212 protein-coding genes, 2 tRNA genes, 1 other RNA gene and 4 pseudogenes (2 of these 219 only partly in view) are annotated in these 226,489 nt (G+C 60.8%); 118 read left to right on the forward strand and 101 right to left on the reverse strand.

Annotated features, from left to right (window positions below; all coding sequences use genetic code 11):
• The 15 genes from NBG89_RS12775 to NBG89_RS12845 all read left to right on the forward strand — a co-directional run.
• Window positions 1–486, forward strand: partial view of a pseudouridine synthase gene (locus tag NBG89_RS12775; protein ID WP_431320269.1) — the 3' portion only. The gene continues 321 nt to the left of window position 1, outside the view; 486 of the gene's 807 nt are visible here — the last part of the coding sequence; its start codon lies off the left edge, out of view; it ends in the stop codon at window positions 484–486.
• 4 nt (window positions 487–490) lie between these two features.
• The gene (locus NBG89_RS12780) at window positions 491–1,186 is read left to right on the forward strand and encodes a phosphoribosyltransferase (RefSeq protein ID WP_431320270.1); all 696 of its coding nucleotides are present in this window, start codon (window positions 491–493) and stop codon (window positions 1,184–1,186) included.
• Window positions 1,187–1,285: 99 nt separating this feature from the next.
• Window positions 1,286–3,037 (forward strand): SLC13 family permease, encoded by a 1,752-nt coding sequence (locus tag NBG89_RS12785; RefSeq protein ID WP_431320271.1) that lies wholly within the window; start codon window positions 1,286–1,288, stop codon window positions 3,035–3,037.
• An 81-nt stretch (window positions 3,038–3,118) separates the two neighbouring features.
• Window positions 3,119–4,063 (forward strand): phosphoribosylaminoimidazolesuccinocarboxamide synthase, encoded by a 945-nt coding sequence (locus NBG89_RS12790; protein ID WP_431320272.1) that lies wholly within the window; start codon window positions 3,119–3,121, stop codon window positions 4,061–4,063.
• Between the two features lie 102 nt (window positions 4,064–4,165).
• A complete protein-coding gene (locus tag NBG89_RS12795) occupies window positions 4,166–4,768 on the forward strand; it encodes a TetR family transcriptional regulator (RefSeq protein ID WP_431320273.1) in 603 nt (200 codons plus the stop codon).
• 137 nt (window positions 4,769–4,905) lie between these two features.
• On the forward strand, window positions 4,906–6,123 hold the full coding sequence (locus NBG89_RS12800) for an efflux RND transporter periplasmic adaptor subunit (RefSeq protein WP_431320274.1): 1,218 nt from the start codon (window positions 4,906–4,908) through the stop codon (window positions 6,121–6,123).
• 44 nt (window positions 6,124–6,167) lie between these two features.
• Window positions 6,168–9,263: an efflux RND transporter permease subunit gene (locus NBG89_RS12805; RefSeq protein ID WP_431320275.1), complete on the forward strand. Its 3,096-nt coding sequence runs from the start codon at window positions 6,168–6,170 to the stop codon at window positions 9,261–9,263.
• A 165-nt stretch (window positions 9,264–9,428) separates the two neighbouring features.
• Entirely contained in the window at window positions 9,429–10,853 is a 1,425-nt protein-coding gene (locus tag NBG89_RS12810; RefSeq protein WP_431320276.1) for an efflux transporter outer membrane subunit, read from the forward strand.
• A gap of 156 nt (window positions 10,854–11,009) precedes the next feature.
• Window positions 11,010–12,035 carry a LacI family DNA-binding transcriptional regulator gene (locus tag NBG89_RS12815; RefSeq protein WP_431320277.1) on the forward strand — a complete coding sequence of 342 codons (1,026 nt, stop codon included), beginning with the start codon at window positions 11,010–11,012 and terminating at the stop codon, window positions 12,033–12,035.
• A gap of 19 nt (window positions 12,036–12,054) precedes the next feature.
• Window positions 12,055–13,077, forward strand: a complete 1,023-nt coding sequence (locus NBG89_RS12820; protein WP_431320278.1) for an ABC transporter substrate-binding protein — start codon at window positions 12,055–12,057, stop codon at window positions 13,075–13,077.
• Between the two features lie 60 nt (window positions 13,078–13,137).
• Window positions 13,138–13,965 carry an ABC transporter permease gene (locus tag NBG89_RS12825; RefSeq protein WP_431320279.1) on the forward strand — a complete coding sequence of 276 codons (828 nt, stop codon included), beginning with the start codon at window positions 13,138–13,140 and terminating at the stop codon, window positions 13,963–13,965.
• Window positions 13,962–14,741, forward strand: a complete 780-nt coding sequence (locus NBG89_RS12830; protein WP_431320280.1) for an ABC transporter permease — start codon at window positions 13,962–13,964, stop codon at window positions 14,739–14,741. The genes NBG89_RS12825 and NBG89_RS12830 overlap by 4 nt, the downstream gene beginning before the upstream one ends.
• On the forward strand, window positions 14,734–15,759 hold the full coding sequence (locus NBG89_RS12835; RefSeq protein WP_431320281.1) for an ABC transporter ATP-binding protein: 1,026 nt from the start codon (window positions 14,734–14,736) through the stop codon (window positions 15,757–15,759). The genes NBG89_RS12830 and NBG89_RS12835 overlap by 8 nt, the downstream gene beginning before the upstream one ends.
• A 4-nt stretch (window positions 15,760–15,763) precedes the next feature.
• The gene (locus NBG89_RS12840; protein ID WP_431320282.1) at window positions 15,764–16,684 is read left to right on the forward strand and encodes a nucleoside hydrolase; all 921 of its coding nucleotides are present in this window, start codon (window positions 15,764–15,766) and stop codon (window positions 16,682–16,684) included.
• Complete coding sequence (locus tag NBG89_RS12845) at window positions 16,681–18,471, forward strand: adenine deaminase (protein WP_431320283.1); 1,791 nt, start codon at window positions 16,681–16,683, stop codon at window positions 18,469–18,471. Before NBG89_RS12840 ends, NBG89_RS12845 begins: the two co-directional genes overlap by 4 nt.
• Before the next feature lie 75 nt (window positions 18,472–18,546).
• On the opposite strand, the gene NBG89_RS12850 is transcribed toward NBG89_RS12845, so the two are convergent.
• From NBG89_RS12850 to NBG89_RS12875, 6 genes are all read right to left on the reverse strand, one after another.
• Complete coding sequence (locus tag NBG89_RS12850; RefSeq protein ID WP_431320284.1) at window positions 18,547–19,722, reverse strand: M20 aminoacylase family protein; 1,176 nt, start codon at window positions 19,720–19,722, stop codon at window positions 18,547–18,549.
• A gap of 103 nt (window positions 19,723–19,825) precedes the next feature.
• Entirely contained in the window at window positions 19,826–20,587 is a 762-nt protein-coding gene (locus NBG89_RS12855; protein ID WP_431320285.1) for an SDR family NAD(P)-dependent oxidoreductase, read from the reverse strand.
• 12 nt (window positions 20,588–20,599) lie between these two features.
• Window positions 20,600–21,409, reverse strand: coding sequence for an ABC transporter permease (locus tag NBG89_RS12860; protein WP_431320286.1), 810 nt, complete (start codon window positions 21,407–21,409; stop codon window positions 20,600–20,602).
• Window positions 21,409–22,275, reverse strand: coding sequence for an ABC transporter permease (locus tag NBG89_RS12865; protein ID WP_431320287.1), 867 nt, complete (start codon window positions 22,273–22,275; stop codon window positions 21,409–21,411). Before NBG89_RS12865 ends, NBG89_RS12860 begins: the two co-directional genes overlap by 1 nt.
• Before the next feature lie 83 nt (window positions 22,276–22,358).
• Entirely contained in the window at window positions 22,359–23,522 is a 1,164-nt protein-coding gene (locus tag NBG89_RS12870; RefSeq protein ID WP_431320288.1) for a polyamine ABC transporter substrate-binding protein, read from the reverse strand.
• A 23-nt stretch (window positions 23,523–23,545) separates the two neighbouring features.
• The gene (locus NBG89_RS12875) at window positions 23,546–24,646 is read right to left on the reverse strand and encodes an ABC transporter ATP-binding protein (protein ID WP_431320289.1); all 1,101 of its coding nucleotides are present in this window, start codon (window positions 24,644–24,646) and stop codon (window positions 23,546–23,548) included.
• A 193-nt stretch (window positions 24,647–24,839) separates the two neighbouring features.
• On the opposite strand from NBG89_RS12875, the gene NBG89_RS12880 reads away from it, so the two are divergent.
• Window positions 24,840–25,655, forward strand: coding sequence for a helix-turn-helix domain-containing protein (locus NBG89_RS12880; RefSeq protein ID WP_431320290.1), 816 nt, complete (start codon window positions 24,840–24,842; stop codon window positions 25,653–25,655).
• A gap of 60 nt (window positions 25,656–25,715) precedes the next feature.
• Here the strand turns inward: NBG89_RS12880 and NBG89_RS12885 are convergent, their stop codons facing one another.
• Window positions 25,716–26,687: a DMT family transporter gene (locus tag NBG89_RS12885; protein WP_431320291.1), complete on the reverse strand. Its 972-nt coding sequence runs from the start codon at window positions 26,685–26,687 to the stop codon at window positions 25,716–25,718.
• 175 nt (window positions 26,688–26,862) lie between these two features.
• Here NBG89_RS12885 and NBG89_RS12890 point away from each other — a divergent pair, with 175 nt between their 5' ends.
• From NBG89_RS12890 to NBG89_RS12900, 3 genes are all read left to right on the forward strand, one after another.
• The gene (locus NBG89_RS12890; protein WP_431320292.1) at window positions 26,863–27,513 is read left to right on the forward strand and encodes a glutathione S-transferase family protein; all 651 of its coding nucleotides are present in this window, start codon (window positions 26,863–26,865) and stop codon (window positions 27,511–27,513) included.
• A 111-nt stretch (window positions 27,514–27,624) separates the two neighbouring features.
• A complete protein-coding gene (locus NBG89_RS12895; protein ID WP_431320293.1) occupies window positions 27,625–28,287 on the forward strand; it encodes a sulfite oxidase-like oxidoreductase in 663 nt (220 codons plus the stop codon).
• Between the two features lie 281 nt (window positions 28,288–28,568).
• Window positions 28,569–29,258: a response regulator transcription factor gene (locus tag NBG89_RS12900; protein ID WP_431320294.1), complete on the forward strand. Its 690-nt coding sequence runs from the start codon at window positions 28,569–28,571 to the stop codon at window positions 29,256–29,258.
• On the opposite strand, the gene NBG89_RS12905 is transcribed toward NBG89_RS12900, so the two are convergent.
• The 3 genes from NBG89_RS12905 to NBG89_RS12915 are packed head-to-tail and all read right to left on the reverse strand — an operon-like array spanning window position 29,255 to window position 30,874.
• Entirely contained in the window at window positions 29,255–29,866 is a 612-nt protein-coding gene (locus tag NBG89_RS12905; RefSeq protein ID WP_431320295.1) for a hypothetical protein, read from the reverse strand. The genes NBG89_RS12900 and NBG89_RS12905 overlap by 4 nt on opposite strands.
• Before the next feature lie 40 nt (window positions 29,867–29,906).
• Window positions 29,907–30,650 (reverse strand): CbtA family protein, encoded by a 744-nt coding sequence (locus NBG89_RS12910; RefSeq protein WP_431320296.1) that lies wholly within the window; start codon window positions 30,648–30,650, stop codon window positions 29,907–29,909.
• Between the two features lie 14 nt (window positions 30,651–30,664).
• Window positions 30,665–30,874, reverse strand: coding sequence for a CbtB domain-containing protein (locus tag NBG89_RS12915; protein WP_431320297.1), 210 nt, complete (start codon window positions 30,872–30,874; stop codon window positions 30,665–30,667).
• A gap of 223 nt (window positions 30,875–31,097) precedes the next feature.
• Here NBG89_RS12915 and NBG89_RS12920 point away from each other — a divergent pair, with 223 nt between their 5' ends.
• The 3 genes from NBG89_RS12920 (at window position 31,098) to NBG89_RS12930 (ending at window position 34,420) form a co-directional block, all read left to right on the forward strand.
• Window positions 31,098–31,661, forward strand: coding sequence for a histidine phosphatase family protein (locus NBG89_RS12920; RefSeq protein WP_431322684.1), 564 nt, complete (start codon window positions 31,098–31,100; stop codon window positions 31,659–31,661).
• A 366-nt stretch (window positions 31,662–32,027) separates the two neighbouring features.
• The gene (locus NBG89_RS12925) at window positions 32,028–33,593 is read left to right on the forward strand and encodes a putative bifunctional diguanylate cyclase/phosphodiesterase (protein WP_431320298.1); all 1,566 of its coding nucleotides are present in this window, start codon (window positions 32,028–32,030) and stop codon (window positions 33,591–33,593) included.
• A gap of 203 nt (window positions 33,594–33,796) precedes the next feature.
• Window positions 33,797–34,420 (forward strand): outer membrane protein, encoded by a 624-nt coding sequence (locus NBG89_RS12930; protein WP_431320299.1) that lies wholly within the window; start codon window positions 33,797–33,799, stop codon window positions 34,418–34,420.
• 98 nt (window positions 34,421–34,518) lie between these two features.
• Here NBG89_RS12930 and NBG89_RS12935 read toward each other — a convergent pair whose 3' ends face one another.
• Window positions 34,519–35,316, reverse strand: coding sequence for a hypothetical protein (locus NBG89_RS12935; RefSeq protein WP_431320300.1), 798 nt, complete (start codon window positions 35,314–35,316; stop codon window positions 34,519–34,521).
• Window positions 35,317–35,516: 200 nt separating this feature from the next.
• On the opposite strand from NBG89_RS12935, the gene NBG89_RS12940 reads away from it, so the two are divergent.
• Entirely contained in the window at window positions 35,517–36,107 is a 591-nt protein-coding gene (locus NBG89_RS12940; protein WP_431320301.1) for a transglutaminase-like cysteine peptidase, read from the forward strand.
• 64 nt (window positions 36,108–36,171) lie between these two features.
• On the opposite strand, the gene NBG89_RS12945 is transcribed toward NBG89_RS12940, so the two are convergent.
• Window positions 36,172–36,432, reverse strand: coding sequence for a hypothetical protein (locus NBG89_RS12945; protein ID WP_007802691.1), 261 nt, complete (start codon window positions 36,430–36,432; stop codon window positions 36,172–36,174).
• A 691-nt stretch (window positions 36,433–37,123) separates the two neighbouring features.
• Between NBG89_RS12945 and NBG89_RS12950 the strand changes: the two genes are divergently transcribed.
• Complete coding sequence (locus NBG89_RS12950) at window positions 37,124–37,555, forward strand: acyltransferase (RefSeq protein ID WP_431320302.1); 432 nt, start codon at window positions 37,124–37,126, stop codon at window positions 37,553–37,555.
• A gap of 5 nt (window positions 37,556–37,560) precedes the next feature.
• Here the strand turns inward: NBG89_RS12950 and NBG89_RS12955 are convergent, their stop codons facing one another.
• The 3 genes from NBG89_RS12955 to NBG89_RS12965 form a co-directional block, all read right to left on the reverse strand.
• The gene (locus NBG89_RS12955) at window positions 37,561–38,355 is read right to left on the reverse strand and encodes a membrane-anchored protein (protein ID WP_431320303.1); all 795 of its coding nucleotides are present in this window, start codon (window positions 38,353–38,355) and stop codon (window positions 37,561–37,563) included.
• A 1,062-nt stretch (window positions 38,356–39,417) separates the two neighbouring features.
• Entirely contained in the window at window positions 39,418–39,612 is a 195-nt protein-coding gene (locus NBG89_RS12960) for a hypothetical protein (protein ID WP_431320304.1), read from the reverse strand.
• Window positions 39,613–39,716: 104 nt separating this feature from the next.
• Window positions 39,717–40,205, reverse strand: coding sequence for a hypothetical protein (locus NBG89_RS12965; RefSeq protein ID WP_431320305.1), 489 nt, complete (start codon window positions 40,203–40,205; stop codon window positions 39,717–39,719).
• Window positions 40,206–41,277: 1,072 nt separating this feature from the next.
• Here NBG89_RS12965 and NBG89_RS12970 point away from each other — a divergent pair.
• Entirely contained in the window at window positions 41,278–41,520 is a 243-nt protein-coding gene (locus NBG89_RS12970) for a DUF982 domain-containing protein (protein WP_431320306.1), read from the forward strand.
• A gap of 356 nt (window positions 41,521–41,876) precedes the next feature.
• Window positions 41,877–42,323 (forward strand): annotated as a pseudogene (locus NBG89_RS12975) (IS481 family transposase); the annotation flags it as partial.
• Between the two features lie 357 nt (window positions 42,324–42,680).
• On the opposite strand, the gene NBG89_RS12980 reads toward NBG89_RS12975, so the two are convergent.
• From NBG89_RS12980 to NBG89_RS12995, 4 genes are all read right to left on the reverse strand, one after another.
• Window positions 42,681–42,757 (reverse strand) — tRNA-Met (locus NBG89_RS12980).
• 109 nt (window positions 42,758–42,866) lie between these two features.
• A complete protein-coding gene (gene mnmA, locus NBG89_RS12985; RefSeq protein WP_431320307.1) occupies window positions 42,867–44,066 on the reverse strand; it encodes a tRNA 2-thiouridine(34) synthase MnmA in 1,200 nt (399 codons plus the stop codon).
• Between the two features lie 178 nt (window positions 44,067–44,244).
• Complete coding sequence (chrA, locus tag NBG89_RS12990) at window positions 44,245–45,654, reverse strand: chromate efflux transporter (protein ID WP_431320308.1); 1,410 nt, start codon at window positions 45,652–45,654, stop codon at window positions 44,245–44,247.
• 1 nt (window position 45,655) lies between these two features.
• On the reverse strand, window positions 45,656–46,471 hold the full coding sequence (locus tag NBG89_RS12995; protein ID WP_431320309.1) for a chromate resistance protein ChrB domain-containing protein: 816 nt from the start codon (window positions 46,469–46,471) through the stop codon (window positions 45,656–45,658).
• Between the two features lie 321 nt (window positions 46,472–46,792).
• On the opposite strand from NBG89_RS12995, the gene NBG89_RS13000 reads away from it, so the two are divergent.
• Entirely contained in the window at window positions 46,793–48,001 is a 1,209-nt protein-coding gene (locus NBG89_RS13000) for an MFS transporter (RefSeq protein ID WP_431320310.1), read from the forward strand.
• Between the two features lie 203 nt (window positions 48,002–48,204).
• On the opposite strand, the pseudogene NBG89_RS13005 reads toward NBG89_RS13000, so the two are convergent.
• Together NBG89_RS13005 and NBG89_RS13010 are read right to left on the reverse strand one after the other, a co-directional pair.
• Window positions 48,205–49,790: pseudogene (locus NBG89_RS13005) on the reverse strand (EAL domain-containing protein).
• 202 nt (window positions 49,791–49,992) lie between these two features.
• Entirely contained in the window at window positions 49,993–50,415 is a 423-nt protein-coding gene (locus tag NBG89_RS13010; RefSeq protein WP_431320311.1) for a MerR family transcriptional regulator, read from the reverse strand.
• 71 nt (window positions 50,416–50,486) lie between these two features.
• Between NBG89_RS13010 and NBG89_RS13015 the strand changes: the two genes are divergently transcribed.
• Window positions 50,487–52,748 (forward strand): heavy metal translocating P-type ATPase, encoded by a 2,262-nt coding sequence (locus NBG89_RS13015; protein WP_431320312.1) that lies wholly within the window; start codon window positions 50,487–50,489, stop codon window positions 52,746–52,748.
• A 34-nt stretch (window positions 52,749–52,782) separates the two neighbouring features.
• Here the strand turns inward: NBG89_RS13015 and NBG89_RS13020 are convergent, their stop codons facing one another.
• Entirely contained in the window at window positions 52,783–53,958 is a 1,176-nt protein-coding gene (locus NBG89_RS13020; RefSeq protein ID WP_431322685.1) for a transporter substrate-binding domain-containing protein, read from the reverse strand.
• A gap of 281 nt (window positions 53,959–54,239) precedes the next feature.
• Here NBG89_RS13020 and NBG89_RS13025 point away from each other — a divergent pair, with 281 nt between their 5' ends.
• Window positions 54,240–54,551 carry a hypothetical protein gene (locus tag NBG89_RS13025; protein ID WP_431320313.1) on the forward strand — a complete coding sequence of 104 codons (312 nt, stop codon included), beginning with the start codon at window positions 54,240–54,242 and terminating at the stop codon, window positions 54,549–54,551.
• A gap of 61 nt (window positions 54,552–54,612) precedes the next feature.
• Here the strand turns inward: NBG89_RS13025 and NBG89_RS13030 are convergent, their stop codons facing one another.
• The 15 genes from NBG89_RS13030 to ybgC form a co-directional block, all read right to left on the reverse strand.
• Window positions 54,613–54,771 (reverse strand): entericidin, encoded by a 159-nt coding sequence (locus NBG89_RS13030; protein ID WP_431320314.1) that lies wholly within the window; start codon window positions 54,769–54,771, stop codon window positions 54,613–54,615.
• A 95-nt stretch (window positions 54,772–54,866) separates the two neighbouring features.
• The gene (gene serA, locus NBG89_RS13035; RefSeq protein ID WP_431320315.1) at window positions 54,867–56,462 is read right to left on the reverse strand and encodes a phosphoglycerate dehydrogenase; all 1,596 of its coding nucleotides are present in this window, start codon (window positions 56,460–56,462) and stop codon (window positions 54,867–54,869) included.
• An 83-nt stretch (window positions 56,463–56,545) separates the two neighbouring features.
• Window positions 56,546–57,724, reverse strand: coding sequence for a phosphoserine transaminase (locus tag NBG89_RS13040; protein ID WP_431320316.1), 1,179 nt, complete (start codon window positions 57,722–57,724; stop codon window positions 56,546–56,548).
• A 140-nt stretch (window positions 57,725–57,864) separates the two neighbouring features.
• Complete coding sequence (locus NBG89_RS13045) at window positions 57,865–58,665, reverse strand: outer membrane protein (RefSeq protein ID WP_431320317.1); 801 nt, start codon at window positions 58,663–58,665, stop codon at window positions 57,865–57,867.
• Window positions 58,666–58,845: 180 nt separating this feature from the next.
• Entirely contained in the window at window positions 58,846–59,613 is a 768-nt protein-coding gene (locus NBG89_RS13050; protein WP_088692877.1) for an outer membrane protein, read from the reverse strand.
• A gap of 178 nt (window positions 59,614–59,791) precedes the next feature.
• Window positions 59,792–61,144 (reverse strand): phosphoglucosamine mutase, encoded by a 1,353-nt coding sequence (gene glmM, locus NBG89_RS13055; protein ID WP_431320318.1) that lies wholly within the window; start codon window positions 61,142–61,144, stop codon window positions 59,792–59,794.
• A gap of 236 nt (window positions 61,145–61,380) precedes the next feature.
• A complete protein-coding gene (ftsH, locus tag NBG89_RS13060; RefSeq protein WP_088692879.1) occupies window positions 61,381–63,312 on the reverse strand; it encodes an ATP-dependent zinc metalloprotease FtsH in 1,932 nt (643 codons plus the stop codon).
• Between the two features lie 98 nt (window positions 63,313–63,410).
• Entirely contained in the window at window positions 63,411–64,736 is a 1,326-nt protein-coding gene (gene tilS, locus NBG89_RS13065; protein WP_431320319.1) for a tRNA lysidine(34) synthetase TilS, read from the reverse strand.
• Window positions 64,737–64,747: 11 nt separating this feature from the next.
• The gene (gene ybgF, locus NBG89_RS13070; RefSeq protein ID WP_431320320.1) at window positions 64,748–65,752 is read right to left on the reverse strand and encodes a tol-pal system protein YbgF; all 1,005 of its coding nucleotides are present in this window, start codon (window positions 65,750–65,752) and stop codon (window positions 64,748–64,750) included.
• Window positions 65,753–65,912: 160 nt separating this feature from the next.
• A complete protein-coding gene (pal, locus tag NBG89_RS13075; RefSeq protein ID WP_007802639.1) occupies window positions 65,913–66,443 on the reverse strand; it encodes a peptidoglycan-associated lipoprotein Pal in 531 nt (176 codons plus the stop codon).
• Window positions 66,444–66,599: 156 nt separating this feature from the next.
• Window positions 66,600–67,910, reverse strand: coding sequence for a Tol-Pal system beta propeller repeat protein TolB (gene tolB, locus NBG89_RS13080; RefSeq protein ID WP_088692881.1), 1,311 nt, complete (start codon window positions 67,908–67,910; stop codon window positions 66,600–66,602).
• A 22-nt stretch (window positions 67,911–67,932) separates the two neighbouring features.
• Complete coding sequence (locus tag NBG89_RS13085; protein WP_431320321.1) at window positions 67,933–69,069, reverse strand: hypothetical protein; 1,137 nt, start codon at window positions 69,067–69,069, stop codon at window positions 67,933–67,935.
• 8 nt (window positions 69,070–69,077) lie between these two features.
• Entirely contained in the window at window positions 69,078–69,533 is a 456-nt protein-coding gene (tolR, locus tag NBG89_RS13090; protein ID WP_028749423.1) for a protein TolR, read from the reverse strand.
• Window positions 69,534–69,562: 29 nt separating this feature from the next.
• On the reverse strand, window positions 69,563–70,282 hold the full coding sequence (tolQ, locus tag NBG89_RS13095; RefSeq protein ID WP_431320322.1) for a protein TolQ: 720 nt from the start codon (window positions 70,280–70,282) through the stop codon (window positions 69,563–69,565).
• Window positions 70,283–70,708: 426 nt separating this feature from the next.
• On the reverse strand, window positions 70,709–71,173 hold the full coding sequence (ybgC, locus tag NBG89_RS13100) for a tol-pal system-associated acyl-CoA thioesterase (protein ID WP_431320323.1): 465 nt from the start codon (window positions 71,171–71,173) through the stop codon (window positions 70,709–70,711).
• A 119-nt stretch (window positions 71,174–71,292) separates the two neighbouring features.
• Here ybgC and NBG89_RS13105 point away from each other — a divergent pair, with 119 nt between their 5' ends.
• The 7 genes from NBG89_RS13105 (at window position 71,293) to NBG89_RS13135 (ending at window position 77,523) form a co-directional block, all read left to right on the forward strand.
• Window positions 71,293–72,513, forward strand: coding sequence for an NAD-dependent epimerase/dehydratase family protein (locus NBG89_RS13105; RefSeq protein WP_431320324.1), 1,221 nt, complete (start codon window positions 71,293–71,295; stop codon window positions 72,511–72,513).
• A complete protein-coding gene (locus tag NBG89_RS13110; protein WP_431320325.1) occupies window positions 72,510–73,331 on the forward strand; it encodes a glycosyltransferase in 822 nt (273 codons plus the stop codon). The genes NBG89_RS13105 and NBG89_RS13110 overlap by 4 nt, the downstream gene beginning before the upstream one ends.
• The gene (locus tag NBG89_RS13115; RefSeq protein WP_431320326.1) at window positions 73,328–74,212 is read left to right on the forward strand and encodes an NAD-dependent epimerase/dehydratase family protein; all 885 of its coding nucleotides are present in this window, start codon (window positions 73,328–73,330) and stop codon (window positions 74,210–74,212) included. Before NBG89_RS13110 ends, NBG89_RS13115 begins: the two co-directional genes overlap by 4 nt.
• Window positions 74,213–74,288: 76 nt before the next feature.
• Window positions 74,289–75,020: a hypothetical protein gene (locus NBG89_RS13120; RefSeq protein ID WP_431320327.1), complete on the forward strand. Its 732-nt coding sequence runs from the start codon at window positions 74,289–74,291 to the stop codon at window positions 75,018–75,020.
• Between the two features lie 96 nt (window positions 75,021–75,116).
• Window positions 75,117–75,704: a 5-formyltetrahydrofolate cyclo-ligase gene (locus tag NBG89_RS13125; protein ID WP_431320328.1), complete on the forward strand. Its 588-nt coding sequence runs from the start codon at window positions 75,117–75,119 to the stop codon at window positions 75,702–75,704.
• A gap of 2 nt (window positions 75,705–75,706) precedes the next feature.
• Window positions 75,707–76,531 carry a TIGR00282 family metallophosphoesterase gene (locus NBG89_RS13130; protein ID WP_016557201.1) on the forward strand — a complete coding sequence of 275 codons (825 nt, stop codon included), beginning with the start codon at window positions 75,707–75,709 and terminating at the stop codon, window positions 76,529–76,531.
• A 155-nt stretch (window positions 76,532–76,686) separates the two neighbouring features.
• The gene (locus NBG89_RS13135; RefSeq protein ID WP_431320329.1) at window positions 76,687–77,523 is read left to right on the forward strand and encodes an MBL fold metallo-hydrolase; all 837 of its coding nucleotides are present in this window, start codon (window positions 76,687–76,689) and stop codon (window positions 77,521–77,523) included.
• A 29-nt stretch (window positions 77,524–77,552) separates the two neighbouring features.
• Here NBG89_RS13135 and NBG89_RS13140 read toward each other — a convergent pair whose 3' ends face one another.
• Complete coding sequence (locus tag NBG89_RS13140) at window positions 77,553–78,056, reverse strand: pyridoxamine 5'-phosphate oxidase family protein (RefSeq protein WP_431320330.1); 504 nt, start codon at window positions 78,054–78,056, stop codon at window positions 77,553–77,555.
• A gap of 173 nt (window positions 78,057–78,229) precedes the next feature.
• On the opposite strand from NBG89_RS13140, the gene NBG89_RS13145 reads away from it, so the two are divergent.
• Complete coding sequence (locus NBG89_RS13145; protein ID WP_431320331.1) at window positions 78,230–78,976, forward strand: YebC/PmpR family DNA-binding transcriptional regulator; 747 nt, start codon at window positions 78,230–78,232, stop codon at window positions 78,974–78,976.
• A gap of 61 nt (window positions 78,977–79,037) precedes the next feature.
• Here NBG89_RS13145 and NBG89_RS13150 read toward each other — a convergent pair whose 3' ends face one another.
• Window positions 79,038–79,853 (reverse strand): anti-sigma factor family protein, encoded by an 816-nt coding sequence (locus NBG89_RS13150; protein WP_431320332.1) that lies wholly within the window; start codon window positions 79,851–79,853, stop codon window positions 79,038–79,040.
• Window positions 79,850–80,590, reverse strand: a complete 741-nt coding sequence (locus NBG89_RS13155) for a sigma-70 family RNA polymerase sigma factor (protein WP_431320333.1) — start codon at window positions 80,588–80,590, stop codon at window positions 79,850–79,852. The genes NBG89_RS13150 and NBG89_RS13155 overlap by 4 nt, the downstream gene beginning before the upstream one ends.
• Before the next feature lie 277 nt (window positions 80,591–80,867).
• On the opposite strand from NBG89_RS13155, the gene NBG89_RS13160 reads away from it, so the two are divergent.
• Both NBG89_RS13160 and NBG89_RS13165 read left to right on the forward strand, forming a co-directional pair.
• Window positions 80,868–81,842 (forward strand): MBL fold metallo-hydrolase, encoded by a 975-nt coding sequence (locus NBG89_RS13160; protein ID WP_431320334.1) that lies wholly within the window; start codon window positions 80,868–80,870, stop codon window positions 81,840–81,842.
• A gap of 21 nt (window positions 81,843–81,863) precedes the next feature.
• Entirely contained in the window at window positions 81,864–82,361 is a 498-nt protein-coding gene (locus NBG89_RS13165) for a tetratricopeptide repeat protein (protein ID WP_431320335.1), read from the forward strand.
• 58 nt (window positions 82,362–82,419) lie between these two features.
• Here the strand turns inward: NBG89_RS13165 and NBG89_RS13170 are convergent, their stop codons facing one another.
• From NBG89_RS13170 to NBG89_RS13205, 8 genes are all read right to left on the reverse strand, one after another.
• Window positions 82,420–82,755, reverse strand: coding sequence for a cytochrome C oxidase subunit IV family protein (locus NBG89_RS13170; protein WP_431320336.1), 336 nt, complete (start codon window positions 82,753–82,755; stop codon window positions 82,420–82,422).
• Window positions 82,756–82,764: 9 nt separating this feature from the next.
• Complete coding sequence (locus tag NBG89_RS13175) at window positions 82,765–83,490, reverse strand: heme-copper oxidase subunit III family protein (protein ID WP_431320337.1); 726 nt, start codon at window positions 83,488–83,490, stop codon at window positions 82,765–82,767.
• A gap of 10 nt (window positions 83,491–83,500) precedes the next feature.
• Window positions 83,501–84,211, reverse strand: coding sequence for a cytochrome c oxidase subunit 3 (locus NBG89_RS13180; protein ID WP_431320338.1), 711 nt, complete (start codon window positions 84,209–84,211; stop codon window positions 83,501–83,503).
• Window positions 84,208–85,983: a cytochrome c oxidase subunit I gene (gene ctaD, locus NBG89_RS13185; RefSeq protein WP_431320339.1), complete on the reverse strand. Its 1,776-nt coding sequence runs from the start codon at window positions 85,981–85,983 to the stop codon at window positions 84,208–84,210. The genes NBG89_RS13180 and ctaD overlap by 4 nt, the downstream gene beginning before the upstream one ends.
• A 55-nt stretch (window positions 85,984–86,038) precedes the next feature.
• Window positions 86,039–86,848: a cytochrome c oxidase subunit II gene (locus NBG89_RS13190; RefSeq protein WP_431320340.1), complete on the reverse strand. Its 810-nt coding sequence runs from the start codon at window positions 86,846–86,848 to the stop codon at window positions 86,039–86,041.
• A 145-nt stretch (window positions 86,849–86,993) separates the two neighbouring features.
• Window positions 86,994–87,380 (reverse strand): c-type cytochrome, encoded by a 387-nt coding sequence (locus NBG89_RS13195; RefSeq protein WP_431320341.1) that lies wholly within the window; start codon window positions 87,378–87,380, stop codon window positions 86,994–86,996.
• Between the two features lie 187 nt (window positions 87,381–87,567).
• Entirely contained in the window at window positions 87,568–88,569 is a 1,002-nt protein-coding gene (locus NBG89_RS13200) for an LLM class flavin-dependent oxidoreductase (protein ID WP_431322686.1), read from the reverse strand.
• A gap of 123 nt (window positions 88,570–88,692) precedes the next feature.
• Entirely contained in the window at window positions 88,693–91,002 is a 2,310-nt protein-coding gene (locus NBG89_RS13205) for a methyl-accepting chemotaxis protein (RefSeq protein WP_431320342.1), read from the reverse strand.
• Between the two features lie 239 nt (window positions 91,003–91,241).
• Between NBG89_RS13205 and ruvC the strand changes: the two genes are divergently transcribed.
• The 4 genes from ruvC to NBG89_RS13225 all read left to right on the forward strand — a co-directional run bounded on the left by ruvC (window position 91,242) and on the right by NBG89_RS13225 (window position 94,130).
• Window positions 91,242–91,754, forward strand: a complete 513-nt coding sequence (ruvC, locus tag NBG89_RS13210; protein WP_088693257.1) for a crossover junction endodeoxyribonuclease RuvC — start codon at window positions 91,242–91,244, stop codon at window positions 91,752–91,754.
• A gap of 33 nt (window positions 91,755–91,787) precedes the next feature.
• Window positions 91,788–92,405, forward strand: a complete 618-nt coding sequence (gene ruvA, locus NBG89_RS13215) for a Holliday junction branch migration protein RuvA (RefSeq protein ID WP_062371768.1) — start codon at window positions 91,788–91,790, stop codon at window positions 92,403–92,405.
• Between the two features lie 79 nt (window positions 92,406–92,484).
• A complete protein-coding gene (ruvB, locus tag NBG89_RS13220; RefSeq protein ID WP_431320343.1) occupies window positions 92,485–93,528 on the forward strand; it encodes a Holliday junction branch migration DNA helicase RuvB in 1,044 nt (347 codons plus the stop codon).
• Window positions 93,529–93,566: 38 nt separating this feature from the next.
• Complete coding sequence (locus tag NBG89_RS13225) at window positions 93,567–94,130, forward strand: DinB family protein (RefSeq protein WP_431320344.1); 564 nt, start codon at window positions 93,567–93,569, stop codon at window positions 94,128–94,130.
• Between the two features lie 22 nt (window positions 94,131–94,152).
• Here the strand turns inward: NBG89_RS13225 and NBG89_RS13230 are convergent, their stop codons facing one another.
• From NBG89_RS13230 to NBG89_RS13260, 7 genes are all read right to left on the reverse strand, one after another.
• On the reverse strand, window positions 94,153–95,535 hold the full coding sequence (locus NBG89_RS13230) for a virulence factor family protein (protein ID WP_431320345.1): 1,383 nt from the start codon (window positions 95,533–95,535) through the stop codon (window positions 94,153–94,155).
• The gene (gene mprF / locus NBG89_RS13235) at window positions 95,532–98,135 is read right to left on the reverse strand and encodes a bifunctional lysylphosphatidylglycerol flippase/synthetase MprF (RefSeq protein ID WP_431320346.1); all 2,604 of its coding nucleotides are present in this window, start codon (window positions 98,133–98,135) and stop codon (window positions 95,532–95,534) included. Before mprF ends, NBG89_RS13230 begins: the two co-directional genes overlap by 4 nt.
• 242 nt (window positions 98,136–98,377) lie before the next feature.
• Window positions 98,378–100,507: a mechanosensitive ion channel family protein gene (locus NBG89_RS13240; protein WP_431322687.1), complete on the reverse strand. Its 2,130-nt coding sequence runs from the start codon at window positions 100,505–100,507 to the stop codon at window positions 98,378–98,380.
• A 109-nt stretch (window positions 100,508–100,616) separates the two neighbouring features.
• Complete coding sequence (gene gnd, locus NBG89_RS13245; protein ID WP_431320347.1) at window positions 100,617–101,636, reverse strand: phosphogluconate dehydrogenase (NAD(+)-dependent, decarboxylating); 1,020 nt, start codon at window positions 101,634–101,636, stop codon at window positions 100,617–100,619.
• A gap of 128 nt (window positions 101,637–101,764) precedes the next feature.
• Window positions 101,765–101,923, reverse strand: a non-coding RNA gene (ssrS, locus tag NBG89_RS13250) — 6S RNA.
• Between the two features lie 59 nt (window positions 101,924–101,982).
• A complete protein-coding gene (locus tag NBG89_RS13255) occupies window positions 101,983–102,360 on the reverse strand; it encodes a cell division protein ZapA (RefSeq protein ID WP_431320348.1) in 378 nt (125 codons plus the stop codon).
• A gap of 13 nt (window positions 102,361–102,373) precedes the next feature.
• Window positions 102,374–102,649: a DUF4164 domain-containing protein gene (locus NBG89_RS13260; RefSeq protein WP_024315384.1), complete on the reverse strand. Its 276-nt coding sequence runs from the start codon at window positions 102,647–102,649 to the stop codon at window positions 102,374–102,376.
• A gap of 336 nt (window positions 102,650–102,985) precedes the next feature.
• Between NBG89_RS13260 and tkt the strand changes: the two genes are divergently transcribed.
• The 8 genes from tkt to NBG89_RS13300 all read left to right on the forward strand — a co-directional run bounded on the left by tkt (window position 102,986) and on the right by NBG89_RS13300 (window position 112,559).
• Window positions 102,986–104,965: a transketolase gene (tkt, locus tag NBG89_RS13265; RefSeq protein WP_431320349.1), complete on the forward strand. Its 1,980-nt coding sequence runs from the start codon at window positions 102,986–102,988 to the stop codon at window positions 104,963–104,965.
• A 155-nt stretch (window positions 104,966–105,120) separates the two neighbouring features.
• A complete protein-coding gene (gene gap, locus NBG89_RS13270) occupies window positions 105,121–106,131 on the forward strand; it encodes a type I glyceraldehyde-3-phosphate dehydrogenase (RefSeq protein WP_007527381.1) in 1,011 nt (336 codons plus the stop codon).
• Between the two features lie 122 nt (window positions 106,132–106,253).
• The gene (locus tag NBG89_RS13275) at window positions 106,254–106,394 is read left to right on the forward strand and encodes a hypothetical protein (protein ID WP_431320350.1); all 141 of its coding nucleotides are present in this window, start codon (window positions 106,254–106,256) and stop codon (window positions 106,392–106,394) included.
• Between the two features lie 95 nt (window positions 106,395–106,489).
• Entirely contained in the window at window positions 106,490–106,810 is a 321-nt protein-coding gene (locus NBG89_RS13280) for a hypothetical protein (RefSeq protein WP_431320351.1), read from the forward strand.
• A gap of 333 nt (window positions 106,811–107,143) precedes the next feature.
• Window positions 107,144–108,982 (forward strand): potassium/proton antiporter, encoded by a 1,839-nt coding sequence (locus tag NBG89_RS13285; protein WP_431320352.1) that lies wholly within the window; start codon window positions 107,144–107,146, stop codon window positions 108,980–108,982.
• Between the two features lie 70 nt (window positions 108,983–109,052).
• Window positions 109,053–110,255, forward strand: coding sequence for a phosphoglycerate kinase (locus tag NBG89_RS13290; RefSeq protein ID WP_431320353.1), 1,203 nt, complete (start codon window positions 109,053–109,055; stop codon window positions 110,253–110,255).
• A gap of 221 nt (window positions 110,256–110,476) precedes the next feature.
• A complete protein-coding gene (locus NBG89_RS13295) occupies window positions 110,477–111,502 on the forward strand; it encodes a class I fructose-bisphosphate aldolase (RefSeq protein ID WP_431320354.1) in 1,026 nt (341 codons plus the stop codon).
• A 139-nt stretch (window positions 111,503–111,641) separates the two neighbouring features.
• Entirely contained in the window at window positions 111,642–112,559 is a 918-nt protein-coding gene (locus NBG89_RS13300; RefSeq protein ID WP_431320355.1) for a PhzF family phenazine biosynthesis protein, read from the forward strand.
• On the opposite strand, the gene NBG89_RS13305 is transcribed toward NBG89_RS13300, so the two are convergent.
• A complete protein-coding gene (locus tag NBG89_RS13305) occupies window positions 112,556–112,720 on the reverse strand; it encodes a hypothetical protein (RefSeq protein ID WP_007802544.1) in 165 nt (54 codons plus the stop codon). The two genes, NBG89_RS13300 and NBG89_RS13305, sit on opposite strands and share 4 nt — an antisense overlap.
• Window positions 112,721–112,892: 172 nt before the next feature.
• Between NBG89_RS13305 and NBG89_RS13310 the strand changes: the two genes are divergently transcribed.
• The 3 genes from NBG89_RS13310 to NBG89_RS13320 all read left to right on the forward strand — a co-directional run bounded on the left by NBG89_RS13310 (window position 112,893) and on the right by NBG89_RS13320 (window position 115,278).
• Complete coding sequence (locus NBG89_RS13310; RefSeq protein WP_431320356.1) at window positions 112,893–114,173, forward strand: MFS transporter; 1,281 nt, start codon at window positions 112,893–112,895, stop codon at window positions 114,171–114,173.
• Between the two features lie 21 nt (window positions 114,174–114,194).
• Window positions 114,195–114,386: a DUF1192 domain-containing protein gene (locus NBG89_RS13315; protein WP_088693271.1), complete on the forward strand. Its 192-nt coding sequence runs from the start codon at window positions 114,195–114,197 to the stop codon at window positions 114,384–114,386.
• A 376-nt stretch (window positions 114,387–114,762) separates the two neighbouring features.
• Window positions 114,763–115,278 (forward strand): DUF1465 family protein, encoded by a 516-nt coding sequence (locus tag NBG89_RS13320; protein WP_018858873.1) that lies wholly within the window; start codon window positions 114,763–114,765, stop codon window positions 115,276–115,278.
• Window positions 115,279–115,402: 124 nt separating this feature from the next.
• Here NBG89_RS13320 and rpmE read toward each other — a convergent pair whose 3' ends face one another.
• Window positions 115,403–115,624 (reverse strand): 50S ribosomal protein L31, encoded by a 222-nt coding sequence (gene rpmE, locus NBG89_RS13325; RefSeq protein WP_007527409.1) that lies wholly within the window; start codon window positions 115,622–115,624, stop codon window positions 115,403–115,405.
• A gap of 192 nt (window positions 115,625–115,816) precedes the next feature.
• On the opposite strand from rpmE, the gene NBG89_RS13330 reads away from it, so the two are divergent.
• The 3 genes from NBG89_RS13330 to NBG89_RS13340 all read left to right on the forward strand — a co-directional run bounded on the left by NBG89_RS13330 (window position 115,817) and on the right by NBG89_RS13340 (window position 118,547).
• Window positions 115,817–117,619, forward strand: a complete 1,803-nt coding sequence (locus NBG89_RS13330) for an ABC transporter transmembrane domain-containing protein (RefSeq protein ID WP_431322688.1) — start codon at window positions 115,817–115,819, stop codon at window positions 117,617–117,619.
• Window positions 117,620–117,767: 148 nt separating this feature from the next.
• A complete protein-coding gene (locus tag NBG89_RS13335) occupies window positions 117,768–118,115 on the forward strand; it encodes a hypothetical protein (protein WP_431320357.1) in 348 nt (115 codons plus the stop codon).
• Window positions 118,116–118,358: 243 nt separating this feature from the next.
• Window positions 118,359–118,547, forward strand: coding sequence for a YegP family protein (locus NBG89_RS13340; protein ID WP_007527415.1), 189 nt, complete (start codon window positions 118,359–118,361; stop codon window positions 118,545–118,547).
• Window positions 118,548–118,577: 30 nt separating this feature from the next.
• Here NBG89_RS13340 and NBG89_RS13345 read toward each other — a convergent pair whose 3' ends face one another.
• Entirely contained in the window at window positions 118,578–120,218 is a 1,641-nt protein-coding gene (locus NBG89_RS13345; RefSeq protein WP_431320358.1) for an FAD-binding dehydrogenase, read from the reverse strand.
• 221 nt (window positions 120,219–120,439) lie between these two features.
• Here NBG89_RS13345 and NBG89_RS13350 point away from each other — a divergent pair, with 221 nt between their 5' ends.
• Window positions 120,440–120,778 carry a YciI family protein gene (locus NBG89_RS13350; protein WP_088693274.1) on the forward strand — a complete coding sequence of 113 codons (339 nt, stop codon included), beginning with the start codon at window positions 120,440–120,442 and terminating at the stop codon, window positions 120,776–120,778.
• A gap of 7 nt (window positions 120,779–120,785) precedes the next feature.
• Complete coding sequence (locus tag NBG89_RS13355; protein ID WP_431320359.1) at window positions 120,786–122,036, forward strand: RNA polymerase sigma factor; 1,251 nt, start codon at window positions 120,786–120,788, stop codon at window positions 122,034–122,036.
• A 2-nt stretch (window positions 122,037–122,038) separates the two neighbouring features.
• On the opposite strand, the gene NBG89_RS13360 is transcribed toward NBG89_RS13355, so the two are convergent.
• The 5 genes from NBG89_RS13360 to NBG89_RS13380 form a co-directional block, all read right to left on the reverse strand.
• Window positions 122,039–123,070, reverse strand: a complete 1,032-nt coding sequence (locus NBG89_RS13360) for a peptidoglycan -binding protein (RefSeq protein WP_088693275.1) — start codon at window positions 123,068–123,070, stop codon at window positions 122,039–122,041.
• Window positions 123,071–123,073: 3 nt separating this feature from the next.
• Window positions 123,074–124,171 (reverse strand): flagellar motor protein MotA, encoded by a 1,098-nt coding sequence (locus NBG89_RS13365; protein ID WP_088693276.1) that lies wholly within the window; start codon window positions 124,169–124,171, stop codon window positions 123,074–123,076.
• A 100-nt stretch (window positions 124,172–124,271) separates the two neighbouring features.
• A complete protein-coding gene (locus NBG89_RS13370; protein ID WP_431320360.1) occupies window positions 124,272–125,072 on the reverse strand; it encodes an inositol monophosphatase family protein in 801 nt (266 codons plus the stop codon).
• Between the two features lie 344 nt (window positions 125,073–125,416).
• On the reverse strand, window positions 125,417–126,499 hold the full coding sequence (locus NBG89_RS13375; protein WP_431320361.1) for a tetratricopeptide repeat protein: 1,083 nt from the start codon (window positions 126,497–126,499) through the stop codon (window positions 125,417–125,419).
• Between the two features lie 10 nt (window positions 126,500–126,509).
• Window positions 126,510–127,163 (reverse strand): thiamine phosphate synthase, encoded by a 654-nt coding sequence (locus NBG89_RS13380; protein WP_431320362.1) that lies wholly within the window; start codon window positions 127,161–127,163, stop codon window positions 126,510–126,512.
• A gap of 108 nt (window positions 127,164–127,271) precedes the next feature.
• On the opposite strand from NBG89_RS13380, the gene NBG89_RS13385 reads away from it, so the two are divergent.
• Window positions 127,272–128,036, forward strand: coding sequence for a sulfite exporter TauE/SafE family protein (locus NBG89_RS13385; protein WP_431320363.1), 765 nt, complete (start codon window positions 127,272–127,274; stop codon window positions 128,034–128,036).
• 68 nt (window positions 128,037–128,104) lie between these two features.
• The gene (locus NBG89_RS13390) at window positions 128,105–128,365 is read left to right on the forward strand and encodes an ArsR/SmtB family transcription factor (RefSeq protein ID WP_088693281.1); all 261 of its coding nucleotides are present in this window, start codon (window positions 128,105–128,107) and stop codon (window positions 128,363–128,365) included.
• Window positions 128,366–128,519: 154 nt separating this feature from the next.
• Here NBG89_RS13390 and NBG89_RS13395 read toward each other — a convergent pair whose 3' ends face one another.
• On the reverse strand, window positions 128,520–128,693 hold the full coding sequence (locus tag NBG89_RS13395; protein WP_088693282.1) for a YdcH family protein: 174 nt from the start codon (window positions 128,691–128,693) through the stop codon (window positions 128,520–128,522).
• A gap of 229 nt (window positions 128,694–128,922) precedes the next feature.
• Between NBG89_RS13395 and NBG89_RS13400 the strand changes: the two genes are divergently transcribed.
• From NBG89_RS13400 to ggt, 7 genes are all read left to right on the forward strand, one after another.
• The gene (locus NBG89_RS13400; protein WP_007527435.1) at window positions 128,923–129,126 is read left to right on the forward strand and encodes a YdcH family protein; all 204 of its coding nucleotides are present in this window, start codon (window positions 128,923–128,925) and stop codon (window positions 129,124–129,126) included.
• Window positions 129,127–129,142: 16 nt separating this feature from the next.
• Window positions 129,143–129,637 (forward strand): 5-(carboxyamino)imidazole ribonucleotide mutase, encoded by a 495-nt coding sequence (gene purE / locus NBG89_RS13405; protein ID WP_007802503.1) that lies wholly within the window; start codon window positions 129,143–129,145, stop codon window positions 129,635–129,637.
• A complete protein-coding gene (locus tag NBG89_RS13410) occupies window positions 129,634–130,710 on the forward strand; it encodes a 5-(carboxyamino)imidazole ribonucleotide synthase (RefSeq protein WP_431320364.1) in 1,077 nt (358 codons plus the stop codon). The genes purE and NBG89_RS13410 overlap by 4 nt, the downstream gene beginning before the upstream one ends.
• 163 nt (window positions 130,711–130,873) lie before the next feature.
• Window positions 130,874–130,999, forward strand: coding sequence for a type B 50S ribosomal protein L36 (ykgO, locus tag NBG89_RS13415; protein WP_003566454.1), 126 nt, complete (start codon window positions 130,874–130,876; stop codon window positions 130,997–130,999).
• Between the two features lie 106 nt (window positions 131,000–131,105).
• Window positions 131,106–131,720 carry a hypothetical protein gene (locus tag NBG89_RS13420; protein ID WP_431320365.1) on the forward strand — a complete coding sequence of 205 codons (615 nt, stop codon included), beginning with the start codon at window positions 131,106–131,108 and terminating at the stop codon, window positions 131,718–131,720.
• A gap of 63 nt (window positions 131,721–131,783) precedes the next feature.
• A complete protein-coding gene (locus NBG89_RS13425) occupies window positions 131,784–132,848 on the forward strand; it encodes an alpha/beta fold hydrolase (RefSeq protein WP_431320366.1) in 1,065 nt (354 codons plus the stop codon).
• Between the two features lie 97 nt (window positions 132,849–132,945).
• Window positions 132,946–134,688: a gamma-glutamyltransferase gene (gene ggt / locus NBG89_RS13430; protein ID WP_431320367.1), complete on the forward strand. Its 1,743-nt coding sequence runs from the start codon at window positions 132,946–132,948 to the stop codon at window positions 134,686–134,688.
• Here the strand turns inward: ggt and NBG89_RS13435 are convergent, their stop codons facing one another.
• Window positions 134,689–135,396, reverse strand: coding sequence for a hypothetical protein (locus NBG89_RS13435; RefSeq protein ID WP_431320368.1), 708 nt, complete (start codon window positions 135,394–135,396; stop codon window positions 134,689–134,691). It abuts the gene before it with no gap.
• 160 nt (window positions 135,397–135,556) lie between these two features.
• Here NBG89_RS13435 and NBG89_RS13440 point away from each other — a divergent pair, with 160 nt between their 5' ends.
• Together NBG89_RS13440 and NBG89_RS13445 are read left to right on the forward strand one after the other, a co-directional pair.
• Complete coding sequence (locus NBG89_RS13440) at window positions 135,557–136,618, forward strand: helix-turn-helix domain-containing protein (protein ID WP_431320369.1); 1,062 nt, start codon at window positions 135,557–135,559, stop codon at window positions 136,616–136,618.
• 69 nt (window positions 136,619–136,687) lie between these two features.
• The gene (locus NBG89_RS13445) at window positions 136,688–137,662 is read left to right on the forward strand and encodes a threonine ammonia-lyase (protein ID WP_431320370.1); all 975 of its coding nucleotides are present in this window, start codon (window positions 136,688–136,690) and stop codon (window positions 137,660–137,662) included.
• A 30-nt stretch (window positions 137,663–137,692) separates the two neighbouring features.
• Here the strand turns inward: NBG89_RS13445 and NBG89_RS13450 are convergent, their stop codons facing one another.
• The gene (locus NBG89_RS13450) at window positions 137,693–138,490 is read right to left on the reverse strand and encodes an SDR family NAD(P)-dependent oxidoreductase (protein WP_431320371.1); all 798 of its coding nucleotides are present in this window, start codon (window positions 138,488–138,490) and stop codon (window positions 137,693–137,695) included.
• A gap of 119 nt (window positions 138,491–138,609) precedes the next feature.
• On the opposite strand from NBG89_RS13450, the gene NBG89_RS13455 reads away from it, so the two are divergent.
• Window positions 138,610–139,554: a GlxA family transcriptional regulator gene (locus NBG89_RS13455; protein WP_431320372.1), complete on the forward strand. Its 945-nt coding sequence runs from the start codon at window positions 138,610–138,612 to the stop codon at window positions 139,552–139,554.
• Here the strand turns inward: NBG89_RS13455 and NBG89_RS13460 are convergent.
• Window positions 139,545–140,474 (reverse strand): LysR substrate-binding domain-containing protein, encoded by a 930-nt coding sequence (locus tag NBG89_RS13460; protein WP_431320373.1) that lies wholly within the window; start codon window positions 140,472–140,474, stop codon window positions 139,545–139,547. The genes NBG89_RS13455 and NBG89_RS13460 overlap by 10 nt on opposite strands.
• A gap of 108 nt (window positions 140,475–140,582) precedes the next feature.
• Between NBG89_RS13460 and NBG89_RS13465 the strand changes: the two genes are divergently transcribed.
• From NBG89_RS13465 to NBG89_RS13475, 3 genes are read left to right on the forward strand one after another with little or no spacing between them, the layout of a single operon-like run.
• Entirely contained in the window at window positions 140,583–141,002 is a 420-nt protein-coding gene (locus NBG89_RS13465) for a tautomerase family protein (RefSeq protein ID WP_431320374.1), read from the forward strand.
• A complete protein-coding gene (locus NBG89_RS13470; protein WP_431320375.1) occupies window positions 140,999–141,400 on the forward strand; it encodes a cupin domain-containing protein in 402 nt (133 codons plus the stop codon). Before NBG89_RS13465 ends, NBG89_RS13470 begins: the two co-directional genes overlap by 4 nt.
• Window positions 141,397–141,948, forward strand: coding sequence for a DUF4865 family protein (locus tag NBG89_RS13475; RefSeq protein ID WP_431320376.1), 552 nt, complete (start codon window positions 141,397–141,399; stop codon window positions 141,946–141,948). The genes NBG89_RS13470 and NBG89_RS13475 overlap by 4 nt, the downstream gene beginning before the upstream one ends.
• A gap of 5 nt (window positions 141,949–141,953) precedes the next feature.
• Here NBG89_RS13475 and NBG89_RS13480 read toward each other — a convergent pair whose 3' ends face one another.
• From NBG89_RS13480 to NBG89_RS13495, 4 genes are all read right to left on the reverse strand, one after another.
• A complete protein-coding gene (locus NBG89_RS13480; protein ID WP_431320377.1) occupies window positions 141,954–142,589 on the reverse strand; it encodes a LysE family translocator in 636 nt (211 codons plus the stop codon).
• 142 nt (window positions 142,590–142,731) lie between these two features.
• Window positions 142,732–143,451, reverse strand: a complete 720-nt coding sequence (locus tag NBG89_RS13485) for a group II intron maturase-specific domain-containing protein (protein WP_431320378.1) — start codon at window positions 143,449–143,451, stop codon at window positions 142,732–142,734.
• Between the two features lie 70 nt (window positions 143,452–143,521).
• Complete coding sequence (gene pyk / locus NBG89_RS13490; protein ID WP_431320379.1) at window positions 143,522–144,961, reverse strand: pyruvate kinase; 1,440 nt, start codon at window positions 144,959–144,961, stop codon at window positions 143,522–143,524.
• The gene (locus NBG89_RS13495) at window positions 144,961–145,446 is read right to left on the reverse strand and encodes a DUF1036 domain-containing protein (RefSeq protein ID WP_431320380.1); all 486 of its coding nucleotides are present in this window, start codon (window positions 145,444–145,446) and stop codon (window positions 144,961–144,963) included. The genes pyk and NBG89_RS13495 overlap by 1 nt, the downstream gene beginning before the upstream one ends.
• A 198-nt stretch (window positions 145,447–145,644) precedes the next feature.
• Here NBG89_RS13495 and NBG89_RS13500 point away from each other — a divergent pair, with 198 nt between their 5' ends.
• From NBG89_RS13500 to NBG89_RS13510, 3 genes are all read left to right on the forward strand, one after another.
• The gene (locus NBG89_RS13500; protein ID WP_431320381.1) at window positions 145,645–146,436 is read left to right on the forward strand and encodes an N-formylglutamate amidohydrolase; all 792 of its coding nucleotides are present in this window, start codon (window positions 145,645–145,647) and stop codon (window positions 146,434–146,436) included.
• 11 nt (window positions 146,437–146,447) lie between these two features.
• Window positions 146,448–146,753, forward strand: a complete 306-nt coding sequence (locus tag NBG89_RS13505; protein WP_431320382.1) for a DUF1244 domain-containing protein — start codon at window positions 146,448–146,450, stop codon at window positions 146,751–146,753.
• A gap of 91 nt (window positions 146,754–146,844) precedes the next feature.
• Window positions 146,845–147,108 carry a DUF2312 domain-containing protein gene (locus NBG89_RS13510; RefSeq protein WP_007527482.1) on the forward strand — a complete coding sequence of 88 codons (264 nt, stop codon included), beginning with the start codon at window positions 146,845–146,847 and terminating at the stop codon, window positions 147,106–147,108.
• Window positions 147,109–147,185: 77 nt separating this feature from the next.
• On the opposite strand, the gene NBG89_RS13515 is transcribed toward NBG89_RS13510, so the two are convergent.
• Entirely contained in the window at window positions 147,186–147,944 is a 759-nt protein-coding gene (locus NBG89_RS13515) for an alpha/beta hydrolase (RefSeq protein ID WP_431320383.1), read from the reverse strand.
• A 396-nt stretch (window positions 147,945–148,340) separates the two neighbouring features.
• On the opposite strand from NBG89_RS13515, the gene NBG89_RS13520 reads away from it, so the two are divergent.
• From NBG89_RS13520 to NBG89_RS13555, 8 genes are all read left to right on the forward strand, one after another.
• Window positions 148,341–148,958, forward strand: a complete 618-nt coding sequence (locus NBG89_RS13520) for an ANTAR domain-containing response regulator (protein ID WP_088693299.1) — start codon at window positions 148,341–148,343, stop codon at window positions 148,956–148,958.
• Window positions 148,955–150,169 (forward strand): ABC transporter substrate-binding protein, encoded by a 1,215-nt coding sequence (locus NBG89_RS13525; protein WP_431320384.1) that lies wholly within the window; start codon window positions 148,955–148,957, stop codon window positions 150,167–150,169. The genes NBG89_RS13520 and NBG89_RS13525 overlap by 4 nt, the downstream gene beginning before the upstream one ends.
• 319 nt (window positions 150,170–150,488) lie before the next feature.
• Complete coding sequence (locus tag NBG89_RS13530; protein WP_431320385.1) at window positions 150,489–151,751, forward strand: MFS transporter; 1,263 nt, start codon at window positions 150,489–150,491, stop codon at window positions 151,749–151,751.
• Window positions 151,752–151,769: 18 nt separating this feature from the next.
• Window positions 151,770–154,220 carry a nitrite reductase large subunit NirB gene (gene nirB / locus NBG89_RS13535; RefSeq protein ID WP_431320386.1) on the forward strand — a complete coding sequence of 817 codons (2,451 nt, stop codon included), beginning with the start codon at window positions 151,770–151,772 and terminating at the stop codon, window positions 154,218–154,220.
• Between the two features lie 4 nt (window positions 154,221–154,224).
• Window positions 154,225–154,560: a nitrite reductase small subunit NirD gene (gene nirD, locus NBG89_RS13540; RefSeq protein WP_431320387.1), complete on the forward strand. Its 336-nt coding sequence runs from the start codon at window positions 154,225–154,227 to the stop codon at window positions 154,558–154,560.
• Window positions 154,560–157,217 (forward strand): molybdopterin-dependent oxidoreductase, encoded by a 2,658-nt coding sequence (locus NBG89_RS13545; protein ID WP_431322689.1) that lies wholly within the window; start codon window positions 154,560–154,562, stop codon window positions 157,215–157,217. Before nirD ends, NBG89_RS13545 begins: the two co-directional genes overlap by 1 nt.
• On the forward strand, window positions 157,189–158,685 hold the full coding sequence (gene cysG, locus NBG89_RS13550) for a siroheme synthase CysG (RefSeq protein WP_431320388.1): 1,497 nt from the start codon (window positions 157,189–157,191) through the stop codon (window positions 158,683–158,685). Before NBG89_RS13545 ends, cysG begins: the two co-directional genes overlap by 29 nt.
• Entirely contained in the window at window positions 158,685–159,002 is a 318-nt protein-coding gene (locus tag NBG89_RS13555; RefSeq protein ID WP_431320389.1) for a hypothetical protein, read from the forward strand. The genes cysG and NBG89_RS13555 overlap by 1 nt, the downstream gene beginning before the upstream one ends.
• Window positions 159,003–159,010: 8 nt before the next feature.
• On the opposite strand, the gene NBG89_RS13560 is transcribed toward NBG89_RS13555, so the two are convergent.
• The 5 genes and pseudogenes from NBG89_RS13560 to NBG89_RS13580 all read right to left on the reverse strand — a co-directional run.
• Window positions 159,011–160,126: an HPP family protein gene (locus tag NBG89_RS13560; protein WP_431320390.1), complete on the reverse strand. Its 1,116-nt coding sequence runs from the start codon at window positions 160,124–160,126 to the stop codon at window positions 159,011–159,013.
• Between the two features lie 57 nt (window positions 160,127–160,183).
• Window positions 160,184–161,092 (reverse strand): LysR family transcriptional regulator, encoded by a 909-nt coding sequence (locus NBG89_RS13565; RefSeq protein WP_431320391.1) that lies wholly within the window; start codon window positions 161,090–161,092, stop codon window positions 160,184–160,186.
• Window positions 161,093–161,264: 172 nt separating this feature from the next.
• A complete protein-coding gene (locus NBG89_RS13570) occupies window positions 161,265–163,157 on the reverse strand; it encodes a DUF882 domain-containing protein (protein WP_431320392.1) in 1,893 nt (630 codons plus the stop codon).
• A gap of 180 nt (window positions 163,158–163,337) precedes the next feature.
• Window positions 163,338–163,562: pseudogene (locus NBG89_RS13575) on the reverse strand (helix-turn-helix domain-containing protein); the annotation flags it as partial.
• 65 nt (window positions 163,563–163,627) lie between these two features.
• Window positions 163,628–164,891, reverse strand: a pseudogene (locus tag NBG89_RS13580) (sigma-54-dependent transcriptional regulator); the annotation flags it as partial.
• A 208-nt stretch (window positions 164,892–165,099) separates the two neighbouring features.
• Here NBG89_RS13580 and NBG89_RS13585 point away from each other — a divergent pair.
• Genes NBG89_RS13585 through NBG89_RS13595 form a run of 3 tightly spaced genes read left to right on the forward strand, consistent with a single transcriptional unit; the run spans window position 165,100 to window position 168,761 of the window.
• Window positions 165,100–166,956 (forward strand): M3 family oligoendopeptidase, encoded by a 1,857-nt coding sequence (locus NBG89_RS13585; RefSeq protein WP_431322690.1) that lies wholly within the window; start codon window positions 165,100–165,102, stop codon window positions 166,954–166,956.
• Window positions 166,957–166,977: 21 nt separating this feature from the next.
• On the forward strand, window positions 166,978–168,138 hold the full coding sequence (locus tag NBG89_RS13590; RefSeq protein WP_431320393.1) for an aminodeoxychorismate synthase component I: 1,161 nt from the start codon (window positions 166,978–166,980) through the stop codon (window positions 168,136–168,138).
• Entirely contained in the window at window positions 168,135–168,761 is a 627-nt protein-coding gene (locus tag NBG89_RS13595) for an aminotransferase class IV family protein (protein WP_431320394.1), read from the forward strand. Before NBG89_RS13590 ends, NBG89_RS13595 begins: the two co-directional genes overlap by 4 nt.
• Here the strand turns inward: NBG89_RS13595 and NBG89_RS13600 are convergent.
• The gene (locus NBG89_RS13600) at window positions 168,758–169,663 is read right to left on the reverse strand and encodes a diguanylate cyclase domain-containing protein (RefSeq protein ID WP_431320395.1); all 906 of its coding nucleotides are present in this window, start codon (window positions 169,661–169,663) and stop codon (window positions 168,758–168,760) included. The genes NBG89_RS13595 and NBG89_RS13600 overlap by 4 nt on opposite strands.
• Before the next feature lie 132 nt (window positions 169,664–169,795).
• Here NBG89_RS13600 and NBG89_RS13605 point away from each other — a divergent pair, with 132 nt between their 5' ends.
• From NBG89_RS13605 to hemH, 6 genes are all read left to right on the forward strand, one after another.
• Window positions 169,796–170,080, forward strand: a complete 285-nt coding sequence (locus tag NBG89_RS13605) for a YciI family protein (protein ID WP_431320396.1) — start codon at window positions 169,796–169,798, stop codon at window positions 170,078–170,080.
• A 109-nt stretch (window positions 170,081–170,189) separates the two neighbouring features.
• Complete coding sequence (locus NBG89_RS13610) at window positions 170,190–171,065, forward strand: heme-dependent oxidative N-demethylase family protein (protein ID WP_431320397.1); 876 nt, start codon at window positions 170,190–170,192, stop codon at window positions 171,063–171,065.
• 127 nt (window positions 171,066–171,192) lie between these two features.
• Window positions 171,193–172,644, forward strand: a complete 1,452-nt coding sequence (locus NBG89_RS13615; protein WP_088693316.1) for a homospermidine synthase — start codon at window positions 171,193–171,195, stop codon at window positions 172,642–172,644.
• A 170-nt stretch (window positions 172,645–172,814) separates the two neighbouring features.
• Window positions 172,815–173,180: an outer membrane lipoprotein Omp10 gene (omp10, locus tag NBG89_RS13620; RefSeq protein WP_088693317.1), complete on the forward strand. Its 366-nt coding sequence runs from the start codon at window positions 172,815–172,817 to the stop codon at window positions 173,178–173,180.
• A gap of 182 nt (window positions 173,181–173,362) precedes the next feature.
• A complete protein-coding gene (locus NBG89_RS13625) occupies window positions 173,363–175,237 on the forward strand; it encodes a 5'-nucleotidase C-terminal domain-containing protein (protein WP_431320398.1) in 1,875 nt (624 codons plus the stop codon).
• A gap of 121 nt (window positions 175,238–175,358) precedes the next feature.
• Window positions 175,359–176,396 (forward strand): ferrochelatase, encoded by a 1,038-nt coding sequence (gene hemH, locus NBG89_RS13630; RefSeq protein ID WP_431320399.1) that lies wholly within the window; start codon window positions 175,359–175,361, stop codon window positions 176,394–176,396.
• On the opposite strand, the gene queE is transcribed toward hemH, so the two are convergent.
• Genes queE through queC form a run of 3 tightly spaced genes read right to left on the reverse strand, consistent with a single transcriptional unit; the run spans window position 176,397 to window position 178,197 of the window.
• Window positions 176,397–177,134: a 7-carboxy-7-deazaguanine synthase QueE gene (gene queE / locus NBG89_RS13635; RefSeq protein ID WP_431320400.1), complete on the reverse strand. Its 738-nt coding sequence runs from the start codon at window positions 177,132–177,134 to the stop codon at window positions 176,397–176,399.
• Window positions 177,131–177,487, reverse strand: a complete 357-nt coding sequence (gene queD, locus NBG89_RS13640) for a 6-carboxytetrahydropterin synthase QueD (RefSeq protein WP_088693321.1) — start codon at window positions 177,485–177,487, stop codon at window positions 177,131–177,133. The genes queE and queD overlap by 4 nt, the downstream gene beginning before the upstream one ends.
• A complete protein-coding gene (gene queC, locus NBG89_RS13645) occupies window positions 177,487–178,197 on the reverse strand; it encodes a 7-cyano-7-deazaguanine synthase QueC (protein ID WP_088693322.1) in 711 nt (236 codons plus the stop codon). The genes queD and queC overlap by 1 nt, the downstream gene beginning before the upstream one ends.
• A 202-nt stretch (window positions 178,198–178,399) precedes the next feature.
• Here queC and NBG89_RS13650 point away from each other — a divergent pair, with 202 nt between their 5' ends.
• Both NBG89_RS13650 and NBG89_RS13655 read left to right on the forward strand, forming a co-directional pair.
• Complete coding sequence (locus NBG89_RS13650) at window positions 178,400–179,404, forward strand: SPFH domain-containing protein (protein WP_431320401.1); 1,005 nt, start codon at window positions 178,400–178,402, stop codon at window positions 179,402–179,404.
• A 3-nt stretch (window positions 179,405–179,407) separates the two neighbouring features.
• Window positions 179,408–179,863, forward strand: a complete 456-nt coding sequence (locus tag NBG89_RS13655) for an NfeD family protein (RefSeq protein ID WP_088693324.1) — start codon at window positions 179,408–179,410, stop codon at window positions 179,861–179,863.
• On the opposite strand, the gene NBG89_RS13660 is transcribed toward NBG89_RS13655, so the two are convergent.
• Entirely contained in the window at window positions 179,864–180,859 is a 996-nt protein-coding gene (locus NBG89_RS13660; protein WP_431320402.1) for a KpsF/GutQ family sugar-phosphate isomerase, read from the reverse strand.
• Between the two features lie 125 nt (window positions 180,860–180,984).
• Between NBG89_RS13660 and NBG89_RS13665 the strand changes: the two genes are divergently transcribed.
• A complete protein-coding gene (locus NBG89_RS13665) occupies window positions 180,985–182,508 on the forward strand; it encodes an outer membrane beta-barrel protein (RefSeq protein ID WP_431320403.1) in 1,524 nt (507 codons plus the stop codon).
• 65 nt (window positions 182,509–182,573) lie between these two features.
• Here NBG89_RS13665 and galU read toward each other — a convergent pair whose 3' ends face one another.
• On the reverse strand, window positions 182,574–183,461 hold the full coding sequence (galU, locus tag NBG89_RS13670; RefSeq protein WP_431320404.1) for a UTP--glucose-1-phosphate uridylyltransferase GalU: 888 nt from the start codon (window positions 183,459–183,461) through the stop codon (window positions 182,574–182,576).
• Window positions 183,462–183,661: 200 nt separating this feature from the next.
• Here galU and NBG89_RS13675 point away from each other — a divergent pair, with 200 nt between their 5' ends.
• The 3 genes from NBG89_RS13675 to NBG89_RS13685 all read left to right on the forward strand — a co-directional run bounded on the left by NBG89_RS13675 (window position 183,662) and on the right by NBG89_RS13685 (window position 186,797).
• Window positions 183,662–184,885, forward strand: a complete 1,224-nt coding sequence (locus tag NBG89_RS13675; RefSeq protein WP_431320405.1) for a lytic murein transglycosylase — start codon at window positions 183,662–183,664, stop codon at window positions 184,883–184,885.
• Between the two features lie 62 nt (window positions 184,886–184,947).
• Window positions 184,948–186,177, forward strand: coding sequence for an SGNH/GDSL hydrolase family protein (locus NBG89_RS13680; RefSeq protein ID WP_431320406.1), 1,230 nt, complete (start codon window positions 184,948–184,950; stop codon window positions 186,175–186,177).
• A 5-nt stretch (window positions 186,178–186,182) separates the two neighbouring features.
• Window positions 186,183–186,797, forward strand: coding sequence for a nucleotidyltransferase domain-containing protein (locus NBG89_RS13685; protein WP_431322691.1), 615 nt, complete (start codon window positions 186,183–186,185; stop codon window positions 186,795–186,797).
• Window positions 186,798–186,886: 89 nt separating this feature from the next.
• Here NBG89_RS13685 and NBG89_RS13690 read toward each other — a convergent pair whose 3' ends face one another.
• Complete coding sequence (locus tag NBG89_RS13690; protein ID WP_431320407.1) at window positions 186,887–188,341, reverse strand: glutamate synthase subunit beta; 1,455 nt, start codon at window positions 188,339–188,341, stop codon at window positions 186,887–186,889.
• A 222-nt stretch (window positions 188,342–188,563) separates the two neighbouring features.
• On the reverse strand, window positions 188,564–193,285 hold the full coding sequence (gltB, locus tag NBG89_RS13695) for a glutamate synthase large subunit (protein WP_431320408.1): 4,722 nt from the start codon (window positions 193,283–193,285) through the stop codon (window positions 188,564–188,566).
• 540 nt (window positions 193,286–193,825) lie between these two features.
• Here gltB and NBG89_RS13700 point away from each other — a divergent pair.
• Window positions 193,826–194,875 (forward strand): threonine aldolase family protein, encoded by a 1,050-nt coding sequence (locus NBG89_RS13700; RefSeq protein ID WP_431320409.1) that lies wholly within the window; start codon window positions 193,826–193,828, stop codon window positions 194,873–194,875.
• A gap of 10 nt (window positions 194,876–194,885) precedes the next feature.
• Here NBG89_RS13700 and NBG89_RS13705 read toward each other — a convergent pair whose 3' ends face one another.
• Window positions 194,886–195,014, reverse strand: a complete 129-nt coding sequence (locus NBG89_RS13705) for a hypothetical protein (protein WP_259128832.1) — start codon at window positions 195,012–195,014, stop codon at window positions 194,886–194,888.
• A 271-nt stretch (window positions 195,015–195,285) separates the two neighbouring features.
• Here NBG89_RS13705 and NBG89_RS13710 point away from each other — a divergent pair, with 271 nt between their 5' ends.
• Window positions 195,286–195,789, forward strand: coding sequence for a GNAT family N-acetyltransferase (locus NBG89_RS13710; protein ID WP_431320410.1), 504 nt, complete (start codon window positions 195,286–195,288; stop codon window positions 195,787–195,789).
• Window positions 195,790–195,849: 60 nt separating this feature from the next.
• On the opposite strand, the gene NBG89_RS13715 is transcribed toward NBG89_RS13710, so the two are convergent.
• Window positions 195,850–196,707 carry a LysR substrate-binding domain-containing protein gene (locus tag NBG89_RS13715; protein ID WP_431320411.1) on the reverse strand — a complete coding sequence of 286 codons (858 nt, stop codon included), beginning with the start codon at window positions 196,705–196,707 and terminating at the stop codon, window positions 195,850–195,852.
• Between the two features lie 92 nt (window positions 196,708–196,799).
• Here NBG89_RS13715 and NBG89_RS13720 point away from each other — a divergent pair, with 92 nt between their 5' ends.
• Window positions 196,800–197,804 (forward strand): bile acid:sodium symporter family protein, encoded by a 1,005-nt coding sequence (locus NBG89_RS13720; protein ID WP_431320412.1) that lies wholly within the window; start codon window positions 196,800–196,802, stop codon window positions 197,802–197,804.
• A 66-nt stretch (window positions 197,805–197,870) separates the two neighbouring features.
• Here NBG89_RS13720 and NBG89_RS13725 read toward each other — a convergent pair whose 3' ends face one another.
• Window positions 197,871–198,338, reverse strand: coding sequence for an Hsp20 family protein (locus tag NBG89_RS13725; protein ID WP_431320413.1), 468 nt, complete (start codon window positions 198,336–198,338; stop codon window positions 197,871–197,873).
• Between the two features lie 364 nt (window positions 198,339–198,702).
• The gene (locus NBG89_RS13730; protein ID WP_431320414.1) at window positions 198,703–199,578 is read right to left on the reverse strand and encodes a Hint domain-containing protein; all 876 of its coding nucleotides are present in this window, start codon (window positions 199,576–199,578) and stop codon (window positions 198,703–198,705) included.
• Between the two features lie 263 nt (window positions 199,579–199,841).
• Between NBG89_RS13730 and NBG89_RS13735 the strand changes: the two genes are divergently transcribed.
• Window positions 199,842–200,816: an alpha/beta fold hydrolase gene (locus tag NBG89_RS13735; protein WP_431320415.1), complete on the forward strand. Its 975-nt coding sequence runs from the start codon at window positions 199,842–199,844 to the stop codon at window positions 200,814–200,816.
• A 39-nt stretch (window positions 200,817–200,855) separates the two neighbouring features.
• Here the strand turns inward: NBG89_RS13735 and hisN are convergent, their stop codons facing one another.
• Together hisN and NBG89_RS13745 are read right to left on the reverse strand one after the other, a co-directional pair.
• Window positions 200,856–201,629, reverse strand: a complete 774-nt coding sequence (hisN, locus tag NBG89_RS13740) for a histidinol-phosphatase (RefSeq protein ID WP_431320416.1) — start codon at window positions 201,627–201,629, stop codon at window positions 200,856–200,858.
• 246 nt (window positions 201,630–201,875) lie between these two features.
• Window positions 201,876–202,757: an N-formylglutamate amidohydrolase gene (locus NBG89_RS13745; RefSeq protein WP_088692219.1), complete on the reverse strand. Its 882-nt coding sequence runs from the start codon at window positions 202,755–202,757 to the stop codon at window positions 201,876–201,878.
• 187 nt (window positions 202,758–202,944) lie between these two features.
• Here NBG89_RS13745 and cpdR1 point away from each other — a divergent pair, with 187 nt between their 5' ends.
• Both cpdR1 and NBG89_RS13755 read left to right on the forward strand, forming a co-directional pair.
• A complete protein-coding gene (gene cpdR1 / locus NBG89_RS13750; RefSeq protein ID WP_007527565.1) occupies window positions 202,945–203,307 on the forward strand; it encodes a response regulator CpdR1 in 363 nt (120 codons plus the stop codon).
• Between the two features lie 83 nt (window positions 203,308–203,390).
• A tRNA-Val gene (locus tag NBG89_RS13755) sits at window positions 203,391–203,465 on the forward strand.
• Between the two features lie 117 nt (window positions 203,466–203,582).
• On the opposite strand, the gene NBG89_RS13760 is transcribed toward NBG89_RS13755, so the two are convergent.
• Window positions 203,583–203,903 carry a hypothetical protein gene (locus NBG89_RS13760; RefSeq protein WP_431320417.1) on the reverse strand — a complete coding sequence of 107 codons (321 nt, stop codon included), beginning with the start codon at window positions 203,901–203,903 and terminating at the stop codon, window positions 203,583–203,585.
• A gap of 204 nt (window positions 203,904–204,107) precedes the next feature.
• The gene (locus NBG89_RS13765) at window positions 204,108–204,329 is read right to left on the reverse strand and encodes a hypothetical protein (protein WP_088692076.1); all 222 of its coding nucleotides are present in this window, start codon (window positions 204,327–204,329) and stop codon (window positions 204,108–204,110) included.
• A gap of 274 nt (window positions 204,330–204,603) precedes the next feature.
• On the opposite strand from NBG89_RS13765, the gene NBG89_RS13770 reads away from it, so the two are divergent.
• A complete protein-coding gene (locus tag NBG89_RS13770) occupies window positions 204,604–205,083 on the forward strand; it encodes a hypothetical protein (protein WP_431320418.1) in 480 nt (159 codons plus the stop codon).
• Window positions 205,084–205,110: 27 nt separating this feature from the next.
• Here NBG89_RS13770 and NBG89_RS13775 read toward each other — a convergent pair whose 3' ends face one another.
• From NBG89_RS13775 to NBG89_RS13785, 3 genes are all read right to left on the reverse strand, one after another.
• Complete coding sequence (locus tag NBG89_RS13775) at window positions 205,111–205,806, reverse strand: hypothetical protein (protein WP_431320419.1); 696 nt, start codon at window positions 205,804–205,806, stop codon at window positions 205,111–205,113.
• Between the two features lie 207 nt (window positions 205,807–206,013).
• The gene (locus tag NBG89_RS13780; protein ID WP_431320420.1) at window positions 206,014–206,196 is read right to left on the reverse strand and encodes a hypothetical protein; all 183 of its coding nucleotides are present in this window, start codon (window positions 206,194–206,196) and stop codon (window positions 206,014–206,016) included.
• A gap of 50 nt (window positions 206,197–206,246) precedes the next feature.
• Window positions 206,247–206,489, reverse strand: a complete 243-nt coding sequence (locus NBG89_RS13785; protein WP_431320421.1) for a hypothetical protein — start codon at window positions 206,487–206,489, stop codon at window positions 206,247–206,249.
• A 358-nt stretch (window positions 206,490–206,847) separates the two neighbouring features.
• Here NBG89_RS13785 and NBG89_RS13790 point away from each other — a divergent pair, with 358 nt between their 5' ends.
• Window positions 206,848–207,939, forward strand: coding sequence for a DUF475 domain-containing protein (locus tag NBG89_RS13790; protein ID WP_431320422.1), 1,092 nt, complete (start codon window positions 206,848–206,850; stop codon window positions 207,937–207,939).
• A gap of 106 nt (window positions 207,940–208,045) precedes the next feature.
• Window positions 208,046–209,394, forward strand: a protein-coding gene (locus NBG89_RS13795) for an IS3 family transposase (RefSeq protein WP_431320423.1) whose coding sequence is annotated in 2 segments (ribosomal slippage) — window positions 208,046–208,514 and window positions 208,514–209,394 — 1,350 coding nt in all. Because the reading frame shifts where the segments join, the coding sequence is not laid out codon by codon here.
• 97 nt (window positions 209,395–209,491) lie between these two features.
• Here the strand turns inward: NBG89_RS13795 and NBG89_RS13800 are convergent.
• Window positions 209,492–209,659 (reverse strand): hypothetical protein, encoded by a 168-nt coding sequence (locus tag NBG89_RS13800; RefSeq protein ID WP_431320424.1) that lies wholly within the window; start codon window positions 209,657–209,659, stop codon window positions 209,492–209,494.
• 296 nt (window positions 209,660–209,955) lie between these two features.
• Here NBG89_RS13800 and NBG89_RS13805 point away from each other — a divergent pair, with 296 nt between their 5' ends.
• Entirely contained in the window at window positions 209,956–210,486 is a 531-nt protein-coding gene (locus tag NBG89_RS13805; protein WP_431322692.1) for an N-acetyltransferase family protein, read from the forward strand.
• A gap of 137 nt (window positions 210,487–210,623) precedes the next feature.
• On the opposite strand, the gene NBG89_RS13810 is transcribed toward NBG89_RS13805, so the two are convergent.
• The 3 genes from NBG89_RS13810 to NBG89_RS13820 are packed head-to-tail and all read right to left on the reverse strand — an operon-like array spanning window position 210,624 to window position 213,586.
• Window positions 210,624–212,141: a tripartite tricarboxylate transporter permease gene (locus tag NBG89_RS13810; protein WP_088692082.1), complete on the reverse strand. Its 1,518-nt coding sequence runs from the start codon at window positions 212,139–212,141 to the stop codon at window positions 210,624–210,626.
• A gap of 12 nt (window positions 212,142–212,153) precedes the next feature.
• Window positions 212,154–212,645 carry a tripartite tricarboxylate transporter TctB family protein gene (locus NBG89_RS13815; RefSeq protein WP_431320425.1) on the reverse strand — a complete coding sequence of 164 codons (492 nt, stop codon included), beginning with the start codon at window positions 212,643–212,645 and terminating at the stop codon, window positions 212,154–212,156.
• Window positions 212,642–213,586, reverse strand: coding sequence for a Bug family tripartite tricarboxylate transporter substrate binding protein (locus NBG89_RS13820; protein WP_431320426.1), 945 nt, complete (start codon window positions 213,584–213,586; stop codon window positions 212,642–212,644). Before NBG89_RS13820 ends, NBG89_RS13815 begins: the two co-directional genes overlap by 4 nt.
• A gap of 307 nt (window positions 213,587–213,893) precedes the next feature.
• Between NBG89_RS13820 and NBG89_RS13825 the strand changes: the two genes are divergently transcribed.
• Window positions 213,894–214,082, forward strand: coding sequence for a hypothetical protein (locus NBG89_RS13825; RefSeq protein WP_431320427.1), 189 nt, complete (start codon window positions 213,894–213,896; stop codon window positions 214,080–214,082).
• Window positions 214,083–214,094: 12 nt separating this feature from the next.
• On the opposite strand, the gene NBG89_RS13830 is transcribed toward NBG89_RS13825, so the two are convergent.
• Window positions 214,095–215,159 (reverse strand): ABC transporter substrate-binding protein, encoded by a 1,065-nt coding sequence (locus tag NBG89_RS13830; protein ID WP_431320428.1) that lies wholly within the window; start codon window positions 215,157–215,159, stop codon window positions 214,095–214,097.
• A gap of 151 nt (window positions 215,160–215,310) precedes the next feature.
• Here NBG89_RS13830 and NBG89_RS13835 point away from each other — a divergent pair, with 151 nt between their 5' ends.
• The 7 genes from NBG89_RS13835 to NBG89_RS13865 form a co-directional block, all read left to right on the forward strand.
• Window positions 215,311–215,988 carry a response regulator gene (locus NBG89_RS13835; protein WP_431320429.1) on the forward strand — a complete coding sequence of 226 codons (678 nt, stop codon included), beginning with the start codon at window positions 215,311–215,313 and terminating at the stop codon, window positions 215,986–215,988.
• Window positions 215,985–217,367, forward strand: coding sequence for a sensor histidine kinase (locus NBG89_RS13840; protein ID WP_431320430.1), 1,383 nt, complete (start codon window positions 215,985–215,987; stop codon window positions 217,365–217,367). Before NBG89_RS13835 ends, NBG89_RS13840 begins: the two co-directional genes overlap by 4 nt.
• A gap of 110 nt (window positions 217,368–217,477) precedes the next feature.
• Window positions 217,478–220,798 carry a DUF2126 domain-containing protein gene (locus NBG89_RS13845; protein WP_431320431.1) on the forward strand — a complete coding sequence of 1,107 codons (3,321 nt, stop codon included), beginning with the start codon at window positions 217,478–217,480 and terminating at the stop codon, window positions 220,796–220,798.
• 13 nt (window positions 220,799–220,811) lie between these two features.
• On the forward strand, window positions 220,812–223,229 hold the full coding sequence (locus NBG89_RS13850; protein WP_431320432.1) for a circularly permuted type 2 ATP-grasp protein: 2,418 nt from the start codon (window positions 220,812–220,814) through the stop codon (window positions 223,227–223,229).
• Window positions 223,226–224,113 (forward strand): transglutaminase family protein, encoded by an 888-nt coding sequence (locus NBG89_RS13855; protein ID WP_431320433.1) that lies wholly within the window; start codon window positions 223,226–223,228, stop codon window positions 224,111–224,113. The genes NBG89_RS13850 and NBG89_RS13855 overlap by 4 nt, the downstream gene beginning before the upstream one ends.
• A gap of 172 nt (window positions 224,114–224,285) precedes the next feature.
• Window positions 224,286–225,464, forward strand: a complete 1,179-nt coding sequence (locus NBG89_RS13860; protein WP_431322693.1) for a VWA domain-containing protein — start codon at window positions 224,286–224,288, stop codon at window positions 225,462–225,464.
• A 269-nt stretch (window positions 225,465–225,733) separates the two neighbouring features.
• A protein-coding gene (locus tag NBG89_RS13865) for a glycogen/starch/alpha-glucan phosphorylase (RefSeq protein WP_431320434.1) crosses the window boundary here: on the forward strand, window positions 225,734–226,489 show its beginning. Its footprint extends 1,707 nt past the window's final position; only the first 756 of its 2,463 coding nucleotides appear in the window; it begins with the start codon at window positions 225,734–225,736; its stop codon lies beyond the right edge, outside the window.

Consider the following 226,489-nt stretch of genomic DNA (forward strand, 5'->3'; position numbering starts at 1 on the left):
GTCTACGACTGTCTCAACGACTTTCAAGCGCCACATCTCTCGCCGGTCGGGCGATTGGACAAGGCGAGCGAGGGCTTGCTGCTCTTTACCAACGATACCGTCTTCGCCCAAGCACTGCTTGATCCCCTCACCCATGTCACCAAGACCTACCATGTCCAGGTCAACCGGATCATGGACAGCGAGATGCTGGCTGCGATGACCTATGGCGTCCGCCATGATGGCGAAGTCCTGAAGGCAACATCCGCAACGCTATTGAGGAGCGGCGACAAGAACGCCTGGATCGAGGTCGAACTCGATGAAGGCCGCAATCGCCAGATCCGCCGCATGCTGGAAGCGCTTGATGTCGAATGCCTTCGCCTCGTGCGGGTTGCGATCGGTGGCCTGGCGCTCGGTGAGCTGCCGAAGGGCGCAGTGCGTGCGTTGACGGATGCGGAATTGAAGGAACTGCGCCGGAGTGCAGGTATGGAAACGGCAAGACGGAATTGAGTGCATGACGGAACTGGCTGCGCACGAGTTTTGGCAGGAGATCCACACCGCGGGCACCTTTGAGAGCGATGGCGATTTCTCGACATCCTATGTCGCCGAGCTGGACGACGGGCGGCAGCTTCGCCTGCCCGTACGCATACTGGCAGACGGACAACAAGCACTGGCCTCTCTGATCATCAATCAGGCAAGCTTCGAGGTTCTCGATGTACTGGCTCGATCTCTGGCCGAGAGGCTCAAGCTTTTCCAGGTTGAGGTTGTCGCCGGTCTGCCGACACTTGGGCTGACGCTTGCCGCTGCGGTAGCGCAGAAACTGGGGCACACACGATATGTGCCGCTCGGGACGTCCCGAAAATTCTGGTACCGCGACGACCTGTCCGTGGCGCTCTCGTCGATTACCACCCCCACCCAGCAGAAGCGTCTCTATATAGATCCCCGCATGCTGCCGCTCCTGGAGGGGCGACGCGTGGCCCTGATTGACGATGTCATTTCCAGCGGTACCTCGATCGTTTCCGGGTTGCGGCTTCTTGCCGGCTGCGGCATCGAGCCTGTTGCGATCGGTGCCGCGATGCTGCAGTCACGCCGCTGGTGCAAGACCCTGGATGCTGCCGGATTGCAATGGCGGGAAAGAACAGTGGGCGTGTTTTCCACCCCAATGCTGGAGATGACCGAGACCGGCACCTGGCGCCGGTCTGCGGTCTGAGCGCAAGGTCGGCATGGGGCGCGGATTGCGACATTTCGCTCTATACAGCGCGAGCCGAACCGCTACAGTCTCGCGATGGACTGAGGTCTGGGGCAAGCCATGACGTTCGAGCAAGCATCCTTGCTGATCCTCCTGCTCGCGATGCTGATCCTGTTTTCATTGGAGCGCTTCCGTATCGAGGTGGTTGCAATCGCTGGACTGCTCGCCGGTTATGCCCTCCATCTTTATTCCGCCGAACAGGTCTTCTCCGGCTTTGCCAGTCCTGTCGTTGTCACCGTCGTCGAGATTCTGCTCATCGTGCAAGTCCTTGCACGGGCGCAACTTTTCGATCAGCTCGCAGACTTTTTTGTACGGGCCAGGTTTTCCGATATCGCGGTCATCGCCACATTGTCGGGCGCGACCGGCTTTATCTCAATATTCATGAACGACATCGGCGCGTTTTCAATCGCCTTGCCGGCAACGCTGCGCGTGAGTGACGCGCTCGCGATCCCCAAACGACAGTTGATTATGCCAATCTCCTTTGCTGCGCTCTTGGGCGGGATCGTATCGCTGATCGGCACGCCAGCGAACATGCTCGTCAGCAACGCCTGGGCAGAGGCAAACGGCACTGGCTTTCGACTTTTCGACTTTGCCTATGTCGGTCTGCCGGTCGCCATCATCGGCATCGTCATGACCGCATGGCTCGCGCCGCGGCTATTTCCGAAGACAGACGGAGAGGCGCTTTCCGCCGCGCCCGTCTCCCCACCGAGACGACGGATCACGGAACGACATATCCCTGCGGGCTCCGTGCTGATCGGTGCGCGGCTCTCAGACTTGCCGGGCCGATTCTCGCTGCAGCCGCACACGCTCGTTCGCGATGACAAATTTGTCTTTGGCACGCTCGACAAACTGGTTGTCGAGGCGGGTGACCTGCTGTTGGCCGAGGCGGACGAGACCGTATTTGACGGGCTTCAAGCATCCGGAACTTTGCTTCCGCAGCGAGATCCGAGCGCAGCCACTGCCGGCCCGGATTATGTCGAGGCCGTCGTCATGCCGGAAAGCACGTTGGTCGGCTCGCGACTGCGTTCGCTTGAGGTGTTCAGCAGCCGTGATGTCACGATTTCAGCCCTCTCGATGCGCTCACCGCGGATAGAAGGGCGCTTTGGCGATTTGCAGTTGTCGATTGGTGACATTCTGGTGTTGGAAGGCGAGCAACGGGCGATCGCTGAAGCGCTTGAGGAGTGCGAGTGTCTGCCGCTGGCGTCGCAGCCGCCATCCCGAATGTCGGCATCATCTTGGCAGCCCTTTGCCATTTTCGCGGCAGGCGTCGCCACGACGGCCTTCGAACTCGTCACGCCTGACATTGCGTTTGCGGGCGTCGTGCTTGTCCTGGCACTCCTTGGTTACCTGAACATCCGCCAGGCAATGGCCGACCTCAACTGGCCAATCATTATCATGCTTGGCGCGATGATCCCGATCGGTTCCGCCGTCGCGACAACAGGCACCGCCCAGGTCATCGCGGCAGCGCTCGGTTCCATGGTGTCGCTGACCGAACCGGCCGTGGGGGTCGCGCTCGTCCTGTTTCTGTCGATGCTCCTGACGCCCTTTGTCAACAATGCGACAGTCGCGATCGTGATGAGCCCCATCGCCGTCGCCTTCGCAGCAACCGGGCATCACTCTCCATCTACCTATCTGATCGCCGTCGCAGCAGGCGCCTCGCTGGATTTTCTGACACCCTTCGGCCACCACAACAATACTTTGGCCATGGGGATCGGAAACTACCGCTTCAGTGACTTTCTGAAGGCCGGCGCACCGCTGACAGTGTTGAGCTATGGCCTTACCCTGATTCTTGTCTATCTCTTCTGGCTTTAGGAGCGGGTTTGCTTGACATCCCCGATGATGGAACTAGAGCAGGGGAAACTTCACGATCAATGCAGAAGGATGGTCGAGCCCGTGCGAATCCTCTCCGAAGCCCACTTCCCAGAGCTCCCAAATTATTACCGTGGCAAGGTTCGCGAGAACTATGACCTGCCGGACGGCCGCCGCATCATCATCAGCACAGACAGACTGAGCGCCTTCGACCGGATCCTCACCTGCATTCCCTACAAGGGCCAGGTCCTCACGCAGACGGCACGCTATTGGTTCGAGGCGACCAGGGACATCTGCCCCAATCACGTTCTCGACTATCCCGATCCGAACGTTGTCATCGGCAAGCGTCTCGATATCCTGCCCGTCGAGATCGTCGTTCGCGGTTACCTCGCCGGCACGACGGGAACCTCAATCCTCACTCTTTATAAGAAGGGTGAGCGCGAGATGTACGGCATGCAACTGCCGGACGGGATGCGCGACAACCAGAAACTTCCAACGGCGGTCATTACGCCCACCAGCAAGGAATTCGACGGCGGCCACGATGAGCCGCTGACGCCTGCCGAAATCGTCGAACGCGGACTCTTGACCAAGGCGCAATGGGATACGCTTTCGCGTTACGCGCTGGCACTTTTCGCACGCGGCCAGGAACTCGCGGCCCAGCGGGGGCTCATCCTCGTGGACACCAAATACGAGTTTGGTACGGACGAGAATGGCAACATCATTCTCGCGGACGAAATTCACACACCTGACAGCAGCCGCTACTGGCTCGCCGACAGCTACCAGTCAAGTTTCGAGGCAGGAACGCGCCCGACAAGCTTCGATAAGGACTTTGTTCGCGCTTGGGTCGCGGAGCGCTGCGATCCTTATAAGGACGAAATCCCAGAAATTCCCGTCGAGTTGATCCAGCAGACCTCTGAGGTCTACATCAAGGCCTACGAGAGCATCACGGCGCAAAAGTTCGTTCCGGATGACAGCGGAGCAACGCCGGTCGAGCGCATCCGCAAAAATCTCTCCGCCTACTTCACTTAGGGTCGCCGGACAGGAAGCCTGCAACATTGGCTTGCAGGCTTTCAGTCGTTGGCGCTAGCATTCGCAAAACTAGGTGCCGGCCTCGGGCCGGCGGGGGAATGGATGGCACGTAGGCCAAGACGCAAGGCCGAAGAGACTCGCGAAGACATTCTGTCCATGGCAGAATTGTTGTTCCGCCAACGCGGTTTCGTCGCCGTTTCGATTGCCGACATTGCCGCCTCGCTCGGCATGTCGCCTGCCAACGTCTTCAAACATTTCCGTTCGAAAACCGCTCTCGTCGATGCGATCGCGGAACGCCATCTGGGTGACGTAGCAGATCGCTTCGCCGCCTTTGACGATGAGTTGCCGCCAAACGAGCAGCTGCTGCGCTTCGTGTTGCGCCTGCTCGATAGCCACCTGCAGGACATCCAGCAGAACCCCTACATCTTTGAAATGGTCCTGATGACGGTGCAGGCCAAGTTTGAGGCCGGCAATCGATACAGGGAGCGCATCATTCGGAAGCTGGACGAGATCATACGGGTGGGCATTGCCGAGGGGCGCTACCACTGCAGCAGCCCGGAAGATGCCGCCGGTACCGTTGCCGATGTCCTGGCGAGCGTCCTACATCCGGTTCTAATCGCCCGTGATGACAAGGACACACTTGTCCACCGCGCAAAGCAGATCGTCATTTTCGTCGATGCCGCACTGCAAAATAGCGCTTGCTAAGTGACGATTCATAACTTACGTCACTTCGTAAAGTCTTTCTTAAATTCGGACCAGTGGCATTTGATGCTGGATCGATGAACGGCCTCGTTGTTGATGAAGGTCATCGGTTCGGACGCCACCGCACAAGGAATTCCATAATGATACGGCGCATCTTCCTCGTTTCTACCGCTCTTGCCATCGGCGGCGTGCTTGCCGCGTGCAGCGACAGCGGTAACAAGCAGGGCGCGGCCGGTGCAACAGGTGCAGCCGCTCAGCAGGCCGCCCCGGTTGGCGTCATATCGCTGGCAAAGGCGAGCTTCCCCGTCACCACGATCCTGCCGGGCCGCGCCGAAGCTTCGCAGATTGCCGACATTCGCCCGCAGGTTAGCGGCATCATCGAGGAGATCCCCTTCAAGGAAGGTGGCGAAGTCAAGAAGGGTGACGTCCTTTATCAGATCGAAGATGCCCCCTATCTGGCAACCGCTGCGCAGGCGCGCGCCGCCATCGCCAAGGCAGAAGCCAGCGTTCCGAGCGCGCAGAGCAATTTCGATCGCTATCAGCGCCTTGTCGGTTCAGGCGCGACGCAGATCGAGCTTGAGACGGCGCGCACCAACCTTCTGCAAGCGCAGGCCGAGGTCGAATCCGCAAAGGCAGCCCTGACCGCCGCCGAAATCGATGTCGACCACACGAAGATCATTGCACCATTCGATGGCGTAATCGACCAGACGGCATATAACGTTGGCAACGTCGTCGCGGCCAACCAGACGACGGCGCTCACGACCGTACGTCAGCTAGATCCCGTCTATATCCTGCTGACGGAGTCGAGCACCAACCTGCTGCGGCTTCGCGACGCGATCAGAAGCGGAGAAGTCAAGGGCAATGCCGGCAACGCCGCCTTCCGTCTGATCCTGGAGAACGGCAAGGAATATGACCAGAAGGGCACGCTCGACATGTCGAAGTCCGTGGTCAGCGAGACGACCGGCACCTTTATTATCCGCGTGCGTTTCCCAAATCCCGACCATATTATCCTGCCCGGCATGTACGTGCGCGCGACGCTCGAGCTCGGCGCAGAGGTCGGCTACGCGCTGCCGCAGCTTGCCACCAGCCGAAATGCGAATGGTGAGCTGACCGCGCAGTTCGTCTCTGCCGACGGCAAGGCCGAAACCCGCATTTTCGAAAACGCATCGCCTTCGAACAACGCCTGGCTCGTGACCGAGGGCATTAAGGACGGCGACCAGCTGATCGTCAGCGGCCTGCAGTCGATTACGGCAGGCATGCCCGTCAAGCCAATGCCGATGAAAATCAATGACGAGGGCATCGTCGTGCCCGCTGATCAGGCCGCATCCGGTGAAGCGCAGAAGCCCGCCGCGAAGTAATTCGCGACGAACCGTGATCAGAGCCGCACAGGAATAGTAAGCCAATGGCCAAGTTTTTCATCCGACGCCCGATCTTTGCTTGGGTCATCGCGATCACGATCATGCTCGCCGGTCTGCTCGCAATCTTTACGCTTTCGATTTCGCAGTATCCTGATATCGCGCCGACGACGGTGCGCATCAACGCGACCTATCGCGGAGCGAGTGCCGAAACCGTCGAGAAATCGGTGACGACAATCATCGAAGACGGCATGACCGGCCTTGACGACCTGACTTACATGACCTCGACCTCGTCGACCGGCTCTGCCAGCATCTCGCTGACGTTCGGCACCAGCGCCGACCCCGACATCGCGCAGGTACAGGTCCAGAACAAGCTCCAGCTAGTCCAGTCCCAGCTGCCGAGCGACGTCATTGACGCCGGTATCAGCGTCACCCGCTCGACCTCGAGCATCCTGCTCGTCGGCTCACTCGTTTCGACAGACGGCAAGCGCAATTCCGTGGACCTCGGCAACATAATGTCGACGTCCATCGAAGATCAGATCCAGCGGCTGGAAGGCGTTGGCAGCATCAACATCTTCGGCTCCGGTTACGCCATGCGCGTCTGGCTCGATCCGTACAAGCTGCTCAAATACCAGCTTACAACCGGCGACGTTACCTCCGCAATCGAAGCGCAGAACACCCAGGTTTCAGTCGGATCGCTCGGCGCGCAGCCGTCAGTCGACGGTCAGCAGCTCAACGTGACCATCACCGCACAGAGCCAGCTCACCACCGTTTCCGACTTCGAGCACATCATTCTAAAGGTTGAAAAGGACGGTTCCACCGTCCGCCTCAGCGACGTAGCGCGCATCGAGATTGGCCAGGAAAGTTACGGCGGCTCCTCCCGCTACAACGGCCAGCCGTCGAGCGGCTTTGCCGTCAACCTCGCCATCGGCGCCAACGCCATCGATACGGCTGCCCGTGTGCGTTCAGCCCTCGACACGATCGGTCGCGGCCTGCCGGAAGGCGTGGAAATCACCTATCCGTACGACACGACACCGTTCGTCGAACTGTCGATCGAGAAGGTCGTTCACACGCTGATCGAAGCCATCGTTCTCGTCTTCATCGTATTGCTGGTCTTTCTGCAGAACCTTCGGGCGACGCTTATTCCAACAATCGCCGTGCCGGTGGTACTGCTGGGGACGTTCGGCATTCTCGCCATGGCAGGTTATTCGATCAATACATTGACGATGTTTGCCATGGTGCTAGCGATCGGCCTTCTCGTCGATGACGCGATCGTCGTCGTCGAAAATGTCGAGCGCATCATGACGGAAGAGAAGCTGTCACCGCTCGAAGCAACAGAGAAGTCGATGGGCGAAATCACCGGCGCTATCGTTGGTATCGCGCTCGTCCTTACCGCCGTGTTCATCCCGATGGCGTTCTTTGGCGGTTCGACCGGCATTATCTATCGCCAGTTCTCCGTAACGATCGTCTCCGCGATGCTGCTTTCGGCCTTGGTCGCGATCGTCCTGACGCCGGCACTTTGCGCGACCATGCTGAAGCCGGTGACCGAACACAAGAAGCACCGGATCGGTGACTGGTTCAACCGTAACTTCACGCGTTCTACCAACGGCTATGTCCGGAGCATCGGCTATCTGCTGAAGCGGCCGATCCGTGTCATGCTGGTCTTCCTCCTGATCGGCGTCGGCTGCGCCTACTCGTTCAATCGTTTGCCAAGCTCCTTCCTTCCGCAGGAAGACCAGGGTGTGTTGCTGACGATCGTCACAACGCCTCCCGGCTCGACGACGCAGCAGACCCAGGCCGTCGTCGAAAAGGTCGAGAAATACTACCGTGAGAACGAGAAAGATGCCGTGCAGTCCGTCTTTGGCGCCCTTGGCTTTGGCTTCAACGGTTCTGGCCAGAACAGCGCCATCGTTTTCACGAAGCTCAAGGACTTCTCTGAGCGTACGGATCCGAACCTGCATGCGCAGGCCGTCGTGACGCGGGCGCTGAAGACCTTCTTCACCTTCCGTGAAGCTCAGGTCTTCGCGCTGCTGCCGCCCGCGATCCAGGGTCTCGGCGTCTCGAGCGGCTTCTCCATGTATCTCGTCGACACCGGCGGTCATGGCACCGACGCTCTGGACGCTGCTTCGAAGCGCTTGATCCAGGCCGCAAACTCCAGCGGCAAGGTCGTTGCACTGCGCAGCAACAACAAGGAAGTCGAGCCGCAGATGAAGATCGTCATCGACCAGGAGAAGATCGGCGCGATGGGCGTCGATATCTCCGCGGTCAACTCGATGCTTTCGGTCATCTTTACCGGCCGCGACGTCAATGACTTCACGCTGAACGGCGAGATCAAACCGGTCTACGTACAAGGTGACGCGCCGTTCCGCATGCAGCCGGACGATCTCGATCACTGGTATGCCCGCAACTCGAGCGGCGAAATGGTGCCCTTCTCTGCTTTCACCCGCACCGAATGGGTCAAGGGGGCCCCGACGCTCGCCCGCTTCAACGCAGTGAGCGCCATCCCGCTCGACGGCGCATCGGCGCCGGGCGTGAGCTCGGGTGACGCTATGAACGAAATGGAAGCTTTGACGGAACAGCTGGGCGGCGGCTATACCGTCGCCTGGCAGGGTATCTCCTACCAGGAGCGCCTGTCGGGTTCGCAGGCACCGATGCTTTATGCGATCTCCGTCCTCGTCGTCTTCCTTTGCCTTGCGGCGCTTTACGAGAGCTGGTCGATCCCGTTCTCGGTCATCATGGCCGTGCCGGTCGGTGTTCTCGGCGCCCTTGCCGCTGCAACGCTCTTCGGCCAGGCGAATGACGTCTACTTCAAGGTCGGCCTGCTCACAACCATAGGTCTCGCGGCGAAAAACGCGATCCTGATCGTGGAATTTGCGAAGGACCGAATGGAAACAGGCATGGGATTGTTCGAGGCGACTCTTGAGGCGGCGCGCCTGCGTCTGCGCCCGATTATCATGACATCGCTTGCCTTCATTCTGGGTGTCGTGCCGCTGGCAATCGCAACCGGAGCTGGTTCTGCGGCGCAGAACGCAATCGGTATTGGTGTGCTCGGCGGTATGCTTGCAGCGACCGCTCTCGGCATTTTCTTCGTGCCCTCGTTCTTCGTTGTGATCCGCCGCGTCTTCTCGCGGGCCCAAAAATGAAGCGTGAGTGTTGTATAAATGCACTGTGAGAAAATGAGACTCGTTGTTACATTGCCGCCAACTGCTTCGGGATGGTGTTTCTCGTACGAGCGAAGCGCGGCCGATAGCGAAGCCATGAAGGCTTCTGACAAGAATAGATTTTGGTCGAGTTACAGGAAGATTTTAATGGCATCTTTTCGCTTTGCCTCTCCGGCGCTTCTGCTTTTGCTCGCTGGCTGTGTCAGCGGCCCGGATCATGTACCTCCGGAGATGCCGCTTCCGGCGAAGTTCAGCGAGGGCGGCGCCAAGGACATTGGCGACGTGTCGACGGCGGCCTGGTGGACGGCTTATCGTGATACAAAACTGAACGGTCTGGTGGGCCAGGGGCTGAACGAGAACCTCTCGGTGCTGCAAGCGCTGGAACGCATCAATGCGGCCGCTGGCGACGTCACCGTGGCCGGCGCCGGTTCGCTGCCGAGCCTGCTGGTCGGTGCCAGCCACACCACGAGCGGCCAGATGGGCGAGCTAAGCGCCTCTGGCGGCGCCACCAACGTCAGTGCCGGCGAAGCCAACGTCTCCTGGCTGCTCGATCTGTTCGGCCAGTACCGCCGCGCCAAGGAAAGCGCCCAGGCAAGCCTCGATGCCGCCTATTCCAGCGCCGACGTCGCCAAGCTCACCTATCTGCAGGATCTGGTGAACTCCTACATCGACCTGCGCTTCTACCAGGAGCGTCTGGCACTGTCGCGCGCCAACCTGAAGTCGCGTCAGGAAACCTACGAGCTGACCAAGTTCCAGCTCGAGGCCGGCGCTGCCTCACGCCTCGACGTCGTCCAGGCCGAAGGTCTGGTACAGTCGACGCAGGCTGAAATCCCCGGTCTGGAAACCAATATCCGCGTTGCCGCGCACCACATCGCCACGCTGCTTGGCCAGCCAGCCGGATCGCTGCTCGGCGAACTCTTGAAGGGTGCGCCGCAGCCGATCTTCCGCGGTGGCATTGCCTCGGGCGTCCCGGCTGACCTGATCCGCAACCGGCCCGACATTCGCGTCGCCGAGCGCAATCTCGCCGCCGCCACCGCCAACATCGGCGTTGCGATTTCGCAGCTTTACCCGACGATCACCCTGTCGGGTTCGATCTCGCCGACCTACACCAAGGTGGCCGGCGTCTCCGGCGGCAGCCTGACCAGTTGGTCCTTCGGCCCGACGCTGACGCTGCCGATCTTCGATGGCGGCCGCCTGCGCGCCAATGTCGATATCGCCAAGTCGGATGCCAAGACGCAGTATCTCGCCTGGAAGTCAACGGTGCTGGACGCCGTCGAAGAGGTCGAGAACGCGCTCACTGCGGTGCGCCGCGATGCCCAGACTGTGGAAGCGCTACGCGCCCAGGTGAAGACGACGCAGGAAACCCTGGAGCTGTCGACCGCCAGCTACAAGGACGGCGCCTCTTCGCTCCTCGACGTGCTTGACGCGCAGCGCCAGGTGTCGCTCGCTCAGGCAAGTCTCGCCGCCTCCATCCAGCAGATGGCCAAGGACTACGTCTCGCTCAACGTCGCCATCGGCGGCGGCTACAATCCGGGCGCTCCCAAGACCACCGCGCCCCCCAAGGCAAGCTGAGCAACATGAGACAAGAAGCCCCGCATTTGCGGGGCTTTTTTATTACTGTCACCGCTTCAATGCGGATAAGTGAGCATGGTGGCAACTTTGGATTCGACAAGGTCAATGGCCTGATATACGCATGATTAAACGATTAATCTACGCACGTCGGAAACCATGCCTTCAGCACGACCTGGACCGAATCTGAGCAGGATTGCAACGTCGCTTGGCGTCTCCGTCGCGACGGTGTCCAATGCGCTGTCAGGTAAGGGCCGTGTTTCCGAGCAGCTGGCGGAGAGGATCAAGGAACATGCGGCCGAACTCGGCTATGTTCCAAGCCAAGCCGGTCGCGCGCTGCGGACTGGTCACAGCGGCGTCCTTGGGCTTGTACTGCCAGATATCGCCAACCCGCTCTTCCCCAAGCTCGCGCAGGCCATCGAATTCGCCGCAAGCGCTGCCGGCTATGGCGTCCTGATCGCCGACTCCCGAGGCGACGTTACCACCCAGACCGAAGCGATCAACCGGCTGATTGAGCGCGGCGTCGAAGGCATGGTGATCGTACCGCGCCGCGCGACTCGAATTTCCGCCGCCGCCTGTCCAGTTGCTGTCATCGATACGGCCTCCACACCAGGCAACACGGTTGCTGCCGATCACATGCAAGGCGGCTGGGTGATCGCCAAACATTTGGCCGAGCTTGGACACCGACGTATCCTCATCATCGGCAATAATCCCGGTTCGAACGTGCAGAATGACCGAGCAAGCGGAATCCGTTCGGGTCTCCGTGCCGGGATGAGTTCGGCAACCCTCTGGATCGAGACGTTAGAGCGACAAAACGGCAGCGGATGCAGCCTCGGCCTCGCTGAGAAGGTGCGTGAGGGCTTTACGGCGTTCGCCGCGCTCTCCGACCTGCAAGCGCTGCGAGCCCTCACCGAATTGCAGCGAGACGGCATCGACGTGCCCAACATGGCAAGCGTTACCGGCTTCGATGACCTCATCTGGTCACCGGTCATCACCCCGCCACTGACCACGGTGGCGATGGACATGCACACGATCGCGGAAATTGCCATCTCGTCATTGCTGCGGACCATACAGACGCGCGGTAGCCGCGAGGGCGTGCTTGTTACATCCGAGACCGACCGCGTTCCGATGCAATTGATCGTTCGCCAGTCCTCCGGACCGGCGGACCCGACAAGAATATCCTGACAGACGGAGAACAGCTGAGATGAAGAATGCCCTTATCGCTTCGGCCGCGCTATTGGTGCTGTCGCCCCTCGCCGCAAAGGCAGAGGAGAAGACGCTGACGATTTCCGTCTATGCCTTCGCTCAGGATGACTTCAAGACCATCGTCTACGCCCCCTTCGAGGCGAAGTGCGGCTGCAAGCTGGTCGTCGAGACCGGCAACAGCGTCGAGCGTCTTGCCAAGATGGAGTCCAACAAGGCGAACCCCGTCATCGACATGGCAGTTGTCTCCATGGCCGATGCCCTGGCGGCCACCCGCAAGGATCTGATCGATAAGGTCGACACCTCGAAGCTCTCCAACTTCGGCAAGCTTTACGACCTCGCCAAGGACCCGAACGGCGACGGCATGAGCGTCGGCTACACCTTCTACGCCACCTCGATCGCCTATCGCTCCGACAAGATGAAGATCGAGTCCTGGGCCGACCTGTTGAAGCCGGAATATGTCGGCCACGTCGCCTTCCCGAACGTCACCACCAACCAGGGTCCGCCGGCGCTCTACATGCTCGGCCAGGCACTCGGCAACGACAGCCCTGATCTGAAGGCGCCGATCGAGGCGCTGGGCGAGAAGAAGGACGAGGTTGTCACCTTCTACGAGAAGTCCTCGCAGCTCGTGCAGCTGATGCAGCAGGAGGAAATCTGGGCAGCACCGATCGGCCGCTTCTCCTGGGCAGGCTTCACCAAGCTCGACGTTCCCGTCGCATGGGCAACACCCAAGGAAGGCCAGACCGGCGGCATGAACGTCATGGTCGTCACCAAGGGCTCCAAGAATCGCGACCTGGCCCTACAGTTCATGGACTTCTGGCTCTCCACCGAGATCCAGACAAAGCTTGCCGAAAAGCTGGTCGACAGCCCGGCGAACAAGGAGGTCAAGCTGTCCGAGGAGGCCGCCAACAACCTGACCTATGGCGAAGAAACCGCCAAGAGCCTGAAGCTTATCCCCTCCGCAGCCGCGCTCGACAACCGCGCAGCCTGGCTGAAGGAATGGAACGAGAAGGTCGGCCAGTAGTCTCCAGGCCGGCTCGGCAGTTTGCCGGAGCCGGCCCTTCCATCCGTCGAAAGTCCTTTCATGTTTCAGAACCGCGCAGAAGCCTTGGCGCTTGCCCTGCCCGCAGCAGTTTTTGCCGCGCTGGTCTTCCTGCTGCCCGTCGTCGTCCTCCTCTCCGAAGGCTTCCGCATCGACGGCAACTGGACGCTTGGCGCCTACACCAGCTTCTTTTCCGAGTCGCTGAGCCGCACCGTCTTTTTGCGGACCTTTCGCCTGGGGCTTGAGGTAACGGCAGTCTCCGCCATCATCGGCTATGCCGCGGCCTTCGCGATCGTCAACCTGCCGCCCAAGGGCAAGGGCCGGATGATCGGCCTCGTAACCCTGCCGCTGATGATCTCACCGGTCGCCCGCACCTATGCCTGGATCGTTATTCTTGGCCGCACCGGGATCGTCAACCAAGCCATCCAGGGCCTCGGCCTTATCGACGGCCCGCTGCGCCTGCTCTTCACCGAGACTGCCGTCTTCATCGGCCTGCTGCAGCTTTTCCTGCCGCTGATGATCCTGTCGCTCATCAGCGCTCTCGAAAATATGCCGAAGGACGCCATTCCCGCCGCCCGCGTGCTTGGCGCCAACTGGTTCCAGGTTTTCTGGAAGGTAATTCTGCCACTCACCCGTGAGGGCCTCGTCGTCGGCGGCACGCTCGTCTTCACCGGATCACTGACTGCCTACATCACGCCCGCGGTGCTTGGCGGGTCGAAGGTGCTGATGCTGGAAACGCTGCTCTATCAGCAGGTATCGGTCGCCAACAACTTCGTCTCAGCAAGCGTCATCGCCTTCATGCTGATCGTCATGAGCTTTGCCGCCAACATTCTGCTCAAGCGCGTTGCCACGGCGAGGAACAGACGATGACCGCGCGTATTCTTTCTCCGCTGGTTCTCGGCCTGTTACTGATCTTCCTGATCGGCCCGTTCCTGATTATCATCGCCGCATCGCTCTCCGCCGGCGACACGCTCGCGTTTCCGCCGCAGGGGCTTTCCCTGAGGTGGGTCGCCAAGGTCTTCACCATCGACAGCTTCCGCGAGAGCTTCGCCATGTCGATGTTCCTGGCCGTCTTCGGCACGCTGACAGCGCTCGTGCTCGGCATTCCCGCCGCCTATGCGCTGTCGCGCTACAAGCTGCCCTTTGGCGAAACCGTCCGCACGATCGTATCGCTGCCGATCATCGTGCCCGGCATCATCGTTGGTCTGGCGCTGCTGCGCTATCTCGTCGTGCCATTCGGCTTTAACATCACGCTGGCTCTCTTCACGGCGCACACGGCGCTTGTGCTGCCCTACGCCGTGCGCGTCGTTTCAGCCAGCCTCAATAACCTGCGCTCGGATATGGAGGAAGCAGCCGTCCTGCTCGGTTCCTCACGAACAGGCGCCTTCTTCCGCGTCGTCATGCCGAATATCCGTGGCGGCATCCTGGCTGCCTTCATCCTCGGCTTCGTGACGAGCTTCAATCAGGTGCCGGTCTCGCTCTTCCTCTCCGGTCCCGGCGTGCGCACGCTGCCGATCGACATGCTGGGCTACATGGAGACCACCTACGATCCGTCGATCGCGGCACTCTCCTCGCTGCTCGCCTTTCTTTCCATCGGCATCGTCTTCCTTGCCGAACGCTTCCTGGGATTCTCTCGTTATGTCTGACGCCTATCTCAAACTCGACAAGCTGACGCTTGCCTACGGCGATACGGTCGCGGTGAAGGATCTTGACCTGTCGATCGCCAAGGGCGAGCTCGTCGCTTTGCTCGGCCCCTCCGGATGCGGCAAGACGACGACGATGCGCTCTATCGCCGGCCTGCTTGCCCCCGCATCCGGCCGCATCACGCTCGACGGAGACGAGATCAGCCGCGTTTCTCCCAACAAGCGCAATGTCGGCCTCGTCTTCCAGTCCTACGCCCTCTTCCCGCATCTGACGGTCTATGAAAACGTCGCCTTCGGCCTGCGCCTGAAGGGTATCGGCGGCAAGGATCTCGATGCAAAGGTCAGCGCCGGCATCAAATCCGTCGGCCTTGCCAAGTTTACTGATCGTAAGCCAGCCGAACTCTCTGGCGGCCAGCAGCAGCGTGTGGCCCTTGCCCGCTCCATGGTCATGGAGCCGAAGGTTCTCCTGCTCGACGAACCGCTTTCCAACCTCGACGCCCGCCTGCGCCTCGAAATGCGGGCAGAGCTGCAGCGCGTCCAGAAGGAAACGGGCGTCACCATGATCTTCGTCACGCACGACCAGATCGAGGCGCTCGCTCTCGCCGACCGGATCGTAGTGATGCTGAACGGCGGCATCGAGCAGATCGGCACGCCGGAGGAGATCTACAACAAGCCCGTCTCGGCCTTCGTCGCCGATTTCGTCGGCTTTGAAAACGTCTTTGCGCTGGAGAACGGCAAGCTCGCGACATCCAACACATCAGTCGAGCTTGCCGGTCCAGCGCCGCAGGCCGCAAACGGCCTGGCCTGGCGTCCGCGCATGGTGAACCTCGGTTCAGGCCCTTACCAAGGCACCGTGCGCGGCACCTCGTTTGCCGGAAACACTCGCGAATATCTGCTCGACACACCACTTGGGCCTATCAAGGCCGAGGTCGATGCCGGGTTGCCGACGCACACGATCGGCTCCACGCTTCCCTTTGACCTGCCGCTTGCCGCGGCAGCGCCCCTCTCACGCTATAGGTAAATCCATGGGCGTCTGGATCGACACCGACATGGGCTTTGACGATATCGCCGCGATCCTCGTGGTGACCCACGCAAAGCTCGACATATCGGGCATCTCGCTCGTCTTCGGCAACACACCGCTGTCGCAGGTGCGCGTCAACGCCGCTGGCGCCGCCAAGGCCTTCGGCTGGACCTTCCCGATCCACAGCGGCCGCGCCTTGCCCGTGCTCGGCTCGCTCGAGACTGCGCGGGCGATCCTCGGTGAAACCGGCATTCCGACATCAGGCCAGGGCCTGCCGGTCGCCCAAGCCTTGCCGGAAAGCGACGCGTTCACCGCGCTCTGTCGCTGGCTGGAGACCGATGGCCCGCGCCGGATCCTGGCGCTCGGTCCGTTGACCAATCTCGCGGCCCTCACGCTGGCCCGCCCGGACCTCGCCGCCCGCATTACAGAACTGACCTGGATGGGTGGCGCCGTCACTGCAGGCAATCACACGGCATCCGCCGAGTTCAACGCGCTGGCCGACCCGGAAGCGCTCGCCATCGTTCTCGCCCATAATCTGCCGCTGCGCATGGTCGACCTCGATCTCTGCCGCAAGGTCATCACAACGCCTGACGACGTTGGCCCGGTGCGAAACGCCGGTGGTGCCAATGCGACGCTGCTCGCCGATGTGCTCGACGGCTACATCGGCATCGGCACGAGCCGCGGCAGGCCCGGAATGGCGATCTACGACCCTTCCGCCGCCGTCGCCTTCGTCGCGCCCGAGATCGTTACCTTCCGTCCTGCGCGGATCGACGCCGAACTGCAGGGCCAGCATACGCGTGGCCGCACGGTGGTCGAGACCCGAGCGACGCATGCAACCTTCAACGCTGAATACGCCGTCGACATCGACGCTGAAAAGGCCTGTGGCCTGATCCTCGGCGCACTGATCGATGAGGCCAGCCGATGAGCGTCGCAGAACCGAGAGATCTCGACGATCCGGCGCTTCGCGCCCGTGCCGTCGCCGCCGCGCGCGGTGATGCACCCTTCGATATCCTGATCTCGGGCGGACGCCTGCTCGATGTCGTCACCGGGCTGATCCGCGAGGCCGACATCGGTATCGTCGGGCCGCTGATTGCAAGCGTCCACTCGCCGGGTAGCCGCACCGACGCGGAAAAAACCGTCGATGCAGCAGGCAGCATCATTTCACCCGGCCTCATCGATACGCACATGCACATCGAAAGCTCGATGGTGACGCCCGCCGCCTATGCGGCAGCCGTCGTTCCCCGCGGCGTCACGACCGTTGTCTGGGATCCGCACGAGTTCGGCAACGTGCATGGTCTCGACGGCGTGCGCTGGGCGATCGAAGCGTCTCGCTGCCTGCCGCTCCGCACGATCGTGCTTGCGCCTTCCTGCGTTCCTTCCGCTCCGGGGCTTGAAGTCGCCGGCGCCGATTTCGACGCATCGGTCATCGCCGAAATGCTGCTGTGGCCGGGCATTGGGGGCGTTGCGGAAGTGATGAACATGCGCGGCGTCATCGACGGCGATCCACGCATGACCGACATTGTGAATGCCGGCCTCGCTTCGGGAAAGCTGGTCTGCGGCCACGCGCGCGGACTCGAAGGCGCGGACCTGAACGCCTTCATGACCGCCGGTGTCAGCTCCGATCACGAATTGACCTCCAGCGCGGACCTGCTGCAAAAGCTCGCCGCCGGGCTGACCATCGAACTGCGCGGCTCGCATGACCATCTGCTGCAGGAGTTCGTAACGGCGCTCAGCGGCATCGGCCATCTGCCATCGACGGTCACGCTGTGCACCGACGACGTCTTCCCGGACGAACTGAAGGACGGCGGCGGCCTAGACGATGTCATCCGCCGGCTCGTCCGCTATGGAATGAAGCCGGAATGGGCGTTGAGAGCCGCCACCTTCAATGCAGCACAGCGATTGAAGCGCTCGGATCTTGGCTTGATTGCCGCCGGCCGACGCGCCGATGTCGTGCTTTTCGAAGATCTCGTTGGCTTCGCCACGAAGGCCGTCATCGCCAACGGCGTGATCGTCTCGACATCAGGCGAAATGAACGCCCAGTTGCGCTCGTTCGAGACTGTGGCGCTGCAGAATTCGGTCAAGCTGACGGCCCTGACGGAAGATGACTTCAGGGTTCCCACCACCGGCAGGCGCGTTCGCGTCGCCACGATTGACCGTCCCCGTTTCACGCAATGGGGCGAGGCGGAGACCGTCGTCAAAGACGGTTTCGTCGTACCTCCGGCCGAAAGCACCATGATCGCGGTCGCTCATCGGCACGGAAAGGCCGACAGCCGGCCGAGTGTCGGCTTCCTCACAGGTTGGGGAACATGGCGGGGAGCCTTCTGTACGACAGTATCCCACGACAGCCACAACCTCACCGTTTTCGGCGGCAACGCGGGCGACATGGCAGTCGCTGCCAATGCGGTGATCGCCGCGGGCGGCGGCATGGCCGTGGTGAGAAGCGGCCAGGTTGAAGCGCATCTGTCGCTGCCGGTATCCGGCCTCATCACCGAGGCGTCCTTGGAAGAAACAGCCGCCTCCTTCAAGGCGATCCGAAAGGCAATGGAGATGATCGTCGATTGGAAGCCGCCCTACCTCGTTTTCAAGGCCTGCTTTGGCGCAACGCTTGCCTGCAATGTCGGCCCGCATCAGACGGATCGCGGCATTGCGGATGTGACGACCGGAAAGGTGCTGGAGAACCCGGTGATCGAGATTCTCGAGCGCGAATGGTAACCGCCGCATCCGGGCGCCCTTCCCGCGGCTACGCTCGACAACGCCGATAGATTATCAGGCCAGCAAGCCAGTGATTTACTGCGCAGCCTTCAGCTCGCGCTCGACAAGCGCTGTCCAAAAGGCCGCGCCGTAGCCAATCGCATTGTCGTTGAAGTCATACGCGGTGTTGTGGTGTAGGGCGCCATCGACAGCTGGCCCGTTCCCGAGCCAGACATAACAGCCAGGCGCATTTTGGCCGAAGAAGGCGAAATCATCGCCTGCCGTCGAGGGCGGGAAACTCGTGCGCACCTTCTTCCCGAAGACAGCACTCGCCGCCCCGAGCGCACGCGCGGTCGCGTCGCTACTGTTGACGACGGGCGGGATGCGCCGTTCGAACTGGTAGTCGACCGCAATGCCGAACATCGCCGCTGTGCCCTTCGCAAGCCGGCCGATCTCTTCCTCTAGTTGGTCGCGGACTTCGGGCGAATAGGCCCGGGCAGTCCCCCCGATCTCGACGATATCGGGTATGACGTTCAGCGCCTTGGGGTCACCGGCGTGCAGCGAACAGGCGCTGACGACCGCCGGCTGCAGAGGATCGACGACACGCCCGACGATCGTCTGCAACGACGCCAGGAACGTGCCGGCAGCCGTAATCGGATCCTTGCCGAGATGCGGCTTGGCACCATGCGTTCCGACGCCGCGGAAGGTGATACGCCAACTGTCCGACGATGCCAATTGGGGACCTTCGACCACGGCGATCTCATCGACGGCTAGGCCCGGCATGTTGTGAAGGCCGTAGACGGCATCGCACGGGAACAACTCGAACAGTCCCGCCTCGACCATCTTGCGCGCGCCGCCCCTACCCTCCTCGGCCGGCTGGAAGATGAAATGCACGGTTCCGGAGAAGTCGCGTGTTGCCGCGAGATGCCGTGCTGCGCCAAGCAGCATTGTGGTATGCCCGTCATGCCCGCAGGCGTGCATCTTGCCGGCAAATTTGGATTTATACGGACGATCCGCCATCTCCGGCATCGCAAGCGCATCCATATCCGCCCGCAATCCGATCGTCCGTGTCCCGTTGCCGACCTGCAGCGTACCGACAACGCCGGTGCCACCGAGGCCGCGATGCACCTTGATACCTGCCTCTTCCAATAGCTGCGCGACGATGCCACTCGTGCGCTCCTCCTCAAAGCCAAGCTCGGGATGGGCGTGCAGATCGCGACGCAGCTCGGTCAGGAAGCGTAGATCGTGCTCGATCCGGGCGGGAATGGGCATGAGCCTCGATGTCCTGTAAATGCAAGCGGGCGCCAGAACGGCGCCCGTCATAGTCCATCTGTTATTTAACAGTTGGCCTAAGAATTCAACCTGCTCAACCGGGTTAGACCACAGTCTCGCCGCCGTCGACGACCAGGATCTGACCCGTCATATAAGAGGAGCGGTCCGACACGAGGAAGAGGATCGGCTCGGCGATTTCCGACACATCTGCCCAGCGCCCGAGTGGAACCTTCTCGGCAATATAGGCCTCGATCGCGTCACGCCCGCCCATCTGGGCAATAAAGGGTTCGTTGAAAGGCGTGTCCACCCAGCCGGGGCAAAGCGCATTCACACGGATGCCGAATTTGGCGTAATCGCCGGCTATCTGCCGTGTCATGGCGATAACGGCATGCTTTGTTGTCGTATAGGCGATCATCTCGCGATCGTAGAGAACGCCTGACGAGGATGAGGTGTTGAGAATGACGCCTTTGCCTACCTTCCTCATGACAGGCATGACGAAGCGCGCCGCCATGAAGTGTGCACGGACATTCAGGCTCCAGGACTTGTCGAAACCGTCGATCGCCACTTGCTCCAGATCGCCGGCGACCTGCGCACCGGCATGGTTGTGCAGGATGTCGATGCGACCGTGACGCTCGACCACCCCGGCAATACCTGCCTCGAGTGCATTATCGTCGGTCACATCAAGCACAATGCCCTCAGCGCTGCCGCCAAGCCCACGGATGCGGCTGACGGTCTCCTCGGCATTCATGAAGTCGATGTCAGCGACGATGACATGGGCGCCCTCTTTCGCCATCACGAGCGCGCCGGCCTGACCGATGCCGGACCCTGCCCCGGTGACGATTGCAACACGGTTCTTGAGGATCATGGTATTTCCCACTTATGCTGTTGTCCTTTCGCGCATCAGGAAACGCGCGATGAGAATGAGGGCAAGCGATGCGATGAGCACCATGGTGGCAATCGCGTTGATCTCTGGCGTCACGCCGCGACGGATCGAGGCAAAGACGTAGATGGGCAGCGTCGTGTTCGACCCCGCGACAAAGAACGCGATGATGAAGTCATCGAAGGAGAAGGTGAAAGCGAGCAGGAAACCCGCCAGGATCGACGGCAGGATCTGCGGCAGCACGATCTGGCGGAAGGTCGTCAGCGGCGTCGCGTAAAGATCGCTCGACGCTTCAACGATATCGCGCCCAAGGCTGGCGATGCGGGCTTTCACGATCATTGTCACCAGCGCCATGGTGAAAAGCCCGTGTGCGGCGATGATCGAACCGTAGCCAAGCGTCAGCTTCGGCGGTTGGTCGCCGGGCCAGATCGCCGCCAGGGCCGGGTTGATGAAACCGAAGACTTCAACGAGGGCGACCAGCGTCGCGATGCCTATCACGACGCCCGGAACGACGATTGCAGCGGCAAACAGGCCATCGAACACCGCTCGCGTCCGGGCGCCAAGTCGCTCCATGCCAAGCGCAGCCATCGTGCCGAAGATAGCCGCGAGTGCCGCGCTGGTGAGCGCGATGACGAGGCTGTTTTGAAGAGCTTCCATGAGAAAGGTGTTGGAGAGCGCCTTACCGTACCATTGCGTGGAAAAGCCCGTGAAGTCCGAGGCATTGCGCCCCGCATTGAACGAGAACAAGACCACCAGCGCGATCGGCGCATAGAGAAACAGATAGACTGCCGTAACAAGCCCACGCATCAGACAAGATCCACCTGGCGGGTGCCCGCGACGCGCCAGGCAATGCGCATGGCGACGAGAAGCACGATGACGACGACGACAACGAGGGTGACGGCGATTGCGGAGCCGAATGGCCAGTTGCGCGATTGCAGGAAGAGGTCGACCAGGGCGTTACCGATGAAGAACACCTTGCCGCCGCCCAGCAACTGCGGGATCAGGTACTCACCGAGCAACAGGATCGTGACCAGCGCCACGCCGGTCATCACGCCCGGCAGCGACAGCGGCAGCGTTATACCGAAGAAAGTTGATAGCGGTCTTGCTCCGAGGTCCGCGGAAGCTTCCAGCAACCGCCGGTCCAGCTTCTCCAGGCTGACATAAATCGGCATGATCATCAGCGGCAGGTAGCCGTAGACGATACCGAGGAGGACCGCGCCCGGCGTGTTCAGAAGGCGCACGTTCTCGATACCGACGAACTCCAGCAGATGCGGGATGCCGCGTGCACCGAGTATGTACATCCACGCATAGGTGCGAACGAGGAGACTGGTCCAGAACGGCACCACGACAAGTGACACCAGCAACAGTCGATGCTGCGGACTTGCCTTCACCGCCAGGTAGTAGGCGACCGGATAGGCCACCAACAGGCAAACGAAGGCCCCGATCGGCGCAAGCACCAGCGTATTCTTGAAGGCCACCGCACGGGATGCGAGATTGGCGAACTGGGCAAAAGTAAATGCCATCTGGTAGCCACCCTCCGGCGCCCGCTCGCCGAAGGAAAAGACTACGATTGCAATGAACGGCAAGACCAGGAACACGAACAGCCATGCGCTTGCCGGCGCAACGAGCGCAGCGGTGATCAGGCGTTTTCTGGTGTCCGGTGACAGAGCCATTCTGGAGGTTCGCTGGTTGGTGGCCACGAGGAGGCTTGCCTCCTCCCGAAACCGAGAAGAGGCGTTGCATGACGGCAAGCCGGTCACGCCGACTTGAACCGCGCCATCAACTCGGCGCGACCCGGATCCGTCAGGGTTACAGCAGCGCCGAATTCCAGAGGCGTCAGCGATGCCTCATCCGGATAGACGATCTTGTTCGAGGTGATCTCCTTCGGCAGCAACGAAATGACGCGGCTGTCGGTGGTCGGCGCGCCGTTGGCGATATGCTCCTTCACCGCGTTCGCGGGATCCATCAGGTAGTTGAGAAGAGCATAGCCCGCCGCCTTGTTGGGAGCGTCTTTAGGGATGGCATAGTAGTCGGTCCAGATTTCGCCGCCGTCCGTTCCTAGGATGTAGGCAAGCTCGGGCATATCGCGGTTGAGCTGCGCACCGTCGTTCGTCCAGCACATCGTCATCCAGGCATCCGTGGCACGCATGGCCGGCTGATAGTCGGAATTGATGGCGAAGAGATGCGGCTTCACCTTGATCAGCAGCTCCTCGGCCTTCGCCAGTTCCTCCGCCTTGATCGAGTTGAAGCCATAGCCCAGCGACACCAGCGCGCTGCCGATCGTCGTCAGCTGGTAGTCGTGCACCATCGCCCGACCATCGGCCTCCGTCTGAGCGATCTCGAAGAAATCCTTCCAGGTCGTAGGCTTCGACTTGATCTTGGAGGTGTTGACCGAGAATCCGGTCGTGCCCCAGTTCTTCGGCAAGGCGTAGGTCTTGCCGTCGATCTGGCCTTCCTTAGTGAAACGCGGGCTCTCCGTCGACTGACTGAAATTGGCAATCTTCGAAAGGTCGAGTTCGTCAATCAGACCGAGCTTGTGGTAGGTCGAGATCGTGTAGTTGGTCGGTACGAAAAGCGACCAGCCGGAAGCGCCGGCCTGCAGCTTCGCCAGCATCTCCTCGTTCGAGCCAAACACGTTGACTTCGACGGCGACGCCGGTTGCCGTCTTGAAGTTCTCGAAGGTCGCCGGATCGTGGTAGTTCGGCCAGGTCGCGATGGACATCTGCGTGCCGAGGTCTTCGCCGGCATAGGCGGGTGTCGACAAGGCGCCCGGGAAGCGTGACATCACGGCGGTCGCAAGACCGAGGCCGGTGACGCCGAGGAAATGGCGACGGCTGACGGAGCCACGCTTCAGGCGCATGAACTCGTCCATGAAGCCTTCGGCGGAAATGGGAAGGTTATCCTTATAGTCTTTGCTCATGATGCTGTTCCCTTGTTTTGATTTTAGGCTGCACTTGATGCTGAGAAGACATGGGCCGCGCCGGGATCAAAGCCGAGGTAGACGGCCTCGCCGGGCTCGACCAGATCGCTTTCGTTCATGCTGCGGCGGTCGGCGGTCACCAGAAAGTCACCGAGCCCAGGTACCGTGACGGCATATTCCGCCGACGAGCCTAGGAAGATACGGTGGGTTACCGTGCCCTTGAAGTTCGCCACATCAGGCGCCTGGGTGCGTGTCAGGCGGATCGATTCCGGGCGGATCGCCACGATTGCCTCACCCGTCGAGACACGCGCCCGGCCCCCCGCGGCGATTGCGGAACCGTCCGCAAGGCGCAGCGTCGCGCCGTCCGCTTCCATTGTCGCCTTCACCCGGTTGGTCTTGCCGACGAAATCAGCAACGAACAGATCGGCGGGGCGGTCATAGACCTCCTGCGGCGAGCCCAGCTGCCGAATCCGCCCTGCGCTCATCACGCAGACGATATCCGCCATCGAGAGCGCCTCTTCCTGATCATGGGTGACCAGAACAAAGGTGATGCCGAGTTCACGTTGTATTGTCTGCAATTCGATCTGCATGGCCGAGCGCAGCTTCTTGTCGAGGGCAGCCAGCGGCTCATCCAGGAGCAGTACCGACGGACGGTTGACGATTGCGCGCGCCAACGCCACTCGCTGCTGTTGCCCACCGGACATTTCATGGACGCGGCGCTTGGCGAAGCCGCCGAGTCGCACCATTTCGAGCGCCTCTGCTACCCGCCGATCGATTTCGGCTGCCGCAAGCTTGGGTCGCATTTGCTTCAGACCATAGGCAACGTTCTGCCGGACATCGAAATGCGGAAACAAAGCATAATGCTGGAAGACCATGTTCACCGGACGCCGATAGGCCGGTACGCCGTTCATCTCGCGCCCGTTGATCAGCACCGTGCCTTCGCTTGGCTGCTCGAAGCCGCCGATCATGCGCAGGCAAGTGGTCTTGCCGCAGCCGGAGGGGCCAAGCAATGCGAGGAATGCGCCCTTCGGCACATTGAGGTTGATGTCCGTTACGGCGATCACCGGACCATAATTCTTGGTGACCGAACGGAATTCGATATCGTTCGTCGAAGCGGATGCCACGTCTGTTCCCTGCGGTTGGTTTGGATTGGGCAGTCTAGCGCTGCCTTTCGCCACCGTCGTTACGGAAAGACTAAGCGCGCCCTTCCCTCGCGGTATATACCCCGAGAGAGGTATTTTAGCCATGAAGCCTTCGTGGAAGGTATATACACGCAGAACGCAGATTTTCGCGCGAGGCGATCAGGAGGTTCCGGCAATGAGCACCGATTTGGAGGCGCTGCTTCAAGCCTTCAACGCCACCGTTGGCCGGCAGGCAATGGGCGACGCGGAATTCGGCGAGACCTTTCGGCAGATGATGGCGGCGCTTGTGCGCTTCGACTACGTCGTCGTCTTCGCCTATCGTGGCAAGGAACGGCCGATCGACCTCTACAGCACCTTCGACCCGAAGGAACACATCATTTTCGTAACGCTCTACCAAGCCGGCCCATACCTGCTCGATCCCTTCTACCACACCGCTAACGAGCGGCGCGCCGGCGTGTTTCGCATGCGTGAGCTGGCGCCTGACCGGTTCTTCTCCAGCGAGTACTACCGGACCTATTATGTCCAGACAGGCCTTGCCGAGGAAATCGGCTTCTTCGTCACGGCCGATGACGATATCACCATCGTTCTTTCGCTCATGCGCAAGGAAAAGACCGGCCCCTTCCCGCCTGCGGAATTTGCCTTGCTGAAGAAAGCCGAGCCTTTGATCGCCAACATGGTCCGCCACTACTGGGCTGGGCTAGGAGCCCGTTTTGACGCACAACTGCATTCTCGAAATCGCGGCAGTCGCAGACGCGATGCTGGTGAAAGCTCCCTGCAGCCTGCCGAAGCGGTGTGGCGCGATCTCAATCTCACCAGCCGCGAGACCGCGATTGTCGATCTCGTCCTCCAAGGCCACTCCTCCGAGTCGATCGGCCTGAAGCTCAGTATCTCAACGGGAACCGTCAAGGTTCATCGGCGCAATGTCTATCGCAAGTTAGGCATCTCCTCGCAGACGCAACTGCTGTCCCTCTATCTCAAGAATCTTTCATGAAAGGCATTCGGAAATTGTGGGCCGCTACCACCTGCGTTGTGCCGCCTGCCGCTGACGACCTCAGGCCTTGACGGGTTCGGCCCCCGCCTTCGGCTTCAACAGGATTATCAGCAGCAAGCCGGCGACGATGAGTGCCGCACCCTCGAGGTGGTATCGCTGCAATTGCTCGCCGAGGATGAAGTAGGCGAGCACCGCGATGAAGATTGTCTGGACGTAGAGGAGGACGCCTGCCCGGGCCGCGCCCAAAGCCTCGATACTGCGATTGAAGAGGTAATACATGATCGCCCCGCCGGGGATGGCGACATAGGCAAGTGCGATGAGCCCACTGCTGTTGAGCGTCGACCGTTCGTCGGAAACAAGCTCGAAGAGATAGAATGGCAGCGCCGTCAGCACCGCCGCACCGAGAAGCAGGACCAAAAGCGCAAGCCGGTTCCCATCAAATTTCGCCCGACGAAGCAGCACGGTATAGAGGCTAAAGCAAAACGCACCGGCGACGATCCATAGTTCGCCGGGATTGAGATCGAGACGCATCAGTGCGGCCGGGCTGCCCTTTATGATGATGACGACGATCCCGAGAAAGGCCAGGATCGATCCGATCACCTGCCAGCTTCCCATCGGCTCGGCCAGGAACAACCGGGCAAGGATCATGGTGATGATCGGGATCAGAGCAATGATGATGCCGGCAGTGGTGGCGTCGGCATGTTCGAGACCGACGAAAATCAGGCCCTGGCAGATCGCAAGCCCCATGCCGCCAATCACAAGCAGTTCAAGGGCGCGCGCCCGCACAAGCGCGACCATATCGCCAAAGTGCTTGTGCACGATCGGCATAAGGATCGCCCAGGCGATCAGCACGCGCCAAAAGCAGAGCGCCCAGGGCGGCATTTCCGAAGAAACCCATTTCGCGGCGATATAGACGCCGGCAGATAACAGCCAACATAGAATGCCCACGGAATAGGCGCTTGCAAGCGAACCGCCCGCCGCCTGTTCCGTCCCGACCGTCTCGCGATGGACTGCCAAGACATGTATCGCCATGGGCTAGTTATGCCACAGTTCCCAAGCGCTGCACAGATGAGCCCGCTGCGGTGAGAACGAGGGAACGCATCCTTTCAGCGGTGGTTAAACTGACGACGAGGATTATCTCAAGCTGAAGTGTCGGAATCCCGTTTAGCCAGTCGTCTTCAAGGCAGACAAGCTAAGGAGAGCAGCGATGACGATTACCATTACCGCCTTTGAACGCTCGCCCGATCGCGGCAGAGGCCTGGCGCGCGACATGCGCGTTCGCTGGGCGCTCGAGGAAGTGGGCCAGCCTTACGACGTTCGGCTTCTTTCGTTCAAAGCGATGAAGGAACCCGCCCACCTCGCGCTTCAGCCTTTCGGGCAGATTCCGACCTACGAAGAAGGCGATCTCGCCATATTCGAATCGGGGGCAATCGTCCTCCATATCGCGCAGCACCATGCCGGCTTGCTGCCGGAGAACCCGAATGCCCGGGCACGCGCGATCACCTGGGTATTCGCCGCGCTCACCACGATGGAGCAGCCGATGATCGATCGCGAAATCGCCAAATTCATGGAAGGAGACCAGCCTTGGTACGAGCAGCGCCGGTCGATGATCGAGGAACGCATCCGTCAGCGGCTAAAGGAACTCGCCGTCCGGCTTGGCGATGCCGACTGGCTCGACGGTGAATTCAGCGTTGGTGACCTCGAGATGGTGTCGGTGCTGCTGAGGGTGAAAGGATCGGGCATGCTCGACGACTATCCGAATCTCTCCGCCTATGTCGCGCGTGGGGAAGCGCGGCCGGCGTACAAGCGTGCATTTGCCGCTCAGTTGGCGGTCTTCACTGCGGCATCATCCGGCTGAGAACAGGCGCGCTCAGGGCGATCCTGCGCTCGAGGCATCTGCCACCAGCGTCACGCTTGACAGTGCTCAAAGGCGAATGCCCTAATCGCCGCGACCGCGAAAGGGCCATCGATGAGCGACGATCAAACCCCGACAGACAGCAAGCTTACCACGTCGAAGCGCAGATGGGCCTCCGAAGGAAAATTCCTGACTGGCCGTATCAGTCGCCCGGAAACCGAGCGCCTGCCGCCTGGCCAACACCTCGTCAAGAATTGGCCGGTCCTCGATCTCGGCCAGCAGCCCACCATTTCCACCGACACCTGGCGCCTGGAAGTTCGTGGGCTTGTCGAAACCCCGCTTGATCTTACCTGGACGGCCTTCCTGGCCCTCGAGCAGAGCACCAAGATCACCGATATTCATTGCGTGACGACGTGGTCGCGCTACGACAACAAATGGAAAGGTGTTTCGACCCGCGACTTGCTCGATCAGGCCATGCCGAAACCGGGAACCCACTACGTCATGCTGACAAGCTATGATGGCTACACGACCAACCTGCCGCTCTCCGATTTCGCCGCCGAGGATGCGATCCTCGCAACTTCCTGGGAAGGCTTGCCGCTGACGCGCGATCACGGCGGTCCCATGCGGCTCGTCGTCCCGCATCTCTATTTCTGGAAAAGCGCGAAATGGTTGCGGCGCATTGAGCTTCTGGCGGCCGATGCAGGGGGCTTCTGGGAAAAGAACGGTTATCACATGTACGGCGACCCCTGGCGCGAGCAGCGATACTCCGAGGAGTGATACCAGTCGCGACTACTTCGGCGGCTGATGGCGGAGTCGCGACGGCAACCTGCCCGCTATAGTTTCACCAGATAGGATAGCTTGCCGTCATCATCCACGGCCGACTAAAAGCCCGCTTAACGTGCAAATTTCACTACGGCGGATTCACTTCAAAATAGATACAAAAAGCGATATATTTTTTAAATTAATATCTTACGCCGATTTTAGCACGATCGCCTATTGAACCGACGCCCATTTTGGGTTGTTGTGACCCAACGATTCCAGATATCGCCTATGGGTTGATGAACAAGGACACCTCATTTCATACTGTCACGCAGAAGCTGCTGGACGCATGGTTGCATACCACATCGCAGACGCCCGCCGCACCGGAAGACATTTATCGTGACGTCATCGACCTTCTGACGATCAGGATGAGGATGACACTTGTCGTTCTGGACGGTGAGGATCCACTGCAATGGCAACTGAAAGTCGTGCGCCCATCCGGCTTCAGTTCACGCCTTCTGAACATCAATAAGCTCTTCGCCGATCAGCGCATCGGCGAATTCAAGGATCGCGCCTACATGGAAACAGCCGTCATCCCGCGTTATCGCGAGGTGATCGCCACACAGAAACCATCGATGGAACTGGTCAAGACGAGGGTGCTTGGCGTCAACCTCGGATACGAGCGACTGATCCTCCCGCAAAAGACAACAGCCCGGCGGCCATCCTGGCTCCTGACAATTTCGAACGGCCGCTTCATGTTCAACCCGCCGCAGCAGCAGGCCCGCATGGATGCGACTGACGAAGCGGTGATCCAGCTCTTGACCGAAGGCGCGACGGCCAAGGAGATCGCTGCCGATCTTGGCATTTCGCACCGAACGGTCGAACACCGCCTGGAGCGCATGAAGGAGCGCTACGGTGCGAAGAACACCGTCCACCTTGCAGCCATGCTGGTTGCAACGCACTTCGACCGCGATGTCGAGAAAAGCTAGGGCGTGATCCGCCGAACCAGGCACCGTCCGCAATAGACGAGCGCCAGAATTGCCGCCGCGAGCGCCGTCAACGTCGCCATGCTGGCAGGATGCAGCGGAACCTCCCGCCAAGCCGGGTGAACGATGTCCGCAGTATCGAACGCCTCACCACTGAATTGGCAGGTGATCAGCGCCAAGCCGCGTAGAACCATGCCGGCATCGATCGCCGAGACGATCGCCTCGGCTTCGGCAGCCTCGCCGCCCATGCCCCGCATCGATAGCAGCACGGCCTTTGTTGCCGCGAGATCGGCATGCGAGCACTGGTTGAACGGGCTCCCCTCATCCGTCACGCTGCCAGGCATTTTGCCCCAGAAGCAGTAGGCGTGCTGGATCTGTGCATAGTTCAGCACGCGTCGGAACGGCTCGTTCGTATCCGTGGCGCGTGCCGCGAGATCGATGATCCGATCGCGATACTCGCCGATCATGATCATTTCGCCGTGTGAGATTTCGGCCATCGCAATGCCGGTATGGGGACCGCTACCACTTCGCTGGTGTGCGTCGGCTGCCAGTTGCCAAAGCGGCAGCAACGCGATCATGGCGACAAGGAAAATGGAACGCCGGCTGGACATTGCGGGGGACAGGCTGATTGCGCCGGAGCCTTCTCTCCAATCAATGAAAAGCCGGCGCGCGAGCACGTGGCTTTGGAGCGGCACCGAGCTTGCGCTCTGCGAGAATACCGAAGGCCAGGCCAAGAACGCCCCAGAGGATCACGTGCATACCGATCGAAGTCGTGCGGAAACGCCAGAGAACGACAGCGGAATAGTTCTCCGGCACCTCGTTGATCGGCGGTAGCAGATACTGAACGAGGCCGATGAAGACGACGTAGGCAAGACCCGCTGCGATTGCTGCATTCCACACGCCGAACCGCGGGGTCAGGCGGCGGGCAAGCGCAATTGCCGCAATAAGCGCGGCGATCGATACAACGATCATCAGGAAGAACAGCTCGGTCCTGACGCCGATCGTGTCGGGATTGCCGACTGCCGGCGGATTGGCCGGATATTTGATGTTGGGCACGACAACCACGGCGACAAAGGCCGCAATGGCGATGACGGCAGAGGTCCCGCGGACGCCAAGATTGCTGAAGCGTCCCTGGACAAAAGCGAAGACGAGGGCGAACAAGCCGCCGACGGCAACGCTGTAGGCGATCACACCAGTCAGGAGGCCAAGGCCCGCTTGCGTGGCACGGCTGACGATTTCAGGCTCGCTGGTTTCACCCGCCGCTTGGGCGGCTGCTTCCTCAAACGCGATCGCTCGGTCGACGAGCGGCTCGCCGAAGGTATGGGCAAACGCGAAAACGAGGACGCCAGCAATCAGCCCCGCGAGCATTCCGCGAAGCAAAAGACTTCCAACCATGTCCGGAACTCCCCTTAGTGGCAGGGAAAGCCGAGGAGGTGCCGGCCGTCATGCACGAACTCGTGCACATACATACCGTTGAAAAGCGCCATCGCGCCCTCTTCGGTGCCGACGAAATAGATGGCGATGAGCATCAGCAGACCGCCAAAGATCGCCCAGGGCCAAAGCTCGCCAACCGGAATGGGAGCAGGTGCGGCGACGGGCGCGAAAGTGGTGTCAGACATGAATTCCTCCTGGAATGACGCGTTCAGTCGAGAATTATTGCGTGGCAGGGTCTGACTTCCAGTCCGAGGTATCCTCATCCTGATCACAGTGGCGCGACCGCACCGGAATTTCACCGGTTTCCAAACCCACAACATAACCGTTATATCTGCGGCTTCGAACCTGTCAACGAGACTTCATGCAGTGACAGGCCACCTTCCCCGTTATCCGGAGACGACCAACGTGATGACGCGCCTCACTTGGATCTGCCATGGTTCGACTGCCGCCAACCGCGAAGCGCGGTTCCCGCAAGACGAGCCGCTGAACGAGAAGGCAATCCTTGCCACTCAGGCAATGACCCCCCGCCTTCGGCACGCCGATAGCGTCTTCGCCAGCCCGACATTGCGCGCGCGGCAAACGGCCGATGCACTTGGCCTGCAACCGGAATTCTCCGAGGCGCTCGCCGATTGCGATTTTGGCCGCTGGTCGGGACGCTCGATTGCCGAGATCCAGCAAGCCGAACCGGAAAATCTTGCCGCCTGGATGGCGCGGCCGGAGGAAGCACCGCACGGTGGCGAGGCAATCGCCGCCGTTTGCATGCGTGTAAACGCCTGGATGCACGAGCGCCTGCAGGCCGGTGGCCATATCGTCGCCATCACTCATGCCGCGGTCATCAGGGCAGCAATCATCAACACTCTGCAGGCGCCGGTATCTTCCTTCTGGATCGCCGATATCGAACCGCTGGCCATCGTTCACATGACCAGCAATGGCAGCCGATGGTCGCTGCGCGTCGAAGGCGCGGCTGCCTAATTTTCCGGGCGTTAATTTAGGCCAGCCTTACGCAAGCGAACCATGCCATAGGTTTCCGGCCCAACACGTTCGGGCCGTGTTCCTTGCCCCAAGGAGGACCAAGCATGCCCTATGATTGGAGCGGCGCGCAGATGCGGCGCACGCGCCTGCTACGTATGACCGCCGCCGTTACACTGCTTCTGCTCGTCATCGGCGCATCCCTTATGATCCGGCTTTGAGAACGACAGGCGGGCGGCCGCACCGCTCGCCTGTCGAACCGCCTCTCCGCTCTCGGCAGCCGCAGATACCAAGAATTCGCCCTTTGGTTTCAACAAACGCTTCAGACTTCAATGATACACCGGCGCTCGGGTGGAGATGGAGTGAAGCATGCCGGTATTCTTCCAGAGCAGAGCCGGAAGGCAATGCCTTTTGGTCATGGCGTTGGGAGTAACGCTGTGGCTCTTCGGCGCGATCCTGGAATTGGATAACTGGCTTGTCGCTTTCGTCGGCGCTTACGAGAACTATGGCGCGGACAAGCTAGTCCTCGCGCTCGGCATCGGTGGCGCGATGAGCTTCGTATATTCGATCCTGCGCATTGTCGACCTGCGTAAGGAGATGGAACTGCGGGCCAGTGCCCAGGCCAAGGCCGACTGGACGGCAACCCACGACCACCTCACCAAACTTCCGAACCGCTATGCTTTCGAACGGAAAGTCCTTCCCCGGAGGACGAAGACCGACGTCGAAGGCGACGAGTGGGAGCAGAACGTTACAATCTTCTCGATAGATCTCGATGGCTTCAAGAAGGTCAACGACCTTGTCGGCCACAATGGCGGTGACGCCCTTCTGGTCGAAGTGGCAAAGCGGATCTGCGCGATCGGAAACGCGGACTGCGTCTATCGTTTCGGCGGCGACGAATTCGTCGTCGTTGCCCTTGGCCTCTCCTCCAAGCACGAGGAACGCTTTGCGCGTTTGCTCATTCAGGCCGTAACACGGCCCATCCATATCAACGGGTTCGCCGTCGAAGTCGGTGCAAGCGTCGGTTACGATCGCTGGGAGCAGGGTCGAGAGGCGCTTGAGGACGCGGCTCACCGAGCCGACCTCGCCATGTACGAGGCCAAATCACGCGGCCCCAACTACCACATGGTGTTCGAAGCCTCGATGCAGGACAAAGTCGCAAAGCGCGCAACATTGGAGTCCAAACTGCGCGTCGCAATTCAGCAGAAGGCCATCCGCCCCTTCTATCAACCGTTGATCGATCTCAAGAGCGGTACGGTCTGCGGCTTCGAGGCGCTCGCCCGCTGGACAGACGAAGAAGGCATCGCCATTCCACCGCCGGTATTCATCGGGATTGCCGAAGAGACCGGACTGATCACCGAACTTTTTGAGGATCTTCTGGCGCAGGCCTGCAGGGACGCCTTGGCCTGGGACGACCACGTTACTCTCTCCTTCAACGTCTCTCCAGTGCAGATGGAGGACAAGCTGTTGGCCTCGCGCATCTTCAAGGTGCTCTCGGCGAACGGCCTTCCGCCGCACCGCCTGGAGATCGAGATCACCGAAAACGCGCTGATCCAGGATCCGGCAATTGCCGCGATCATTCTGGATGAACTCCACGAGGCCGGCGTCCAGATCGCTCTTGACGATTTCGGCACGGGCTATTCCAGTCTCGCCCAGCTCGCTCGCTATCGTTTTGACAAGATCAAGATCGACAAGAGCTTCATCGCGACTTGCCGCGATGATGAGCGCCAGGAAAAAATCATCCGCGCCATGCTTGGTCTTGGCCGCAGCCTCAACATACAGACCACAGCCGAAGGTATCGAAGAGCACCGCCAACTCGGCCACCTGCTTCGGCTCGGCTGCGATGTCGGACAGGGCTACCTGTTCGGCAAGGCGATGCCTGCCGAAGAGACGCGCTCCTTTATCCTCGATCGCGACGAAGTGTTGGCCAGCGCATAAACGCCGCGAAAACGCAACTCTGCCAGCACCTCCACGCGTCAGAAATTCGTGATGGAACCCTTTCTGACGAGGCAACGTTAGCTCATTGGTCCCGTGGGCGGACACTTACACTGAAAGTCTATCTGCCCCCGCATGGGCCGCGATCGTCGATCGGGCCTAGCCCGATCGACGGGCGAACCCTTATCATAGGAGAGGGATTTATCATGTATTTTCATATCGTTGCTGCCTCGGCGGCCTTTATTGGTCTTGCAGGGGCGGCGTCGGCCGCTGATCTTGTGAGCGAGCCGCCGGCAGCCCCGGTTGCACAAGCGGCACCGGTTTTCACTTGGAACGGCTTTTATATCGGCCTGCAAGGCGGCGGCGGCTGGGGAAATGGTGACTTCTCCGGCATCGGCGACGCAAACCTCAATGGCGGCCTCGTCAGCGGCTTCACCGGATACAACTGGCAGCTCGATAACAATATCGTGCTCGGCGTCGAAGGCGACGTTTCCTACAATTGGAACGAGGAAACCGTCAGTAGCAATGAATACAAGTTCGACACGACAGGCTCGGTCCGCGCCCGCGTCGGTTACGCCCTCGATCACGCGCTGTTCTATGGAGCGGCCGGCTGGACCGGCGCGAGGGGCCATGTGAACACCCCTATCGGCGACGACAACGCCACGTTCTCGGGCTGGACCGTTGGAGCCGGCCTGGACTATGCCTTCACCGACAACATTTTCGGGCGGGTCGAATATCGCTACAACGACTACGGCAGCAAGGACCTGCTCGGCGTGGATACCGACTTCAATCAGAACGTCGTCACCGTTGGCGTTGGTTTCAAATTCTGAGACTGCTCGACCGAGTGGCCTGCATGAAATGACCAAGCCCGGACAGACGCCCGGGCTTTGCTTCTCTGACCTGATGCGGGTCGCCGTGTGAGATAGCCTTAGTGGTTTCCGCCGTGGCCGCCGCCCTGGTTGCCGCCACCCTGGCTGCCGCCGCCTTCGTTACCGCCACCCTGGTTGCCGCCACCCTGGCTGCCGCCGCCTTCGTTACCGCCACCCTGGCTGCCGCCGCCCTGGCTGCCCCCGCCTTCGTTACCGCCACCCTGGCTGCCGCCGCCCTGGCTGCCCCCGCCTTCGTTACCGCCACCCTGGTTGCCGCCGCCCTGGCTGCCCCCGCCTTCGTTACCGCCACCCTGGTTGCCGCCACCCTGGCTGCCCCCGCCTTCGTTACCGCCACCCTGGCTGCCGCCGCCCTGGCTGCCCCCGCCTTCGTTACCGCCACCCTGGTTGCCGCCACCCTGGCTGCCGCCGCCTTCGTTACCGCCACCCTGGTTGCCGCCACCCTGATTACCGCCGCCTTCGTTACCGCCGCCCTGGTTGCCGCCACCCTGGCTGCCACCACCGTGGTTGCCACCGCCCTGGTTGCCGCCGTCTCCGTTGCTGCTGCTATTGCCTGTACTGCTGGTCGTGCCGTTGTTGCTGCCACTGCCAGAACCGCTTCCCCCTCCGCCTGAGGAGTTGCGAGTTGCGCGCGTGCCGCTCGCGAATTGGTCGCTGTGGTGATCCGGATCGGCAAACTTATTGACTTTGATGGACGCAACCGGGCCGCATAATCTTGCTTCGATTGTGCCTGGCTTTACCGTCCGACAGTTGAGCCGTTGGCTCTGTGCGCTGGCAAGGCTGGTTCCGGCAAGAAGAAACACCATGCCGGCAGAAATCGTCAGTAATTCTTTACGCATAGTTACTCACTCCCACAGTTAACAGAGTGTTAACGTGGAGATTCATACAGTGCCAACAAAGTAAATAGAAGAATAACTTTCGCAAGCTGAGCATAGAACGTTAGTATATTGTTAACCTTTAAAATATAAAATTCTAATTAAGTGCAGCAGCTTAAAAGTGTATAATTGGCCGTCCAGCACTCAGCCGAAAGGATGTTTCGATGCGGGCCCTGGCAGCTTTCGCAGCGTTCACACTTGTTTTCACAGCGTTTGCTGGTGAGAGCTATGCAGGGTCCACCCTTCGCGCATCACGCTCGATCGGAGCGCCGATTGGCTTTCCCTCGGCGTGCGCGCGCTATGCCTGGCTTTGCCATGGCGGCGGCGGCGGTCACGAGATGACTGACAAAGAGGCTATGCCTTTGCTCCAAAAGGTGAATCGGCAGGTCAACGCCGGCGTCGCACCAGCGACGGACGCACAGACATCAGGAAAATCCGAGTACTGGTCACTACCCGTTAACAACAAAGGCGACTGCGAAGACTATGCTTTGCTGAAACTGAAAACGCTGCTCGGCGCCGGCTTTGCGTCGAACAAATTGGCGCTTTCCGTCGTCATCGACCGCGGCGGCAACAACCATGTCGTCCTGCTGGCGCGGCTGAGGTCCGGCGACTACGTCCTTGACAATCTGTCAGAAAAAGTAAAACCTTGGGAAAGTACAGGATATACTTTCTTGGCGAGCCAGAACTTTAAAAATAGGAGTGCCTGGCAAGTAACGCTGGCCGGTCCGAGGGCGGGCCAATTTTCCGGAACGTGAGAGCACCGGACGCAACTCCTCATTTGTCCTGTCGGACGCGCGCCTTCACGCGACGAAGCACGGCCTAATGGACCGACGGGTCCTCTTCTTCCAGAAATGTTCTGATCCCTTCGCGAGCGACCGTTGCCAGAAACTCGTCAAACGCCTCGCGATCGGTAGCAAAAGGCTCCTCCCATTCGATGAGGTCCTCGTGCTGAGTCACTACTTCCATTTTCCAGTCACCATTCGTGCCGGCCGGGCGGAAGATATCGACGAGTACCGTCACGCCATCATCGGTAAATTCACCAGCGAGGTCGGAATGCTCCAGCTTTGGCTTCTTCGCCATTCTCAAATCCGATCCGTGATTTCGACGAGCAGTGTACGCGGCAACGATGACGCGCTTGCAGGCAACCATCGTGCATAGCGTAAGCAACAGAGAAAGCCCCAAAGCCGAAGTTTACGAGAAGTTCCACAGAAGAAAATGCGTCGTTTGACTGGTAGAGAAGCCCGTTCAACGCATCTCCGGGATCACACTGCGCCGTATCGCTCTACATAGGGCCATGCGCAACCGCATCCTCTTCCCAAAGGATGCGAGTAGCCTGGAGGTCGTGGTACGACTCCGCGATATCATATCCAGGCAACCCGTCGACCGCTTGTGAATCGCGGTTTTAACTTCCCTTGATACAGGCGCCATCGATTCCGGCTTGGCTCGATCTTGACTTTGCAAACGCTCGTCGTCCACCTTCAGCAGCGGCTAATTCAAGGGAGAGGGTTGGTGGTGGAACTTTCGGTCTGTATCGGGTGGGAGTCCCGCGAAGATATCGCCTACGCAGTGAAGGGCGTCACATCAACGACGCCCCTTGGCTCAAGAACTGGCCGGATGTCGAGTACGCCCCAGGGTGGCTCGACAAGCCGCTCGCGATCAATCCTCAGTTCGTGACGGTAGGTATAAGCAGTGAACCTTGGCAAACTCGTCAAATTCTACGCGATTTTCTCCGGTGGGCGCCTCACGATCGGAGCGAACCCAAAATGCTTTATTGGCCGCGCTTCAGGTGGCGGAGAGGAACGATAGCGATTGGCGACCGGTGCGCTACGGCGTCGTGATTGATGCCCAGAGCGGACGCGTCGAGATCGGCAACAATGTTTCGCTCAACGAGTTTACGGTCCTGCTCGGCCACGGGGGCATCCGCATTGGAAACGGCGTACGGATCGCAGCTCAGTGCGCTATTGTTTCTTTCGAGCACGGCTTCGATGATCCGATGACCACCATAAAGGATCAGCGGCTACGGAAAGCACCGGTCGTGATCGAGGATGACGTCTGGATCGGCGCCGGTGCAAAGATATTGGCCGGCGCCCATATTGGTCGCGGTTGTGTGATCGGAGCCAATAGCGTCGTCAAGGGAACCACGGTTCCAGGCGGCATCTATGTCGGCGCGCCGGCTCGGCTGATCAGACTTCGCGGACGTTGAAGTCGCTAGGTCCCCCGAGGAGGCCAAAGTGCCAGCTTAGTCGAATGAGCGACATGCGGGTCGGCCGTGAAGACCGGGAACCTTCGCTCACTGAATATCTGAAGCGCTTGCAGATCGGTTTCCTGATGCATGCGAGAAAGGTCGAGCGAATTGTATTGGTGCCCCTTCGAGAGCGGATCGATGCCGGTGAGGATCACATTCGCCGCGCCGCTGGCGAGTGCCAGGGCCGCGCCAACGACGCCATTGGACCATTTCGCCTCGCCCTCCAATTCCAGGTTCAGTCTTCCTGTGATCTTATGCATCAGGGCGATGCGCTCATGGCGGCTGATCAGCCTCAATTCGTCATAGCGATAGTCGAAGGCATGAAGTCCTCTTACCAGCCGTTCGAGTTCGTGCCGCCAATTGAGAACGCAAAGCAGTCCTGTTTTCTTATGCTCGAGCACTTTACGAACTTCGACCGCGGCCGGATTGAGCCCTTCAATCTGATTGAACTGCATCAATGTCACGTCGGGCGCTTGGGGCAACCAACCCTGGGCCGCCACCTGGGAGGCGTTTATCGTCAATACGCGAAACGAATCGTTCCAGCCTTGTGGCTTCGTGGAAAAGGGCGCAGAGCCGGCAACAACGACGGTTTTTCCGAGAAAGAGGCCCTCCAACTTCGGAATGTGCGGAGCAGCCAACCGATATCTTAACCAGCGATTCCAATAACGCTTAGCGCGTATCAGCTCTTCGAAGTACGACATGCCCTGCTGTCCCCTCCCTGGCGCTTTTCCCGATCTGCAAGACTCGACGATGATCACGATCGCGAAATACAATGCCGTCGCAAGAAAGCACTGGGCCCAGCCTGAGCGTGCAGCCTCCGTCTTGCACTCGTTGTGCGAGTGTAATGGCGGGTTGGCTATTGCGCAAGGAGCGTCTCACAAACGTAGCCACAGCGTTTCCATAGACGCCGCTGGCGAATATCGCCATTTCACCACGTGCTCGGGTCGGAGCGGGCATTTTCAATGACCGTCTTGGAAATCAGGCGTACAATGTGCTGTTGGATCCGATGCACGGCACGGTCCGACCAAGAGCGTCCGCGCACTCTTGCCGTTATGGGGGAACGCCACCATGCAATTCCCTACATTCACATTAGAGAATGGAGAAGTTGAAGTCCTCACGTCCGTTATCCAGGCCTGGTGCCAAGCAAACCAAATAGACCCGGAAAGCGAGTGCGCTCGGGCGGTAATCGTCACGGCACTTGACCTGATCGAAGCCGGTTTCCGGACGCGTGAGAGCCTATCAATCGCGCTCGCCAATGCCTTAGCACCTGATGCCTTTCACATCAGTGGCGAGTAACGGAGTGAGCGTATCTCCCTAGGGCTGCGCCTCGAAGGTAAAGCGTACACCTTCTTCGAGCAACTTGGCGTGGGTCTCGGCCCCAGCTTACGGGACCGGCCAAAGTCCATGTCAAAATTCCGAAAATTTGCGTCCGGTTACACTAACGATCGGCGGCTGCAAAGCACTACATCGATTTGGAGCAGAGGACCTGCAAACCATCGACAACCCGTACAACACGAGCTTGTCACCATGTCTTAGAGACAAACTGTTACTTATGTCTTCGGTAAGGACAAAGAGACGAGTGGTAGCGGAGGTCCGTTGTGGTCACGACAGCCGACAGCAAGAACGGATCGAGATCAGCTTAGGAACATGACAGATTAGGCTGAAACGAGCCATCGCTAAATATCTGAAATCCAAGGCCCCAGCGGCAGCCAACGATCCAGATGGAGGATTGACGAAGGACGGCGAGGCGCTAGGTTAGCCTCGTAACTCCAATTCCCTTGCGCCCCGCAAAAACTGCGGGGCGTTTTTTCTTGAGACCGTTACGCGGCCTTCACTGCAGGTTGGCGCCGCTTCTTGCACTTCTTGTACCAAACGATTGCGAGCGCGCGCCAGTACGGGATTTTTCGGGCCGACGCCAATATCTTTGCTTCCTCTTCAGCCGTGTACAGCAATTCAACGATTGCGTTAGTCAGGTCATCGGGAAGGAAGGTCTCAGCATAGTCGACGTCGGTCATTAAATACTCGATCGCCCTGATTTGAGGCGCAACGATAGGGCCTCGTTCGGCATTGGCAACAATCTCCAACATCTCGCGCGCTCGAATTGTCCCGTGCCGCGATATTAGTCCCTGTAGCGACTTGACGGCTGCCGTCTGGCGTGAGCCGTCGCCGGTGTATGAACTAGCTGTCCTGAGGCGGCCTGGTGGAGCTGCAGGTGTGTTACGCCTAAGCGCTCAGTATTTTGACCGATGAATGCCTTTGCTTGCGCTATGGTGTCCTCAGCTTCGACGATCATTACCGGGATGACAGTGATGTATGGATGTGACGCAGCCGCAATCGCCGTGTGTTGCCCGTCCAGAACCTTTAGCACAATGCGATCCTCACTTACGGAGTATGCGCAGATCGGCGGCATGAATTTTGCCCAGTCGAAATTTTGGATGATCCGCCGAATTTGAGAGAGGCCGCGGTCACCAACGTTCCTCTGATAAGAGGGGTCGACATAAAGAGCCGCCGGATCAACCATCTCGCAGATCGGCATCCCCATAGCTGGCGGCTCAGGTGCCAGGCCGGAGAGCCCGACCGGCACAATTGATCTAATATTGTCTTGCATGGCACTCCCTCGGTTGTTCGAAGGGAGACTGAAATGCTGGTGTGGAAGATGACAACCGAGTCTGCGGATAGCCCTTCGGCCGTCTTAAACTCCATAGCCATGCGATCTGTATTGGGGCATCCTGTGGAAAACCTGGGCGGCCTTGACGCCGCTGACCACTGACGCCATCTGTCATTCAGCTCGGGCGGGAGCGACAACACCAATCCTCGACATCATGCGGCTGTCGGCAACCTCTTCAAGGAGAGGCGCTATGCGCATGGCTTTCGGGCAGACTGCTGTCGTCCTCGGAGCCGCCAACAAAAAAGGCCGGGGCGAAATCGCACCGACCTTCCTCACATCGCTACTCATACCAGTGCCAGTACATCCGTGGTCAAAAGCAGAAAGCGATTGCGGCAATTGCGAGCGACAGATACTTTCCAGCGCTCATCAGCAATGCCGATAGCAGCCATATAGGCATTCCCTGCGCGAAACACAACCTCAATTTTTGGTTTTGTTATCGAAATCTTATAAAAACAAAAATTGTGCGATTCACGTTGCATCCGTCACCGCACTCGGGCATGGTCCGTCCGTCGGCAGCCAATGTCACGGGCGCTGCTGCGTGAGGGCCCACCGGCCCTTGCCCCAAATAGAAGGAGGACCGAAGTGTCTTCCGAACCTAGCTTTGTCTTAAACTCCAAAGACCTCACGATGCTGCAAGGCGTCCTGGATGCGGCCGGATACTGTTCAGCCAGTAGTGTTGCCCATCCTGAGCAATACAATGTCGCGGCGAAACTGCTTATCGAACGTTTCCAGCACGGGATGACCTCCGCCGACGACCTATCCAGGGAACTGGAAAGGCATTTTGGCAAGGTGATTTCGGCAATATCTCCACCAAGCTTCGAGCGGAGGCGCGCCGCTATTCAAGGGCGCCCTCTCCGGTAGAACTGCTGCTCCTTTTTGCCTTCCCGACAGCAGGATAATAGCTTGGAACAACATGTCGCGGCCGGGGTTTACAGAATGGATCGCATGTTGAGCGATGGCCAACTGCGCGATCCACCATTAGCCCATCCCTCCTATGGGAAGTGGAGAGCCTGTGTCGGTATCTGGGTGGATCGCCGTAATCGTCGAGCGCAACCGAACGTTCCACACGATTACATCGGCAGCTGAAGCCCTTGATATGCTTTTCACGAATTGGCCGGTCGTCAGCGGCACTGCCTTCGTCTTGGCACTGGAAGCCTGTGCAGGCACGATCAGCGGCGCGGTGACACAGGAAGACGCCCAGTCAGCATTCCTTGCAGCGGCCCTTGATGCAAAGGTGGCATTTACGATCACCTAGCACCGACGTCTGGTCATTGACTTGGTCATTGACCGAAAACACCCAAAGCCCCACATGCCTGACGGCGCATCCCTCAGAGCGCCAGTGCTATGACGGCACGGCGGATCGCTTTTCTTCCCAGGTAGGAGAGTCGCTTCCGGATCGCGGAGCTCGATGAACCGGACGCCTACGACTACGGTGCGGATGATTGAAACCGCCTCGGCTGGGGCAGCGACTCGCTCGCCCGCAGGAGCCGCTCCGCTGAATGCCTCAGGCAAGGTTCTGTTCGTAGCATCGCTGTGCGAACGATCATGATCTAGCTGTTTGATCCCGGCATTTGATGGTGCAATTTTCTCACATGATTGGCGGGAAGCACTATGGGCCAAGTTCTACATGGGAGCGCCACGACGACAGAGGCAGTCCGTCGAGCAATACAAAATAGTGAAGAGAGCCTGAGAGCGCTTTCGAAGCGGTATGGAATCAAGCAGAAGACGGTCGCCAAATGGAAGAAACGCACCTCATTAGCGGACCTTCCGACAGGTCCGAAGGACCCGCACTCGACGCTCCTTTCCCTCGAAGAAGAGGCTGTCATCGTTGCCTTCCGCCGGCATACCCTGCTGCCGCTCGATGATTGCCTCTACAGCTTGCAGGCGACGATCCCGCACCTGACGAGATCGTCCTTGCATCGTTGCCTGCAGCGCCACGGCATTTCGCGGCTGCCGGAGGTGGAAGGCGACAAGGGGACGAAGAAGAAGTTCAAGAGCTATCCGATCGGCTATTTCCACATCGATATTGCCGAGGTGCAGACTGCCGAGGGCAAGCTCTAATTGCGCGCGTCCTCGAACAGGTGGCGAAAGGAACGATCGATGAAGACGACGTTCTGGCCATTCTGCCTAGGCTCAAATCTGAGCGCAGCCGATTAAAGGCTGACCTCGATGCTGAAGAGCCAACGACGAACATCATCGAGATCAAGCCGAAGGCAGTGACGAAATTCAGGGAGAACATCGAAAGCCCGGCTGAAATCCTCAAGAACAGAGGAGCGGAACCATCGATAGAGATGGCAAAGGCTTTCAGAGAAGTGGTCTCTGCCGTGGCGGTCTACCCGCGTAAAGCAGGCGAGCAATATCAGTACGAAATCAAGGGATGGCTGTCAGGAATTGCCGGACCGGACAGTCTGCGAATGGTAGCGGAGGAGGGATTTGAACCCCCGACACAAGGATTATGATTCCTCTGCTCTGACCTACTGAGCTACTCCGCCACTGGTCAACGGTGCCGTTCGCGATGCGGAGGCCCGTGGGATGAGCGGCTTATAAGGTGCGCCTCGGCTTTATGTCAAGCGCATGATCGAGAAAATACCACGGGCTTTTTCAGGCTGCGGCTGGGCTGGCCAGCAGCGCCTTTAGCGAGGCTTCCGCCGCCGGTTCGCGCTCGGAGCGTTCGACGAAACCACCACCATAAACCCGCGCGTCGTCGCCGGGCGCCGAATAGAGTGCACAGGCCTGGCCCGGCGCAACGCCGGCTTCCCCGATTGCGAGGTCGACATAGATACCCGTCGCATCGGCCTGCAGCACAGCGGGTGTCGGTGCACGCGTCGAGCGGACCTTGGCAAAGCAAGCGAAGCCCTCGCCAGAGGCCGCCTCGGCAAGCGGCTCGTCGCCCAGCCAGTTGACATCGCGCAGATAGACACGGTGCGTTTCCAGCGCTTCTTTCGGCCCGACGATAACCCGACGGGAACGGGCATCGAGATAGACGACGTAGAGCGGCTCGCCGGTGGCAATCCCGATGCCGCGGCGCTGGCCGATGGTGTAATGTAGGATGCCTTCATGCTGGCCCAGCACACGGCCGTCAAGGTGGACGATCTCGCCGGCGAGTGCCGCATTCGGCTTCAGCTTGTTAATGATGTCGGAGTATTTGCCCTGCGGCACGAAACAGATGTCCTGGCTGTCAGCCTTCTTAGCGACCACCAGACCCATTTCTTCGGCAAGCTTGCGGGTTTCGGCCTTGGGCAGACCGCCAAGCGGGAAGCGCAGATAATCGATCTGCTCCTGTGTCGTCGCGAACAGGAAGTAGCTTTGGTCACGATCGGCATCGGCCGGGCGATAAAGCGCGCGGCGACCGGGATTGCCGGGAGCCGGATTGGGCCGCGAGCGAATGTAGTGACCGGTCGCCAGTGCATCAGCGCCGAGCTCCTTGGCGGTTGCCAGGAGATCCGCGAACTTGACGGTCTGATTGCACGAGACGCAGGGGATTGGCGTCTCTCCGGCCACATAGCTTTCCATGAAGGGGTTGATCACCGTGTCGCGGAACCGCTTCTCGTAGTCCAAGACATAGTGCGGGATGCCGAGCGTCTCGCAAACGCGACGGGCATCGTCAATATCCTGGCCGGCGCAGCAGGAACCGGCCCGGTGAACGGCCGCACCGTGGTCGTAAAGCTGCAGCGTGATGCCGATCACGTCATAGCCCTGACGTTTGAGAATGCCTGCCACCACGGAGCTGTCAACGCCGCCGGACATGGCGACGACAACGCGGGTATCTTCCGGCTTCTTGTCAAAATCCAGTGTGTTCACGGGTGGCTGCCAATTCTAAGCTTGTTGCAATCCGCCCATCAGAGCCGGCGGATTTCAGGTGTCCGCGCGGGATCGGCCGCCGGACTTTCGTTGGCGAGGATATAGAAAGGATTGGGTTCCGGCGCAAGAGGCGGACAATTTGCGGGCATCTCCGATACGGATTCCCGCCGCGATCGCTTCAGAGTGTCCCGAACAGCCTCCAGGCCATTCCGGCCACTGCACATGCAAGCAGCGTCGGAATAATCGACATTCTGAACCGGAAGATTGCAATGGCGGCGGCGACGCTAAGAACGAGCGACGGCAGGGCCAGCGACGACCAGACGGGCAGCTCGATCCAAATAGGACCAAACCGGTGGATGCTGGCCTCCGTGAACAGGAAATGCAACCCGAACCAGATGGCGAGATTCAGGATGACGCCCACCACGGCAGCGGTGATAGCCGACATCGCGCTCGCAAGCGTCGCATTGCCCCGGAGTTTTTCAATGAAAGGCGCACCGAGGAAAATCCAGAGGAAGCATGGCACGAACGTCACCCAGGTCGTAAGCATCGCTGCCAGCGTGGCTGATGTGATCGGATCGAGGTTACCGGGATCGCGATAGGCGCCCATGAACCCTACGAATTGTAGAACCATGATCAGTGGCCCCGGCGTGGTCTCGGCCATGCCGAGACCGTCGAGCATCTCCGTTGGGCGCAGCCAGCCATAGTGCTGCACCGCCTCCTGCGCGACATAGGCAAGCACGGCATATGCGCCGCCAAAGGTTACGACGGCCATCTTGCTGAAGAAGACACCAATCTGCGTGAACACATCATCGCCGCCGCGAAAAACATAGAGCAGCAGAAGCGGCCCGAGCCAGAGCGCCAGCAGCACAGCCGAAATCTTAAGCGACCACACCAGGTTCGGCTGCGCATGGATCGGCGTTTCCTCGCCAAGTGCGGAATCCGCATCTGCAAGGGCGTGACCGACAGCGGCTTTGTGGCCGTTGCCGGCCTGGAAAAGTCGCGAGCCGGACTTCGAACCCACGAAACCTGTGATCGCCGCGATCAGAATGATCAGCGGGAACGGCACGTGAAGAACAAAGATGCCCACGAAGGCCGCGGCCGCGATGGCGACCATCGCGGGATTCTTGAGCGCCCTGCCCCCGATCCGAATGACGGCTTGCACAACGACCGCAAGCACGGCGGCCTTAAGGCCGAAGAACATCCCCCCGACGGCGTCGAGGTTTCCAAACACCACGTAGACGTAGCTGAGAGCAAGGATGGACAGGAAGCCGGGCAGGACGAAAAGGATACCAGCCACAAGCCCTCCCGCCGTCCTATGCATGAGCCAACCGATGTAGATGGCGAGTTGCTGCGCCTCGGGCCCGGGCAACAGCATGCAGTAGTTGAGGGCATGCAGAAACCGATGTTCGCCGATCCACTTCTTTTCGTCGACGACAATCCTGTGCATGACGGCGATCTGCCCGGCTGGGCCACCGAAGCTCAACGCCGCCACGCGCAGCCAGACACGAAACGCCTCGCCAAAGGAGATGCCGTGGCTCGCCCGACCCGCCGTCTTGTCGGCGGGCGTATCCGTCACAAGGTTGGCCATCTCAGTTTCCTTTTTTCGCAGAGGGCCAATTGTGCGTCTCGTCGGTCGCATCGCGGCACCATCGATAGAAGGCATCGTACAAGGTCATACCCGCCTGCAATTGCTCGAGGTCGTCGGCAAACATCCGCGAAAGTCCGAGTGAGGCCGCCAGCAATCCCGCCGCTTCGGGCGCGAGATCGAGCCTCGCAGTGTCGGCGGCCCTGACGATCGTCGCCAGCCTGAGGAGCGGCTGGGATTGAAGAGCGAACTCCTCGACCATGACGTCAAAGGAGCATCGATCGCCGCGGTGGCTCCAGAAGACGTCCTCGATATCGAAAGCTGTTGCCCCGAAACGGTCGGCGACCATCAGCACCTCAGGGGTAGGAACGAACAGGAAAACGGCCGCCGGATCCACGAAACGGCGGATCAACCAGGGGCACGCGATGCGATCGATCTTCGGGCGGGCACGAGTGACCCAAACAGTCCTCCCCTTTGCGTCGCGAGGCGGCAGCTTATCCTCGGGCACTGCGAGACCGTCTGCCTTGATCCATGCCTCGAACCCGCCTTCGAGTGTTTCGGCCTGGACACCCATGACCCGAAGATGTGCGGCAACGCCGTGGCTGAGCTTGGCTCCATGGTGGCAGACGATGACGGCCGGGCTTCGGATTTCAGCGCCCCACAATTCCACATCCTTGAATGGCCTGCGCACCGATCCGGGAATGAGACGGGGATCGGCGGAAAAGTCCTCGTCATTGCGCACATCGATCAAGGCAGGCGCACCTGGCGTCCCGATGAGGCGGTTCAGTTTATCGGTTGAGATTTCGGCAAATGACGGCATCGCGCGTCCTCCGTTCTAGCGGCTTTGTTGGACGCGACTCTTCGGCTGGCGCCTCGTGGGGTGATCGCGACCCCATGACCCATATGATCCACGGTGGATGAGCTATGTCAACACTTTCCGCCAGCTTGCTATGCCGGCAAGCAATTGAGATGTAAGGATTGATGCCGCAGCGGCCAGGCGGAAGCAACGCTGCTTCGAAGACTGCGCGAGGAAAACCGCGAAACGTGTCAGCGCGCTCCGGACCGGTAACGGCTCTTCAGGTCGCCGTCAGATTTTGAAAGCAGAAGACCCGTCGCGGGCAGTTGTGAAAGGTAGTTCGATATGGTCGACGTTGCCGGCTCAAGACCTGCTGCCCTACGGGCAATCCCGAAAGGCGTCTGGGCTCTCGGCTTCGTCTCGCTATTCATGGACATCTCCTCGGAGATGATCCACGCTCTCCTACCGGTCTACATGGTTGCCGTCCTCGGCACCTCGGCGTTTGCGGTCGGCCTGATCGAAGGCATTGCCGAAGCGACCGCCGCCATCACCAAGGTATTTTCCGGGGCATTGAGCGATTGGCTTGGCAAGCGAAAGCTGCTTGTAGCCCTGGGCTACGGCATGGCTGCGTTGACAAAGCCTATCTTCCCATTGGCACCTTCGCTGGGCTGGCTGGTGGCCGCGCGTTTCGTGGACCGCGTCGGAAAGGGTATCAGAGGTGCACCACGCGACGCCCTGATCGCCGACATCAGCCCAAAGGAAATCCGTGGCGCCAGCTTCGGGCTGCGTCAGTCGCTTGACACGGTTGGCGCGTTCCTCGGGCCGGCGCTGGCTTTGGGTTTGATGTGGTGGACCGCCAACCACTATTCGACAGTGTTCTGGATCGCTGTCATCCCGGCGTTCTGCTCCGTCGCAATTATCCTCTTTGTCGTCAAGGAACCGCCGCACGCAGACCAACGGCGCGCCCGGATACCGCTCCGAACCTCGGAGCTCGTTCGGTTGCCTGCGATCTACTGGCTGGTCGTCGCCGTCTCTGCGGTCTTCACGCTTGCACGGTTCAGCGAGGCTTTCGTGATCCTCGACGCCCAGCGAATGGGACTTCCTGTCATGTTCGTTCCGATCGTCCTGATCGTCATGAACATTGCCTATGGGTTCTCGGCCTATCCGGTGGGCGTCATGGCGGATCGTCTCGACCGGATAACCCTGTTGATTGTCGGGCTCGGGCTTCTCGTTCTCGCCGACCTCAGCCTTGCGTTTCTTCCCGGGCTGGCGGGCCTCGGGATCGGAGTATTGCTGTGGGGTCTTCACATGGGATTTACTCAAGGGCTGCTGGCGACCCTCGTTGCGGATGCCGCACCCGCCGAGCTGCGCGGAACCGCCTTCGGCATCTTCAACCTCGTTGCGGGCATCGCCCTTCTCGCCGCAAGCGTGCTTGCCGGTGCGCTTTGGGATTGGGGCGGGCACCAGATGACATTCCTCGCTAGTGCGGTTTTCGCGTTGCTCGCCGGCCTCTCGCTGCTGCCGCTGAAGAAGCGACTAAGAAGTGCTTCGTAAGGCCAGAAGTGGCCATCCGGCCGTTCGCCAAGCACCGCATGCCAACCACCACAAGCCGTGGACCAGAACGGAATTGCGCCGGCTACGATGCCCAGACCGTTGGCGACCAGCAGGCAAACGTCAGGCCCTGCCGGCACTTCATCCCGCTGAGGCAACAGGAACATCGTCGCAACAAGGCTGCCAGCACTTACGACGCAATGATTTCAACGGCCGGCCGCACGGAACAAGGGTGATGCGCCGCCTTCGATCAAGGCCTCCGCTTCCGCCTGCAGCATCGGCCTGCCGAGCAGGAAACCTTGCACCTCGCCAAAGCCTTCGGCACGCAACTTCTGCAGTTGTTCCTCAGTCTCGATCCCTTCTGCAAGCCTCGTTGCATTGAAGCCTGAGCCGATGCCGACGACCGCGGCACAATGGCCAGATTGCCGGGATCCGTTTCGATACCGCAGACGAAGCTGCGGTCGAGCTTGATCCTGTCGAAGGCGAATGCCCGCAAATAGCTGAAGGACGAATAGCCTGTGCCAAAATCGTCAATGGCGATGCGGATGCCGAGTTCCTTCAATGCCCGCAGGAGTGGCAGGCTTTGCTCGACGTCGGCGAGGAAGACGGATTCGGTGATCTCGATTTCCAGGCGCGCCGGACGCAGGCCAGTCTCATCCAGTGCGGCGACAACAGTCGCAAGCAGGCTGGTATGCCGGAACTGGCACACGGAGAGATTGACCGCGATCTTTAAATGATTGAGCCAGCCCGCCGCCACGCGGCAGGCTTCGCGTAACACCCACTCGCCAATATGAACGATGAGGCCGGTTTCTTCTGCGATGGGTATGAATTCCATCGGTGGGAGCAGACCTCGGACGGGATGGCGCCAGCGGATCAACGCTTCGAAACCCGCAAGGCCGTCGTCATCAAGTTGCACGATCGGCTGGTAGTGGTCGGGAGCAAGTGCGATGCCGATACTACAGGTCACGTGCTCGTTGACACCGTCGAGATCGAAAGGTGCCGACAGCGACTTGAGCAGACGTTCGGCAAAGCGCTCAATATTCTCGCGCCGCTCCAGACGCAGAAGCAGGGCAAACTCATCGCCGCCGAGGCGTGCGACGAGGTCTCCGTCGGCCACCAGTTGCATCAAACGGGCGGCCACCTGACAGAGCAGCGCGTCGCCCGCGGCATGCCCTTTGCTGTCATTGATGTGCTTGAAGTGGTCGACGTCGAGGTAAAGCAGTGCCAACGGCTTTTCCGCCGTGGCGATCGCTGCCTCCCGCTGGATATGATCGGCGAAAGACGCGCGGTTCGGAAGGCCGGTCAGCGCATCGTGCATTGCTGGCCGATAATGTCTTCAGGGTCGTGCCCGGCAATTGAACCGCAAGACGCCGACGGGCAGGTTATCGACAATGCTGTCGAGCATCGAGCGCGTATCGGTGACCTGACGCTGGGCGGCATTGACCTCGGTCCGGTCCTGCACGATTGCGAGGATCGCATCCCGGCCGTCGAAGCGAACGGCCCGTCCATAGGTCAGCACCTCCAGCGTTTCACCATTGGCCTTCAAATGCGTCCAACGCTCGGCACGCTCCATGTCCGTGCGGGCCTGCACGGCCTCGAGCATTCGCTTACGCTCACGCTCGCGCCTGATATCGAGGACCGTCATGCGCGCATAATCATGACGCGAATAGCCATAGAGATCGATTGCGGCGTTGTTGACGATCAGAAAGCGAAGGCTGCCGGGATCGTAGACCCACATCGGTGACGGATGAGTGGCGAACAGCGACTGAAAATCGTCGTTCGGCGCATCGATCGGAACAAATGCTCTCTGGAGACCGGCCGTAAGGAAGTCACAATGAAATAATGGCCACGGGCGGACAGGTTATAGACAGAAAAGCTAAATAAAATCATAATCATAGCCCGCCAAAACTTTGGGCGGAACGCCTTAGTATTGTGCAACGCAGCATATCTTGCGGCTCTATTTTGGTTCTTTGGACCCCGGCTGCTATCGACCGTCAATGATGGGCGTGACTGCACTGGCCGTGATCCGCCAATACCTCGATGACACGGCACTGGTCGACGCGACCATGACCGCAGCCTTCCACCATCAGCTCCAACTCTGCCTTCAGCGCCATCAGGCTTCGTATCCTCTGCTCGACTTCGATCAGGCGGGCCTTGGCGATTGCGTCGGCAGAAGCACACGACTGATGTGGATCGTCCTGCAGCGTCAGCAGGGTGCGGATGGCCTCCACCTCGAAGCCAAGCTCGCGAGCATGACGGATGAAGGCGAGCCTGCGCAGATCCGCCGGCTCGTAAGCGCGTTGATTGCCCTCGCTGCGGTTCGGTTCCGGGAGGAGGCCGATACTCTCGTAATAGCGGATCGTTGGTACCTTGACGCCGCTTGTCCGCGAGGCTTCGCCGATCGTGATCTTTTTCATGATTTTCCTCTTGCACCTCTAGTCGCTAGAGGATGTAGGAAAGATGCTTCTGTCTGACAAGGAAGCGGATCATGGGTGAAACGGTCGAGAAACGGTATAGGGTTGGCGGCATGGATTGCGCCGGCTGCGCAGCCAAGATTGACACTGCTGTCCGACGCATCCCGGGTGTCGAAGACGTTTCTGTCTCGGTGACCGCTGGAACGATGACTGTGCGTCACGACGGCAGCAGTGATCTGGCCGCCATCGAGAAGAAAGTGACGAGCCTCGGCTATTCCGTTTCGCAGGTCGCTGGAAGGTTGCCGGTGGAAACACCACCGGCAGATCATTCACACCACGACCACCGTGACCATGATCACGCCGGCCACGATCACCAAGGGCACGCTCACGAGGGGCACAATCACGAGGGTCATAAACACTCTGGGGAAAAGGCTACGGACTCACTGGGGCTCCACGGTCACGACGCCCCGATGGCCGGACCTTGGTGGCAAACCAAGAAGGGTCGCCTGACAATCCTCTCCGGCGCAGCCCTCGTTGTTGCCTATATCATCGGCCACTTCGTGCCGGCGATTGCGTCCTATGCATTCATTGTGGCAGTGCTCGTCGGGCTTGTTCCAATCGCTCGACGCGCCGTCGCCGCCGCCTTTGCAGGCACACCCTTTTCGATCGAGATGCTGATGACGATTGCGGCGCTTGGCGCGGTGATCATCCATGCCGGCGAGGAAGCCGCGACCGTGGTCTTCCTGTTCCTGGTTGGCGAACTGTTGGAAGGCGTCGCCGCCGGCAAGGCGCGCGCAAGCATCCAATCTCTGACGACCCTGGTCCCGAAACGGGCTTTCCTCGAAGAAAATGGTACGACCCGGGAAGTGCCGGCCGAGAGCCTCGCCGTCGGTTCGACAATTCTGGTTCGTCCGGGCGACCGCATCGCGGCGGACGGCGCCATCCTGTCGGGCGAGAGCGCAATCGACGAAGCCCCGGTCACCGGCGAAAGCACGCCGGTGCGCAAAGGTGAAGGCGACACGATTTTTGCGGGCACCGTCAACGGTGACGCCGCCCTTCGCGTCAAAGTGACGGCAGCCGCCGCCGACAACACGATTGCGCGCGTCGTCCGGCTGGTGGAGGAGGCGCAGGAATCCAAGGCACCGACGGAGCGCTTCATCGATCGCTTCTCTCGATACTATACGCCTGGCGTGGTCGCCGTTGCCGCCCTCGTCGCAATCCTGCCACCACTTCTTGCAGGCGGCGCCTGGGACGAATGGATCTACAAGGGCCTCGCCATATTGCTGATCGGTTGCCCCTGTGCCCTGGTGATTTCGACGCCTGCCGCGATCGCCGCCTCGCTTTCTTCGGGAGCGCGCCGTGGCCTGCTGCTGAAAGGCGGCGCGGTCCTTGAGAACCTCGGCAAAGTCACCGCTGTTGCCCTCGACAAGACAGGCACTCTGACGGAAGGCAAACCGCAGGTGACCGACGTAATCGCTTTCGGAAAGAACGAAGCCGAAGTCCTGAAGTATGCTGCTGCGCTTGAGACAGGGTCGAGCCATCCGCTGGCGCTCGCGATCCTGGCACGGGCTGCAGCCGCGCAGATCCCTCTCCCCGCGGCGACCGATGCCAAGGCTCTGGGAGGAAAAGGCATGACCGGGATGGTCGCGGGGCAGCCGGTCTTCTTCGGATCTCCCAAGGCCGCCGGCGAACAAGTTCCTCTGTCATCCGATCAGACCGCGCGCATCACTGTACTCAACGACGACGGAAAAACAGTCTCCGTGCTGATCGTCGGCGACACGCTGGCAGGTGCCATCGCCATGCGCGACGAACCCCGCGACGACGCCAAGTCCGGCCTTGAGGCATTGACCGAGGCTGGTATCAAGACCGTGATGCTCACGGGTGACAACCACCGCACCGCGGAGGCCATCGGCAGGCAGCTCGGCATTGAAGTACGCGCCGAGTTGATGCCTGAGGACAAGCAGCGCATCGTGAACGAGTTGAAGCGTGGCGGCTTGATTGTTGCCAAGGTTGGCGACGGCATCAACGACGCCCCTGCCCTTGCGACTGCAGATGTCGGTATCGCTATGGGCGGCGGCACCGATGTGGCGCTCGAAACCGCTGACGCCGCGATCCTGCATGGCCGAGTCACCGATGTTGCGGCAATGATCGCGCTCTCGAAGCGCACGATGCGCAACATTATCGAAAATATCACCATCGCACTCGGCCTAAAGGCCGTGTTCCTGGTGACAACCATCGCCGGCATCACCGGCCTCTGGCCCGCTATCCTGGCCGACACCGGCGCCACCGTATTGGTTACGATCAATGCGCTGAGACTGCTGAAGCCGGCCAAGTAACAGGTCGGCGAAATCCGATCACGCGGCACCGCTCTTACCGTTTCTCCCCGAGGTACTGAAAGAGCATTGCCTTCCATCGCTGATCGTGAGTTGCCTGAAGAACCGCAACGTCGATTGCCTTGCGATAGGGCCGACCGAGCGGCATGGCGAGTCCGTAGCTTTGCGGCTCGAAGTCGACATCCAAGACCTGCACGGTGCTCGAAAAATGCTGTTCCACGGTCCAGGCGAGAAGGGGTTTGTCATAAACGAAGGCATCGATTGATCCGGCTTCGAGTGCCCTGAGCCCGTCGGCAACCTGGACAAACGTGCGATGCTTGATGCGCTCGCCATCCAGGAAGCCAATCGTCGCCGAATTGGCAAGTGTCCCAACGCGCACGCTGGGCAAGTCCTCGACGCCATTGACCAGCCCGCGCATCTGCCTGGTCGTCAAGGCGGAGGTGACGCTGGCGGTAAACACGGCAATCGTAATGATCGACACAACCATCCAGATGATCGCGAGCGCCCTGCCCGCGATCGTGATTGGCCCGCGGTGACCCGTACTTGCCTGCGTCATGGCCTCAGCCGACCACCAGATGCTCGCCCCTAGTCCGCGTCCCAGTGGTCCTCCGAAGTCGTCGTTGTGACGCCGCTCGAACAACCATACCAACGCACCGACAAGCAGCGAGATACCGATCAAAGCACCTGCCGCCTGCAGGAAGCCGGCGGAAATCATCGTCCGGACAATCTCGCGCCACACCGACACGCTGTTGACCGAGACCGCAATCCCGAGCCCGGTATCATAGAAGGGCTGGCTGAAATCCACGCTGCGTTCGCGATCAGCCGTGATTGTGATCGCCGCGACCGAAACATCGTAATCGCCCCGCGACGTGGCTTCGATGAGTTTCTGGACATTGGGCTCTTCGGCGAGTCGAAACTTCAGCCCGAGCCTCTGCGCAACCTCGCGCCAGAGGTCGATGGAGATGCCGCTCCAGTTGCCGTCGGCATCCTTCATCGCAAAGGGCGGCGCCTCCTTGGTGCCGATCACGAGTTCACGCTGGGGAAAGTCTTCCCCGTCCGCCTGCTGCTGCGATATCTGGGCGTAGGTGTTTTCGCCGCGGATGGCGGTAAGGAGCGCAAAGACGACGAATGCGTAACGCCCTTTGCGAAATACGGCATGCAGCCACGCCGGTCCACGGCTCGCCAGGAGAGCCACAAAGGGGACTGCCATCATGCTCGTTCGCACTTGGCCCTCCAACATAGAAAAGATTCTCCGCAACAAGGCTATCGAAAGGTTCAGGCACACCCGAAGAGGTGGGTACGAAGCGAGACACGAGCTGGCGTAGATTGGAAGTACGTTACAGTAAAATTGCGTGGAACGGCACATGGAAGGCCCTCGCGAGCTTCCCTCGCCAAGGGCACATCGTACCGGCAGCCTCACAGAGCGTTCACGGAGATTTGCGCGTATTGGAACATTTTACGCGCCAAGGAGTTAACGTTTAGAGGAGGAGTAACATGACAAATGACTTCAACAAACCAAACCCGATGAATACATCGGCGTCCAAGAGTAAAACCATCTGGATTGTTCTGGCAGCGATCGTCGTCATCGTGGCCCTGGCAGCCACCTACTGGCCGAGATCACAGAGTCCGTCGACGGCGACGGCACCCGCCGCGCCGGCTCCGACGGCTTCCGAACCGGCTTCGCCACCGCCTGCATCGACCGCGCCGGCAGCGCCAGCAGCGAACGCACCCGCTGAAGCTCCGGCAACCCCTGCGGCTCCTGCCGCTCCAGCCCCGGCTGCTCCGGCTCCGGCGACGCCGCAGTGATCGCGAGCCCGCTTGGTCTGGCGGGCTATGCTACGTGGACGCAAAAGGCCGGCGGCGCGACTTAGTTCGCGCCGGCCTTGAGGATACGATGCGTGCTGGCATCCAGCGCATTGCTCGCCTCCCTACCGTCCTTGGCAAGGCCGTTCGCCGTGTTTGCGCATGACGAGAGGCTGATAAGCGATGCGAGCGCAATGGCGATAGCGACGGCTGACTTTGTCATGGAAGCTCCTGAATTGATAATCGATTGAGAAGCAAAACGAGAAAACCCGGCGCAGGTTCCCACGCCGGGTCTTCTCATTGCCTTGGGAGCAAAACTCAATCGACCGCGAAAACCAGCGGCTTCGCCTGGCGGATCGCCGGGTTCGCCGTCAGCTTAGCGAGAACCTCGTCGCCAATCGGACCGTCGACATAAAGCAGCGCGATCGCATCGCCGCCCTGCTTGTCACGGCCAAGCTGGAAGTTCGCGATGTTGACGCCGGCGGTACCAAGCGTCGTGCCGATGAAGCCGATCATGCCGGGCACGTCTGTGTTGGTGATGTAGACCATGTGCGAACCGACATCGGCATCGAGGTTGATGCCCTTGATCTGGATGAAGCGCGGCTTGCCATCCGAAAACACCGTGCCGGCGACCGAGCGCGTCATCGTGTCGGTCTTGACGGTGAGCTTGATGTAGCCGTCGAAAACGCCGGTCTTGTCGCGCTTGACCTCGGAAAGGACGATGCCCTTTTCCTTGATCATAACAGGCGCCGAGACCATGTTCACGTCGGCGACCTGCGGGCGGATCAGGCCGGCAAGCAGCGCGCTCGTCAGCGCTCGCGTGTTCATCGTGGCGGTTGCGCCATCGAAGAGAATCTCGATTTCCTTGATCGGCTCTTCCGTAACCTGGCCGACGAAGGCGCCAAGCACGTCGGCGAGCCGGATGAATGGCTTCAGGATCGGTGCTTCCTCGGCAGTGATCGAGGGCATGTTGATGGCGTTGGAAACGGCACCCTTGACGAGGTAATCCGACATCTGCTCGGCGACCTGGAGAGCAACGTTTTCCTGCGCTTCCGTGGTCGACGCACCGAGATGCGGCGTGCAGACAACATTCGGCAGGCCGAACAGAGGGCTTTCCTTGGCGGGTTCGACCTCGAATACGTCGAAACCGGCACCGGCAACATGGCCGGACTTGATGGCTTCGGCAAGAGCTGCCTCATCGACCAAGCCGCCGCGGGCGCAGTTGATGATGCGAACGCCGGGCTTGGTCTTGGCGAGGTTCTCCTTGCCGAGAATGCCGCGGGTCTTGTCGGTCATCGGCACGTGCAGGGTAATGAAGTCGGCCTTGGCCAGAAGCTCGTCGAGCTCGACCTTGGTCACGCCCATTTCCTGGGCGCGCTCGGCCGACAGGAAGGGATCGTAGGCCAGAACATGCATGCCGAGGCCGATCGCCTTCTTGCAGACGATGCCGCCGATATTACCGGCACCGATGACACCGAGCGTCTTGCCGGTGATTTCGACACCCATGAACTTCGACTTTTCCCACTTGCCGGCCTGCGTCGATGCATCGGCCTGCGGCAGCTGGCGAGCAACGGCAAACATCAGCGCGATGGCGTGTTCGGCTGTTGTGATCGAGTTGCCGAACGGCGTGTTCATGACGATGATACCGCGGCGCGACGCGGCCGGGATATCGACGTTGTCGACGCCGATGCCGGCGCGACCGATAACCTTCAGATTGGTCGCCGAGGCGATCAGCTTCTCGGTTGCCTTGGTGGCGGAGCGGATGGCGAGACCATCGTAGTTGCCGATAATTTCGGCTAGCTTGTCCTTGTCCTTGCCGAGCTGCGGCTGGAAATCGACTTCGACGCCGCGATCACGGAAGATCTGGACAGCGGTTTCCGACAGTTCGTCGGATACGAGAACGCGAGGTGCCATTGGGGCTTCCTTCAAAAAGTTCAGCGATGGATGAAATCAGGGATGCGAGGCTCCGCTCGGCGAGCGGAGCCGGATGCGATCACTCAGGCAGCAGCCTGCGAAAGCGTCGCCTTCTGCGTTTCGAAGGCCCAAGACAGCCATGGCATCAGCTTCTGCATGTCAGCCGTTTCGATCGTGGCGCCGGCCCAGATGCGAAGACCTGATGGAGCATCGCGATAATGACCGATGTCGTAGGCGACACCTTCCTTGTCGAGCAGGCTGACGATGCCCTTGGCGAAATTCGCCTGGCCGTCGCCGTCGAGTGCCAGAACGTCCTTGTCGACGATTTTCAGGCAGACGGAGGTATTGGAGGCCGTTTCCGGCTTGACCGCCAGATTAGCGATCCAGTCGTTGGCAGCCACGAAGTCCGCTATGACCTTGGCGTTCGCATCAGCGCGCGCCATCAGGCCCTTGAGGCCGCCGACCTCTTTCGACCACAGCAGCGCATCGATGTAGTCCTCGACGCAGAGCATCGACGGAGTATTGATGGTTTCGCCGCTGAAGATGCCTTCGATCAGCTTGCCGCCCGAGGTCAGGCGGAAGATTTTAGGCAGCGGCCATGCCGGAGCGTAGCTAAGCAGACGCTCGACAGCACGCGGCGAGAGAATGATGACGCCATGTGCGCCCTCGCCGCCGAGAACTTTCTGCCAGGAGAAGGTGACGACATCGAGCTTGGCGAAATCGAGGTTCTGCGCGAAGGCAGCAGACGTCGCGTCGCAGATCGTCAAACCTTTGCGATCGGCAGGGATGAAATCGGCGTTCGGAACGCGGACGCCAGAGGTCGTGCCATTCCAGGTGAAGACCACGTCGCGGTCAAAATCGATCGTGGAGAGATCGGGCAGCTCGCCGTATCCGGCTTCGATCTTACGGACGTCCTTGAGCTTCAGCTGCTTGACGACGTCGGTGACCCAACCTGCGCCGAAGCTTTCCCAGGCGACCATGTCGACGCCACGCTCACCGAGCAGCGACCAGAGTGCCATTTCAACAGCGCCGGTATCCGACGCCGGAACGATGCCGATGCGGTAATCCGCCGGCACTTCCAGAATGTCTCGGGTAAGATCGATAGCCTGCTTCAGCTTTGTCTTTCCGATCTTCGCGCGGTGCGAACGGCCAAGAGCCGCGTCGGAAAGGGCTTCGAGCGACCAACCGGGGCGCTTCGAGCAAGGGCCAGAAGAAAAATGAGTATTTTGCGGACGTGCGTCCGGCTTTGCGGTCTTCGCCATGTGCTATCCTTCCAGATAGATAGCTCCTCGTTGGGGAGGAGTGTCCCGCCGCCGTGGTTATAGAGCAGTGAGATCGAAGTCAAGCAGCCGGAGTCGCTGTGAGAGAACTTTTTGGCTTATGCGCGTCATTGCGACGCGGACTACCAACCGGCGATGCGCAAGCCGATACGGATTTCATGCCGCGTCAATCCGTCGTCGCGGCCGCTTATCCCGGAGGAACCTGCGAACATGCTGCCCCCGGCAACATCGGAAAAGCGATAACCGAAATCGATCTTGATGTGATCGTTGATTTCATAGCTGAGGCCAGCCATCAACGCATAGGTGAACCGCCAACTGTTCTCGCCATTGAAATCTTGCCGGGAGAACGTCGCCCCCGAACAGGTCGAACCACCATCCACGCACTCGGGTTGCGAATGCACGTTCCCCCATCTGACGTTGGTTATCCCGATACCCGCGCCAACATAGGGGGTGAAGCCGGCAATCGTCGCGAGGTCGGCATAGCCGTTTGTCATAACGCCATAGGCGCGAAGATCGGCCTGCACACCCGAGGCACAACCGGTCCCGGTGGGAGCGGATGCCGCACAAGGCAAATCAGTACGGGCGGTGCCGGTAAAGTCGCTCTTGAAGAAATCCCCTGTGAGGTCGGCACGCCAAATGTCGGTGAATTGATAGCCGATCCCGGCGCTGCCGGAGATCGGTCTGGAGAAGCGTGCCGAATCGAATTCACCGCCGACGGTGTCATCGAAGCGGTAGGCCGGGGCCTCGTCACCCGTCCACGGCGTATAGCCAAGATCACCACGAAGATACCAGCCCATCGCCGATGTATCGCCGGCAATGCTGACTTCGGGTACCTCTGTAATCGGAAGATCCTCCGCCATTGCCGGACCGCCGAACAGAGCGAGGCTTGCCGCGGTGACGAGGATTATGGCGGACAATTTCATTGCAATTCCCGATCGGGCAATGCAGTGCCCGCATGACTGACCAGTACGGGCATTATTTCAGCGAGATGCTAACGTGCAGTTAACTATGTTTGTTAACTTCGAGCGAGTTCGAGGCATACGAAAAAGGCCGCCATGACGGCGGCCTTGAGGCGAGGCTCTCACAGTAAGGAACGAAACCGGTTATTGCAGCGAGTAACGCAGGCCGAGTTTGAAATCGTGCGAGGTAATGTTGTTGAAGTGCATCGGGCCGGTATCTACGGTGTTGTCATAAGAGTGGATCCGGCCGGTCTGTGCATCGCCTAGGTTGAGGTAGGTATAACCGAAGTCGACCGTGAGACGGTCTGTCACCTGATAACCGAGACCAGCATGCAGCGCCCAGGCAAAGTTCCAGGTGGAATCGCTGTCAGCATAAGCAACACCTTGAGTCGGGACATTGACGTCTCTGAAACTAGAGATGGTGTTGCGTGAGGTGCCGATACCGGCCCCGACATAAGGCGTGATGCCATACCAAGTGCCGATATCGACGTAGGCGTTGGCCATCACCAGCCATTCTGACTTGGCGCCGTCATAGTCATTCGTGGCATCCCAGACAGCCGCCCCCGTTGCGTCGGTGTGACCATAACGATCGAGCGCGGAAAAATCGGTCTTACCGCGATACTGGACAATCGCATCAGCACGCAGCCACTGATTGAATTGATAGCCGATGCCCAAATCGCCAAGTGGCCCACTGTCAAAGCCGCCGTCGTCGAGAAATTCGTGGAGCTCAACGTCGTCAAACAATTCGTGCTGCAACCCGCCAAGACGCTGGTTGGTCATACCTATATCGCCGCGCAGATACCATCCGCCGAAGGTCGGGACGGGTGCCGGTGGGTCAACATAGAGATCAGCGGCGAGAACGGGGCCGCCGCCCACCAGCGCCGCAGCCACGGCAATCAAAAATCTCTTCATAGTATTCTCCAAGAAAAAACCAACACCCGGCGCGCATAGATCGACCACACCCGGCTTTATTCATTCTGGAGTCTTACAAACTAGGGTTAATGTCAGATTAAATTTACAGGATCTTTATCATGATTTCGCCTGCATGACCGGACGCCTAACAACGCCCGGCAGGCAATGCATACGGACGTCACGCGGCGTCGCGCACACCACCAATTATGCCTACCAGGTCATTGACGATGCGTTCGATCTGGCTGCGGTCATCGCCTTCAGCCATGACCCGGATCAGCGGCTCAGTGCCGGAAGGACGGATGACAAGGCGGCCGCTATGGCCAAGCTCCGCTTCGGCATCGGCGATTGCTTTCAGCACACGGCCATCTTCAAGCGGCTTGCCGCCAGAAATGCGGACGTTGCGGAGCAACTGCGGCACCGGATCGAAACGACGGCAAACTTCGCTCACCGTCTTGCCGGTCCGCTTGACCGCAGCAAGGATCTGCAGTGCCGCCACCAGACCGTCGCCCGTCGTGCCGTAGTCGGACAATACGATGTGTCCAGACTGCTCGCCGCCGACATTGTAGTTTTGCTGGCGCATGTGCTCGACCACGTAGCGGTCGCCGACCATCGTGCGCACGAGGCCTAGCCCCTTGTCTTCCAGGAAGCGTTCCAGTCCGAGATTCGACATCACGGTCGCAACGATACCGCCACCGCGAAGCTGCTGGCTTTCGGCAAAGCTTTCAGCGATGACAGCCATCAGCTGATCGCCATCGACCACCGCGCCATTCTCATCGATGATGATCACCCGGTCGGCGTCGCCGTCGAGCGCAATGCCGATATCAGCCCGCACTTCATCGACCTTCTTCTGCAGAGCGACCGGGCTCGTGGAGCCGCAATTGAGATTGATGTTCGTGCCGTTCGGCTCATTGCCAATGGTGACGACGTCAGCGCCGAGCTCCCAGAGAACGGCGGGGGCCACTTTGTAGGCCGCCCCGTTTGCGCAGTCGATCGCGATCCTCAAGCCCTGCAGCGTGACGTCGCGCGGTAGTGTGCGCTTGGCATGCTCGATATAGCGGTCATGGACGCCGTCAACGCGCTTGGCGCGGCCGATGTCGTCGGCCTTGGCAAGCTGCGTCGAGAGATCCTTTTCGAGCAGATCCTCGATCTGCATTTCCAGATCATCCGACAGTTTGTAGCCATCTGGCCCAAAGAGCTTGATACCGTTGTCCTGATAGGGATTGTGGGAGGCAGAGATCATCACGCCGATGTCGGCGCGCAAAGACCGCGTCAGCATGGCTACGGCTGGCGTCGGGATAGGACCGAGAACGAACGCGTCGACGCCAGCGGCAGTAAAGCCTGCGACCATCGCATTCTCGAGCATGTAGCCAGAAAGGCGCGTATCCTTGCCAATAACAACTCGGTGACGGTGGTTACCACGGCGAAAAATAGTTCCGACTGCAATCCCGACCCGCATTGCAAGGTCTGGCGTCATCGGGAACACGTTGGATTGACCGCGAATGCCGTCCGTACCGAAATAGCGTCTTTTCATATGCACCCCTGTGCCTTGGCGCGCCTACAGGCTGCGCAGTATTACTTGCAAAAATCACACCGCCACGGGCGGAATGTCGCTACAAGAGCCTCGAATGAGGCCTCCCTATGTCACCGGCATGACATAAATTGCCGTCACCATCACGTAAATTAGCAAGAAAACCCATTACATCGCGTTACCGACACAAAAGGCCGGAGTCCACAGGACCCCGGCCTTTCGTGCATTTTCAAGAGAAATCAATGCGGCTGCGGTTCCAAGCCGGCTTCCGGCTCGTCACCCTTGGTCGCCGGGCGCGTACCGGTCTTCGGCACGGCCGAACCGCGGCTGGGAGGCGCATCGTCGCCAAGATCGCGCGAGGGCTTCTCGCCACGAATCAACGCCTTGATTTCCTCGCCCGTCAGGGTCTCGTATTCGAGAAGCCCTTCCGCAAGCGCAACGAACTCGTCGTGCTTGTCCGTCAGGATGTCACGAGCCTGGGTATAGGCTTCATCGATCAGGCGGCGCACTTCGTTGTCAATCTTCTGGGCCGTCGCCTCGGAGACATTCTTCGACTGTGAAACAGAGTGGCCGAGGAAGACCTCCTGCTGGTTCTCACCGTAGGCGACCTGACCGAGCTCGTCGGAGAAGCCCCACTGCGTGACCATCGCGCGGGCAAGCTTGGTCGCCTGCTCAATGTCAGAGGACGCACCGGAAGTGATATTCTCCTTGCCGAACGTCAGTTCCTCGGCAACGCGGCCGCCCATCATGATGCAGAGGCGCGAAACCATCCACTTGTAGCTCATCGAGTAGCGGTCGCCCTCGGGGAGCTGCATGACCATTCCAAGCGCGCGGCCGCGCGGGATGATCGTTGCCTTGTGCAACGGATCGGCGACAGCGACGTTGAGTGCCGTGATCGCGTGGCCGGCTTCGTGATAGGCGGTGAGCTTCTTTTCCGCTTCGGTCATCGCCGAAGAACGGCGCTCGGCGCCCATCATGATCTTGTCCTTGGCGTCTTCGAATTCCTGCATGGTGACGACGCGCTTGTTGCGGCGTGCGGCCATCAGGGCAGCTTCGTTGACGAGGTTCATCAGATCAGCACCGGAGAAGCCGGGCGTACCGCGAGCCAGAACCTTGAGATCGACATTCGGTGCCAGCGGCACGTTGCGGGCGTGCACCTTCAGGATGCGCTCGCGGCCAACGATATCAGGATTCGGAACGACGACCTGACGGTCGAAGCGGCCCGGACGCAAAAGCGCCGGATCGAGAACGTCGGGACGGTTGGTCGCTGCGATCAGGATGATGCCCTCGTTTGCTTCGAAGCCATCCATCTCGACCAGCAGCTGGTTCAGCGTCTGCTCACGTTCATCGTTACCGCCGCCGAGGCCGGCGCCGCGATGACGACCGACAGCATCGATTTCGTCGATGAAGATGATGCAGGGCGCATTCTTCTTGGCCTGCTCGAACATGTCGCGGACACGGCTTGCACCGACGCCGACGAACATTTCAACGAAGTCGGAACCCGAGATCGTGAAGAACGGAACGTTAGCTTCGCCTGCAACAGAGCGGGCAAGCAGCGTCTTACCGGTACCGGGAGGGCCAACCAATAGAACGCCGCGCGGTATCTTGCCGCCGAGACGCTGGAACTTCTGTGGATCGCGCAGGAATTCAACAATTTCCTCAAGATCTTGCTTGGCTTCGTCAACACCCGCGACGTCATCGAAGGTCACGCGGCCATGCGCTTCTGTCAGAAGCTTGGCCTTGGACTTGCCAAAGCCCATTGCGCCGCGCGAGCCGCCCTGCATCTGCCGCATGAAGAACAACCAGACGCCAAGGATCAGCAGCATCGGCAGCAACGTACCGATGTAGCTCAGGAAGCCCGACGAACCATCGGTTTCCGGGCGCGCCGAAACGAGGACGTTCTTCTGCTGCAGACGGTCGAGTAGGCTGCCGTCGACGACAGGCGTATAGGTCTGGAAGGTAGTGCCGTTTTCAACATAGCTGCCGGTGACACGGTTACCGGTGACGACGACTTCCTTGACGCGGCCCGCATCCACTTCACGCAGGAACTGCGAGTAAGGGATTTCGCGGGAGCTGGTCTGCGCCGGCGACGTCTGGAACATGCTGAACAGGGCAATCAGCAGGAGTGCTATGATTGCCCACAAGGCGAAATTACGTAAGTTAGGGTTCATCGAACTCCCCAGCACTGGAACAGCGGCCTCATGGCAACCGTCTTATTTGGTCTCTAACATAGGATTGCCTTGGGTGAATGCCAAGGAAAACTGGACTGTTAGATAGATTTTCCGTCAATAAGACCTAAAGGCGGTTTTGGATAGGGGCGTGTTCCAAAGGCAGCCGCAAGGCTCTCCGCAAAGATGAAATCAAATCGTGTCAAAAAACGGTCGAAGGGCGAAAAATAGGGTGTGATGCCGACTTTCTGGGCAGCACTGCCGGGAGCATCGTTTCCTGCCACATCAACGATACGCGGCGCCGCCGCCAAGGCTCGCCTGACAACGCCTCTAGGTAGTTGAGCGCGTTGCGTCTCGGATCGGCCAGCAGCAATGCCGATTTCCAACGAGGTTCCGTTTTCAACCAGGTACCGGCCGTCCCAAACACCATGCTCGCCGGGTGCTAGCGTCAACGGCAAGATGCCGCGGTTTTCGCGAACGAGAAAGAGCCCGTCGCGCCTGAGGTCGAACACCACCCGGCTCGCGGTCATCCGCCCCAGATCACCCTTTTCGATCAGAGCCAGCACGTCGTCCATCTGCTTGCGCCCGAGCGTGAACGCTTGACCGCCGAACACTGCCGCAAGACGTGCGACGGCATAACTAAGGATCTCGCGATCGACGGTCAGCCCGGCCGGCATCACCTGGCCGATGCACGGAGGGTGCAGAACGAAATACTGATCCAACCATAGCGCAGCTGCAGCGGCGGCGCCCGCGCGCAAATCACCCACCGCATCCGCAGCCGGAATGGCGTCTGCCTTGTCGGCGAAGCCCGACCGTACGCGCACACGTTCGTATTTCGGATCATCATTGCTTGGATCGTCGATCCAGCCGACCCGTCGTGCACGAAGGTAATCGCGGATCACTTCTCGTCGGCAACCGAGCAACGGGCGAGCAATCCACAAGCGGCGATCAAAAAGGACGAGATCGGCAATGCCAGTGCTTGGCTGCTCGGAACGTTCCCGTCGCATGGCAAGCGTCTCACGCTGATCATCAGCCGTGTGCGCGGTCACAACAATGTCCGCATTCATGTTTTCGGCAGCATCGGAAAGCAGCGCATAGCGAGCGTCACGTGCTGCCGCCATGATGCCGGCTTTTGGCTTCTCGCCCTTCCAAACCTTGATCAAGTGGGGAATTTCAAGCGACCTGCAGAAGGCTGCAACCTCGTGAGCTTCAACGGCGGATTCTATCCGCAACGCATGGTCGACGGTTACGGCACAAAGCGAGATTCCAGAATTGGGAGTGGCCTTGAGAGCTTCGACGAGCGCCAGAAGCAGGCCAGTTGAATCACTACCACCCGAAATCGCAACAAGGATGCGCGAGGGCTTGATCAGCGAGTCAAGGAAACGGCGTAGTGCCGTCTCGGGTAGAAGGGGGCCGCCCGGACGCAAAGCCGGAAGACCTAGCAGGCGAGACGCTTTTGCTCGCTGGCAACCTTGGTTATGACAGCACGTGAAGCCTTGGGGTAACGCTTCGAGACTTCACGCAGCGTCGCGCATGCGGTTTCGGTATTGTCGAGCGCCGCAAGCGACATGCCGAGCTTGAGAAGCATTTCCGGCGCCTTTTCAGAGCTGCCGTACTTCTTGTGCGCGTCGAGGAACGTCTTGGCGGCCTCGTTGTACTTGCCCTGCGAGTAGAGCGCTTCGCCAAGCCAGAAATTGGCATCGGCTGCGCGAGCGCTGCTCGGATACTGAGCGATATACTGGGTGAATTCCTGTTCGGCCGTCGAGTAGTCGCCGGAGAGCACGTGGCCGTAGGCGGCCTTGTACTGGTCGGCTTCGCTGCCGAGCGAGGCGGTCTGCGACGAACGGCCGGAATCGACGCCCGGAAGCGGGCCGGATCCAACTGAGGCGCCCTCGTTGACCGAGCCACCGATCGGGTTGCCGTTCTGGTCGAACTGCATCGAACCGAGCTGCTTCGGCGGCTGGCCGAGGCCATCGTTCGCCGGGACATCGGTCGAGGGAGCCGTTTCGGCTCCCTGCGGTGCTTGGATAACACGAGCGACATCATCGCCGCCGCCCTGACCCTGAACCGGAGGTGGCGCGTCGGCCTCGCTCTTCTTCATCGTCTTGGAGCCGCCACCGGCACTGCCGCCGCCGCCGCCCTTCTCCAGCTGCTGGAAGCGGAATTCGTTGTCTTCCTGTGCCTTGCGGATCGTCTCCTGCATCTGCAGGAGCTGGAAGCTCATCTCCTCAATGCGACCATTCAGCTGACGCAGCTGCTCTTCGAGCTGCTGGATGCGAACTTCGGCGCCGCCGGCCTGCACGTTTACAACCGGTGCCTGCGGCTGCCGATCCGCGGCCTTGCCGCCAATCTGCCAGCCAAAAAGCGACGTCGCATTCGCCGATTGGCCCGCCCCGGCCACGGCCGCGAGGCACAGCATGCCCGCAACGACAAGTTTTTTCATATGGTTCGTCCTGTCCCAGTGATTCTTCGCGCCCTTTGGCACGAACAGGAGATTTTTCCAATTACTTTCAAAAAGCAACGGAAACTGGCCAAAGTGTGTTCAAAAAGAAAAGGCGGCCCGCGATGGAGCCGCCTTTCGAAATTGTAATATTTCCCGGCAATTACATACCGGCGCCACCGAGAACGGTAACGGCGCGGCGGTTCTGCGACCAGCAGGAAATATCGTCGCAGACGGCAACCGGGCGTTCCTTGCCATAGGAGATCGTCTTCATGCGCTGCGCCGGAACGCCACGCGAAGCAAGGTAATCCTTGGTGGCGGCGGCACGGCGAGCACCGAGAGCGAGGTTGTATTCGCGCGTGCCGCGTTCGTCGGCGTGGCCTTCGATGGTGATCGCGTACTTCGGATAGCGCGCGAGCCACTGAGCCTGACGATCGAGCGTCTGGGAAGCGTCCGCGCGGATCGAAGTGGAGTCGGTGTCGAAGAAGATGCGGTCGCCGACGTTGACGGTAAAGTCCTGGGCGGAGCCAGGCGTTGCGGCGCCGGCACCAAGGCCGAGATCGCCGGCGCTGTTGGCCATGTTCTTCTTGTTGGCGCAACCGGCCAGAGCGAGACCGGCGACAAGCGCGATCATGACGGGGTTGCGGGCAAAATTCTGCATGCGGCTCATTGCCGGGGTGTGAATTCGGCTCATGGCCGGTCTCCTTGCGACTTGATTAAGGTTGCCGGACTGTAACCTCGTTGGGTTAATCGGCATTCAAGAATTATGGTTAACAGATGGTTGATTTGGCCCTCAGTCGCCCCAATCAGGGATTTTTGCGGCGACAAAAAGGCACATCCACAGGCTTTGCTACTCGAGAAGTGGAGACCAGGCCGGGTCCGAAGCGAAGGTCGGAGTCTTGATGAGCTGCTCGTTGTAGCCCGTCAGATCGATCGAATACAGTTGCGGACCACCGGCACCTGCCGCCTGGCGGAAGAACATGATGACGCGGCCATTCGGTGCCCAGGTCGGGCCCTCATTGTGGAAGCCCGTCGTCAGGATACGCTCGCCCGAACCGTCCGGCTTCATCACGCCGATCGAGAACTTGCCACCAGACTGCTTGGTGAAGGCGATCAGATCGCCGCGGGGAGACCAGACCGGCGTGGAGTAGTTGCCGTCACCGAAGGAGATGCGCGTCTGGCCGGAGCCGTCAGCATTCATGACATAGATCTGCTGGTGACCACCGCGGTCGCTTTCGAAGACGATCCGGTTGCCATCAGGCGAATAGGACGGCGAAGTATCGATCGCAGCAGTGGACGTCAGGCGCGTCGTGGTGCGCGAACGCAGGTCCATCGTGTAGATGTTCGCGTTGCCTTCCTGTTGAAGGCTCATGACGACCTTCTGACCGTCGGGCGAAAAGCGTGGCGAGAAGGTCATGCCGGGGAAGTTGCCGACCACCTCGCGCTGTCCCGTCTCAAGCTGCAGCAGGTAAACCCGCGGCTGCTGGTTGGCGAAGGACATATAGGTGACTTCCTGACGGTTCGGCGAAAAGCGCGGTGTCAGAACGAGGTCGCTGCCGTTCGTCAACATGCGGACGTTGTAACCGTCCTGATCCATGATGGCGAGCTGGCGCTTGCGCTCCTGCTTGGTGCCGGACTCCGAGACGAACACGACACGGGTATCGAAGTAGCCTTCCTCGCCGGTGATCTGCTTGTAGATCGCGTCGGCGATGATGTGGGCCACACGGCGCCAGTTCTCAGGCTGGGTGTAGAACTGCTGGCCCGTCATCTGCGTGCCAGCAAACGTGTCCCACAGGCGGAACTCGGCGCGAAGGCGCCCGTCGCTTTCCTGCGTCACGCGACCGGTGACGAGTGCCTGCGCATTGATGACCTTCCAGTCCTCGAAGCGCGGAGCGGCATCCGGGTTCGAGATCTTCTCGATGAAGGCGTTCTTGTCGATCGGCTTGAAAAGACCGGAGCGCTGAAGGTCGGCGGCGACCACCTGTGACACCTGCGCGCCCATGTCGCCCTGCAGGAAGTCGGTGATCGCGATCGGCAGTGGCTCGACATTGCCCTTGTTGATGTTGATTTCGACAAGCGCGTTGGCCGGCGTGGCGACAACCGCAGTGGTTATCATGCCAACGGCGACCATCAAGGCGCGAATGAGGGAACACTTGGTCATGAGGGGCAAGCCTTTCAGCATTTTAAAGGGCTAGATCGCTAGGATCGAAGTTGACGACGACCTCGTTCCAGGCGTCGTATTTATCTTTCGGCAGGTTCGAGAATGGGGCCGACTTCATGATGGCGCGATAGGCCCCGCCTTTGAGAGCCTGGCGAGTCGAATCGTTGGTGCCGCCGGTGGCTTCGACCTCCGGCTCGCCGATGATGTTGCCATCCCGGTCCAGTTTCATGCTGACCTTGATGCGCACGTCAGCGGCGCCTTCCATCCCAGGAATGACAGACCAATTGCCGGCAATGGCGCTCTTAAGCGCATCCATCTCGCTCATCGAGAGCTTGGAGCCGTTGGACGCCTTTTTCGATCCGAGCGAGGCAACTTCCGTCGAGCGCTTGGCGCCACCGGACGACGGATCCTGCTTGTTCAACAAAGCCGCAATATCGTCGGCGTTGAAGTCGCTCTGTTTCGAAGAGGCGGACTTCGCCTTCTCCTGCTTCTTGTCAGCCTTCTTCTTGTCCGTCGGCTTTTCGTCTGCGTTCGCCTGATCCTCGGTCTTTTTTTCCGGGGGCTTCTCGGCCGGCTTCTGTTCCGGCGGCTTCGGCTGCGGCTTCACGACAGGAGTCGGGACCTTGTCCGGCAGCGCTTCGGCGTCCGGCTTCGGTGGCTCGGGCTGTTCCTGGGGTGTTTCCTCGGGCTTTGGCGGAGTTGGTGTCGGCGGCGTGATCTCGGGCTTTGGCGGCGTGATGGAAGCGACCTGCTTCGGCTCGACATCCGTCTCCTCCTTCACGATCTCCTTCACCTCGTTCGGCACGGGATCATTCTGCGGAAGAGGCTTTTCGGCAGCCTTCGGGGCTGCAGCGCTCTCATTGTTGCTGGGTTTGGCGTTCGGAACCGGCGGCGTCTTGAGGTCGACCTTGTTATCGCCCATGTTCTCGGCGTTCGCGACTTCGGTCGGCCTTGTTGTCGGCTTTGGAGCAGGCTTTTCGCTCGGCTTGGCCGTCTTGTCGCCCTGCTGCATCTGCGTCATTTCTTCGACAGGCACGAGGTCGACGGGCATCGCCTCGAAATCCTCGACCTTGAACTGCTCCGGGGAGCCGATAGAAATCAGCGCCCAGGCAAGCAGTGCACAATGCAGAGCCGCAGATGTGACGATACTGGCCTTCATAGCGTTCGCTATTGGTCCTTCTTCTGCTGCGTCACGAGACCGATGTTCTTGTAACCGGCACCCTGGATGCGGGCCATGACGTCGGCGATCACGCCGTAAGGCGCGGTCGCGTCGCCGCGAACGAAGATGCGTTCATTGTAGCCAGTCGTTGCAATCGCCTCGAGCTTCGCGGCAATCTCGTCGACCGGGATCGGTGTTTCCTGCAGGAACACCTGGCCGTCGTTCTTGACCGAGATCGTGATCGGCTGCGTTTCGGAATTCAGCGCCTTGGCTTGTGTTTCCGGCAGGTCGACCGGCACGCCGACCGTCATCATCGGTGCTGCGACCATGAAGATGATCAAAAGCACCAGCATGACGTCGACGAGCGGCGTCACATTGATTTCGGAGATCGCGCCACCTCTGTGGCCACCACGACGACGGCCACCGCGGCCACCGCCACTACCGCCACCGCTTGGAGCACCCATACCCATATCGTTGACTCCGTTCCCGTCGATTACTGCGCGGCCTGGCGCGGCTGCAGTTTCTCGTCGATCTGGCGCGAAAGGATGGCGGAGAATTCATCCGCAAAGCCTTCCATGCGAGCAGAAAGCTTGCCGGCATCGGCAGTGAACTTGTTGTAGGCGATAACGGCCGGGATAGCGGCAACAAGACCGATTGCGGTGGCAAGCAGCGCTTCCGCGATACCGGGGGCAACGACCGCGAGGTTCGTCGACTTCGAGCCGGCGATCGCCTGGAAGGAGGTCATGATACCGACGACCGTACCGAAGAGGCCGATGAACGGACCGGCGGAACCGATCGTTGCCAGCGAGCCGAGGCGGGCGGAGAGGAATTCGGATTCACGCGCCAGCGTGACATCCATGGCGCGGTCGATACGCATCTGCAGACCGATCGGGGAGCGCGCACCGCGCTCGAACGACTTCTTCCATTCGCGCATCGCCGCAACGAAGATCGCGGCAAGGCCGGTATTGTTGCGCTCCGACAGCGTGCGATAAAGCTCTTCCAGCGACTGGCCCGACCAGAATACCTGCTCGAATTTCTCGAACTGGCGCCGTGCGCGACCATACGCCAGATACTTGTCGATGACGATCGCCCAGGTCCAGACCGAGGCTGCGATGAGCCCGAGCATAACCAGCTTGACGACGAGACCTGCCTGCATAAACAGCGACCAGAGGCTGACGTCGGCCGTTGCTGCTGCCAATCCTACTTGTTCCATTGATCCAAAATCCCCGAATCCAAACGCCCGGCACTTGACCGGGCGGCACAAAGTGATCTCGCAAGAAGTGTCTGGCGGCCGCCGCCCAAAGCCCTGGTCAAGCTTCCAAGCTCTTATCCGCCTTCCTTGCCGTCAAATTTGGTCAAAGGAAGGCGTGCACCGCACAAACTCTGACAATCCGAGTAAGACACTATTATGGTTAACAGTTCGTTAGCGCCGGATCATGACAGCGAAACTATCGGCGAAAGATTTATCCCTTGGATTACTTGGTCAGATCTAGGTCGATGACCACAATAGCGCTTATCTTCCAGCGCGCAAATTCCTTCACACAAAACTCATGTTTATGCAAGGCCAGAATCCCGCGTCTTTTCAGCGTTCGCGATCAACCTAGGCGAATCGCCGCACACAAAGGGTAGCGGCAAGGGCTCAGGGCCCGCGGAGCGGCTTGCTGCCTTCGAGAAATTTCTCGGCAAGTGTTTCCGGAAGGCGTCGCGGCCTGGCATTGGCATTGATGACGGCGATGATCACCTTGGCGGCGATCAGCAGCGTTTCGCCGCGCCGGATCTCCTGATTGAGGACCATCTTGGCGCCGCCTGCTTTTTCGGTGTGCGTCAGCACGGTCAGGATGTCATCCATCCGCGCAGGCTGCCTGAAGTCGATCTCCATGCGGTGGACGACGAAGACAAGCCCCTCCTCGTCCGCATTGATAAGCTCTCGCTGCTCGACGCCGAGGCACCGCAGATAGTCGGTGCGACCGCGCTCGAGGAAGTGCAGATAGCGGGCGTGGTAGACGAGGCCCGAGAAATCGGTGTCCTCGTAATAGACCCGCTGCAGGAGCCGGTGACCAGTTTCCGTGAGTTCACCCGAAATCGAAAAACCGTTGTCCGCCATAATTTTCTCCAAAGTCACGCGCCCTCTTTGGCGGAAGACTTTCCACCTTGCAAGCATTGAACAATTGTCACGCTTCCTAAGTAATTTTTGACAGAGACATTCAAGCAGGAGACGACGCGATGAAGATTGCAGTGATGGGCGGAGACGGATTCATCGGTTGGCCGACATCATTGCACCTCTCCGACGCGGGACACGAGATTCATATCCTCGACAACCTCTCGCGGCGGTGGATCGACACCGAACTCGGGGTCCAGTCGCTGACGCCGATGGACTCGATCCAGGAGCGCACGCGCATCTGGCACGCGGAAACTGGCCGACGCATCCATTTCAACCTGATCGACCTTGCCAAGGATTACGAGCTCCTCAAGAAGTGGCTCGCCGAGAACCGTCCGGACGCCGTCATTCATTTCGCCGAGCAGCGTGCCGCCCCCTACTCGATGAAGAGCGACCGCCACAAGAACTACACCGTCAACAACAACGTCAATGCCACCCATAACCTCCTGAATGCGCTCGTTGAACTCCAGCTCGACGCGCATCTGATCCACCTCGGGACAATGGGCGTCTACGGCTATTCGACGGTCGGAGCGGCGATCCCCGAGGGATATCTGCCGGTTGGCATCGAGACGGCGGACGGCGAGACCGTCAGCCAGGAAATCCTCTACCCTTCCAATCCCGGCTCGATCTATCACATGACCAAATGCCTGGATCAGTTGCTCTTCCATTTCTACGCCAAGAACGACCGCCTTCGCATAACCGACCTACACCAGGGGATCGTTTGGGGGACGCATACCGAGCAGACCCGCCGGCACCCGCAACTCGTCAATCGTTTCGATTACGACGGCGATTACGGCACCGTGCTGAACCGCTTCCTCATCCAGGCGGCGATCGGCTATCCTCTGACAGTTCATGGCACCGGCGGCCAGACACGCGCCTTCATCCACATCCAGGACTCCGTGCGCTGCATCGAGCTGGCTCTGAACAACCCGCCTGCCCGCGGCGCCCGTGTCGAAATCTTCAACCAGATGACGGAAACGCATCGGGTGCGTGATCTGGCGGAAATGATCGCCAAGCTGAGCGGCGCCGAGATCGCCTGGCTGCCGAACCCGCGCAAGGAAGCGCCGGAGAACGAGCTGATCGTCAAAAACGAGAAATTCCGCAATCTCGGCCTCGATCCGATCACCCTGCAGACGGGGCTTCTCAGTGAAATCGTCGACGTCGCCAAGAAATTTGCCTATCGCGTCGATCGGTCGCGCGTGCCCGCCGTGTCCGCCTGGACGAAAGACATTGCCGCCACGATCAACCATGATCCGGAAGGCAAGAGGCTGAAGTCCGTTTCATGAGTGAGCCTCGACAAGCCTACGTCACTCTCGTCACCAACGACGATTACGCCATGGGCGCCAAGGCGCTCACAGCATCGTTGTGCCGAACCAGCACTTCCGCTGATATCGTCGTCCTCCACACGGAGGGTGTTGACGACGCCAGCCTTGCCACGCTCCTGCAATACGGTTGTCGCCTGGTGCCGGTCGAGCATCTGCCGCTGTCAGCCGAGTTCAATGAACGTCATGCTCGATCCAGTCTGCACGCCGCCGCCCCCTTCACGAAGGGACGCAAGCCGGCATTTCACTCGCCGCTCGACAATTTCTGCAAGCTGCGCCTCTGGCAGCTGACCGAATACGCCAACTGCGTCTTCATTGATGCCGACGCGCTCGTGCTGCGAAACATCGACAAGCTCTTCCGCTATCCCGAGTTTTCCGCCGCCCCGAACGTCTATCAGTCCCTTGCGGATTTTCACCGGCTGAACTCCGGCGTCTTCGTCGCGCAGCCGTCCGAAAAGACATTCCAACGCATGCTGGAGCGACTGGATCGGCCGGGGGTGTTCTGGAAGCGGACGGACCAGACCTTCTTGCAGGAATTTTTCCCGGATTGGCACGGCCTGCCGGTCTATTTCAATATGCTCCAGTATGTATGGTTCACCATGCCCCGGCTTTGGGACTGGCAGAGCATTTCCGTCCTGCACTACCAGTACGAGAAGCCATGGGAGACGAATCATCCGAAGGCCGATAAACTGCGACCGCTGATCGAATTGTGGCATGCATTCTATGCCGGCGCTGCCTTGCCGGATCTATCGACCATGGCGAACCCTGAAGAGACGGCATGAAGGTACTGGTATCAGGCGGAACAGGTCTCGTCGGGCGCTATATCGTCGAAGAACTGCTCGCCGCCGGTTATACCGTGATCATCGGCGGCCGCCACGCGCCATCGCCGCGATTCTTTTCACGTCCGGTGGAATTCGCCGCGCTCTCGCTCGATCCGGCACACGATCATCGCGAGGCCTTCGACGATGCCTATTTCTTCGTGCACGCCGCCTTCCACCACCTGCCCGGTAAATACCGCGGCGGCGAGGGCGACGACCCGGAGACGTTCACGCGCTTCAATCTCGACGGCAGCGTCCGGCTTTTCGAAGCAGCGAAGCGCGCCGGCACGCGCCGCTGCGTCTTCATTTCCAGCCGCGCCGCCTACGGCGAGCACGCACCGGGAACCACGCTGAAAGAAGGTATGCAAGACAAGCCCGAGACCCTTTACGGCCAGGTCAAGCTTGATGCCGAGCGCAGTCTCGCACACCTTGCGGCGCCCGGCTTCGCAACGGCCAGCCTCCGATTGACCGGCGTCTATGGCGACCTTCGGCCGAACAAATGGGATAAGTTGATAGAGGATTACCTCGCCGGCCGTCCCTTGCCTTCGCGTGCCGGAACCGAGGTCCACGGAAGAGACGTCGGCAAAGCCGTGCGGCTGATGCTTGAGGCAGACGCTGCACGCATCTCCGGCGAGACCTTCAACGTCTCCGATGTCACGCTGGATACCTGGGACATTCTCGAACACATTCGCTGGGAGCGCGATTGCCTTAACAGGCTTCCGCTTCCTGCTGACAAATCACAGCTGACGCCGATGGACACGGCGAAAATCCGCGCTCTCGGCTGGTCGCCGGGCAGCATGCCGTTGTTCAATGAAACTATCCATACGCTTGCTACGGGCACATAGGTGGAGCGGTTAACACACAGGCCCACGCAAGCCTGAAGTTGCAGACTACCGCGGATATTGCAATCCGGAGGATAGTATGCAGGTCGGTTCCGCATCAGCGCTCAACATCCTGCGCAACAGCTACTCGACCGACAACCTCAATACCTCGGCCGACGGCACCAACGCGCGACTGAAGATATTGCAGAATGCAGCAAAGGCGCAGAAAAGCTTGCGGGAGAGCATGGCGACCTCTGCCGAAGCCACCAAGGCCCGCGCGGCACGAAAGCTTGAGGAAGCCAAGCAGCAACTCGAAATGCTGAAGAGCGGCGGCTACCCGCCCGAGGTCGTCGCCCGACTGGCGGCCGAACTTGCCCACAAGATGAGCGCCGCTGCAGCGGAATTTGCTTCGGCTGTCGCTGCCAGCGCGACCAGCACGGTATCCACCGCCAATGCAGCCGTCACGGCCGCCGATACCGGAGCGGCGACGGCAGACGCCACAACCGACGCATCAGCCACAAACGCAACGACGTCTTCGGGTAGCTCTGACGCGAGCGCGGCCCAAGCCGACGAGCCGGACGGTACAACTGCGGCACGCAATGCCTACCAGAGCATCGTCGAAGACGGAAAGCAGGCATCAGCAGGTATCTCCACCGAAGATCGCAAGACGATGGAAGAGTTCAAGGCCATGCTGCGGGCGGTCCGGCAGCTCATGGACAAGGCCATGCGCGACCTGCGCGAAAGAACCGGTCAACAGACCTCCGGCGTGAACGCCTATTCGTTTGAGGCACAGTCCAACGCCTTTGCCAGACCAACCAGCATCACGATTTGACCTGATCGGCTCAGGCAGGCGGTCAAAGGTCGCATTGTCCCGTTGAAATGATCGGCCAGACCATTATCGTCTGCTGAAAACAACGTGATGGACCGCATGACCCCGAAAGAACTGAAAGCCGAAATGCGTACCGGCCGGCTCGCACTGCGCGACGCGATCCCGGAAGACACTCGCATCGAGATGAGCCTGGCCATGGCCGAGCATGCCGGCGAGGCGGTCGCATTCGAACCTGGTACAATCGTGTCCGGGTTCCTGCCGATCCGCTCCGAGGCCGACATCCGGCCGCTGATGGCGCGGTTCCAGGCGCGTGGAGCGCGGCTTTGCGTGCCCGCCGTCCTCGACAAGCAGACGATCGCCTTTCGCGAGCTCGTGCGCGGCGTGCCGTTGGTCAGCACAGGCTTCGGCACGTCTGGTCCGCCGGCGGACGCCGCCGTACTCGATCCCGAAATCATGCTGGTGCCCCTCTCCGCTTTTGACAATCGCGGCCACCGCATCGGTTATGGCGCCGGCCATTATGACCGCGCCATCGAGCGTTTGCGGCAAAAAGGCCTGCATCCCAAGCTGATCGGCATTGCATTCGACTGCCAGGAAGTGGCACATGTGCCCGACGAGCCGCACGATGTCAGCCTGGACGCCCTTCTGACGGAAAGCGGGCTGCGCTTTTTTGCCTCTTGGATTGGATAGCAATGCGACTGCTTTTTCTGGGTGACATGGTGGGTAAGACCGGACGCACTGCCGTCTGGAACCGCCTCCCCGGCCTTATTTCTGACCTGAAGCTCGATTTCGTCGTGGTCAACGGCGAGAACGCCGCCGGCGGCTTCGGCATCACCGAGGATATCTTCCTCGAAACGATCAACGCCGGTGCCGATGTCGTCACGACGGGCAATCACGTCTGGGATCAGAAGGAAGCGGTCGCGTTCGCCGGACGTCACGACCAGTTCCTGCGACCCGCCAACTACCCGCAGGGCACACCGGGCCGCGGCTCGGGTCTTTTCTATGCCCGTAACGGTGCGCGCGTGCTGGTCGCAAATGTCATGGGCCGCGTCTTCATGCATCCCGAACTCGACGACCCCTTCAAATCCGCCGAAGCGATCCTGGATGCCTGCCCGCTCAAGGAGCAGGCGGATGCGATCATCTTCGACTTCCATGCCGAAGCGACCAGCGAGAAACAGTGCTTCGGCCATTTCGTCGACGGCCGCGCCAGCTTCGTCGTCGGCACACATACCCATGTCCCGACGGCCGATCATCAGATCCTGAACGGCGGCACGGCATACATGTCGGACGCCGGCATGTGCGGCGACTACGACTCCTCGCTCGGCATGGACAAGGAAGAGCCGCTGAACCGCTTCATCTCCAAGATGCCGAAAGGTCGTATGGAGGCGGCGACTGGTCCCGCCACAATCTGTGGCGTAGGCGTCGAGATATCCGATGCGACCGGGCTCGCTGAAAAGATCGCTCCGCTGCGCCTTGGTCCCCGGCTTGCCGAAACCATCCCGGAGTTCTGGCGCTAGTTCTGGCGCTAGTTCTGGCGCTAGTTCTGGCGCTAGTTCAGGCACTTCCCCGGCATGACGCAAAAGTGAGCAGCGGCTCCGGATTTCAACTGGACCGCTGTGGCGCCTTGCCGCATCCTCCCGAGCTTACCCGTGAGAGCGCTGGAGGAAGTGGCATGAAGCCGCGTTTTCTTGTCTTCGCAATCGCCTGCCTGATAGTCTTGGTCGCCGCGGAGGCGGCTGTCGCCCAGGAGGAGCGAAAAAACGTCAGCCAGTGCCAGGCCATCGCCCAATCGATCCCGCAAGCAACCTTTGCCAGTTTCACAGGTCCAGCGCCGATCATTGGCGCCGGCGTCACCGACCAGTCGGTCACGCTGACCTACATCGAACACTCCACCTTCCTCATTGAGACGCGGGGCGGCGTAACGATCGCAACCGACTACAGCGGCTGGTACTCGCCGCCACAGGTGCCGATGGTCGTCACCATGAACCGCGCTCACTCATCGCACTATAGTTTGGTGACCGACCCGGCCATCAAATATGTGCTGCATGGATGGAGCGACGTACCGGGCGAGAAGGCCAAGATCGATCTCGTCGTTGGCGATACCTACATCCGCAATGTCACCACGGATATCAGGGGCGGCTTCGGCGCGCCGCAGCGGGATGGGAACTCGATCTTCATTTTCGAGGTGGCCGGTCTCTGCATCGGTCACCTCGGCCATCTGCATTACGAATTGACGGACGCCCACTACACCGAGATCGGCAGGCTGGATGTCGTGATGGTTCCGGTGGATGGTGGCCTGACGATGGGCTCCGACAGCATGAGCCGCGTCATCAAGCGGCTGCGTGCCTCGCTGATCCTCCCGATGCATCAGCCGCGGCCGCTGCAAAGCTTCCTGTCGATGTTCGGACCTGATTTCGATATCAGCTACGCGCCGACGAACACGATTTCGGTATCACTGCGCACCTTGCCGAAAAAGCCGTTGATCTATGTCGCGAAGGCAATGCAGTAAAAGACCCGGAGCGTGCCGGTCAGCTATTCTCAAGCGAACTGCAGGTGCTGCCTGATGCCGACATCGGGCATCTTGTCATCGTCGAGATTGGCTTTGGCAATCTCCCAGCCGAACTTGAGCTTGTTGCTCGTCGAAACCCAGATCTCGGCGTCGTCGACATGCATTGCAAGCATCGTCAGCTTCGGGTCCTTTTTGCCATCTTCGTACCAGGCGGCGACAATGGAGTTCCAATACTCATCGATCTTGGATGAGTCGGGACGCACTTCGATCTTACCGGCAAGGCAGGCGTGATAGTCGTGCTCCTTGCCAACGACGCAGAAATGCGCCCGCGTGCCCGGCTTGATCGCACGCACAATCCCTGCATCGGACTTCGTGTAGAACCAGATCGTGTTGGTCTTCGGGTCGGCATGCGGGGCCATCGGCTGCATATGCATATCCACGCCGTCTATCCCCAACATACCGGCATGAATGTCGTTCACCTGATCCCAGAGTTGGCGTGCCGGATGTTCCCGCGCCTCGTTGAAACTAGCCATGGCACTTCCTTCCGTTTCGAGGGTCCGTACTTTGAAACGTCAACTTTCAAGCTTTGTTCCGCACTTCCGGATACATGAGCAAGAGGCGGAACGAAGCCGTTTTCCCTTGAATGCGGCCGATTTCACTCTTATAAGGCGGCCCATTCCGACAATAGGACGTGAACAGGGGTGCCATGGCTGGCCATTCACAGTTTAAAAACATCATGCATCGCAAGGGCCGTCAGGATGCCGTGCGGTCGAAAATGTTCTCCAAACTCGCGCGCGAAATCACCGTTGCCGCCAAGGCGGGTCTGCCCGATCCTTCGATGAACGCCCGCCTGCGCCTGGCGATCCAGAACGCCAAGGCACAGTCCATGCCGAAGGACAACATCGACCGCGCCATCAAGAAGGCAGCCGGTGCCGACAGCGAGAATTACGATGAGGTCCGCTACGAAGGTTACGGCCCGGGCGGCACGGCGATCATCGTCGAAGCCCTGACCGACAACCGCAACCGTACCGCGTCGAACGTCCGTTCGATCTTTACGAAGGCAGGCGGCGCACTCGGCGAAACCGGCTCGGTTTCCTTCTCCTTCGATCACGTCGGCGAAATCATCTACAAGCTTGCCGCCGGCGATGCAGACAAGGTGATGGAAGCTGCGATCGAGGCCGGTGCCGACGACGTCGAAACCGATGAAGAAGGCCACTACATCACGACCGCCTTCGAATCTCTCGGTGAAGTCGCCAAGGCCCTCGAAGGCTCGCTTGGCGAAGCCGAGACCGTCAAGGCCGTCTGGCGTGCACAGAACAACGTGCCGGTCGACGAGGAGAAGGCGCTGTCGCTGATGAAGCTCATCGACAGCCTGGAAGACGATGACGACGTCCAGAACGTCTACTCCAATTTCGAAGTGGACGAAGAGGTTCTGGCCAAGCTTTCGGCCTGATGCCTGCAAAGGAAGTATCGTGTTAGGCGTCGGCCGGATCGCTCCTGCCGGCGTTTTCGTTTCAGGGACGCTCCTTTTCGGGCGCCAAGCCGGCTTGCGCGGTGAAATTCTTGCGGAATACGGCAAGATCTTCGGCACTGGCATCGGATATCGCCCAGAAAACCAGTCCGCCATTCGACCATTCGCTGATATTGTATCCCTCGCGTTCCGCGCTGCCCTGTGTCGTCAGCGCACCCGGCCATATGAACAGATTGATCACGTGGCCGCGGAGCCGGTAGATAAGCGCCGCGACGACCCTTCCGCCGATGTAATCGACCCTGCCCCCGATCAGGGGGAACCCCTGCACCGCCAGATCGACGACCGGCGGCGAGAAGTCGACCTTGCCGTTGAACCAGGGCTTGACTGTGTGCCGATCCGAGGTCTGCACATCAGCCAGATGATCGGCAAGCAATGAGTGGACATGGCTGGCAACGATCTGATCTTCGATATCTACCCCACGCGGCAGATTGACGAAAAGGAAGACGCTCGCTGCCAGCGCCGCAAGCGACGGCACAAGACTCCATTGTCGGATGAATGGGAAAATCTGCGCCCAGATGCCGTCTTCAGCCGCAACCAACTTCTCCGAGTTCGCGGCATTCTCCAGCGACAGGCTGCCAAGAACTCGCGAACGCACCTCTTCCGGCATCCGCCATTTGACCCCGCCTTCGCCGATGACCTCCCGCATCGCGGTCACCCTTTCCAGCGCGGCGCTGCATGAGGCGCAGCCGGCAAGATGCGCCTCGAATTGCGCCGAATGGATCGAATCGAGCTCGCCATCGACGAAACCATGCAGCATGTCGCTCCACTCGGGGCAGCCTTTTTGGCTTTCATCGCTCATGGCGCGCCACCCCCGCCCTTCTCCATGGTCATCCAGGCCTTGCCGAACTCCTCCCGCGCCCGTGCAAGCCTGGACATGACGGTGCCGATCGGTGCGTCGATGACTTCGGCGATCTGCCGGTAGGAAAGGCCTTCGAGCTCCCGCAGCACCAACACCTCCCGCATCGGATCGGAAAGATCGCTGATGACCTGCCGGACGCGTTCCGACTCGCTCTTACGGATGACGGACGTTTCCGGCGTGTCATCGTCGGATGCAATCTGGTAAGTCGCGGAATCCGCTTCGCCGGCCCAGGCGTCCTCGGCCATCGGCACCTCGAAACGGGCCTTCTGGCGGTCGTCGAGCAGCCAGGCGCGGTAGCAGTTCCTGACGATCGAAAATATCCAGGCGCGCGGATCACCACCACGATAGCTCTTGAAGTTCCGATAGGCGCGCAGGAAAGCTTCCTGGACGATATCGCCCGCGGCATCGGCATCGCGGCTGAGGAAACGAGCAAAATTATAGGCGTCGTCAAGCTGCGGGAGGATGGTTTTCTGAAAGCGTTGCATTGTATCGGCAGGCGTGCGCGCCACCGCCGCATCCAGCAGCTGCCGCGTCATCTCCAACGACATACCAATCATGGCGGACAGGGCTTTCAGAAAAGGTAACGTTCGCGCGGCACGGGCGATCACCCAACCACCGCCCCATGCTGGGCGCCGGCTCTCGAATGAACGGAAATCCGCGATCTCAGCCTCTGTCATCGTCTTCCTCGGGGTTCGGCCGACCGCATCGGATCGCTCGCATGCCTCAAGATAGATCGCTCCGGTCGTCATTTTATTCCGTCGCGCCGCCGTTTTTTTGCAGGCAACGTCCACGGAAAGCGTGTATCCAAAAAATCTCCCATCCGTTTCAGCGACTTATGGCGATCTCTCCGTATACCGGGAATAACCGGGGGAGGCCTCCGATCTTGTCTGATAGCGGCCGCACCCATTGCCCTGCCGCCGCCAGCGCACACAACGCGACAAGAGGAGACTTGCGATGTTTACCATGACACGCCGTACCGTTCTTGGCACCGCCACCGCGGGCGCGGCTTTCGGCCTTGCTTCGAAACTGGAATTCGTTTGGCAGGCCTTTGCCGAAACGGCCGACGAGCCGACCGTCGGTTTTTACAGATATAGGGTCGGATCGGTCGAGGTCACCGCCATCTATGACGGCATCTGGCGAAAACCGCACGACCCGGCCTTCATCAAGAATGCCTCCATCGAAGACACCAAGGAGGCTCTCGCCAAGGCCGGCCTGCCGACCGGGTTCATGCCGATCCCGCTCACCGTTGTCGTCCTCAGAATGGGCGACCGGCTGATCATGATGGATGCCGGATCGGGTGTCGGCCAGTGGCAGGCGAATGCCACGCACCTACCCGCCAACATGGCGGCGGCAGGCATCGACTACAGGAAGATCAACACGATCATGATCTCGCACTTCCATCCCGACCACGTCTGGGGCCTGATGGAGAAAGGCACCAATGCGGCCGTCTTTACCGATGCCGAACTGATCGTCAACGCAACGGAGTATAACTGGTGGACGGAACCAGGCCGCGTCGAAAAGCTTGCCGAAAGCAGGAAGGCCGCCGGCCAGCGCATCGCAAACGTGTTCCCGAAATGGCAGAACTGGAAACTCGTCGAGGACGGCGCCGAGGTAGCGCCCGGCATCCGCATCTTGTCGGCGCCGGGACATACGCCCGGTCACTCCGCCTATCTGGTGGACGGCGGAAACGAACAGCTGATGGTGTCCGCCGACATCATGTATGTGCCCGCCCTGCTCGCCCCGCACCCGGAATGGCAGGGGGCCTACGACCAGGACGGGCCGATGGCGATCGACACACGCCGCAAGCTCATCGACCGTGTCATTACAGACAGGATCGCGATCTGCGGCTCGCATTTTCCATTTCCGGGCTCCGGCACCTTCGTCAAGGACGGTAACGCTTACGGCTTCACGCCCACTATCCAGGCCTGAGAGGCTGAGGAGGCTATCGCCATGAAAAGACATATCGCCAACTTCGCCGTTCTCGGCGTCATGGGCTTGTACGCACTCTCCGCCGCTGGTTCCGCGATCTCTGCACTGACCGCCGCTCCGGCCTTCGCCATCGACAATATCGAATCCACCAATGCGCCAGATTTGACGCAGGCGCGCGCCAAGATCGCTGCGGGGGACTATCAGGGGGCGCGAGACGAGCTTCGCGGCCTTGCGGAGAATACGCAGCAGGCAGACGTCTATAATCTGCTTGGCTTCACTCTGCGCAAGACCGGCGACTACAGGACCTCGCTGACCTATTACACCAAGGCGCTGGAGCTCGAGCCCGATCACAAGGCGGCCCGGGAATATCTGGGCGAGCTTTACGTCGAGACCGGCGATATGGCCAAGGCAAACGAGCAGCTCGCACGGCTGACGACGCTTTGCCCGAACGGCTGCGAGGAGCGCGACGATCTCGCCAAGGCGATCGCTGTAAAGACGGCGCGGAAGGCAGGTAACTGATGATCAAAGGGAGCAGGCAGAATACCTCCTGCTCCCCTAGACAAAGCAGGAGGCCATGTCAGGAACCGGCCCCACCGAGGAAGGCAAGTCGGGTGAAGATCGTGTAGTGCGACTCGGATGCCATCATCGCCACGAAAATGACAACGAGCAGCGGCGGGAGCAATATCGCGTAGACGAGCGCCAGCCGCTCCCACGCCATATGCATGAAGATCGCAACGATCAGCCCGGCTTTCAGCATCATGAAGACAATGATGAGCGTCCAGCGCAGGTAGCCCTGAATGCCGAGATAATCGACGAGATAGGAGAAGGTGCTGAGGACGAACAGTAATCCCCAAACTACGAGATAGAGCCGGATCGGATGCTGTTGGCCGGAATGCGCTTGTGCCTGTGCCATATTGCGACCTCACCACAGATAGAAGAAGGCGAAGATGAAAACCCAGACGAGGTCGACGAAGTGCCAATAGAGGCCCATGATCTCGACGATCTCATAGTTGCCCTTGCGGCTCGTGAAGAAGCCGCGCCGACCGGTATCGAAGTCCCCGCGCCATACCTTGCGCGCCGTAATCAAAAGGAAGATCACGCCAAAGGTTACGTGCGTCCCGTGAAAACCGGTGATCATGAAGAAGGATGATCCGAACTGCGCCGCACCCCACGGATTTTCCCAGGGACGCACGCCTTCGGTGATGAGCTTCGTCCACTCGAACGCCTGCATCCCGACGAAGGTGGCACCGAGCGCGGCGGTGAGAAGCATCAAGGCAGCCGTCTTACCGCGCTCGCGGCGATAACCAAAGTTAACGGCCATGGCCATCGTGCCGCTGCTGCTGATCAGAATGAAGGTCATGATCGCGATCAGGATCAGTGGGATCTCCTGTCCGCCGATATTGAGCGCAAAGACCTCGCTCGGATTGGGCCATGGAACCGGCGTCGACATACGGGCTGTCATGTAGGCCAGCAGGAAGCAGCCGAAGATGAAGGTGTCGCTGAGGAGGAAGATCCACATCATGGCCTTGCCCCAGGAGACATTCTTGAACGCCCGCTGGTCCGAGGCAAAGTCGGCCGCCACTCCACGCAGACCGGCGGGCGGCCCCATGGTTACGTCGTCAGTTTCCATTCGGGTCAATTCAGCCATCGTCCACCCCTTAAGAAACGAGTTGACGGCAGAGGTCGACGAAGTCGTTTGCCCAGCCGGCGAAGAGCGCGAAGAGAAGCAGCCAGACGACGAGCATGAAGTGCCAGTAGGTGGCGCAGAGTTCGATGCCGAGGCGCAGCCTGGCGGACGGAACAGGGCCGCCCGCGAGCAATCTCACCCGGGTTCGCGTCAGCACCACCAGCCCGCCGAGAATGTGGAGGCCATGCAGCCCGGTCAGCATGTAAAAGAAGCTGTTTGCCGGGTTATCGGCGAGCACATACCCGGCTGCAACGAGCTGCAGCCAGGCGACGATCTGCCCCGAAAGAAACAGCACCGCGGTCGCTAGTGCCGCGTCGAGCCCCTGTCGCACACCATCATCCGCACCGCGCCGCGCTTGAACCACAGACCACTGAAGCGCCGCACAGCTGGCAATCAGGACCGCCGTGTTCGCCCAAAGAAGGCGGGGAATGGGAATCGCCCACCAATCGGCGCCTCCCATCCGCGACAGATACGCGCTGGCCAACAGCGAAAAGAGCGCGCCAACCACGGCGAGGAAAATGCCGAGGCCGATCTTGGCAGCGGGGATCGGCGGTTTCGCCTGCCCCTCGATGTCATCAAGGGTGCCGACCTCCATCCACGGCTTCGACATCAGCCTTTGCCCGGACATCCACCAGATGACGATCGCAGCTATTCCCGCGAGAAAGACGAGAACCACACTCATCCCGGCGCCCTCGACAATCCGGCCATTGACGGTTGGTTCTGGGGTATGAAGTCTTCGGGAGCGCCAGGTACGCTGTAGTCATAGGCCCAGCGATAGACGACGGGGAGGTCCTTGCCCCAATTGCCATGGGTAGGCGGCGTCTGAGGCGTCTGCCATTCGAGGGTCGTCGCCCGCCACGGATTGCCGCCGGCCAGGCGACCATGGAACAGGCTCCAGACGACATTGAACAGGAACACCAGTTGCGCCGCGCCGACGACAAGCGCTGCCACCGAAATGAACATGTTCAGAGTATGCACCGACGGCGGAATGAAAACCGTGTCGCCAAGCTCGAAGTAGCGGCGCGGCACGCCAACCAGTCCCACGTAGTGCATGGGGAAGAAGATCGCGTAGGCGCCGACAAACGTAATCCAGAAATGGATCCGTCCGAGAACTTCGTCGAGCATGCGCCCGGTAACCTTCGGGTACCAGTGATAAATTGCGCCGAAGACCACCATAATGGGCGCCACACCCATGACCATGTGGAAGTGCGCAACCACGAACATCGTATCGGACAGCGGCACATCCACCACGACATTGCCGAGGAAGAGCCCGGTCAGCCCACCATTGACGAAGGTCACGATGAAACCGATGGCAAACAACATCGGCAAGGTCAGGTGGATATCACCCCGCCACAGCGTCAATACCCAATTATAGACCTTGATCGCCGTCGGCACGGCGATGATCAATGTTGTCGTGGCGAAGAAGAACCCGAAGTTCGGGTTCATGCCGCTGACATACATGTGGTGTGCCCAAACGACGAAGCTCAGCGCCCCGATGATCACGATCGCCCAGACCATCATGCGGTAGCCGAAGATATTCTTGCGTGCATGGGTGCTGATGAGATCGGAGACGATGCCGAATGCCGGAAGCGCGACGATGTAGACTTCCGGATGGCCGAAGAACCAGAAGAGATGCTGAAACAGGATCGGGCTACCGCCATCGGATTTCAGCTGTTCCCCCATTTCGACAATCGCAGGCATGAAGAAGCTCGTGCCGAGCAGCCTGTCGAACAACAGCATGACGGCTGCGACGAAAAGTGCCGGGAAAGCAAGCAATGCCATGACGGTCGCGGTGAAAATGCCCCAGACGGTCAACGGCATCCGCATCAGCGTCATGCCCCGTGCCCGTCCCTGCAAGACGGTGACGACATAGTTCAATCCACCCATCGTGAAGCCGATGATGAAGATGATCAGCGAAGACAGCATCAGGATGATGCCCCAGTCGCGCCCGCCCGGCGTGCCTGATGTCAATGCCTGCGGCGGGTAGAGCGTCCAGCCGGCACCCGTCGGTCCGCCTGGTGCGAAAAAGCCCGAGACAAGCACGATGACGGCGAGCAAATAGAGCCAGTAGCTCAGCATGTTCGCGTAGGGGAACACCATGTCGCGCGCGCCGACCATCAGCGGAATGAGGTAATTGCCGAAGCCGCCGAGGAAGAGCGCGGTCAGCAGATAGATCACCATGATCATCCCGTGCATGGTGATGAACTGATAGTAGTGATCGGCGTCGATAAAGGAAAAATAGCCGGGGAAGCCAAGCTGCAGGCGTATCAGCCACGACAGGACCAGTGCCACGAAGCCGATCGCGAACGCCGTCATGGAATATTGGATGGCAATGACCTTGGCATCCTGGCTGAAGACGTATTTTGTCCACCAGCTCTTGGGATGATAGAGTTCGACATCCGCCACTTCGGCAGGCGGGATAACGTCGCCGGCACTGGTTGGAATATCAACCATCGCATGCCTTCCTTCCTCCTCCCATCACGGCCGCTCCCCCGGCCGTAACGCCGGCCTACTTGGCCGGTTCAACTGCTGCCATCAGCTGCGAGAACGTCTGTTGCTGTGAAAGCCACGCCTGATAGGCGTCTGCCTCATCGACCACGACTGTTCCTCGCATCTGTGGATGTCCAACACCGCAGAGCTCAGCGCACAGCACTTCGAACGTGCCCGTGCGTGTCGGCGTGAACCAGAAATAGGTGACCGAACCGGGGATCATGTCCATCTTCGCCCGGAACTCCGGAACGTAGAAATCATGCAGCACATCGACCGAGCGCAGGTGAACACGGACCGGCTTGCCGACCGGCAAATGCAGTTCACCGCCTGAAATGATGATATCGTCGAGTCCTGCCGGATCGTTCCTGATCACGCCGAGCGGATTGTCGGCTGTCACCGCGCGATTGTCCGCCCTGCCGAGCTTGCCATCGGCGCCCGGCAACCGGAAATTCCACAACCACTGCTGCCCGACGACCTCGATTTCGCCGGCATCTGAGGGAACCGTCACGAACTGGTGCCACACAACGAGACCAGGCGCGAGCATCGCACCCACACCGAGGGCGGTGCTGCCCGCAAGCCACCATTCGAGGCGCTTGTTCTCCGGCTCATAAGCCGCCCTGCTGCCGGGACGATGACGGAAGCGATAAATGCAATAGGCCAGGAACGAAATCACCGCGACGAAGACAGTGCCGGTGATCCAAAACGTGATGATGATGGTGTGGTCGATATAGGTCCAGTTCGAAGCGATCGGCGTCCACCACCACGGACTGAACAGGTGGAATGCCACCGAGCCGACAACGACCAAAACGAGAACCAGCACGACAACCATGCGTTCCTCCCAAGCGCTCTACGGCTGCAGAAATTACCCGCAATCCGTTGGCACTTACGTTAGGACTATCTCACAAACAAAGCGTCACGGCAATGGCACGAACTCGATCTCACCGGACGGTCAGCGAGGCTTTAATAAACTGATTTCATTTCGAGAATTGCTTGAGATAAGCGATCAAATTGGTGATATCGCCGTCGTCCTTCAGCCCGACGAACACCATCTTCGTACCCTTAACCTTCAACTTTGGGTCGTGAAGATAATCGCGCAAAGTCGCTTCGTCCCAGACCAATCCAGCCGCGCCCGCCGCCTTCATCGCCGGCGAATACGCAAAGTCCGGATGCGTGCCGGCTGTTCGGCCGAACACGTGGTTCAGCGACGGTCCGACCTTGTTCTTGTCGGTATCGGCAATGTGACAGACGGCACACTTCTTGAATACGGTTTCCCCGGCCGCAACATCGCCCTCTTGGGCAACGACAGCCGAGGTGGGAAGACAGATCAGTGAAATCAAAACAGCAAGACCACGGTAGTGCATAGCAAGCCTCATCCTCCAAAGGTTGCTCGAAACCGGCCGCGCGCGATTTGCGGCGTGCGCCGTCCATCACACTCGTATCGCGCAACGCCGCCAAAACGACATGCGTGATCAAGCAACCTATGGCTCGGCTGCATTAAGTCAATTCGCACAAACGGCTATGGGGCCTCATGCCCCGGGGCTCGCGGCATTAGGCCGCGGCGCGGAGGAAGTTCCCAAGCCCCGCAAGAAGCTCGACCGATTTCAATCTCGCTTCGATATCGTGGATCGGCATGGAGATGATGACCTCGTCCGCTTCCGTCTCGGCCAGGAACTCCGTGAGTTTTGCTTCGGCCGTCTTCTGTGAACCGACGACGGCATAGCGCAAGGTATGCGCCACCGTCAGTTTTTCCATTGGTGACCAGAAGCTCTCCATATCCTCGACCGGCCGAGGAAACTGACCGCGCACATTGCGGCGCAGATTGACGAATTGCTGCTGGGCAGAGGTGAAATTATACTGTGCCTCCTCGTCCGTCGCGGCGACGGACCCCATGACGCCGACCATGACATAGGGCTTGTCGAGCACGGCGGATGGCTTGAAGCGGCTGCGATAGATGTCGATGGCATCGAGCAATGAATCCGGCGCGAAATGGGAGGCGAAGGCATAGGGCAGCCCCAGCATCGCAGCGAGCTGGGCGCTATAAAGACTGGAGCCAAGCAGCCAGATCGGCACGTTGGCATTCATGCCGGGTACCGCGAGGATCGCCTGGTTCTCAACCGGCGCGCCAAGCAGCTGCTGCAATTCGACCACGTCATTCGGAAAGCTCTGTGCCCCGGCATCCAAATTGCGCCGCAGCGCCTGTGCCGTCCGCATGTCGGTGCCCGGCGCCCGGCCAAGACCGAGATCGACCCGCCCCGGAAACAATGCTTCCAGTGTTCCGAACTGTTCGGCAATGACCAGCGGCGAATGGTTCGGCAGCATGATGCCGCCCGAGCCTATACGGATGCGCTTGGTCGCCGCACCGATATGGCCGATCACCACAGCGGTCGCTGCGCTGGCAATCCCCGGCATGCCATGATGTTCCGCCAGCCAGAAGCGGTTGTACCCGAATTTTTCGGCCTTCTGCGCCATGCGCGCCGAACTCTCGAGCGAGTGGCGGATCGTGCCGCCCTCTGGAACAGGAGAAAGATCGAGAATGGAGAAGGGAACCATGGCGAAGCCTGTCGGTGGTTGGAAGGACAGGTTTATGTAGGTGTGAGCTCCGCCCATTCCAAACGAGCCAGAAAAGAAAAAGGGCCGGTCTCCCGGCCCTTCGTTCATCGTTTGGTCGCTTGCTCAAGCTCGACGGCGCAGGACGTGCACTTCGGCACTCCGATGCTCCTGTGTCAGCGTGAAGTTCGCCAGCTGTCGGTCCATTTCCACGGCTTCGGTGGCAAGCCGGTGGATGGCCGCGGTGGTTTCCTCGACCATGGCCGCGTTCTGCTGTGTCATCGCATCGAGTTCGGAAACGGCCGAGTTGATCTGGCGCAGCGTGTCCGCCTCCTCGCGGGTGGTTTCCATGATCTCGGTGATCTGGCCGTTAATGGCCTCGACGTGGCTGCCGATCCCGGTCAGCGCATCGCCGGCGCGCTCGACAAGTGAGACACCCATTTCGACCTCATGCGTGGACTTCTGCAGCAGGCTCGCGATCTCCTTTGCGGCGCTCGATGAACGCTGCGCCAGTTCACGCACTTCCATGGCGACGACGGCAAAGCCCTTGCCGGATTCGCCGGCGCGCGCTGCCTCGACGCCGGCATTGAGCGCCAGCAGGTTGGTCTGGAAGGCAATCGAGTCGATGACGGTAATGATCGAGTTGATCTGGCGAGATGATGCCTGGATCGCTTCCATTGCAGCAATCGTCTCGCGCATGATCTGGCTGGAGCCTGTCGTGTCACGCTTGGCGTCGCGGGCGATGCGCTCTGCATGTTCTGCGCGCTCGATCTGAAGACGAATCGACTGGGTGATCGCATCGATCGCATTTGCAGTCTCGGTGATCGAAGCGGCCTGACGCTCGGTGCGACTGGCAAGCTCGTCGGCACCAGTGCGCATTTCCTCGGAACCTGCACGCACTGCCATGGAGTTGCCGCCGATCGCCGTCATCGTTTCGCTGAGAGCCGCAAGCGCTTCGTTGAAGTTGATGCGAAGGCCTTCGAGTTCGCTCGGGAAATGGGTCTCGATCTGATAGCCAAGATCGCCATTGGCCAGATGATGCAGACCCTCGTCGATCGCCTGAACGACCTCCTGCAGGGTCCGGGCCTCCGCCTCGCGCTCGGCCATATGCTGCTGGCGATCCCGTTCCGCGCGCGCCCGCGTTTCGTTGCTGGCGGCTTCCAGCTCGCGGCTTTCGACCAGCGACTGCTTGAACCGTGCCAATGCCTTGGCCATCGTGCCGATTTCGTCACCGCGGTTCTGGCTGCCGATCTCGACCTCCAGCTTGCCATCGGCAACATCGCGGGTAACGCCGGCAAGACGGGCAAGCGGCGAGAAAAGCAGCTTGGTGATTGCCCAGGTTGCCGCTGCCATGACGATTAGAACGCCAAGCGCAATCATCGTCAGCAGGGTGGCGATTTCGAGAGAACCAGCATTGAGCTCGCTCATTCGCACGCTTTCCACGACGAGGAAGCGGGAGCCCTGGTAGTCGATGCCACGGACATAGGCTCGCGCCATGCCATCGGCGCGATCGAAGTCGTCGACCGTCATGCCCCTTGCCGACAGCGCGTCCTTTACGAAGGTGAAAGGCGCGGTATCGAGCGTGACGAGCTGGCCGCTCGCGTTCACGCCGATCGCCGAGCCGTCATCCGAGATAATTGCCGCCTGCGCCGTGCTGCCGGCCACAATACCCTTGGCGAGAATGCTGGTGATCATGTTGTCGCGCACCTTGAAGAGCATCACGCCCTTCGCCGCACCCAGCTTGACGATCGGCACGGCGTAGAAGATTGCCGACTTGCCGCTTGCGGCATCGACGCGAAGACCGGAAAAGCCCGTCGGTGCGGAATCGTCCGTCGCCTTGGCCGTGTTTGCGATCGCCTTGGCGAAGGCGAGACCGGCGCCGGTCGACTTCCACGCGTCGGCCTTCAGGTTTTCGGCGAAATCGTCGTTCTTCTTGTAAGAGTAGAGGACGTTACCGTCGAGATCGGCAATCAGCAGATCGCTGAAGGCGGTGTTCTCGAGGTCACGGGCAACCTCGCTCTGCGTTGTCTCATGGTTGGAATAGTAGAAGCCGCTTGGCGCCTGCGGCTTCATTAGCTTCTCGCGCTGGTCGGCCGGGTTCGGATTGTTGGTGATGAACACCTTCTTCAATTCGGCGCGCGCATCGCCTGACGTCTTCTCGATTGTCTTCCAGCCACTTTTCAGGCTCGTGATCGACATCTGCAGCGCTTCGATGCGCGCGATCGAATTCGCCTGGTTTTCCAGCTGCTCAAGCTGATCCTGCAGCATGTCGCCGCGGAAGATCAGGACGCTCGCCTTCGCCTTGAGCGCCTGCTCGCCGGAAATGCGGCTGCTGGCGAAGTAGGCGAGGACATTGATGACCGCGATTGACAGTGCGGTCAGCAGGATGAATGTGGCAATGACCTTGAAGGACAGGGACTGAAATCTCTGAACCATGAACGATGAACCCTTCCGGAACGGCTCATACCGGCAGAACGGGAACGCCCTGCCGGCTGACCTGTAAACAGAACACGGGAGCCTTGCCTTCGCGGGAAGGGAGCTCCTCTCACATTTTATCGGTCAAAAGTCGGCTACGGAGCTTAAATTGCCGTAAACAGCCTCCCTGAAAACAAGGAATGTTTTTGTTTTGTTCACTTATCGATGGCAGTTATTTTGCGAGTGCAATAGGGTGGACCATGCAAAATACGATTCGCATCATCGGCGTTGACCCGGGCCTGCGCCGCACCGGCTGGGGAATTATCGACACGCTCGGCAATTCCTTGCGCTTCGTCGCATCAGGCACGGTAACCTCGGACGGCGACATGGACCTGGCCTCGCGCCTCTGCCAGTTGCATGACGGTCTGGCGGATGTCGTCCATAGCTACAAGCCGGATGAGGCCGCTGTCGAACAGACCTTCGTCAACAAGGATGCCGTTGCAACCCTGAAGCTCGGCCAGGCCCGTGGTATTGCCATGCTCGTCCCTGCCCGTGCCGGATTGCCGGTCGCAGAATACGCGCCGAACGCGGTCAAGAAGGCGGTCATTGGAGTCGGCCACGGCGAGAAGCAGCAAATCCACATGATGCTGAAAATCCTGATGCCGAAGGTCGAATTCAAAGGCAATGACGCCGCCGACGCGCTGGCGATCGCCATCTGCCATGCGCACAACCGCGGCAGCAACCGAATGCGGCAGGCAGCGCTTGCCGGCTAATCTTCACTGACAACCACCGAACGGACCATTTGCATGATCGGCAAGCTCAAAGGCACCATCGAAGAAATCGGCGACGACTATGTCCTCGTCGATGTCCACGGCGTCTGCTACGTCGCCTTCTGCTCGGCGCGCACCCTGTCTCGCCTCGGCTCGGTGGGCGAAGCCTGTGTGCTCTTCATCGAAACCTATGTTCGCGAAGACCAGTTGAAACTCTTTGGGTTCATGACCGCGCTCGAAAGGGAATGGTTCATCCTCCTGCAGAGTGTTCAGGGCGTCGGCGCGAAGGTGGCTCTCGCAGTCCTTTCAACACTGCCTCCGAGCGAACTGGCGAACGCCATCGCACTGCAGGATCGCACGGCGGTCGCCCGCGCTCAGGGCGTTGGCCCCAAGGTTGCCGTGCGCATCGTCACCGAACTCAAGAACAAGGCGCCGGCCTTTGCCGGAGAAGCGTCGGGCACCATCGGCCTCAAGCAGGAACTCGGCGAAGGTGTTGCCGCAGCCCCGGTCGCCGACGCGGTATCCGCGCTGACGAACCTCGGCTATTCCCGCGACCAAGCGGCCAATGCCGTTGCCGCCGCAATGAAGACTGCCGGTGAAGGCGCTGACAGCGCCAAGCTCATCCGCCTCGGGTTGAAGGAACTGGCTCGCTGATCCAATTGCCCGAGCGGGTGCCAAAAGCCTCTGGCTTGGTGTATTGGTCACGAGCGTTTGAAGATTGGGAAATGCCAGCATGAGTGAAGCCGCGCGCCTGATATCGGCAGAGAAACGAGGTGAAGACCTGGATGTGACGCTGCGGCCGCAAGCGCTGGACGAGTTCACCGGCCAGGCGGAAGCGCGCGCAAACCTGAAGGTTTTCATCGAGGCGGCGAAGAACCGCGGCGAGGCGCTCGACCATGTCCTTTTCGTTGGCCCACCTGGCCTCGGCAAGACCACGCTGGCGCAGATCATGGCGAAGGAACTCGGCGTCAATTTCCGTTCGACATCAGGCCCGGTCATCGCCAAGGCCGGCGATCTCGCCGCCCTGTTGACCAATCTCGAAGAGCGCGACGTCCTCTTCATCGATGAAATCCATCGGCTCAATCCCGCCGTCGAGGAAATCCTCTACCCTGCGATGGAGGACTTCCAGCTCGACCTCATCATCGGCGAAGGCCCAGCCGCACGCTCGGTCAAGATCGACCTGTCGAAGTTCACGCTTGTTGCCGCAACGACGCGCCTTGGCCTTCTGACCACGCCGCTGCGCGACCGTTTCGGCATTCCCGTCCGTCTGAGTTTCTACACCGTCGAGGAATTGGAACTGATCGTTCGTCGCGGCGCGCGCCTGATGAACCTTCCCATGACCGATGAGGGTGCCCGAGAGATCGCCCGACGCGCCCGCGGCACGCCGCGTATAGCTGGCCGCCTGCTGCGCCGCGTGCGCGATTTCGCCGAAGTGGCCAAGGCCGAAGCCGTCACCCGCGAGATTGCCGATGAAGCGCTGACCCGCCTGCTCGTCGACAATATGGGCCTCGACCAGCTCGACAAGCGTTATCTCAACATGATCGCGGTCAATTTCGGCGGCGGCCCCGTCGGTATCGAGACCATCGCCGCAGGGCTCTCCGAACCGCGCGATGCGATCGAGGACATTATCGAGCCCTATATGATCCAGCAGGGCTTCATCCAGCGGACGCCGCGCGGCCGCGTCCTGACCGCAACGGCCTGGAAGCATCTCGGGATGCAGCCCCCCAAGGATCTCGAGGCCGCACAGTTTCGTTTGTTTCAGGAAGACGACGACTGACGCTTGCGGGTAACACCGTCAAGGAAGGGAGTTATCTGATGCCGACGTTCGACCCTTGCAGGACCGCCCGCAAACTCGCATACAACAATGCGCTTGCGAACCACCGGCTCCATGAAGCTTGCGGCCGGCTGATGCCGGGAGAGTTCGAGGCTGTTCGGGTAAGCTTCTTTCCGTCGATCAAGGCAACGCTCAACCACATTCTGACGGTCGACTGGTTTTACGTCGATGCGCTGGAAGGCGGCACGCTCGGGCCCGCCGCCTGGGACATAGAGGAGCCGTTCGACGACATCGCTACGCTTGCTGCAGAGCAGGCCAAAGTCGATCGTCGGTTGGTGGCACTGTGCGAAGCCGCCACCCCGGAAAAATTGGCGTCAACGACCGAGATCCATCGTGCGGAGCGCATCCAGCACGAGCGGATGGAAGACGTCTTGAACCATCTGTTCCAGCATCAGACACACCATCGCGGCCAGGTTCACGCGATGCTGGCGGGAACGGGCGTGCCGCCGCCACAGCTCGACGAATTCATCGTCGCAGACGACAGTCGCTTCCGGAGCGGCGATATCGCCGCTCTCGGCTGGAGTGAAGACTATCTGATGCGCTAACCTCTGACGGAACGATGCGCTCCTAGTCCTGCAGTCGCGCCTTCAGCCCGTCGATGATCGTCTTGCTCAGGAGCTCATAGTTTTCATCGAAGTGGTGGTCCCCGGCAAGGGCGATCACATCGACACCGCTGTCCTTGAGATCAGGACAAGCGACTTCGTCGTCATCTTCTTTCCCGTAGATGCACTGGACGATTTTCGGATCGACCTTCTTCAGGTCATCAACGGGATCGCCACCGGCACCCTCGGTCTTCTGGCCCAACCAGCCCATGACGGAGATCTGGTAATCGACCTCATGCGAGAGAGAAAGGAGCGACATTTGCGCAACGGCTCCCTTGGCAGCCGGTTTCAGCCGAGAAAAGGCGGCGGGCACGACATCGGCGCCGAAGGAATAGCCGATGAGCAATACGTGCTTCACCTTCCACTGCTTGCGATAGAGCTCGATGATCTTGCCGAGATCGTCCGCAGTCTGCTGCGGCTCCCGTTCCGACCAGAAATAATGCAGCGAGTCGATGCCGACGACAGGGACACCCTGTTTCTGCAACGCCGCACCGACCTCCTTGTCGATGTCACGCCAGCCGCCATCGCCGGAATAAATGATCGCCATCGTGTCGAAGGCCGGCTTGGCATCCAGAATGGTGAGCGGCAAGCCGAGCGGATTGTCAGCACTGCCGGAGGCGTCGATAAGGTCGGAGAGTGTGTCGCCGAGCGTCGTTTGGGCATCGTCCTCGGAGTCGCGGATATCGATGGCGGAATGCTGTTTCTTGAGTTCCTCGACATGCGCGCGGCCGTCTTTGTTGGCGGAGGCCGTGAACGATGCGATGATCGGGTCCGGCAGCGATGTGTCGCTGAGCCCGTAGATCATGCGATCGCCGACCGTCTGCTTCTTCGCCGGCGTGCACAGTTCCTTGGTAAGCGGAATGCCGGCAACGGGATCGATCGCCAGCGTCTGGCTGATCGTCGCATCCGGGGTCTGCGCAGCAATCGCCAATGCTAGCGCGCCGCCCTCGCCGACACCGGCGACAATCGGTAGATGATATGCACTGTTGCCAGCCGCGCGCTGGACCTGCTGGCTCAGCGATTCAATATCGGACACCATGTAGATACAGCCGTCGTTCTGGCTGACGTCATAGTTTCTGAGTGCATTCTTATAGGACGGGAAGTCGACACCGATGACGACGGCTCCCTGATCGACGAGCCGGCCTGCCTCCGCCTTCTCGCTGTCGCCCCAGCCGGCGCCATCCGATATCAGCACGACAGCCCCCTTCACGTCTCCTTCGGGCAGGAAGATGTGCGGTGACGGGATAAGCCCGGTCTCAAAGCTCTGTGTCGTCTCGGTCGCCGCCATTGCCGCCGGAACGGACAGTGACAGGGCGCAGACGGCCGCAAGAAGGTGTCTTTTCATCATTTCCTCACTACCCCTCTCAATCCGCCGCCGATCAGGAATGTTGCGTCCATCAGAGCAAGCATCGGATTGCCTCCACCCGAAACCGCAAGATATCGCGGATGCCATTGCGGATGGAACTTTGATTTGAAGGCCCTGAGGCCTTTGAAATTATAAAATCGCTCGCCATGCTCGAAGACGGTGCTGCCGATACGATCCCATACCGGCGCCATCTCGCGCTTCGACATGCCCGAGAGCGGCGCCATGCCGAGATTGAAATGCGAGAAGCCTTGGTCGCGCAGATATTCCATGATCTGGACGAAAAGGAAGTCCATCGACCCCTTTGGGGCATCCGGCGAGAAACGCATCAAGTCGATGGTCCCCTCGTCCTTCGCGGCCGTTATCAACATGTTGGCGAAGGCGACAATCTTGCCTTCACGCTTCAGGATGCCAACCGGCTGGGCAACGATATAGTCAGGATCGAACGCGCCGAGCGAGAAGCCCTTCTCCTTGGCATTATGGTCCTCGAGCCAGGCATTTGAAACCGCGGCAAGCTCATCCATCGCGGCGGGAACGTCTTCCGGAGCGATAACCTCGAATTCAAGGCCGTCACGCTGGGCGCGGCTCGCGGTTTGCCGCAGGTTTGCCCACTTGCCGCCCTTCATTTCGAACGTCTTGAGATCGGCGACAGCAAGTTCACCCAGTTTGAATGCCCTCAACCCCGCATCGGCACAGTGGGAAAGGAGCGCCGGCGAGATCTGATAAAAGACCGCGCGGCAGCCAGCAGCGCGGGCCGACTCCACGAAGCGCCACACCAGCTCTGGAATGGCGCTGCGCTCACCGATCGGATCGAAGAGGGCGATCCATGAGCGCCCCTGCCTTCCATACATGATGAAGGCGTCACCCTTCTCGGAGAACATGATGCTCTTGTCGCCCATCCGCACAAGATTGGCGTCGGCATAGCGCTGCTTCTCGACGATATTGACCGCCCGCTCCAACGCATCTGTTGACGCCGGCTCCGGTTTGACTGCCACCGGACGAAGCAGGCTGAAGATCGCAATCGCCGAGGAAATGATGGAGATGCCAAGCACGGCGCGAAGACCACGCGGCGCTTCGCCGGCGAATTCGAACTGCCACCAGAGCTCTCTGCTGTACTCCACGTCGCGATATACGAAGAGCAAGATCACGATCGCACCGACGCAGATGACGGCTATCGCCATCAGCCACGAGGCTGTCAGCGTCTGGTTGAGAAGGGAAGCATGTCTGCGGAACAACCGGCGGCTAACGAAGAGGCCGAAAATCAGGAAGCCCAGGAAACATGCCTCGACCAGCGCGATCGCCTTCAGCAGCGACAAGGTCAGCGCCGCCGCGGCAGACAGGATCGACACCCACCAGGCACCGTCGAGCTTCTGGCCTAGGCCGCGCGCGGCAACGACCAACGCGAGTCCAAGCAGGCTCGATAGGAAGTGCGCGCCTTCGACAATCGGCAGCGGCAGGTAGTTCGCGAGAAACTCGAGGTTCTGGTCCGGCGTCGGCGTCACGCTCGAAAAGACAAGCATGACGCCGAGAAGCAGCGACAGCGTCGAGAGCAACTGCGGCATCAACCGGATGCCGATCCGCCGGATGCCCGACGCAACCGGGTGATCAGCGAACCGGCGAAGCTCGGTCGCCGATACGGCAAGGACGGCGATCAGCAGCGGCAGAACGTGGTAGATCAGGCGATAGAGCACCAGCGAGCCAAGCACCGCATCGATGTTCACCGCACTGCCAAGCGAAGCGATAATTACGGTCTCGAACACGCCGAGACCGGCCGGCACGTGGCTCAGGACACCAAGACCAACAGCGATCGCATAGACCGCCAGGAATACCGGCCAGCTGATCGCCGCCTGCGGCAGCAGGACGTAGAGGACCGTCGCCGAAGCGGCGATGTCGAAGGCGGTCACCAGGAACTGCCGCGACCATGTGCGCGAGTCCGGCAGACGGATTTCGACCGGACCCAGGTTGATCGCGCGCTCGTCCCGCCCCATGAACATGATGACGCCCAGGCCGGCGATGACCGCACCGGCCAACAGCCGCAGGGTAACGCTGCCAACATCAATCAACGGCGCAATCTCATCGGCAATGATCAGGAGCGCGATTGCCGCGACACCTGCAAGCCCGAGTCCGAACGACAGCGTCACGAAGGCAATGACCCGGCCAATCTCCTCGGGCGTCAAGCCGAGCCGTGAATAGGCGCGATAACGAATTGCCCCGCCGCTGAGCGCACCGAAGCCGGCTGTGTTGCCAACGGCATAGGCGCTGAAGGCAGTCAGCGCCACCTGCGGAAACGGCAGCTTGCGGCCGACATATTCGATGGCGTTGACGTCATAGAAAACAAGGGCCAGGAAGCTCAGGCCCGTAAAGACCAGCGCCAGCAGGATTGAGCTGACCTTTGTATCCGCCAGCGCCTGCACAACGTCGTCGTAACGCACTTCGTTGGTGAGCTGCACGATCGCAAAGCCGACAAGACAGAAGAGCGCGAGCGTCGCCAATGCCGTCAGGAGCGCGCGATAGCGTCTGAACAATCCACGCACCGAAGTTTCCTCGGCCTCTTCTATTTCTTCCAACTTGCCGTGTCCCGACATCTCGTACCGTCGCAATATTCCAGTTTGGTGGGAATCATGTTCGAAACACGTAACACGCGCGGCACGCAAGCTCTATGAATGCGTAGCCTGCCCACCCCTGACCCGCCGTTGTCGCCTGCTTCATCCCCAATTGGGGCAAATTTGGCGCAGGGCACACCTACGCACATTGCAATTTCGTAACGTTAGCAGCGTTGGGGGGCGGCGGCGGCAGGACTGCACGAGGGACAGCAAGCACTCGGACGCTATGCCGCAGGCTCATCCGAGCTCGGGCGTTGCGAGAGTTGGCGGGCGGCAGCGGCACGCGCTTCAGCCTCGTGCCCTTCGCTCGAAACCTGAACCGTCGGGACAGCGAACTCGATGCCGTTCTCCTTGAAGGCGTTACGGATCATCGCCAGCGCATTGCGCCGGATGACGAACTGTTCGCCGGGCTTGGTCATCATTGCCAGCCGGATGACAATTGCGAACTCGCCGAACTGCTCGACGCCCTTCATCTTCAGCGTTTCGATGATATGCGGACTGTAGTCGGGATTATCAAGCAACTGCTGTCCGATCTGCTTGATCACCTTCTTCGCCTTCACGAGGTCAGTATCGTAGGTCACATTCAGCGTGATCTTGTCGATGGTCCAGTCGCGGTTGAGGTTCTTGACCGCGCCGAGTTCGCCGAACGGCACTGTCGTCAGAGGCCCGCGATGGTGCCGTAGCCGGACGGAGCGCAAGCTGAACGCCTCAACCACGCCCTTGTGGCTGCCGCTCTCGATATATTCGCCGACGCGAAAGGCATCGTCCCAGAGATAGAACATGCCGCTGATGACGTCCTTCACGATGGTCTGCGCTCCGAAGCCGACGGCAACGCCGACCACACCGGCGCCTGCGATCAGAGGCCCGATCTCCACCCCCAGGCCCGACAGCACCATCAGGACAGCAATAACCGCGATAACAACGGCGAGAATATTGCGGAAGATCGGCAACAGGGTCTGCAGGCGGGCACGGCTGGCTTTTTCCTCGTCGGTCATTGCGCCTTCGATCCGAGAGTCGTCGAGCTTGCCATTGATGTAAGCGCGCGCCAGGTGCCACAACAGATCGGCAGCGAGCAAGATGACGATGCCGCCGATCGCGCCACGAGCAATGCGGTCGATCATGGTCTCTCCCGCCGCCATGCGGTCTGCCACGAGCCCGATCATACGTCCGAACCAGAAGGCAGCGGCTGTGATGATGAGCGCGCGAACGCCGCGATCGAGCAGCACGGTCGCGATCCGGCGCCCGGCGAGAAAGCCTGCCTCCGCCTGATGCAAGGAGCGAACGGCCAGCGTTGCGACGGAAAGTGCGCGCGGCAGGAGCACGGCATAGATCCCAAGCCACAGCAGCAGATTGAAGCCGGAAACCCAAAGAATCCAAAGCACAGCGAAATAGAGCGTCAGTCCCCAGGAAACGGTGACGCTACGATGCTCGCTCTCCTCGACGGGGCGGTGCCAGACCGCCTCCACCGCGATAGCAAACAGCCCGATACCAAGAATATAGCCGACGAAGTAGCGCGCGCCTTCGGAAAAGCCGAGCGGCACCATCAGTTGGATCGCCGCCCATCCGAATGCGAAGTAGATCGCGAAGGTCGCGCAGCGGCGGAACCAGAAAAGGGCCCGCGCTCGTGAAATCTGGCGCTCGCCATCCGCGCGCTGCAAGGTGGCAATGGCGACCAGGAGCCGCCCCAGCGCAACGGTAAAACGAGCAACGATGAGCGCGATCGCGATGGCGATGGCCATGGATCGTGTGATCGGTGGCCAGTTGAAAGCAAGCAGGGGCACCAGTGTCGCCATGGAAAAGACGATTGCCGGAACAATGCGATAAAGCAGGTTTGCCGTCGCGTGATGGGCAACGGTGACGACCTCGTCGTCAGTCCGTCGGATTCGCGGTTTCGGCACGAGGAGACGAAACAGCAGCTCGACAACCGCTCCGGTCAGGAAAAGTGCAATGACTTTCGTCGTTATCAGCACCCAACCGCTTGGCGCGACCTCGCGTTCTACGATGCCGGAAGCGGACTCGACTTCACCCGGAAGCTCCATCGCGGCATCGGAGACCATCTCGACATGGCGGCGGGCATGATCGACGAGCTCGGAGAGGGCCGACATTTCGCCAGCCTCTGCCTGCGTGGCAGCCGGCGCGGCTTTCATTTGCGTCGCCATCCACTCTTTCACCTGCGGCGTTTGCATCAGCTCGAGCATCTGCCGAACTTCTGCCGGCGGTTGAGCCGCCGCGGTCGTGGGCGTGGGAGGCGGTGACGGCGGGTTGGTGGTCTGAGCGGCGGCACCCCAGGCAACGGCAAGGGCGAACGTCATCGATATCAGCAGTTGCATCATGCCACGCGCGCCCATTGCCAGACCCGTCATCCCTTTCCCCCCTGCGATCTGTCGACAATATATCGCGCTGTACAAAAGGAAAGCCCGCACAGCGCGCTGCGCGGGCTTGGAAAACGAAAGGCTTTGCAGCTTAGTCCTTCGGCTTCTCAACGTGACCGCCGAAGCCTGCGCGCATGGCCGAGAGCACCTTATTGGCGAACTCATCCTTGTCGCGCGACGCGAAGCGGCCATGAAGCGCCGCACTCAGCACCGGCGTCGGCACACTTTCATCGATCGCCGCCATGATCGTCCACCGGCCTTCGCCGGAGTCGGAAACGCGGCCGGCATACTTGGTGAGGACCGGATCGGCGTGCAGCGCGTCGGCCGTTAGATCGAGCAGCCAGGAGGTGATAACGCTGCCGCGGCGCCATACTTCGGCAATATCAGGCAGGTTGAGGTCGTAACGATAGTATTCAGGGTGCGCCAAAGGTGCGGTTTCGGCGTCGACCTCGTGCGTGGCCGCACCGACGTTGGCATGCTTCAGAATGTTCAACCCTTCGGCATAGGCCGCCATCAGGCCGTACTCGATGCCGTTGTGCACCATCTTGACGAAATGGCCTGCGCCGTGGGGACCGCAATGAAGATAGCCCTGCTCCGCCGTGCTTTCCGGATGCGCGCTGCGACCCGCGGAAGGAGCGACATCTCCCTGCCCCGGTGCCAGCGATGCAAAAATCGGCGACAGCGACTGAACGACCCCTTTCTCACCACCGATCATCAGGCAATAGCCGCGCTCCAGGCCGAAGACGCCGCCGCTGGTGCCGACGTCGACATAGTGGATGCCTTTGGTGATGAGTTCCGCGCCGCGCCTGATGTCGTCGTGGTAGTAGGAGTTGCCACCGTCAATGATGATGTCGTCGTCGTGCAGCAACGGCAGAAGCTGGGCAATAACCTTATCGGTGATGGCCGCCGGCAACATCAGCCAGACGGCGCGCGGCCGCGACAGCTTCGAGACGAACTCCTCGAGAGAGGCGCTGCCAACCGCCCCTTTGCCAACGAGATCGGCAACGCTTTCCGGCTTGGCGTCGTAGACGACGCATTCATGGCCACCGCGCATCAATCGCTGGACCATGTAGTTGCCCATGCGGCCCAAACCCACCATGCCAAGCTGCATCTGAAATCTCCTGGAAATTAAATCGATATAATTCCGGAAACTAGCATTCGCATTGCTGCAAGCAAGTGAAGTGTGCGTCACATCTGCATTGCACCAGCAGCACAGCATGAAAGTGGATAGAAAGGAAAGTGCGATCCACGACAACCGATGGATGTTTACGATCCTGGGCGCCTACAAACGTAGGTGGGCACCGTGTGTCCAGGCCCACGAGCCTGGTCAGGGACAGCTCCCTTTGGATCGAGTATGGCCCCAGGGATTGTGGTTCCTGTCGAGAGGCGCAGACCGCACTCCGCTATATAAGGCTGATTTCAGCGACACGCCAGAGGGCTGGCGACGCCGCTCCTATTTAATTGAGTTCGGCGGTCGCACGGCCGTTCAGCTTGTCGGTGATACCGCGGATACGGCTGGTCACCTCGCCAAGGGCCGCCGCAAGGCTTTCCTCAGTGCGGGCGTTCGCTGCGAGAACCGTGTCGCTGGTGTTCCGCAGCGTATCGAGCTCGGATTCGAGACCGGCGACGCGGCGGGTTAGTTCCGAAATCTCGTCCATGACCATGATGCCTGCCATGACGGTGATCCGGAGGTCGCCGATTTCGCCGAACTGGCCCTTGAGATGACCGACATAATTGTCGAAGCGCGTCGCGAGATCGGTCAGGTGGTCTTCCTGTCCTTCCTCGCAGGCCATGCGATAGGCCTTGCCGTCGATCGTTACAGTTACCTGCGCCATGTGCTGCGCCCTTCTATCGGTCCAGAACCGCGCGGATCGTCTCCATGGCCGTCACCAGCCGTCGTGAGACCTCGCGATTGACTTCTTCCAGCCGGTTCGCGCGGAATTCGGCCTGGTCCAGTTCCTGGGCAAGCTTCGAGCGATCGGCATGAATACGGCGAACTTCGCCTTCGATCTCACCCTGCTCCCGCTGGTGCTCGATACGCATCTCAACTGCGTTCTCAAGCCCTGAGATCGCTTGCCGCAGCTCGTTGAGTGCTGCTTCCATGATTTTGCCTGTAGGCGTCATGTCTCTTCCGGTTCCCCGCACAAGACCCGCGAATCGGCGCCCGAGACCGATCCAGTATTTCCAAAAGGATACGCGCCTCGCCAACGGCACGTCAATAAAGCCTGCACCGCGGCTACCGACCTATTCTGTGGATGACGAAAATCAACCGTCACCTCAATCGCTGGTCAACTTTTGTAAAAATTGATGGTCAAATGTCTAAAATCGATTGGAGTGGCTTCTGGAGGCCCTTCAATTTATTGACTTGGCCGTTCCAACTGCTATGTGTCACCCGCTCTCATTGATGGTCTCCACAGGCTTGAGGCCATCCCCCCGACACCCGGAACCCGTGGAATAGCCATGACCTCTCCTGAACAAAACGACCGGATGGCAAATGCGATCCGTTTCCTCGCCATGGATGCAGTCGAAAAGGCGAATTCGGGACATCCCGGCATGCCAATGGGCATGGCCGACGTAGCGACGATTCTCTTCACGAAGTATCTGCGGTTTGACCCGAAGAAGCCGCATTGGCCGAACCGTGACCGCTTCGTATTGTCGGCCGGCCACGGCTCGATGCTGCTCTACTCGCTGCTCTATTTGACCGGCTACCCCGACATGACGGTCGAGGACTTGAAGCAGTTCCGTCAAATCGGCTCAAAGACCGCCGGCCATCCTGAATATGGTCACGCGACCGGCATTGAAACGACCACCGGCCCGCTCGGCCAGGGCATTGCCAATGCCGTCGGCATGGCGATCGCCGAGCGCAAGCTGCGCGACGAGTTCGGCCCCGAGCTTCAGGACCATTACACCTATGCCATCTGCGGCGACGGCTGCCTGATGGAAGGCATCAGCCATGAGGCGATCGCGCTTGCGGGCCACCTGAAGCTGAACAAGCTCGTCCTCTTCTGGGACAACAACTCGATCACCATCGACGGCGCCGTCTCGCTGTCCGACTCGACCGACCAGATCGCCCGCTTCAAGGCCGTTCATTGGAACACGATCGAGATCGACGGTCACGACCAGGCTGCCATCGCCGCCGCCATCGAAGCCGCTCATAAGTCCGATCGCCCGACTTTCATCGCCTGCAAGACGATCATCGGCTTCGGCGCTCCGAACAAGCAGGGCACCCACAAGGTTCACGGCAACCCGCTCGGCGCCGATGAAATCGCCGCGACCCGCGAGGCGCTCAACTGGGAATACGAGCCCTTCGTCGTTCCCTCCGACGTTCTCGACGCATGGCGTGCAGCTGGTAGCCGCTCGGTTGACCTCGTCAAGACGTGGGAAGACGGACTTGCCAAGTCATCGCACAAGGCTGAGTTCACCCGCCGCTTTGCCGGAGACCTGCCGGAAGGTTTCGATGCGGCGATCAGCGCATACAAGAAGAAGCTCGTCGAAACCAAGCCGACAATAGCAACCCGCAAGGCATCGGAAGATGCGCTCGAGGTCATCAATGGCTTCCTGCCGGAAACGCTCGGCGGCTCGGCCGACCTGACGCCGTCGAACAACACCAAGACCAGCCAGATGCATTCCATCACGCCGACGGATTTCGCCGGCCGCTACATGCACTGGGGGATCCGCGAGCATGGCATGGCTTCGGCCATGAACGGCATCGCGCTGCATGGCGGTCTTATTCCTTATGGCGGCGGCTTTCTGATCTTCTCGGATTATTGCCGCCCGCCGATCCGTCTGGCAGCCCTCATGGGTATCCGTGTGGTGCACGTTCTGACGCATGACTCGATCGGCGTCGGCGAAGACGGCCCGACGCACCAGCCGGTCGAGCAGATCGCTGGCCTGCGCGCCGTTCCGAACCTGCAGGTCTTCCGTCCGGCCGACGCCACGGAAACCGCTGAGTGCTGGCAGATTGCCGCCAAGACCAAAAACCGCCCTTCCGCCCTCGCGCTCACCCGCCAGAACCTGACGACGGTACGCACCGAGTACAGCGAGAAGAACCTCTGCGAACAGGGCGCCTACACGCTCGCCGGCAATGCCGACGCGAAGGTGACGATCTTCGCGTCGGGCTCGGAAGTTGAGCTTGCCGTTGCCGCCCGCGCAACACTGGAAGCCAAGGGCGTCAGCGTTCGCGTTGTATCCGTTCCCTGCACCGAGCTGTTCTTCGAGCAGCCGGACGCCTACCGCAAGGAAGTCATCGGCAACTCACCGGTGAAGATCGCCGTGGAAGCCGCTGTCCGCGAAGGCTGGGATGCCTTCATCGGGCCTGAAGGCACTTTCGTTGGCATGAAGGGCTTCGGCGCGTCCGGTCCGGCGAAGGAAGTCTTCAAGCATTTCGGCATCACCGCGGACGCGGTGGTCGCTGCCGCAGAAGCAAAACTCCGCGCATAACCCTTCAAATCGGTTCCGATTTGAAGAAAGGATTATGCGCAGTTTCTAAATACTATAGCGTCTTTGCGCGTCATATGACGTGCGGCGCTATAGAGGGAGCGCCCAGGCGCTCTCCAATTCAATCCGCAAGCCCCATCTCTAGGGAGTGAATGCACATGACTGTAAAGGTTGCCATCAACGGCTTCGGCCGCATCGGCCGTAACGTTCTCCGCGCCATCGTCGAATCCGGCCGCACCGACATCGAAGTCGTTGCGATCAACGACCTCGGTCCGGTCGAGACCAACGCCCACCTGCTGCGCTACGATTCCATCCACGGCAAGTTCCCGGCCGAAGTGAAGGTTGAAGGCGACACCATCACGGTTGCTGGCGGCAAGCCGATCAAGGTGACCGCGATCAAGGACCCGGCAACGCTGCCGCACAAGGAACTCGGCGTCGACATTGCGATGGAGTGCACCGGCATCTTCACCGCTCGCGAAAAGGCTGCCGCGCACCTGACGGCCGGCGCGAAGCGCGTTATCGTTTCGGCTCCTGCCGACGGTGCCGACCTGACCGTCGTTTTCGGTGTCAACCATGACCAGCTCACCAAGGAGCACCTGGTCATCTCCAACGCGTCCTGCACGACGAACTGCCTCGTGCCGGTCGTGAAGGTTCTCGATGACGCGGTCGGCATCGACCACGGCTTCATGACCACCATTCACTCCTACACGGGTGACCAGCCGACGCTCGACACCATGCACAAGGATCTGTACCGCGCCCGCGCCGCGGCCCTCTCCATGATCCCGACCTCGACGGGCGCTGCCAAGGCTGTTGGCCTCGTTCTGCCGCATCTGAAGGGTAAGCTCGACGGCACCTCGATCCGCGTGCCGACCCCGAACGTCTCGGTGGTCGACTTCAAGTTCGTTGCCAAGAAGGCCACGACCGTCGGCGAGATCAACGAAGCGATCAAGGCTGCTGCAAACGGCAAGCTCAAGGGCATCCTCGGCTACACCGACGAGCCGCTCGTTTCACGCGACTTCAACCATGACAGCCACTCCTCGATCTTCGCGACCGATCAGACGAAGGTCATGGAAGGCAACTTCGTGCGCGTCCTATCGTGGTACGACAACGAGTGGGGCTTCTCCAGCCGCATGTCCGACACGGCCGTTGCTTTCGCAAAGCTTATCTAAGAGCGTCGCGACATAGATCGTGGAAAGCGGCTCGGGCAACCGGGCCGCTTTTCTTTTGGCGTCGAACTGACTAGCGTCAAAGCCAACAGAGAATGCCGGATGAATGGCTGGCGGATTGACCCATGAAAATTCTCATGACGATCATCGTTTTCCTTATGATTGCAAGTGTTTTGAGCTTGAGCGTCGTTGGCGGGCGCAGTTCGAAGCAGATCGCCGAGGGGCAGCCGCTGATGGCCTCCACCCGCGTCATGGGCCCCCGATAGTCCGTTCCCAGGGAAGGATAGGGACTGGCGCTGCACCGCCGATCGCCGTACTGTCGATCGAAGGTAAGACGGCACAGAAGCGAAAGAGAATTTTGATGGACTACTTTACGATCGAAATCGGCGGCCAGGCGATCGCAAGTTTCCGCTCCGAGAATGCCGACGACGCCAAGAATTTCTTCGAGGCCGAGGATTTCCGCGAGGACCTGACGGTCCTGCAATCGCAGGGTAAGCCGGTTTGGGATGGGGTTACGGCGCTCACGCTGCGCAAGGCGACCGCCGAAGAGGCGAGTGAAGTCGAGCACGCCTACGAATTCGACGACGATCCAGAACGCACGATCGAAGATGAGTTTGTTGTCTTTCTGGTCCCGATTTCCGACCTCGCCGATGACGAGGATGATGAGGACGACGACGCCTGAGGGAGAGCTGAAGCCTGGGGGCGTTGCCCTGCCCTACGCGGCATTCATTGAATGAGAGGAAAAGCGCAAGAGCGCGGCTTCTGCCCTGCTATCGCCCGATTTGCTCATACACTCGATTGATGCTCTTCGTGAGCGCTCATCCGGCTTTGCCATCCGGCACGCCAAAACAGCAGCATGAAGCCGCAAAACAGCACGGGTTGGACCGCAAGGCCTACCCATCCTGCTTGTTTTGCCGTTTACTCATAGCTGGCTTGAGTGAGCACGAAAGGGCGATCTGGAATGGGCTGCGGGACCGGGGGCGGTCTGCATTGAATTGCGGGTAAGGGGACAGGCATGGAAGCGTTCTACATCGTCGTGCTGGTATCGACGACGCTCGTGCTTCTCGCCGCATTCTCCAGCCTGCTCGCCTTCCGCTTCGGCGCCCCCCTGCTCCTGCTCTTTCTGGCGATCGGCCTGCTAGCGGGGACTGACGGTCTCGGGATCGAGTTCACCAACAACTACCTCGCCTATATCCTCGGCTCGATTGCGCTTGCGGTCATCCTGTTCGATTCAGGCTTCGGAACGCCGGTGCAAGCCTTCAAGCTTGCCGCGGTGCCCTCGCTGACGCTCGCCTCTGTCGGCGTCCTGATGACGGCGTCGCTCGTTGGCGTCGCTGCCATGTGGCTCCTGAACTTCACGTGGTTGGAAGGCCTGCTGCTCGGCTCCATCGTCGCCTCGACCGACGCCGCCGCCGTCTTCTTCCTGCTGCGCATTGGCGGCATCAATATCCGCGACAAGGTCCGCTCGACGCTGGAAGTGGAATCCGGAACCAACGACCCGATGGCGATCTTCCTGACCATCGCCCTCGTCGAGATTCTCGCCAGCGGCGAACGCTACCACGGCATCAACATCGGCATGCTCGCCATGTTCGTGCAGCAGATGGGCCTCGGTGTCATCCTCGGCCTACTCGGCGGCATGATGATCTCGCTGATCGTCAGCCAACTGGAAACCGATCGCGGCCTCACGCCGATCTTCGTGCTGGCGCTGGCGTTGTTAGTCTTCTCGGCGACCGGAGCAGTCGGCGGCAGCGGGTTCCTCGCCGTCTATGTCGCGGGAATTTACGCGGGCAATCGCAAGCTGCAGGGCTATGCCTCCATCAAGCGCTTCCAGGATGGCATGACATGGCTCGCGCAGATCATCATGTTCCTGGTGCTCGGGCTCCTTGCGACACCGTCGCAATTTCCGGCAATTGCCATTCCCGCCGTTCTGCTCGCCCTGTTCCTGATCTTCATTGCGCGCCCGCTCGCCATCTGGCTATCGCTGCTCCCGTTCGACTACACGCAGCAGGAGATCGGTTTTGTTGCCTGGGTCGGCTTGCGCGGCGCCGTTTCGATCCTGCTTGCCATCATGCCCATTCTCGGCGGCCTGGAGAATGGCCAGATCTATTTCAACTGCGCCTTCATCATCGTGCTCGTCTCGCTGCTCGTGCAGGGGTGGACGATCAAGCCGGTCGCCAAGAAGCTCGGGCTCATCATCCCGCCGCGTATGGGCGCGGTCGACAAGGTCGAAGTCGATCTGCCTGGCGCGGCAAACCATGAGCTTCTCTCCTACCGCGTGATCAAGGATAGCCCGGTGCTGCGCGGCGAACGCATCCCACGCTGGGCAACGCCGTCGCTCGTCATCCGTGACGGCAAGTCGATGCGTTATCAATATGCCGGCCGATTGCGCGAAAACGATCTTATCTATCTCTTCGTCGTTCCCTCCTATTCGCGGCTGCTCGACAAGCTCTTTGCCAGCCGCGCGCCGGTGGAAGAGGACGACGCGGATTTCTTCGGCGCATTCGCGCTCTCGCCGGCCCGACCTGCTGCCGACCTGGATGCCGCCTATGGCCCCGGCCTGCTGAATGAATCCGAGAAAGGACTGACGATCGCGGAACTGATGAAGCATCGCCTGGGTGGCAAGGCGGACTATGCGGACCGAGTACGTCTAGGCTCGATCATTCTCATCGTCCGCGACCTCGATGATCAGGACCACATCACCTCGGTCGGCATGTCGCTAGAGGCAGTCGAGCCCGCCACCGCGCTGCCGATCTTCCTCAATCTGCACGATATCATCGACCGCATCAAAGGCCGCAGGAACCGGGAAGCAGCCGCCGCCGCGGCCTCGGCCAAGGCCGATCAAAACCCGCAATGACTGCCTTGCGTCTGCGATCATCCTTGCTATGGTCGCCGCATCTTTTGGGCAATAACGAACGGATTTTTCCATGCCTTCCTTCAAGACCCTCGACGACCTCAACAATGTTGCCGGCAAGCGCGTTCTCGTTCGCGTTGACCTCAATGTTCCGGTCAAAGACGGCAAAGTAACCGACACCACGCGCATCGAGCGTGTTGCCCCGACGATCCTGGAGCTCTCCAAGAATGGTGCCAAGGTGATCCTGCTGGCGCACTTCGGCCGCCCCAAGGACGGCCCGTCGCCGGACCTTTCGCTGTCGCTGATCGCTCCGTCCGTCGAGGAGGTGCTGGACCATCCCGTGGCGACCGCCGGCGACTGCATCGGCGCCGCAGCTGCCGCCGCAGTTGGGGCGATGAAGAACGGCGACATCCTGCTCCTGGAAAACACCCGTTTCCACAAGGGCGAAGAGAAGAACGACCCGGATTTCGTCACGGCGCTTGCCGCCAACGGTGACATCTATGTCAACGACGCCTTCTCCGCTGCTCACCGCGCACACGCTTCGACGGAAGGTCTCGCTCACCATCTTCCCGCTCATGCCGGCCGCACGATGCAGGCCGAGCTTGAGGCACTGGAGAGCGGCCTCGGCAACCCGGCCCGGCCTGTCGTCGCCATCGTCGGCGGCGCCAAGGTTTCGACCAAGATCGATCTTCTGATGAACCTCGTGAAGAAAGTCGATGCGCTGGTAATCGGCGGCGGGATGGCCAACACCTTCATCGCCGCGCGCGGCACCAATGTTGGCAAGTCGCTCTGCGAGCACGATCTTGCTGACACCGCAAAGCAGATCATGATCGAAGCGGCCACCGCCGGCTGCGCCATCATTCTCCCGGAAGACGGCGTTGTCGCCCGCGAATTCAAGGCGAACGCCGCTAATGAAACGGTCGCAATCGATGCGATCCCCAGCGACGCGATGGTGCTGGACGTCGGCCCGAAATCGGTCGAGGCGATCAAGGCCTGGATCGAGCGCGCCAATACGCTGGTCTGGAACGGGCCGCTTGGCGCTTTTGAGATCGAACCGTTCGACAAGGCAACGGTCGCGGCCGCGAAATTTGCGGCCGAGCGCACCAAGGCCGGCAAGCTCACCTCTGTTGCCGGCGGTGGCGACACGGTCGCGGCGCTGAACCATGCCGGGGTTGCGGATGATTTCAGCTATGTCTCGACGGCCGGCGGTGCTTTCCTGGAGTGGATGGAAGGTAAAGTCCTTCCCGGCGTCGCTGTGCTCAGCAAGGCCAAATAATTCGGCCAACCGAATTCAACAAATTTTACATGTAGATAGACCGCGGTGCGAAAGTGCCGCGGTCTTTTGCTCGCAGCGAATGCAAAAGCCCAGACTTTCAAACGATTAAAAGAAATTCAAACGTTTCAAACAATTTTGCTGCCGTTTTCCCGCCCATAAACTTCTGTTATCCGCGACCTATATCTACTGGTTGACGATTTTTTTGCTGTGGAGACAACGATATGAGCGAACGTTTGGAAGACATTGCCGTGCGTATGGTAGCTGGTGGCCGCGGGCTGCTTGCAGCGGATGAATCGACGGCCACGATCGGTAAGCGGTTCGATACGATCGGACTCGAATCGACGGAAACGAGCCGCCGCGACTACCGCGAAATGCTGTTCCGCACAGACGACGCGATGCGTCAGTATATTTCCGGCGTCATTCTCTACGAAGAGACCCTTCATCAGAAGGCGGCAGACGGCACGCCCTTCGTGGACATCATTCGCGCTGCCGACAGCATCCCGGGCATCAAGGTGGATATCGGCGCGAAGCCGATGGCTGCCTATCCCGGCGAAACCATCACCGAAGGCCTCGACGGTCTCGCAGACCGCCTGGCGAAATATTATGAAGCCGGCGCCCGCTTTGCCAAGTGGCGCGGCGTGATCGCAATCTCCTCCACGCTTCCGACCTGGGGCTCCATGAAGACCAATGCGCACGCGCTTGCCCGCTATGCCGCGCTCTGCCAGCAGGCTAACATCGTACCGATCGTTGAGCCGGAATGCCTGATGGACGGCAAGCCGGGCGACCACAACATCGATCGTTGCGCCGAAGTCACCGAATGGACGCTGCGCACCGTCTTCGAAGAACTGGCCGATGCCCGCGTCAGCCTGGAAGGCATGATCCTGAAGCCGAACATGGTTATCGACGGCAAGAATGCTCGCAAGGCTTCCGTGGCTGAAGTCGCCGAGCGCACCGTCGAGGTGCTGAAGCGCACCGTTCCGTCGGCTGTTCCGGGCATCGCCTTCCTCTCCGGCGGCCAGTCCACCGAAGAAGCGACGGCGCATCTTTCCGCGATCAACTCGGGCTACGACCTGCCTTGGGCTGTCACCTTCTCTTACGGCCGTGCCCTGCAGGATACGGCCTTGAAGGCTTGGGGCGGCAAGCCCGAGAACGTCGCCGCTGGCCAACGCGCCTTTGCCCATCGCGCCGAGATGAACAGCCTCGCCGCCAAGGGAAGCTGGAAGAAGGATCTCGAGAAGGCGGCGTAAGCCTCTTTTGACCGATGAGACAGAAGAAACCGGTCGTCCTAGGCGGCCGGTTTTTGCATTGTAACCGCGACAAGTTTCAGGCTTCAGCAGCCAGCGGATCGCCAGTAGAGATCATGACACACGCCCTCTCGGAGCCGCCATGAAAACCGTAGCCTTCACGACCGTCGATGTCTTCACCACCACCCGCTTTGAAGGCAACCCGCTGGCCGTGATGACGGATGCGCGCGGATTGACCGATGCCGACATGCAGAACATCGCCGCAGAGTTCGGCTATTCGGAGGTTACCTTCGTACTACCGCCGGAAGACCCGGCAAACACTGCCCGTGTCCGCATCTTCACGCCCACCATGGAAGTGCCATTCGCCGGACATCCGAACGTCGGCACAGCCTATGTGCTCGGCCGACAGGGTCAGGTCTTCGGGCGGCCGGTTAGCGATAGCCTGCGCTTCGAGGAGAAGGCAGGCCTCGTCGAAGTCAACTTGAAGCGTGACGGCGATGACGTTCTGTCGGCATCCATTCGCGCGCCAAACCCACTCACCATTGGCAACACGATACCCGAGCAGACCGTTGCCCGTTGCGTCGCGATCGAGCCAGGGGACATCCGTGTAGCCAAGCATCGACCTGTTGTTGCATCGGTAGGTCTGAGCTTCGTCTTTGCCGAACTTGCGGACCTTGCCGCCCTCGGCCGCGTTCGTCCGAACCTCGCCTATTTTCAGGATGCCGCCGGCCCGACCGCCGAAGGCAATCATGACTTCTCGCTGTTCGTCTATGTCCGCTCCCAGGAAGAGCCATGGGTGATCCGTGCGCGGATGTTTGCGCCGCTCGACAACGTGCCGGAAGATCCGGCAACGGGCAGTGCCTCGGCAGCACTCGGCGCGTACCTCGTGTCGCTGGAGCCTGAGGCAAACATGAACGTCTCACTGAGGATCGAGCAAGGCGTCGAGATGGGGCGCCGCAGCATCATCCGTATCGACGTCGTCAAGAAGGACGGCACTGTTACCGACGTGACGATCTCGGGCGGCTGCGCGCCGGTCATGCGCGGCGAAATCTCATACTAGACGAACAGATCGCGGCCGATCAGGGCCACCGCCCAGATCGCGAAGGCGATCAGCGCGATCTTCCAGAAATCCATGCGCCGACGCAGCCCGGGAACGCCGAGCGGCTTGATCAGCTGAATCGCCATCGCCAGGATGAGCAGCAGAGCGATCAGCTTCGTCATGTCTTTATTTTTCCATCTCTTCTGAATGTCACAGGACGGACATTTTTTCACGTCACGACTGCATTTATTCATGCCGTAAAGGCATTTGGGGGCACAATCAATCATCTCGAGGCTGGGCGACACTGTGTGTTGCCATATGTCCTTTGACGTTCAACGCATAGAGTTTTGCTATATGAAAAGAAATCTGCTGTCCGTCGCCTCGCTTCTCTTCGGGACGCTCTTTCTCTTCATGGGTAACGGGTTGCAGGGTATCCTGCTTCCGGTGCGCGGCAACCTGGAAGGCTACGCGACAACGACCCTCGGCCTGCTCGGCACATCCTGGGCCGCCGGCTTCGTCATCGGCTGCCTCGTCGCCCCGAAACTGGTGCGCCGCGTCGGCCACGTCCGCGCCTTCTCTGGCTTCATTGCGATTATCGCGATCATCGCGCTTGTCAGCGGCATCATCGTTCACCCGGTCTGGTGGGTGTTGCTGCGCGCCGTCACCGGCTTTGCTACCGCCGGCACCTCGATGATCATCGAGAGCTGGCTGAACGAGCGGGCCACGAACGAGAGCCGCGGCGCGATCTTCTCGCTCTATATTGCCATAACCCTCTTCGGCGTCGTGGCGGGCCAGATGATGATCCCTCTCGAGGATGTGCGCACGCCTGTCCTGTTCATGACCTGCGGCATCTTCTACTGCATCGCGATGCTGCCGACGACGCTCTCGACCGCAGCTTCGCCGCAGCCGCTGAAGGCCGTGAAGCTCGATCTGCCGGCACTCTACCGCAATTCTCCGGTCTCCTGCCTTGGCATTCTCCTCGTCGGCATCGCCAACGGCGCCTACGGAACGCTGGGCGCTGTCTTCGGCGCGGGCTCCGGCCTCTCCGATACCAGTATCGCCATCATGATGAGCGCCACCATCTTCGCGGGCGCCCTGATGCAGTTGCCGGCAGGGCGGCTTTCCGACCGCATCGACCGGCGCTATGTGCTGGCGGCGATGTCAGCTATCGCTGCTTTCGCGGGCCTGTTGCTCGCCGTCTTGCATCCGTCGTCGCCGGTTTTCATTATCGGCCTCGTCGTGCTCTACGGCGCCGTTGCCAACACGCTCTATCCGATCGCTGTTGCCCATGCCAACGACTATGCCTCGGCCGAGGATTTCGTGAAGGTCTCAGGAGGACTGCTGCTGCTGTATGGCATCGGCACGATCATTGGCCCAACCATCGGCGGCCCCGTGATGTCGATGATCAACCCGCACGCCCTTTTCCTTGTGACGGCGGTCGCCCACATGCTGATCACCGCCTACGCCATCATTCGCAGCCGTATGCGCGCCGCGGTTCCGGTCGAGGACCGAGACGCCTTTACGACGATTCCGACGGCGACCTCGCAAACGCTCACTCCCGAAAGCATGTCGCTTGCCAATCCCGGATCGGGCAAGACTCCCGAAACCGGCGATCCTGCCCTAAAATATAGCTGAGACAGAAACGGGAGGATTGAAATGAGCTTCATCGACGACGACCGGCCGCAGAAAAAAGTTGCCCACGAGATCGGCGCCGACCTCTCCACCCTATCGGTCGACGAGCTGCGGGCGCGCGTGGATCTGCTCAAGGCAGAAATCGCAAGACTTGAGGCAGAGGCCGCCAGCAAGACATCGACAAGATCAGCGGCGGAAAGCCTCTTTCGCTCCTAATTCGTCGGCTGGCTATTGCAGAAAACAAGCTGCCGAAGAGCGTTAATTCGGGACAGATTTAAGCGGCCATTAAGCTTTATAAGGTATTACTCTACTCATCCAGATCTTCTCTGGATCTCAGACAGTTTTCCATGCGGTGAATTGGTCTGATTTTTCTCCCTGTTTTACCTTGAGAGCCGCTTTTGCGGCTCTTCTTTTTTATTGCGCTGGGGATCATTTCCATGAAACTGTGGAAGTTAACCCTTTATTAAGAAACGCCTTGCGCAATTCCGCTAAAGCTACCATCTTAAAAGCATAAAGACCGGCCGAAGAAACTTTTTCCCTTTGGCTGGCGTTACCTGACCATAAGTAGATGCGTGCAACAGGGACTATTTAAATGTCAGAGCTCGGATTGAACACAATCAGTTTTGCAGGTCGCGCTGCCGCATCCTCGCAGTTCAAGACGCTATATTCGGAAGGCATGTCGCTGGTTGAAGAAACCGCCGCCTACCTCGATGGCCAGGGCCGCGCTGCCTCCAAGGTGCTGCCGCGCATGGCATCGGTTCTCTATGCGGCCGAGTCCATGCGCCTGACCACCCGCCTGATGCAGATGGCCTCCTGGCTTCTGCTGCAGCGCGCCGTCAATAATGGCGAGATGTCGCGTGATCAGGTTCTGGCGGAGAAAAACAAGGTTCGCCTCGACGGCTTCAACGTCGACCGCAACGCGCCCGGTTGGGGCGATCTGCCGGAATCCTTCCGCGACCTGATCGAGCGCTCCTTGCGCCTGCAGAACCGTGTCGCCCTACTCGACCGCGAAATCTATCGTCCGGCGGAAGCCCCGATCGTTCCCGATAACCAGAACAGCGTACAGGCGCAGCTCAGCCTGCTGCAGACAGCCTTCGGCAACAACTGAAACGGCGCAATCTGAATTCACGAAACCGGCTGCGCCCGCGCAGCCGGTTTTTCGTTGTTCAATCAGCTCAAAACAAAAAAACCCCGCCGAAGCGGGGCTTTTTAACTCTGCCAAGCGACAGCGATTAGAGGCCGAGGCCGCCGAAACGCTTGTTGAACTTGGAAACGCGACCGCCACGGTCCATGAGCTGCTGGTTGCCACCAGTCCATGCCGGATGCGACTTGGAGTCGATTTCAAGGTTCATGACTGCGCCTTCAGAACCCCAGGTCGACCGGGTTTCGTATTCGGTGCCGTCGGTCATGACTACCTTGATCGTGTGATAGTCGGGATGGATATCTGCCTTCATAACAATCTTCCTGCCATGCAACGTCCAATTTGACGCATATTCGTTGCGACAAGAGGACCGATTGAATAAATGAAGCCGCAGACGCAAAGGCTACGGCTTCCCATTAGGATGGGCTGCCTATACATGAAGGCCGGCAGGATAACAAGTGCCATCAGCCGCGGATGAGCGGTGTCGAAGGCGATCGGAGACGAATTGGCATACGCAGGGCAAGCAGGGGAAAAGAAGTCGCGATCGCTGAAGCCGCTTGGTCGGCTGACGCCCTACGTCGCGCGCTATCGCGGCATGGTCGCGGGTGCCCTCGCGTCCCTGGCACTGGCCGCCGTTGCCTCGCTTGCCCTGCCGCTCGCCGTCCGTCGCATGATCGACCATGGCTTCACGCAGGCCGACGGCAGTTTCATCAACAGCTATTTTCTGATGCTGATGATCATGGCGATCGTGCTCGCCGTCGCGAGCGCTCTTCGCTATTACTTCGTCATCACTCTCGGCGAACGCGTGGTTTCCGATCTTCGCCGCGATGTCTTCAGTCATGTCACGCGGCTGTCGCCTTCCTTCTTCGACGTCAACCAGTCCGGTGAGATCGTCTCCCGCCTGACGGCGGATACCACGCAGATCAAGTCGGCTGTCGGCGCGACCGCCTCCGTCGCCTTGCGCAACCTCATTCTCTGTCTCGGCGCGATGGGAATGATGATCGTGACGTCGCCAAAGCTGTCCAGCCTAGTGATCGGCGCGATTCCCTTGATCGTCTTTCCGCTTGTCGGCTTCGGCCGCTCGGTCCGAAAACGCTCGCGCTCCGCCCAGGATACGCTGGCGGATGCCTCCGCCTTCGCCAACGAGACGATTGCCGCCAGCCGCACCGTCCAGGCCTTTGGCGGCGAGGACGCCGCTGCCTCGCGTTACGGGACGGCCGTCGAAGCCGCCTATGACGCTGCCCGAGCGGCAATTCGCTCGCGCGCCCTGCTGACGGGCATCGCCATCACCCTTATCTTTGGCAGCGTCGTCGCGGTTCTCTGGGTCGGCGCCCACAACGTCCTCGCCGGCACGCTTTCGCCGGGGACACTCGGCCAGTTCCTTCTCTACTCCGTTATTGCCGCCGGCTCGCTCGGCGCACTCTCCGAGGTATGGGGCGAACTCTCGCAGGCCGCGGGTGCGGCCGACCGGCTGACAGAACTGCTCGACGAAGTCTCCCCGATCTCGGTGCCCACAGCACCGGTTGCCCTGCCCGCTCCAGCGCAAGGTCGTGTCCAGTTTTCAGACGTGCATTTTGCCTACCCCTCGCGCCCCGAAAGATCCGCGCTGCACGGCCTAAGCTTCGACGTCGCTCCCGGGGAGACCGTCGCGATCGTCGGTCCCTCCGGCGCCGGCAAGAGCACAGTCTTCTCGCTGCTTCTCCGCTTCTATGATCCGCAGCAGGGCTCGGTGAAGATCGATGGCGTCGATGCCCGCAGCACCGACCCCGACGGATTGCGCAAGCGCCTCGCGATCGTTCCACAAGATGTCACGATCTTTGCGGCTTCCATCCACGACAACATCGCCTTCGGTCGCCCCGAAGCCACCCGCGAAGAGGTTCAAGCTGCCGCGGTCGCCGCGCAGGCCGACGAATTCATTGCTCGTTTGGACAAGCGATACGACACCGAGGTCGGTGAGCGCGGCATCACGCTCTCTGGTGGTCAACGCCAGCGCATCGCGATCGCCCGTGCCATCCTGAAGGACGCACCGGTCCTACTGCTCGATGAGGCGACCTCGGCATTGGACGCCGAAAGCGAAACCCTTGTGCAGAAGGCGCTCGATGGGCTCATGACAGGGCGCACGACGCTGGTCATCGCCCACCGCCTCGCCACCGTGCTGAAGGCGGACCGGATTCTTGTTATGGATCAGGGCCGTGTCGTCGAAGAGGGAACGCATCAGACCCTCATTCGAGATGGCGGCATTTACGCCAAGCTCGCCAAACTGCAGTTCGAAACCGGCGCTGGCGACTTTCTCGCCGCCGTGAAGTGATCGTCGAATTGCACCTCCCTTCTCAGCGATCAGCTTGCGACGGTTGCATCGACGTGTAATCTCTACGTGTACATAGACATGATACACGCAAAGATTACACTCGGTTTATGGGCGCGTTCGATATCGCCGCGCAGGGAGGGAGGCTCTGGTGAACTTGGTAAATTTTGCAGACATGCTGATCGTACTCGTTGCCGTGGCCGTCGTCATATCGATGCTGCTGTGCTATCGCTCACTCCAGGAAGCACAGGACTGGTCGCTGACCGACGCGTTGTCGGAAGAGGTCGAGTTGACCAAGACCGATGCGACAGGCAACCCCATCGACGCTGCCGGCAACCTCCTCGCAGCAGGGCAAGCCCCCCTCACCGTCACCATGATGAAGGCGAGTTCGAGCCGCTTTATCGCCCTTGTCGCAACCGTTGCGATACTGATGCTCTATGTCGGCTTCGGCCTTGCCTGCCTCTACCGCTTTGCCAGCGTTAACGAGATCCCGACATGACGAAGGCTGCCAACTTCTTTTATTCCGGCCTCGTGCTTTTCGCACCCTACCTGATCAACAAGTTCTCGTCGGTCTTCTCGATCTTCAAGCCGTAGCAGCCGTGGGTGCTGGCGCATTCCTTCGCGAGATCCATCAGTCGCGTCGGTTGCAAAGCGCGCAAATATCGCGATGGAATAGTTGCGTTTTTTGTTCTAGGCTGCGTCTGCAGATTGGACAACATCCTGATTCCGGGAGAAAAAACCGATGTATAAGTTCGAAGTTTACAAGGACAAGGCTGGCGAGTTCCGTTTCCGTTTCAAGGCGCCGAACGGCGAATCCATGTTCGGCTCCGAAGGCTATAAGGCCAAGGCATCGGCGCTGAGCGCCATTGAATCCATCAAGAAGAATTCTCCCGGCGCAGAAGTCGTTGACACGACGAAGGCTGAGGCCTGATCAAATCAGGCGGCGCCAAAGGCGCCGCCTTTACACTGCCCGCCCGGCAACTCTGCCGGAAAAGATGCAGCCGCCGAGGAAGGTTCCCTCGAGCGCATTGTAGCCATGCATGCCCCCGCCGCCAAAGCCGGTCACTTCACCCGCGGCATAGAGGCCGGGCACCGGATCCCCACTGTGGCCGATCACGCGTGCGGATAGATCCGTCTCCAGACCACCCAGCGACTTGCGTGTCAGGATGTGCAGCCGTACGGCAATCAATGGTCCAGCCTTTGGGTCAAGCAGTGCATGCGGCTTGGCCGTCCGCATTAGCCGGTCCCCGAGGTAGCGCCGAGCACCGCGAAGGGCAATGATCTGGGCGTCCTTCGCAAAGGCATTGCCGATCTCCCTGTCACGCGCCTCGATCTGCGCCCTGAGGCGGCTTGCATCCACGCGCCTTTCGCCCATCAATCCGTTCATGCCGTCGACAAGCGCTTCCAGCGTGTCACGAACGATGAAATCCTCGCCCTTATCCATGAACGCTTGGACCGGCCCCGGTGGCTCCTTGCCCAAACGCTTGAGAAGCAGGCGAATATCCTTGCCCGTGATGTCCGGATTCTGCTCGGAACCGGAAAGCGCAAATTCCTTCTTGATGATTGCCTTGGTCAGAATGAACCAGCTGTAGTCGTGCCCGGTCGCGCAGATGGCTTTCAGCGTCGCCAGCGTATCGAAGCCGGGCATGGCAGGCGCTGCAAAGCGGTTACCCCAAGCATCGCACCAGAAGGAAGATGGACCCGGCAGGATACGTATGCCGTGATTGCGCCAGATCGGGTCCCAGTTCTTCAGCCCCTCCGTATAGTGCCACATCCGATCCGAATTGATCTCGCGACCACCAGCACGTTCGGCGATCTCGATCATTCGACCATCGACATGGGCAGGCACACCAGCGACCATATCAGTTGGCGGTCGTCCCAGCCGGTCGATCGGCCATCTCCGGCGCACCGCGTCGTGATTGCCACCGATGCCCCCTGACGTCACGATCGTTGCGTCGGCTCGTATTTCGAAGAGCGCCGAAAAAACGCGGTTCGTCTCTCGACCGCGGACCGAGGAGTCCGCCTGGAGGATGGTGCCACGAGCGCCGCAGACGACCCCGTCTTGGATTAGAAGGTCATCCACCTGATGCCGGAACAGCAGCGTGACAAGGCCCTTCGCTTCCGCTTCACGCATACGACGAACAAATGGTGCAAGCACAGCCGGCCCGGTTCCCCACGTCACGTGGAAGCGTGGCACGGAATTTCCGTGGCCATGCGCAAGGCCGCCTCCCCGCTCGGCCCAGCCGACCACTGGGAACCAGCGCATACCGTGCTGATGAAGCCACGAGCGCTTTTCGCCGGCGGCAAACTCCAGATACGCCTCTGCCCAGCGACGCGGCCAGTAGTCTTCCGGCCGGTCGAATGAGGCAGACCCCATCCAGTCCTGCCGCGCCAGGCCAAGGTTGTCGCGGATGCCCATCAGCCGCTGTTCCGGGCTGTCTACGAAGAACAGTCCGCCCAGCGACCAGAATGCCTGCCCACCGAGGCTTTGCTCGCCTTCCTGCTCGACGATGCAGACCTTCCGCCCGCGATCCGCCGCCTCTGCTGCTGCCACGAGCCCAGCAAGTCCTGCGCCGATGACCAGCACATCGCATTCAATCAATGCATTCCCCCCAAATCTCCACGAACCTACGCGGACCTCCGCTCAGCGACAACGCCACATTTTCCTCCGTGATATTTTTTTGGCCGAATGTCTAAATGAACTGATGTCGCGTCTCATCTTATCGGAACGGTCTACCGCCGATCCCCGAGCGTTGCAGCTTTTTGCTTTTGGTTCTTAGATGCCTACACGCCGGTCAACGCAACCACAGAGGAGAATGCCTCATGCAGTACGCGCTTATCATTCGCGAGTCGTCGCGGGATTTCGCCCGTCGCGCCGATCCCACCTATCGCGACGGCTGGATTGCCTATACGCAGGCTCTGATTCAGGCCGGTATCATGACCGGCGGCGCCGGGCTGACCGCACCCGAGACCGGCACGGTGGTGCGACGCAAGGGCGAGGACCACGACGTGCAGGATGGTCCCTACCCCGAAGGCAAGGAGCAGTTGGGCGGCTTCTACCTGATCGACGTGCCGGATTTCGACACGGCGCTCGAATGGGCGACCCGGGTTCCCGTTTCCGCCGAGGGTTCAGTCGAGGTGCGCCCTCGCCTCCAGATGTGAGGCGGACATGACCGTCGAGGCCGAGCGCGCCGCCGAACGGGTGGCGCGTCAATCATATGGCAAGCTAGTTGCCTTCCTGACGGCTCGCTCTCGGGACCTACCCGCTGCCGAAGATGCGCTGTCGCAGGCGCTCGTCGATGCCCTGCGGGTCTGGCCGGAGCGCGGCATTCCGGACAGCCCGGAGGCGTGGCTGTTGGTCGCCGCGCGACGCAATCTGATGCAGGGCGTACGCCACCGATCCGTTCGCGAGAATGCGCGCCCCACCATCGCCCTGGCCTTCGAGGAGGCCGAGGCGAGGATGAACGAGGCGACGGCCGAGACGTTTCCCGATGAGCGTCTGAAGATGCTTTTCGTCTGCACCCATCCGCAAATCGACAAGAGCATCCACACGCCGTTGATGCTGCAGGTTGTCCTGGGCATTGACGCAAAAGCAATCGCCCAGGCCTTCGTCGTTTCTCCTGCGGCAATGGGGCAGAGGTTGGTCAGGGCCAAGGCGAACATTCGCGATAGCGGCATTGGATTTGCGATACCCGATCGACGTTCGCTGCCCGAGCGCCTGTCCGCCGTTCTCTCCGCAATCTATGCCGCCTACGGGCTTGGCTGGGATGATCTCGATGGAGCCGATGGTGGTCGTAGTGCGCTTTCCAATGAAGCCGTCTGGCTCTGCCGTGCCCTGCTTTCAATGCTTCCTGACGAACCGGAGGTGGTCGGACTGCTTGCCTTGATGCTCTATTGCGAGGGTCGACGCGCCGCGCGGCGCAATGCCGAGGGTGACTATATCGCGCTCGACAACCAGTCGACGGATCGCTGGAATGCGATCATGCTTGCCGAAGCCGACGCGCTGCTCCGCAAGGCCGGCGCCGCCGACCGCTTCGGTCCGTTCCAATGCATGGCCGCCATTCAATCCGTTCATGCCGCCCGCCGGCTGACAGGTCAGACGGACTGGGATGCTCTCGTGACCTTCTATGACGCGCTGCTGATGATGCAGCCAACGATCGGCGCCCGCGTCAGCCGTGCTGCCGTCCTCGGCCGCACGAAAGGCCCCAAAGCCGGGCTGAACTGCCTCGACGCTATGGATGCAAAGGAGGTCAGAGCCTACCAGCCATACTGGGCCGTTCGCGCGCATCTGCTGACGGAGGTTGCGGACTATCCGGCAGCAGAGACGGCCTATCTATCCGCGATCGGATTGAGCGACAGCCCTGCCGTGCGCAGCTTCCTGATGCGGCGCCTCACTGACCTTCGGATGGGCGCTGCGTAAACCTACTTCTCTGTCAGCTTCAGTTCGATACGACGGTTGGTGGCGCGCGCCTCCGGCGTGTCACCTGGCGCGATCGGCTGGAACTCGCCGAAGCCAGCGGCGACGAGACGGTCGGCCGGCACGCCGCGAGAGATCAGGAATTTGACGACCGAGATCGCACGCGCAGACGACAGCTGCCAGTTATCGACATACCGTCCAGTGCCAGCGAGCGGCACATTATCCGTATGCCCGTCGACGCGCAGAACCCAGTTGATCTCAGGTGGAATTTCCTTGGCAACATCGAGGAGCGCCGTCGCAAGCTTTGCCATCTCGACCTGCCCATCCGGATTGAGATCCGCGCTGCCTGAGGGAAACAGCACTTCCGACTGGAAGACGAAGCGGTCGCCGACGATCCTGATATTCTCGCGATCAGACAGGATTTCGCGCAACCGCCCGAAGAAGTCGGACCGGTAGCGGTTGAGCTCCTGCACACGTTGCGCCAGGGCGACGTTGAGACGACGGCCAAGATCGGCGATCTTGGTCTGCGAGGTTTGGTCCTTTTGCTCGGACGCCTGCAGCGCGGCTTCGACGGCAGCAATCTGACTGCGCAACGCGGCAATTTGCTGGTTCAGCAGTTCGACCTGGCTCATCGCCCGGTCGCTCATCTGCTTCTGCTCGTCCAGTTCCTTCGTAAGGCTGCCGATACGGGCCTGCGCGGCACTCTGGCCGCCGGAACCGGCATCAAGCAACGCCTTCAGCCGTGATCTCTCGCCTTCAGCCGACGCTAGGGATGCCTGAAGATTGGCGACACTATCCTCGAGGTCCTGCTTGCTTCCCTTCTCGAGCGCCAGCAACTGCGTCAATTCGTTGATCTGGCTGTTCAGGCGGTTCAGCACCTCGTCCCGGCCGGAGATTTCGCGGCTGAGAATATATTGGCCGACGACGAAGACGGTCAGCACGAACATGATCGAGATCAGCAGCGTCGACAGTGCATCGACGAAACCTGGCCAGTAGTCCACCGCGCGTTGGGGGCGACGATTGCGGGCGAGAGCCATGGCTTACTTCTCGGTCTTTTCGGTTTGCGGCATGCGCTGAGAGCGTTCACTTGGGCTGTGTTTTTCCTGCGAACCGATCCGTTCAGCAAGACGATCGAGCGTGCGGCGCATTGCCTTCGTTTCATCCTGTTGCGCCTCGATCCAGTCGCGCAGCATCTGCTGCTCGTTGCGCATATTCTTGACCAGACCTTGAATTCCTTCGGCAAGGTTCGCCATCGCCGCAACCGATCTCTGGGTGCCGCCGCTGCCCTCTTCAGAGATCCGCCGCATGTATTCCGAGAGCGCCCGAACGTCATCCGGCGAGACCGCCGAGTTCGCGCTGATCGAAGGCATGGCAATATCGGAGCCTACATCGGTCACCGACGAAAGCCAGTTTTCCAGCTCCATGTAGAACCGGTTCTGGGCGCGGCCCGCCTGCAGGTCAAGGAAGCCGAGAATGAGCGAGCCGGACAGACCGAGCAGCGACGACGAGAAGGCCTGGCCCATGCCCGAGAGCGGCGTCGAAAGCCCTTCCTTCAGCGCACCGAGAACATCCGTCGAACCATTCGATCCCGCATCGAGCGACTGGATCACCGAACTGATCGAGCCGATCGTGCCGATAAGGCCCCAGAAAGTACCGAGCAGACCGAGAAAGACGAGAAGGCCGATGAGATAGCGTGAGACGTCGCGCGATTCATCGAGGCGGTTGGCAATCGAGTCGAGAATGGAGCGAAACGCCGCGGTCGAAATTCCTGCCGTGGCACTGCGGCTGCCGATGAGCGTCCGCATCGGAGCAAGCAACCTGGGATTGCGGCCGACCTTGTCGGCGCTACCCGCGGCGCGGAAGGAATTGAACCACCGCACTTCCGGCCGCAGCGACAGCACATGGCTGAACACGAGGATGATACCAACGGCCAGCACGCCAAGGATCAAACCGTTGAGGCCCGGATTATGCATGAAGGCAGTCTGTGTCTGCCGGAAAAGAATGGCGGCAATGAACCCGACGATGATCAGAAACAGCACCATCGTCCAAAGGAACGGCATCGGACTGGAAAGTTTATAGCTGTAGTTGCCCGTGGTTTTTTCGGTCGAGCCGAACTCCGCCACATTCACATTTTCCATAGGTTCCGCAGCCTCCGGATTCATTTCATCCGGAGACTAGAGCAACATTGTGCCGAATTGAAGTATGCGGAAACGAAAACCGTGTCTTTACAACAGCGATTTACCGCGTTGGAACGGGACGCTTGGCAACCTCAAGCAATGCCTTCTGGATATATTCGTTGCCCGCAACGACCGAACCGGTATCGAGAATGGACGAACCGCCATCCCAATCGGAGACATAGCCGCCGGCTTCACGGATCAGGAGGATGCCGGCCGCGATATCCCACGCAGACAGCCCGGTTTCCCAGTATCCATCGAACCGACCGGCGGCCACATAGGCGAGGTCAAGCGAAGCAGCGCCCATGCGGCGGATGCCGGCAACTTCACCCATAACATGCCGAAGCTCGACGAGGAACTTGCCGTGATTGCCGCGGCCGAGGTGCGGAACGCCACAGGCAACGACGGAGTCCGAAAGCACCCGGCGCGCACCAACACGCAGACGGCGGTCATTCAGGAAGGCGCCACCGCCACGTTCCGCGGTGTAGAGTTCATCCGTGGCCGGGTTGAAGACGACACCGGCGACGATCTCGTTGTTGCGCTCGAGCGCGATCGAGACCGCAAACATCGGAATGCCATGCAGGAAGTTGGTCGTGCCATCGAGCGGGTCGACGATCCAGCGATGTGCACCGTCCGTGCCCTTGATTTCCTCGCTCTCCTCGCCAAGGAAGCCATATGTCGGACGAGCCTTCAGGAGCTCGTCCTTGACGATCTTTTCGGCCTTCCGGTCGGCATTGGAAACGAAGTCGCCGGGGCCCTTCACCGAAACCTGCAGGTTCTGCACTTCCCCGAAATCACGCCCCAGCGACTTGCCTGCCTTGATGGCAGCCTGAACCATGACATTGAGGAGAGCTGAACGAGCCATGTGAGCACTTTTCCTTGAGCGATAATACGGTACGCGCTGTCAGGGAAAAAAGATCCCTGATCGCCAGAGAAGGCAGCGCTCGATAAGATTGGCGGCCTCAAGACCACAAAATCGGGAAAATTTCAAGGGGAGACAGCAGAACCACTGGCTGCCCGGAAAAATGCAGGCGAAATTATTCTGGACAGATTAGTCTGGAATTGATCGACGGCGGCTATCTCGCCGAAGAACGAGGCCGGCCGCTTGCGCCGCCGGATCTTCAAAACCTCCGCTTGATGATCAGGACGGACGATGGCGCGACACGGTCGTCGAGACGACGAAGTCTCTTCGCCGACGCACTCCCTAGATCACTGGAGCCGGCGGAACTTGTTGGCCGCCTCGATCCCCGCCTTTTGCTGGTCTTCCTCGATGCCGAGATAGAAGTCTTCGAGCTCCGGGTCAGGTAGACCGGCCCGACGCGACAGCACATACCACTTCGCAGCCTCAACAGGATCTGGCTTGGTTCCGAGCGCGTTGATGTAGAGGTGTGCGAGCTTGTTTTGCGCAACCACGTTTCCACGATTGGCGGCGAGCCGCAACCACTGGAAACCCTTGACGAAATCGCGCGGCCCATTCTGGCCGTTGACGAGCCAGATACCAAGATCGACCTGAGCCGTGTCGTAGCCGGCATGCGCAGCGCGTGCCATCCATTCGCGTGCCAACTGCTTCTTTTCCTCCGGCAGGTCAGGCAGCGAGGCATAAATTTCCGCCACCGCATACTGTGCGTCGGCGATGCCCTGTTCGGCAGCCTTCTCATAGTAAGGCAAGGCGAGCTTCAATCCCTTGTCGCCCGGATTGTCAGCCGTCAGGATCTGACCCCAGTTGAACTGCGCCGAGGGATTTCCAGCCTCAGCCGCCTTGTGCATGTATTCGTCGGCCTTGGCCTTGTCGCGCGTGACAGACCGTCCCTCGATCAGCATCAGCGAATATTTGAACATCGCCGCGGCATCACCACCTTCGGCGCCCTTGCTGTACCAGAAGGCGGCGTTCTTCATATCGCGCTTGACGCCCAGCCCGTCCGCCAGGAGTTCGCCCATCAGCGTCTGCGCGGCCGGATCACCGAGCTGCGCACGGGGCAGAGCCTTTTCCATCGCGGTCAGATAGTAGCCGCGCTGATAGGCGCCGTAGGCTTCGTCGACCGGCCCCTTGTAGTCCTTTTCCGGCGGCAGATCCGGCAGTTTCGCCCCCATACGGTCGAAGACCCCGACGCCCGTCGACGGTCCCGTGCCATCTGCCTGCGGCCGTCCTGTTTTCAGCGTCTCCGGGGCGGTCGCGAGCGGTCGTGTCACGACGTTATCGACCACCTGGGCAGAAGCGCCATGCGTCAGCCCGACCAGAACGTTGACGGCAAAGGCAGTTGAGAGGCGCAAAGTACAGGACAGGATCGGCATGGGCGCGATATCAATCCTCAAACCGTGGCGCTTTTTCGTCCAAGAGCGCATTGACCTCAGCGACGACGGATGGCGCACGGCTGGCGTCGGCGAAAACCGCAAGCCGCAGCGCGACGAACTCCGCGCCGGTCTCTGCCACCGCCAGCGCGGAAGCCGGATCTGTACCGCCCATGACGATACAGGGAATCTCGATCATCGAAGCCCACCATTCCCCGAGCGCCAGGTTCTTGGGATGTGCTTCCGGCTTGATGTCACCATCGAGCTTGCCGAAGAAGATATAGTCCGGTCGCTCCTCGCCGATCTCCAGCGCATGGTGCCGGTCGGCGGCATTGCCGCCGCCGACGATCAGCTTGTCGGCATATTTGTCGATAGCGTCGGAGATTTCACTGGCCGGACCGGTCAGATGCAGGCCGTCCGCCTTCGTGCGCCCAACGACGCGACTGTCGCCCGCAAGCAGTGCGGCCGCCCCCGAGTCCTGAATAATCGGAACCAGCTTCTCGGCGTGCTTTTGAAACTCGCCATCGTTGAGACCGTATTGCGGCACGATCACAGAGGCGACGTCACCGCCCTTCAAGGCATCGCCCACGACCTTTGCCTGCTCATCGGCATCGGCAAGGTCGGGAGCAATCAAAACTAGGCGGCAGCGGTTTTCCGGTTCGGTCATGAACTCTTTCCATTTACAGCGGAACAGGCCGTTTCAGGGCCGATCTGCACTCGTCCTGTGTGAGTAATTCCGTTAGACGGGGCTGGCAAGGGGAGGATTTTCAAAAGCATGCCGATGGACCTGTCATTTTATTACGCCGCCGTTCCCGCCGTCATCCTGGTCGGACTTGCGAAAGGCGGCATGGGCGATGCGCTGTCGCTGATCGGGCTGCCCTTTCTCGCTCTCGTCGTCTCGCCCGTTCAGGCGGCCGCGATCCTGCTGCCGATCCTCATCTTTATGGACATGATCTCGCTCGTGATCTGGCGGAAGCACGGCGACTGGATAACGCTGAAGATCGTACTGCCGGGCGCTCTGTTCGGCATCGCGCTCGGTTGGGCGACCTCGGCGCTGGTTCCGGGAAATGTGCTTCGCGTCGTCATCGGCGTCGTCACTATCCTCTTTTGCCTTCGCTACTTCTGGAACAACTTCGGCCCCGCAGCCGGAAAGCACACGCCGCCTCAAGGCCAGCGGCCACTGCTTGCGACAATTTGGGGAAGCCTGTCCGGCTATGGTAGCTTCGTCGCGCATGCCGGCGGAGCACCTTTCCAGATTTATGCTTTGCCGCTGCAGATGCAGCCGCGAGAATATACCGGCACCAGCGTCCGCTTCTTCGCGATCCTCAATGCCGTCAAGCTCATTCCCTACTTCGCGCTTGGCCAGCTCGACACGCAAAACCTCGCCACCTCGGCCACGCTGCTGCCTTTTGCGCCGCTTGCGACAATTGCCGGCGCCTGGTGCGTGCGCCGCATGAAGCCCGCGATCTTCTATCCTTTCATGTACGGCATGGCGCTCATTGCCGCCGTGTTGATCGCGAAGGATGGCTTGGGTTTCTGACAATTTTGGGTTTCGTTGCGCCGCACAATTTCCTTGCCCGATTGCGCCGTTTGACGTAGCTTTTCGCCATGTCGAACACGGATCCCTTCGCCGCGATAGCCGATCCTCACCGGCGCTTCCTGCTGGAGGAACTTCGACGCGCGCCGAAGACCGTGAACGAGCTTGCCGAGGGCCTCCCCATCAGCCGCCCCGCCGTTTCCCAGCACCTCAAGGCGCTGCTGGATTGCAACCTGGTTTCCGTCACCGCGGAGGGCACGCGGCGCATCTACGCGGTCAACAATCGCGGCTTCGACAGACTTAATCTTTGGCTCGATCAGTTCTGGGCTTAGCCCGACCGCTCAAATGAAAGACGCCGGCTCGCGACTTTCCGTCGGAACCGGCGCCATAATCGCCTGTCGAGCACGAACTGGTCTAAGCTTTTGGTGAAATTGGGGTTTCGCCCTCCTCGCCTAGGGCCGCGTTCGTTGATTTATTGCATCCCACTCAATGGAAGGATGATTTTAGGCGCTCAATCTCGTCCTTGATCCGCAATTTTCTGCGTTTGCACTCAGCTACTTCATTATCGTTTCGGGAGGGGGATATCATAAGAGAATGCAACTCCTCCTCAAGAGCAACATGCTTTTTTTCGAGTGACTCAAGATGAGCTTGAACAGTCATTTGACCCTTCCTTCCTCTTACCTCTCCCCGGCCAACACCGCCGGAGATCCAAGGCGTCAACCCTCCAACTGTGACATATTTTTGAAGCCTTGTCGAAGGTGAAAACAAGGAGAACACATGGCAAAATCATGACGAACAGCCGCTAGCCGTTACCTCCAATTGGTGATAGGAGCTTGCGGAAATCATCGGCAGAACGGACGATGTCCGAAGACGGTTATGGGGAATGCATATGGCCGATCAGGAACAGGCGGAAATCAGGCTCATGGTCGCGAGACTGCGCCAGGAGCACGAGGATTACGATGCCGCCATCAACGCCATGATTGCCACCGGATGTGACGCGTTGCGCATCCAGCGCATGAAAAAGAAGAAACTGGTCATCAAGGACAAGCTGACAAAGCTCGAAGACCAGATCATCCCTGATATCATCGCCTAAAGGGAATGCCGTGACGATGACAGACAGACCACCCGTTGCCATCATCATGGGAAGCCAATCCGATTGGGAGACCATGAAGAACGCCGCCGACACTCTGGAGGCGCTCGAGATTCCCTATGACGCGCGCATCATATCGGCCCATCGCACGCCGGATCGCCTCGTAAACTTCGCCAAGACCGCCCGCGATGAAGGTTTCAAGGTGATCATTGCCGGCGCCGGTGGCGCGGCCCACCTGCCAGGCATGGCCGCCGCGATGACGCCGCTTCCGGTGTTTGGCGTCCCGGTTCAATCCAAGGCACTGTCGGGTCAGGATAGTCTTCTTTCCATCGTCCAGATGCCGGGCGGCATCCCGGTCGGCACACTTGCCATCGGCAAGGCCGGCGCGATCAACGCCGCCCTTCTGGCAGCTGCAGTCCTGGCATTGTCGGACGAGGATATTGCCGAGCGACTTGACGACTGGCGTGAGCGCCAGAGCGCAGCCGTTGCCGAATATCCGATGGACGACCTATGACTGTAACAACAATCGGCATCATCGGCGGCGGTCAGCTTGGCCGCATGCTTGCCATGGCCGCTGCACGGCTAAACTTCCGAGCCGTCATCTTGGAACCGCAGGCCGACTGTCCGGCCGCGCAGGTCGCCAACCAGCAGATCGTGGCGGCATACGACGATACGGCCGCGCTCGCAGAGCTCGCGAATATCTGCGACATCGTCACCTATGAGTTCGAAAACGTCCCGGTCACAGCCGCCGAGGCGCTTGCGAGCCATGTACACGTCTATCCGCCACCGAAGGCACTCGAGGCTGCGCAGGATCGGCTTGTCGAAAAGCGCTTCATCAACGGATGCGGCGTTCCGACGGCCCGCTTCCATGTCGTCGACAACCAGGCCGACCTCGAGGCAGCATTGCAGGATTTCGGTGGCCGCGGCGTGCTGAAGACCCGCCGCCTCGGCTATGATGGCAAAGGACAACGAGTGTTTCGCTCCAGTGCCGACAAGCCGGATGGCGCCTTTGCAGCGCTCGGTGAGGTCCCCCTGATTCTCGAGAGCTTCGTGCCCTTTGAGCGCGAGATCTCCATCATTGCAGCGCGCGCAACGGACGGCACTATCGTCTGTTACGACCCTGCTGAAAACGTTCACCGCGACGGCATCTTGCACACGTCGACTGTACCTGCCTCGATTTCAGCGGAGACGGCAGCGGGGGCGCGTGAAAGCGCCGAGAAGATATTGGCTGCGCTTGGCTATGTCGGCGTCATCGGCATCGAATTCTTCGTACTCGCCGACGGCAGCCTGATCGCCAACGAAATGGCGCCGCGTGTCCACAACTCCGGCCACTGGACCGAGGCCGCCTGCGTGATCTCACAGTTCGAGCAACATATCCGCGCGGTTGCCGGCCTGCCACTCGGCAATGCCGACCGCCATTCGGACTGCGTAATGCAGAACCTGATTGGCGACGATATCCTGGCGCTCCCGGACTGGCTGCGGCGAGCGGACACGCTGGTTCATCTCTATGGCAAGACGGAATCTCGTCCCGGCCGGAAGATGGGACACGTCACGACATTGACCGCGAAATTGCCGGTTTCCCCCTGATAAAGCCGCTCCGGCCATGGGAAAAACACCGTCACGTGGTTGACACAGGCAAGTCGTCGGGTTATCTGCACGCCCAACCTGAAGAGCGCGCCCCGAGCGCGCTTTTGAATGTAATAGCTACGGGCGGATGTGAATTCCCCCTCAAACATCGCGGATCAAAACAATGAAGATCAAGAATTCGCTCAAGTCGCTCAAGGCTCGTCACCGTGACAACCGCCTGGTTCGCCGCAAGGGCCGCATCTACATCATCAACAAGCTGAACCCGCGCTTCAAGGCTCGCCAGGGCTGATATAGCGCGCCTGGACGGTTTCGTGGCATTTTGTGCTCGTGCCTGTCCGGGGATTGCTTCGGCAATCGAATCAAATTGCTTTGATCTTCAGCGGTGGCGGGCTAACATGTCCGCCATGCGCTTTTTTGTTATGACCTGTGCGGCGCTGCCGCTGTCCCTTTTTCTGTTCGCTCCTGCCTTCCCTGCCACGGCCGCGGACAAGGACGTCATCGTCGAGCAACCGGACACAAACCTCTCACCCAAGCAACACCTGGATCAGCTCTATGCGCAGCTGAAGCGCGAACGCGATCCAGACAAAGCGAGCGGTATCGCCAACGAGATTCGCGCCCAGTGGAACGACTCCGGCAGCGCGACCGTCAACCTCCTGATGCAATGGGCCGACAAGGCGATCGAGGAGAAGCGCACCGCTGCTGCCCTCGACTTCCTGGATCAGGCGATCGCCCTCAAGCCCGACTACGCCGAAAGCTGGAACCGCCGGGCAACGCTCAACTACGCCAATGACAACTATCGCAAGTCGATGTCCGACATCGAGCACGTACTCGACATTGAGCCACGCCATTTCGGCGCGCTTTCCGGCATGGCGGCCATCCTCACAGAGACGGGCAACGACCAGCTGGCCCTGAAAGCCTGGGAACGTTTCCTCGAGATCTACCCGGCCAATCGTAGCGCCCAGGAGCAGATGAACACGCTCTCCGAAAAGCTGGCTGGCAGCCGCACCTGATCTTGACGGTGAACCGCGAGACCCAATCTTACGTGTTGGTCACGTGAGTGAACAGATATAGCCATGCTTGCCGTAGCCTCCGCTCTCCTTGCCCCCATCGCCGCCGCGATCGGCTACTCCTCCTACAAAGGACGTCGATTCGAGGCGATATGCCCGAACATCGGTGAGTTGACGGATATCGGCGGCTATCGGCTGAACGCCCTTCACATCGCGTGTCCAGAGACCGCCGATCTGCCGCCTCTGGTCTTCATCCATGGTGCAAGCGGCAACCTGCTTGATCAGGTCGGCGCCTTCCTGCTGGCGCTGCAAGGCCGCGCCGAGATGCTGTTCGTCGACCGCCCTGGCCACGGCTATTCGGAGCGTGGCGGTCCGACGAATGCCCTGCCTTCGGGACAGGCGGATGCGATCGCAAAACTGATGGAAAAGCGTGGCATCAAAAGAGCCATTATCGTCGGACATTCCTTCGGCGGCGCGATCGCAGCCGCCTTCGGCGTGCGCCACCCTGACAAGACGGAAGGCCTGCTCTTTCTCGCTCCCGCGACACACCCCTGGCCAGGCGGCATCGACTGGTACTATCACCTCGCTGCGATGCCCGTCCTTGGCTGGCTGTTCAATCACGCGGTCGTCGTGCCACTCGGCCTGCGACGCTTGGAGCAGGCGACATTGAATGTTTTCCGGCCCAATCCGCGCCCGGATGACTACATCGCGAAGACGGGCCCCACCCTGGTGCTGCGCCCGCGTGCCTTCTACAACAACGCCGTCGATTGCACGCGCCTACTGACCTACCTCAAGGCCCATTCTCCGCAATATTCCAGGATTACCGCACCGACCATCATCATTACCGGTGACAGCGATAGCATCGTTTGGGAACACATCCATTCACAGGGATTGGCCCGCGATATCGTCGGCTCCGAACTGGTGAAAATCCGCGGCCTAGGCCACAAGCCGGACTATGTGGTCACCGATGTCGCCATTGCCGCCATGGAGAAGATCGGTGGCGCTGCCCGTGATCTTCAGGCCGCCAAGCGCCATGCCGAACGCCGCCTGATGCGCGAACAACCCGCTCAACCGATAGACATTGCAGCATCCTTCGGAGACCTGACGCCTCCGATTGCAACGGGAAACTAACCTTTCAGCGACCAAACGGGCTGTAGCGGACGACCGTGCATTGTCTGGAGCTCACTACGTCCCATATCCATCGGACCGTCGTGCTTTGAGGGAAGTCATGGATCACCCCCACATCAGAATATTTGCGGTTGCCGCCGCGCTGTCGCTCTCGCTTGCGCCGCACGCGTTCGCCGCCTCGCCCACGCCGGTTGAAGCCGAGCACGGCATGGTCGTGACAGCCCAGCATCTGGCGACCGATGTCGGCGTCGAGGTACTGAAGAACGGCGGCAATGCCGTCGATGCCGCAGTCGCCGTCGGCTACGCGCTCGCCGTCGTCTACCCGACAGCCGGCAATATCGGCGGTGGCGGCTTCATGACCATCCGCCTGAAGGACGGCAAGACGACATTTCTCGATTTCCGCGAGCGGGCGCCGCTCGCTGCCACGAAAACCATGTATCTCGACGCCAAGGGCGACATCGTCCCTCGCGCCAGCCTCGACGGCTATCTCGCCGTCGGTGTGCCCGGATCCGTGATGGGCTTCGAGATGGCGCGCGAGAAATACGGCACGAAGTCGCGGCAGGACCTTCTGGCTCCGGCCATCCGCTATGCCACGGAAGGCTTCACGCTGGAACAGGGCGATGTCGCCAGCATCGGTGGCAGCGCCAAGCGACTCGCCAAGGACGAGGCGGCGGCAAAGATCTTTCTGAAGGCGGAGGGCAAGCCCTTCGCCGTGGGCGATAAGCTCGTGCAACCCGACCTTGCCGGCGTTCTTTCCAACATCGCCGACAAGGGACCCGACGCCTTCTACAAGGGCATGCCTGCCGACGCGATCGTCAAGGCAAGTCAAGCGAAGGGCGGCATCCTCGCCAAGGAGGATTTCGAACAATACGCGGTACGTGAACTGAAGCCGATCGAATGCAGCTACCGCGGCTACGACATCATCTCCTCGCCTCCCCCCTCCTCGGGCGGCGTCATCATCTGCGAAATCCTCAACGTGCTGGAAGACTATCCGCTGTCTTTCCTCGGCTACGGCTCAGCAGAGACGGTGCACCTGATGGTCGAGGCGATGAGATACGCCTATGTCGACCGCAACGCCGCCCTCGGCGACCCTGACTTCGTCGATAATCCCGTTTCAACTTTGCTCGACAAGGGCTACGCCAAGGGGATCCGCGCCAAGATCGATCCCTACAAATCGGGCACCTCAGCCAATCTGAAGCCCCTCGGCGCCAAGGAAAGTGTCGAAACCACGCATTACTCGATCATCGATGACGACGGAAATGCCGTCGCCGTCACATACACGCTGAACGGCAACTTCGGCGCCGGCGTCGTCGCGCCCGGCACCGGTATCCTGCTCAACAACGAGATGGACGACTTCACCTCGAAGCCAGGCGTTCCGAACCTTTACGGCCTCGTGCAGGGCGAGGCCAATGCGATCGCGCCGAAGAAGACGCCGCTCTCCTCGATGAGCCCGACGATCGTCACCAAGGACGGCAAGCCGTTCATGGTGATTGGCAGCCCCGGCGGCTCGCGCATCATCACGATCACGCTAGAGGCCATCCTGAACGTCATCGATTTCGGCATGGACATTAGCCAGGCGGTCAATGCGCCGCGCATTCACCACCAATGGCAGCCCGACAAGATCTATTTCGAACCCTATACGTTGTCGCCCGATACCATCCGAGCCCTGATCGGCATGGGCCATACGCTCGACGATGGCAGCAGCGGCCCGCCGCAATGGGGACAGGCCGCAGGCATTCTGGTCGGCGGCAAGAGCCTGGCGGATATCCAAAAGGGCGGCGGCGCGCGCTACTACGGCGCGATGGACAGCCGCTCCACCGAGGGATCCGCCGGCGGCTACTGATCAGCGGATGCGGGCGTGGACATAATCGCCCTTGATGCTCACCCGCGGCCGGGCGCCGGGTACGCTCGGTTCCAGGCTATCGACATAGGATGCCTTGGCGATCACCGAATAGTCCAGCGGCACACCGCTTCCGAAGGTGAGATCCGCCTGCAGCGACTGCGCAGTGATGTTGACGGTCTCATCCTGCCGGATGCTGTCGTATCGCAGATGTGCGCGCACCGCCGTGCCGAAGATATCGATCCCGGCCGCGTGCCCGTCAAAGCTGACGTCGGCCGCCTTGCTGGCGATCGCAACGCTGGCGAAATCGCCATCCAGTTCCGCCTTCAGCGCCTCCTGGTCGATGCGCACGGTGGTGCCCGGTGCGACGTTGGCGGAAATCTCCGGCGTACAATCGGAAAGATCCGACCACGCCGTCTGCATCACCTCGATCCTCAGGACCGTTCCCTCGATGCGCATCGCACTTCGATCGCCGCAGCCGTTGAAGAACCAGCTCGAATAAAAGCTTGAGAACCAGCCGTTGCGCCGCGCGCTGGTATTCGCTCTGTAGAGTCCTGCGTCGTCAGCGGTTAGCCTGACCTCACTTGCCTCGCCGCTGATGACAACGGATCGGACCGCTGAAATATCGAGTGTCTCTCCCACCATGCGCGGTTCGGCGAACGCGGAGGCGAACGTCAGGATGAATGCGGGGATGAAGAGGATCAATGTCATCGGTTTCTCCTTGGACGCGCCGGCCGGCGGCTGGCGATTGCGTGCAAGGTGAAGACCGGGAACCGATCTTGCGACCTCGATCGTGATCCGGGTCGCCCGCGATTGCGATCAAGGCCATAGTCATGCAGTTATTGAACGCGTCTCACCGAGCCCAACCATCATGATCTTCGTTCCGCTTCCTTTCGTCGTTGCTCTCCTTCTCGTCATCCTGCTCGTGCGGATGGTCAGGCAGAACGATTGGGCAGAACAGGAAAAGCGTCCATTCCTGCTTCTGATCGGCGCCTACGCGCTGCAGTCCATCATCATCGGTGTCCGCTGGGGATATGAAGTGATCGACATCCTGCCGGTCCAACCCGTCGTCGCGTGTATGATCGCGGCGCTCGCCTGGATCAGTTTTCGCAACCTCGCCGCGGAACACCAGACATCGCTCCTCAGCTTCTGGCCGCATATTCTGCCAAGCGTCCTGATCGTCGCGCTTCTGATTTTCTGGCGCGGCCTGGTTGGTCCGGTCGTGACCGCGACCTTCCTCGCTTATGGGGCGGCTCTGCTCTGGCTCGCCCGCAACGGGCCGGATGCACTCGTCTCCTCGCGTCTCGATGGCGCGCTTCTGTCCTATCGCTCGCTCGTGATCACCGGACTGGCGCTGATCGCTTCGTCGGCGGCCGATATCGCGATCAGCCTCGACCTCGAACAGAGCGGCGGCATGCATGCCGGGGCAATCGTCGCCGTCGGCAACGTCATTACGCTTCTGATCCTCGGCACGGCAGCGTCGATTGCGAGCGGCAGCCAGTCGCTCGCAACACAGCCGTCGGAAGCTACCACGCCACCTCCTCCGAGCCAGGAAGACGATGCCATCGCTCATGGGCTGGAAAGCCTTATGCAGTCCCGACAGCTCTACCGCGATCCCGACCTCAATCTCGGCCGCATCGCCCGCAAGATGAGCCTGCCGGCCCGGCGCGTCTCGATGGCGGTCAACCGCGTCCATGGAGCCAGCGTTTCGCAATATGTGAACGACTTTCGCATCCGAGCCGCCTGCGAGGCACTGGTGACGACGGACGAGCCCATCACGCGGCTGATGTTCGATTGCGGCTTCATCAGCAAATCGAACTTCAATCGCGAGTTCCTGCGCGTTGCCGGCACCAACCCGACCGAGTTTCGGCGGCGCAGTCGTCACAAGCCCGAGGCCGGCGATATGCGGCCAACGCTTTTCGTGTCACGGTGACAAAGTCATCGTTCACAAGCATCGCGTGCGGCCCTATGCAGGGGCGTACCGTCATTCGAAAGAGTCTCCATGGCTAGCATTGAAATGATCGTTGCCGCCCGCGCCCGCCTGCGCGGACATGCGCGCCGCACGCCGCTTCTTTCCTCTCCGTTCATCGACGAAATTGCCGGCCGGCGCGTGTTCGTAAAGGCCGAGTGCCTGCAGCACACCGGCTCCTTCAAATTCCGTGGCGGCTGGTCTGCCGTTTCCGCGCTTGATCCGGCCGTTCGCAGCCGCGGCGTCATCGCCTTTTCCTCGGGCAATCACGCGCAGGGCGTGGCGCTGGCCGCCAAGCTGCATGGCGTACCGTCCGTCATCATCATGCCGTCGGACGCACCGAAGCTGAAGATCGCCAATACGCGGGCTCTCGGCGCGGAAGTCGTGCTCTACGACCGTGCCACACAGGACCGCGATGCCATCGGCGCCGAGCTTTCGTCCGCCCGCGGGCTGACCCTGATCAAACCCTTCGACGAGCCGCAGGTGATCGCCGGCCAGGGCACGACGGGTCTCGAGATTGCCGAACAGGCGGAAGAGGAAGGCGTCAAGTCGGCCGAGGTGCTGGTGCCCTGCGGCGGCGGCGGCCTGTCATCGGGGATTGCGCTTGCCCTCGAAGCCAGCGCGCCGGCATTCCGCGTGCGCCCCTGCGAGCCGGATGGCTTCGACGATTTCACGCGGTCGCTGGCATCCGGCAAGATCGAGCGCAACGCGACGATGACGGGCTCCATCTGTGATGCGATCATCACGCCACAGCCCGGCAACATCACCTTCCCGATCCTGCAGCGCCTCTCGGGCGCCGGCATTGTCGTGACGGACGAAGAGGCGCTTCGCGCCATGGCACTCGCCTTTGTCCGGCTGAAGATCGTCGTCGAACCCGGCGGCGCGGTGGCACTGGCCGCAGCGCTCTTCCATGGCGACGAGCTGGAAGACGACAACGTCGTCGTCGTTACCTCGGGAGGCAACGTCGACGCCGATATCTTCGCCGGGGCACTGGCCCGGCACGGATAGAGGCAGGCCAGACCTGCCTCACCCTTTCCTTTAGGCTGCTTTGTAGCGCGCCGCCGGTGCCGCGCGTGACAGGTTCGGCATCAAAGCCTGGCGAGCGTCTTCATAAGCCTTGAGCAATCCGGCATCCTCGAGAGCCGGAATGGTCGCGAACTCACCCTGGTCGAAGCCGGCAAGGGCTGCGTCCACCATGTCTTCGGCCTGCATGACGATTTCGGTCGGCAAGTGCTCGACCGGCGTGCCGGCGATGCCCCAGAATTCGGTCGCGGTCGCTCCCGGCAGCACCGCCTGGATGCGGATGTTCTTGTCCGCCAGTTCGTGCTTCAGCGATTGGCTTAAAGCAAGAACGAAAGCCTTGCTGGCCCCATAGACGCCGTTCAGCACTTCCGGAGCGATCGCCACGATCGACGCGATGTTGATGATTGCGCCGCCGCCGCGGGCCGCAAAGCCGGGCACGGCGGCATAGGTCAGCCGCATCAATGCCGTGACGTTGAGATCGACCATCGCCTGCATCTTGTCGACATCGGAGGCAAGCAGCGGCGCGGTGCCGCCGACACCGGCATTGTTGACCAGAAGCGTGATGCTGCGATCGCTCTTCAGCACCGCCTCGACTCGCGCCAAGTCGGCCTTCTTGCCGAGATCGGCCGGAATGGTTTCAATCGTCCTGCCCGTTTCCCGGGTCAGCTTGGTCGCAAGTTCGGAAAGCCGTTCGGCATTGCGAGCGACCAGGATGAGGTCATAGCCGCTCTTTGCGAGCCGCTGAGCATAGATAGCACCAATCCCCGATGACGCGCCGGTAACGAGTGCGGTTCCTTTGTGCTGTTCGGTCATTGTCGTTCTCCGTGTTGGGCAACAGCGCCTGCTGTCGGCTTGCAGAGAGTCTTACGCCCGATTGTAAATGTCTTGAATGTCATATAAACCACCTTTTAGGACAAACGGAGTTCTGAGCCATGCAGCGCATAGCCGTCCTGCTCTTTCCCGGCTTTCAGATGATGAGCCTCGCCGCCATCTCCGCCTTCGAATTCACCAATCTCGAACTCGGCGAACAGGTCCACGACATCGCCTATCTCTCCGAGACCGGCGGACCGGTGCGAGGGTCCTTCGGTGTCACGATGGAGACGACGCGGTTCGACGATCCCGCTTTCGATACGCTGCTGGTGTCGGGCGCCGTCGGCATCAAGCTGCCGACCCCAGGAGAAGGCGAATTCATCCGCAACGCGCTTGCCGCCTCCCGCCGCGTCGCCTCGATCTGCACCGGCGCCTTTCTGCTTGCCGACGCGGGCGTCCTAGACGGCCGTCGCGCCACGACACATTGGCTCCTCGCCCGCGAGCTGCAGTCGCGCTACCCCAAGGTCAAGATCGAGGAGGATCGCATCTTCATCATCGACGGATCCGTCTGGAGCTCGGCGGGCATGACGGCCGGGGTCGATCTGGCGCTTGCCATGGTGGAGAAGGATCACGGCGCCGATATCGCCCGCGCCGTCGCTCGCAAGCTCGTCGTCTATCATCGCCGCGCCGGCGGCCAGTCGCAGTTCTCCGCGCTGCTCGAGCTGGAGCCGAAATCGGACCGCATTCAAAAGGCGTTGGCGCATGCGCGCGGCAACCTGAAGAACACGCTGTCCGTCGAGGAGCTGGCAGAAGCAGCGGCACTCAGCCCCCGCCAGTTCAGCCGGACCTTCCGCGCAGAGACCGGGCAATCGCCGGCCAAGGCAGTGGAGAACCTGCGCCTCGAGGCGGCTCGCCTGATGATGGAACAGGGCCGGCACCCAATCGACGTTGTTGCCGCGGAAACAGGTTTCGCCGATCGCGAGAGGATGCGACGCGCCTTCCTTCGAGCCTTCGGCCAGCCGCCGCAGGCGATCCGCCGAAACGTCCAGCGCGAATATCAGGCATAGGCTCTCGCGGCCAGCTGGACGGCCGATGGCACAGCATCGGCGACAGCCTCCCGAACCGATTGCAGCATGATGGACGCAAGCCGCGCCGTCGCCGGTCCGGGCTCCGCTTCGGCGCGATGCAGGACGAGGCCGAGCGATGGAAGCTCGGGCAGGCCGGCGTCGTTTGCGACAAGCGGCTTCACCTTGCGCGGCAGCCCGATCGGCGTGCGGATGCTGATACCAAGCCCGGCAGCCGTCGCCGCCCACAATCCGCCGAGGCTCGGACTGACGAAGGCGAGCCGCCAGGGAATACCTGCCGTATCGAGCGCCTTGGTCGCCGCGGTCCGCAACAGGCACGGAGCCTCGAGTGAGGCGAGCGGCACCGGCTCGCCGCTGTCGCGGTTCCAGTCGACCGTCCCTTCCGCCGGTCCGATCCAGCGCATCGGCACTTCAGCAATCTTCTCGCAATGCGGCGTCAGTGTGCCATCACTCCACGCCAGCGCTAGGTCAAGCTTGCCTGAGGTGACGCGCTCGATCAGCTCGACATTGCGCACCACCCGCGCCTCGATGCGGACCTTCGGATGCGCACGCGCAAAACGGCCGAGCACGTCGGGCAACAGGGTCTCACCAAAATCCTCCTGCAATCCGAGCCTGACCCAACCCTCGAGTTCAATGCTCTGAACGGCTGCGGCCGCCTCGTCGTTGAGCTCCAGCAGGCGGCGCGCATAGGCCAGCATCGTCTCGCCGGCATCGGTGAGCGCGAGGCCGCGTCCTGCCTTGCGAAAGATCGGCGTGCCGGCCTGCTCCTCCAGCTTCCTCAACTGGGCGCTCACGGCCGAGGTCGAACGGCCGAGCCGGTCGGCCGCGCGCGCGAAATTGCCGAGCTCCATTCCGGTCGCGAAGGTCCTGAGCACATCGAGATCGAAGATCGTCCGTCGCATCACAATCATCCTGTTTTTACGGATTATTAGTTCATTTAATTCTGATTTTCTGCACTATCGTGGCGTGCGATGCTCCTCGTGTCAAGAATTCACTCAGAGGAGGCCGCCATGCCTTTCGTTCGTATCTCTCTCTTGCGCGGCAAGTCGCCGGAGTATCTTCGCGCCGTTTCGGACAGCATCCATCGTGCCATGGTCGAGACATTCAACGTGCCGCCGGCCGACCGTTTCCAGGTCATCCACCAGCATGAACCGGGCGAACTGATCTTCGACCAGAACTACCTCGCCGGACCACGCTCCGACGACTTCGTGCTTTTCGCCATCACCGCCGGTAAGCCTCGCTCGACCGAAACGCGACAGGCCTTCTTCAAGCGCGCCGCCGAACTTCTCGGGGTATCGCCGGGAATCCGGCCGGAGGACATCATGATCGTCGTCTCCACCACATCACCGGATGAATGGTCGTTCGGCGATGGAAAGGCGCAGATGAGCGAACCCGGCTGGGAAGCCCGCGCCTTCGGGAGCGCCGCATGATGGGCAACCCCGAGCGCATGACGATCCAGCGTCCGGGCAATGCCGTCCGCTCGCCCGTCGATATTGCCACCGCACCCTTCTGGGTCGAGATGCTGCTGGAAGGCGCTGCCGATGGCGAGAACACCGCCATGCGGGCAAGCCTCGATCCCGGAACGATCACGCGCTGGCACACGCATCCGCGCGGGCAGCTGCTTTATGCTTTATCGGGCAAGGGCTTGGCGCAACGCGAAGGCGGCGCGGTGGAGGAATTGCGGGCCGGAGATGCCGTCTGGTTCGCCGCCGGCGAAAAGCACTGGCATGGCGCGACGCCTGACAGCCCGTTCAGCTACATCAGCATCCAGGCAACCGAGGCCGGCCGCATCGTCGACTGGCTGGAGCCGGTGGAGGTTCTATCATGATCGCGATGCAGTACAGCTTCACCCTGCCGGCCGATTACGACATGTCGATCATCGACCGGCGCATCCGCGACAAGGGACCGATGCTCGACGGCTTTCCCGGTATCGGCTTCAAGGCCTACCTCAGCGCCCGCACGGGCGAGTTCGGATCCCGCGAAAACCTCTATGCGCCCTTCTATCTCTGGCAGCAGCCGGAGCGCGCCAGCGACTTCCTCACCAGCCCCGGCTTCGAAGGACTGACGCAATCCTTCGGCTGGCCGCAAGTGAAGACCTGGATTGTCTGGCACGCGGAAACCGCGCCCTCGCTAGCAGAAGCGAGCTTCGCCAGGGAGGAGACAATCACCATCGAGCCCTACTCCTCGCTTGCAGAGATCAGAGACGAGGAAATCAGACGCGCGCAAAGACAAGCGCGGCAGGCTGACGTCGTCGCCTCCGTGTCGGCCTTCGAGCCGACAAGCTGGACGGCCGTGCGCTTCAGCCTGTATCGCTCGGCCCCGTCAATTGCGGGAGCCGATCAGATCTATCGTGTCGGGCATGTATCCCTGCCCTAAAAGCGTCAGGTCGTTGCCCGTCTGTAGAGCGCAAGCGACCCCGCCAGTGCCAGCATCGCCCCACCGCAGGCGCGCTCCAGCCAGACTGCGCCTGCCGTCTTCAGCAGCCGGACGGCCTGCGAACCGAAGACCGCGTAACCGAGCATGATCAGAAAATCGAGCGACGCAAAGACCACCGCCAGCACGGCGTACTGCGTCGCCTGCGGCAGCGCCGGATTGATGAACTGCGGCAAAAATGCCGAGAAGAAAAGATATCCCTTGGGGTTGGTGACGGCGACCATGAAGCTCTTGAGGCCGATCGAAAAGGCGGTTCCGCCGGTCATCTCGTTCTCCAGCTTCAGTGCCGCGTTGAAGCTGCCCTTCGTGCGCAGCATCATGATCCCGAGAAAGGCGAGATAGGCAGCCCCCACATATTTCAGCATCGAGAACCAGAATTCCGACGCCGCGAGGAGCGCGCCGAGACCGATCGCCACGGCACCGAGGAGCACGAAGTCGGACAGCACCGCGCCGATCATCCCCGGGATCGCCCGGCGAACGCCGTAGCGCGAGCCGTTGGTCATCGCCAGAAGCACCGTCGGCCCCGGCGTCGCGATCGCGACGAAGGAAACGGCCACGAATGCGAGAAGTGTAACAATGTGCATGATGCCCTCCCGAACATGGAAGCCGACCCTTGCATGTGCGACTACTACCCGCAAGACGTCCATGGCTCGGGAATCGGGTAGGAGGAGCCTTGCGGCATCCCTCCTCCCGCACCACCGTGCGTACGGTTCCGTACACGGCGGTTCATCGAGCGTGATTTAGGCGTTGGAGCTCCTGTTGGAGTGAGACCAGCCCGAGTTGGTCGAAGAAGGACTTTCGGAAGGCATCGTTCATGTGGCTGGCCCCGGCATTCCACCAGGGACCGCGGCCGTTGCCGGCCGATTCACATGCACGCTGTTCCGTCAGGCCTCGTTGCCTCAGCCGCATGGCGCGCGTGGTCGGTTTCTTCCATTGCCGCCATAGGATGCAGCGCGACCTGCGCCGCAGCCAGCCATCAACCTCCTCCAAGACCCCCTTGCCTTCGGTCAGACGGAAGTAGGCCATCCAACCCCGCAGGATCGGGGAGAGGTCTTTGATGGTGGCGCCAAGGGCGCGTCCGCGCCCTGCACGGAAGGCCGCCTTTAGCTTCCCCTTGAACCGCGTCACGCTGGACGCCGCAATCAGTCGACGCGGCGCCTTGTGGAGGGTCATGGTATAGCCAAGGAAAGTGCGCTTCCACGGTCGGTCCACGGCGCTTTTGGCGCCATTGACCGTGAGCTTCAGCCGCTCGGCGAGGTAGCGGGTAAGCGAGGCCATGACCCGCTCACCGGCACGCTGCGACCGCACATAGATATTACAGTCGTCGGCGTAGCGGCAGAAGGCATGACCACGCCGTTCCAGCTCCTTGTCGAGATCGTCGAGCAGGACATTCGATAACAGCGGCGAAAGTGGACCGCCTTGCGGCGTCCCTTCGCTGCGTGCCATCGCGATCCCGCCCGTCAAAGCCCGCTGCCTGTTAAGGCAGCGGGCTCTGGTGAATGGTGGCTAATGCGCCTCAGACGCCGCTCTGGCCGTCGGAGCCGATATAGGCGATGCGCAGCATGTTGGTGGCACCTGGTGTGCCGAGCGGCACGCCGGCCGAGATGATGATACGATCGCCCGGCTTGCCGAAGCCTTCGTCGGCAACGATGCGGCAGGCACGGTTGACCATGTCGTCGAGGTCGGTTGCGTCATGCGTGACAACGCAGTGCAGGCCCCAGACGATGGCAAGGCGGCGAGCCGTCTGAATGACAGGAGACAGCGCCAGGATCGGCACCTGCGGACGCTCGCGTGAGGCGCGGAGACCGGTCGTGCCCGACGACGTGTAACAGACGATAGCCGAGAGGCGCAGCGTTTCGGCGATCTGGCGAGCAGCCAGCGAAATCGCGTCGGCGCCGGTTGCCTCCGGCTGCGCGCGCTGCGCGTAGATGATGCCCGGATAGTGCGGCTCACGCTCGATGGCGCTGGCGATCGAGGCCATCGTCGCGACGGCTTCAATCGGGTAGTCGCCGGATGCGGATTCAGCTGACAGCATGACGGCGTCGGCGCCTTCGAAGACAGCGGTTGCGACGTCGGAGACTTCGGCGCGCGTCGGAACCGGCGCGGTGATCATCGATTCCAGCATCTGCGTTGCAACGACGACTGGCTTGCCCGAACGGCGGCAGGCACGGATCAGCTGCTTCTGGATGCCCGGCACGGATTCGAGCGGCATTTCGACGCCAAGATCGCCACGGGCAACCATGAGCGCGTCGGAGAGCTCAATGATTTCCTCGATGCGCTCGATCGCCTGCGGCTTTTCGATCTTCGACATTATGCCGACGCGACCGCGCGCGATCTTGCGCACCTCGGCCAGATCTTCCGGGCGCTGCACGAAGGATAGCGCAACCCAGTCAACGTCATCGGTTTCGAGAACCGCTGCAAGGTCGGTGCGGTCCTTGTCGGTCAGAACGCCGACGGTCAGCAGCGTATCGGGAAGGCTGACACCCTTGCGGTCGGAGATCTTTGTGCCCGAGATAACAGTGGTGACAATGCTCTTGCCGTCGCACTTTTCAGCGCGCAGGGCGAGCTTGCCGTCATCGATCAGCAGGCGGTGGCCGGGCTGTACCGATTCCAGGATTTCCGGATGCGGCAGGAATACACGGGTGGCGTCGCCGGGAACATCCTTGTTGTCGAGCGTAAAGGTGTCGCCCGGCTTCAGATCGACCTTGCCTTCGGCGAACTTGCCGACGCGCAGCTTCGGACCCTGCAGGTCGGCGAGGATGCCGATCGGACGGCCGGAGCGGGCTTCGACGGCGCGGATACGCTTGATCAGCGTGCGCATCACGTCATGGCTGGCATGGCTCATGTTGATGCGGAAGACATCGGCACCTGCCTGATGCAGCTTCTCAATCATCGATTCCTCGGACGAGGCGGGTCCGAGGGTGGCTAGGATTTTAACTTTGCGGTTGCGCTTCATCAATTCGGGCTTTCTTGGGTGCCGGGAGTGTCGGAAAGTTGAACCATCCAGCTGCCCTGGCGGCCCGTGTCATATTCCTTGAACCCCATCTTTTGATAGCCACGGGCGTAGCAATCATTGACTCCCGTGATCTTGAACTCGTTTTCCGCCACGCACATCTGCACGTCACCCGTCCATCGGCCTCCCCGGGCAGCGTCTTCGGCGTAGAGATAGTAGTATCGGGACTGCAACTCCCCTTCGATCAGCGTCGCGCAGGTCGTCGCCGGCACTTGCCACCAGCCTTCCGTCATCCAGCCATCCTTGGCTCGATATCCGATCGCCACGCCCACCAGATTCTGCGTTCCGTTACACACACGGAAATCCGCGCGGGCCACATCGGCAATAAAGAACGGCGAGAACGCCACAAGAACAAAAAGGGCAAAACGGGCAAGCGGCCCGGAACGCGTAAGGAAACTTGGCGCGGTCTGGATCAACACGACTTCCAATTGGCTCCCGGTTATTCGTTGTTTGTGCTTTCTTGCGCTGCCTCCCCGCGAATGTCAACGCAATGCTAATCGATTATATTCTGTATGGCCAACCGCAGTTAGGCCTCACCGGAGCCATTGCTTGCCAAGCGCGCTTGAACCCGCCCGTGGCCCGTGCGATCAGAGGCAGCCCCGTAACTGCGATTGGCCATTTTCCTCATGAGCACTTTCAAGTCGTTCGAACTACTAGCCGGCAATCATGACAGAGGCATGGTGCTGCTCGGCGATCACGCGATGAACCGGCTGCCGGAGCGCTATGGCAGGCTCGGCTTGCCGGACAGTGCATTCGAACGCCACATCGCTTATGACATCGGCATCGAGGGACTCGTGAGGAACTTGTCGGCGAGCCTCGGTGTGCCGGCGGTGCTCGGCGGCTTTTCGCGCTTGCTGATTGATCCCAATCGTGGCGAGGACGACCCGACACTGATCATGAAGATATCAGACGGCGCGATCGTTCCGGGCAATCATCCGATCACCGCTGAGGAGTGGAACTACCGGATCGAAACGTTTCACCGGCCCTATCACAAGGCCGTCAGCGAAACGATCGACAAGGTAGCGAATAAGACCGGGAACGCGCCGCTCGTTCTCTCGCTTCATTCCTATACGCCGATCTGGAAGCACTTCCGTCGCCCTTGGCACGCTACCGTTCTGTGGGATACCGACCATCGCGCAGTCGCCCCCCTGCTTGATATGTTGCGCAGCGATCCCGATCTCGTGGTGGGTGACAACGAGCCTTATGACGGCGCGCTGAAGGGCGATACAATGTATCGCCATTGCATGCTGACCGGCATTCCGCACGTGCTGCTTGAGGTGCGCCAGGATCTGATCGGCGACGAGCCGGGCATTGCCGCATGGGCAGACCGTCTCGCGCCGATCTTCGAGACCATGAATGCCGATCCGGCACTGCACGAATATAATGTGCATGTGTCGCGCACCGGTCCGTACGAATAAAGGAGACCGAGATGGCCGCCCTGACAAGACAACAACAGACCGAATTCGAGGCTGCGGCTTTTCGCCGCCTCGTGGAGCATCTGCGTGAACGCAGCGACGTCCAGAACATTGATCTGATGAACCTGGCGGGCTTCTGCCGCAACTGCCTTTCGAATTGGTACCGCGAGGCCGCCGAGGCCGACGGAGTTCCGCTCTCGAAGGACGAATCGCGCGAAATCGTCTACGGCATGCCGTATGACGATTGGAAGAACCTCCACCAGAACGACGCCTCGGCGGAGCAAAAAGCAGCGTTTGAGCTGAACAACCCGCACAAATAATTCCTGCGCGTCTCGAATCGGCTTGACCCCGGGCACGCTTCGCGGCAGTCAACGCCATCCGAATTTTCCCACCCCCAATCAGGAGAACACGATGTCTGATGCTCATGGCGTCGCCCGCGATCAGCTTCGCGCCTTTGTCGAGCGCATTGAACGCCTGGAAGAAGAAAAGAAGACCATCGCCGACGACATCAAGGACGTCTACGGCGAAGCCAAGGGCATGGGCTTCGACACCAAGATCCTCAAGAAGGTCGTTGCGCTGCGCAAGAAGGACGAGCAGGAGCGCATGGAAGAAGACGCAATCCTCGACACCTATCTGCATGCGCTCGGCATGATCGAAGCGCCGCCGGAAGGCTGATCGTTTCACGTCTTATCTTCAAAGCCGCCGACATTCTCGGCGGCCTTTTTTTGTATGCTAGCGGGGCGTGGCAGATCTTATCTGCCTGCTTCCTTGGCGGCCTTCTCGATCACGTCGGCAACCTTTTTCGGCTGCGAGGCGAAGACGGCGTGGCTGGACTTGATCTCGGTGACCACGCTTCCGGCGCGCTTTGCCATGGTCCGCTCCAGCTCGGGGTTGATGGAGCGATCCTCGGTCGCCACGATGGACCAGCTCTTTTTCGTCCGCCATGCGGGATCACCGACTTTCGTGCCAAAGACCTCCTTGGCGGCAAAGACCTGTGACTGCGCGACGAAGGCCGCTTCGGCCTTTGGCAGGTCGGCGGCAAAATCGGCATGAAAGACGCTTGGGTCGAGATAGAGATATTTGCCGTCCTTGGTTTCCTTGATGCCTGTTCCAGCCGCTGGCTTTGAGCCCGCAAGAGTGGCCACGTCTTCGCCCTTGTCGGGCTGGAAGGCCGCCACATAGACAAGTCCCTCGACATGCGTGTTGCGGCCGGCTTCGGTAATGACCATGCCGCCATAGCTATGTCCGACCAGCAAGGTCGGCCCATCTTGCAGGTCCAGCACGCGGTTCGTTGCGGCAATGTCGTCGGCGAGCGAGGTCAGAGGCTCCTGCACGACCGTAACCTGAAAGCCGCGCCGCTCCAGGATTTCGGTAGCCTTGCGCCAACCGGACCCATCGGCGAAGGCGCCATGAACGATGACGATGTTCTTGATTTCCGCAGCTTGAGCCGCATAGGCGATGACGCTGGTGGCCAGCGCAAGTGCGAAGGTGGAAACGATACGGCGATTCATGCGGTCACTCCTTTTAATTTATGGCATACCGGGCCTGAAATGATCGAGCGGCGCGGCCGAGGTTGAAAGGCGTGGGCATCTGGTCTGCGTGACGTATCGCTGATATGTCGGGTTCCATCGTGAAATGTAACGCACTGTAGGACAACTCAACCCGGTGCAGAATTGCGTGGGGACGCTTCGTCCGCCGCTCTCGCAAATGCCCACAGAATAAGCATGAATACAAATTGCTTGATTTTGAGGCGACATTCGCGCATTCAATGGCGCCATGAGGGGCTTCGACCTTGGCCTCAGAGATCATAGAGCAACACAACCACAGCATGGCACCTTTCGCGATACCAAAGCCGACGCTATCTCATTTTGCGCGCATGCCCGACATCACCAACCGGCTGTAGATCCGTGGCCAACCGTTCTTCCAAGCCTGGCGACCTCAATGTCCTCGTCATAGACGAGAACAGCATCCGCGCGTCGATCATCGAGGTTGGCCTACGTGAGGCGGGCTACGACAACGTCACGATCATCGACGACATGAACGGCCTTGCGCGGCGCATCATGGAGATCAACCCCGATGTCATCGTGATCGACATCGAGAACCCGAACCGCGATATGCTGGAAAGCATCTTCCAGATTTCCCGCGCGGTGAAACGCCCGATTGCAATGTTCGTCGACAAGTCGGACGAAGCTTCAATCGAGGCCGCCGTCGAGGCTGGCGTTTCCGCCTATATCGTCGACGGCCTGAAGCAGGAGCGCGTACGTCCGATCCTCAAGATGGCGATCAGCCGCTTCAATGCCTTCTCGCGCCTGAACCGCGAACTGGAAGAGACGCGCGGCGAACTGGAAAACCGTAAACTGATCGACCGCGCCAAAGGATTGCTGATGCGATCCCGCGGGCTGACGGAAGACGAAGCCTATGCGCTCATGCGTCGAACAGCCATGAACCAGAACAGGAAGATCGTCGAGATCGCCCAAAGCCTGATTACCGCCGCAAGCCTTCTGGATCCAGGAACCGACGCATGACGAGCACACATCAGATCACCGCCGGCTTCCTGCCGCTTCTCGACAGCGCACTTCTGGTCGCCGCCAAGGAAAAGGGCTTTGCGGCAGAACAGGAAATCGAGCTAACGCTCGTGCGTGAACGCTCCTGGGCAACAATACGCGACCGACTTGCTGTCAGCCATGTCGACGTGGCGCATATTCTCGCGCCCATGCCGATCGCCTGCAATCTCGGACTGACCGCACCTGCACCGCGCATGATCGTGCCGATGGCGCTTGGACTTGGCGGCAATGCCGTGACCGTCTCTGCCGACCTCTGGAGCGAGATGGCCGAATGCGGCGCCTCGCCTGATCTCGATGCCCGCGCGAGCGGTCTCGCCTTGCGGCAGATCATTAATCGTCGGAAAGGCGAGCGTCTGCGCTTCAGCGTCGTCCACCCCTATTCTGGTCACAACTACGAACTGCGCTACTGGCTGTCTGCCAGCGGCATAGATCCCGACGAGGATGTGGAGATCGGCATTCTGCCTCCGCCCGATATGGCTGACGCGCTGACTGCAGGCCTCATCGACGGTTACTGCGCCGGCGAGCCGTGGAACACGCTCGGCGTGCTTCACAACCACGCTCACCTGGCGACGGTGAAGGCGGCCATCTGGAAATCGAGCCCGGAAAAGGTGCTTGGCGTCAATAGCCGCTGGGCCGACGGTCACCCAGAGGCTTTGGCAGCCCTCCTGCAGGCACTCTACACGGCCTCCCTCTGGTGCGCGGACAGCCGCAATCACGAAGAGCTTGCGAACCTGCTGGCGAAGCCCGCCTATGTCGATCGGCCCCCAGAAAGTCTGCTGCCTGCATTGACCGGCCTCCTGCGCATCGGCGGGAGAGAAACGCTGAGCATCAAGGACTTTTTCGTCCCCAACGCCAAGGCGGCGACGTTCCCTTGGAAGAGCCACGCCCTGTGGTTCTATACGCAGATGGTTCGCTGGGGACATATCCGGCACACGGCTGAACACCAGCAGATCGCCAACGACACCTACAGACCCGACATCTACCGAAGCGCATTGAAGGCGCTTGACGTCGCCATGCCGGCCGCAAGCTCCAAGGTGGAAGGCGCACTGAGAGTCGCGACGCCGGTCGGCTCGAGCGGCGCGCTGACACTCGGGCCGGACGGTTTTTTCGACGGCGGTCTGTTCGATCCCGCTGACGTTGATAGCTATATCGCCAGCCAGGCTCGCCGCTAGCGCGTGCTTATTTTATGCGCATTGCACAATTTTTAGAGCGATGACCGCACATGCGTTAGAGCAACATATGCTCGTCTCGTTTGGTAGATTTGAGCTTAGTCATTTAAAAACAATGCCTTAATAAAACTGGCACGGTCCTTGCTTTGCTATGAGCAGGCCAAGAGGCCAAGAATTCGGTGTCCAACGATGGGCGCTCACAGCAAAGCCGCTGATCAGGATACCCCGCGCACCTCCCGTATATGCGCGCCCTGACCAGCGGCTTTTTGTTTTTAACCCCTAGCGATGGATCGGCACGACCTTGTCGGGCCCCGGAGAAGCTATGTCTGTCATCAGGAACACGCAGTCCATGTCCGCCGGCGAACCAGCCAAAGCATTGTGGATGTCCACGATTGCCTTCACCCTCTGTTTCGCCGTCTGGACGATCTTCGCGATCATCGGCATCCGCATCAAACAGGAGCTTGGTCTGAACGAGGCCGAGTTCGGCTTGCTGGTCGGCACGCCAGTCCTGACCGGTTCGCTCGTCCGCATCGTCCTTGGCATCTGGACCAGCCGTTACGGCGGCCGCCTCGTCTACACGCTCACCATGCTGGCCGCCGCCGTGGCGACCTTCCTCCTCTCCTATGCCCATACCTATACGCAAATGCTGATCGCCGGGCTCGGCGTTGGACTCGCCGGCGGCTCCTTCGCGGTCGGCGTCGCCTATGTCTCGCCCTTTTTTCCGGCGCAGAAGCAGGGAACGGCGCTTGGCATCTTCGGCGCCGGCAATGTCGGCGCCGCGGTGACCAAATTCGCAGCACCCTTCGTTCTGATCGCCTGGGGCTGGCAGGCCGTTGCTCAGATCTGGGCCGTCAGCCTGGCGCTGATGGCAATCGTCTTCTGGTTCACCACGACGGATGATCCGGCCTTCCGTCTTCGCCGCGAAGGCAAGCTCGCCTCCAAGAGCCTGGCGCAGGAATTCGCGCCGCTGAAGAACGTCCAGGTCTGGCGCTTCTCCCTCTATTATTTCTTCGCCTTCGGCGGTTTCGTTGCCCTGTCGCTGTGGCTGCCCCGCTATCTGGTCGGCGTCTACGGCTTCAATCTCGAAGTCGCCGGCATGGTCGCTGCCGCCTACTCGATTCCCGGCAGCATCTTCCGTGCCTTCGGTGGCGTCGTTTCCGACAAGAAGGGCGCCCGCAGCGTGATGTATGTCATGTTCGCGGTCGCGGCCGCCGCGACACTCATCCTGTCGCTCCCGGCTGCCGGGTCCGGCGCCGCAATTGGCATCACGCCTGGCGTCTTCATCGTCGTCATCTTCGCGCTCGGCTTTGTCATGAGCCTCGGTAAGGCGGCCGTCTACAAGCACATCCCTGCCTACTACCCCGAAAGCGTTGGCGCGGTTGGCGGCATCGTCGGCATGATGGGCGGCCTTGGCGGCTTCATCCTGCCGATCGCCTTCGGCCTGCTCAAGGACATGACCGGCCTCTGGTCGAGCTGCTTCATGCTGCTCTTCGCGATTGTCGTTATCTCGCTCATCTGGATGCACCTGTCGGTCAAGCAGCTCGACCGCCAGGGCCTCTCCGCACAAGCCGTCGCTGCGACCTGATCTGAGGACTTGAAAACTATGACTGAGAAGCTTGTCATCATCGGCAACGGCATGGCGCCCGGGCGCATGCTCGAGCATCTCTTCGAAAAGGCGCCGGACCAATATCAGGTCACGATCTTCAACGCCGAGCCGCGCGTCAATTACGACCGCATCATGCTCTCGCCGGTTCTGTCCGGCGAGAAGGAATATGAAGAGATCATCATCCATGGCGATGGATGGTACATCAAGCACGGCATCACCCTCTACAAGGGCCACAAGATCATCAAGATCGATCGTGCTGCCAAGACGGTCACGTCGGATCACGGCGTCACGGAAAACTACGACAAGCTGGTGATCGCCACCGGCTCCGTGCCTTTCATCATCCCAGTACCCGGCAACGATCTGCGCGGCGTCATCACCTACCGCGACCTCGACGATGTGCAGGCGATGCTGCTTGCCGCCCAGTCTCGCGAGAAGGCGATCGTCATCGGCGGCGGCCTGCTCGGCCTCGAAGCAGCGGCCGGCCTTGCCTCGCGCGGCATGGACGTCACCGTCCTGCACGTGATGCCGACACTGATGGAGCGCCAGCTCGATCCGGCTGCCGGCTATCTCCTGCAGAAGGCCGTGGAAGAACGCGGCATCAAGGTCATCACCAAGGCCAATACCAAGGCGATCATCGGCAACGGCAAGGTCGAGGGTATCGAACTCGATGACGGCCGCATCATTCCGGCGACCCTGGTCGTGATGGCGGTCGGCATCCGCCCGAGCGTCGGGCTGGCCAAGGACGCCGGCATTGCCGTCAACCGCGGCATCGTCGTCGATGACGGCATGCAGACGTCGGACGGCAGCATCATGGCGCTCGGCGAGTGTGCGGAAGTCGGCGGCATGGTTTACGGTCTCGTCGCGCCGCTCTATGAGATGGCGCGCGTAGCCGCCTCCCATCTGTCAGGCGATCGCTCGGCTGCCTTCGTGCATTCGGACACGCCGACCAAGCTCAAGGTCACCGGCATCGAGCTCTTTTCGCTCGGCGACTTCGCCGATGGCGACGACCGTGAGGAAATCGTGCTGCGCGACGCCTCTGCCGGTGTCTACAAGCGCCTCGTGCTGAAGGACAACAAGATCATCGGCACCGTGCTCTACGGCGAAACGGCCGACGGTGCCTGGTTCAACGATCTTAAAAAGAAACAAACCGATATCAAGGAGATGCGCGAAACGCTGATCTTTGGTCAGGCCTACCAGGGAGGGTCGCCGCTGGACCCTATGGCGGCCGTTGCAGCCTTGCCGGATGACGCGGAAATCTGTGGCTGCAACGGCGTATGCAAGGGCAAGATCACCTCGACGATCACGGCTAAGGGCCTGACGTCGCTGGACGACGTGCGTGCCCACACCAAGGCGTCCGCGTCCTGCGGCTCCTGCACCGGCCTCGTCGAGAAGCTAATGACGCTGACCCTCGGCGACAGCTACAACCCGGCCGCTGTCACGCCGATGTGCACCTGCACCGAACTCGGCCACGACGACGTCAGGCGCCTCATCAAGGCCAAGGGCTTGAAGAGCATTCCTGCCGTCATGCAGGAACTGGAATGGAAGACTTCGTGCGGCTGCGCCAAGTGTCGCCCCGCCCTCAACTACTACCTCGTCTGCGACTGGCCGGACGAATATGCCGACGATTACCAGTCGCGCTTCATCAACGAGCGCGTCCACGCCAACATCCAGAAGGACGGCACCTATTCGGTGGTTCCGCGCATGTGGGGCGGCGTGACGAATTCCAACGAATTGCGCGCCATCGCCGATGTCGTCGACAAGTTCGAAATCCCGATGGTCAAGGTGACGGGCGGCCAGCGCATCGACCTGCTCGGCATCGAGAAGGAAGACCTTCCGGCTGTCTGGGCCGATCTCGGGAAGGCCGGCTTCGTTTCCGGACAGGCCTACGCCAAGGGGTTGCGCACCGTGAAGACCTGTGTCGGCTCCGACTGGTGCCGCTTCGGCACGCAGGATTCCACCGGTCTCGGCATCCGCATCGAGAAGTTCATGTGGGGTTCCTGGACGCCGGCCAAGTTGAAGATGGCCGTCTCCGGCTGCCCACGCAATTGCGCCGAAGCGACCTGCAAGGACATCGGCGTCATCTGCGTCGACAGCGGTTTCGAGATCCATTTCGCCGGTGCTGCCGGCCTCGACATCAAGGGAACCGAGGTTCTCGGCCTCGTGAAGACCGAGGACGATGCCCTGGAGCATATCGTGGCGCTGACGCAGATGTACCGCGAGCAGGCCCGCTATCTCGAGCGCATATACAAGTGGGCGAAGCGCGTCGGCCTCGACGAAATCCGCCACCAGATCATGGGCGACGCCGACAAGCGCAAGGCTTACTACGAGCGCTTCGTATTCTCCCAGAAATTTGCCCAGGTCGATCCCTGGTCGGAGCGCGTCTCCGGCAAGGACAAGCATGAGTTCAAGCCGATGGCGACCATCGGTTATCCGCAGGCCGCTGAATAAGGAGATGGACATGAACTGGATTTCAATCGGCGACATCTCCGAAATTCCGCTACGCGGCGCCCGCTGCGTGAAGACACCCCAGGGCAAGATCGCCGTTTTCCGCACGGCGGAAAACGAGGTCTTCGCCATCGAGGACCACTGCCCGCACAAGGGCGGGCCTCTCTCCCAGGGCATCGTGCATGCGAAGGCGGTCACCTGCCCGCTGCACAACTGGGTGATCTCGCTCGAAACCGGAAAAGCGCTCGGCGCCGACGAGGGCGAAGTCCGGACCATCCCGGTGCGCAACGAGGATGGCACCCTCTACATCGCGCTCGAAAGCCTCATGATGGCGGCCGAATGATGGAGAATGAGGTCAAGACAACCTGTCCCTATTGCGGTGTCGGCTGCGGCGTCATCGCCAAGGTCACCGATGACGGCAAGGTTTCCGTCAAGGGCGACCCGGATCACCCCTCGAACTTCGGGCGGCTTTGCTCGAAAGGCTCAGCGCTTGGCGAAACGGTCGATCTCGATGGACGCATCCTCTACCCGGAAATTTCCGGCGAGCGGGTGGAATGGGAACAGGCGCTTGACCTCGTCGCACAGCGGTTTTCGGATGCCATCAACGAGCATGGACCCGATTCCGTTGCCTTCTACGTTTCCGGTCAGCTGCTGACCGAAGACTACTACCTCGCCAACAAGCTGATGAAAGGCTTCATCGGTTCGGCCAATATCGACACCAATTCGCGGCTCTGCATGTCGTCTTCCGTCGCGGGTCACCGCCGCGCCTTCGGCTCGGATACCGTACCGGGCACGTATGAGGACATCGAGCTTGCCGATCTGGTGATCCTCACCGGCTCGAACCTCGCCTGGTGTCATCCGGTCATCTATCAGCGGCTGGCTGCTGCCAAGCAGGCCCGTCCCGGCATGAAGGTCGTCGTCATCGATCCGCGGCGCACGATGACATCAGATATTGCCGATCTGCACCTCGCCATCCGCCCGGATAGCGATGTCGCGCTTTTCATCGGTCTTTTCGAACACCTGATCGCAAGCAACGCCATCGACCAGAATTACGTTGCCGAACATACCAACGGCTTTGCCGAAGCCTTTACGGCTGCATCAGGCGTCTCCTTCAACGAAGTGCTGGAACTGACCGGCCTGCCGGCCATGCAGCTTCGCGAATTCTATCGCCTCTTTGCCGCCACCGAAAAGGTGGTCACCTGCTACAGCCAGGGCGTCAACCAATCCTCGTCGGGGACCGACAAGGTCAACGCCATCCTCAACTGTCACCTCGCCACCGGCCGCATCGGTCGGCCCGGTATGGGACCCTTCTCGCTCACCGGCCAGCCGAACGCCATGGGCGGGCGCGAGGTGGGCGGGCTTGCCAACATGCTGGCCGCCCATATGGCGATCGAAAGTGCTGCGGATCGCGACCGCGTCCAGCGCTTCTGGGCTGCGCCGACCATTGCCGAAAAGCCGGGCCTGAAGGCGGTCGACATGTTCAAGGCCGTTGCTGACGGGCGCATCAAGGCGCTCTGGATCATGGCGACCAACCCCGTCGTTTCCCTGCCGGATGCCGACGCCGTCGAGGCCGCCATCAAGGCCTGTCCCTTCGTCGTTGTCTCCGACGTTCTCCAGGACACCGATACCGCGCGCCACGCCGACGTCCTTCTGCCCTCGCTCGGCTGGGGCGAAAAGAGCGGCACCGTCACCAACTCCGAGCGCCGCATCTCCCGCCAGCGTTCCTTCCTCGATGCGCCCGGAGAAGCCCGAGCCGACTGGTGGCAGCTGGCCGAAGTGGCTCGCCGCATGGGCTTTGCTCAAGCCTTCGACTTCGGCTCCAATGCGGAGATCTTTGAAGAACACGCCGCGCTCTCGGCCTTCGAGAACAACGGCAATCGCGACTTCGATATCGGCGCATACGTCGGAATCAACCGTCAGTCCTATGATGAATTATCGCCTTTCCAGTGGCCGCAGCCAGTAGGCCGTGAAGCAGATGTGACCCGCTTCTTCGCCAAGGGCGGCTTCTACCATGCCGACGGCAAGGCACGCTTCGTCGCCGTGAAGCCGGTCGCCTCGGATCGCACCACCGCGGACTATCCGTTCACGCTGAACACCGGCCGCATCCGCGACCAGTGGCACACGATGACCCGGACGGGCAAAAGCGCACGCCTCTCATCCCATATCGCCGAACCCTTCGCCGAGCTCCACCCGCGCGATGCGATCGAGATCGGTGTCGGCAACGCCGGTCTCGTCGAAATCGAAAGCCCGCACGGCAAGGCCGTGGTTCGTGCCTTGATCACGGAGCGCCAGGCCCGCGGCAGCATTTTCGTACCGATGCATTGGAACGATCAGTTTGCCGCGAAGGCTCGCATCGACGCCGTCGTAGCGCCTTTGACCGACGCGATTTCGGGCCAGCCGGCGTCCAAGAATGTTGCTGTCGCGGCACGGCGCTTCAAGGCGGCGCGCTACGGCTTTGCCGTTTCTGGGGCTAAGCCGGGTCACCTCGACGCGGCCTACTGGGCGCTCGCAAAGGCCGAAGGCGGCTGGCGGGTGGAACTCGCCTTCGACCAGCCGGTCGAGGACTGGTGCGCGTGGTGCCGAACGACCTTCGATATCCCCAACGACGTCGAGCCACTTGGCTATGCCGACCAACAATCCGGCGATCTGAGGCTCGCCTTCTTCGACGGCAAGCGATTGCTCATGGCGCTGTTCCTGGCCCGTGAACCGGTAGCGGTTGCCCGCAACTGGGCGATCTCGCAGCTCACCGCCGAACACACCAATCTGCGCAAGCGCTTCGCGCTCGTCGCCGGCCGCCCCGGTGCGGACAAGCCCGACCCGGGCGCCACCGTCTGCTCCTGTTTCGGCGTCGGCGTCAACCAGATCGTCGCTGCCGTTCGCGGCGGCTGCCACAGCGTCGAAGCCGTCGGCAAAGAACTCAATGCCGGGACCAACTGCGGCTCCTGCCGCGCCGAGATCAGGGGGATCATCGATGGATGTCTTGCAGCAGCCGCGGAGTGAAGCACCCGCCCGCATGGAGCCGCTTGCCAAGCTGCCGGTGTTCTGGGCGCTTGAGGGCAAGCGCGTGATCGTCGCCGGCGGATCCGATGCCGCCGCGTGGAAGGCCGAGCTTCTCGCTGCCTGCGGCGCGGAGGTCCATGTCTATGCCGACGAGCTTTCCGACACCTTCGGGACCCTGGTCCTGCGGGGCGCCGAACACCCTCAGGGCGGCTTCATTCATCACTGCCACGCATGGGATGAAACGATCTTCGCCGGCGCGGCCATCGCCATCGCCGACTGTGGGGAAGACGGCGAGGCGAAAGCCTTCTTCGACGCTGCCCGCATCGCCGGTGTGCCGGTCAACGTCATAGACAAGCCTGCCCTCTGCCAGTTCCAGTTCGGCTCGATCGTCAACCGCTCGCCCGTCGTCGTCTCGATCTCGACGGATGGTGCCGCTCCGATCCTCGCCCAGGCGATCCGCCGGCGGATCGAGACGTTGCTTCCGCAGACGCTGAAAGGCTGGGCGGGATTGGCACAGTCGCTGCGAGACCGGATCAACGAGCGGCTGGCGCCCGGCCCCTTGCGTCGCGCCTTCTGGGAGAAGTTCGTCGATCGCGCCTTTTCAAGTTTGGATACGCCGGAGGAGGGCGTCGGCGGGCAGCTTCTCAAGGAAGCCGAGCGGCTTCGGGAAGCGCCCGCCCACTCCAAAGGTCGTGTGACGCTGGTCGGTGCCGGGCCTGGTGATGCGGAGCTCCTGACTTTGAAGGCCGTTCGCGCCCTGCAGGCGGCCGACGTGATCCTCTTCGACGACCTTGTGTCATCGGAGGTACTGGAGCTAGCGCGTCGTGAAGCCAAGCGCATGCTGGTGGGAAAACGCGGCGGCCGCACGAGCTGCCGGCAGGAAGACATCAACGACATGATGGTCAAGCTCGCCAAGGCAGGCAAACGCGTCGTGCGTTTGAAGTCCGGCGATCCGATGATCTTCGGCCGCGCCGGCGAGGAGATCGCCCATCTCGATCGTGAAAGCATCCCCGTCGACATCATCCCCGGCATCACGGCCGCCAGCGCCATGGCCTCCCGCCTCGGGATTTCGCTGACGCACCGAGACCACGCGCAGTCTGTCCGTTTCATCACCGGTCACTCTCGCCACGGCGGCCTTCCCGTTGATGTCGATTGGACCGCAGTCGCCGATCCGCACACGACAACTGTCTTCTACATGGGAGGACGAACGGCCCCGCTGATCGCCGATCGGTTGGTCGAAGAAGGACTGTCGCCTGAAACGCCTGCCATTGTCATTAGCGACGTCAGCCGGGCGACGGAGCGCGACTGGAGCGGCACCCTCGCAACGATCCCTGATGGGATCGCGCAGATCGGCTACGACAATCCTGTGCTGATCGCCGTCGGCAGCGCGCTTGCGGCACGCCAAACCGTCGCTCGCGACACGAACGATTTCGACAGCGATCATCGCTTGGTCATGGGAGCGCGCTGATGCAGCTCCAAATGATCGCCCCCATCTTCCTCGTTCTTGCCATTGCCTTGAGCTGGCCGCGCTTCAGCAGCATCTTTCGCAGCGAAACGCAGATCGCGGTGGCAACCGCTCCGCTCACCATGGTTGCCAGTGCCGTCAGCGTTTCCGCCCTCGGATTGGCCTTCGCCGGCAACGGGCCATGGCTCGGCATGCTGATCGCGGCGCTCGGCGCGCTGCTCGGTTGGGCGATGCGAACGCCAACGCCGTCGCTCGCGGTATCACTGGCCACTCTCAGCCTGGCCGCCTATCTGCAGTTTGGCCCGACCACTCTCTTCTAGCAACCATTTCAAGCGGCGCTTTGCGCCGTCTGTTCCGGCAGCATGTGGGCCATGGCACTCAGCAGGTCCGTTTGCGAGATGAGCCCGACCACCTGGCCGCCGGCATCGACGATGACAACGGCGTGGGTGCGCCCATCCGTCAGATCCGGTAACAGGCTGATGGCGGGCGCATCAGGGGAACCGGTCACAGCCGCAGCGATATGACCGACAAGCCGCTCGGCGTGAATCAATTCCCGCAACCCGACCGTCCCGATCAATCGCCCGCTGCCATCCTTCACAGGCAGCGTCCGGATATTGTGCTTCAGGAGCACAGCGCGCGCATCTTCCGCCGTGGCGTTCTCGCCGACCGCGATCACATCGCGCGACATGATGTCGGCGCAGCTGACGGTGCCATGAGAACGAACAGCAGCCTCGACCTCGACCTGCCGCAGCAAGCGGCTCAGGTCGCCGCGATCGATATCGAAGGTTTCCTCGAACTTCGCCAACGCCGCATCGACGTCTTCCTCGCGGAAGCCAATCCGCACGGCGGATGGCGGATCGATCGTCTGATGCGTGTTGACCGGTGCCGGAACGGCGACATGCGGATAGTTTCGCCGCCCGAGCTTATGAAAAAGAATGCCGAGCGCGACCAGGATGCAAGAATTCAGCGCCACCGGCACGAACGGGAAAAGCAGCCCCCAGCTTGTCACCGCAGGCCCACCAAGCACAGCGGTCAGCGCCGCGGCACCGCCGGGCGGATGCAAGCAGCGTGTGAACGACATGGCGCCGATCGCCAGCGAAACGCCGACGCCGATCGCAATGATCGGCTCATGGATGAAATGCGCCGCGAGAATGCCCATCATTGCGGAGATCGTGTTGCCGCCAATGATCGACCACGGCTGCGCCAGCGGACTTGCCGGCACGGCGAAAAGCAGCACGGCCGAAGCGCCCATCGGCGCCACGATCAACGGCAGGTGCGAACTCTGCCCGAAGAAGTAGCCGCAGACCATGCCGGTGAGCGCGATGGCGATCAGCGCCCCAAGGCAGGCAAACATTCGCTCGCGCAGCGTGGCGCCGGCGAGGATCGGCGAAAACAGGCGAAAGCGGTGGCTGGGATCGGCCTTGGGAGTGCTGGAATTTGACATGATGAACCGACAGTTTGTGAAACGAAGTCTTGGTTGAGAAACGGATGCGAGCCGAGGTTATCCGTTTGGGGGCGAGAGGCCGTCCCTGCCTCGCGAGGCGATGAGGACATCGTAAAAGGCCTCGAACGAGTCCGACCGGTCGGCCTTGCAGCGGACAAGAAACGTCTCCACGGCGCCGATCTCGCGAGTGACGATATCGACAGGCCAGCGCAGCAGATCGAACACCGAGCGCGGCATGACGCCGAAGGCATTGCCGGCGACAATGCTCGCGAGGATCGCGTGATAGGAACCGAGCTCCAGCGCGCGCAGCGAGGCGGCATCCTTAGCCCACTCCTCGGCCATTCGCCGATAGGTGCACCCAGGTTCCATAACAGCAAGTGTGCCGATGCGCAGGTTCTTCGCGTCCTTGATATCAGGATGTTTCGGGGGAAGGACGAGGATCAGATCCTCGACATAGATGCGCCGTGCGTCGAACTTGCTGAGGTCGAGATCGGCATATCGTATCTTGTCGAGCGACGCCTCTGGCGGTCGCGCGACCAATGCGCAGTCCAACTCCTCGGCTAGCACACTCTGCATGAGCTCTCGCGTTGCGCCCATTGTCAATTGCAGAGAGACGTCGGGCCACAACGATCCGAAGCGCCTGATGACCTCAGGGAGCCGACTTGCAGCCGTGCTCTCCATCGTTCCAACACGCAGCGCTCCCGATGCCATCAGCGGCCGCACGGCCTGCCTTGCTTCCTCGGCTAGGTCAGCAAGGCGCGTCGCATAGGACAGGAAGATCGTACCTTCGCGCGTCAGCGACATCTTCTTGCGGTCGCGAGAAAACAGCGCCACCCCAAGATCCTCTTCAAGCTGCTGGATACGAGTCGTGATATTCGACGGCACACGGCCTAGCGCAGCCGCCGCCTTCGTGACGCTGCAAGTCGACGCGACCGCCTGAAAGATTTCGATTGAGGACAGATCCATATTTTCACTTATCGAGAATGCTGGAGGCGCTTTATTCTCGATATGGAAATGAAAATCAACCCACGCTTTTGCCGAAACCGCGCTCCGCCGCGCGACTTTCCGCCACAGGGCCGGAAAACAAAAGAGCCGCCGGATCGCTCCAGCAGCTCTTACAAATTCCTAAGTGTCCAGCTCAGTTCGACTCGAACTTCCGCACTTCCATGAAGTTAACCGCGCTGCCGCTGAAGCGGCCGGGATCGATGGAGGCTGTCTTCGTGAAGCCGTCGGCATAAACAGAAGTCGGCTGGGCGCGAAGCGTCTGGCTGACAAAGCGCGGCGCCTTGACCGGCTTGGTGACCATCTCCATGCGGGAGTTGGTAAGCGCCCACTGCGAGATGATCTTCTGCGTCAGCTTCGGCTCGGTGCGAATTGTCGCGCGGCTGGCGTCGGCTTCTGCGGCCTCATGCTTCGTCGGGCGGCCACCCTTGGTCGGCAGGCCCTGCGACAAGGCGTTGGCATCCGACGGCTTCGGTGCATCAAAGCCATCGCCGAAGCTTGCAGACTTCGTGGTAGGCGCAAGTGCGGCAAGCTGCAACGGTTGCTTCTCGCTCGGAACCTTTTGCGGCGTTGCCGCGTTAATCGCCTGCTCGACGCTCGTGACCGGCGACTGGGTAGACGGGACCTGACGGTCGCCGCCACTATTCTGCTGGTTAAGGGCATCGGCAACGGCCGGAGAAAGCGTATCCTCCTGGTCTGCTACGTCGTCCTCGGCTTCGGCATCGGCATCCGCCGCGGCCAGAAGCTTTTCGGCAAGCGCCGGTCGTTCACCCGGCGTCGGAACCGCTGCGAGATTCCCCGTCATCGCAGACGGATCAGCCGAAGCGACTTCCGCGTCGCCTGGAGAACGGCGCGGTCCGAGCAGAGAAGGAACCGGTACGCTATAGGCGCTAAGATCCGCGAACTGCTGCTGACCTTGCTCAGTCACAGCAGAAAGGGCCTCTTGCGCTGCATTTCCGGATTGCGGAGCGACAAGGGCACTGGCCATCTCGCTACCGCCTGGCTGATTGGCGAACGCCGGACGCACCTGCGGAATCGGCGCGTTGACGCTTGCGACCTCAGTAGCCTGCGCGGGCGCCTGCTCGCCGGGATCGGCGGCGTTTGGCATATTAGCCGCCGGCGGCGACGCCTTCGCGACCGCGACTGCTGCACTGCTATCATCATCAGAACTGTCTTCGGCTTCATCCGCACCGCCGCCAAACAGGGCAGCAAACAGTGTCTTATGCTTTGGCTGATCGCTCGACGACGAGCCCGTATAGGCACCGGAGCTTGCCATCTGCACCTGGGTCGAACTTACGCGGCGCTTGTAATCGGCCACAGCCTGCTCGTAACCCGGCAGTGGACGACCGTCCGCAGGGATATGCATCGTGTTGCCGTTCGGGAAAAGCCGAACGAGTTCTTCGCGGCTCATGCGCGGCCAGGCGCGAACGCCGCCGACATCCATGTGCACGAAGGGAGAGCCGGATTTCGGATAGAATCCAACGCCGCCAACCTGCATTTTCATGCCGATGCCGCGCAAAGTCGCCAATTTGACGTCAGGAATGAAGAAATCCATTGCCTTGCCGAGCATGTGCTGGCTCTTCTCGGCGACGCCGGAATTGCGCGAGCGCGCCTTCAGCATGGCGTTGGTAGACGGCGAACGGAAGCCGCAGACGACGTTGATATAGTCGCGCGAGCCGCTCTGGCGATAGACTTCCCAGATGAGATCGAAAAGGCGCGGGTCCATCCTCGTCGGCTGGTTCTTACGCCAGTCGCGAAGGAAGCGATTCAACTGCTCGAGACCCTTCGGATCGTACCTGCCGTTGCGCTTGTAGGTGATGACGGCCTTTTCGCCAGTATGGATGAAATAGAGTTTGAGGCTACGTGTTTCGCCAGCCGCCTCGGAAGGCGAGCTGACCAGAACCGGCGACGAAACAGCGAGTGCGAGAAGGGCGGCCATGGCCGTCCTAAACACCTTTCCGCAAAGGTCCGTGTACCTATTGCGCCAGCTCAAGCGCCAAGGTCTCGTATTCCGATTCAGATCCGGCAAACTCAATCCCCGTCAGACAGCCGATGGTCCCTCTTTGACACCGTTGACTGTTAAATGCGGTCACACGATGGCAAAAATGCCACACGTGATCAACCTTTTCCTTACATAATGAACAGGCCACTAACAAGTGGTTTATGATTGGTAACAAAAGATGATTGCCGGAGTGTTAATTTGGGGGACTTATGCGGCGTCCTTCTGCGGATTGTCGGGGTCTATGCCGTAATCCTTGAGTTTCCGGTACAATGTGGATCGTCCGATACCCAATTTCCGAGCCACTTGACTCATCTGCCCCCGATAGAATTTAAGGGCGAATCGGATCAATTCCTCCTCGACATCCGCAAGCTTGCGCACGTCCCCGGCGGGGTTCGTGCTCGCAATCGCGTTGTCAGGCGCCTCCGTGATTCGTGCGACAGCCTCTTCGACGCTGGCCTGATGGGCCGGGTACTCGGCGGTCGAAAAATCACTTTGCCGATCGTGGCGCGTGTTGTCTGCGACCAGCGCCAGATGATCGACGACCTCGTATTCCGGCAGCTGCGCCGCGATCTGCGGGAAGTCTGCCTCGGTCAGCTCGCCGCCCTCGGCAAGGACAACCGCGCGGAAGATCGCGTTCTCGAGCTGGCGGATATTGCCGGGCCAATCGTAGGCGGTGAGCAGAGCCAGCGCGCCGGCGCTGACCGCCATGCGTTGGCCGCCCTTCTGCTCGCTAGAGAAGCGCTCGGCGAAGACCCGCACCAGATGCGGAATGTCTTCCTTGCGCTTGCGGAGCGCCGGAATGGTGATCGGGAAGACGTTCAGGCGATAGTAGAGATCCTCGCGGAAGTGGCCGTTCTTGACCTCTTCGATCAGATCCTTGTTGGTCGCCGAAATCAGCCGGACGTTGACCTTGTGCGCCGTGCGTGCGCCAACAGTCTCGATTTCCCCCTGCTGGACGGCCCGCAGCAGCTTCACCTGAACCTCAAGCGGCAGGTCGCCGATTTCGTCGAGGAAGATGGTGCCGCCATCGGCTTCCATGAACTTGCCGATGTGCCGTTCGGTTGCGCCAGTGAATGCGCCCTTCTCGTGACCGAAAAGAATGCTTTCGACCAGGTTGTGCGGAATGGCGCCGCAATTGACCGTGACAAACGGCTTGCCGGACCGGTCGCTACCCGACTGGATGGCGCGGGCGACCAGCTCCTTGCCGACGCCGGACTCGCCTTCGAGCACCACGGGAATATTGGACTGCGCTGCGCGCTGCGCCAGATCGATCACACGCAGCATTGCCGGGCTTGCCGAAACAATGTCGTCGAAGCCGACGCTGCCGGAACGCGACCGGCGGCCAGCGCGCGCCTTGACCTCGCGCTGGTCGAGCTTCAGGGCGTTCAAGATCGAATTGGCGATCCGCTCCGGAGAGACCGGCTTGACGACGAAATCGAAGGCGCCGGCGCGCATCGCCTGCACCACGGTCTCGATGCCACCTTGCCCCGTCTGGACAATCACCGGAACATGCGTGCCGAATTCGTGCAGTGCCTCGAGGAATTCAAGACCCGTCATCTCGGGCATCATCAGGTCAAGAACGATGACGTTGTAGAGGCCGCTGCCTCTCTTCACCATCTCCAGCCCGATCCGGCCGTTTTCAGCCTGATGGACGACGTGGCCGTGACGCTCGATCGCGTTTTTGAGCAGTCGACGCTGGATCGGGTCGTCCTCGACGACGAGTATCTGCGCTGCTCCCTTGAGCTCATGGTAACCGGTCATTGGTGCCTCACTTCATGCGAAACCTGAGATGCACTCTGGCAGAAAGGCTTGAACATCCAGTTTTGAGAAACAATTGCATTTTAACGTTTGTGGCGGGGTCGAATCCGACCCGAAACGGAGCTTTTGGGCTGCCGAAAGCCCCTTGATGCCAAGCCTTTAGGCGCATAGACAGTCAAACCTGTCGCAAAAGAGGAAGAGGACCCAGATGATGAAAAACATGCTCTCCGGCACCGCCATTAATTTTTCGGCAAGTTCCGCTGCCTCTGCGAGCGATGCCGCCCTCGGCGACCTGCCGACCTGGAAGTTGCAGGACCTCTACCCTTCCGCAACATCCACGGCCTTTACTGGCGACATGGAGAAAGCCGGCAAGCAGGCAATCGCCTTCGAAGAGAAATGGAAGGGGAAGCTTGCCGACGCCGCGACCAAAAAAGGTGCGGAGGGCATCGGCCAGGCACTGAAGGAATACGAGGCGCTGGACGACATCATCGGACGCCTCGGCTCCTTTGCCGGCCTCACCTATTTCTCCGACACGTCGAACCCGGTGAACGGCAAGCTCTATGGTGATGCCCAGGCGAAGATCACCGAGTTCTCCAGCCACCTCTTGTTTTTTGCGCTTGAGCTCAATCGCATCGATGACGCCGTGATCGATGCCTGCATAGCAAATGACCCGGATGCCGGCCACTATCGCCCCTGGCTCATCGACCTGCGCAAGGACAAGCCCTACCAGCTGGAAGACAAACTGGAGCAGCTGTTCCTGGAAAAGTCGATGACCTCGGCCGCCGCCTTCAACCGCCTGTTCGACGAGACGATGGCGGAGCTGCGCTTTGACGTCGACGGCGAAAAGCTGCCGCTCGAAGTCACGCTGAATATGCTGCAGGAAAAGGATCCCGAAGTCCGCCGCAAGGGCGCGATGGCGCTCGCGCAGACCTTCAAGGAGAACCTGCGCATCTTCACCCTCATTACCAACACGCTCGCCAAGGACAAGGACATCTCCGACCGCTGGCGCGGCTTCGAGGACATTGCCGATTCCAGGCACCTTGCAAACCGCGTCGAGCGCGACGTGGTCGATGCGCTGGCCGCTGCCGTCAAGCAAGCCTACCCCCGCCTGTCGCACCGCTATTACAAGATGAAGGCGAAATGGCTCGGCATGGACCAGATGAACTTCTGGGACCGCAACGCGCCACTGCCGGAAACCTCCAATGCCATCATCCCCTGGAACGAAGCAAAAGACACGGTGCTGTCAGCCTACAGCAACTTCGCCCCTGAAATGGCGGCGATCGCCAAGCGTTTCTTCGACGAACAGTGGATCGATGCCCCGGTCCGCCCCGGCAAGGCGCCGGGCGCCTTCGCGCATCCAACGGTTCCGTCGGCGCATCCCTATGTGCTCGTCAACTATCTCGGCAAGCCGCGCGACGTGATGACGCTCGCCCACGAGCTTGGCCACGGCGTCCATCAGGTTCTGGCCGGCGCCCAGGGCGCGCTGATGTGCCAGACGCCGCTGACGCTCGCCGAAACCGCCTCCGTCTTCGGCGAAATGCTGACCTTCCGCGCCCTCCTCGACAAGACCAAGGACAAGCGTGAGCGCAAGGCTATGCTCGCCCAGAAGGTCGAGGACATGATCAATACGGTCGTGCGCCAGATCGCGTTCTACGAGTTCGAGCGCAAGGTTCACACCGCCCGCAAGGCCGGCGAGCTGACATCCGACGATATCGGCGAGCTCTGGCTCTCCGTGCAGTCGGAAAGCCTCGGGCCGGCGATCAAGATCTCGGAAGGCTACGAGACCTATTGGGCCTATATCCCGCACTTCATCCACTCGCCCTTCTACGTTTATGCCTACGCCTTCGGCGATTGCCTGGTGAACTCGCTCTATGCCGTCTACCAGAAGGCCGACAAGGGCTTCCAGGAGAAGTATTTCGAGCTCCTGAGGGCGGGCGGCACCAAGCATCATTCGGAGCTCCTGAAGCCGTTCGGCCTCGATGCCACGGATCCGTCGTTCTGGAGCAAGGGGTTGTCGATGATCGAAGGGCTGATCGACGAATTGGAAGCGCTTGATAAGAGCGCATAAGCTCTCGATCCAAAGGCAGGCATGACCAACGCTGGACGCTACGTTCTGTTCCGGGATGACACGACCGGGCAAGTGATGCTCTTTTCCGATCCGTCGGAGATCATCATAGCCCGGACGCGCGCCGAGTTCCTTGCCGGCCTTTCCCGCATGGAAGAGGCAAAGACCGCCGGTAGATGGCTGGCGGGCTACATGGCCTATGAAGCGGGCTATCTCTTCGAGGAGAAGCTGGCCGCGTTCCTGCCGGAAGGCCGAGAGACACCGCTGCTCGCCTTCGGCATCTTCGATGCTCCCGAAGCCGGCGCCCATCCGCTCGCGCAACCGAGGTGGCGCAGCGAGAACGACGAATTCTTGAGCGAGCCCAAGGCCGGTTGGAATTTTGCAACATATAAAGAGCGCTTCGACCGCCTGCACTGGCATCTGCGCCAGGGCGATTGCTACCAGGCAAACCTCACCATGCCGATCACCGCCCGCTGGAATGGCGATCCGCACGCGGCCTTCTGGTCGTTGATCGAACGGCAGCCGGTAAAGTACGGCGCACTCGTCGATCTCGGCGGCCCGATCCTGCTTTCGCGTTCGCCCGAACTCTTCTTCCGCACCGACGAGGAAGGCTGGATCGAAACCCACCCGATGAAGGGAACGGCGAAACGCGGGGCTGATGACGCCGAGGACGCCGCGATCATCGCCGCGATGCGCGAGGACATCAAAACCCAGGCCGAAAATCGCATGATCGTCGATCTGCTGCGCAACGACATTTCGCGCATCACGGAGGTCGGCACCCTCGACGTGCCGAAACTCTTCGACATCGAGACCTATCCGACTGTCCACCAGATGGTCAGCCACGTGCAGGCGAAACTCCTCTCCAATCTGACCATTCGCGACATCTTCGCCGCGCTCTTTCCCTGCGGATCGATCACCGGCGCCCCGAAGCTCAGCGCCATGCGGATCCTGCACGCGCTGGAAGACACGCCACGCGATGCCTATTGCGGCGCTATCGGCATGATTGCGCCCGGCGGCGCCATGCGCTTTTCCGTCGCGATCCGCACCATCAGCCTGTTCTCGGGCGGCAGGGCGGTCTTCAACGTCGGCGGCGGCATCGTCTTTGATTCCACCGCCGAAGCCGAATACGAGGAGTGCCTTCTAAAGGCGCGGTTTGCGATCGGCGATCAGGAGATCGCGCGATGAACGACTTCTCGCTGATCGAAACGCTACGCTGGGAGCCGGAGATTGGCTTCATCAGGCTGCGCCTGCATCTTGCACGCCTCTCCCGCTCCGCCCCTCGTATCGGCTTTCCCGATGCCCAAAACGCCGCCACGAAACTGGAGGAGGCCGTTTCCGACGCCACGACCGCCCTACGAATGCGGCTGACGCTTGATCGGCAGGGGCGGATCGAGGTCACCGCGGCTCCCTTCGTACCGACGCCGGCCGGCACCGAATGGAAGGTACGGATTGCCGACACCCGTCTAGATTCAAGCGACAGATTGCTGCGGCTGAAGACGACGCGGCGCGGCGTTTACGAGACCGCCCGCGCCGAATTTCCGGCCTCGGAGGCTGACGAGGTTCTGCTTCTGAACGAACGCGGCGAGGTCTGCGAAGGCACGATCACATCCGTCTTTCTCGACGACGGATCGGGCACGCTGCGCACCCCGCCAATCTCCTGCGGCCTGCTGGCTGGTGTCTTGCGCACCGAACTGATCTGCCAGCGCAAGGCACGTGTTGGACGCATCTCCGTTAAAGATCTGAAAGCTGGAAAACTTTATATGGGCAATTCGCTGCGCGGGCTGATCCCAGCCCGACTCGTCGGCTAGGCCACGATTTTCAGGCGATCTCGGCCACTCTGCTTGGCGTTATACAGGGCCTCGTCCGCGCGGGCATAGACCTCGCGCGCTGTCTCGCCCGGCCGCAACTCGGCCAATCCCGCGGAGCAGGTATAGGAGAAGGAGGGCACGGTGGGTACCGGACAGGCGCCGCGCACCATTCCGATGATGCGTTCGATAATCAGCTCGGCCTGCGCCAACGTCGTATCCGGCAGGAGCAGCATGAACTCCTCGCCGCCGATCCGTCCGAAGCTGTCACGCCGGCGGATGACCGGCTGCACGCGGCGCGAGAAATCGATCAGCACATCGTCGCCGAACTGGTGGCCATAGATGTCATTGATACGCTTGAAGAAGTCGAGATCGATGATACAGATGCAGCCGACGCCTGCATTGGCGGAGCCTTGACGCGCGATGAGGCTTTCCAAGGCCGCCATCATGAAACGACGGTTGGAAATGCTCGTCAGTTCGTCCGTCTGCGAGGCCCGCAGCGCAAAATCACGGTCCTGCCGCACGTCGCGCTCGCTCTGCTTCAGATGCGTGATGTCACTGGCGATGCAGAGCATCCAGCCGTCCCTCTGCACCGTCTCCGTCATCCAGAACCAGCGGCCGTCGACGACGTCCGTTTCGAACGCCCTGAACGGCAGTTTGCCGCGCCGCGATTGTGCGGAAACGAGCCATGTCTCGAAATCGGCGGTGCGAATGATCGTACCCTGGCCCGCCCGGGTGTTGCGACGCATGAGTTCCGACCACAAGGGCGTCTCATCAGGTTCGATGGCGTAGGTCGAACGAAATGCCGCGTTTGCATAGCGCAACCGATCTTCCTGATCATACATGGCAATCAGGACAGCGCTATCTTCCTGCAATTCGGCAAGCCGCTCAGATATCTGGGTCATCCGATTGTTCCGGGCGTGCTGACATCAACGGTTCGCACTTTCGAGCAGAATCCTAAAAAGAATATGGATGGCTCCCCGCCAATTGAATATTCACATGCATCAGAACGCAACACCCTGAAAGGAAATTCTGCGATGTTCATCCTCGCCCTGACTTATGTGAAGCCGAACGAGGAAGCTGACAAGCAGATGGAGCCGCACATGGCCTGGGTCAGGCAAGGCTATGCCAAAGGCTGGTTCCTGGCCTCCGGACGCAAAGTGCCGCGCACCGGCGGCGTGGTCCTCGCGATCGGACAGCGGGCCGAAATCGAGGCCTATGTCGCGGAAGATCCATTCACCGTGCACGGCATCGCCAAATACGAAATCACCGAAGTCGCCATCACCACGACGGCGGCGGGACTGGATATTCTGAAGCACTGAGCGACGAATCGGCGGCCCGCTCGCTGCCTCGTTCCATCCGGCGGCACGATGCCGACTGTCAGTGCGGATGGTCTTCCATCAGTGCACGTTGACGGCATAGAGTGGGATCATGACGCGTCTGACCTACACGCCCTACGGCGGCTCCACCCGCCCCTTCACCATCGGATTGATGCCGCTCGATCTTGCCCGTTGGATCGAACCGGATAGCGACCGGGCACGCTATATCTGCGAGAAGCGACGACTGATCGAAACCCATCGTGATGAGATTTTCGTCGCCGAGGGGGAGACCGCAGAGGCACAACAGGAGGTCCTTGATCTCCTGCAGGCTCATCTTGCTGATGACCATCCGGCGCGCGCCCGCAGCATCTCCGATGCCGCCGAGCAGGACCCGCCGCCGCTGTTGCGCGCCGGCCTGCTGGTGCAGGACGATCTCGTGATCATGCGACGCAGGGAAGATGGCTGGCATCTCGTAGCCGGCTTCGTCGCCTTCCCCTCTTCATGGTCGTTGCAGGAGAAATTCGGTCGCCCGATGCAGGCAATCCATGCCGACGTTCCCGGCTTCGGCGAAGGCACGCGCAACGCGGCACTCATCACCCGCATCTTTGACAGTCTGCAGGTTTCGCACCCTGTGGAACGACTGAACTGGTCTGTGAACGTCACGGACGATCTCTTCCTCCCGCTCTCCAAGCACCGCCGCCCGCCGCCCGCCGGACCGTTCACGCTCGCCGAGCGCTTTGCGCGGGTCGAGCGCCAGACGCTGCGCAAATTGCCGAAGTCGGGCGATATCCTCTTCACCATCCGCGTTTATGTCGATCCGATTGCCGCGATCGCTCACCATCCGAACGCCAGCAAACTCGCTGTCAGCTTCGCCGCGCAACTGGACGGTCTCGACGAGCACCAGGCGGCTTATAAAGGCCTAACATTGCAAAGGGCGGAGCTCGCCGCGAAGCTTCGGGCGCTCGCAGACACCCTCTCTCCCGCCTGATATTTGCGTTCTCGCTCTTTATTGTGACGCCGTTTTGTGGTTAGAGCCGGTCACTTCGCATTATCTGCGCCATTTCAGATGAATTCTTAAGGCCCACCGCCTTCGTCGCCTTCCACAGGAGAAAAGAATGACGAAACAGACCCACCCGGTATATGCCGAAATTACCGGCCCGATCGTCATGATCGGCTTTGGCTCCATCGGCCGCGGCACCCTGCCGCTGATCGAGCGCCACTTCAAGTTCGACAAAAGCCGGATGGTTGTCATCGACCCGCGCGACGACGCAGATCACACCGAAATCATGGCAAAGCATGGCGTGAAGCACATCAAAGCTCATGTCACGAAGGACAACTACAAGGAGTTGCTGAAGCCGCTTCTGACCGAAGGCGGTGGCCAGGGCTTCTGCGTCAATCTTTCCGTCGATACCGGATCCGTCGACCTCATGAAGCTCTGCCGCAAGCTCGGCGCCCTTTACATCGACACCGTTGTTGAGCCCTGGCTCGGCTTCTATTTCGACAAGAGCATGAAGAACGCCGACCGAACCAACTATGCGCTGCGCGAAACCCTTCGCAAGGAAAAGGCCAAGAACCCCGGCGGTCCGACGGCCGTCTCCACCTGCGGCGCAAACCCGGGCATGGTCTCGTGGTTCGTCAAGCAGGCGCTCGTCAACCTCGCCAACGACATCGGCCTGAAGTTCGAAGAGCCGGATCAGCATGACCGCGAAGGCTGGGCAAAGCTGATGAAGAAGGTCGGCGTCAAGGGCGTCCACATCGCCGAGCGCGACACGCAGCGCACCAAGCATCCGAAGCCCCTCAATGTCTTCTGGAATACCTGGTCGGTCGAAGGCTTCATCTCCGAAGGTCTGCAGCCGGCCGAACTCGGCTGGGGCACTCACGAAAACTGGATGCCGAAGAACGGCAAGAAGCACAAGAAGGGCTGCAAGGCGGCGATCTACCTCGAGCAGCCGGGCGCCAACACGCGCGTTCGCACCTGGTGCCCGACGCCCGGCCCGCAGTACGGCTTCCTCGTCACCCACAACGAGTCGATCTCGATCGCCGACTACTTCACGGTTCGCGACAAGGACGGCGAAGTAACCTTCCGTCCGACCTGCCACTACGCCTACCATCCGGCCAACGACGCGGTATTGTCGCTGCATGAAATGTTCGGCAATGGCGGCACGTCGCAGCCAGTCCATCACGTCCTCGATGAGGATGAACTGGAGGACGGCATCGACGAACTCGGCGTCCTGCTCTACGGCCACGAAAAGAACGCCTACTGGTACGGCTCGCGCCTGTCGCTGGAAGAAACCCGCCGCATCGCGCCTTACCAGAACGCGACCGGCCTGCAGGTGACCTCCGCGGTCCTCGCCGGCATGGTCTGGGCGCTCGAGAACCCGAACGCAGGCATCGTCGAAGCCGATGAGGTCGACTACAAGCGTTGCCTGGAAGTCCAGACGCCGTATCTCGGCCCGGTCGAAGGTCACTACACCGATTGGACCCCGCTCGACGGTCGCCCGGGTCTCTTCCCGGAAGAGATCGACACCAAGGATCCGTGGCAGTTCAAGAACATCCTCGTTCGCTGATCTTGGCTCGAACCGCATTCGAAGATGCCCGCCGCAAGGCGGGCATTTTTGTAACGCCTGCTGTATAAATGCCGTCTGGTGATTTTGAAGACTTGCCTTCCCGGACGGCCCGCGCCATGTGTTTCACAACCACACGGATAGTTTTCGTTCCGAATCCCCGGGAGAAGCTCATGAAAATCAGAACCCTCCTTGTCCTCCTCGGCGCGTCCGCGGCGCTTGCCGCCTGCACCACGTCGCAACGGCCGATACCGGTCGCGGCAACCCCGGTGCCGACGGGCGTCGAAGGCTCATGGGCGGATCCGAACGGCATCATCTCCACCTTCCAGGCCGGAACCTTCACCACCCGCACGACCGACAGCAATCAACTTCTCGCGTCGGGCACCTATGTGAACACCTCGCCGTCGCTCGTCGAGATCAACATGACATCGCTGGTGCGCAAGACGCAATCCAAGGTCAACTGCGCGCTGGTGACCCAGAGCCAGCTGAACTGCACCTCGGACGCCGGGTCGCAATTCACCCTGACCCGACGCATGTAAGGTCGCCAAGCACCGAACGATGAAAGCTCCCTTCGCGGGAGCTTTTTTTGTTTACCGCTCTCGGAAAGCGTCAACGCTGTCACAGCTTTTTCTCTTGCGGCCACTAATGCTTAATGGAAACATCAACCGCGTAGGGACGGCGGAGCGCAGGGGCTAGCTTCGCTCAAAATCAGGAGAGCAGGATGACGAAATCCTTTCAGTTCGGTCTGCTGACCGCGTCGATGCTGGCGCTGTCGAGCGGTGCCGCCTTTGCCGATTACGAACTCAATATCCTTCACATCAACGATTTCCATTCGCGCATCGAGTCGATCAACAAGTTCGACTCCACCTGCTCGGCCGAAGAAGAGGGCAAGAAGGAATGCTTCGGCGGCGCCGCCCGCCTGAAGACCGCGATCGACCAGCGCCGCGACGCTCTTGGTGGCAAGAACGTGCTGCTGCTCAATGCCGGCGACAATTTCCAGGGGTCGCTTTTCTACACCACCTACAAGGGTGCCGCCGAAGCTGAAGTGCTGAACGACATGAAGTTTGACGTCATGACCGTCGGCAACCATGAGTTCGACGACAGCGAGGATGGCCTGGCAACTTTCCTCGACAAGGTGAAATTCCCGGTCATTTCGGCAAACGTCCTGGCCGGCGACGGCTCGAAGCTCGGCGATCGTATCAAGCCCTCTCTGGTGCTCGACGTCGGCGGCCAGAAGATCGGCATCGTCGGCGCGGTGACCAACGACACCGAAGAACTATCCTCGCCCGGCCCGAAGGTGATGATTGCCGACGACGTGCAGACCATCACGGCCGCCGTCGAAGACCTGAAGAAGCAGGGCATCAACAAGATCATCGCGTTGACGCATGTCGGCTATCCCCGCGACCTCGCTGCCATCGCCAAGATCCCCGATGTCGACGTTGTCGTCGGCGGCCATTCGCACAGCCTGCTGTCCAATACCGACCCGAAGGCGGAAGGCCCTTATCCGACGATGGTCGACAATCCCGGCGGCTATAAGGTGCCGGTGGTTCAGGCTGCATCCTACAGCAAGTATCTCGGCGATCTCGTCGTGACCTTCGATGACAATGGGGTCGTCAAGGAAGCCAAGGGTGACCCGATCCTGATCGACTCTTCCTTCACCCCCGATCCGACACTCACCGCCCGGATCGCCGAGCTCGCCAAGCCGATCGAGGAACTGCGCAAGAAGGTCATCGGCTCCAGCCAAGCCCCGATCGAAGGCGACCGCACCGTCTGCCGCGTCAAGGAATGCTCGATGGGCAATCTCGTGGCTGATGCCATGCTCGACCGCGGCAAAAGCCAGGGCATGACGATCGCGATCCAGAACGGCGGCGGCTTGCGCGCATCGATCGATGCCGGCGACGTTACCCAGGGCGAAGTCATTACCGTTCTGCCGTTCCAGAACACGCTTGCGACCTTCCAGCTGACGGGCGCTGATATCCGCAAGGCATTGGAAAACGGCCTCGGCAAGATCGAGGAAGGCGCCGGCCGCTTCCCGCAGGTGTCCGGCCTGAAATACACCTTCGACAAGACCAAGCCCGCTGGCAGCCGCCTCGTATCGGTCGAGGTCAAGGACGGCGATAGCTTCGTGCCGCTCGACGATGCTAAGACCTATGGCGTTGTCACGAACAACTTCATGCGTGCAGGTGGAGACGGCTACTCGATCTTCGAGACGGCGGGTAAAAACGCCTACGACTTCGGACCCGATCTTGCCGACGTGACCGCCGAATACCTGGCGGCGCACTCGCCCTACAAGCCGTACACCGACGGGCGCGTCACCGAGGTTGCGGCATCGGGGACGGAAGCCCCCGCAACGACTGCTCCGGCCACATCCGCGCCTGCTGCGGCACCCGCAGCGCCCACGACCGAAGCACCCGCAGCAGCCCTTGCCCCCAATACGCCGACCAACCACGTGATCGCTGCCGGCGACACGCTCTGGGATCTCGCCAAGCAGTTCTACGGCGAAGGCGCGCTCTGGAAGAGGATTTCGGATGCAAACGGCAAACCGGCGCCGCACCATCTGACGGTCGGCAAGGAACTGCGGATTCCGTCGAAGTAAGACGATTTGTCTCGATCCTGAAAGCCGGTCCGGGGTTTCCCGGCCCGGCTTTTGTTTCTATAGGGTGAACCAGCAAGGCCCGGCTGCGCATGAGCCGGACGGACAAGATACCGGGGTTTAGATGACGACTGTTGATACTGCGCACCGTCCGGCGGACCATCCGCCCATGAAATCCGGCAAGGTGGGCATCCTGCTCGTCAATCTCGGCACGCCTGACGGCACTGACTACACCTCGATGCGCCGTTACCTAAAGGAATTCCTGACCGACAAGCGGGTCATCGAATGGTCGCCCTGGAAGTGGTATCCGATCCTGTTCGGCATCGTTCTCAACACCCGCCCGCAAAAGGTGGGCAAGGCCTATGAGACGATCTGGAACAAGGACGAGAATGAGAGCTACCTGCGAACCTACACGCGCAACCAAGCAAAGCTAATGGCAGAGCGTCTGGACGACCTGCCGAATGTACGTGTCGACTGGGCCATGCGCTACGGCACGCCGTCAATCCCCTCGCGCATTCAAGCGCTGAAAGATGAGGGCTGTGATCGTATCTTGCTGTTCCCGTTATATCCGCAATATGCCGCAGCGACGACGGCAACGGTCAATGACAAGGCGTTCCAGAAGCTCCTGAAGATGCGTTGGCAACCGGCGCTGCGCACCGTGCCGGATTATCACGACGACAAGACCTATATCAAAGCGCTTGCCAATTCGGTGACGAGCCATCTGGCGACGCTCGACTGGCAGCCGGACATGGTGCTTGCCTCCTTCCACGGCATTCCGCTCTCCTATTCCGAGCAAGGCGATCCCTATTACTGGCAGTGCCAGAAAACCGGCCAGTTGCTGCGCGAACGGCTGGGACTGCCGAAAGATAAATTCATGGTGACCTTCCAGTCCCGGTTCGGCCCGGAAGAATGGCTCCAGCCCTATACCGACAAGACCGTCGAGAAGCTGGCACAGGATGGCGTCAAGAAGATCGCCGTTCTCAACCCCGGTTTCGTCTCCGACTGTCTGGAGACGCTCGAAGAAATCGCCGAGCAGGCCGCCCATTCCTTCCACGAAAACGGCGGCGAGAAGTTCACCCACATCCCCTGCCTCAACGACAGCGAAGACGGCATGCGGGTGCTGGAGAAGGTCGTCCGCCGCGAACTGCTCGGCTGGGTTTGATCAGACACCGCGCTTGTTACCCCATAGCAGGACATGCAGCTGGGGCAGCACACGTGCCTCGAACCACCGGTCCTTGGTGACCATGTCGACCAGCCACAGCATCCTTTCCATGATGCCGTCGATATCGACGCGCGCATCGTCGTCGTCGGGCGGTGGTGGCGTGTGGTTTCCCGGCTGCAGATAGACGGGCAGATGTGGATAGCGGGCAGCCGCCTCGCGGGCATAAGCATAGTCGCGCTCGTCGAAAACGACGATCTTCAACGCGATGTTGGGCCCATCGGCGGCCATCTTGAGACAGTCTTCGAAGGCATCCCAATCCGTCGCCATGCCGCTCGATGGCGGCTTCGGGCTCAGCACCAGCACATCGAGATCGGCAAACCATTCCTTGGCGACGCTGCCCTGCGTCTCCAGCGCGAAGGTGTAGCCTTGGTCATGTCCATGCGCGATAAGACCGCCAAGCGGCTGGATCGCCGGGTTGCCGCCGGAAAGCGACACCATCAGCGGCTTGCCGCCGGAGAGCCGGGTTACCTCCGCCCAGATACCGTCGACCGTCATCGGCAGCCATTGATCGCGATACTCGCTATCAACCGCATGCAGGCTGTCGCACCACGAACAGCGATAATCGCAGCCACCGGTGCGGACGAAGACCGTCGGCAGGCCGATCAGCACGCCTTCCCCCTGGATCGTCGGCCCGAAGATCTCGCAGACGCGGATCTGCGCCTCGCGAACCCCACTCATGGCCGATATTCCGCCCACGTCTTCGGCGTCTCGCTGACGCGCACGGCCGAGGTCTCCGGCAGCCGCTCCTTGCACCAGTCGTAGAAGTGCTTGGCGAGATATTCCGAGGTTACGCGGTCATGGCCGAAGACTTCGTTCAGGTGCCGATGGTCAAAGCGCTCGTCGATATAGCGCTTCAGCGGCGAAAGCTCGTGATAGTCGCGAACGAAGCCGTTCTCATCGAGCTCGGCGGCCGCAAGCTCCACCACAACGATATAGTTGTGCCCGTGCAGCCGCGCGCACTGGTGATCGGCAGGCAGATGCGTCAGCTGGTGAGATGCGGAGAAGTGGAACTCCTTGGTGATGCGAAACATCACTTCACCTCCCTGGCCGAATAGCCAGACGTCGCGGCCTCCCAGAAATCCGGATCCTCGTATTCCGTAGGATCGGAGATGCCGGCCAGGTGAAAAGCCTCGCGTCGCTCGACGCAGGTGCCGCAGCGTCCGCAATGACGCGTACCGCCCTTGTAGCAGGACCATGTCTCGGCAAAGGGTGTCCCGTACTTTGCGCCATCGGTGACGATATCGGCTTTCGAGATGTTGACATAGGGAGCCAGCAGCGAAACGCTGGCATAGCCGTCGAGTGCCTGGTTCTGCATTTCCTGGAAGGCATCGATGAAGCCCGGGCGGCAATCGGGATAGATGAAATGGTCCCCGCCATGCACCGCAACAGCCACGGCATCGGCCTTCTGAGCCGCAGCGAGGCCGAAAGCGATAGCCAGCATGATGGCGTTGCGGTTCGGCACGACGGTCGCCTTCATCGTCTCCTCGGCATAGTGGCCGTCTGGCACATCGACATCGTCGGTCAACGCCGATCCTGTTAGATGGCGGCCGATGGTCCGGATATCGATGATCTGGTGCGGCACGCCCAGCCGTTTGGCGCAGGCGGTGGCAAAATCCAGCTCCTTGCGGTGTCGCTGTCCATAATCGAAGGAAAGCAGGCTGATCAGCTGATGTTCCGCCGCCACACGATGGGCGAGGGAAATGGAGTCCAATCCGCCGGAGCAGATGACGATAGTCTTCATGATGAGGATCCCTTGTTTTGACCGGGTGGGCTGCGACCGGTATTTCCTGCGGGTCTTCTAGGCCAAAGCGGCGCCGTTGTGAATAGCCAGCGGGCTCCCCATATCGAATCCATGAGCAAATAGCGTCGCCGGCCGAAGCTACTGGCGTTTGAGGTCGGCTCGTTTAAGGTTGCGTCAGTCGATTCTATCGCGGGGGAGTTTTATGGTTCTGAGTGGCTTCGACATCGTCGTCATTGCACTGGTGATCTTCGTCATCCTGGTCCTGTTTGCCGGCATCAAGACGGTGCCGCAGGGCTATCGCTATACCATCGAGCGCTTCGGCCGCTACACCCGCACCCTTGAACCCGGCCTCAACGTGATCACTCCCTTCATCGAGCGCGTCGGTGCACGGATGAACGTCATGGAGCAGGTCCTCAACGTGCCGACGCAAGAGGTCATCACCAAGGATAACGCCTCTATCTCGACCGACGCCGTCGCCTTCTATCAGGTCCTCAACGCCGCCGAGGCAGCCTATCAGGTCGCGCACCTCGAGAATGCCATTCTGAACCTTACGATGACCAACATCCGCACGGTCATGGGCTCCATGGATCTCGACGAATTGCTGTCGAACCGTGACGCAATCAACGACCGGCTCTTGCGTGTTGTCGACGATGCCGTGCAGCCCTGGGGCATCAAGGTAACCCGCGTCGAGATCAAGGACATCCAGCCGCCGCGCGATCTCGTGGACGCCATGGCGCGGCAGATGAAGGCTGAACGCGAAAAGCGCGCCCAGGTGCTCGAAGCGGAAGGCTCGCGTAACGCCCAGATCCTCCGGGCCGAAGGCTCCAAGCAATCCGCAATTCTGCAGGCCGAGGGCCAGCGCGAAGCAGCCTTCCGCAACGCCGAGGCTCGAGAACGTTTGGCCGAGGCTGAAGCAAAGGCGACGAAGATGGTGTCCGAAGCAATTGCATCGGGCAACGTTCAGGCAATCAACTATTTCGTTGCCCAGAAATACACCGAAGCGCTGGCCTCGATCGGCACCGCCGGCAATTCCAAGGTCGTGCTGATGCCCGTCGAAGCTTCCTCTCTTATCGGCTCGCTTGGCGGTATCGGGGCCATCGCCAAAGAGGTCTTCGGCGATAACCCGACCGCGCCGGCGCCGCGCCCGCAGCCAACGCCGCGTACCACTCCGGCCGTCAACCCTTTCAACCCGCCAACGGAGCGATGAGCCATGATCGCCAGCCTTGTCGCGGAACTCGGACCCTGGAGCTGGTGGATCGCCGGCCTGATACTGTTGGCAGCAGAATTGATCGCGCCGGGCTTCTTCCTTGTCTGGATCGGCCTTGCCGCCTTGATTGTCGGCATATTGTCGCTGCTGTTCTGGGACAGCAGCTTCTGGTTCTGGCAGGTTCAAGCCATCCTGTTTGCGCTGCTCGCCGTCGCGACGACGCTCATGGGCCGCAAGCTGACTTTGCAGCATGGCGAAACCGATCAGCCGTTCCTCAATCAGCGGGCCGAAAGCCTTGTCGGACGCACCGCAACGTTGGCCGAGCCCATTCGTGAAGGGCGTGGCCGAATTCGCCTCGACGATACGGTATGGCGCGTCAGCGGCCCCGATCTGCCAGTGGGCACTAGGGTCAAGGTGGTGGCAAGCAGCGGCCGCGATCTGACCGTGGAAGCGGCCTGATCAGGCCACGCCGATCCGCAGCAGATCGTGGAAATGCACGAGCCCGACCGGGCGGCTGTCATCGTCGATGACGATCAGGGCTCCGATGCTGTGTTGGTTGAGCATGGCCAGCGCAGCGGTCGCCAGCACCGTCGGCTTCACCGTCTTCGGTGTCCGGGTCATGATATCGTCAACCAGCAGTTCGGAGAGGTTGCGCGTCAGGTTGCGCGCCAGGTCGCCTTCCGTAACGATACCACAGAGACGGCCGTCCTCCTCGACGATCCCGACGCAACCGAAATGCTTGCGTGAGAGTGTCGAGATAGCGTCCGGCACCGACGTCCCCTTCGTCACCAACGGCACACGGTCACCCGTATGCATGATATCGGCGACATGGCTGAGGCTCGCACCGAGCTTGCCGCCCGGATGGAAAACATGGAAATCGCGGGCGGTGAAGCCGCGCGCGTCCAAAAGGGCGATTGCCAGCGCGTCGCCCATGGCGAGCTGCATCAATGTCGACGTTGTCGGCGCGAGCCCATGTGGGCAGGCCTCCTCCTCGTTCGGCATCAGCAGGATGATATCGGAAGCAGTCGCAAGAGACGACTTCTCGGAGCAGGTGACGGCAATCAGCGGAATCGAAAAACGGCGCGTGTAGGCAACGATGCTGCGGAGCTCCGCACTCTCTCCGCCCTTGGAAAGGGCAAGAACCACGTCGGTCGTGCCGATCATCCCGAGATCGCCGTGGTTCGCCTCGGCAGCGTGGACGAAGAAGGCCGGTGTGCCTGTCGAAGCCAGTGTGGCGGCGATCTTGACCCCGATATGGCCGCTCTTGCCGACACCTGTCACGATGACGCGACCGGTGATTCCGGTAATCGTCTCGACTGCGCGCATGAAGGGCGAGGCGAGGCCGTCGTCAAAAGCACGCTCCAAGGCCTCAAGTGCCGCTCTCTCGGTGCCGATCGTCCGCCTTGCAGACTCCAGGACACCATCCTCGATGACATTTACCGCTCTTTTGATCATGGCACTGGGTTAGCGGTTTTCACCGGCCGAGTCCATTGGCTGTTCCTCACCCCGCGCCCGCACAACGAATGGTTAACCACAAGCCTTTACGTTCGGGTAACGCTTCGAAGCATGCCAGGATCGAAATGAGCCATTGGAAGGATACGAGCAGTCTCACGCCGCTCCGTGCGGCGGGCTTTGCCGTGTCCATGGTTCTGGCCGCGGGCGCTTTCATTGTTCCCCAAGCCGCATTTGCGCAGTCGACGCCGGTCTCCAACAGCGCGATTCGCCCATCCAACACACCGGCTGCCGCGGCGCCGGAGGATGAAGGCGATATCCCTGAAACACCTGACGGCACGACGTCAGCGGCCAACAATGCCACGCAAGGAGCCACCACCGCCCGAACGGCAGCGTCCGATCAGAAGCCGAGCGACGAAACCACCGGCTCAATCCTCGACGAGGATATGATGCGCCTCAACACGCGGGAGGCCCCACTCGACGAGCGGCTGCCGGCCCGCAAGCCGGAACCGAATCCAGCTACCGAGGAAACGCCGGGCATCCGCATCGGCACCTTTGTCCTGCGCCCCACCGTCACCCAGAGCATCAACACCGAGACGCAGAAAGACGCCGGTATCAAGCAGACGCGTGGGTTCCTCGAAACGGACCTGCACGCCACCTTGACATCCGACTGGTCGTTGCACCAGCTCTCCGTGACCACCGACGGCGCATGGCAAAAAAACGTGAGCGGCGAAGGCGAAGAACAACCGGATTTCAAGATCAACGGCGATTTGCGGCTGGATCTTCCGGAAGATACGACCGCGCACATCATCGGCGGCTATCATTTCTATCGTGAAGACACCGATGATCCGAATGCCTTGCAGAACGCGGACAAGCAATCGGATGTTCAGGAATTCAGCGCCGGCGCTTCGATCGAGCGCGACTTCGGTATCCTGCGCGGCAGCACCGGCATCGATGTCAGCCGTGCGATCTATTCCGACGCGACGCTGTCCGACGGGACAACCGTTTCGCTGAGCGACCGCAATGAAACCAGCGGCACGATCCGCGGTCGCATCGGTTACGAGCTGTCTCCCGCACTAATCCCCTTCATCGAGGCCAATGTCGGCAAGACGGTCTATGACGACGCGGTGGATTCGGCGGGCTACCGCCGCTCCGGGGATAGCTATGGCGCCAAAGTCGGCGTCGCGCTCGACATGGGTGAAAAGCTCCGCGGCGAGGTTGGGATCGGCTACCAGACCGCCACCTTCGACGACGACCGCCTCTCGGACATCGACACAGCCGTGGTGGACGCTCAACTGCTTTGGTCCCCGCTCAGGGGTACCGACGTCACCATCGGTCTGCTGACCAGCATCAACCCGTCAACGACTGCAGGAGAATCCGGCTACGTTTCCCATGCCTTGACGACGGGCATCACGCATCAGCTGCGTGACAATCTGACGGGCACCGTCCTCGGCGGCATCACCTACCGCGACTATCCATCCGATAGCCCGACGAGCGACGAGACCGTCTACACCACGAGCGCCGGTTTGACCTGGAATATCAACCGCTACCTCGATCTGACCAGTACGATCGGCTACGAGCTGACATCCCGGAAGACGAGCAGCGACTCAGAGCAATGGCGTGCCGGCCTCGGCCTGAAACTGAAGCGATGAAAAAAATCCGCCTCCAACTGGGAGACTTGGAGGCGGATTGAATTCGTCCAGTCGCCAGGTGCGCTTCAGAGGCCCTTCAGCAGTTCCTTGAAACCATTCTCGACGGTCGGGCGGATATCCGCACGTTCGAGTGCGAAAGCCACGTTGGCCAGGATGAAGCCGTCCTTGGCGCCGCAGTCGTAGGTCGTGCCGCGGAAGTGATAGCCCGCGAAGGCCTGATCCTTCAGCAGCTTCAGCATGCCGTCGGTCAGCTGGATTTCATTGCCGGCGCCGCGTTCCTGCGTCTCGAGGATCTTGAAGATCTCGGGCTGCAGGATGTAGCGGCCGTTGATGAAATAGTTCGATGGCGCCGTGCCCTTGGCCGGCTTCTCGACCATGCTGGTGATACGGAAACCGTCGCCGATCTGCTCGCCAACGCCGACGATACCATACTTGTGAGCTTGATCGGGTGCGCATTCCTCGACGGCGATGATGTTGCCGCCGCTGTGGGCATAAAGATCGATCATGCCCTTCATGCATCCCTTGCCTTCGCTCTTCATGATCATGTCGGGCAGCAGCAGCGCGAAAGGTTCATTGCCGACGATCTCGCGGGCACACCAGACGGCGTGGCCGAGGCCAAGCGGCTCCTGCTGACGTGTGAAGCTGACCGTACCAGCCTTGGGAAGCTGGCCGGCAAGCAGCGTCATTTCCGCCTGCTTACTGCGCTCGCGCAGCGTCTGCTCGAGCTCGAAATGGATATCGAAGTAGTCTTCGATGATATGCTTGTTACGGCCGGTGACGAAAACGAAATGCTCGATACCCGCTTCCAAAGCTTCGTCGACCACATACTGAATGATGGGCTTGTCGACGACAGTCAGCATCTCCTTCGGCACGGCCTTGGTGGCCGGGAGAAAGCGAGTCCCGAGACCCGCAACCGGAAATACAGCTTTACGAACTTTTTTATGCTCTGCCACACAATCCTCCTGCGATGATTACATCGCTTGAAATAAAAGGCATTTTCGATTGGACTAGATGAGATTTGCTACCGTTTTGCAAATGGTGACTGCGTTCCTGTGTCATGGTAAAGAATTTGTTGACTTCGTTCAGGTAGTCTCAGGCCTGAGCGGATATTCGCGCTCCGCTGTGCCTGAAACGAAAGGACGGATGACCGCCGATGACTCAAAATCACAGAAACTCCCTTCGTGGTCTTGCTATCGCACTCATCGTGACCGCGTCCGCCGGTCTGGCTCCCCTCAACGCGAAAGCCGATCAGCGGTTCCAGAAATGGATCGCGGACTTCTATCAAACTGCCGCTCAAAATGGCATCAGCAAGGCAACCTACCGCAAAGCCTTCGCAGGCGTCAGCGATCCGGACCCGACAGTGCTCGAGAAGGCGGCCTATCAGCCTGAATTCACGACAAAAATCTGGGACTATGTGGATTCTCGTGTAAATCCTTACACTGTCCAGATCGGCCGTCAGATGGCCGCCAAATACGCTTCGACTCTGAATTCGATCGAGCGCCAGTACGGCGTGGACAAGACGATTCTCCTTGCCATCTGGTCGATGGAATCGAATTACGGCGCGGTTCTCGGCAAGGACGATCGCCTGCATTATGTGCCGCGTGCCCTGGCGACGCTCGCCTACGCCGACGAACGCCGCGCCAAGTTCGCCAAGAAGCAGTTGATTGCCGCGCTAAAGATTCTGCAGAACGGCGACATCTCCCCGGATGGCATGACCGGCTCCTGGGCTGGCGCGATGGGCCACACCCAGTTCATTCCGACAAGCTATCTGCTCTACGCCGTCGACGCCGACGGCAACGGCCATCGCGACATCTGGAACTCCGTGCCCGATGCACTCGCCACCTCTGCCAACCTGCTGATGAAGAACGGATGGGATGCCGGCAAGACCTGGGGCTACGAAGTTGTTGTGCCGCCGAACGCCAAGAAGCAGGTCGGCAAGACCCACACGTTGGCGCAGTGGGCCTCCCTTGGCCTGACCCGGCCCAACGGCAAGAGCTTCCGTGATGGCGGCAGCAACGCCGTGCTGAAGATGCCGGCTGGCCCCGATGGCCCGGGCTTTCTGATGACCGGCAACTTCTTCACGATAAAGAACTACAACGCCTCGGACAGCTATGCGATCGCTGTTGGGCTGTTGGCGGATGAGATTGCGGGCTATGGCGGCGTGAAACAGCGCTGGCCGCGGCCGGACGGCACGCTCGACGTGAAGGAGAAATTCGAACTGCAGACCCGCCTGAAGACGCTCGGCTATTATGACGGCGAGGTTGACGGGAACTTCGGCAGCGGATCGAAGGCGGCCATTGCCGCTGTCCAGGCCCGTATGGGCATGCAGCAAGACGGCGAGCCATCACTGCCGCTCTTAAACGCGCTTCGCAAGTAAACGGAGAATAGTCGTCGACATGCACTTTGGGGTGTGGACGCGCCTTCCCGCTCCATGCGAGAATGCCGGCAGATGCGAGGCTGCTGACTATGCGTAAACGAGTTCACCGGACAACGCTCCGCTGGGGTGCGATCGGCGCCGCGACGCTGGTGCTTGTCTCCAGCGCGCTGCCGGTGCGTGTGGCCGATGCGCAGGAGCGGTATTACTATCGCCAGTCAATTCTCGACTTCTTCCTCGGGCGTCGCTACATCCAGGAATATCCGCCACAGGCGCCGTCTCAGAACGCGCCGCAGCGACAGCCCGCTCCAAAAAGAAAGGTCGCGCCGAAGGCCGCTTCCACCCCGCGTCCGGCTGCCCCGGTTATCGCTGAGGAGAAGGCCGTCGAAAAACTTGCCAACGCCCAAAAAATCCTCGTCGTCGGCGATTTTCTCGCAGGCGGCCTCGGCGTCGGCATGGACGCCGCCTTCAAGGATTCTCCCGGCATCGTCGTCGAGACACATAGCAACGTTGCCTCCGGCCTGGTGCGAGACGATTACTATGACTGGCCACAACAGCTGACCAAGTTCATGGACGAGACCAAGCCGGCCATGGTCATCATCATGCTCGGTGCGAATGACCGCCAGCAGATGGTGACCGATATCGGCAAGGAGAAATTCAGGACGGACGGATGGTATGCTGAGTATCAGCGTCGCGTCGTGGCGTTCGGCAAGCAGGTCACCAGCCGCAAGATCCCATTACTTTGGGTCGGCCTACCAGCCTTCGATTCGCCTGCAATGACCGCCGATGCCGCGCAGCTCAATCAACTGTTTCGCAAGCAGATGGAAGGCATGGGAGGCGAGTTCGTCGACATCTGGGACGGTTTTGTCGACGAAGGCGGTGACTTCATCGTCACCGGCTCGGATATCAACGGCCAGCAGGTTCGCCTTCGCACCTCAGACGGCATCAACTTTACCGAAGCCGGCCGGCGCAAGTTGGCCTTCTATGTCGAGAAGCCTGTGCGCCGGATTCTCGGAATACAGGCAAGCCCTGATCTCGTCCGCCTCGATACTGGCAACGCGCCGGCGCTCGACGCTGTTGCAATGCCCGGTCGTACAGAACCGATCAGCCTCTCCGACCCCAACCTGGATGGCGGCGCGGAACTCCTTGGCGGTAGAGCATTGCCGGTCAGCGCCACCAAGTCGCCACGCGATCTGCTGGTTCAGGATGGCGAGATGGCGGCTCCCCCTGTCGGCCGCGTCGATGACTACCGCATGACGCCGGTGAAGCCAACGGCACAGGTTTCCATAAAATAGTCCGCCTGTACGCACAAACGCCGATTGATCACGGCGCATGGTCCGCTTGGCATCCAGCGGAACTGGCAAGCCGACTGAGCGGTATCTCAAGACCGTGGTGCATCGTCGGCGGATGGGCACTCGACCTGTGGCATGGACGTCAAACACGCGAGCACGAGGACCTTGAATTTACGGTCCTACGCCAGGATTTCGATGTCTTTCGCGACGCTTTGAAAGGCATGGAATTCCACACTGCGGGAGATGGCGTTGTTGAGCACCTGCCGGTGAACCAGGAGCCACCGGCAACAATCTCGCAGATATGGTGTCTGGACGTGGAGGTACGGCGCTGGCGTGTCGACATGATGATCGAGCCGGGAACGCGCGAGACCTGGATCTATAAACGGGATCCAGCCATTTCCCGACCCCGCGTCGAGATGGTCGGCACGACGGCTGAGGGGTTTCCCTATTTGAAGCCGGCCGTCGTTCTTCTATTCAAGGCGAAATACCAACGCGCCAAGGATGAGATCGATTTCGAAAGAGCTCTTCCGAAGCTGCCAGCTTCGGAACGTCTATGGCTAAAAACCTCTCTTGCCGCATGCCACCCCGGCCATGAATGGCTGAAGCGCCTGCAACAGAGCTAGTGCCCTCGAGGTTCGTATCACGGTGACTGAGACACATAAAACGAAAGGGCCGCTCGAAGCGGCCCGAAATCCACCCTCAAATATGTCGCCTACCGAGGCAAAACCGTCGAGCCCATCAGGGCTTCGTCGATAGCGCGGGCTGCCTGACGGCCTTCGCGGATCGCCCAGACCACCAGAGACTGGCCGCGGCGCACGTCGCCTGCCGTCCAGAACTTGTCGACCGAGGTCTTGTAGTCCTTGTCGTTGGCAACGACGTTGGTCGAGCCGCGACGGTCGGTGTTGAGCGTGAGCTTGCCGTCGAGTTCCTTCAGCACGCTGTCCTTGAACGGACCGCTGAAACCGATCGCGATGAAGGCGAGGTCGGCCTTGATGATGAACTCCGTGCCGGCGATCGGCTTGCGGCGCTCGTCGACTTCGCAGCACTTCACGCCGGTCAGCACACCGTCTTCGCCGACGAACTCAAGCGTTGCCACCTGGAACTCGCGGATGGCGCCTTCCGCTTGCGAGGACGAGGTTCGCATCTTCGTTGCCCAGAACGGCCAGACGGCGAGCTTGTCTTCCTTCTCCGGCGGCTGCGGGCGGATGTCGAGCTGCGTGACCTTCACAGCGCCCTGACGGAAGGCCGTACCGACGCAGTCTGATGCGGTATCGCCGCCACCGACGACGACGACATGCTTGGCGCCTGCGAGGATCGGGTCGGAGGCCCAGCCAACGCTATCGATGTTTTCGCGGCCGACTCGCTTGTTCTGCTGCACGAGGTACGGCATCGCATCATGGACACCGGAAAGCTCGATACCCGGGATACCCGCTTCGCGGGGCGTTTCAGAACCGCCGCAATAGAGAACCGCATCGTGGTCGGCGAGCAGCTGCTCGACCTTCACGTCGACGCCGACATTGACGCCGCAATGGAAGATGACGCCCTCGCCCTTCATCTGCTCGACGCGGCGATCGATGAAGTTCTTTTCCATCTTGAAGTCAGGGATACCGTAGCGCAGCAGCCCGCCGGGCTTGCTTTCGCGTTCGTACACGTGGACCTCATGCCCTGCGCGACCGAGCTGCTGGGCAGCCGCCATGCCGGCCGGGCCGGAACCGATGATCGCAACCTTCTTGCCGGTATGGACAGTCGCCGGCTGCGGACGGATGAATCCGAGCTCGTAGGCCTTGTCGGCGATCGCCTGCTCGACGGTCTTGATCGCAACCGGCGTGTCTTCGAGGTTCAACGTGCAAGCTTCCTCGCAAGGTGCCGGGCAGACGCGGCCGGTGAACTCCGGGAAGTTGTTCGTGGAATGCAGGTTCTGGATCGCCGCTTCCCAGTTGTTGTTGTAGACGAGGTCGTTCCAGTCCGGAATCTGGTTGTGCACAGGACAACCGGTCGGACCGTGGCAATAAGGGATGCCACAGTCCATGCAGCGGGCTGCCTGTTTCTGCACTTCCTGGTCCGACATCGGGATCGTGAATTCGCGGAAATGCCGGATGCGATCCGAGGCAGGCTGATACTTCGCTACCTGCCGGTCGATTTCCAGAAACCCTGTGACCTTACCCATATTTTCGTCCCTTACACTCATGACCGCCTCGCCTGCGGCCAGTTGTCCATCGTCAGCCTCGACAGTGGAGGCAAGTTGCTTCTTTCGACCGTCATCAAGCATATCCCTTGAGTGCTATCCACACGTCTGCGCTGCCTGAGGCTGCTGCCGACGTGTGGGTCATTGAGATATTTCGGTCATCCGCCGCGCCGACCTTCGCCAGCGCAACGGAAGTAAGCGTATTTACTCGGCCGCAATTCCCATGCGGGCGCGTTCCATTTCTTCAAGCGCACGGCGGTACTCGACCGGCATGACCTTGCGGAACTTCGGACGGTAGTCGGCCCAGCTGTCCAGGATCTGCTTGGCGCGGGTGGAGCCCGTGTAGTGCAGATGGTTGGAGATCAGCTGGTAGAGGCGCTCCTCGTCGTGACGCGTCATGTCACCGGAGACGTCGACGCGTCCCTTGTGCATGAGGTCGCCGCCGTGATGATGCAGCTTCTCCAGCATGTCGTCCTCTTCCGGAACCGGTTCGAGCTCGACCATCGCCATGTTGCAGCGCTTGGCGAAATCGCCGGCCTCATCGAGCACGTAGGCAACGCCACCGGACATACCGGCCGCGAAGTTACGCCCCGTCGAGCCGAGAACGACAACGACACCGCCCGTCATGTATTCGCAGCCGTGGTCGCCCACGCCCTCGACGATGGCGATCGCACCCGAGTTGCGGACCGCGAAGCGCTCGCCGGCGACGCCACGGAAGTAGCACTCGCCTTCGGTCGCACCGTAGAGAACGGTGTTGCCGACGATGATCGACTCTTCCGCCACGATCTTCGAGTTCTCAGGCGGCCGGACGATGATCTTGCCGCCCGACAGGCCCTTGCCGACATAGTCGTTGCCGTCACCGATCAGGTTGAAGGTGACGCCGCGCGCCAGGAACGCGCCGAACGACTGGCCGGCCGTGCCCTTGAGCGTCACGCTGATCGTGTCGTCCTTGAGGCCACGGTGGTTGTAGCGCTTGGCAACTTCACCTGAAAGCATCGCGCCCGCCGAACGGTCGACGTTCTTGATGTCGACTTCGAAGGACACAGGCGTCTTCGAAGACAGTGCCGGCTCGGCTTCCGCGATCAGCTTGCGATCGAGAATGTCGTCGATCGGGTGCTTCTGGCGTGATGTCCAGTAGGTCGCATCCTTCGGCGCCTCGACCTTGTGGAAGATGCGGCTGAAGTCGAGCCCCTTGGACTTCCAATGCGCCAGCATCTCGTCCTTCCCGAGCAGTTCCGAAGCGCCGATGATGTCATCGAGCTTGGTGAAGCCGAGCGAGGCCAGGATTTCGCGCACTTCGTTGGCGACGAAGAAGAAGAAGTTGACCACATGCTCCGGCGTGCCCTTGAAGCGCTTGCGCAGAACCGGATCCTGCGTCGCAACGCCGACAGGACAGGTGTTCAGGTGACACTTGCGCATCATGATGCAGCCGGCGGCAATCAGCGGCGCGGTCGCGAAGCCGAATTCGTCGGCACCGAGAAGCGCACCGATGATGACGTCGCGGCCGGTCTTCAGACCGCCATCGACCTGCAGGGCGATGCGCGAACGCAGGCCGTTCAGGACAAGCGTCTGCTGGGTTTCGGCAAGGCCGATTTCCCAAGGAGAACCGGCATGCTTCAGCGAGGTCAGCGGCGATGCGCCGGTACCACCGTCAAAGCCGGAGACGGTGATGTGGTCGGCGCGCGCCTTGGCAACGCCGGCGGCGACCGTGCCGACACCGACTTCCGAGACGAGCTTGACCGAGACATCGGACGTCGGGTTGACGTTCTTCAGGTCGTAGATCAGCTGCGCCAGATCTTCGATCGAATAGATGTCGTGGTGCGGCGGTGGCGAGATCAGGCCGACGCCCGGCGTCGAGTGGCGGGTCTTGGCAACAGTCGCATCGACCTTGTGGCCGGGCAACTGGCCGCCTTCGCCGGGCTTCGCACCCTGCGCGACCTTGATCTGCAGCATGTCGGCGTTGACGAGGTACTCGGTCGTGACACCGAAGCGTCCCGATGCGATCTGCTTGATCGCCGAGCGTTCCGGGTTCGACGAACCATCCGGCAGCGGCATGTAGCGGTCCGACTCTTCGCCGCCCTCGCCGGTGTTGGACTTGCCGCCGATCTTGTTCATCGCGATCGCCAGCGTCGTATGCGCCTCGCGGCTGATCGAGCCGAAGGACATAGCGCCCGTCGAGAAACGCTTGACGATCTCGGCAGCAGGCTCGACCTCATCGACCGAGACCGGCTTGCGACCGAGCTGCTCGGCACTCTTGATGTTGAACAGGCCGCGGATCGTGTTCATGCGCAGCGCCGAGGTGTTCACCATCTCGGCGAACTCGCGGTAGCGGTCCTCGGCATTGCCGCGAACGGCGTGCTGCAGCGTGGCCACCGCATCCGGGGTCCACGCATGGCTTTCGCCGCGCATGCGGTAGGCATACTCACCACCGATATCGAGCGTGGTCGCGAGCAGCGGGTCCTTGCCGAAAGCGGAGTTGTGACGGGCAACGGTCTCTTCGGCGATCGCCTTGAGATCGACGCCTTCGATCATCGTCGCGGTGCCGAAGAAGTACTTGTCGACCAGCTCCTGCTGCAGGCCGATCGCGTCGAAGATCTGACCGCCGCAATAAGACTGATAGGTCGAGATGCCCATCTTCGACATGACCTTGAGGATGCCCTTACCGACCGCCTTGATGTAGCGGTAGACGACTTCGGAGGCGTCCACTTCCTTCGGGAACTCGCCCTTGGCATGCATGTCAAGCAGCGTGTCGAAGGCAAGGTAAGGGTTGATCGCTTCGGCGCCATAGCCTGCGAGCAAGCAGAAATGATGCACTTCGCGCGGCTCGCCGGTCTCGACGACGAGGCCGACCGAGGTACGCAGTCCCTTGCGGATCAGGTGATGGTGGACGGCAGCGGTCGCCAAGAGCGCCGGGATCGCGATACGATCCGGTCCGATCTGGCGATCGGAGAGCACGATGATGTTGTAGCCGCCCTTGACTGCCGCTTCCGCGCGCTCACAGAGACGATCGAGCATCTCGGGCATGCCTTCGGCGCCACGCTCGACGTCATAGGTGAAGTCGAGCGTCTTGGTGTCGAAGCGGTCTTCCGTGTGACCGATCGAGCGGATCTTTTCGAGATCGCCATTGGTCAGGATCGGCTGACGCACTTCCAGGCGCTTGGCATTCGCCATGCCGGTATGGTCGAGAATGTTCGGACGCGGCCCGATGAACGAAACGAGGCTCATGACGAGCTCTTCGCGGATCGGGTCGATCGGCGGGTTGGTGACCTGCGCGAAGTTCTGCTTGAAATAGGTGTAGAGCAGCTTCGACTTTTCCGACATCGCCGAGATCGGCGTGTCGGTGCCCATCGAGCCGACAGCTTCCTGGCCCGTCGTCGCCATCGGCGACATCAGGATCTTGGTGTCTTCGGTCGTGTAGCCGAAGGCCTGCTGGCGGTTGAGCAGCGACACGTCGCGACGCAGCGCGCGCGGCTCGACCGGCTTCAGGTCTTCGAGGATGAGCTGCGTGCGATCCAGCCAGTTGCGATAGGGGTGTTTGGTTGCGAGTTCGGACTTCACTTCCTCGTCGGAAACGATGCGACCCTTCTCCATGTCGATCAGCAGCATCTTGCCCGGCTGCAGGCGCCACTTCTGGACGATATCCTCTTCAGCCACCGGCAGCGTACCGGCTTCCGAAGCGAGGATGACGCGGTCGTCTGACGTGACGAGGTAGCGTGCCGGACGCAGGCCGTTGCGGTCGAGCGTCGCGCCGATCTGCTTGCCGTCAGTGAAGGCAACAGCCGCCGGTCCGTCCCACGGCTCCATCAGGGCAGCATGGTATTCGTAGAATGCCTTGCGGTCGGCCGCCATCGACTGGTTGCCGGCCCAGGCTTCCGGGATCAGCATCATCACGGCATGCGCCATGGAGTAGCCGCCGCGCACGAGGAACTCGAGCGCGTTGTCGAAACAGGCAGTGTCCGACTGGCCTTCATAGGAGATCGGCCAGAGCTTCGAGATATCGTCGCCGAAGAGCGGCGAGGACACCGAGGCCTGACGTGCCGCCATCCAGTTGACGTTGGAGCGCAGAGTGTTGATTTCGCCGTTGTGGGCGACCATGCGGTAGGGGTGCGCCAGCTTCCACGACGGGAAGGTGTTGGTCGAGAAGCGCTGATGTACAAGGGCAACCGCGGTTTCGAAACGCGGGTCCGACAGGTCCTTGTAGTAGGCGCCAACCTGGTAGGCCAGGAACATGCCCTTGTAGACGACGGTCGCCGACGAGAGCGACACCGGATAGAAGTTGCTCTCCTCGCCGTCGAATTCGTCGTAGATGCGGTTGGAGATCACCTTGCGGAGCGTGAACAGGCGACGCTCGAACTCGTCGTTCGTCGCAGCGTCCTTGCCCGCGCCGATGAAGACCTGCACGTGATGCGGCTCGGTGGCAGCAATCTCAGGCGCCTTCGAAAGCGAGGAATTGTCGACGGGCACGTCGCGGAAACCGAGGAAGACCTGACCTTCTTCGGTGATGACGTCCTGGATCACCTTCTTGAAATGCGCGATCTGCTTTTCGTCACGCGGCATGAAGATGTGACCCATGCCGTACTCGCCAACCTTCGGCAAGGTGATGCCCTGCTTGGCCATTTCCTCACGGAAGAAGCGATCGGGGATCTGCACGAGAATACCCGCGCCATCGCCCATCAGCGGATCGGCGCCGACGGCACCACGGTGCGTCAGGTTCTCGAGAATGAAGAGACCGTCCTTAACGATCTGGTGCGACTTCTGACCCTTCATATGGGCGACAAAGCCGACGCCGCAGGCATCGTGCTCGTTGCGCGGGTCATACAGCCCCTGCTTTCGCGGCAGACCGGAGGCGAATTTACGCGTATTGGCCGTCGCGCGCGTCGTTGCTGCTGCGAACTGGTCAAAACCCGTGGATGGCGTCTTCGTCATCTTTCCCTCCTGTCAGAGCCCGCGGGGCTGCGGGCGGCTTCTTGTCGCGCGCCGTCCCTGATCCTAGGTTCGGCGCGTGACAGCGCTGTTGCATTATCGAAGATCCGGTCGCCGGCGGCAGGCTCTCCAGGGGAAAGCAACCGTGCGCTCCTGCGCCTGCCATCCGCCTCCGCACACGGGCATTCGCCCGCATTTGAAGAACTATAGCGTGAAACCCCACGAGTGTAAGGTTTTTTGGCGCCTCTTCGGCCATTGCGGCCAAATAGGACAGCAACCCTGTCCTAATTCACTTGATCTATGGCAGAAACGCGCCACCTGCGCAAGAGTGCAAATTCAAAAAATCGGCAGTTTGCGATCTAATCTTGCCGAAACATCCCATCAGCGAGACATAAAATTACGCGTTTCCGCACTATTTTGTTTATTGATTGCCGAAGTCAATTTTTGTGATGGATTCGACGCCGCCCCTTTGACCTGCCGAGGTGATGGCGTAAGGTCGCCGCCCGAACCCCATCCGCATCACATCCCACGTGGTCTCCCTTCATGTATTTTGCATCTGACAACTGGGCAGGCGCCCACCGATCCATCGCCGAACGTCTGCTCAGGGAATCCGACAGCTTTGCCGCGGCCTATGGCGCAAGCGAGCTCGATCGGCGTGTCGAGCGGCGCTTTGCCGAAGTCTTCGAACGTGAGGTCGCAGTCCTTTTCGTCGGCACTGGCACGGCAGCGAACTCGCTGTCGCTCGCGAGCGTCCAGCGACCGGGCGGCATCACCTTCTGCCATTCCGAAGCGCATGTGATTGCCGACGAATGCGGCGCACCTGACTTCTTCAGCGGTGCGCGCCTGCTTGGCGTTCCCGGCGCGGAAGGAAAGATCGATCCGGCCAAGCTTAGGGAGAAAATCGTGGCTTTCCCGCAGACAGCCGTGCAACACGGGCGCGCAACGGCTGTGACGATCACTCAGGCGACAGAAGCCGGCACAGTCTATAGCCTGTCTGAGATCGACGAGATCGCCGCGATTGCCCAGAAGGACAAGCTGCCCCTCCACATGGACGGCGCGCGCTTTGCTAATGCCCTCGTTTCTCTCGGCGTCAGCCCGGCCGAGATGACCTGGAAGCGCGGCATCGACATGCTGTCCTTCGGCGGCACCAAGAACGGCTGCTGGTGCGCGGAAGCGATCATCTTCTTCAATCCGGCGCAGGCAAAGGAGATGCCATTCATCCGCAAGCGCGCTGCCCAGCTGTTCTCAAAGTCACGCTTCATCGCAGCCCAGTTCGATGCCTATTTCGAGAACGATCTCTGGCTCGATCTCACCCGCCATGCGAACGGCATGTCCGATCGCCTGCGCGCCGGCATCATCGCGAGCAACGCATCGCGGCTTGCCTGGCCGACGTCTGCCAACGAGGTCTTCGCCGTCATCCCAAAAAGCGCCGCGAAAACGGCAGAGGAAAGGGGTGCGAAGTTCTATGAATGGCCGGCGCCGCCAGCGACCCCCGAGCTCGTCGACCCGAGTGAAACGCTGATCCGCCTCGTCACCAGTTTTGCGACTGATGAGGCAGATGTCGATGGTTTCCTGGGCTGCCTCGCCCGCTGATTCCTCAGGCTCAATTCTGATGGCCCGTCACGGCGGATTGCGGCTTGCCGCTATCCGTCGTTTTCGCGTCGTGCCCCGCCACGACAATCAGCATCACACAGGCAACCAGCCCGGATACGAAGAGTACACCATACGTCATCGGTCCGTTCTCCTTGCCCCGAAGATCGACCATGGGTAACCGGAGACTAGGCCCCGAACCTAACCAGATGCCTAAGTGACAAGGTTGAGGGCACCTTAAGATGGTAAGCAGGCCATTAACTTTTGGGCGGGGCAGCGAATGAACATCGCGCGGCAACGAAGCGCTATTGCGTGATGGGACCATGATTGATTGCCGATCTGCTGGCCACTACGCCGAGGTCGCGCTATCACGGGCCATGCCTTGATACCGGAAGACGACGAGAGAGACGCCGATGGAAATCCGTCCCGAACAGCCAAGCGACGTCGCGGCAATCCGCCAGCTCACCAAGGCGGCCTTCGCGCCGATGGCATACAGCAGCCAGACAGAAGCGGAAATCGTCGACGCGCTCCGCCAAGCTAACGCTTTGACAATTTCGCTCGTCGCCGTGGAGGATGGCGACGTCATCGGGCATGTCGCCTTCTCGCCGGTCACTATCGATGGCGGCGACCAGGGCTGGTACGGACTTGGTCCGGTTTCGGTGTGGCCCCACCGCCAGAACGAGGGCATCGGCAGCAAACTCACTCGCGACGGCCTGTCGCGACTGACCGATATCGGAGCCCGTGGCTGCGTTGTTCTCGGCGACCCCGGCTACTACAAGCGTTTCGGTTTCGAAAACGACGATGCCCTGATCTTTGACGGCGCGCCGGCGGAATATTTCATGCGGCTAAGGTTCGATGGTGGCCCGCTGCCGACCGGCAAAGTCAATTATCACGACGGCTTCAACGCCACGGAATAGCTAGGCGACCACGTCGCGGCTCCCGGAAGTGATCGTCATCCCGACGTCGCCCCTCATGCCTCACCCGCTGGTACCAAGGCGTCGCACCTTGCCGAGGATGTCTTCCGACAGTGCCGATACCAGCGCCTGATCGGCGCCCTTGCGTGGCACAAGCACGAATTCCACGTCTTCGAGGAGAGGAAGCCTATCGCGCCCAATCTCTTTCAGGCCCGATGGCGCCATGCTGCGCGGTTGCACCAGCACGCCCATGCCGGCCCGCGCGGCCGCGGTCAGCCCGCTGAGGCTGCCGCAGGTACAGACGATCCGCCAGGCAATCTGGCTTCGGCCCAGCGCCTCGAGGGAAATGCTGCGCGTAATGCTCGGTGGCGGGAAGGCAATCAGGGGCAGCGGCCCGCTGCTCAGCACATGATCCGGGTCCCGCGCCAGCCAGACGAGCGGCTCGCGGTAGACCAGCCGGCCACGCGCGTCGCCCAGCCGACGCTTTGCCAGCACAAGGTCGATCTCGCCATTGTCCTGCATCTCGTAGAGTGTTCCGGATAGCGCCACCGTCAGCTCCAGATCGACGGAGGGGTGCGAACGAACGAAATCCTCGAGCACCGCCGGAAGCTGGCTGGTCACGAAATCTTCCGAGACGCCGAGCCGCAGATTGCCGCGCAGATTCTGCCCTTTGAATTGCGACTGCACCTGCGCTTCGATCGCCAGCATCGCCCGCGCGTGGCCGAGCAGTGCTTCGCCGTCCGTCGTCAGCACCACCTTATGGGTATCTCGCGCCAGCAATCGTCGGCCGACCGCACTTTCCAGCCGCTGGATGTGCTGGCTGACGGTCGATTGGCCAAGGCCCAGCCGCTCGGCGGCCAGCGTGAAGCTTCCCATCTGCTCGACGGCCACGAAGCTGCGCAATTGTGTAAGGTCAAGCACAACCTATCCCGAAGTGTGATAACTGTTATTCCTTGCATCCTGTATCATAATGAAAGAAATACCAATGATCCACCGATCCGATGAGTAAAGCCATGCGCCGCTTTCTGCCCGATACGTTCACGATCCTGCTGGTCTGCACGGTCATCCTCGCCTCACTGCTGCCGGCCAAGGGCACCTTTGCGGGCTATTTCGGGATAGCGACGAACCTGGCGATCGCCCTGCTCTTCTTCCTGCACGGCGCCCGCCTGTCACGTGACGTCGTGATCGCCGGCCTGCTTCACTGGCGGCTGCATCTCGCAATCCTGCTGACGACCTTCGGCCTGTTTCCCATCCTCGGCCTGGGCCTCGGTTTTGTGCCCGAATGGATCCTGCCGAAACCCCTCTATCTCGGCATCCTTTATCTCTGCGTCCTGCCTTCGACGGTGCAATCCTCGATCGCCTTCACCTCCATGGCAGGCGGCAACGTACCGGCTGCCATCTGCTCGGCATCGGCATCGAACATCTTCGGCATGTTTCTGACGCCGCTGCTCGTCGGACTGCTCTTCTCCGTCGGCGGCCATGGCGGCTTCTCATGGGACGTGCTCGGCCAGATCCTGCTGCAGCTACTGCTACCTTTCATCGTCGGTCAGGTGTTGCAACCATGGATCGGCGGCTGGATCCGCGCCAAAAAGACATTGCTGATGCCCGTCGACCGCGGCTCGATCCTCATGGTCGTCTATCTGGCCTTCAGCAAGGCGGTCGTGGAGGGGCTGTGGCATACATTCTCGATCGGCGACATTGCAGCCGTCATCGTCGCCGACATGGCTTTGCTTGCCCTCGTCCTATGCGTCACGATGTACGGCAGCCGTCTGCTGGGCTTCAACAAGGCCGACGAGATCACCATCACCTTCTGCGGCTCGAAGAAGAGCCTGGCCAGCGGCGCGCCGATGGCGAACGTCATTTTCGCCGGGCAATCGGTCGGCGCGATCGTGTTGCCACTCATGCTGTTCCATCAGATCCAGCTCATGATCTGCGCCGTAATCGCGCAGAAATATGCGGCGAAGACGGCGCACCGCATCACGGAAGAGGAAGCCGAAGAAGCGGCAAGCCCGGCCTGACACCGGACAATAAAAAGGCGGCGCTCGAACGAGCGCCGCCGGCATTTTAGGTCTTGGGAGGACCGATTAGTTGGTGACCTGCGCCTCGATGGCCTTCGGCGCGCTGACCGGCTCAGCCGCAATCGCGATCTTGCGCGGCTTCATGGCTTCCGGAATGCTGCGAAGCAGGTCGATGTGGAGCAGACCATTCTTCAGCGAAGCGGCGGTAACCTCGACATGGTCGGCAAGCTGGAAGCGCCGCTCGAAGGCGCGCTTGGCGATGCCGCGATAGAGGAACTCGCTACCATCAGCTTTCTCTTCGCTCTTTTCACCCTTGACGGTGAGGGCGTGGGCCTGTGCTTCGATGGAGATTTCGGTCTCATCGAAACCGGCAACGGCCATGGTGATGCGGTAGGTGTTTTCGCCGGTGCGCTCGATGTTGTAGGGCGGATAAGTCTGGCCCTGGTCAGGCTGACCGAGGCTGTCGAGCATGGTGAAAAGGCGGTCGAAACCGACGGTGGAACGATAGAGGGGAGAGAAGTCTACGTGACGCATGATGTCCTCCTGAGGAAGCGACGTGTTGCGATAATTGCCCCTGAAACCCCTCAATTGGCAGTTTCGGGACGGTTCGGCAGGCCCGTTTGGCGCCTGCAAGAATGAGATGGGGATGATTTTTGCGCAGTTCAAGACCTACGCAGAAGCGGACTCACGTCGCGTGAACCGCATATGAACAGGTGGTTCGGAAGTCATTCATGAGCGGGGGATTAGGAATCATGCCATCGGGTGACACTGGCCCGATGGCTGGAGTGTATCGTCCCTTCGTCTTCAGCCCGATCTCCGGCCGGCATCGCAGAACCCCTCAAGTTCCGCATGCCGGTCTTTTTTATGGTCGAGCTCGAAGACGAGATCCCGCAGCTTGTCAGGCCGACAACGCTTGGGCGCGTGCGTTGATCTGGTCGCAGGCATCCCCGAACGGATCGCGCATCGGCACCAGGAGCGAAGCGCCAATGAGAAGCAGCGCTTTCAAGTGCGCCCGGCCACCTTCCTCGCCCAGCACAGTTGCGTAGGATGTCATCGCGGTGTGCTCCTCACGGGCAAAGAGGTGCTTGTATTCGGCAAAATTGGAGAAGTTCTCGTGATTGTTCTCCGAGGGACGGAAGGTCTCGGCCGCGGCACCTTCGGCAAGGATGACTTCGTGGGTACTGAGCAGGACGGCATAGTACTCGATCGACGTGTCGTCGGCCGGAACGACCGGCGCGATTGTCGTGCCGTTCACGAGATCCCTCACGCGGATCAGAACGCCATTCAGAAACAGCGCATGGCCGGGCGACAGGTAGAGATCGGAATGCGGTGTGCGGCTATCCAGCGCGTGGCGGGAAACCCGGATCGGCACGACCCCTTCCTGCCAGCGCTGGCCGCTCTTCTTGAAGACTTGGCGGCCGACCCACTTGACGGGACGGGCGCTCCCGTCCGGAAGGGCAACGATATCGCCGACGCGCAAATCCTCGACAGGCTTTTCGCCGCAATCCGTGAGGATCGCCGTCCCACGCAGGAAGCACTGAGCGCCGCCGCTGCCGCCACCGCCACCAGACCCTCCGTGCCCACCGGAGCCGTTCCCGCCTCCACCGGAGTGACCCCGCCCCCAACGCCGGCCCATCGCGCTCGCGGGAGACTTGGAAACTGCCGCCGCCAACGCCGTGAGGCTGGCGAGCCGAGCACCGGCAGCTGCGGCCACGCCTAGAAAATGTCTTCGCGCGGTATTGCGGGGCAGCTGCGGATCTTCCTTGAGTGACATGCTGGCGTCCTTTGAAATAGAGTAATACCAGCCAATACTATAATAAGTTGTATTTCATTGAACTTCGCAGAATAGGGCCAACCCCTACCGAAAAGGGGCGTAGGTAAGGCACGCCGTCGGACTCCACGGATTGCAAGGCGGCAACTAAACTCAACTCAAGATACACATCCGGTTTGCCGAAGCTTTTTTCTTTGATTTGACACAGCGATCGCCTATCCGCTTTACTCTGAAGGCGAATCCGCGAAGGACACGATCGATCGACCATGGAACAGGTCCTTTTTTCGACCCCCGATAATCCGGCACCCGAAAACCGCACCGAAGGCTTCTTCGAGACGCATGACGGCCATCGGCTGCGCTATGCAGTGTTCCGCGCCGATGCGCCGGTGGCGAAGGGCACCGTCGTGCTCCTCCAGGGTCGAAACGAATACATCGAGAAGTATTTCGAGACGATCCGTGATCTGACGGCCAAGGGCCTCTGGGTCGCGACCTTCGATCTGCGCGGCCAGGGCGGCTCCGACCGGCTTCTGAAGAGGGGCCAGTATGGCCACGTCCGGCGCTTCATCGACTACGAGCACGACCTCGACACATTCCTCGAGAAGATCGTGTTGCCGGATACCCGACTGCCGTTCTTCATTCTCGCGCATTCGACCGGCGCGCTGATCGCAATGTCGGCTGCCCCGTACCTCTCGACACGGATCGAGCGGATGGTCCTGACGGCCCCCTTTATCGGCCTCTCGGGTCAGGCAGCGTCGGAGGGCACGATCCGTGCCCTCGCCGAGGTCGCCTGTTCGCTCGGTCTCGGCTCGTTTCCGCTAACGCGCAGGCTTAAAGAGCTGCCGTTCCGCGACAATCCGCTGACATCGGACGAGACGCGGTTCGAGCGCAACGTTGCCGTAGCAGCGGCTCATCCGGAACTGACCCTTGGTCCGCCGACCGCGCGCTGGCTGCACGACTCCTTCCGGACGATCGATCGCGTGACCTCCCCCAGTCATCTGTTTTCGATCACCATACCGACGGTCGTCATCGCACCGACCCGCGACGCCATCGTGCCCTATATCGCGCAGGAGCGTATCTCACGCTACTTCCGCGCCGCTCAGTTTGTGCCGATCAATGGTGCGCGGCATGAAGTGCTGCAGGAGCGCGATGTCTACCGCAAGGCAGCGCTCGCGGCCTTTCACGCCTTCGTCCCCGGCAGTGACGCCGAGGCTGTGGAGGAAGTCGAAGGATTTGGCACCTAGCCCGGCCCTCCAAGAGACCGTGGCAAATGCCGTCGGATACTATCGACTGAGAATGGCCATCGCCTGTTCGTAGACGGCGCGGCTTCCCGCTGCAATGATCGAGCCGCCGTTTTCCGGGCGCCCGCCATCCCAGGTCGTGATGATCCCACCGGCATTCTCGATGACGGGAATGATGCCGCCGACATCATACGGCTTCAGGCTGTTTTCGATCACCAGGTCGACGTGGCCGGCAGCAAGCAGCGCATAGGCATAGCAATCCGTGCCATATCGGAAGAGTCTTACCTGGCTTTCGACTTCCCGGTATTTCTCCATCTCGGCGCCGGTAAAGAGATGCGGTGAGGTGGTGAAGAGAATGGCGTTTGCCAGAGCGCCGCAATCGCGGACCTGCAACCGGCGCTCGCCCTCTGGGCCGCTATAGATGGAACCATTCGCATCCGCGAAGTAGCGTTCCCCGGTAAAGGGCTGCTCGATCATTCCCATGATGGCCCTGCCGTCGCGCTGCAGACCGATCAGCGTTCCCCAGACAGGCACACCGGAAATAAAGGCGCGAGTACCATCGATCGGGTCGATCACCCAGACATATTCGCGATCGAGGCCGACATCGCCGTGCTCTTCACCAAGAATGCCGTGATCCGGGAAATGCTCCTCGATCAGCGCACGAATGGCGACTTCCGCGGCCCTGTCGCCTTCGGTGACCGGGTCAAAGCCGCTCGACAGCTTGTTGGTCACGTCAAGCCCGGACCGGAAACGCGGTAACGTCTCGGCCTTGGCGGCCTCCGCCAGGCGATTGAAGAACGAGCGATCAGGAAGCATGGTGAAATCCATCGGTGGCGCGCGAGTGGCGCTTTTCATAGCGGAATTGCGGTCAGTTGCAAACGAGAGCAGCAGCTTTTAGCTGGCTGCACAATATTTTTGCACCGCAAAATATTGATTGACAATTGTGCACCGCAATAGTAGCGTTTGCTCACAGTCTTTTGACTGTAAATACCCTCCTTGGGTGTTTCCTCCCTAGACTTAGACCGCCGTGAGGCGGTCTTTTTTTAAGCCATCCCGGAAGACTTACTCGGCAGCCAGGGCAGAGTCGGTCGCAAACTGCGCCACATAGATCGCCATCTGACGCATAAAGGCAGTGATCGCTCCGGCGACCAGGGCAAAGTCGGCGCGCTTCTCCAGCGTGATTTCGTCGACATAAATCGACCGGTTCACTTCTATCTGCAACGCATGAAGCCCGCGTGACGGCCGGCCGTAGTGCTCGGTGATGAAGCCACCGGCATAGGGTTTGTTGCGGATCGCCGTGAAGCCCATTTCCTCGAAGATGGCGACGGCCGCCCGCGACAGCTCGGCCGAAGCGCTGGTGCCATAGCGATCGCCGATGATGAAATCCGGCCGCGCATTGGTGCCTGCGACGCGGACATTGCCCGGCATGGAGTGGCAGTCGATCAGTACACCGAAGCCGAACTGGACATGCGTGCGTGCGATCAGCCGCCGCAGCGCCGCATGATACGGCTTATAGACGGCCTCGATGCGATCGAGCCCTTCCTGCACCGACAGCCGACGGGCGTAGATTTCCATGTTCTCGGCAACGATACGGGGAATGGTACCAAGGCCGCCTGCGACGCGCAGCGAATTGATGTTGGCATAGGGCGGCAGCAGTCCGTCGAACATGCGCGGATCAAGTTCGTAGGGCTCGCGGTTCACATCCAGGTAGGCGCGCGGAAAATTGGCGAGCAGGAGCGGCGCCCCGAGCGCGCTCGCATCGGCAAACAGCTCATCGACATAGTGGTCCTCGGAACGACGGATGGAAACGCCTTCGAGCCGCGACTGGGCGATGAATTCGGGCGGATAGATGCGCCCGCTGTGCGGCGAGTTGTAGACGAATGGAATGGCGTGCGACAAAGGCTCCCGGATCTCGAAAAGTGCGTATTCGGGGATTTCGTGCACCCTTTTTCCCTTTTTACCATGCCAGGAGGCGACTGCTTCGCCCATGTTGCCAGTTGCCGCACCGCAAGTCCATACTATCTCATGGGGATGACGGCCCAGACAGCCTCTTCACCGGTTGTTTACTGGCCGACTTCTAGTGTAATTGGCTGGAGCCCCACGCATAAATTACTGATTAGCGGTCTGGATAATGACTCAGAAGATACTTCTTGCAGAAGACGACAACGACATGCGCCGCTTCCTTGTGAAGGCGCTTGAAAAGGCAGGCTACAAGGTCCTCTCTTACGACAACGGTGCCAGCGCCTATGACAGGCTTCGCGAAGAACCCTTCTCGCTGCTCCTGACCGATATCGTCATGCCCGAAATGGACGGAATCGAACTGGCGCGCCGCGCGACCGAACTCGATCCGGACCTGAAAGTGATGTTCATCACCGGATTCGCGGCTGTCGCGCTGAACCCTGATTCGAAGGCGCCGAAGGATGCGAAGGTTCTTTCCAAGCCTTTCCACCTCCGCGACCTCGTCGAGGAAGTGAACAAAATGCTTGCCGCGTAAGGCTTCCGGCAGTGCATGTCACAAAACCGAAAAAAGTCTATTGACGACAAAAACGGTTTGTGGTCTATGCGCCGCCATCGGATGGGCGTGTAGCTCAGCGGGAGAGCACTACGTTGACATCGTAGGGGTCACAAGTTCGATCCTTGTCACGCCCACCATTCGAATTCAAAGGCTTAGCGAGAAATCGCTAAGCCTTTTTCGTTTCCGGCTCGAGCACTATTTCGCGCGTGCGACGACAACGCATCGCCGCGTCCCCCAAGCTCCGGCATCTGACGCTAGGGGTTGTTGTAAAACGATCCGCCGTCGTACGTGCAGGCGTAGTCGAGGACACATTGGCTGCCGGTTTTGTCCCGGAAACTGGCGGTGGTGCGCGCATAGCCCAGGCCACATTTGGCAGGCGGATAGCGGAAGCTGCTGCCGCCGAAGCCGGAGCGGACAAACACCTTCTTGTTCTGGCGGATGATCTGCGAGATTTGACTGCAGGTGTAAGCGCGCGCATCGACGTTCAAGGCACCCGCAGAAAGCGCCGTCGATGGCAGCACGAGCGTTACGGCCAACAGCGAAGCATTAACAGCGAGTCTGAACGCAGCGCCCATTTCACCTTCCCCGGCATGAGCATGGCGGGAAACAACTATACTCGCTTTCGGCGAACCGGACAAAGCAACCGGTACCGTCAAGCGTGCGGCCGGTTGCGAGGTCGTAGGTGACCCGCAACATCGCCAAAACAGTCCGATGTCCCCATATGCAGAGCGCCCGCCAAACCAGCGGGCGCTTCGTTCAGTGGGGCAGGGTGAGCCATATTACATGCACGCTGGTGCGGACTTCATGGCCGCCTCGGCGAGCGCTTTTGTCTTGTAGGCGCTACCGACAGCCATCGCGGCCTTGCCGTCAGGACGCTTCGAAACGATGCTGCATTTGCTGCTGTTCGGAGCATGCTCCACATAATAGTGGCTGCTTGCGGCAAGCGCCGGAGCGACGCCGAAGGCCAGGATAGCAACACTCAGAGCGATTTTCCTGATCATCGCATTCCTCCATCTTAGCTAGACTGGCAATCTCGCTGCCAGACGAGGGTTTAGCTATCGCTCGCGATCATTTTGCCCAAGCGTCATATCACCGCATGCAGAGGACGCCCGTATGGAGTACGAGTGCACTTGTCTCCCACCGGTGCCATCATTCCGGTTTTCTGGCCGATTGCCAGAATGGAAAGTCGAGCCTATCGACCAATTTCGAACACAGAACAATGGCAAGTCGCTGCCGACAACAGCACTGCTGAGACACGCACTACGAGGTAAAGACATGAGACTGGCAACTTTGGCCGCCGCTTCGCTGCTCGCGGCGACACTGACCACGACAGCAGATGCGGCTTCGCAGAATTTCCCCGGCGCCCCCGGTGCCCTGACGCTCACCGGCAAATGCGCCAAGCTCGTCGTCGGCAAGGTCGACGCGACGAAGGGTTGTGAAGGCGAACTTGCAAGCGTGACGCTTGTGAATGGCCAAGTCACTTTCATCTTCACCTCGGGCGGCAAGATGCTGGGCTTTCAAGGCGATGGCACGGCTATCAAGCCTGCTTCGAACGGCAACGCCCGCATGCCGCTCAACCTCGTGGTGACCGGCGTCGGCCAGAAGATGACAGGTCAGGTAAAGGTTGCCGGCACCTGCACGATGGGCAACCCGTACGGCGGCAAGCCGGTTGACATCGAATGCACGGCCGAAAGCAAGGACACGGCCTTTACGGGCAGCTTCCGCACCAACGGCAAGGCGCCGAAGCAGAAATAGGCGACCGTTTGTTGTTTTAGGTTAGGCTCAGGCACACCAGGCGCCACTCGCGCCCGGTTTGCGGGCCAAGCCCTCGTTGATCATCTGCACACCGATCGACCGACCGTCGCGCGACACGACATGCGGGGCGCCTGCCTTTCCAGGCTGCCCAGCCGGGTTCAACGAGAAGGATCCGGCGTTCAAAATGCTCAGGAGCCGCAGCTTGGCAGCGAAGCCCAGCCGTTTCTCATTGTCGCAGCGAGCCGTCTCGATACCTGGCGTCACGACGTCGGCAATGGCAATCTTCTCGCCCTTGTACCAGAACGTATCTCCATCGGCGACGCAGTTGATATGCTCCCCCTGCCCGCAATAGCCAAACGCAGCCTTGCCGGTCTGCTCCTGCGCAGGCGAGACGGAAACAGGTACAGGCTTCTCCGGGACGACGGGTGCTTTGGCCGGAATGGGCACGGCAGCGGGCGGCGTCAGGCGTGCCGCGGTTATCGAAGCGGTCTGCCGGGGGCTGGTGTCGCGCTCGGGTTCGTTCCGTGCGACCGTGGCCGGCCGAGCGAACGTCGCTACTGGCGCATGCGCCGCCAGCATCGGTTTCACGCTTTTCCAGTTGTCGTATAGCGCAATACCGCCAACGGCCAGAACACCGATGATTGTCCAGGAGAGCGCGCTTCCGCCTCCTCTTGCCTTCGATCGTGCCGATGATTTGCGGCGGCGTGTCGCGGTCTTTGCCATCTGTCCGATTCCCGTGAATGCGCCGATTATCGCCGGGTAATCCTTTCCGAAAGGTTGGCGACCAAGCATTTTGGCGCGGCGGCGGCAAAGCATGTTCGAAAGAGGTCGATCATCTTCCTGGAAATCCAGCATCGACGGGACAGAGACCGGCCGCTGCCCCGATGCCGGTTCTCATCGATCGTCGCGCCGCCAGCCATAGCGCAGGTGTCAGGCGCGAGCCGGCGAGGTCCTTTCCGACGACGAGCGCATTGGCGAGGCGCAACGGGAGCCCGCCGAGTCTGCGATATCGCTTCTTTCCAATTCGACCTGTGTATCAGCGGCGGCGCGAAGCGCCTGCCATTCGATCTCGTGCTTGATGGCAATGTCGTGCGGCACCAAAACTGCTTTCATCTTTTCTCACCGGTTGTCGCGAATATGAAGTGGATTGCAGTGGCGGCAGATCAACGACGTGGCTTGGCAAGCGTGGAATCGTCTTCCACGGCCGGCTTCGGCCCGCCTTTCGAAAGATCGCCGCCAGTGACGTGAGCGGGAACGTGAACGTCTTCAAAAACGCCATGCGGCAGCGTCAGGTCGACGTGATGCGGCGGCAGCACCTGCGCCTTCTGCATTCGGTTGGGACGCACCCGCTTCATGCGGTCGGACTTTTCCGTGCGTTTGTCGGGGATGTGGGTCGAGGGGTGCATCGTCGGCCTCCTGTTCATGCGCATATGACGGGTGAAGGTGTAACGACGGCGACGCTGGATAGTTCCCAAGAAAACAACAAAGCACACCGCGTCGATCTTGACTGGCGTGGCAAGTTCACTACCTTCGCTCTATCCCTCGGCCTCGGACATCGGCCGATGGGTCAACCTGGTGCCGGGCCCCTCTGGCGAGAGTTTTTACGGCGCTCTCGTGATGTCGGTACCGCCTGCAGCTTAAGCCGGCGGATTTTTCATCGATGAAAAAGCTTACCATGCCTCACGCGCATGCCCTTTGTGGTATGCCGCGTTTTTCACGCACATATTCTCTGTTCGAAACCGTTCGCGGCTGCGAGGTGCAGCCATGACCAACAGTTCCCAGCAAAAACCGACGCTCAGCTATTTCCGCTGGGCTTTCATCGTCACCATCCTCGGCCTGATCCTGGGCGCAGCCCTCGGCTGGCAGACGACCGGCACGATCGGCGGCATGGCGACCGTCTTCTTCATCTGCACGGTACTCGCCGTGCTGGAAATCTCACTCTCTTTCGACAATGCCATCGTCAATGCCAACAAGCTCAAGGAAATGACGCCGGTCTGGCAGCATCGCTTCCTGACCTGGGGCATCGTCATTGCCGTCTTCGGTATGCGTATCGTCTTCCCGTTGGCGATCGTCGCGATCGCCGCCAAAATCGGCCCATTGGAAGCCCTGGTGCTCGCGGCCCGGGAGCCTGCGGAATACGCCCGCATCATGAACGACGCGCATCTGCCGATCGCAGCCTTCGGCGGCACCTTTCTAATGATGGTCGGCCTCAACTACTTCTTCAATCACGAGAAGGACGTCCACTGGATATCAGGGCTTGAAAAGCTGATGGCCCGCTCGGCGACCATCAAGGGCGTCGAGATCACCTTCGTGCTGGCGCTGGTTCTCGTGTTCTCGTCATTCCTCGGCGAAGAAGAAGCCACGACCTTCGTGCATTGCGCCATCTATGGCCTTCTGACTTTCCTAGCTGTTGAGGTGATCGGCGGTCTACTCGATGCTTCGCAGCAGACGATGAGCGCTGCCGCCAAGGGCGGTCTCGGCGCCTTCATCTATCTGGAAGTGCTGGATGCCAGCTTCTCCTTCGACGGCGTCATCGGTGCCTTCGCGCTGACGCAGAACCTCTTCGTCATCGCCATCGGGCTCGGCATCGGTGCCATGTACGTGCGTTCGATGACGATCATGCTTGTCGAAAAGGGAACGCTTGCCGAATACCGCTACCTCGAGCATGGCGCCTTCTACGCGATCCTGATCCTCTCGGTGATCATGTACGTGCAGACCATGTACCATATTCCCGAGGTGATCACCGGCCTTGGCGGCGCGGCCCTGATCGGCATCTCGCTCTGGTCTTCCATCCGCTACAACAAGAAGGAGCAGGCGCAAGAGCGCGCCGAGGCGCACAAGGAACTGCACGCCTGATACGTGTGAGCCGCATCGACCGATGCTGCTTCATCACGGCAAAAATAAAGCCCGCGACCATTGAACTGACCCCCGAAAGTTGGACAACAACCTTCGGGGGTTTTTCATGTCCAAGCACAGCGAAGCTTTTAAGCGATCTGTTGTGGAGTTTTATCAGACGGGTGAGCGAGGCGCTCGCGAAGTAGGCCGGCGTTTCGGCGTAGATCATGCCACGGTTCGTACATGGGTGGCGAGTTACGCGGCGCACGGACCTTTAGGTCTGGCGAAGAAATTCAGCCGCTACGATACAGCTTTCAAGCTGTCGGTTCTCCAGCGGATGTGGGAGGATGGTCTGTCCTACCGTCAGACGGCGGCGTTGTTCGACATCCGCAATAAGAGTAGCCTGGCGGATTGGGAGCGACGCTATAAGACTGGCGGTATTGATGCCTTGAGCCCGCGTCGCAAAGGAAGGCCCCGATCAATGCCCGAGCCGCAAAAACAACCGGACGCTTCACGCAGCGATGATAAGAGCCGTGAGGAGTTGCTGGCGGAGCTGACCTATCTGCGGATGGAGAACGCCTACCTAAAAAAACTCGATGCCTTAACGCTGGAGCAAGCAGCGCTCAAAAAGCGCAAGTCATCCAAGCGTTAAGGCCATTCTATCCCATTGATAGCTTGCTGAAGCTTTCGGGCCTTTCCCGCAGCACTTTTTATTATCGGCAAAAGGTGTCGGCGCTTTGCGACAAGCATGCTGCGCTGAAGGACCGGATCAAGGCCGTCTTCCACGCTCACAAGGGCCGCTATGGCTATCGGCGCGTGACTGCAGAGATCCGCCAGGAGGGGCACAGGGTCAATCACAAGACGGTGCAGCATCTGATGGTCAAGATGGGACTGAAATCGCTGGTCAGACCGAAGAAATATCGCTCCTACAAGGGCAGCGTCGGGCGCATAGCTCCCGATCTGATCAAACGGCAGTTCACCGCACAGGCGGTCAATCAGAAATGGGTGACGGATGTCACCGAATTTAACGTCGGGGGTGAGAAGCTCTATCTCTCGCCGGTTATGGACTTGTTCAACGGAGAGATCATTGCTTTTGAAACCGCAAGACGGCCCGTCTTCAAACTGGTGGAAGGGATGTTGAGCAAGGCGTTGAACCAGCTAGGCAACAATGACAAGCCGATCCTGCATTCTGACCAGGGATGGCATTACCAGATGTCCGCATATCAGCAGCGACTGAAAAAACACGGCATCCAACAGAGCATGTCACGCAAAGGCAACTGCCTCGACAACGCGGCAATGGAGAGCTTCTTCGCAACCCTCAAGTCCGAGCTCTTCTATCCCAATCGGTTCGAAAGCACCCAGAGCCTGAAGAACGGCATCAAGGACTATATCCACTACTACAATCATCAGCGCATCAAGCTGAAACTGAAAGGACTGAGTCCTGTGCAATACAGAACTCAGTCCCTTGTATCATAGCCCAGCAACCGTCCAACTTTATGGGGTCAGTTCACCATCCGGTTGCGGGCTGTTTCGTATCCGGCGATCGTGGATCGCCAAAACCGCGCCGAAGCGCTTAGTGGTTGATTCTACCGAACATGCTCGGATCGATACCGAGCTCGCGCAGATCGCGTGCCTTCGGGCGGCGGCCAGCTTCGACAGCGGCGCTCGCAGCATTCGCAGCACTGATCATCGCAAAGGCGCGGCCAAGGAAACCATCGCGGATGGACTTACGGAAGGACATTTCTTTCTCGCTTTGCTTTATGATTGACTGCTCATATGTGTGCCTCCCCATGCGTTGCGACAAGCGATGGAACTTCAGCCCTGCCATGCAAAAACACGAGATCAGAATAGACGCACGACAGGCAGCCACCCACGAGCGGCGTCTGCGCACTCGGGCGAGGTCTGGAAATGCATGTTCCGATCGTGCTTCCCGATATTTGAGAGCGTCTACCTTGGCGATCACGCAAGCGCTACCGTATGACTCAGCAAAACGAGGCACAGTACGGAGCCGTGGCGTGATCACAAGGATTGGATGACATGCTGTTGACAGAACCGTTCGTGATCAGACGTGCCGAGTTATCGGAGGCCGAAGCCTTGGCGCAATTTGCCGCGCACCTATTTCGCGATACCTACGATAAAGACACAGCGGCGTCCGACATCGACGCTCACATCGAGAAGAATTTCAGCGTCGGACATCAGGCCGGGGAGATCAGCGATCCCTCCGCCGCGGTGTTTCTTTCGACATTTGATGACCGCATCATCGGATACGCGCACGTCATTTTCGACTCGGTCAATCATCGGCCGGCCTTTCTCAATCGCATTTATGTCCACACCGGTTGGAGAGGCCGTGGATTGGCGACCGAACTCTTGGAGACCGTTCTGAGCGAGGCTAGGCAACGCGGCGAAACCCGTTTGGAGTTGACTGTATTCGAGCAAAACGCCCGGGCGATCGCGTTTTACAAAAGAGCCGGATTCGCAGTGACCGGTAACACGGCATTTACCGTCGGTCAGGACGTCCAGACCGACCTCGTGATGGCGATAGACCTGGTCGAGGGTCTCGACACCTAACCGCACAGCCACGCGAGCAAGACGTCTGATGTGACGCGGTGCCGTGTCCGCCACCGCGTCTCGCGGGCCTGAACGAAAAGGGCCGGCGATGTGTCCATCGCCGGCCGCAATTGAGGGGTTCGGGCAGTCTTTTTCTTTTAATCCTCGTTGGCCGCCAGCTGCGACAGAACCTCGCCGCGTCCGCGCAGGCGCAGGATCAGCGGGATGATGAAGGCGGCGGCGGCGACGATCAGCAGGCCGGCCGCGATCGGCGACATCACCAGCGTCGTCACGTCGCCCTGGCTGATCGCAAGCGCGCGGCGCAGCTGCTGCTCGGCCAGTGGGCCAAGGATGAGGCCGACGACCGCGGGCGCGATCGGATAGCCGAAAAGCCGCATGATGTAGCCGAGGACACCGAAGGCGAGCAGCATGCCGAGTTCAAACACCGAGGGGTTGGCGCCGATCGTGCCGAGCGTCGCAAACAGCAGGATGCCGGCATAGAGCCATGGCTTCGGGATCGTCAGCAGGCGTACCCAGAGACCGATCAGCGGCAGGTTGAGCACCAGGAGCATCGCATTGGCGATCAGCAGGCTGGCAATCAGGCCCCAGACGATCTGTGGGTTGTTCGCAAATAACAGGGGGCCGGGCTGCAGACCGTATTGCTGGAAGCCGGCGAGCATGATCGCCGCCGTTGCCGAAGTCGGCAGGCCGAGTGTCAGGAGCGGAACGAGCGTACCGGCAGCCGATGCGTTGTTCGCAGCCTCTGGACCGGCCACACCCTCAATCGCGCCACGGCCGAATTCCTCGGGATTCTTGCTCAGCCGTTTCTCGGTGGCATAGGAGAGGAATGTTCCGATCTCTGCGCCGCCGGCCGGCATTGCACCTATCGGGAAACCAATGAGGGTGCCGCGCAGCCACGCTTTCCAGGAACGCGCCCAGTCCTGTGCCGTCATCCACAACGAACCCTTGACCGCCTCGACGGTCTCCTCGCCCCGATTGCCCTGAGCGGCAATATAGAGTGTCTCGCCAATAGCAAACATCGCAACCGCCAACGTCGTGACCTCGACACCGTCGAGCAGATCCGGAACGCCGAAGGAAAGACGCGCCTGGCCGGTCTGCAGGTCGATACCGATCATAGCAAGCGCAAAGCCGATGAAGAGCGACGTGAGCCCCCTCAGCGCCGAGTCCCCGAAAGCAGAGGAAACCGTGACGAAGGCAAGGATCATCAGCGCAAAATACTCGCGGGGGCCAAAGACGAGAGCGAGTTTGACGATATAGGGGGCGATGAAGGCCAGTCCGAGCGTGGCGATGAGACCCGCCACGAACGAGCCGATCGCCGCTGTCGCGAGCGCGGGGCCGCCCCTGCCCGCCCGGGCCATCTTGTTGCCCTCCAATGCGGTGACGATCGAGGAGCTTTCGCCCGGCGTGTTGAGAAGGATCGAGGTCGTCGAACCACCATACATCCCGCCGTAGTAGATGCCAGCGAACATGATGAGCGATCCGCCCGGATCGAGCTTGTAGGTGACCGGCAGCAGGAGTGCGACCGTCAGCGCCGGACCGATGCCCGGTAGAACGCCGACGGCCGTTCCAAGCGTTACGCCGATCAACGCGTAAAGCAGGTTCATCGGCTGCATGGCAACCAGGACGCCCTGAAGGAGGAGTTCGAAAGTGTTCATGGGCATTCGTTCCTAGAAGAAGAGCCTCTCCAGCGGACCGGCAGGCAACAAGAGCTGCAGAAGCTGCGAGAAGATGACCCAGACGACGAAGCTGAGGGCGATACCGGCTGGCAACGATAGCCAAAGCTTGCGCAGTCCGAAGCCACGCGCCGTGAGTGCGAAGAGAACGCCGGTGGCAATCGAAAAGCCGGCCGTCTTCAGGAGCAGCATTTGCCCTGCAAGGCCGGCGACGACCCATATGACCGGCGCGATTTCCTGATGCTCACGTTCGGGAAAATCGCCATGCCAGGCTTCGAACGCCGTCCAGATCCCAAGTGCGATCAGGCCGAGCGCGACCGCCGTCGGAACGGTCGAAGGACCGATGCGCGCGTATTGCGCGACCGCCTTCATGTGAGAAACGTCCCAGAGCATGACCGCGGCCACGGCGAAAAGACAAAGGGCAATGATCAGCGCCGCCCAGTCGGGGCGGCGCTTCGTTGCCAGGGGTTCGTTACCCTCGCTCATTTAACAAGTCCGATCTCTTTGAGGATGCCTTCGGTCGCAGCAACATCCTTTTCGAGCTGCGCCTTGAAGGCGTCGCCGGCGAGGTAGGTATCGGCCCAACCCTTGGTCTTCAGGATTTCCTGCCAGCCGGCGGACTTCGAGACCTTGTCGAAGTCAGCGGTGATCGCTGCGGTCTGTTCGGCCGAAAGCCCTGGAGCGGCAGCCACCATACGCCAGTTCTGCACGGCGACATCGAGACCGGATTCCTTCAGCGTCGGCGCATCGACGCCCTCGATGCGGTGCTCGCCAGACACGGCAAGCAGGCGCAGCTGGCCGGCTTTAACTTGCGATTCAAACTCGCCATAACCAGAAATGCCCGCCGTCACCTGTCCGCCGAGAATGGCAGCCAGTGCTTCGCCGCCGCCGGAGAAGGCAACATAGTTGATCTTCGTCGGATCGACCCCGGCCGCCTTCGCGATCAGGCCGACCGCGATGTGGTCGGTGCCGCCGGCCGAGCCGCCACCCCAGGAAACGGCACCCGGATCCTGCTTCAGCTTCGCGACGAGATCGGCCATCGTCTTGATGTCGGATGAAGCCGGAACGACGATCGCCTCGTATTCGCCCGTGAGACGGGCGATCGGCGTGACGTCCTTGAGGGTAACCGGCGACTGGTTCGTCAGGATCGCGCCGACCATGACATAGCCGCCAACGATCAGTGCGTTAGGGTTGCCGCTGTTCTGACCGGCAAACTGGGCGAGACCAATGGTGCCGCCGGCGCCTGGAACGTTCTGAACCTGAATGTTGCCTGAGATGCCTTCCTTCTGCATGACGGTCTGCAGCGAGCGAGCAGTCTGGTCCCAACCGCCGCCAGGAGCGGCCGGCGCCATGATGGTGTAGTCGGCGCCATAGGCCGGCAACGCGATCGCGGCCGCGAAAATGCTTGCAAGAAGAGTATGCTTCACGAGTGTGTCCTCCGTGGGCACGGCTGAGAAACCGCGCATTGTTCTCGATGGAATCGGGAAGGACACCGCAGACGGACATCAAGGTCCGGTATGGCCGGCAAGCTCCTCCCGAAACTTCACCTCTCCGCCTCCACGGAGCTGAAGTTCTACAAAGCGGACCACAATAAGCTGTCATTTAGCTGACATCCGCTGAGTATCCACCCCGAAGGACACTTTTTTGCCGCAATTGCCGCTCGGCGAAAAACTTCGACCGTTGCGGGAACTTGTCTGCCATCGCCGCGTTTAGGGAGATAAGGAGGATTGGGCCATGAGTTCTCACATCGATACCAAGCAAATCGAACATGAGGGCTTACGACAAGTGTGGAGCGTGCGTGAATTTGCGCGTCGCCACCGGTTGGACAAGGAGGAGGAGAAGCGGCTCCTCGTGCTTTTCGGATCGTTCGCGACGAAGCAGGAATTGCTGTCGAACGCCCAGCGGCCCTGCCTTTTCCGGTAACTACCACGATTTTTATTGTGCCCGCAGGACCTCGTTCCAGTGCGCGATCAACCTCGCGCGCTTCACCTGATCCAGGTAGACCATCAGTCCGGGGCTGACAGGCACCGGCCGCAATTGCGCGCCCAGCAGCTCCTGCATCGTGTTGGCTGTGTTCTCACCGGCGACCTCAGGGCTGACAGCCGGAATTTGCAGCTCGCGCGCCATGATCGTCTGCCCCTCCTTCGACATGAAGAAGGAGAGGTAGCGGCGCCCGAGTTCCGGCTCGCCCGCCGCCTGCGGCACGAGGCCAATGCGCGACATCACGACGGTATAGTCCTTTGGCAGGACAATCCCCACATCCGGCTGGCGTTTGGCCCAATCGGCGGCATAGGAGCCGAGGATGTTGTAGCCGAGAACGAAACGGCCGTCGGACACGCGCTCCAGAATGGCAGAGCTGGTCGAATAGAGTTTGACTCCTGCTGCGCCCATGGCGCCGATGACGGACCAGATATCCCCGAACTGCTCCTGGTCACGCGCCATGAACAGGAAGCCGACGCCGGAACGTTCGATGTCGTAGGTGCCGATCCGGCCATGGACCGCATCGCCCTTGCGCTTGAGGTAATCGACGAATTCGGCGCGCGAACTCGGTGGCGGCTCCTTCACGAAGCTCGGCTTGTGATAGACGAAAACCGCCGGCTCGAAGGTCAGTGCATAGGCGGTATTGCGCCAGTTGGCCCATTTGGGCCAGCGGGCGCTCATCGGCAGGTTGCTGACCTGCGCGTAACCGTCGTTGGAGAGCTTCACCTGCAGGTCCATGGCCGAGGAAAAGGCGAAATCGGCGGTGCGCTTGCCGGCATCGGTCTCGCGCACGATGCGGTCGTAGATTTCCCCGGTCAGCATGTCCTCGTATTTGACCGCCACATCGGGATTCGCCTCCTGAAACCCGCGGATCATCGGCTGCGCCAGGGGCTCGTCGAGCGATGAATAGACGACCAGCGTCGGAGCTTCGGCATTGCCGGAACGCGCAGGATAAAACACCTCGTCCGCTGTCGCCAAAGCGGGACAGAGAGACAGCAACAGGAAAAGAACACTCCTCATTGCACGACAATGCACCAGCAGCTGCGATCCAGCAAGCCGAGCGCGCCAGTCCAGTTTCCGGCCACAGCGGCTGGTACGCTGCCAAACCGAAAAATCGCTATGACATCGGCCTCACCGCCCTGTATCCTTTTCAAAAATCAAGGGAACATCCGTGCGCATTCTACTGGTGGAGGACAATATCGCGCTGGCCGACGGGCTTTCGGCGATCCTGCGCGGCACCGGCCATGCCGTTGACGTCGTGCATGACGGTGCCTCGGCCAATGCTGTGACGGCGGCTGAGAATTTCGATCTCGTCGTGCTCGACCTGAACCTGCCGGAGATGGACGGCCTCGAAGTGCTGCGCGGCATGCGGGCACGGCAGAACCAATCGGCCGTCCTCATCCTGACGGCGCGCGGCGCGCCGGAGGAGCGGGTCAAGGGCCTCGATCTCGGCGCCGACGACTACCTCATCAAGCCCTTCGACATCTCGGAATTCGAGGCCCGCGTGCGCGTTCTCCTGCGCCGCCAGGCCGGGCTGCATTCGGCGACGGTGAGCTTCGGCGGCCTTTCGCTCGACCTCAATTCGCGTGCATTTTCCGCCGGCTCGACGCCGCTCGACATCCCCGCCCGCGAACTTGGCCTTCTGGAAATCCTCTTCATGCGCGCCGGCAAGGTCGTCGCCAAGGAGGCGATCATCCAGTCGCTGACCGCTTTCGACGACGACATTTCGGCCAATGCCATCGAGCAGTATGTCAGCCGCCTCAGGAAGCGCCTGTCGCCCTACGGCCTGACGGTGAAGACCGCGCGCGGCATCGGCTACTATCTCGACAAGCTGCCCGAGGCCTCATGACGACGGCCTATTCGCTCCGACGAAGGCTCCTGTTCTGGCTGCTGATCTCGACTGCCATCATCGGCATGATCGCGCTCGCGGACACCTATCGGGAAGCCGTGCAAACCTCCAACATCGTCTCGGACCGCGTGCTGGCAGGTTCGGCGCTCGCCATCGCCGAACGCGTCGTCGTGGCCGAAGACGGCACGCTCGAGGTCGATATCCCCTATGTGGCGCTTGAAATGCTGACCTCGGCCGCGCAGGACCGGGTCTTCTATCGCGTCGACGGACCGCCGGGGAAATTCATCACCGGCTACCAGGCGTTGCCCGTGCTTAACGAAACCGTGGGCGACACCGCCGCCTTTGCCGACGACACTTTTCGCAGCGAACCGATCCGGGTGGCGACACTGAAACGCTCAGCCTCGACCGGCATCCGCTCGGTCCCCTTCGCCGTAACCGTCGCCGAAACCACGATTGCCCGCCGCCAGCTGGCCCGCGCCATCCTCTTCCGCTCCGCACTCCGCCTCTCCTTCATGATCGCGGGCGCCGCCGTCATCGTCTGGATCTCGGTCACCGTCGCCCTACGCCCGCTCTACAAGCTGCGCGATGCGATCGGCGAGCGGAGCCCCGACGACCTTCACCCGATCGAACAATCCGTGCCAAGCGAGGTCCAACCGCTGGTCGATACGGTCAACGGCTTCATGGTGCGTCTGGAATCGGCGCTCGATGCGCTTCGTAACTTCACCGGCAACGCCAGCCACCAGCTGCGCACGCCGCTTGCGATCATCCGCACGCAGCTCGCGCTATCGGCCCGATCAGGCACACTGGCAGAAGCACAGGGCTCTGCCCTGAAGGGTGATCAGGCCGTCGCCCACGCAGAACGCATTCTCGCGCAATTGCTGCTGATGGCGAAGATCGATGCGGCAACGGCGAAGGAGGCGCTGACCGCCTCCTCGATCGACCTGACGGCCATCGCCCAGGACATCACCGGGGAGCTCATCCCGGCCGCCGCCGAGGCGGGCATCGATCTCGGTTTCGAAGGCAACCGCCCTGCCTTCATCCGCGCCGAGCCGCTGCTGATCGGCGAGCTATTGCGCAACCTTGCCGGAAACGCCATCGCCTATGCCGGCAAGGGTGCGGAGGTGACGGTGCGGATAGCTGAAACGGATGAGGCCGTCCGCCTCGAAGTCGAGGACAATGGCCCGGGCATTCCAGCGGAGAAGCTGGCCGCCGTGCGGCGACGCTTTTCACGCGGCAGCGATTCGGGTACGCCGGGGGCCGGGCTCGGCCTGCCGATTGTCGAAGAGATCGCTGGTCTCTTCAACGCGGCGCTGACGCTGGAGCCCGGCATGGACGGTAGAGGCCTCAAAGCCTCCGTGACCTTTACGAAGGTTGCGTAAAGGCTTAGCCGGCTTGGCCATACCGCCTTGCATTCTTTCGCTGCATTGCACACACTGCCATCAGGGAACAGCAAATGCCGTCAACGATACGGCAGCGGACAAGGCAATACATGTCGATCAAAGCCAGCATCTATCATCTGACGCATTACAAATACGACAAGCCGGTCCGCCTCGGACCCCAGATCATCCGCCTCAAGCCTGCTTCGCATTCGAAGACGCGGGTGATCAGCCATTCGCTGAAGGTCTCGCCGTCGAACCATTTCGTGAACCTGCAGCAGGATCCCTACGGCAATTACCTTGCCCGCTACGTCTTCCCCGACCCGGTGACCGAGTTCAAGATCGAGGTCGATCTCGTCGCCGACATGACTGTTTACAACCCCTTCGATTTCTTCATCGAGGAGAGCGCCGAAGTGTGGCCCTTCTCCTATCCCGAGGAGCTCAGGGACGACCTGAAGATCTACATGCAGCCGCAGCCGGTGGAGCCGGCGCTGGCAGCCTATCTCTCAGGCATCGACCGCACCCCGATGCGCACCACCGATTTCATCGTCGGTCTCAATGCCCGGCTGAAGAACGACGTCGAGTACGTCATCCGTATGGAGCCCGGCGTGCAGACGCCGGAGGAGACGCTGAAACTGGCGCTCGGCTCCTGTCGCGACTCGAGCTGGCTGCTGGTCGAGATCCTCCGCAATCTCGGCTTCGCCGCCCGCTTCGTCTCCGGCTATCTCATCCAGTTGACGCCCGATCTGAAAGCGCTCGACGGTCCCTCCGGCACCGAGGTCGATTTCACCGATCTGCATGCCTGGTGCGAGGTCTATATCCCCGGCGCCGGCTGGATCGGCCTCGACCCGACCTCCGGCCTGCTGACCGGCGAAAGCCACATCCCGCTCGCCGCCACCCCGCACTATCGCAACGCCGCCCCCATCTCCGGCGCCCTCTACGGCCACGCCAACACCGAATTCGCCTTCGACATGAAGGTCGCGCGCGTCGCGGAGCACCCGCGCATCACCAAGCCTTTTTCCGACGACAGCTGGCACGAGCTCAACGACCTCGGCCTCAAGGTCGATCGCATCCTTGAGGCCGAGGATGTCAGGCTCACCATGGGCGGCGAGCCGACCTTTGTCTCCATCGACGACTTCGAATCCGAGGAGTGGAACACCGCAGCCGTTGGCCCGACCAAGCGCGAGAAGGCCGACGTGCTGATCCGTAAGCTACGCGAACGCTTCGCGCCCGGCGGCTTCCTGCATTACGGCCAGGGCAAGTGGTATCCGGGCGAAAGCCTGCCGCGCTGGACCTTCTCGCTGTACTGGCGCAAGGACGGCAAGCCGATCTGGCGGAACCCGGATCTGATCGCCGGTGAGGGCAAGGATACCGGCGTAAAGGCCGACGATGCCGCCAACCTGTTGAATGCCATCGCCCGGGAACTGGCGATCGAAACGGACATGGTGCTGCCCGCCTATGAGGATCCGGCCGAATGGATCCTCAAGGAAGGAAGCCTGCCTGATAATGTCGATCCCTCGAACTCCAAGCTGAAGGACCCGGAAGAGCGCAGCCGCATCGCCCGCGTCTTCGAACGCGGCCTGACGGTACCAACAGGCTACATCCTGCCGGTTCAGGCATGGAACGCCAAGGCATCCGGCAAGCGCTGGGTCAGCGAACGGTGGAAGACCCGCCGCGGCAAGATCTTCCTCGTGCCTGGCGACAGTCCCGTCGGCTACCGCCTGCCGCTCGGCACCCTGCCCTACGTGCCGCCGGCGCGCTTTCCCTATATCCACCCGGCCGACCCCTCCATCCCGCGCAGGCCCCTGCCCGATGTCTTCGTGCCATCAGGCCGCGCCATGCCGGAAGCCTCCCGCCACAACGACGAGACCGGCCAGAGCCGCGTCGAGCAGACCATTGGCGAGATCGGCGGCGCCGTGCGCACCGCGATCTCGGTCGAGCCGCGCGACGGCCGGCTTTGCGTCTTCATGCCCCCGGTCGAGCGCATCGAGGATTCTCTCGAGCTGATCGCCGCGGCTGAAAACGCCGCCGCCGAACTCGGCCTGCCCGTCCATATCGAAGGCTATTCGCCGCCGCAGGACGAGCGCATCAACGTCATCCGCGTCGCCCCCGACCCTGGCGTCATCGAGGTCAACATCCATCCGGCCTCCAACTGGCAGGACTGCGTGGCGATCACCACGGCTGTCTACGAAGAGGCGCGCCAGTCGCGGCTCGGCGCCGACAAGTTCATGATCGACGGGCGCCACACCGGCACTGGCGGCGGCAACCACGTGGTGGTCGGCGGCGCCAATCCCGGCGACAGCCCGTTCCTGCGCCGTCCCGATCTGTTGAAGAGCCTGGTGCTGCACTGGCAGCGCCATCCGTCGCTCTCCTACATGTTTTCAGGCATGTTCATCGGCCCGACCAGCCAGGCGCCACGCATCGACGAGGCCCGCCACGACAGCCTCTACGAGCTGGAAACGGCGCTCGCCCAGATCCCCGTGCCGGGCCGCGGCCTAACACCGCTGCCGTGGATCACCGACCGCCTGTTCCGCAATCTCCTGATCGACGTCACCGGCAACACCCACCGCGCCGAGATCTGCATCGACAAGCTGTTTTCGCCCGACGGCCCGACCGGTCGCTTGGGCCTCGTCGAGTTCCGCGGCTTCGAGATGCCGCCGAACGCGCGCATGTCGCTCGCCCAGCAATTGCTGGTCCGCGCCCTCATCGCCCGCTTCTGGCAGAACCCGGCCGACGGCCGCTTCGTGCGCTGGGGCACGACCCTGCACGACCGTTTCATGCTGCCGCACTTCGTCTGGCACGACTTCCTCGACGTGCTCGCCGATCTCAAGCAGAACGGCTTCGACCTCAGCCCGGAATGGTTCAAGGCGCAGCTCGAATTCCGCTTCCCCTTCTGCGGCGAGGTCGAATACGAGGGCTCCAAGCTGGAGCTGCGCCAGGCGCTGGAGCCTTGGAACGTCATGGGCGAAGAAGGCGCGATCGGCGGCACCGTGCGCTATGTCGACAGTTCCGTCGAGCGCCTACAGGTGAGGCTCGAGACCGGCAACGCCTCCCGCTACACCGTCACCTGCAACGGCCGCACCGTGCCGTTGACGCCGACAGGGACGGCGGGCGTCTCGGTCGCCGGCGTCCGCTTCAAGGCATGGCAGCCGGCGTCGGGATTGCACCCGCTTCTGCCGGTCAACACCCCGCTTACCTTCGACATTTATGATACATGGTCGAAGCGTTCGATCGGCGGCTGCATCTATCATGTTGCCCATCCGGGCGGGCGTAACTATGACACCTTCCCGGTCAATGGTAACGAAGCGGAAGCAAGGCGTCTGGCGCGATTCGAGCCGTGGGGGCATACATCGGGCGGCTATATCCCGCGCACGGAGACAGCTTCGCCGGAATTCCCGCTGACGCTCGATCTTCGCAGGCCGGCGGGAATTTAGACATTAGGACGAAATGGGCAAGAAACCGACGGCAGAACTGAAGGAAGCACCACGCAACCGCACCGGCAACGATGCGGTGCTCAGCTACGCCCCGCTGCCTGGCGTGGCCGACGAAATGGTCGATACCAACGGCGCCATCCGTCCGGTCTGGCAGCGTTTCTTCGCGCATCTGAGCGGCATGCCCGAAAAGGACCTGACCGAGCGCTTCGCTCGCGCCGATCGCTATCTCCGCGATGCCGGCGTGTTTTACCGCGCCTATGGCAGCACCGGCAGCGCCGAGCGCTCCTGGCCGCTTTCGCATGTGCCCGTCCTGATCCACGCCCGCGAATGGGAAGCGCTGTCGGCCGGCCTCGTGCAGCGCGCCGACCTGCTTGAGGCGATCGTTGCCGACATCTACGGCGAAAACCGGCTGGTCGCGGATGGCGTCCTGCCACCCGCACTCATCGCCGCCAATCCGGAGTACCAGCGTCCACTCGTTGGCATCACTCCCGCGGGCGGTCATTATCTGCATTTCTGCGCCTTCGAGATCGGCCGCGGCCCAGACGGCAACTGGTGGGTGCTGGCCGACCGCACCCAGGCTCCGTCGGGCGCCGGTTTCGCGCTCGAAAACCGCGTCGCGACAACCCGCGCCTTCTCCGACATCTACGCCGAAACGCCGGTTCATCGGCTGGCCTCCTTCTTCGGCGCCTTCCGTGATGCGCTGCAAGGCATGAAGCACAGCGGCGATGACCGCATCGCCGTCCTGACCCCCGGCCCCGCCAACGAGACCTATTACGAACACGCCTATATCGCCCGCTATCTCGGCTTCATGCTGCTCGAAGGCGAGGACCTGACGGTCGTCAACGGCAAGGTGATGGTGCGCACCGTTTCGGGCCTGAAGCCGATTACCGTTCTCTGGCGCCGCCTCGATTCCGCCTATGCCGACCCGCTCGAACTGAACCAGAATTCGCACATCGGCACGCCCGGCCTCGTGGAAGCATTGCGCGCCGAAAGCGTCACCATCGTCAACGCACTCGGCAGCGGCATCATCGAGACCCGTGCGCTTCTCGCCTTCATGCCGACGATCTGTCGTCGGCTGTTCGGCGGGGAACTGAAGCTCCCCTCGATCGCGACCTGGTGGTGCGGCCAGAAGGGCGAGCGCGAACATGTCGCAAAGAACATCGAGAAGATGGTGATCGGCCCGGCTTATTCGCGCGCGCCCTTCTTCGATGACAGCGGTGAATCCGTGCTCGGCTCGAGCCTGCGCGCCACCGCCAAAGACTCGATCGCCGACTGGCTGAATTCCGACGGCGCAAAGCTCGTCGGCCAGGAAGTCGTGACGCTTTCGACCACGCCCGCCTGGATCGACGGCAAGCTTACGCCACGGCCGATGTCGCTGCGCGTCTTCGCGGCTCGCACAGCCAATGGCTGGCAGATCATGCCCGGCGGCTTTGCCCGCATCGGCGGCAGCGATGACGTGGCGGCCATTGCCATGCAGTCTGGCGGTGCGGCCGCCGACGTCTGGATTGTCAGCGACAAGCCGGTGGAGCGGCACACGCTGCTGCCGGCCGAAGGCAGCTTCACCCGCAACATGCCGGGCAGCCTGCCGAGTCGCGCCGCTGACAACCTCTTCTGGCTTGGCCGCTACATCGAACGCGCCGAAGGGGCGCTGCGCATCCTGCGCGCCTGGCACGCCCGCTTCGCCGAGGCCGCCGATCCGAGCCAGCCGCTACTGGCCGACGTGACGGCCTACCTGGCAGCCGTCGATATCGACACCAAGGACGCGGTGCCGGACACGCTGCTGCGCAACATCGACAGCGCCGTCTATTCCGCCAGCAACATCCGCGACCGCTTTTCACCCGACGGTTGGCTGGCGCTCACCGATCTCGCCAAGACCGCGCGGCGTTTCCATGCGACGGTCTCATCGGGCGATGACGCAAGCCATGCGATGACGATCCTGCTGCGCAAGCTCGCGGGTTTCGCAGGTCTGGTGCACGAAAATATGTATCGCTTCATGGGCTGGCGGTTCCTGTCGCTCGGCCGCCATATCGAGCGCGGCCTGCACATGACGCGGCTGCTCGGCCACATGTCGGGACCGGACGCCCCCGACGGCGCGCTCGACATGCTGCTGGAGATCGGCGACAGCGTCATGACCCATCGCCGTCGCTACAACGTCAACACTGCCCGCCTGACGGTCACCGATCTTCTGGCGCTAGATCCACTCAACCCGCGCTCGATCCTCTTCCAGATGAACGAGATCCATCGCGAGGTGGAGCAATTGCCGAACGCGTTCGTCAACGGCCAGATGTCGCCCTTCTACCGCGAAGCAATGCGGCTCCACGCAGGTCTTGCGGTGATGACGCCAGAGACGATGAGCGTCGATGTCTATCGCCGTCTCGAACGCGAGTTGGAACAACTGTCCGACCTTCTTGCCCAAACATATCTCGGGTGACTCAGGTGCTCTACGATCTCTCCCTGCACATGGGCTACATCTACGACACCCCGGCCTCGGGTGCCCGCCACATCATGCGGCTGATGCCATTGTCTCTGCCAGACCGGCAGCGGCTGATTGCCGGCTCCATCAAGGTTTCGCCGACGCCGGACGAACAGACCCACTTTGTGGATTTCTTCGAGCATCCCGCGACTTCCTTCATGTTGCGCGCGCCGCACGAAAAGCTTGATATCCGCATGCAGGCCCGCGTGCAGGTGGAGAGCCATTCGATCGCGGCGGATTTTTCGCCAGTGCTTGCGAAGCTGCCGGATGAGATTGCTGGCGTCTGGTCGCTGAAGCCCGATGCCCCGCACCACTTTCTCGGCAACAGCCCTCGCCTGCTGGAAACGCGCGCCATCTCGGACTATGCGAAGGCCTGCGCCGAACCGTCATTGACCGTGCTGCAGATCGCCACTGCGCTCTGCGCGAAAATCCACCGGGATTTCAAGTACGATGCCGAAGCGACGACCGTCGATACGACGCCGCTTGAGGCCTTCCAGTTGAAGAGCGGCGTCTGCCAGGACTTCGCCCATGTCATGATCCTTGCACTCCGCAGCCTCGGCGTTCCGGCAGGCTATGTCTCCGGCTTCCTGCGCACCATCCCGCCGCCCGGCAAGGAACGGCTGGAGGGCGCCGACGCCATGCACGCCTGGGTCAGGGTCTGGTGCGGCGAAACGATCGGTTGGGTCGAACTCGACCCGACGAACAACATCCCGGCCGGCACCGACCACATCGTCGTCGCTTATGGCCGCGACTACGCCGACGTCGCCCCGGTCATCGGTGTCTTGAAGAGCTACGGCGGCCAACGCGCCGTCCAGGCGGTGGACGTCGTGCCGCTGGGGTGAACATGCTATAGATGCATCAATGTCAAAAATCCCTCAAAGAGGGCATTTTTCATTGAGGCTGCGCACAAGAAAGCGACATTCCGCTAGAATCTTAACGATCCGATAAAGGCGAGCTCAACAATTGCCGGGCATGAATTAGGCATTATTGGGGCACTTAACTCAGGTGAACATGATGAGCACCTTTCAATCGCTGAAGTCGAGCCTGTCTCGGCTGCAGAAGGATCGGCATGGCAATTTCGGGATGGTTACTGCGATCCTGCTACCGATCGCAATAGGAGCCGGCGCGGTCGCGGTTGACGTAACCAACGCTGCGTTGGCGAAGCATCAGTTACAGGAAGCCTCCGACGCGGCGGCACTTGCCACCGCCTCCGCCCTTGCCGAGGGAAAGATCGACACAACGACTGCCTCTGCGTTCGCGAAGGATTTCGTTGCCGGTCAGATGGCAAACTTCATTAGCGACACGACCGCACTCCGGGCCGCCACAACGGCCACAGCGACCAAGACAACGTCCGGAAGTGCTGCAAGCTACAGCGTGAACGTCTCATCGTCTTACAGCATGCAACTCAGCGGCCTTGCGCGGGTCATCGGCTTCCAGACTGCCAACATCGCTACGTCAAGCCAAACAGCAAGCGGCTATTCCGAGAAGCAGGGTTCAGTTTCGATATTCCTGGCTCTCGATAAATCGGGCTCGATGGGCGACTACACAACGACGTCCTACACCTATACCTGCGGTAAAAACCACAATAAGACGTGCACAGCCTACTACACTAAAATTGCAGCCTTGAAGCTCGCGGTCGGTAACTTGACGGCAGAACTCGACAAGGCCGACCCAACGCACATCTATTCCCGCACGGGTGCGGTCTCCTACGATCTCATTACGTATCCGGAAGCCAAGCTCGCCTGGGGAACCAGTGCCGTCACGACCTATGTCAACGCGCTCTCGGCGGCCAATGGCACGAATTCCAGCGGCGCGGTGAGCATGGCCTACAACTCGTTGATCGCGAAAAACAACGCCGGTAACGACAACGAAAACGCTCTGCACCAGGCGAAAACCGGCCAGACGCCCAAGAAATATATTGTCTTCATGACCGACGGCGACAACAACGACGATTCGTCAGGCGGTCGCTCCTACGACACGTTGACGAAGGACACGTGCAATAAAGCGAAGGGTGATGGCATTGAGATCTACACGGTCGCCTTCATGGCGCCTGTGAACGGCCAGGCGCTGCTGAAGTATTGTGCAACAGATGACAATCATTACTTCAAGGCAGAAAGCATGTCCGATCTTCTCGCCGCCTTTAAAGAGATCGGCGCAAAAACTTCCGACCAGACGACGCGCCTGATCAACTGATCTCTAGACTATCTCAAGCAACAAGCCGCTCCGGAACAAACCGGAGCGGCTTTTCGTTTGCCTGCAAAACGCGCGTATCAAAATCGGAAAACCGATTGAAATCAAGCTCTTTCCGCAATGGAGCGCCGAGCCTCATCAATTTTTTCGTTTGGGTAATTCCTTGTTGCAAGTGCGTTGTAACGATGCATAAACTGCGTCTTTAGTGCGCGGTAAACCGATTGAAATTGGCATAAAGCACTGAAACAAAACAGAATTGGCGAGGACTGACGATGAACACCGTTTCGAAACCGACCATCCCCTCCCCCGCCCCCCGCAGTTCCAAGCCGGAAATTCTCGCTGAAGAAATCATCGAGCGTTTGACCTACCGCATCGGCAAGGATGCGAAGGTCGCCAAGCCTCATGACTGGCTGACTGCCACGATCCTCGTCGTGCGTGACCGCATCATCGACAAGTGGATGGAATCGACCCGCAGGGTCTATGCGACCGGCGACAAGCGCGTTTATTACCTCTCGCTCGAATTCCTCATCGGCCGCCTGATGCGCGATGCCATCTCGAACCTTAATCTGATGGAACAGGTTCGCGACGCACTCGCCTCGCTCGGCGTCGATGTGGCCGTCATCGCTGGCCTCGAGCCCGATGCCGCCCTCGGCAATGGCGGCCTCGGCCGTCTCGCTGCCTGTTTCATGGAAAGCATGGCCACCGTCGAGGTGCCGGCCTATGGCTACGGCATCCGTTATGTACACGGCCTCTTCCGCCAGCAGCTTGCCGATGGTTGGCAGGTCGAGCTGCCGGAGAGCTGGCTGGCGCACGGCAACCCCTGGGAATTCGAGCGTCGCGAAAGCGCCTACGAAATCGGCTTCGGCGGCACGGTCGATGTCGTCAACAGTCCCGAGGGCGAGCCGCGCTATGTGTGGAAACCAGCCGAGCGGGTGATTGCCGCGGCCTTCGATACGCCAGTCGTCGGTTGGCGCGGCAAGCGCGTCAACACGCTGCGCCTCTGGTCGGCGCAGCCGATCGATCCGATC

It is taken from the genome of Rhizobium sp. YTU87027 (assembly GCF_050644135.1).
In the GTDB taxonomy this organism is placed as follows: domain Bacteria; phylum Pseudomonadota; class Alphaproteobacteria; order Rhizobiales; family Rhizobiaceae; genus Rhizobium.

Excerpts from the sequence above, each read along its gene's own strand:
- NBG89_RS13445 (WP_431320370.1), top strand. The coding sequence starts at position 136,688 with ATGGCTAGCATTGAAATGATCGTTGCCGCCCGCGCCCGCCTGCGCGGA.
- NBG89_RS13410 (WP_431320364.1), top strand. The coding sequence starts at position 129,634 with ATGACTGTAACAACAATCGGCATCATCGGCGGCGGTCAGCTTGGCCGC.
- NBG89_RS13085 (WP_431320321.1), bottom strand. The coding sequence starts at position 69,069 with ATGAAGGCCAGTATCGTCACATCTGCGGCTCTGCATTGTGCACTGCTT.
- queC (WP_088693322.1), bottom strand. The coding sequence starts at position 178,197 with ATGAAGACTATCGTCATCTGCTCCGGCGGATTGGACTCCATTTCCCTC.
- NBG89_RS13340 (WP_007527415.1), top strand. The coding sequence starts at position 118,359 with ATGTATAAGTTCGAAGTTTACAAGGACAAGGCTGGCGAGTTCCGTTTC.
- NBG89_RS13810 (WP_088692082.1), bottom strand. The coding sequence starts at position 212,141 with ATGAACACTTTCGAACTCCTCCTTCAGGGCGTCCTGGTTGCCATGCAG.
- NBG89_RS13360 (WP_088693275.1), bottom strand. The coding sequence starts at position 123,070 with ATGGCTCTCGCCCGCAATCGTCGCCCCCAACGCGCGGTGGACTACTGG.
- NBG89_RS13225 (WP_431320344.1), top strand. The coding sequence starts at position 93,567 with ATGCCGACGTTCGACCCTTGCAGGACCGCCCGCAAACTCGCATACAAC.
- gnd (WP_431320347.1), bottom strand. The coding sequence starts at position 101,636 with ATGCAGCTTGGCATGGTGGGTTTGGGCCGCATGGGCAACTACATGGTC.
- NBG89_RS12865 (WP_431320287.1), bottom strand. The coding sequence starts at position 22,275 with ATGGCTCTGTCACCGGACACCAGAAAACGCCTGATCACCGCTGCGCTC.
- NBG89_RS13650 (WP_431320401.1), top strand. The coding sequence starts at position 178,400 with ATGGTTCTGAGTGGCTTCGACATCGTCGTCATTGCACTGGTGATCTTC.
- NBG89_RS13175 (WP_431320337.1), bottom strand. The coding sequence starts at position 83,490 with ATGGCTGAATTGACCCGAATGGAAACTGACGACGTAACCATGGGGCCG.
- NBG89_RS12815 (WP_431320277.1), top strand. The coding sequence starts at position 11,010 with ATGCCTTCAGCACGACCTGGACCGAATCTGAGCAGGATTGCAACGTCG.
- NBG89_RS13045 (WP_431320317.1), bottom strand. The coding sequence starts at position 58,665 with ATGAAATTGTCCGCCATAATCCTCGTCACCGCGGCAAGCCTCGCTCTG.
- NBG89_RS13105 (WP_431320324.1), top strand. The coding sequence starts at position 71,293 with ATGAAGATTGCAGTGATGGGCGGAGACGGATTCATCGGTTGGCCGACA.
- NBG89_RS13585 (WP_431322690.1), top strand. The coding sequence starts at position 165,100 with ATGAAAAACATGCTCTCCGGCACCGCCATTAATTTTTCGGCAAGTTCC.
- NBG89_RS12965 (WP_431320305.1), bottom strand. The coding sequence starts at position 40,205 with ATGCAAGACAATATTAGATCAATTGTGCCGGTCGGGCTCTCCGGCCTG.
- NBG89_RS12780 (WP_431320270.1), top strand. The coding sequence starts at position 491 with ATGACGGAACTGGCTGCGCACGAGTTTTGGCAGGAGATCCACACCGCG.
- NBG89_RS13840 (WP_431320430.1), top strand. The coding sequence starts at position 215,985 with ATGACGACGGCCTATTCGCTCCGACGAAGGCTCCTGTTCTGGCTGCTG.
- NBG89_RS12845 (WP_431320283.1), top strand. The coding sequence starts at position 16,681 with ATGAGCGTCGCAGAACCGAGAGATCTCGACGATCCGGCGCTTCGCGCC.
- NBG89_RS13020 (WP_431322685.1), bottom strand. The coding sequence starts at position 53,958 with ATGATGGCAGTCCCCTTTGTGGCTCTCCTGGCGAGCCGTGGACCGGCG.
- ruvB (WP_431320343.1), top strand. The coding sequence starts at position 92,485 with ATGAGTGAAGCCGCGCGCCTGATATCGGCAGAGAAACGAGGTGAAGAC.
- NBG89_RS13705 (WP_259128832.1), bottom strand. The coding sequence starts at position 195,014 with ATGACGTATGGTGTACTCTTCGTATCCGGGCTGGTTGCCTGTGTGATG.
- NBG89_RS13290 (WP_431320353.1), top strand. The coding sequence starts at position 109,053 with ATGCCTTCCTTCAAGACCCTCGACGACCTCAACAATGTTGCCGGCAAG.
- NBG89_RS12855 (WP_431320285.1), bottom strand. The coding sequence starts at position 20,587 with ATGATCCTCAAGAACCGTGTTGCAATCGTCACCGGGGCAGGGTCCGGC.
- NBG89_RS13195 (WP_431320341.1), bottom strand. The coding sequence starts at position 87,380 with ATGCACTACCGTGGTCTTGCTGTTTTGATTTCACTGATCTGTCTTCCC.
- NBG89_RS12830 (WP_431320280.1), top strand. The coding sequence starts at position 13,962 with ATGACCGCGCGTATTCTTTCTCCGCTGGTTCTCGGCCTGTTACTGATC.
- NBG89_RS12900 (WP_431320294.1), top strand. The coding sequence starts at position 28,569 with ATGAACAAGGACACCTCATTTCATACTGTCACGCAGAAGCTGCTGGAC.
- NBG89_RS12890 (WP_431320292.1), top strand. The coding sequence starts at position 26,863 with ATGACGATTACCATTACCGCCTTTGAACGCTCGCCCGATCGCGGCAGA.
- NBG89_RS13690 (WP_431320407.1), bottom strand. The coding sequence starts at position 188,341 with ATGGGTAAGGTCACAGGGTTTCTGGAAATCGACCGGCAGGTAGCGAAG.
- NBG89_RS13860 (WP_431322693.1), top strand. The coding sequence starts at position 224,286 with ATGAGCACCTTTCAATCGCTGAAGTCGAGCCTGTCTCGGCTGCAGAAG.
- NBG89_RS13390 (WP_088693281.1), top strand. The coding sequence starts at position 128,105 with ATGTCGAACACGGATCCCTTCGCCGCGATAGCCGATCCTCACCGGCGC.
- NBG89_RS12945 (WP_007802691.1), bottom strand. The coding sequence starts at position 36,432 with ATGGCGAAGAAGCCAAAGCTGGAGCATTCCGACCTCGCTGGTGAATTT.
- NBG89_RS13015 (WP_431320312.1), top strand. The coding sequence starts at position 50,487 with ATGGGTGAAACGGTCGAGAAACGGTATAGGGTTGGCGGCATGGATTGC.
- ruvA (WP_062371768.1), top strand. The coding sequence starts at position 91,788 with ATGATCGGCAAGCTCAAAGGCACCATCGAAGAAATCGGCGACGACTAT.
- ybgC (WP_431320323.1), bottom strand. The coding sequence starts at position 71,173 with ATGGCGGACAACGGTTTTTCGATTTCGGGTGAACTCACGGAAACTGGT.
- NBG89_RS13815 (WP_431320425.1), bottom strand. The coding sequence starts at position 212,645 with ATGAGCGAGGGTAACGAACCCCTGGCAACGAAGCGCCGCCCCGACTGG.
- NBG89_RS13200 (WP_431322686.1), bottom strand. The coding sequence starts at position 88,569 with ATGGTTCCCTTCTCCATTCTCGATCTTTCTCCTGTTCCAGAGGGCGGC.
- hisN (WP_431320416.1), bottom strand. The coding sequence starts at position 201,629 with ATGCTTCCTGATCGCTCGTTCTTCAATCGCCTGGCGGAGGCCGCCAAG.
- NBG89_RS12920 (WP_431322684.1), top strand. The coding sequence starts at position 31,098 with ATGACGCGCCTCACTTGGATCTGCCATGGTTCGACTGCCGCCAACCGC.
- NBG89_RS13660 (WP_431320402.1), bottom strand. The coding sequence starts at position 180,859 with ATGATCAAAAGAGCGGTAAATGTCATCGAGGATGGTGTCCTGGAGTCT.
- NBG89_RS13300 (WP_431320355.1), top strand. The coding sequence starts at position 111,642 with ATGAAAACCGTAGCCTTCACGACCGTCGATGTCTTCACCACCACCCGC.
- NBG89_RS13700 (WP_431320409.1), top strand. The coding sequence starts at position 193,826 with ATGTATTTTGCATCTGACAACTGGGCAGGCGCCCACCGATCCATCGCC.
- NBG89_RS13735 (WP_431320415.1), top strand. The coding sequence starts at position 199,842 with ATGGAACAGGTCCTTTTTTCGACCCCCGATAATCCGGCACCCGAAAAC.
- NBG89_RS13760 (WP_431320417.1), bottom strand. The coding sequence starts at position 203,903 with ATGGGCGCTGCGTTCAGACTCGCTGTTAATGCTTCGCTGTTGGCCGTA.
- omp10 (WP_088693317.1), top strand. The coding sequence starts at position 172,815 with ATGAAAATCAGAACCCTCCTTGTCCTCCTCGGCGCGTCCGCGGCGCTT.
- NBG89_RS13665 (WP_431320403.1), top strand. The coding sequence starts at position 180,985 with ATGAGCCATTGGAAGGATACGAGCAGTCTCACGCCGCTCCGTGCGGCG.
- tolR (WP_028749423.1), bottom strand. The coding sequence starts at position 69,533 with ATGGGTGCTCCAAGCGGTGGCGGTAGTGGCGGTGGCCGCGGTGGCCGT.
- NBG89_RS13545 (WP_431322689.1), top strand. The coding sequence starts at position 154,560 with ATGGAGAATGAGGTCAAGACAACCTGTCCCTATTGCGGTGTCGGCTGC.
- NBG89_RS12935 (WP_431320300.1), bottom strand. The coding sequence starts at position 35,316 with ATGCGTAAAGAATTACTGACGATTTCTGCCGGCATGGTGTTTCTTCTT.
- NBG89_RS13505 (WP_431320382.1), top strand. The coding sequence starts at position 146,448 with ATGGCCGCCCTGACAAGACAACAACAGACCGAATTCGAGGCTGCGGCT.
- NBG89_RS13485 (WP_431320378.1), bottom strand. The coding sequence starts at position 143,451 with ATGGCACGCAGCGAAGGGACGCCGCAAGGCGGTCCACTTTCGCCGCTG.
- NBG89_RS13845 (WP_431320431.1), top strand. The coding sequence starts at position 217,478 with ATGTCGATCAAAGCCAGCATCTATCATCTGACGCATTACAAATACGAC.
- NBG89_RS13260 (WP_024315384.1), bottom strand. The coding sequence starts at position 102,649 with ATGACGCCTACAGGCAAAATCATGGAAGCAGCACTCAACGAGCTGCGG.
- NBG89_RS13040 (WP_431320316.1), bottom strand. The coding sequence starts at position 57,724 with ATGGCGAAGACCGCAAAGCCGGACGCACGTCCGCAAAATACTCATTTT.
- NBG89_RS13435 (WP_431320368.1), bottom strand. The coding sequence starts at position 135,396 with ATGACATTGATCCTCTTCATCCCCGCATTCATCCTGACGTTCGCCTCC.
- NBG89_RS13590 (WP_431320393.1), top strand. The coding sequence starts at position 166,978 with ATGACCAACGCTGGACGCTACGTTCTGTTCCGGGATGACACGACCGGG.
- NBG89_RS13400 (WP_007527435.1), top strand. The coding sequence starts at position 128,923 with ATGGCCGATCAGGAACAGGCGGAAATCAGGCTCATGGTCGCGAGACTG.
- NBG89_RS13420 (WP_431320365.1), top strand. The coding sequence starts at position 131,106 with ATGTCCGCCATGCGCTTTTTTGTTATGACCTGTGCGGCGCTGCCGCTG.
- NBG89_RS13165 (WP_431320335.1), top strand. The coding sequence starts at position 81,864 with ATGAAAAGACATATCGCCAACTTCGCCGTTCTCGGCGTCATGGGCTTG.
- NBG89_RS13315 (WP_088693271.1), top strand. The coding sequence starts at position 114,195 with ATGAGCTTCATCGACGACGACCGGCCGCAGAAAAAAGTTGCCCACGAG.
- NBG89_RS13135 (WP_431320329.1), top strand. The coding sequence starts at position 76,687 with ATGAAGCCGCGTTTTCTTGTCTTCGCAATCGCCTGCCTGATAGTCTTG.
- NBG89_RS13205 (WP_431320342.1), bottom strand. The coding sequence starts at position 91,002 with ATGGTTCAGAGATTTCAGTCCCTGTCCTTCAAGGTCATTGCCACATTC.
- NBG89_RS13725 (WP_431320413.1), bottom strand. The coding sequence starts at position 198,338 with ATGCGTCACGTAGACTTCTCTCCCCTCTATCGTTCCACCGTCGGTTTC.
- NBG89_RS13255 (WP_431320348.1), bottom strand. The coding sequence starts at position 102,360 with ATGGCGCAGGTAACTGTAACGATCGACGGCAAGGCCTATCGCATGGCC.
- NBG89_RS13310 (WP_431320356.1), top strand. The coding sequence starts at position 112,893 with ATGAAAAGAAATCTGCTGTCCGTCGCCTCGCTTCTCTTCGGGACGCTC.
- NBG89_RS13805 (WP_431322692.1), top strand. The coding sequence starts at position 209,956 with ATGCTGTTGACAGAACCGTTCGTGATCAGACGTGCCGAGTTATCGGAG.
- NBG89_RS13680 (WP_431320406.1), top strand. The coding sequence starts at position 184,948 with ATGCCGGCAGATGCGAGGCTGCTGACTATGCGTAAACGAGTTCACCGG.
- NBG89_RS13010 (WP_431320311.1), bottom strand. The coding sequence starts at position 50,415 with ATGAAAAAGATCACGATCGGCGAAGCCTCGCGGACAAGCGGCGTCAAG.
- NBG89_RS13140 (WP_431320330.1), bottom strand. The coding sequence starts at position 78,056 with ATGGCTAGTTTCAACGAGGCGCGGGAACATCCGGCACGCCAACTCTGG.
- NBG89_RS13365 (WP_088693276.1), bottom strand. The coding sequence starts at position 124,171 with ATGGAAAATGTGAATGTGGCGGAGTTCGGCTCGACCGAAAAAACCACG.
- NBG89_RS12885 (WP_431320291.1), bottom strand. The coding sequence starts at position 26,687 with ATGGCGATACATGTCTTGGCAGTCCATCGCGAGACGGTCGGGACGGAA.
- tolQ (WP_431320322.1), bottom strand. The coding sequence starts at position 70,282 with ATGGAACAAGTAGGATTGGCAGCAGCAACGGCCGACGTCAGCCTCTGG.
- NBG89_RS13475 (WP_431320376.1), top strand. The coding sequence starts at position 141,397 with ATGATCGCGATGCAGTACAGCTTCACCCTGCCGGCCGATTACGACATG.
- tolB (WP_088692881.1), bottom strand. The coding sequence starts at position 67,910 with ATGACCAAGTGTTCCCTCATTCGCGCCTTGATGGTCGCCGTTGGCATG.
- gltB (WP_431320408.1), bottom strand. The coding sequence starts at position 193,285 with ATGACGAAGACGCCATCCACGGGTTTTGACCAGTTCGCAGCAGCAACG.
- NBG89_RS13730 (WP_431320414.1), bottom strand. The coding sequence starts at position 199,578 with ATGTCACTCAAGGAAGATCCGCAGCTGCCCCGCAATACCGCGCGAAGA.
- NBG89_RS13655 (WP_088693324.1), top strand. The coding sequence starts at position 179,408 with ATGATCGCCAGCCTTGTCGCGGAACTCGGACCCTGGAGCTGGTGGATC.
- NBG89_RS12940 (WP_431320301.1), top strand. The coding sequence starts at position 35,517 with ATGCGGGCCCTGGCAGCTTTCGCAGCGTTCACACTTGTTTTCACAGCG.
- NBG89_RS12880 (WP_431320290.1), top strand. The coding sequence starts at position 24,840 with ATGAGCACCGATTTGGAGGCGCTGCTTCAAGCCTTCAACGCCACCGTT.
- NBG89_RS13450 (WP_431320371.1), bottom strand. The coding sequence starts at position 138,490 with ATGACCGAACAGCACAAAGGAACCGCACTCGTTACCGGCGCGTCATCG.
- NBG89_RS13130 (WP_016557201.1), top strand. The coding sequence starts at position 75,707 with ATGCGACTGCTTTTTCTGGGTGACATGGTGGGTAAGACCGGACGCACT.
- ctaD (WP_431320339.1), bottom strand. The coding sequence starts at position 85,983 with ATGGTTGATATTCCAACCAGTGCCGGCGACGTTATCCCGCCTGCCGAA.
- NBG89_RS13765 (WP_088692076.1), bottom strand. The coding sequence starts at position 204,329 with ATGATCAGGAAAATCGCTCTGAGTGTTGCTATCCTGGCCTTCGGCGTC.
- NBG89_RS13530 (WP_431320385.1), top strand. The coding sequence starts at position 150,489 with ATGTCTGTCATCAGGAACACGCAGTCCATGTCCGCCGGCGAACCAGCC.
- NBG89_RS12905 (WP_431320295.1), bottom strand. The coding sequence starts at position 29,866 with ATGTCCAGCCGGCGTTCCATTTTCCTTGTCGCCATGATCGCGTTGCTG.
- NBG89_RS12840 (WP_431320282.1), top strand. The coding sequence starts at position 15,764 with ATGGGCGTCTGGATCGACACCGACATGGGCTTTGACGATATCGCCGCG.
- NBG89_RS13440 (WP_431320369.1), top strand. The coding sequence starts at position 135,557 with ATGATCTTCGTTCCGCTTCCTTTCGTCGTTGCTCTCCTTCTCGTCATC.
- NBG89_RS12785 (WP_431320271.1), top strand. The coding sequence starts at position 1,286 with ATGACGTTCGAGCAAGCATCCTTGCTGATCCTCCTGCTCGCGATGCTG.
- NBG89_RS13425 (WP_431320366.1), top strand. The coding sequence starts at position 131,784 with ATGCTTGCCGTAGCCTCCGCTCTCCTTGCCCCCATCGCCGCCGCGATC.
- NBG89_RS13370 (WP_431320360.1), bottom strand. The coding sequence starts at position 125,072 with ATGGCTCGTTCAGCTCTCCTCAATGTCATGGTTCAGGCTGCCATCAAG.
- NBG89_RS13375 (WP_431320361.1), bottom strand. The coding sequence starts at position 126,499 with ATGCCGATCCTGTCCTGTACTTTGCGCCTCTCAACTGCCTTTGCCGTC.
- NBG89_RS12825 (WP_431320279.1), top strand. The coding sequence starts at position 13,138 with ATGTTTCAGAACCGCGCAGAAGCCTTGGCGCTTGCCCTGCCCGCAGCA.
- NBG89_RS13790 (WP_431320422.1), top strand. The coding sequence starts at position 206,848 with ATGACCAACAGTTCCCAGCAAAAACCGACGCTCAGCTATTTCCGCTGG.
- NBG89_RS13320 (WP_018858873.1), top strand. The coding sequence starts at position 114,763 with ATGTCAGAGCTCGGATTGAACACAATCAGTTTTGCAGGTCGCGCTGCC.
- NBG89_RS13115 (WP_431320326.1), top strand. The coding sequence starts at position 73,328 with ATGAAGGTACTGGTATCAGGCGGAACAGGTCTCGTCGGGCGCTATATC.
- NBG89_RS13350 (WP_088693274.1), top strand. The coding sequence starts at position 120,440 with ATGCAGTACGCGCTTATCATTCGCGAGTCGTCGCGGGATTTCGCCCGT.
- NBG89_RS13720 (WP_431320412.1), top strand. The coding sequence starts at position 196,800 with ATGCGCCGCTTTCTGCCCGATACGTTCACGATCCTGCTGGTCTGCACG.
- serA (WP_431320315.1), bottom strand. The coding sequence starts at position 56,462 with ATGGCACCTCGCGTTCTCGTATCCGACGAACTGTCGGAAACCGCTGTC.
- NBG89_RS13565 (WP_431320391.1), bottom strand. The coding sequence starts at position 161,092 with ATGGATCTGTCCTCAATCGAAATCTTTCAGGCGGTCGCGTCGACTTGC.
- tkt (WP_431320349.1), top strand. The coding sequence starts at position 102,986 with ATGACCTCTCCTGAACAAAACGACCGGATGGCAAATGCGATCCGTTTC.
- ftsH (WP_088692879.1), bottom strand. The coding sequence starts at position 63,312 with ATGAACCCTAACTTACGTAATTTCGCCTTGTGGGCAATCATAGCACTC.
- NBG89_RS13160 (WP_431320334.1), top strand. The coding sequence starts at position 80,868 with ATGTTTACCATGACACGCCGTACCGTTCTTGGCACCGCCACCGCGGGC.
- NBG89_RS12895 (WP_431320293.1), top strand. The coding sequence starts at position 27,625 with ATGAGCGACGATCAAACCCCGACAGACAGCAAGCTTACCACGTCGAAG.
- NBG89_RS13230 (WP_431320345.1), bottom strand. The coding sequence starts at position 95,535 with ATGATGAAAAGACACCTTCTTGCGGCCGTCTGCGCCCTGTCACTGTCC.
- NBG89_RS13285 (WP_431320352.1), top strand. The coding sequence starts at position 107,144 with ATGGAAGCGTTCTACATCGTCGTGCTGGTATCGACGACGCTCGTGCTT.
- NBG89_RS13145 (WP_431320331.1), top strand. The coding sequence starts at position 78,230 with ATGGCTGGCCATTCACAGTTTAAAAACATCATGCATCGCAAGGGCCGT.
- NBG89_RS13625 (WP_431320398.1), top strand. The coding sequence starts at position 173,363 with ATGACGAAATCCTTTCAGTTCGGTCTGCTGACCGCGTCGATGCTGGCG.
- NBG89_RS13500 (WP_431320381.1), top strand. The coding sequence starts at position 145,645 with ATGAGCACTTTCAAGTCGTTCGAACTACTAGCCGGCAATCATGACAGA.
- NBG89_RS13785 (WP_431320421.1), bottom strand. The coding sequence starts at position 206,489 with ATGCACCCCTCGACCCACATCCCCGACAAACGCACGGAAAAGTCCGAC.
- queD (WP_088693321.1), bottom strand. The coding sequence starts at position 177,487 with ATGTTTCGCATCACCAAGGAGTTCCACTTCTCCGCATCTCACCAGCTG.
- NBG89_RS13605 (WP_431320396.1), top strand. The coding sequence starts at position 169,796 with ATGTTCATCCTCGCCCTGACTTATGTGAAGCCGAACGAGGAAGCTGAC.
- cysG (WP_431320388.1), top strand. The coding sequence starts at position 157,189 with ATGGATGTCTTGCAGCAGCCGCGGAGTGAAGCACCCGCCCGCATGGAG.
- NBG89_RS12805 (WP_431320275.1), top strand. The coding sequence starts at position 6,168 with ATGGCCAAGTTTTTCATCCGACGCCCGATCTTTGCTTGGGTCATCGCG.
- pal (WP_007802639.1), bottom strand. The coding sequence starts at position 66,443 with ATGAGCCGAATTCACACCCCGGCAATGAGCCGCATGCAGAATTTTGCC.
- NBG89_RS13050 (WP_088692877.1), bottom strand. The coding sequence starts at position 59,613 with ATGAAGAGATTTTTGATTGCCGTGGCTGCGGCGCTGGTGGGCGGCGGC.
- hemH (WP_431320399.1), top strand. The coding sequence starts at position 175,359 with ATGACGACTGTTGATACTGCGCACCGTCCGGCGGACCATCCGCCCATG.
- NBG89_RS13280 (WP_431320351.1), top strand. The coding sequence starts at position 106,490 with ATGGACTACTTTACGATCGAAATCGGCGGCCAGGCGATCGCAAGTTTC.
- ybgF (WP_431320320.1), bottom strand. The coding sequence starts at position 65,752 with ATGAAAAAACTTGTCGTTGCGGGCATGCTGTGCCTCGCGGCCGTGGCC.
- NBG89_RS13150 (WP_431320332.1), bottom strand. The coding sequence starts at position 79,853 with ATGAGCGATGAAAGCCAAAAAGGCTGCCCCGAGTGGAGCGACATGCTG.
- NBG89_RS13155 (WP_431320333.1), bottom strand. The coding sequence starts at position 80,590 with ATGACAGAGGCTGAGATCGCGGATTTCCGTTCATTCGAGAGCCGGCGC.
- NBG89_RS13305 (WP_007802544.1), bottom strand. The coding sequence starts at position 112,720 with ATGACGAAGCTGATCGCTCTGCTGCTCATCCTGGCGATGGCGATTCAG.
- rpmE (WP_007527409.1), bottom strand. The coding sequence starts at position 115,624 with ATGAAGGCAGATATCCATCCCGACTATCACACGATCAAGGTAGTCATG.
- NBG89_RS12960 (WP_431320304.1), bottom strand. The coding sequence starts at position 39,612 with ATGACCGACGTCGACTATGCTGAGACCTTCCTTCCCGATGACCTGACT.
- NBG89_RS13275 (WP_431320350.1), top strand. The coding sequence starts at position 106,254 with ATGAAAATTCTCATGACGATCATCGTTTTCCTTATGATTGCAAGTGTT.
- NBG89_RS13460 (WP_431320373.1), bottom strand. The coding sequence starts at position 140,474 with ATGCGACGGACGATCTTCGATCTCGATGTGCTCAGGACCTTCGCGACC.
- NBG89_RS13615 (WP_088693316.1), top strand. The coding sequence starts at position 171,193 with ATGACGAAACAGACCCACCCGGTATATGCCGAAATTACCGGCCCGATC.
- NBG89_RS13850 (WP_431320432.1), top strand. The coding sequence starts at position 220,812 with ATGGGCAAGAAACCGACGGCAGAACTGAAGGAAGCACCACGCAACCGC.
- NBG89_RS12870 (WP_431320288.1), bottom strand. The coding sequence starts at position 23,522 with ATGAGCAAAGACTATAAGGATAACCTTCCCATTTCCGCCGAAGGCTTC.
- purE (WP_007802503.1), top strand. The coding sequence starts at position 129,143 with ATGACAGACAGACCACCCGTTGCCATCATCATGGGAAGCCAATCCGAT.
- NBG89_RS12795 (WP_431320273.1), top strand. The coding sequence starts at position 4,166 with ATGGCACGTAGGCCAAGACGCAAGGCCGAAGAGACTCGCGAAGACATT.
- NBG89_RS12915 (WP_431320297.1), bottom strand. The coding sequence starts at position 30,874 with ATGTCTGACACCACTTTCGCGCCCGTCGCCGCACCTGCTCCCATTCCG.
- ggt (WP_431320367.1), top strand. The coding sequence starts at position 132,946 with ATGGATCACCCCCACATCAGAATATTTGCGGTTGCCGCCGCGCTGTCG.
- NBG89_RS12810 (WP_431320276.1), top strand. The coding sequence starts at position 9,429 with ATGGCATCTTTTCGCTTTGCCTCTCCGGCGCTTCTGCTTTTGCTCGCT.
- NBG89_RS13825 (WP_431320427.1), top strand. The coding sequence starts at position 213,894 with ATGAGTTCTCACATCGATACCAAGCAAATCGAACATGAGGGCTTACGA.
- nirB (WP_431320386.1), top strand. The coding sequence starts at position 151,770 with ATGACTGAGAAGCTTGTCATCATCGGCAACGGCATGGCGCCCGGGCGC.
- mprF (WP_431320346.1), bottom strand. The coding sequence starts at position 98,135 with ATGTCGGGACACGGCAAGTTGGAAGAAATAGAAGAGGCCGAGGAAACT.
- NBG89_RS13710 (WP_431320410.1), top strand. The coding sequence starts at position 195,286 with ATGGAAATCCGTCCCGAACAGCCAAGCGACGTCGCGGCAATCCGCCAG.
- NBG89_RS13180 (WP_431320338.1), bottom strand. The coding sequence starts at position 84,211 with ATGAGTGTGGTTCTCGTCTTTCTCGCGGGAATAGCTGCGATCGTCATC.
- NBG89_RS13465 (WP_431320374.1), top strand. The coding sequence starts at position 140,583 with ATGCCTTTCGTTCGTATCTCTCTCTTGCGCGGCAAGTCGCCGGAGTAT.
- gap (WP_007527381.1), top strand. The coding sequence starts at position 105,121 with ATGACTGTAAAGGTTGCCATCAACGGCTTCGGCCGCATCGGCCGTAAC.
- NBG89_RS13190 (WP_431320340.1), bottom strand. The coding sequence starts at position 86,848 with ATGGTTGTCGTGCTGGTTCTCGTTTTGGTCGTTGTCGGCTCGGTGGCA.
- ykgO (WP_003566454.1), top strand. The coding sequence starts at position 130,874 with ATGAAGATCAAGAATTCGCTCAAGTCGCTCAAGGCTCGTCACCGTGAC.
- NBG89_RS13470 (WP_431320375.1), top strand. The coding sequence starts at position 140,999 with ATGATGGGCAACCCCGAGCGCATGACGATCCAGCGTCCGGGCAATGCC.
- NBG89_RS13555 (WP_431320389.1), top strand. The coding sequence starts at position 158,685 with ATGCAGCTCCAAATGATCGCCCCCATCTTCCTCGTTCTTGCCATTGCC.
- NBG89_RS13675 (WP_431320405.1), top strand. The coding sequence starts at position 183,662 with ATGACTCAAAATCACAGAAACTCCCTTCGTGGTCTTGCTATCGCACTC.
- NBG89_RS13515 (WP_431320383.1), bottom strand. The coding sequence starts at position 147,944 with ATGAATCGCCGTATCGTTTCCACCTTCGCACTTGCGCTGGCCACCAGC.
- NBG89_RS12910 (WP_431320296.1), bottom strand. The coding sequence starts at position 30,650 with ATGGTTGGAAGTCTTTTGCTTCGCGGAATGCTCGCGGGGCTGATTGCT.
- NBG89_RS13380 (WP_431320362.1), bottom strand. The coding sequence starts at position 127,163 with ATGACCGAACCGGAAAACCGCTGCCGCCTAGTTTTGATTGCTCCCGAC.
- NBG89_RS12925 (WP_431320298.1), top strand. The coding sequence starts at position 32,028 with ATGCCGGTATTCTTCCAGAGCAGAGCCGGAAGGCAATGCCTTTTGGTC.
- NBG89_RS13480 (WP_431320377.1), bottom strand. The coding sequence starts at position 142,589 with ATGCACATTGTTACACTTCTCGCATTCGTGGCCGTTTCCTTCGTCGCG.
- NBG89_RS13000 (WP_431320310.1), top strand. The coding sequence starts at position 46,793 with ATGGTCGACGTTGCCGGCTCAAGACCTGCTGCCCTACGGGCAATCCCG.
- pyk (WP_431320379.1), bottom strand. The coding sequence starts at position 144,961 with ATGAAGCGCAACCGCAAAGTTAAAATCCTAGCCACCCTCGGACCCGCC.
- NBG89_RS12995 (WP_431320309.1), bottom strand. The coding sequence starts at position 46,471 with ATGCCGTCATTTGCCGAAATCTCAACCGATAAACTGAACCGCCTCATC.
- ruvC (WP_088693257.1), top strand. The coding sequence starts at position 91,242 with ATGCAAAATACGATTCGCATCATCGGCGTTGACCCGGGCCTGCGCCGC.
- NBG89_RS13770 (WP_431320418.1), top strand. The coding sequence starts at position 204,604 with ATGAGACTGGCAACTTTGGCCGCCGCTTCGCTGCTCGCGGCGACACTG.
- NBG89_RS13395 (WP_088693282.1), bottom strand. The coding sequence starts at position 128,693 with ATGACTGTTCAAGCTCATCTTGAGTCACTCGAAAAAAAGCATGTTGCT.
- NBG89_RS13385 (WP_431320363.1), top strand. The coding sequence starts at position 127,272 with ATGCCGATGGACCTGTCATTTTATTACGCCGCCGTTCCCGCCGTCATC.
- NBG89_RS13775 (WP_431320419.1), bottom strand. The coding sequence starts at position 205,806 with ATGGCAAAGACCGCGACACGCCGCCGCAAATCATCGGCACGATCGAAG.
- NBG89_RS13800 (WP_431320424.1), bottom strand. The coding sequence starts at position 209,659 with ATGTCCTTCCGTAAGTCCATCCGCGATGGTTTCCTTGGCCGCGCCTTT.
- NBG89_RS13110 (WP_431320325.1), top strand. The coding sequence starts at position 72,510 with ATGAGTGAGCCTCGACAAGCCTACGTCACTCTCGTCACCAACGACGAT.
- NBG89_RS13295 (WP_431320354.1), top strand. The coding sequence starts at position 110,477 with ATGAGCGAACGTTTGGAAGACATTGCCGTGCGTATGGTAGCTGGTGGC.
- chrA (WP_431320308.1), bottom strand. The coding sequence starts at position 45,654 with ATGGCCAACCTTGTGACGGATACGCCCGCCGACAAGACGGCGGGTCGG.
- NBG89_RS12800 (WP_431320274.1), top strand. The coding sequence starts at position 4,906 with ATGATACGGCGCATCTTCCTCGTTTCTACCGCTCTTGCCATCGGCGGC.
- NBG89_RS13030 (WP_431320314.1), bottom strand. The coding sequence starts at position 54,771 with ATGACAAAGTCAGCCGTCGCTATCGCCATTGCGCTCGCATCGCTTATC.
- glmM (WP_431320318.1), bottom strand. The coding sequence starts at position 61,144 with ATGAAAAGACGCTATTTCGGTACGGACGGCATTCGCGGTCAATCCAAC.
- nirD (WP_431320387.1), top strand. The coding sequence starts at position 154,225 with ATGGACATGAACTGGATTTCAATCGGCGACATCTCCGAAATTCCGCTA.
- NBG89_RS13560 (WP_431320390.1), bottom strand. The coding sequence starts at position 160,126 with ATGTCAAATTCCAGCACTCCCAAGGCCGATCCCAGCCACCGCTTTCGC.
- NBG89_RS13830 (WP_431320428.1), bottom strand. The coding sequence starts at position 215,159 with ATGAGGAGTGTTCTTTTCCTGTTGCTGTCTCTCTGTCCCGCTTTGGCG.
- NBG89_RS12835 (WP_431320281.1), top strand. The coding sequence starts at position 14,734 with ATGTCTGACGCCTATCTCAAACTCGACAAGCTGACGCTTGCCTACGGC.
- NBG89_RS13120 (WP_431320327.1), top strand. The coding sequence starts at position 74,289 with ATGCAGGTCGGTTCCGCATCAGCGCTCAACATCCTGCGCAACAGCTAC.
- NBG89_RS13595 (WP_431320394.1), top strand. The coding sequence starts at position 168,135 with ATGAACGACTTCTCGCTGATCGAAACGCTACGCTGGGAGCCGGAGATT.
- NBG89_RS13170 (WP_431320336.1), bottom strand. The coding sequence starts at position 82,755 with ATGGCACAGGCACAAGCGCATTCCGGCCAACAGCATCCGATCCGGCTC.
- NBG89_RS13780 (WP_431320420.1), bottom strand. The coding sequence starts at position 206,196 with ATGAAAGCAGTTTTGGTGCCGCACGACATTGCCATCAAGCACGAGATC.
- NBG89_RS13525 (WP_431320384.1), top strand. The coding sequence starts at position 148,955 with ATGACGAGCACACATCAGATCACCGCCGGCTTCCTGCCGCTTCTCGAC.
- cpdR1 (WP_007527565.1), top strand. The coding sequence starts at position 202,945 with ATGACTCAGAAGATACTTCTTGCAGAAGACGACAACGACATGCGCCGC.
- NBG89_RS13125 (WP_431320328.1), top strand. The coding sequence starts at position 75,117 with ATGACCCCGAAAGAACTGAAAGCCGAAATGCGTACCGGCCGGCTCGCA.
- NBG89_RS13455 (WP_431320372.1), top strand. The coding sequence starts at position 138,610 with ATGCAGCGCATAGCCGTCCTGCTCTTTCCCGGCTTTCAGATGATGAGC.
- NBG89_RS12850 (WP_431320284.1), bottom strand. The coding sequence starts at position 19,722 with ATGCCCATTCCCGCCCGGATCGAGCACGATCTACGCTTCCTGACCGAG.
- NBG89_RS13510 (WP_007527482.1), top strand. The coding sequence starts at position 146,845 with ATGTCTGATGCTCATGGCGTCGCCCGCGATCAGCTTCGCGCCTTTGTC.
- NBG89_RS12860 (WP_431320286.1), bottom strand. The coding sequence starts at position 21,409 with ATGCGTGGGCTTGTTACGGCAGTCTATCTGTTTCTCTATGCGCCGATC.
- NBG89_RS13025 (WP_431320313.1), top strand. The coding sequence starts at position 54,240 with ATGACAAATGACTTCAACAAACCAAACCCGATGAATACATCGGCGTCC.
- NBG89_RS13355 (WP_431320359.1), top strand. The coding sequence starts at position 120,786 with ATGACCGTCGAGGCCGAGCGCGCCGCCGAACGGGTGGCGCGTCAATCA.
- NBG89_RS13600 (WP_431320395.1), bottom strand. The coding sequence starts at position 169,663 with ATGACCCAGATATCTGAGCGGCTTGCCGAATTGCAGGAAGATAGCGCT.
- NBG89_RS12820 (WP_431320278.1), top strand. The coding sequence starts at position 12,055 with ATGAAGAATGCCCTTATCGCTTCGGCCGCGCTATTGGTGCTGTCGCCC.
- NBG89_RS12930 (WP_431320299.1), top strand. The coding sequence starts at position 33,797 with ATGTATTTTCATATCGTTGCTGCCTCGGCGGCCTTTATTGGTCTTGCA.
- NBG89_RS13610 (WP_431320397.1), top strand. The coding sequence starts at position 170,190 with ATGACGCGTCTGACCTACACGCCCTACGGCGGCTCCACCCGCCCCTTC.
- queE (WP_431320400.1), bottom strand. The coding sequence starts at position 177,134 with ATGAGTGGGGTTCGCGAGGCGCAGATCCGCGTCTGCGAGATCTTCGGG.